Origin of the sequence: Cupriavidus sp. SW-Y-13 (assembly GCF_009793345.1) — a bacterium.
Taxonomy (GTDB): domain Bacteria; phylum Pseudomonadota; class Gammaproteobacteria; order Burkholderiales; family Burkholderiaceae; genus Cupriavidus.
On sequence record NZ_WHLX01000002.1, the window covers coordinates 1668551 to 1899236 of the forward strand.

195 protein-coding genes, 2 tRNA genes, 3 rRNA genes and 2 pseudogenes (2 of these 202 cut by a window edge) are annotated in these 230686 nt (G+C 63.7%); 102 read left to right on the forward strand and 100 right to left on the reverse strand.

Annotated elements, in window-relative coordinates; genetic code table 11:
• The 9 genes from GA566_RS23020 to GA566_RS23060 form a co-directional block, all read right to left on the reverse strand.
• Positions 1 to 520: the start of an MFS transporter gene (locus tag GA566_RS23020; RefSeq protein ID WP_370459341.1), read on the reverse strand. The gene continues 1094 nt to the left of window position 1, outside the view; only the first 520 of its 1614 coding nucleotides appear in the window; its start codon is at positions 518 to 520; its stop codon lies beyond the left edge, outside the window.
• A 128-nt stretch (positions 521 to 648) separates the two neighbouring features.
• The gene (locus GA566_RS23025) at positions 649 to 2133 is read right to left on the reverse strand and encodes an AdeC/AdeK/OprM family multidrug efflux complex outer membrane factor (RefSeq protein ID WP_137924563.1); all 1485 of its coding nucleotides are present in this window, start codon (positions 2131 to 2133) and stop codon (positions 649 to 651) included.
• Positions 2130 to 5276, reverse strand: a complete 3147-nt coding sequence (locus GA566_RS23030; protein WP_137924564.1) for an efflux RND transporter permease subunit — start codon at positions 5274 to 5276, stop codon at positions 2130 to 2132. The genes GA566_RS23025 and GA566_RS23030 overlap by 4 nt, the downstream gene beginning before the upstream one ends.
• A gap of 26 nt (positions 5277 to 5302) precedes the next feature.
• On the reverse strand, positions 5303 to 6487 hold the full coding sequence (locus GA566_RS23035) for an efflux RND transporter periplasmic adaptor subunit (protein ID WP_160474125.1): 1185 nt from the start codon (positions 6485 to 6487) through the stop codon (positions 5303 to 5305).
• 815 nt (positions 6488 to 7302) lie between these two features.
• Positions 7303 to 7415, reverse strand: a 5S ribosomal RNA gene (rrf, locus tag GA566_RS23040).
• A 126-nt stretch (positions 7416 to 7541) separates the two neighbouring features.
• Positions 7542 to 10419: ribosomal RNA gene (locus GA566_RS23045) — 23S ribosomal RNA — on the reverse strand.
• A 289-nt stretch (positions 10420 to 10708) separates the two neighbouring features.
• Positions 10709 to 10784: transfer RNA gene (locus tag GA566_RS23050), tRNA-Ala, on the reverse strand.
• Between the two features lie 8 nt (positions 10785 to 10792).
• Positions 10793 to 10869 (reverse strand) — tRNA-Ile (locus tag GA566_RS23055).
• A 64-nt stretch (positions 10870 to 10933) separates the two neighbouring features.
• A 16S ribosomal RNA gene (locus tag GA566_RS23060) occupies positions 10934 to 12465 on the reverse strand.
• Together the 16S, 23S and 5S rRNA genes with 2 tRNA genes alongside form the textbook arrangement of a ribosomal RNA operon.
• Before the next feature lie 521 nt (positions 12466 to 12986).
• Here GA566_RS23060 and GA566_RS23065 point away from each other — a divergent pair.
• Positions 12987 to 14570, forward strand: a complete 1584-nt coding sequence (locus GA566_RS23065) for a 3'-5' exonuclease family protein (RefSeq protein ID WP_160474126.1) — start codon at positions 12987 to 12989, stop codon at positions 14568 to 14570.
• 112 nt (positions 14571 to 14682) lie between these two features.
• Positions 14683 to 15102, forward strand: coding sequence for a hypothetical protein (locus GA566_RS23070; RefSeq protein WP_160474127.1), 420 nt, complete (start codon positions 14683 to 14685; stop codon positions 15100 to 15102).
• Positions 15103 to 15119: 17 nt separating this feature from the next.
• On the opposite strand, the gene GA566_RS23075 is transcribed toward GA566_RS23070, so the two are convergent.
• The 6 genes from GA566_RS23075 to GA566_RS23100 all read right to left on the reverse strand — a co-directional run bounded on the left by GA566_RS23075 (position 15120) and on the right by GA566_RS23100 (position 22870).
• Entirely contained in the window at positions 15120 to 16097 is a 978-nt protein-coding gene (locus tag GA566_RS23075; protein WP_137926346.1) for a tripartite tricarboxylate transporter substrate binding protein, read from the reverse strand.
• Positions 16094 to 17410, reverse strand: coding sequence for a DUF1254 domain-containing protein (locus GA566_RS23080; protein WP_160474128.1), 1317 nt, complete (start codon positions 17408 to 17410; stop codon positions 16094 to 16096). Before GA566_RS23080 ends, GA566_RS23075 begins: the two co-directional genes overlap by 4 nt.
• A 45-nt stretch (positions 17411 to 17455) precedes the next feature.
• Complete coding sequence (locus tag GA566_RS23085; protein WP_160474129.1) at positions 17456 to 18787, reverse strand: DUF1254 domain-containing protein; 1332 nt, start codon at positions 18785 to 18787, stop codon at positions 17456 to 17458.
• 30 nt (positions 18788 to 18817) lie between these two features.
• Complete coding sequence (locus GA566_RS23090) at positions 18818 to 19813, reverse strand: tripartite tricarboxylate transporter substrate binding protein (RefSeq protein WP_160474130.1); 996 nt, start codon at positions 19811 to 19813, stop codon at positions 18818 to 18820.
• Between the two features lie 27 nt (positions 19814 to 19840).
• Complete coding sequence (locus GA566_RS23095; protein WP_137926342.1) at positions 19841 to 21985, reverse strand: acetate--CoA ligase family protein; 2145 nt, start codon at positions 21983 to 21985, stop codon at positions 19841 to 19843.
• Positions 21986 to 22063: 78 nt separating this feature from the next.
• Positions 22064 to 22870, reverse strand: coding sequence for an IclR family transcriptional regulator (locus tag GA566_RS23100; protein ID WP_137926358.1), 807 nt, complete (start codon positions 22868 to 22870; stop codon positions 22064 to 22066).
• Positions 22871 to 23039: 169 nt separating this feature from the next.
• On the opposite strand from GA566_RS23100, the gene GA566_RS23105 reads away from it, so the two are divergent.
• The 3 genes from GA566_RS23105 to GA566_RS23115 all read left to right on the forward strand — a co-directional run bounded on the left by GA566_RS23105 (position 23040) and on the right by GA566_RS23115 (position 25625).
• On the forward strand, positions 23040 to 23720 hold the full coding sequence (locus GA566_RS23105) for a TetR/AcrR family transcriptional regulator (protein ID WP_137926341.1): 681 nt from the start codon (positions 23040 to 23042) through the stop codon (positions 23718 to 23720).
• Between the two features lie 110 nt (positions 23721 to 23830).
• Positions 23831 to 24805 (forward strand): tripartite tricarboxylate transporter substrate binding protein, encoded by a 975-nt coding sequence (locus GA566_RS23110; protein WP_137926340.1) that lies wholly within the window; start codon positions 23831 to 23833, stop codon positions 24803 to 24805.
• A gap of 145 nt (positions 24806 to 24950) precedes the next feature.
• Positions 24951 to 25625 carry a histidine phosphatase family protein gene (locus GA566_RS23115; protein WP_160474131.1) on the forward strand — a complete coding sequence of 225 codons (675 nt, stop codon included), beginning with the start codon at positions 24951 to 24953 and terminating at the stop codon, positions 25623 to 25625.
• Positions 25626 to 25649: 24 nt separating this feature from the next.
• Here the strand turns inward: GA566_RS23115 and GA566_RS23120 are convergent, their stop codons facing one another.
• Both GA566_RS23120 and GA566_RS23125 read right to left on the reverse strand, forming a co-directional pair.
• Positions 25650 to 25931, reverse strand: a complete 282-nt coding sequence (locus GA566_RS23120) for a hypothetical protein (RefSeq protein WP_137926338.1) — start codon at positions 25929 to 25931, stop codon at positions 25650 to 25652.
• 275 nt (positions 25932 to 26206) lie between these two features.
• Positions 26207 to 26617 (reverse strand): hypothetical protein, encoded by a 411-nt coding sequence (locus GA566_RS23125; RefSeq protein WP_137926337.1) that lies wholly within the window; start codon positions 26615 to 26617, stop codon positions 26207 to 26209.
• 304 nt (positions 26618 to 26921) lie between these two features.
• Here GA566_RS23125 and GA566_RS23130 point away from each other — a divergent pair, with 304 nt between their 5' ends.
• Positions 26922 to 29234, forward strand: a complete 2313-nt coding sequence (locus tag GA566_RS23130) for a mechanosensitive ion channel family protein (RefSeq protein ID WP_137926336.1) — start codon at positions 26922 to 26924, stop codon at positions 29232 to 29234.
• A gap of 385 nt (positions 29235 to 29619) precedes the next feature.
• Positions 29620 to 30768 carry a helix-turn-helix transcriptional regulator gene (locus GA566_RS23135; RefSeq protein WP_137926335.1) on the forward strand — a complete coding sequence of 383 codons (1149 nt, stop codon included), beginning with the start codon at positions 29620 to 29622 and terminating at the stop codon, positions 30766 to 30768.
• A 72-nt stretch (positions 30769 to 30840) separates the two neighbouring features.
• Here the strand turns inward: GA566_RS23135 and GA566_RS23140 are convergent, their stop codons facing one another.
• The 4 genes from GA566_RS23140 to GA566_RS23155 form a co-directional block, all read right to left on the reverse strand.
• Entirely contained in the window at positions 30841 to 32379 is a 1539-nt protein-coding gene (locus tag GA566_RS23140) for a SpoVR family protein (protein WP_137926334.1), read from the reverse strand.
• 60 nt (positions 32380 to 32439) lie between these two features.
• The gene (locus GA566_RS23145; protein ID WP_137926333.1) at positions 32440 to 33720 is read right to left on the reverse strand and encodes a YeaH/YhbH family protein; all 1281 of its coding nucleotides are present in this window, start codon (positions 33718 to 33720) and stop codon (positions 32440 to 32442) included.
• Positions 33721 to 33804: 84 nt separating this feature from the next.
• Positions 33805 to 35727: a PrkA family serine protein kinase gene (locus tag GA566_RS23150; protein ID WP_137926332.1), complete on the reverse strand. Its 1923-nt coding sequence runs from the start codon at positions 35725 to 35727 to the stop codon at positions 33805 to 33807.
• Positions 35728 to 36503: 776 nt separating this feature from the next.
• The gene (locus GA566_RS23155; RefSeq protein ID WP_137926331.1) at positions 36504 to 37418 is read right to left on the reverse strand and encodes an SDR family NAD(P)-dependent oxidoreductase; all 915 of its coding nucleotides are present in this window, start codon (positions 37416 to 37418) and stop codon (positions 36504 to 36506) included.
• Positions 37419 to 37553: 135 nt separating this feature from the next.
• Here GA566_RS23155 and GA566_RS23160 point away from each other — a divergent pair, with 135 nt between their 5' ends.
• Positions 37554 to 38456, forward strand: a complete 903-nt coding sequence (locus GA566_RS23160) for a LysR substrate-binding domain-containing protein (protein WP_137926357.1) — start codon at positions 37554 to 37556, stop codon at positions 38454 to 38456.
• 8 nt (positions 38457 to 38464) lie between these two features.
• On the opposite strand, the gene GA566_RS23165 is transcribed toward GA566_RS23160, so the two are convergent.
• Positions 38465 to 39454 (reverse strand): tripartite tricarboxylate transporter substrate-binding protein, encoded by a 990-nt coding sequence (locus tag GA566_RS23165; RefSeq protein ID WP_202126855.1) that lies wholly within the window; start codon positions 39452 to 39454, stop codon positions 38465 to 38467.
• A 276-nt stretch (positions 39455 to 39730) separates the two neighbouring features.
• Between GA566_RS23165 and GA566_RS23170 the strand changes: the two genes are divergently transcribed.
• The 3 genes from GA566_RS23170 to GA566_RS23180 are packed head-to-tail and all read left to right on the forward strand — an operon-like array spanning position 39731 to position 43174.
• Positions 39731 to 40900: an acyl-CoA dehydrogenase family protein gene (locus GA566_RS23170; protein ID WP_137926330.1), complete on the forward strand. Its 1170-nt coding sequence runs from the start codon at positions 39731 to 39733 to the stop codon at positions 40898 to 40900.
• Positions 40901 to 40932: 32 nt separating this feature from the next.
• A complete protein-coding gene (locus GA566_RS23175) occupies positions 40933 to 42309 on the forward strand; it encodes an MmgE/PrpD family protein (RefSeq protein WP_160474132.1) in 1377 nt (458 codons plus the stop codon).
• Positions 42310 to 42313: 4 nt separating this feature from the next.
• On the forward strand, positions 42314 to 43174 hold the full coding sequence (locus GA566_RS23180) for a MaoC family dehydratase N-terminal domain-containing protein (protein ID WP_160474133.1): 861 nt from the start codon (positions 42314 to 42316) through the stop codon (positions 43172 to 43174).
• Between the two features lie 15 nt (positions 43175 to 43189).
• Here the strand turns inward: GA566_RS23180 and GA566_RS23185 are convergent, their stop codons facing one another.
• From GA566_RS23185 to GA566_RS23210, 6 genes are all read right to left on the reverse strand, one after another.
• The gene (locus tag GA566_RS23185) at positions 43190 to 44605 is read right to left on the reverse strand and encodes a DUF1996 domain-containing protein (RefSeq protein ID WP_160474134.1); all 1416 of its coding nucleotides are present in this window, start codon (positions 44603 to 44605) and stop codon (positions 43190 to 43192) included.
• Between the two features lie 110 nt (positions 44606 to 44715).
• Positions 44716 to 46260, reverse strand: coding sequence for an acetolactate synthase large subunit (locus GA566_RS23190; RefSeq protein ID WP_160474718.1), 1545 nt, complete (start codon positions 46258 to 46260; stop codon positions 44716 to 44718).
• Positions 46261 to 46304: 44 nt separating this feature from the next.
• Positions 46305 to 47054 carry a GntR family transcriptional regulator gene (locus GA566_RS23195; RefSeq protein ID WP_137926354.1) on the reverse strand — a complete coding sequence of 250 codons (750 nt, stop codon included), beginning with the start codon at positions 47052 to 47054 and terminating at the stop codon, positions 46305 to 46307.
• 107 nt (positions 47055 to 47161) lie between these two features.
• Positions 47162 to 48199, reverse strand: coding sequence for a VirK/YbjX family protein (locus tag GA566_RS23200; protein ID WP_137926326.1), 1038 nt, complete (start codon positions 48197 to 48199; stop codon positions 47162 to 47164).
• 345 nt (positions 48200 to 48544) lie between these two features.
• On the reverse strand, positions 48545 to 48748 hold the full coding sequence (locus tag GA566_RS23205; RefSeq protein ID WP_137926325.1) for a CsbD family protein: 204 nt from the start codon (positions 48746 to 48748) through the stop codon (positions 48545 to 48547).
• A gap of 85 nt (positions 48749 to 48833) precedes the next feature.
• Positions 48834 to 49421: a hypothetical protein gene (locus tag GA566_RS23210; protein WP_137926324.1), complete on the reverse strand. Its 588-nt coding sequence runs from the start codon at positions 49419 to 49421 to the stop codon at positions 48834 to 48836.
• 312 nt (positions 49422 to 49733) lie between these two features.
• Between GA566_RS23210 and GA566_RS23215 the strand changes: the two genes are divergently transcribed.
• The 7 genes from GA566_RS23215 to GA566_RS23245 all read left to right on the forward strand — a co-directional run bounded on the left by GA566_RS23215 (position 49734) and on the right by GA566_RS23245 (position 58750).
• Positions 49734 to 50864, forward strand: a complete 1131-nt coding sequence (locus GA566_RS23215) for an FAD-dependent monooxygenase (protein WP_160474135.1) — start codon at positions 49734 to 49736, stop codon at positions 50862 to 50864.
• Positions 50865 to 50911: 47 nt separating this feature from the next.
• The gene (locus GA566_RS23220) at positions 50912 to 51730 is read left to right on the forward strand and encodes an IclR family transcriptional regulator (RefSeq protein WP_160474136.1); all 819 of its coding nucleotides are present in this window, start codon (positions 50912 to 50914) and stop codon (positions 51728 to 51730) included.
• A 112-nt stretch (positions 51731 to 51842) separates the two neighbouring features.
• Complete coding sequence (locus GA566_RS23225; RefSeq protein WP_160474137.1) at positions 51843 to 53915, forward strand: TonB-dependent siderophore receptor; 2073 nt, start codon at positions 51843 to 51845, stop codon at positions 53913 to 53915.
• A 2-nt stretch (positions 53916 to 53917) separates the two neighbouring features.
• The gene (locus tag GA566_RS23230; protein WP_249359492.1) at positions 53918 to 55510 is read left to right on the forward strand and encodes an ABC transporter substrate-binding protein; all 1593 of its coding nucleotides are present in this window, start codon (positions 53918 to 53920) and stop codon (positions 55508 to 55510) included.
• Positions 55511 to 55518: 8 nt separating this feature from the next.
• Positions 55519 to 56541 (forward strand): ABC transporter permease, encoded by a 1023-nt coding sequence (locus GA566_RS23235; RefSeq protein ID WP_237380594.1) that lies wholly within the window; start codon positions 55519 to 55521, stop codon positions 56539 to 56541.
• Positions 56538 to 57344, forward strand: a complete 807-nt coding sequence (locus GA566_RS23240; protein ID WP_160474138.1) for an ABC transporter permease — start codon at positions 56538 to 56540, stop codon at positions 57342 to 57344. The genes GA566_RS23235 and GA566_RS23240 overlap by 4 nt, the downstream gene beginning before the upstream one ends.
• Positions 57341 to 58750, forward strand: coding sequence for an ABC transporter ATP-binding protein (locus GA566_RS23245; protein WP_237380596.1), 1410 nt, complete (start codon positions 57341 to 57343; stop codon positions 58748 to 58750). Before GA566_RS23240 ends, GA566_RS23245 begins: the two co-directional genes overlap by 4 nt.
• A 36-nt stretch (positions 58751 to 58786) precedes the next feature.
• Here GA566_RS23245 and GA566_RS23250 read toward each other — a convergent pair whose 3' ends face one another.
• Positions 58787 to 59107, reverse strand: coding sequence for a PAAR domain-containing protein (locus GA566_RS23250; RefSeq protein ID WP_137926319.1), 321 nt, complete (start codon positions 59105 to 59107; stop codon positions 58787 to 58789).
• Positions 59108 to 59375: 268 nt separating this feature from the next.
• Between GA566_RS23250 and GA566_RS23255 the strand changes: the two genes are divergently transcribed.
• Together GA566_RS23255 and GA566_RS23260 are read left to right on the forward strand one after the other, a co-directional pair.
• Positions 59376 to 59984, forward strand: coding sequence for a TetR/AcrR family transcriptional regulator (locus tag GA566_RS23255; RefSeq protein ID WP_160474139.1), 609 nt, complete (start codon positions 59376 to 59378; stop codon positions 59982 to 59984).
• A gap of 121 nt (positions 59985 to 60105) precedes the next feature.
• The gene (locus tag GA566_RS23260; RefSeq protein WP_160474140.1) at positions 60106 to 61368 is read left to right on the forward strand and encodes a YbfB/YjiJ family MFS transporter; all 1263 of its coding nucleotides are present in this window, start codon (positions 60106 to 60108) and stop codon (positions 61366 to 61368) included.
• Here GA566_RS23260 and GA566_RS23265 read toward each other — a convergent pair.
• The 6 genes from GA566_RS23265 to GA566_RS23290 all read right to left on the reverse strand — a co-directional run bounded on the left by GA566_RS23265 (position 61346) and on the right by GA566_RS23290 (position 66126).
• Positions 61346 to 61792, reverse strand: coding sequence for a MarR family winged helix-turn-helix transcriptional regulator (locus GA566_RS23265; protein WP_137926316.1), 447 nt, complete (start codon positions 61790 to 61792; stop codon positions 61346 to 61348). The genes GA566_RS23260 and GA566_RS23265 overlap by 23 nt on opposite strands.
• Before the next feature lie 94 nt (positions 61793 to 61886).
• On the reverse strand, positions 61887 to 62651 hold the full coding sequence (locus GA566_RS23270) for a DUF4410 domain-containing protein (RefSeq protein ID WP_160474141.1): 765 nt from the start codon (positions 62649 to 62651) through the stop codon (positions 61887 to 61889).
• Positions 62652 to 62788: 137 nt separating this feature from the next.
• A complete protein-coding gene (locus GA566_RS23275; protein ID WP_160474142.1) occupies positions 62789 to 64099 on the reverse strand; it encodes an ATP-binding protein in 1311 nt (436 codons plus the stop codon).
• Positions 64096 to 64809: a response regulator gene (locus GA566_RS23280; RefSeq protein ID WP_160474143.1), complete on the reverse strand. Its 714-nt coding sequence runs from the start codon at positions 64807 to 64809 to the stop codon at positions 64096 to 64098. The genes GA566_RS23275 and GA566_RS23280 overlap by 4 nt, the downstream gene beginning before the upstream one ends.
• Before the next feature lie 30 nt (positions 64810 to 64839).
• A complete protein-coding gene (locus GA566_RS23285) occupies positions 64840 to 65139 on the reverse strand; it encodes an EF-hand domain-containing protein (RefSeq protein WP_160474144.1) in 300 nt (99 codons plus the stop codon).
• Positions 65140 to 65217: 78 nt separating this feature from the next.
• Positions 65218 to 66126 carry a hypothetical protein gene (locus GA566_RS23290; protein WP_160474145.1) on the reverse strand — a complete coding sequence of 303 codons (909 nt, stop codon included), beginning with the start codon at positions 66124 to 66126 and terminating at the stop codon, positions 65218 to 65220.
• 244 nt (positions 66127 to 66370) lie between these two features.
• Between GA566_RS23290 and GA566_RS23295 the strand changes: the two genes are divergently transcribed.
• Both GA566_RS23295 and GA566_RS23300 read left to right on the forward strand, forming a co-directional pair.
• Entirely contained in the window at positions 66371 to 67330 is a 960-nt protein-coding gene (locus tag GA566_RS23295) for a sterol desaturase family protein (RefSeq protein WP_160474146.1), read from the forward strand.
• A 96-nt stretch (positions 67331 to 67426) separates the two neighbouring features.
• Complete coding sequence (locus GA566_RS23300) at positions 67427 to 68341, forward strand: LysR family transcriptional regulator (protein WP_160474147.1); 915 nt, start codon at positions 67427 to 67429, stop codon at positions 68339 to 68341.
• Between the two features lie 10 nt (positions 68342 to 68351).
• Here GA566_RS23300 and GA566_RS23305 read toward each other — a convergent pair whose 3' ends face one another.
• The 11 genes from GA566_RS23305 to GA566_RS23350 form a co-directional block, all read right to left on the reverse strand.
• A complete protein-coding gene (locus tag GA566_RS23305) occupies positions 68352 to 69899 on the reverse strand; it encodes an MDR family MFS transporter (protein WP_237380598.1) in 1548 nt (515 codons plus the stop codon).
• 163 nt (positions 69900 to 70062) lie between these two features.
• Positions 70063 to 70329: a PAAR domain-containing protein gene (locus tag GA566_RS23310; protein WP_160474148.1), complete on the reverse strand. Its 267-nt coding sequence runs from the start codon at positions 70327 to 70329 to the stop codon at positions 70063 to 70065.
• Positions 70330 to 70744: 415 nt separating this feature from the next.
• A complete protein-coding gene (locus tag GA566_RS23315) occupies positions 70745 to 71221 on the reverse strand; it encodes a DUF4304 domain-containing protein (protein ID WP_160474149.1) in 477 nt (158 codons plus the stop codon).
• Positions 71218 to 71406, reverse strand: coding sequence for an RHS repeat-associated core domain-containing protein (locus tag GA566_RS33730; RefSeq protein ID WP_137926307.1), 189 nt, complete (start codon positions 71404 to 71406; stop codon positions 71218 to 71220). The genes GA566_RS23315 and GA566_RS33730 overlap by 4 nt, the downstream gene beginning before the upstream one ends.
• Positions 71385 to 71669, reverse strand: coding sequence for an immunity 53 family protein (locus GA566_RS23325; protein WP_160474151.1), 285 nt, complete (start codon positions 71667 to 71669; stop codon positions 71385 to 71387). Before GA566_RS23325 ends, GA566_RS33730 begins: the two co-directional genes overlap by 22 nt.
• Positions 71666 to 72187, reverse strand: a complete 522-nt coding sequence (locus GA566_RS33735) for an RHS repeat-associated core domain-containing protein (protein WP_370459342.1) — start codon at positions 72185 to 72187, stop codon at positions 71666 to 71668. The genes GA566_RS23325 and GA566_RS33735 overlap by 4 nt, the downstream gene beginning before the upstream one ends.
• 57 nt (positions 72188 to 72244) lie before the next feature.
• Positions 72245 to 72466, reverse strand: coding sequence for an RHS domain-containing protein (locus GA566_RS33740; protein ID WP_370459343.1), 222 nt, complete (start codon positions 72464 to 72466; stop codon positions 72245 to 72247).
• Positions 72467 to 72529: 63 nt separating this feature from the next.
• Complete coding sequence (locus GA566_RS23335) at positions 72530 to 72865, reverse strand: hypothetical protein (RefSeq protein ID WP_137926305.1); 336 nt, start codon at positions 72863 to 72865, stop codon at positions 72530 to 72532.
• Positions 72862 to 77040, reverse strand: coding sequence for an RHS repeat-associated core domain-containing protein (locus GA566_RS23340; protein ID WP_160474152.1), 4179 nt, complete (start codon positions 77038 to 77040; stop codon positions 72862 to 72864). The genes GA566_RS23335 and GA566_RS23340 overlap by 4 nt, the downstream gene beginning before the upstream one ends.
• A gap of 588 nt (positions 77041 to 77628) precedes the next feature.
• Positions 77629 to 80550 (reverse strand): type VI secretion system Vgr family protein, encoded by a 2922-nt coding sequence (locus GA566_RS23345; RefSeq protein ID WP_160474153.1) that lies wholly within the window; start codon positions 80548 to 80550, stop codon positions 77629 to 77631.
• 331 nt (positions 80551 to 80881) lie between these two features.
• Positions 80882 to 82846 carry a methyl-accepting chemotaxis protein gene (locus GA566_RS23350; protein WP_137927655.1) on the reverse strand — a complete coding sequence of 655 codons (1965 nt, stop codon included), beginning with the start codon at positions 82844 to 82846 and terminating at the stop codon, positions 80882 to 80884.
• A gap of 903 nt (positions 82847 to 83749) precedes the next feature.
• Here GA566_RS23350 and GA566_RS23355 point away from each other — a divergent pair.
• The 16 genes from GA566_RS23355 to GA566_RS23430 all read left to right on the forward strand — a co-directional run bounded on the left by GA566_RS23355 (position 83750) and on the right by GA566_RS23430 (position 98793).
• The gene (locus GA566_RS23355; RefSeq protein ID WP_137927654.1) at positions 83750 to 84070 is read left to right on the forward strand and encodes an RNA chaperone Hfq; all 321 of its coding nucleotides are present in this window, start codon (positions 83750 to 83752) and stop codon (positions 84068 to 84070) included.
• 273 nt (positions 84071 to 84343) lie between these two features.
• Positions 84344 to 85534, forward strand: coding sequence for a FliC/FljB family flagellin (locus GA566_RS23360; RefSeq protein WP_137927653.1), 1191 nt, complete (start codon positions 84344 to 84346; stop codon positions 85532 to 85534).
• Positions 85535 to 85661: 127 nt separating this feature from the next.
• On the forward strand, positions 85662 to 86048 hold the full coding sequence (locus GA566_RS23365) for a flagellar protein FlaG (protein WP_137927652.1): 387 nt from the start codon (positions 85662 to 85664) through the stop codon (positions 86046 to 86048).
• 62 nt (positions 86049 to 86110) lie between these two features.
• Entirely contained in the window at positions 86111 to 87526 is a 1416-nt protein-coding gene (gene fliD, locus GA566_RS23370; protein ID WP_137927651.1) for a flagellar filament capping protein FliD, read from the forward strand.
• Positions 87527 to 87553: 27 nt separating this feature from the next.
• Complete coding sequence (gene fliS, locus GA566_RS23375; RefSeq protein WP_137927650.1) at positions 87554 to 88003, forward strand: flagellar export chaperone FliS; 450 nt, start codon at positions 87554 to 87556, stop codon at positions 88001 to 88003.
• A gap of 2 nt (positions 88004 to 88005) precedes the next feature.
• A complete protein-coding gene (locus GA566_RS23380) occupies positions 88006 to 88332 on the forward strand; it encodes a flagellar protein FliT (RefSeq protein ID WP_160474723.1) in 327 nt (108 codons plus the stop codon).
• 131 nt (positions 88333 to 88463) lie between these two features.
• Positions 88464 to 89834, forward strand: coding sequence for a flagellar hook-length control protein FliK (locus tag GA566_RS23385; protein ID WP_160474154.1), 1371 nt, complete (start codon positions 88464 to 88466; stop codon positions 89832 to 89834).
• Positions 89831 to 90130, forward strand: coding sequence for an EscU/YscU/HrcU family type III secretion system export apparatus switch protein (locus tag GA566_RS23390; RefSeq protein ID WP_160474155.1), 300 nt, complete (start codon positions 89831 to 89833; stop codon positions 90128 to 90130). Before GA566_RS23385 ends, GA566_RS23390 begins: the two co-directional genes overlap by 4 nt.
• A 166-nt stretch (positions 90131 to 90296) precedes the next feature.
• On the forward strand, positions 90297 to 92555 hold the full coding sequence (locus GA566_RS23395; RefSeq protein WP_137927647.1) for a tetratricopeptide repeat protein: 2259 nt from the start codon (positions 90297 to 90299) through the stop codon (positions 92553 to 92555).
• Entirely contained in the window at positions 92552 to 93322 is a 771-nt protein-coding gene (rfbF, locus tag GA566_RS23400) for a glucose-1-phosphate cytidylyltransferase (RefSeq protein WP_137927646.1), read from the forward strand. Before GA566_RS23395 ends, rfbF begins: the two co-directional genes overlap by 4 nt.
• Positions 93307 to 94401 carry a CDP-glucose 4,6-dehydratase gene (gene rfbG / locus GA566_RS23405; RefSeq protein WP_370459344.1) on the forward strand — a complete coding sequence of 365 codons (1095 nt, stop codon included), beginning with the start codon at positions 93307 to 93309 and terminating at the stop codon, positions 94399 to 94401. The genes rfbF and rfbG overlap by 16 nt, the downstream gene beginning before the upstream one ends.
• Complete coding sequence (locus tag GA566_RS23410) at positions 94398 to 95672, forward strand: class I SAM-dependent methyltransferase (RefSeq protein WP_137927645.1); 1275 nt, start codon at positions 94398 to 94400, stop codon at positions 95670 to 95672. Before rfbG ends, GA566_RS23410 begins: the two co-directional genes overlap by 4 nt.
• Positions 95669 to 96214, forward strand: a complete 546-nt coding sequence (rfbC, locus tag GA566_RS23415) for a dTDP-4-dehydrorhamnose 3,5-epimerase (RefSeq protein ID WP_160474156.1) — start codon at positions 95669 to 95671, stop codon at positions 96212 to 96214. Before GA566_RS23410 ends, rfbC begins: the two co-directional genes overlap by 4 nt.
• A 46-nt stretch (positions 96215 to 96260) precedes the next feature.
• A complete protein-coding gene (locus GA566_RS23420; RefSeq protein WP_160474157.1) occupies positions 96261 to 97331 on the forward strand; it encodes an FkbM family methyltransferase in 1071 nt (356 codons plus the stop codon).
• 8 nt (positions 97332 to 97339) lie between these two features.
• Positions 97340 to 98149: an NAD(P)-dependent oxidoreductase gene (locus GA566_RS23425; RefSeq protein ID WP_160474158.1), complete on the forward strand. Its 810-nt coding sequence runs from the start codon at positions 97340 to 97342 to the stop codon at positions 98147 to 98149.
• Positions 98140 to 98793, forward strand: coding sequence for a hypothetical protein (locus tag GA566_RS23430; protein WP_171020497.1), 654 nt, complete (start codon positions 98140 to 98142; stop codon positions 98791 to 98793). Before GA566_RS23425 ends, GA566_RS23430 begins: the two co-directional genes overlap by 10 nt.
• A 97-nt stretch (positions 98794 to 98890) precedes the next feature.
• Here GA566_RS23430 and fliE read toward each other — a convergent pair whose 3' ends face one another.
• Positions 98891 to 99211 (reverse strand): flagellar hook-basal body complex protein FliE, encoded by a 321-nt coding sequence (gene fliE / locus GA566_RS23435; RefSeq protein ID WP_137927641.1) that lies wholly within the window; start codon positions 99209 to 99211, stop codon positions 98891 to 98893.
• A 360-nt stretch (positions 99212 to 99571) separates the two neighbouring features.
• On the opposite strand from fliE, the gene fliF reads away from it, so the two are divergent.
• The 9 genes from fliF (at position 99572) to GA566_RS23480 (ending at position 110172) form a co-directional block, all read left to right on the forward strand.
• Positions 99572 to 101263, forward strand: coding sequence for a flagellar basal-body MS-ring/collar protein FliF (gene fliF, locus GA566_RS23440; RefSeq protein ID WP_137927640.1), 1692 nt, complete (start codon positions 99572 to 99574; stop codon positions 101261 to 101263).
• Positions 101250 to 102263 carry a flagellar motor switch protein FliG gene (fliG, locus tag GA566_RS23445; RefSeq protein WP_137927639.1) on the forward strand — a complete coding sequence of 338 codons (1014 nt, stop codon included), beginning with the start codon at positions 101250 to 101252 and terminating at the stop codon, positions 102261 to 102263. The genes fliF and fliG overlap by 14 nt, the downstream gene beginning before the upstream one ends.
• Positions 102250 to 103089, forward strand: a complete 840-nt coding sequence (fliH, locus tag GA566_RS23450) for a flagellar assembly protein FliH (protein ID WP_137927638.1) — start codon at positions 102250 to 102252, stop codon at positions 103087 to 103089. Before fliG ends, fliH begins: the two co-directional genes overlap by 14 nt.
• Positions 103082 to 104572, forward strand: coding sequence for a flagellar protein export ATPase FliI (fliI, locus tag GA566_RS23455; protein ID WP_237380600.1), 1491 nt, complete (start codon positions 103082 to 103084; stop codon positions 104570 to 104572). Before fliH ends, fliI begins: the two co-directional genes overlap by 8 nt.
• Entirely contained in the window at positions 104565 to 105026 is a 462-nt protein-coding gene (gene fliJ, locus GA566_RS23460; RefSeq protein WP_137927636.1) for a flagellar export protein FliJ, read from the forward strand. Before fliI ends, fliJ begins: the two co-directional genes overlap by 8 nt.
• A gap of 16 nt (positions 105027 to 105042) precedes the next feature.
• Positions 105043 to 106536 carry a flagellar hook-length control protein FliK gene (locus GA566_RS23465; RefSeq protein ID WP_160474159.1) on the forward strand — a complete coding sequence of 498 codons (1494 nt, stop codon included), beginning with the start codon at positions 105043 to 105045 and terminating at the stop codon, positions 106534 to 106536.
• A 150-nt stretch (positions 106537 to 106686) separates the two neighbouring features.
• Positions 106687 to 107688, forward strand: coding sequence for an alpha/beta fold hydrolase (locus GA566_RS23470; RefSeq protein ID WP_160474160.1), 1002 nt, complete (start codon positions 106687 to 106689; stop codon positions 107686 to 107688).
• A gap of 205 nt (positions 107689 to 107893) precedes the next feature.
• On the forward strand, positions 107894 to 108553 hold the full coding sequence (alkB, locus tag GA566_RS23475) for a DNA oxidative demethylase AlkB (RefSeq protein WP_160474161.1): 660 nt from the start codon (positions 107894 to 107896) through the stop codon (positions 108551 to 108553).
• Positions 108554 to 108699: 146 nt separating this feature from the next.
• The gene (locus tag GA566_RS23480; protein WP_160474162.1) at positions 108700 to 110172 is read left to right on the forward strand and encodes an SLC13 family permease; all 1473 of its coding nucleotides are present in this window, start codon (positions 108700 to 108702) and stop codon (positions 110170 to 110172) included.
• Between the two features lie 10 nt (positions 110173 to 110182).
• On the opposite strand, the gene GA566_RS23485 is transcribed toward GA566_RS23480, so the two are convergent.
• Together GA566_RS23485 and GA566_RS23490 are read right to left on the reverse strand one after the other, a co-directional pair.
• The gene (locus GA566_RS23485) at positions 110183 to 110440 is read right to left on the reverse strand and encodes a helix-turn-helix domain-containing protein (RefSeq protein ID WP_137927388.1); all 258 of its coding nucleotides are present in this window, start codon (positions 110438 to 110440) and stop codon (positions 110183 to 110185) included.
• Positions 110441 to 110607: 167 nt separating this feature from the next.
• On the reverse strand, positions 110608 to 111306 hold the full coding sequence (locus tag GA566_RS23490) for a GntR family transcriptional regulator (protein WP_160474163.1): 699 nt from the start codon (positions 111304 to 111306) through the stop codon (positions 110608 to 110610).
• A 167-nt stretch (positions 111307 to 111473) separates the two neighbouring features.
• On the opposite strand from GA566_RS23490, the gene araD reads away from it, so the two are divergent.
• The 7 genes from araD (at position 111474) to GA566_RS23525 (ending at position 119734) form a co-directional block, all read left to right on the forward strand.
• On the forward strand, positions 111474 to 113213 hold the full coding sequence (gene araD, locus GA566_RS23495; protein WP_160474164.1) for an L-arabinonate dehydratase: 1740 nt from the start codon (positions 111474 to 111476) through the stop codon (positions 113211 to 113213).
• A gap of 15 nt (positions 113214 to 113228) precedes the next feature.
• Positions 113229 to 113948: a ribonuclease activity regulator RraA gene (locus GA566_RS23500; protein ID WP_160474165.1), complete on the forward strand. Its 720-nt coding sequence runs from the start codon at positions 113229 to 113231 to the stop codon at positions 113946 to 113948.
• Positions 113949 to 114136: 188 nt separating this feature from the next.
• Entirely contained in the window at positions 114137 to 115105 is a 969-nt protein-coding gene (locus GA566_RS23505) for a tripartite tricarboxylate transporter substrate binding protein (protein WP_160474166.1), read from the forward strand.
• Between the two features lie 41 nt (positions 115106 to 115146).
• Positions 115147 to 116085 carry a 2-hydroxyacid dehydrogenase gene (locus tag GA566_RS23510; RefSeq protein WP_160474167.1) on the forward strand — a complete coding sequence of 313 codons (939 nt, stop codon included), beginning with the start codon at positions 115147 to 115149 and terminating at the stop codon, positions 116083 to 116085.
• Positions 116086 to 116181: 96 nt separating this feature from the next.
• Positions 116182 to 117048 carry an intradiol ring-cleavage dioxygenase gene (locus GA566_RS23515; RefSeq protein WP_160474168.1) on the forward strand — a complete coding sequence of 289 codons (867 nt, stop codon included), beginning with the start codon at positions 116182 to 116184 and terminating at the stop codon, positions 117046 to 117048.
• 405 nt (positions 117049 to 117453) lie between these two features.
• Entirely contained in the window at positions 117454 to 119040 is a 1587-nt protein-coding gene (locus GA566_RS23520) for an EAL domain-containing protein (RefSeq protein WP_160474169.1), read from the forward strand.
• 76 nt (positions 119041 to 119116) lie between these two features.
• The gene (locus GA566_RS23525; protein ID WP_160474170.1) at positions 119117 to 119734 is read left to right on the forward strand and encodes a LysE family translocator; all 618 of its coding nucleotides are present in this window, start codon (positions 119117 to 119119) and stop codon (positions 119732 to 119734) included.
• A gap of 33 nt (positions 119735 to 119767) precedes the next feature.
• Here the strand turns inward: GA566_RS23525 and GA566_RS23530 are convergent, their stop codons facing one another.
• Both GA566_RS23530 and GA566_RS23535 read right to left on the reverse strand, forming a co-directional pair.
• Positions 119768 to 120760, reverse strand: coding sequence for a tripartite tricarboxylate transporter substrate binding protein (locus GA566_RS23530; protein ID WP_160474171.1), 993 nt, complete (start codon positions 120758 to 120760; stop codon positions 119768 to 119770).
• Positions 120761 to 120849: 89 nt separating this feature from the next.
• Positions 120850 to 121776, reverse strand: coding sequence for a LysR substrate-binding domain-containing protein (locus GA566_RS23535; RefSeq protein ID WP_160474172.1), 927 nt, complete (start codon positions 121774 to 121776; stop codon positions 120850 to 120852).
• Between the two features lie 276 nt (positions 121777 to 122052).
• Here GA566_RS23535 and GA566_RS23540 point away from each other — a divergent pair, with 276 nt between their 5' ends.
• Both GA566_RS23540 and GA566_RS23545 read left to right on the forward strand, forming a co-directional pair.
• Entirely contained in the window at positions 122053 to 122565 is a 513-nt protein-coding gene (locus tag GA566_RS23540; RefSeq protein ID WP_160474173.1) for a hypothetical protein, read from the forward strand.
• Between the two features lie 145 nt (positions 122566 to 122710).
• Positions 122711 to 123073: a hypothetical protein gene (locus tag GA566_RS23545; protein ID WP_160474174.1), complete on the forward strand. Its 363-nt coding sequence runs from the start codon at positions 122711 to 122713 to the stop codon at positions 123071 to 123073.
• Positions 123074 to 123157: 84 nt separating this feature from the next.
• Here the strand turns inward: GA566_RS23545 and GA566_RS23550 are convergent, their stop codons facing one another.
• Complete coding sequence (locus tag GA566_RS23550; protein WP_346813567.1) at positions 123158 to 123811, reverse strand: DsbA family protein; 654 nt, start codon at positions 123809 to 123811, stop codon at positions 123158 to 123160.
• 154 nt (positions 123812 to 123965) lie between these two features.
• Between GA566_RS23550 and GA566_RS23555 the strand changes: the two genes are divergently transcribed.
• A complete protein-coding gene (locus GA566_RS23555) occupies positions 123966 to 124877 on the forward strand; it encodes a LysR family transcriptional regulator (RefSeq protein WP_160474175.1) in 912 nt (303 codons plus the stop codon).
• Between the two features lie 17 nt (positions 124878 to 124894).
• Here GA566_RS23555 and GA566_RS23560 read toward each other — a convergent pair whose 3' ends face one another.
• On the reverse strand, positions 124895 to 125383 hold the full coding sequence (locus tag GA566_RS23560; RefSeq protein WP_202126857.1) for a cupin domain-containing protein: 489 nt from the start codon (positions 125381 to 125383) through the stop codon (positions 124895 to 124897).
• Between the two features lie 280 nt (positions 125384 to 125663).
• Between GA566_RS23560 and GA566_RS23565 the strand changes: the two genes are divergently transcribed.
• The gene (locus tag GA566_RS23565; protein WP_237380603.1) at positions 125664 to 127013 is read left to right on the forward strand and encodes an epoxide hydrolase family protein; all 1350 of its coding nucleotides are present in this window, start codon (positions 125664 to 125666) and stop codon (positions 127011 to 127013) included.
• Between the two features lie 22 nt (positions 127014 to 127035).
• Here GA566_RS23565 and GA566_RS23570 read toward each other — a convergent pair whose 3' ends face one another.
• From GA566_RS23570 to GA566_RS23595, 6 genes are read right to left on the reverse strand one after another with little or no spacing between them, the layout of a single operon-like run.
• Positions 127036 to 127650, reverse strand: coding sequence for a hypothetical protein (locus GA566_RS23570; RefSeq protein WP_160474176.1), 615 nt, complete (start codon positions 127648 to 127650; stop codon positions 127036 to 127038).
• Positions 127651 to 127653: 3 nt separating this feature from the next.
• Positions 127654 to 128283, reverse strand: a complete 630-nt coding sequence (locus tag GA566_RS23575) for a hypothetical protein (protein WP_160474177.1) — start codon at positions 128281 to 128283, stop codon at positions 127654 to 127656.
• Positions 128280 to 129056: an ABC transporter ATP-binding protein gene (locus tag GA566_RS23580; protein WP_137927373.1), complete on the reverse strand. Its 777-nt coding sequence runs from the start codon at positions 129054 to 129056 to the stop codon at positions 128280 to 128282. Before GA566_RS23580 ends, GA566_RS23575 begins: the two co-directional genes overlap by 4 nt.
• Positions 129049 to 130086, reverse strand: a complete 1038-nt coding sequence (locus GA566_RS23585; protein WP_160474178.1) for an iron ABC transporter permease — start codon at positions 130084 to 130086, stop codon at positions 129049 to 129051. Before GA566_RS23585 ends, GA566_RS23580 begins: the two co-directional genes overlap by 8 nt.
• A complete protein-coding gene (locus GA566_RS23590) occupies positions 130086 to 131168 on the reverse strand; it encodes an ABC transporter substrate-binding protein (RefSeq protein ID WP_160474179.1) in 1083 nt (360 codons plus the stop codon). Before GA566_RS23590 ends, GA566_RS23585 begins: the two co-directional genes overlap by 1 nt.
• A complete protein-coding gene (locus tag GA566_RS23595; RefSeq protein WP_160474180.1) occupies positions 131168 to 133285 on the reverse strand; it encodes a TonB-dependent receptor in 2118 nt (705 codons plus the stop codon). The genes GA566_RS23590 and GA566_RS23595 overlap by 1 nt, the downstream gene beginning before the upstream one ends.
• A 95-nt stretch (positions 133286 to 133380) precedes the next feature.
• On the opposite strand from GA566_RS23595, the gene GA566_RS23600 reads away from it, so the two are divergent.
• Positions 133381 to 134127, forward strand: a complete 747-nt coding sequence (locus GA566_RS23600; protein ID WP_160474181.1) for a Crp/Fnr family transcriptional regulator — start codon at positions 133381 to 133383, stop codon at positions 134125 to 134127.
• Here the strand turns inward: GA566_RS23600 and GA566_RS23605 are convergent.
• Positions 134100 to 134717, reverse strand: a complete 618-nt coding sequence (locus tag GA566_RS23605) for a TetR/AcrR family transcriptional regulator (protein WP_160474182.1) — start codon at positions 134715 to 134717, stop codon at positions 134100 to 134102. The genes GA566_RS23600 and GA566_RS23605 overlap by 28 nt on opposite strands.
• A gap of 112 nt (positions 134718 to 134829) precedes the next feature.
• Between GA566_RS23605 and GA566_RS23610 the strand changes: the two genes are divergently transcribed.
• The 9 genes from GA566_RS23610 to GA566_RS23650 are packed head-to-tail and all read left to right on the forward strand — an operon-like array spanning position 134830 to position 142653.
• A complete protein-coding gene (locus GA566_RS23610) occupies positions 134830 to 136122 on the forward strand; it encodes an FAD-dependent oxidoreductase (RefSeq protein WP_160474183.1) in 1293 nt (430 codons plus the stop codon).
• Entirely contained in the window at positions 136119 to 136913 is a 795-nt protein-coding gene (locus GA566_RS23615; RefSeq protein ID WP_137927367.1) for a DUF1365 domain-containing protein, read from the forward strand. Before GA566_RS23610 ends, GA566_RS23615 begins: the two co-directional genes overlap by 4 nt.
• Complete coding sequence (locus GA566_RS23620) at positions 136910 to 138148, forward strand: cyclopropane-fatty-acyl-phospholipid synthase family protein (RefSeq protein ID WP_160474184.1); 1239 nt, start codon at positions 136910 to 136912, stop codon at positions 138146 to 138148. Before GA566_RS23615 ends, GA566_RS23620 begins: the two co-directional genes overlap by 4 nt.
• Before the next feature lies 1 nt (position 138149).
• Positions 138150 to 138683 carry a chalcone isomerase family protein gene (locus GA566_RS23625; RefSeq protein WP_160474185.1) on the forward strand — a complete coding sequence of 178 codons (534 nt, stop codon included), beginning with the start codon at positions 138150 to 138152 and terminating at the stop codon, positions 138681 to 138683.
• A complete protein-coding gene (locus GA566_RS23630) occupies positions 138680 to 139945 on the forward strand; it encodes an MFS transporter (protein ID WP_160474186.1) in 1266 nt (421 codons plus the stop codon). The genes GA566_RS23625 and GA566_RS23630 overlap by 4 nt, the downstream gene beginning before the upstream one ends.
• Positions 139942 to 140478 carry a DUF3833 domain-containing protein gene (locus tag GA566_RS23635; RefSeq protein WP_137927363.1) on the forward strand — a complete coding sequence of 179 codons (537 nt, stop codon included), beginning with the start codon at positions 139942 to 139944 and terminating at the stop codon, positions 140476 to 140478. Before GA566_RS23630 ends, GA566_RS23635 begins: the two co-directional genes overlap by 4 nt.
• 15 nt (positions 140479 to 140493) lie before the next feature.
• The gene (locus GA566_RS23640) at positions 140494 to 141285 is read left to right on the forward strand and encodes an SDR family oxidoreductase (RefSeq protein ID WP_137927362.1); all 792 of its coding nucleotides are present in this window, start codon (positions 140494 to 140496) and stop codon (positions 141283 to 141285) included.
• Between the two features lie 19 nt (positions 141286 to 141304).
• Positions 141305 to 141748, forward strand: a complete 444-nt coding sequence (locus tag GA566_RS23645) for a nuclear transport factor 2 family protein (protein ID WP_160474187.1) — start codon at positions 141305 to 141307, stop codon at positions 141746 to 141748.
• Positions 141745 to 142653 carry an alpha/beta hydrolase gene (locus GA566_RS23650; RefSeq protein ID WP_370459345.1) on the forward strand — a complete coding sequence of 303 codons (909 nt, stop codon included), beginning with the start codon at positions 141745 to 141747 and terminating at the stop codon, positions 142651 to 142653. Before GA566_RS23645 ends, GA566_RS23650 begins: the two co-directional genes overlap by 4 nt.
• A gap of 21 nt (positions 142654 to 142674) precedes the next feature.
• Here GA566_RS23650 and GA566_RS23655 read toward each other — a convergent pair whose 3' ends face one another.
• Positions 142675 to 143517, reverse strand: a complete 843-nt coding sequence (locus GA566_RS23655) for a DMT family transporter (RefSeq protein ID WP_160474188.1) — start codon at positions 143515 to 143517, stop codon at positions 142675 to 142677.
• A gap of 107 nt (positions 143518 to 143624) precedes the next feature.
• Between GA566_RS23655 and gcvA the strand changes: the two genes are divergently transcribed.
• From gcvA to GA566_RS23685, 7 genes and pseudogenes are all read left to right on the forward strand, one after another.
• Positions 143625 to 144521, forward strand: coding sequence for a transcriptional regulator GcvA (gene gcvA, locus GA566_RS23660; RefSeq protein ID WP_160474189.1), 897 nt, complete (start codon positions 143625 to 143627; stop codon positions 144519 to 144521).
• Between the two features lie 97 nt (positions 144522 to 144618).
• On the forward strand, positions 144619 to 144954 hold the full coding sequence (locus GA566_RS23665) for a DUF2845 domain-containing protein (RefSeq protein WP_160474190.1): 336 nt from the start codon (positions 144619 to 144621) through the stop codon (positions 144952 to 144954).
• Positions 144955 to 145204: 250 nt separating this feature from the next.
• Complete coding sequence (locus GA566_RS23670) at positions 145205 to 149944, forward strand: RHS repeat-associated core domain-containing protein (RefSeq protein ID WP_160474191.1); 4740 nt, start codon at positions 145205 to 145207, stop codon at positions 149942 to 149944.
• 2 nt (positions 149945 to 149946) lie between these two features.
• Positions 149947 to 150300 carry a hypothetical protein gene (locus GA566_RS23675; RefSeq protein WP_160474192.1) on the forward strand — a complete coding sequence of 118 codons (354 nt, stop codon included), beginning with the start codon at positions 149947 to 149949 and terminating at the stop codon, positions 150298 to 150300.
• A 49-nt stretch (positions 150301 to 150349) separates the two neighbouring features.
• A pseudogene (locus GA566_RS33350) lies at positions 150350 to 150511 on the forward strand (RHS repeat-associated core domain-containing protein); the annotation flags it as partial.
• Positions 150512 to 150703: 192 nt separating this feature from the next.
• Positions 150704 to 150919: a hypothetical protein gene (locus tag GA566_RS32980; protein WP_202126968.1), complete on the forward strand. Its 216-nt coding sequence runs from the start codon at positions 150704 to 150706 to the stop codon at positions 150917 to 150919.
• Positions 150916 to 151299 (forward strand): hypothetical protein, encoded by a 384-nt coding sequence (locus GA566_RS23685; protein WP_160474193.1) that lies wholly within the window; start codon positions 150916 to 150918, stop codon positions 151297 to 151299. Before GA566_RS32980 ends, GA566_RS23685 begins: the two co-directional genes overlap by 4 nt.
• Positions 151300 to 151304: 5 nt before the next feature.
• Here GA566_RS23685 and GA566_RS33355 read toward each other — a convergent pair whose 3' ends face one another.
• Positions 151305 to 151514: a hypothetical protein gene (locus GA566_RS33355; protein WP_237380607.1), complete on the reverse strand. Its 210-nt coding sequence runs from the start codon at positions 151512 to 151514 to the stop codon at positions 151305 to 151307.
• Here GA566_RS33355 and GA566_RS23690 point away from each other — a divergent pair.
• Positions 151506 to 151889 (forward strand): RHS repeat domain-containing protein, encoded by a 384-nt coding sequence (locus GA566_RS23690; protein ID WP_370459346.1) that lies wholly within the window; start codon positions 151506 to 151508, stop codon positions 151887 to 151889. The two genes, GA566_RS33355 and GA566_RS23690, sit on opposite strands and share 9 nt — an antisense overlap.
• 122 nt (positions 151890 to 152011) lie before the next feature.
• Here the strand turns inward: GA566_RS23690 and acnB are convergent, their stop codons facing one another.
• The gene (gene acnB / locus GA566_RS23695; RefSeq protein ID WP_160474194.1) at positions 152012 to 154603 is read right to left on the reverse strand and encodes a bifunctional aconitate hydratase 2/2-methylisocitrate dehydratase; all 2592 of its coding nucleotides are present in this window, start codon (positions 154601 to 154603) and stop codon (positions 152012 to 152014) included.
• 482 nt (positions 154604 to 155085) lie between these two features.
• On the opposite strand from acnB, the gene fliL reads away from it, so the two are divergent.
• From fliL to fliR, 7 genes are all read left to right on the forward strand, one after another.
• A complete protein-coding gene (gene fliL, locus GA566_RS23700; RefSeq protein WP_160474195.1) occupies positions 155086 to 155574 on the forward strand; it encodes a flagellar basal body-associated protein FliL in 489 nt (162 codons plus the stop codon).
• A gap of 144 nt (positions 155575 to 155718) precedes the next feature.
• Positions 155719 to 156729 (forward strand): flagellar motor switch protein FliM, encoded by a 1011-nt coding sequence (gene fliM, locus GA566_RS23705; protein ID WP_137927902.1) that lies wholly within the window; start codon positions 155719 to 155721, stop codon positions 156727 to 156729.
• Complete coding sequence (gene fliN / locus GA566_RS23710) at positions 156722 to 157213, forward strand: flagellar motor switch protein FliN (protein ID WP_137927903.1); 492 nt, start codon at positions 156722 to 156724, stop codon at positions 157211 to 157213. The genes fliM and fliN overlap by 8 nt, the downstream gene beginning before the upstream one ends.
• Positions 157210 to 157764, forward strand: a complete 555-nt coding sequence (gene fliO / locus GA566_RS23715; RefSeq protein ID WP_346813534.1) for a flagellar biosynthetic protein FliO — start codon at positions 157210 to 157212, stop codon at positions 157762 to 157764. The genes fliN and fliO overlap by 4 nt, the downstream gene beginning before the upstream one ends.
• A gap of 77 nt (positions 157765 to 157841) precedes the next feature.
• Positions 157842 to 158588: a flagellar type III secretion system pore protein FliP gene (gene fliP / locus GA566_RS23720; protein WP_137927914.1), complete on the forward strand. Its 747-nt coding sequence runs from the start codon at positions 157842 to 157844 to the stop codon at positions 158586 to 158588.
• Between the two features lie 12 nt (positions 158589 to 158600).
• Positions 158601 to 158870: a flagellar biosynthesis protein FliQ gene (gene fliQ, locus GA566_RS23725; protein ID WP_061958832.1), complete on the forward strand. Its 270-nt coding sequence runs from the start codon at positions 158601 to 158603 to the stop codon at positions 158868 to 158870.
• Between the two features lie 25 nt (positions 158871 to 158895).
• Entirely contained in the window at positions 158896 to 159684 is a 789-nt protein-coding gene (gene fliR / locus GA566_RS23730; protein WP_160474197.1) for a flagellar biosynthetic protein FliR, read from the forward strand.
• Between the two features lie 30 nt (positions 159685 to 159714).
• On the opposite strand, the gene GA566_RS23735 is transcribed toward fliR, so the two are convergent.
• Positions 159715 to 160548, reverse strand: coding sequence for a class D beta-lactamase (locus tag GA566_RS23735; protein WP_160474730.1), 834 nt, complete (start codon positions 160546 to 160548; stop codon positions 159715 to 159717).
• A gap of 148 nt (positions 160549 to 160696) precedes the next feature.
• Between GA566_RS23735 and GA566_RS23740 the strand changes: the two genes are divergently transcribed.
• Entirely contained in the window at positions 160697 to 162286 is a 1590-nt protein-coding gene (locus GA566_RS23740) for a hypothetical protein (RefSeq protein WP_160474198.1), read from the forward strand.
• 90 nt (positions 162287 to 162376) lie between these two features.
• Here the strand turns inward: GA566_RS23740 and GA566_RS23745 are convergent, their stop codons facing one another.
• Positions 162377 to 163996 (reverse strand): methyl-accepting chemotaxis protein, encoded by a 1620-nt coding sequence (locus tag GA566_RS23745; RefSeq protein WP_249359708.1) that lies wholly within the window; start codon positions 163994 to 163996, stop codon positions 162377 to 162379.
• Positions 163997 to 164381: 385 nt separating this feature from the next.
• Between GA566_RS23745 and GA566_RS23750 the strand changes: the two genes are divergently transcribed.
• A complete protein-coding gene (locus tag GA566_RS23750; protein ID WP_160474200.1) occupies positions 164382 to 165584 on the forward strand; it encodes an NnrS family protein in 1203 nt (400 codons plus the stop codon).
• Between the two features lie 153 nt (positions 165585 to 165737).
• Positions 165738 to 166181, forward strand: a complete 444-nt coding sequence (locus GA566_RS23755) for a nuclear transport factor 2 family protein (RefSeq protein ID WP_160474201.1) — start codon at positions 165738 to 165740, stop codon at positions 166179 to 166181.
• A 129-nt stretch (positions 166182 to 166310) separates the two neighbouring features.
• Here GA566_RS23755 and GA566_RS23760 read toward each other — a convergent pair whose 3' ends face one another.
• The gene (locus tag GA566_RS23760) at positions 166311 to 166619 is read right to left on the reverse strand and encodes a zf-TFIIB domain-containing protein (RefSeq protein ID WP_160474202.1); all 309 of its coding nucleotides are present in this window, start codon (positions 166617 to 166619) and stop codon (positions 166311 to 166313) included.
• A 235-nt stretch (positions 166620 to 166854) separates the two neighbouring features.
• Here GA566_RS23760 and GA566_RS23765 point away from each other — a divergent pair, with 235 nt between their 5' ends.
• Positions 166855 to 167460 carry a biliverdin-producing heme oxygenase gene (locus GA566_RS23765; protein ID WP_249359709.1) on the forward strand — a complete coding sequence of 202 codons (606 nt, stop codon included), beginning with the start codon at positions 166855 to 166857 and terminating at the stop codon, positions 167458 to 167460.
• Between the two features lie 16 nt (positions 167461 to 167476).
• Entirely contained in the window at positions 167477 to 169132 is a 1656-nt protein-coding gene (locus GA566_RS23770; protein WP_160474203.1) for an ATP-binding protein, read from the forward strand.
• Positions 169133 to 169149: 17 nt separating this feature from the next.
• On the opposite strand, the gene GA566_RS23775 is transcribed toward GA566_RS23770, so the two are convergent.
• On the reverse strand, positions 169150 to 169605 hold the full coding sequence (locus GA566_RS23775) for a response regulator (RefSeq protein ID WP_137927911.1): 456 nt from the start codon (positions 169603 to 169605) through the stop codon (positions 169150 to 169152).
• The gene (locus GA566_RS23780; protein WP_160474204.1) at positions 169568 to 172024 is read right to left on the reverse strand and encodes an ATP-binding protein; all 2457 of its coding nucleotides are present in this window, start codon (positions 172022 to 172024) and stop codon (positions 169568 to 169570) included. Before GA566_RS23780 ends, GA566_RS23775 begins: the two co-directional genes overlap by 38 nt.
• Before the next feature lie 222 nt (positions 172025 to 172246).
• Between GA566_RS23780 and GA566_RS23785 the strand changes: the two genes are divergently transcribed.
• Both GA566_RS23785 and GA566_RS23790 read left to right on the forward strand, forming a co-directional pair.
• Positions 172247 to 172984, forward strand: coding sequence for an aspartate/glutamate racemase family protein (locus GA566_RS23785; RefSeq protein ID WP_160474731.1), 738 nt, complete (start codon positions 172247 to 172249; stop codon positions 172982 to 172984).
• A gap of 268 nt (positions 172985 to 173252) precedes the next feature.
• Entirely contained in the window at positions 173253 to 174416 is a 1164-nt protein-coding gene (locus tag GA566_RS23790) for a porin (protein ID WP_160474732.1), read from the forward strand.
• Positions 174417 to 174560: 144 nt separating this feature from the next.
• Here the strand turns inward: GA566_RS23790 and GA566_RS23795 are convergent, their stop codons facing one another.
• Complete coding sequence (locus GA566_RS23795; protein ID WP_137928595.1) at positions 174561 to 175562, reverse strand: AraC family transcriptional regulator; 1002 nt, start codon at positions 175560 to 175562, stop codon at positions 174561 to 174563.
• A 128-nt stretch (positions 175563 to 175690) separates the two neighbouring features.
• Between GA566_RS23795 and GA566_RS23800 the strand changes: the two genes are divergently transcribed.
• The 3 genes from GA566_RS23800 to GA566_RS23810 all read left to right on the forward strand — a co-directional run bounded on the left by GA566_RS23800 (position 175691) and on the right by GA566_RS23810 (position 178047).
• Complete coding sequence (locus GA566_RS23800; protein ID WP_137928594.1) at positions 175691 to 176749, forward strand: 3-keto-5-aminohexanoate cleavage protein; 1059 nt, start codon at positions 175691 to 175693, stop codon at positions 176747 to 176749.
• Between the two features lie 9 nt (positions 176750 to 176758).
• Positions 176759 to 176962 carry a DUF1289 domain-containing protein gene (locus GA566_RS23805; RefSeq protein WP_137928593.1) on the forward strand — a complete coding sequence of 68 codons (204 nt, stop codon included), beginning with the start codon at positions 176759 to 176761 and terminating at the stop codon, positions 176960 to 176962.
• A gap of 104 nt (positions 176963 to 177066) precedes the next feature.
• Positions 177067 to 178047, forward strand: coding sequence for a tripartite tricarboxylate transporter substrate binding protein (locus tag GA566_RS23810; protein WP_137928592.1), 981 nt, complete (start codon positions 177067 to 177069; stop codon positions 178045 to 178047).
• Between the two features lie 13 nt (positions 178048 to 178060).
• On the opposite strand, the gene GA566_RS23815 is transcribed toward GA566_RS23810, so the two are convergent.
• The 4 genes from GA566_RS23815 to GA566_RS23830 all read right to left on the reverse strand — a co-directional run bounded on the left by GA566_RS23815 (position 178061) and on the right by GA566_RS23830 (position 183497).
• Positions 178061 to 179674 (reverse strand): ABC-F family ATP-binding cassette domain-containing protein, encoded by a 1614-nt coding sequence (locus GA566_RS23815; protein WP_160474205.1) that lies wholly within the window; start codon positions 179672 to 179674, stop codon positions 178061 to 178063.
• Positions 179675 to 179973: 299 nt separating this feature from the next.
• A complete protein-coding gene (locus GA566_RS23820; protein ID WP_160474733.1) occupies positions 179974 to 181620 on the reverse strand; it encodes a fatty acid--CoA ligase in 1647 nt (548 codons plus the stop codon).
• Positions 181621 to 181658: 38 nt separating this feature from the next.
• Complete coding sequence (locus tag GA566_RS23825; protein ID WP_160474206.1) at positions 181659 to 182507, reverse strand: TauD/TfdA family dioxygenase; 849 nt, start codon at positions 182505 to 182507, stop codon at positions 181659 to 181661.
• Between the two features lie 9 nt (positions 182508 to 182516).
• Positions 182517 to 183497: a quinone oxidoreductase gene (locus GA566_RS23830; protein ID WP_160474207.1), complete on the reverse strand. Its 981-nt coding sequence runs from the start codon at positions 183495 to 183497 to the stop codon at positions 182517 to 182519.
• Between the two features lie 203 nt (positions 183498 to 183700).
• On the opposite strand from GA566_RS23830, the gene GA566_RS23835 reads away from it, so the two are divergent.
• Both GA566_RS23835 and GA566_RS23840 read left to right on the forward strand, forming a co-directional pair.
• A complete protein-coding gene (locus tag GA566_RS23835) occupies positions 183701 to 184702 on the forward strand; it encodes an AraC family transcriptional regulator (RefSeq protein WP_137928089.1) in 1002 nt (333 codons plus the stop codon).
• Between the two features lie 71 nt (positions 184703 to 184773).
• Positions 184774 to 185148: a hypothetical protein gene (locus GA566_RS23840; RefSeq protein ID WP_137928090.1), complete on the forward strand. Its 375-nt coding sequence runs from the start codon at positions 184774 to 184776 to the stop codon at positions 185146 to 185148.
• On the opposite strand, the gene GA566_RS23845 is transcribed toward GA566_RS23840, so the two are convergent.
• Genes GA566_RS23845 through GA566_RS23865 form a run of 5 tightly spaced genes read right to left on the reverse strand, consistent with a single transcriptional unit; the run spans position 185127 to position 190215 of the window.
• On the reverse strand, positions 185127 to 186173 hold the full coding sequence (locus GA566_RS23845; protein ID WP_160474208.1) for a DUF2955 domain-containing protein: 1047 nt from the start codon (positions 186171 to 186173) through the stop codon (positions 185127 to 185129). The two genes, GA566_RS23840 and GA566_RS23845, sit on opposite strands and share 22 nt — an antisense overlap.
• Entirely contained in the window at positions 186163 to 187260 is a 1098-nt protein-coding gene (locus GA566_RS23850; RefSeq protein ID WP_137928092.1) for an HlyD family secretion protein, read from the reverse strand. Before GA566_RS23850 ends, GA566_RS23845 begins: the two co-directional genes overlap by 11 nt.
• Positions 187257 to 188744: a TolC family protein gene (locus GA566_RS23855; protein ID WP_160474734.1), complete on the reverse strand. Its 1488-nt coding sequence runs from the start codon at positions 188742 to 188744 to the stop codon at positions 187257 to 187259. Before GA566_RS23855 ends, GA566_RS23850 begins: the two co-directional genes overlap by 4 nt.
• A 46-nt stretch (positions 188745 to 188790) precedes the next feature.
• Positions 188791 to 189939, reverse strand: a complete 1149-nt coding sequence (locus GA566_RS23860) for an AI-2E family transporter (RefSeq protein WP_160474209.1) — start codon at positions 189937 to 189939, stop codon at positions 188791 to 188793.
• Between the two features lie 3 nt (positions 189940 to 189942).
• The gene (locus GA566_RS23865) at positions 189943 to 190215 is read right to left on the reverse strand and encodes a hypothetical protein (protein ID WP_137928094.1); all 273 of its coding nucleotides are present in this window, start codon (positions 190213 to 190215) and stop codon (positions 189943 to 189945) included.
• Positions 190216 to 190374: 159 nt separating this feature from the next.
• Here GA566_RS23865 and ppk2 point away from each other — a divergent pair, with 159 nt between their 5' ends.
• The gene (gene ppk2, locus GA566_RS23870; protein ID WP_160474210.1) at positions 190375 to 191208 is read left to right on the forward strand and encodes a polyphosphate kinase 2; all 834 of its coding nucleotides are present in this window, start codon (positions 190375 to 190377) and stop codon (positions 191206 to 191208) included.
• A 2-nt stretch (positions 191209 to 191210) separates the two neighbouring features.
• Here ppk2 and GA566_RS23875 read toward each other — a convergent pair whose 3' ends face one another.
• From GA566_RS23875 to GA566_RS23940, 14 genes are all read right to left on the reverse strand, one after another.
• A complete protein-coding gene (locus tag GA566_RS23875) occupies positions 191211 to 191624 on the reverse strand; it encodes a hypothetical protein (RefSeq protein WP_137928096.1) in 414 nt (137 codons plus the stop codon).
• Positions 191625 to 191638: 14 nt separating this feature from the next.
• Positions 191639 to 192106, reverse strand: coding sequence for a glycine zipper domain-containing protein (locus tag GA566_RS23880; protein ID WP_160474211.1), 468 nt, complete (start codon positions 192104 to 192106; stop codon positions 191639 to 191641).
• 4 nt (positions 192107 to 192110) lie between these two features.
• A complete protein-coding gene (locus tag GA566_RS23885; protein WP_137928098.1) occupies positions 192111 to 195266 on the reverse strand; it encodes an efflux RND transporter permease subunit in 3156 nt (1051 codons plus the stop codon).
• Entirely contained in the window at positions 195263 to 196450 is a 1188-nt protein-coding gene (locus GA566_RS23890; RefSeq protein WP_160474212.1) for an efflux RND transporter periplasmic adaptor subunit, read from the reverse strand. The genes GA566_RS23885 and GA566_RS23890 overlap by 4 nt, the downstream gene beginning before the upstream one ends.
• 51 nt (positions 196451 to 196501) lie before the next feature.
• Positions 196502 to 196756 (reverse strand): RNA-binding protein, encoded by a 255-nt coding sequence (locus tag GA566_RS23895; RefSeq protein WP_137928100.1) that lies wholly within the window; start codon positions 196754 to 196756, stop codon positions 196502 to 196504.
• A 111-nt stretch (positions 196757 to 196867) separates the two neighbouring features.
• On the reverse strand, positions 196868 to 197263 hold the full coding sequence (locus tag GA566_RS23900) for a response regulator transcription factor (RefSeq protein ID WP_160474213.1): 396 nt from the start codon (positions 197261 to 197263) through the stop codon (positions 196868 to 196870).
• Positions 197264 to 197366: 103 nt separating this feature from the next.
• Entirely contained in the window at positions 197367 to 197990 is a 624-nt protein-coding gene (locus tag GA566_RS23905) for a response regulator transcription factor (RefSeq protein ID WP_137928102.1), read from the reverse strand.
• Positions 197978 to 198859, reverse strand: a complete 882-nt coding sequence (locus tag GA566_RS23910) for a sensor histidine kinase (RefSeq protein WP_160474214.1) — start codon at positions 198857 to 198859, stop codon at positions 197978 to 197980. Before GA566_RS23910 ends, GA566_RS23905 begins: the two co-directional genes overlap by 13 nt.
• Before the next feature lie 309 nt (positions 198860 to 199168).
• A complete protein-coding gene (locus tag GA566_RS23915) occupies positions 199169 to 200131 on the reverse strand; it encodes a DUF2950 domain-containing protein (RefSeq protein ID WP_237380612.1) in 963 nt (320 codons plus the stop codon).
• A 29-nt stretch (positions 200132 to 200160) separates the two neighbouring features.
• Positions 200161 to 201561: a DUF3300 domain-containing protein gene (locus GA566_RS23920; RefSeq protein WP_160474215.1), complete on the reverse strand. Its 1401-nt coding sequence runs from the start codon at positions 201559 to 201561 to the stop codon at positions 200161 to 200163.
• 129 nt (positions 201562 to 201690) lie between these two features.
• Positions 201691 to 202860, reverse strand: coding sequence for a diguanylate cyclase (locus GA566_RS23925; protein WP_160474216.1), 1170 nt, complete (start codon positions 202858 to 202860; stop codon positions 201691 to 201693).
• 195 nt (positions 202861 to 203055) lie between these two features.
• On the reverse strand, positions 203056 to 204792 hold the full coding sequence (locus GA566_RS23930; RefSeq protein WP_160474217.1) for a bifunctional protein-serine/threonine kinase/phosphatase: 1737 nt from the start codon (positions 204790 to 204792) through the stop codon (positions 203056 to 203058).
• Between the two features lie 33 nt (positions 204793 to 204825).
• Positions 204826 to 205638, reverse strand: a complete 813-nt coding sequence (locus tag GA566_RS23935) for a formate/nitrite transporter family protein (RefSeq protein WP_137926457.1) — start codon at positions 205636 to 205638, stop codon at positions 204826 to 204828.
• Positions 205639 to 205925: 287 nt separating this feature from the next.
• Positions 205926 to 207233: a nitrate- and nitrite sensing domain-containing protein gene (locus GA566_RS23940; protein WP_160474218.1), complete on the reverse strand. Its 1308-nt coding sequence runs from the start codon at positions 207231 to 207233 to the stop codon at positions 205926 to 205928.
• 141 nt (positions 207234 to 207374) lie between these two features.
• Here GA566_RS23940 and GA566_RS23945 point away from each other — a divergent pair, with 141 nt between their 5' ends.
• The 5 genes from GA566_RS23945 (at position 207375) to GA566_RS23965 (ending at position 215633) form a co-directional block, all read left to right on the forward strand.
• Complete coding sequence (locus tag GA566_RS23945) at positions 207375 to 207878, forward strand: sigma-70 family RNA polymerase sigma factor (RefSeq protein WP_137926459.1); 504 nt, start codon at positions 207375 to 207377, stop codon at positions 207876 to 207878.
• Between the two features lie 43 nt (positions 207879 to 207921).
• On the forward strand, positions 207922 to 208896 hold the full coding sequence (locus tag GA566_RS23950; RefSeq protein ID WP_160474219.1) for a FecR domain-containing protein: 975 nt from the start codon (positions 207922 to 207924) through the stop codon (positions 208894 to 208896).
• Positions 208897 to 209023: 127 nt separating this feature from the next.
• Positions 209024 to 211429 carry a TonB-dependent receptor gene (locus GA566_RS23955; protein ID WP_160474220.1) on the forward strand — a complete coding sequence of 802 codons (2406 nt, stop codon included), beginning with the start codon at positions 209024 to 209026 and terminating at the stop codon, positions 211427 to 211429.
• Positions 211429 to 213114 carry an enterochelin esterase gene (fes, locus tag GA566_RS23960; RefSeq protein ID WP_137926462.1) on the forward strand — a complete coding sequence of 562 codons (1686 nt, stop codon included), beginning with the start codon at positions 211429 to 211431 and terminating at the stop codon, positions 213112 to 213114. Before GA566_RS23955 ends, fes begins: the two co-directional genes overlap by 1 nt.
• Before the next feature lie 245 nt (positions 213115 to 213359).
• Entirely contained in the window at positions 213360 to 215633 is a 2274-nt protein-coding gene (locus GA566_RS23965) for a TonB-dependent receptor (RefSeq protein ID WP_370459347.1), read from the forward strand.
• Between the two features lie 45 nt (positions 215634 to 215678).
• On the opposite strand, the gene GA566_RS23970 is transcribed toward GA566_RS23965, so the two are convergent.
• The 6 genes and pseudogenes from GA566_RS23970 to GA566_RS23995 all read right to left on the reverse strand — a co-directional run bounded on the left by GA566_RS23970 (position 215679) and on the right by GA566_RS23995 (position 221377).
• A complete protein-coding gene (locus GA566_RS23970) occupies positions 215679 to 216551 on the reverse strand; it encodes a sensor histidine kinase (protein WP_160474221.1) in 873 nt (290 codons plus the stop codon).
• Positions 216552 to 216656: 105 nt separating this feature from the next.
• Positions 216657 to 217562, reverse strand: coding sequence for an AraC family transcriptional regulator (locus GA566_RS23975; protein ID WP_160474222.1), 906 nt, complete (start codon positions 217560 to 217562; stop codon positions 216657 to 216659).
• Between the two features lie 123 nt (positions 217563 to 217685).
• A complete protein-coding gene (locus tag GA566_RS23980; protein ID WP_160474223.1) occupies positions 217686 to 219170 on the reverse strand; it encodes a rhomboid family intramembrane serine protease in 1485 nt (494 codons plus the stop codon).
• A gap of 338 nt (positions 219171 to 219508) precedes the next feature.
• Positions 219509 to 219754 carry a DUF2789 domain-containing protein gene (locus GA566_RS23985; protein WP_137926465.1) on the reverse strand — a complete coding sequence of 82 codons (246 nt, stop codon included), beginning with the start codon at positions 219752 to 219754 and terminating at the stop codon, positions 219509 to 219511.
• 113 nt (positions 219755 to 219867) lie between these two features.
• Positions 219868 to 220002: pseudogene (locus GA566_RS23990) on the reverse strand (hydrolase); the annotation flags it as partial.
• Between the two features lie 130 nt (positions 220003 to 220132).
• Entirely contained in the window at positions 220133 to 221377 is a 1245-nt protein-coding gene (locus tag GA566_RS23995; protein WP_160474224.1) for a hypothetical protein, read from the reverse strand.
• 130 nt (positions 221378 to 221507) lie between these two features.
• Between GA566_RS23995 and GA566_RS24000 the strand changes: the two genes are divergently transcribed.
• Positions 221508 to 221666: a hypothetical protein gene (locus GA566_RS24000; protein ID WP_160474225.1), complete on the forward strand. Its 159-nt coding sequence runs from the start codon at positions 221508 to 221510 to the stop codon at positions 221664 to 221666.
• Between the two features lie 558 nt (positions 221667 to 222224).
• Here GA566_RS24000 and GA566_RS24005 read toward each other — a convergent pair.
• The gene (locus GA566_RS24005) at positions 222225 to 222407 is read right to left on the reverse strand and encodes a hypothetical protein (RefSeq protein WP_160474737.1); all 183 of its coding nucleotides are present in this window, start codon (positions 222405 to 222407) and stop codon (positions 222225 to 222227) included.
• Between the two features lie 104 nt (positions 222408 to 222511).
• On the reverse strand, positions 222512 to 230686 hold the 3' portion of the coding sequence (locus GA566_RS24010; protein WP_160474226.1) for a LysM peptidoglycan-binding domain-containing protein. 6624 nt of this gene lie beyond the right edge of the window; the window shows 8175 of its 14799 coding nt (coding positions 6625–14799); its start codon lies off the right edge, out of view; its stop codon occupies positions 222512 to 222514.

Sequence of the window (230686 nt, forward strand, 5' to 3'; positions counted from 1 at the left end):
CGCCCAGTGATGGACCCATTGCATTGGCCAACCCGAACGCCGTGCTCATCATGATCTGCCACCGCAGCCTGACATGCGGGTCAGGGAACAGATCCGGAATACAGGCGAACGCCGTGCCTACCAGCATCCCGCCGCCGATGCCCTGCAGGGCTCGCGCCGCGACCAGGAACGGCATGCTGGTTGCCATCCCGCACAACACGGAGGCCACGAGAAACACTACGATCGATGCGAGCACGAACGGCTTGCGGCCATGGAAATCACCCAGCCGCCCGAAGATCGGCACCGTGATGACGGATGTCAGGAAGTAGGCGGTGGCGACCCACGCGTAGTATTCGAATCCCTGCAGTTCGGCCACCACTGTGGGCAGCGCCGTACTGATGACGGTCTGGTCCAAAGCCACCAGCATCACCACGAACGCGATGCCCAGCATCGCCAACAGCGATTCCCGGAACGGCAACACTTGCCCCGTATCCTGCACCTTCGGCTCATCGCCCTGCGCCGGACGTGTATCCACAGCCATATCTATTGCCCGATCAATTATTGTGCGATCAATGATTACGGAATTATAGGGCGAGCGCCGTCCATCTGCCGGAGAAAAAAGAGGCAGCCTGAGCTGCCTCTTCGAGGTCTACTTTGTGCCGCGTGGCTCTACGACGCGGACTTGCCGGCCTGCGACGTGCTGCCCGTCGTCGTGCCAGCATCTGGTGCGGGAGCACCCGTAACTTCGTTCAGTCCGCCGCCCAGTGCCTTGTACAGGTTGACCTCGCTGGTCAACTGGTTCAGGCGGGCATCGATCAGCGCCTGCTGCGCGGTGAACAGTTGTCGCTGCGCATCAAGCAAGGTCAGGTAGCTGTCCACACCCGTGCGGTAGCGGCCTTCGGCCAGCTGGAAATAATCCCGGCTGGCTTCCACGAGCCGCAGTTGCGCATCGAGCTGATCGGTAAACGTGCCGCGCGCGGCCAGTCCATCGGACACTTCACGGAACGCCGACTGCACGGTCTTCTCGTACGTGGCAATGTTGATGTCCTTCTGGATCTTCGCGTAATCCAGGCTCGCACGCAGGCTGCCGGCCGTGAAAATCGGCACCGTAATCTGCGGCGAGAACAGCCACGTACCGGATCCGGCATCGAACAAGCCGGACAACTGGCGGCTACCCGTACCGCCCGAGGCAGTCAGCGCGATGCGCGGGAAGAACGCCGCACGTGCGGCGCCGATATCGGCGTTGGCCGACTTCAGGCGGTGCTCGGCCGACAAAATATCCGGACGATTCTGCAGCAAATCCGACGGCACACCAGCCGGTACATCGGCCACAAGCTTCTGATCCAGCCCCAGTCCTTCGGGCAGATCCATCGGCATGCTCGCACCGAGCAGCAGCGTCAGCGCATTCGCGTCCTGGGCCACCAGGCGCGTATAGCGTGCCAGCGAAGCACGCGCGTTCTCCACCTGCGTCTGCGACTGGCGCAGGTCCAGCCGCGATGCGATGCCTTCCTCGAAGCTGCGCTTCGTCAGGTTGTACGTGCGCTCATAGGTGCCCAATGTCTCGCGCGTTACCTTCAGGTTCGCCTCGTCGGCGCGCATCGTCAGGTAAGCGTTGGCCACGCTGGCCACCAGCGAAATCTGCGTGCTGCGGCGCGCTTCCTCGCTCGCAAAATACTGCTCCAGCGCCGCTTCGCTCAGACTGCGCAGACGGCCGAACAGATCGATCTCCCACGCGGTGGTGCCCAACGACACACCGTACTGGCTGCTGATGACACGCTGACCCGTCGATGACAGGTCAGCCGGCACGCGCTGCCGCGTGCCCTGTCCCGTGGCACCCACTTCCGGGAACAGGTCAGCACGCTGGATACGGTACTGCGCGCGATAGGCGTCGACATTCAACGCTGCCACGCGCAGGTCACGATTGTTCTCCAGCGCCACCTCGATCAGCCGCTTCAGACGCGGATCGGCAAAGTAGTCGCGCCAACCGAGTTCGACTGCGGGCGGCGTCTGCGCGCCAGCTGCGGCGGCGCCTTTGTACGCGTCGCCCTGCGGATAGGCAGCATCCACCGGTGCCGCCGGCTTCTCATAGGTCGGAATCAGGCTGCAGCCGGCCATCGCCGCTGCCGCGGCCAGATAAATTAGCGTTCTTTTCATGCCTTGGCTCCCGTTTCCAGGGAGGACGATCCGGATTTGCCGCGTCGTTCCTTGAGCGCATTGACGACGACGAAGAACAGCGGGACCCAGAAGATAGCCAGGACGGTGGCCGTGATCATGCCGCCGATCACGCCCGTGCCGATCGCGTGCTGGCTGCCCGAACCTGCACCTTGCGACACGGCCAGCGGGAACACACCCAGCACAAAGGCCAGTGACGTCATGATGATGGGCCGCAAGCGCATGCGGCACGCTTCCACGGCCGCTTCGACCAGGCCCTTCCCTTCGTCATGCAGATCCTTGGCGAACTCCACGATCAGAATCGCGTTCTTCGCCGATAGCCCGATAGTGGTCAGCAGACCCACCTGGAAGAACACGTCGTTCGACAGTCCGCGACCCAGCGTCGCCAGCAATGCGCCAATCACGCCCAGCGGCACCACCAGCATCACCGAGAACGGAATCGCCCAGCTTTCATACAGCGCGGCCAGACACAGGAACACCACGAGCAGCGACAGTGCGTAAAGCGCTGGCGCCTGCGAGCCCGACAACCGTTCTTCATACGACAGACCGGTCCACGAATACGAGATCCCTTGCGGCATCTGCTTCATGATGGCCTCGACCGCCGCCATGGCATCGCCCGAGCTCTTGCCCGCCGCCGGTTCGCCCAGAATTTCCACTGCGGGCACACCGTTGTAACGCTGCAGCTTGGGAGAACCATAGCCCCATTTGCCCGTGGCGAACGCCGAGAACGGCACCATCGCGCCATCCGCATTGCGCACGAACCACTTGTTCAAGTCGTCCGGATTCATCCGCGCATTGGGCTGGCCCTGCAGATACACGCGCTTCACCCGACCCCGGTCAATGAAGTCGTTCACGTAGCTGGAACCCCACGCAATCGACACCGTGCTGTTGATGTCTGACAGCGAGACCCCCTGCGCACGCGCACGTTCGTCGTCGATCTCGAGCAAATACTGTGGCTCGTCGTTCAGACCGTTCGGACGTACGCGTTGCAACGCCGGATCCTTGGCGGCGAGCGCCAGGAACTTGTTGCGCGCCTCCATCAGCGCCTCGTGGCCCAGACCCGCCTGATCCTGCATGTAGAAGTCAAAGCCCGTGGCGTTACCGAGTTCCTGCACCGCCGGCGGTGCAAACGCAAAGGCCAGTGCATCGCGGAACGTGCTGAACTTGGCCTGCGCACGCTTGGTCAGGTCGAATACGCTGGTGGCGTCACCCTCCCGCTCCTTGAACGGCTTCAGCAGGATGAACGCCAGACCCGAGCTCTGGCCCCGGCCGGCAAAGTTGAAGCCGTTGACCGTGAACAGTGATTCGACGATCTTGCCTTCGTCGTTCAGCAGGTAGTTACGCATCTGATCGAGCACCGCCTGCGTTCGTTCAGCCGACGAACCCGGCGGCGTCTGCACCTGGGCATAGAGCACGCCCTGGTCTTCTTCCGGCAGGAACGACGTCGGAATCTTCGTGAACAGGAAGCCCATGACCAGCACGATGCCCACGTAGATCAAGAGGAACGGCGCGCGGCGCTTGAGGATGCCCACAACGCTACGTTCGTACTTTTGCGTCGTACGAATAAAGCCGCGATTGAACCAGCCGAAGAATCCCTGCTTGTGCTCGCCGTGGTCGCCCTTCTCGATCGGCTTCAGCATTGTCGCGCACAGTGCCGGTGTCAGTACCAGCGCCACAAGCACGGACAGCGCCATGGCCGAGACGATCGTGATCGAGAACTGTCGATAGATCACGCCCGTGGATCCGCCGAAGAATGCCATCGGCAAGAACACTGCGGACAGCACCAGCGCAATACCCACCAGCGCACCCTGGATCTGGCCCATCGACTTGCGTGCCGCTTCCTTGGGCCCGAGCCCCTCCTCGGACATCACCCGCTCGACGTTCTCCACCACCACGATGGCATCGTCCACCAGCAGGCCAATCGCCAACACCATCCCGAACATCGTCAGGGTGTTAATCGAGTAGCCGAACGCAGCCAACACGCCAAACGTGCCCAGCAGCACCACCGGCACGGCGATCGTCGGGATCAGCGTGGCACGGAAGTTCTGCAGGAACAGATACATCACCAGGAACACCAGCACGATCGCTTCGAGCAGTGTCTTCACCACCTCGTGGATCGAATCCGCAATCACCGGCGTGGTGTCGTACGGGAACACCACCTTGATCCCCGGCGGGAACGACGGCTCCAGCTGGTTCAACGTGTTGCGGATGTTCTTGACGGTATCCAGTGCGTTGGCGCCAGCCGCCAGGCGGATGGCGATACCCGATGCCGGACGCCCGTTGTACTGGGCGTTGATCGAGTAGTCCTGCCCACCCAGGCCCACTTCGGCCACATCCTTCAGGCGAACCTGAGAGCCGTCGGCGTTAACCTTCAGCAAGATGTTGCCGAACTGCTCGGCAGTCTGCAGACGCGTCTTGCCGATCACCGAGGCATTGAGCTGCTGGCCGGACACGGCAGGCAGTCCACCCAGTTGGCCTGAGGCCACCTGTACGTTCTGCGCCTTGATGGCAGTGCTGACGTCGAGCGGGGCCAGCTGGAAGCTGTTCAGCTTGGCCGGATCGAGCCAGATCCGCATCGCGTACTGCGAACCGAAGACCTGGAAGTCACCCACACCCGCGGTACGCGAGATCGGGTCCTGCAGGTTCGAGACAATGTAGTTCGAGAGGTCTTCGCGCGAGGTCTTTGGATCAGTCGAGATCAACCCGACGATGATCAGGAAGTTTCGCACCGACTTCACCACGCGGATACCCTGCTGCTGTACTTCCTGCGGAAGCAGCGGCTGGGCCAGGGCCAGCTTGTTCTGGACTTGTACCTGCGCGATATCAGGGTTGGTGCCCTGCTCGAACGTGGCCGTGATCGTCATGCTGCCGTCGGAGTTGGACTCCGACGAGATGTAGCGCAGACGGTCCAGGCCGTTCAGTTGCTGCTCGATCACCTGCACCACGGTGTCCTGCACCGTCTGCGCGGAGGCACCCGGGTAGTTCACGGAGATGGCGATCGTGGGCGGCGCGATAGCGGGATATTGCGTGACCGGCAGCGAGCGTATCGACAACACGCCAGCCAGCATGATCACGAGCGCAATCACCCACGCAAAGATCGGCCGCTCGATAAAGAAATTGGACATGGAAAATCCTTATGCGACAGTCCGGATCAGGACTTGGCGGCGGGCGCGGATGCTGCGGGTGCAGATGCGGCGGCTGCAGGAGTCGAAGCGGCAGGCACCGCGCCGGCTTGTGCTGGCGTTGCCTCCGTGACGTTGACCTTCGCGCCCGGACGGACGAACTGCAGCCCTTCCACGATCACGCGATCCCCTGCCTTCAGCCCCTCGGTGATCAGCCAGCTCGTACCGATCGTACGGGTGGTCTTGAGCACGCGCAGTTCCACTTCATTGTTGCCATTCACCACCAGCGCGGTTGCTTGACCCTTCAGGTCACGCGTCACGCCACGTTGCGGCGCAAGAATCGCGGATTGCCGTACACCTTCGGCCAGACGGGCATGCACGAACATGCCAGGCAGCAGTTCGAAGCGCGGATTCGGGAATACGGCACGTACCGTTACCGAACCGGTGCCCTGATCAACTGCCACTTCCGTGAATTCCAGACGTCCTTGCTCCGGATAGGTGCTGCCGTCTTCCAACTGCAGCGATACCTTCGCGGCATTCGCGCCAGCGTTCTGCAACTGACCATTCGCCAGTTCCTTGCGCAGACGCAGGATGGATGCGGAAGGCTGCGTCACGTCCACATAGATTGGATCCAGCTGCTGAATGGTGGTGAGCGCGTTGGCCTGGCCATTGGTTACCAGCGCACCCTCCGTGACCAGCGAACGGCTGATACGGCCCGAGATTGGGGACAGCACCTTGGTATACCGCAGGTTGATGTGAGCCTGATCTACAGCAGCCTTGGCTTGCAGGAACGAGGCTTGCGCTTCCGCTGCCTGCTGCTTGCTGACGGCTTCATCGCCCACGAGCTTGCCATAGCGCTGCGCCAGCAGCCGCGAGGATTCCAATGTGGCCTCGGCGCTTTTCGCCGTAGCCTCGTATGTGGACGGGTCGATCTGATACAACTGCTGACCTTGCTTGACGTCGCTACCTTCGACGAAAAGCCGCTTCTGGATGATGCCGTTGACCTGCGGACGCACTTCGGCAATCCGATATGCCAGGGTCCGGCCAGGCAGCGATGTATCGAGCGTAACGGTCTCGTCCTTCAGCGTGACGACTTTCACTTCAGGCACCTGGGCCGCCGGGGCCTTGTTCTCTTTCCCGCACGCGACCAACATCGTGACGGCAAGAGCCAGCATGCCTGGAATCAAAGCACGCTTGGCGCGCATTGCTTGCATAGCGATTTCCTCGAGGATGAAACGGAAAGTTCTTCTTTGGACCTGGCCAAAGCCAGGAGGCGCCACGGCGCGCGTGGACGCAATTGGCGTGCCTGCACCAGGCACGAGTTCGGATTCGTGATCAGCGGATTGTCGCCATGAGCCCCTGCTTTCGCCAGCGTGCTGGCCTGGAGGAAAAACACACACCGGACACGCCGCGCGCGCGTCCGGCACAGGACTGCCGGCTTGGGCGGCCCTGCTCCCCGTATTCTCAAAAGATACTGCTCAATTCTCGACGGTTGTCATGACCGTTGTTCGCGGCCCGTGTCCCATCTGTCGGAGACATCGCATCGTCGGATGCTAACCATAGACTGTTTCGCAAAGTTCTGCTGACGGCGCGACGACAAAGACGTGCGATTCAGAAGATTCCCACGAATACCCGCAAGTCTGAACGCCAACCTCCTCCGGGTTCGGCCTTCTTCCCTGCGGCACTGCAGCATTTGAGTACCATGCCCTGGGTCAGTTCCATAAGCATGCTTCCAATAGGATGACATCCTACCAGTTCGTAGATGAATCAGGATGACAGAAAATAGGACGTAATGAAGTGAAATACTTCATTCGAGGCAGTTAAGGGGCCGTTGACAGAGGATGCCGCCAGTTGGCATTCCGCACTGCAGTGCGCGAAACAGAGTGTTGCGCGTGCAGGACAGTATCGAGGGATTTGAAGTCTACGGATTTGAAGCTGGTCTGGCTTTGCAGAACTGGATGTAGAACCTGGAGCCCAAAGGACAAAACCCCTCGCAGCGTTAGCTGTCGAGGGGTTTTGGGGCATAAGAGCCTGGCGATGACCTACTTTCACACGGGTATCCGCACTATCATCGGCGCAAAGTCGTTTCACGGTCCTGTTCGGGATGGGAAGGGGTGGTTCCGACTCGCTATGGTCACCAGGCATAAGGGGTTGCCTGCGCTGACATGGGTCAACGCGGGCGAATTGGGTGTAGTAAAGGTTGGGTTGTGTTGTGTCGACCTTGGGCACAAGGCGGATCACAGACACCAGGTAAAACACACTGGTTATAGGATCAAGCCTTACGGGCAATTAGTACTGGTTAGCTTAACGCATTACTGCGCTTCCACACCCAGCCTATCAACGTCCTGGTCTCGAACGACCCTTCAAGGAGGTCAAGCCTCCAGGGAATCCTCATCTTCAGGCGAGTTTCCCGCTTAGATGCTTTCAGCGGTTATCTCTTCCGTACATAGCTACCCTGCGATGCCTCTGGCGAGACAACAGGTACACCAGCGGTACGTCCACTCCGGTCCTCTCGTACTAGGAGCAGCCCCCGTCAAGATTCCAACGCCCACGGCAGATAGGGACCAAACTGTCTCACGACGTTTTAAACCCAGCTCACGTACCTCTTTAAATGGCGAACAGCCATACCCTTGGGACCGGCTACAGCCCCAGGATGAGATGAGCCGACATCGAGGTGCCAAACACCGCCGTCGATATGAACTCTTGGGCGGTATCAGCCTGTTATCCCCAGAGTACCTTTTATCCGTTGAGCGATGGCCCTTCCATTCAGAACCACCGGATCACTATGTCCTGCTTTCGCACCTGCTCGACTTGTCGGTCTCGCAGTTAAGCACGCTTTTGCCATTGCACTTTAGGTACGATGTCCGACCGTACCAAGCGTACCTTCGAACTCCTCCGTTACACTTTGGGAGGAGACCGCCCCAGTCAAACTGCCTACCATGCACTGTCCCCGACCCGGATTCACGGGTCAAGGTTAGAACCTCAAACAAACCAGGGTGGTATTTCAAGGACGGCTCCACGTGAACTAGCGTCCACGCTTCAAAGCCTCCCACCTATCCTACACAGATCGGTTCAAAGTCCAATGCAAAGCTACAGTAAAGGTTCATGGGGTCTTTCCGTCTAGCCGCGGGGAGATTGCATCATCACAAACACTTCAACTTCGCTGAGTCTCGGGAGGAGACAGTGTGGCCATCGTTACGCCATTCGTGCAGGTCGGAACTTACCCGACAAGGAATTTCGCTACCTTAGGACCGTTATAGTTACGGCCGCCGTTTACCGGGACTTCAATCAAGAGCTTGCACCCCATCATTTAATCTTCCGGCACCGGGCAGGCGTCACACCCTATACGTCCACTTTCGTGTTTGCAGAGTGCTGTGTTTTTATTAAACAGTCGCAGCCACCATTTTATTGCAACCCCTTCACCCTTCTGGCGCAGGCCAGTCAAGCTACCAGGGCGTACCTTATCCCGAAGTTACGGTACCAATTTGCCGAGTTCCTTCTCCCGAGTTCTCTCAAGCGCCTTAGAATACTCATCTCGCCCACCTGTGTCGGTTTGCGGTACGGTCTCGTATGACTGAAGCTTAGAGGCTTTTCTTGGAACCACTTCCGATTGCTTCGCAGCATAAAGCCGCTCGCCCCACATCCTTGAATCCCGCGCCCGGATTTGCCAAAGCGCCTTCTCCAATGCAGGGACCGGGACTTCCAACACCCGGACAACCTTCCGCGATCCGTCCCCCCATCGCATCATACGACGGTGCAGGAATATTAACCTGCTTCCCATCAGCTACGCATCTCTGCCTCGCCTTAGGGGCCGACTCACCCTACGCCGATGAACGTTGCGTAGGAAACCTTGGGCTTACGGCGAGGGGGCCTTTCACCCCCTTTATCGCTACTCATGTCAGCATTCGCACTTCTGATACCTCCAGCATCCTTTACAAGACACCTTCACAGGCTTACAGAACGCTCTCCTACCACGCACATAAATGTGCGTCCGCAGCTTCGGTGACTGGCTTAGCCCCGTTACATCTTCCGCGCAGGACGACTCGATCAGTGAGCTATTACGCTTTCTTTAAAGGGTGGCTGCTTCTAAGCCAACCTCCTGACTGTTTTAGCCTTCCCACTTCGTTTCCCACTTAGCCAATCTTGGGGACCTTAGCTGGCGGTCTGGGTTGTTTCCCTCTTGACACCGGACGTTAGCACCCGATGTCTGTCTCCCGTGATTGCACTCTTCGGTATTCGGAGTTTGCTATGGCGGGGTAATCAGCAATAGACCCCCAACCATGACAGTGCTCTACCCCGAAGGTGACACACGAGGCACTACCTAAATAGTTTTCGGAGAGAACCAGCTATTTCCAGATTTGTTTAGCCTTTCACCCCTATCCACAGCTCATCCCCTAACTTTTCAACGTTAGTGGGTTCGGTCCTCCAGTACGTGTTACCGCACCTTCAACCTGGCCATGGATAGATCATCTGGTTTCGGGTCTACACCCAGCGACTCAACGCCCTATTCGGACTCGCTTTCGCTACGCCTTCCCTAACCGGTTAAGCTTGCCACTGAATGTAAGTCGCTGACCCATTATACAAAAGGTACGCCGTCACCCGTTTCCAGGCTCCGACTGTTTGTATGCATGCGGTTTCAGGATCTATTTCACTCCCCTCCCGGGGTTCTTTTCGCCTTTCCCTCACGGTACTGGTTCACTATCGGTCGATTACGAGTATTTAGCCTTGGAGGATGGTCCCCCATCTTCAGACAGGATTTCACGTGTCCCGCCCTACTTGTCGTACACCTAGTTCCACAATGCTGTTTTCGCATACAGGGCTATCACCTGCTATGGCCGGGCTTTCCATCCCGTTCTGCTAACAACGCTGCTAAAGAGTACAAGGCTCTTCCCATTTCGTTCGCCACTACTCTGGGAATCTCGGTTGATTTCTGTTCCTGCAGCTACTTAGATGTTTCAGTTCGCCGCGTTCGCTTCCCTGACCTATGTATTCAGTCAGGGATGACCCATAAGGGCCGGGTTTCCCCATTCGGACATCTCCGGATCAAAGCTTGTTTGCCAGCTCCCCGAAGCTTTTCGCAGGCTACCGCGTCCTTCATCGCCTGTAATCGCCAAGGCATCCACCACATGCACTTGTTCGCTTGACCCTATAACGAGTGTGTCTCATTCAAGACACCGCTATAGGTCTGAGTTCTCGCGTTTGTGCCGTATTCCAAGTCATCTTTCGATCACTTAAATACATTTTGGTTGATACAATCACAACCCGGTATCGTGTTTTGTACTGCAGCGTCTCATCAACGCTTCACGACACCTTTACTACATCCCATATTGTTAAAGAACAGCCAGCTCGCACTTCGTGCGAAACTGATAGCAATAGCCAAAGACTAAAATTCAGAACCTCTGAATCCTGGTCTTTGACAACTACCCCAAGGTAAGTGGTGGAGGATGACGGGATCGAACCGACGACCCCCTGCTTGCAAAGCAGGTGCTCTCCCAGCTGAGCTAATCCCCCGGATAACTTGGTGGGTCTGGTAGGACTTGAACCTACGACCCCCGCCTTATCAAGACGGTGCTCTAACCACCTGAGCTACAGACCCTTGGCTGTAACACTCAAACAAACCGATAAGTGTGAACGCTTGACTTGTGAACACAAGCCTCTGGAAAGGAGGTGATCCAGCCGCACCTTCCGATACGGCTACCTTGTTACGACTTCACCCCAGTCATGAACCCTGCCGTGGTAATCGCCCTCCTTGCGGTTAGGCTAACTACTTCTGGCAAAACCCACTCCCATGGTGTGACGGGCGGTGTGTACAAGACCCGGGAACGTATTCACCGCGGCATGCTGATCCGCGATTACTAGCGATTCCAGCTTCACGTAGTCGAGTTGCAGACTACGATCCGGACTACGATGCGTTTTCTGGGATTAGCTCCCCCTCGCGGGTTGGCAACCCTCTGTACGCACCATTGTATGACGTGTGAAGCCCTACCCATAAGGGCCATGAGGACTTGACGTCATCCCCACCTTCCTCCGGTTTGTCACCGGCAGTCTCTCTAGAGTGCCCTTGCGTAGCAACTAAAGATAAGGGTTGCGCTCGTTGCGGGACTTAACCCAACATCTCACGACACGAGCTGACGACAGCCATGCAGCACCTGTGTCCACTTTCCCTTTCGGGCACCTGATGCATCTCTGCTTCGTTAGTGGCATGTCAAGGGTAGGTAAGGTTTTTCGCGTTGCATCGAATTAATCCACATCATCCACCGCTTGTGCGGGTCCCCGTCAATTCCTTTGAGTTTTAATCTTGCGACCGTACTCCCCAGGCGGTCAACTTCACGCGTTAGCTACGTTACTGAAGAAATGAATCCCCAACAACTAGTTGACATCGTTTAGGGCGTGGACTACCAGGGTATCTAATCCTGTTTGCTCCCCACGCTTTCGTGCATGAGCGTCAGTGACGTCCCAGGGGGCTGCCTTCGCCATCGGTATTCCTCCACATCTCTACGCATTTCACTGCTACACGTGGAATTCTACCCCCCTCTGACATACTCTAGCCTTGCAGTCACAAGCGCAATTCCCAAGTTGAGCTCGGGGATTTCACGCCTGTCTTACAAAACCGCCTGCGCACGCTTTACGCCCAGTAATTCCGATTAACGCTCGCACCCTACGTATTACCGCGGCTGCTGGCACGTAGTTAGCCGGTGCTTATTCTTCCGGTACCGTCATCCACCCCAGGTATTAACCGAAGCGATTTCTTTCCGGACAAAAGTGCTTTACAACCCGAAGGCCTTCTTCACACACGCGGCATTGCTGGATCAGGGTTGCCCCCATTGTCCAAAATTCCCCACTGCTGCCTCCCGTAGGAGTCTGGGCCGTGTCTCAGTCCCAGTGTGGCTGATCGTCCTCTCAGACCAGCTACTGATCGTCGCCTTGGTGGGCCTTTACCCCACCAACTAGCTAATCAGACATCGGCCGCTCCTGCTGCGTGAGGCCTTACGGTCCCCCACTTTCACCCTCAGGTCGTATGCGGTATTAGCTAATCTTTCGACTAGTTATCCCCCACAACAGGGTACGTTCCGATGTATTACTCACCCGTTCGCCACTCGCCACCAGACCGAAGTCCGTGCTGCCGTTCGACTTGCATGTGTAAGGCATGCCGCCAGCGTTCAATCTGAGCCAGGATCAAACTCTTCAGTTCAATCTCTGTGTGACCCTTCGGTTTCCCTACAGGTCTCGCTCTTTCGAGCGGTCGCTCACTCTCAGAAAACTGACTCGACTGCTCCGAAGAACAATCGAACATGTTTTACTGTGCGAGCACTTGATACTTTTGAAGCAACACTAAGAACCCGAAGTCCTCAGCGGCGTTCGCCATCAAGCGCCCACACTTATCGGTTGTTTGGTTGTTAAAGAACATTGACGAACAGCTTTGCTGTCGCCGGGTACTGCATTTCTTACTGCGTCTGCTGCGTCGCTTTCGCTGCAGCAGAGAAACGAGATTATGCAGAACATTCATCGTTTCGTCAACAGTTTGCAGAAGATTTTTTTCTCTGCCGGCCAGCGCTGTAAAACCCCGCAACCCCCGCCACTGCTGCCCCGCAACCCTTGCCTGCCCTGCGTTTGCAGCGCGGTTTGTGTTGCGAGGGGGCGAATATTAGGCCAGCCAGGAGGATTGCGCAAGGGGTTACGTAAAAGAATTTTCCGATCCGCTAGAATCGCCGGATGACGTCGGATCTTACCTGCCTGCCTGAACGCCTGGAAACTCGCCAGGCGGGGGCGCTCGATGCGCATGCACTGGCTGCCGCGCTGGCGCGTCCTATTGTATTTGTCGATCTGGAAACGACCGGTGCCGATGCCCAGCGTGACCGGATTACAGAAATCGGCGTGGTCGAAGTGGGGCCGGACGGTATTCAGGAATGGGACATCCTCCTGGACCCCGAAGCCAGCATCCCGCCATTCATCCAGGGGATGACTGGCATCACAGAAGAGATGGTGCGTGGCCAGCCGACCTTCGGCTCAATTGCAGAAGGACTGATCGAGCGCCTGCAGGGAAAGCTGTTCATTGCCCATAACGCGCGGTTCGACTACGGATTCCTGAAGACCGAGTTCCGGCGCGCCGGCCTGACGTTCCGGGCGGATGTGCTGTGCACCCTGCGCCTGTCCCGCTCCTTGTTCCCCTCGGTGGAGCGCCACGGGCTCGATGCGCTGATCGCCCGGTTTGACCTGGCACCGAAGGGGCGCCACCGTGCACTGGCCGATGCGGAACTGCTTTGGCAGTTCTGGCAAAAGATCCATGGTATTTATTCCGTGGATCTTGTCGAAGCGGCGGTCAAATCATTGGTAAAGCATGCGAGCCTGCCGTCTGGCCTGACCGAGACATCGCTGGATGATGTTCCCGACCGTCCCGGCGTATATATGTTTCATGGCGACGATGACGCGCCGCTCTACGTCGGCAAGAGCATTCATCTGCGCCAGCGCATTCGCGCGCACTTCTCTGGTGATCACACCAACGGCAAGGACATGCAGTTGTCTCGTCAGGTGCGCCGGGTGGATTGGCGCGAGACTGGGTGCGAGGCCGGTGCGCTGCTATTGGAGGCGCACCTCGTCAAGTCGCTTCGCCCTCTATATAACCAGCAACTCCGTCACTACGACGAGTTGTTCGCCTGGGAGATGATGGAGGGCATGCCTGCGCCGCGCCTGCGCTCCAATCGCCTGACCGATTTCAGCCGTCACGCGGCACTCCATGGCGCGTTCACCAGCCGCACTGCGGCGCGCGCCTGGCTGGGAGCCCTGGCAAACGAGCACCGCCTTTGTCAGGTGACGTTGCTGTTGGAGCCGGCTGCGCGGCGGGGCAATCCTTGCTTTGCGCGGCAACTGCACCGTTGCAACGGTGCCTGCACCGGCGAAGAGTCCGGGCCGGCGCATGGCAGGCGGACGCTCGCCGTCATCGAGTCGCAGGCGTTACGGCGATGGCCGTTTGACGGCCCGGTCGCCTGGCGCGAGGCGGATCACCAGCCTTGGCATGTCATCGAGGACTGGTGCTACCTCGGCATGGCCAACACGCTGGAGGAAGCGGCGCAATTGACCGAGCCGCCGGCCCGCTTCGATATCGATACCTACCAGATCCTCTTGCCCTATCTGTCGGATCTGTTGGCTCGGGCCGTCCCGCTTGTATCGGCGCGAGGCTTCATGCTGACCGCTCCCACGCCCCTGCCAACCAGACGGGATGCTGCGGGCCGGCCGCGCCTGACTGCCCGGAGCCAGCCGAGGGACCGAGCCGCGGATACCTTGTCCCTGTTTGAGTAAGGCCCACGAATTGGTGCGGTAGCGCGCATAATCATGCGACCTGCCGCTGTCAGCCCGGCAGGAAGTCGTCTAGTCTCCGACAAATGGGTCTGCCGCCCAAGATGGAGTCGCCATGCCTGCGTTGTCCCGCCATACAGCCTGTCGCCTCCTGCTCGCCCCGGCCGCGATCGCGCTGGCCGCCGCGTGCGCCAATATCGAAGGCGGCACCATGTCGCGCATCTTCGATTCCTGGAAAGGCGCGCCCATCGATCAGGCCAAGGCCCAATGGGGGCCGCCGAAGTCTGTACAGAACGTCTCCGGCGGTACCGCTTATATATGGAACGATGAAGTGCCCCTGGCACATGCCCCCGGATATGGCCCGCGCGATGCCGGATTGGAGCCGCCGCAGCGCTTCGGTCAGTGCCAGCGCAAGCTCATCGCCGGCCCCGACGGACACGTCAGCCGGGGCGAGTGGAGCGGCGATGCCTGCTGCACCCAGAGTCTGATTGGGCAATGCGCCAGGCTGGCGCGTAAGCCGGCCAGCACTGGCTGATCACCGATCGGACATCGCTACTCCAGCACGATGCCGCGCGCCCGCACCAGCGCGCCCCATTTCTTCACTTCGGCATCGATGAAACCAGACAACTCCGCGCTGCTGCCCGGCGCGGGCTGCAATCCCAGCGACAACAGTTTCTGACGGATCTGCGCATCTTCAAGCGCCTGACTCGCGTCGCGGTTGATCTGCTGGACGATGGCGGGCGGTGTCCCCGCCGGGGCCACGATGCCAAACCATCCATAGCCGATCACGCCAGGCACGCCCTGTTCTGCAAAAGTCGGCGCGTCCGGATAAACCGGTGTGCGCGCATCGGCTGCGACGGCGATCACGCGCAGCTTGCCGGCCTGGATGAATGGCAGCGCCGTGGTGATCGCGGTCAGCGTCGCGTCCACGCGCCCGGCCAGCAATTCCGTGTAGGCAGTGGCATCACCCCGGTAGTGGACATTGAGCGCCTTGAACTTCGATTGCGACGCGAACAACTCCGCCGTCAGGTGCGGCCCCGAGCCGATGCCCGGCGAGGCGAATGTCACGCCCTCGGGCTTCTGCTGCGCCATCTTCACGAAATCGCCAACGGTCTTGATGGGCGAGTTCGCGTTGACGATCAGGAAGACCGGGCCGAGCACACGCGGGCCCACAGCCACGAAATCCTTGTGGATGTCGAAGCGCTGCGACAGTCCGGCCCCGGTATTGATGGCGAACGGCGCGGCGGCCCAGAGCAGCGTGTAGCCGTCGGGCGCGGCGTGCGCCACGGATTCGCTCGCTACACGCGTGCCGGCGCCCGGCTTGTTCTCCACCACTACCTGCTGGCCGTACTTGCGGCTCAATGCCTCGGCCAGCACTCGTGCCGATGTATCGTTCGACCCGCCTGGGCCATAGGGCGAGACCAGTCGCACCGGCTTGGTGGGCCACGTATTGGCGAATGCGGAGGGAACGATGCCGGCCAGCATCATCGCGCCCACCAGTCGGCGGCGCACGAGGTTGGTCGGATTCATGATGCCTCCCTGACCCGCGCGATGGCCGGGTATCGATACGTCCTGTCGAGGTGCGAAGGCTGCGGAACGTAAAGGCGCAGTGCCACGTAGAACGGGCCAGCCGGCGCGGGAAGCCAGTTGCCTTGCTGTGCCGCATCGCTCGGCGGCTGCGCGGAAAGATGCAGGGTCAGGCTACCGTCCGGGCCACGTGCGAGCGAGGGCGAACGGTCGCCCAGCGAGTAGCGCGCGATCTCGTTCGGCACGAGCATGCAGTCACCTTTGTCGTACATGGTCAGCGACCAGAAGGCGCCGACCTCGGGCAGATTGTCGAGGGCGAAGTCGAGCCGGTAGGCATGGCGGCCATCGAGCGGGGCGTTATCGCCATCGCGGTCGGCGATGATGTACATCGCTTCCTGCACGCCCAGTGCGCCGATGTAGTTGCGTGCCACCAGCGCACGTTGCAGGTAGTTTGTGCCGTACGATTCGCGCACGTCCACCGACATCGCCCAGCCGCCGCCCATGTCCGATGCCTGCGGCTCGGCCAGATCCTTGAGCACATCCGTGAGCGCGCCAGCGAGTATGTCGAGCTGTGTTGCAGTAGCCGTCAAGCCTGCGCCGATGCCGACCTCGGCAAAGCGTCGCATCAGCCTGGCTTCGGCCACCGACGGCGCATTGTCGGCCAGCATCCAGTTGACGATCTCCGCGAACCGGCGCGCATCGCCAAGGTGCTCGCGCGGCTGCATAGAGACATCGAACGGGAACGCGGCAGGCGAACCGTCGATCCGGTTCAGCGCGATGGCGTCCTGCAAGGCGTGCACCGCCGGCAGGTCTGCCTCGCCATCGACGAGCAGCCGGCCGATCATCCACACGGCATTGGTCGCGCATGCCACGGCGTGCATGCCTTCCGGCACCGCGCCATGCCAGGCCGGTCCATGCAGCAGGAACTTGCCTGCTTGCGTGCCTGTGGTGCGGCTGCCGATATAGCCGAACGGATTGGTGTAGGCGTCGAGCAGGCCGAGCACGTAGTAGCGGCCATTGAAGTCGGGGACGTCGATCACCACCGGCTCGCGCGAGAGGTCGAGCCACGCGTTGGTGTATAGCGTGTCGTTGTTTGGTGTGACCACCTGGCGATGCTGCGGGCCGAGCAGTTCACGCGTATGGATCAGGTGGTTCACCCAGCGCAGCGTGGAATCCGGACCATCGCCGGCAAAGTGCCCGGCGCGGTCACGGCGCGGGCAGGTGGCCGCGCGCATGCGCGCCATTTCGTACAGGGGCAGCGTGTGGATCACGGCATCGCGCGCCAGTTGCTGCAATTCGGTGTAGCTCTGCGGCATGAAGGTTGTCTCCGATCTGTTCTTGTATGGATAGGATGCCGCCGCTCAGGCGACCCGCTGCACGGCGGGAATCGCGTACTGCCCCGTCATGAATCCCGTAGTCGGGTGATACAGGCGCAGGATCAGGTAGAAGCTGCCTGCCGGCGCCGGCAGCCAGTTCGCATCGTCAGCAGGACGCTTGTGCGAGATATCGATGACCAGCGCGCCATCGGCTTCCCAGCGCAGGCCCGGCGTGCGGTCGCCCACGGCATAGCGGCCGGCTTCATTGGCGGTGAAGTAGCGATCCTCGCCATAGAGCGAGACTGACCAGAACGCCTCGGCGGGCGGCAGCCGGCCGGCATCGAAGCGCAGCGCGTAGCTGTGCGATCCATGCAGGCGCTCGCCGTTGGCATCGAAATCCGACATCGCGTAGACGGCCTCGTCGGCGCGCAACGCTCCCAGTCCCTTCATCGCCGTGCAGGCGCGCAGCAGCCAATCATCGCCGTATATACCGAGCTTCAGGCTGTAGCCCCACGCCTTCTGGCCCTGGCTGCGCGTATGGGCCTCGATCAACGCCATACCCTGCGCGTAAGCACTGCGCAGGCCCGCGACAACCGATGCGCGCATCGACGCAATCTCTGGCTCGTCCTCGATCCGGATGCCTACCTTGCGCAGCAGCGTGAAGACGCCCTGCTCTTCGGCAGTGGGCGGAAAATCTCGCTGCGCGCGGAACAGGTTCTGGAAAAAGTCCATGGCGGCATCGCCGGTGTCCTGCCACTGCGTGACGCTGAGCGGACGCGCCGGGCCGGCGCTTTGCACAACCTGAAAGCCCTGTTCGAAGGCGTAGGCGCGCGGCAGATCCTCGGCGCCCGTGACCAGCACGCGCCCCAGCACCCAGACCAACGAAGTAGGCGAAGCCACGGCATTGGCCGAACTGGCCTGCCAACCGGGACCGACGATCTCCACATCTGCGCCTTCGGCGGGCACGTTGCGCGCGCCGAGATTGGCGAAGTTGTTGGTATGCGCGTCGAGCAGTTCCACCACGTAGAAGCGGTCGGCATCGGGCAGAGCGGGCACGCGCAGCGTCACCGGGCCATCGGCCAGGTTGAGCCAGCCGCAGAAGTACAGCAGGTCGTTGGCCGGCGTGACGATATCGCGGTCTTCGTGCGTCCACTGCCGCGTGCTGGCCGAGAGCATGTTCATCGGCGCGCGGCCATAACCCGTGGGAGCATCCACCGACGTCTGCAACTGGCAGGTACGCAGCGTCTCGATCAGCGGATAGCCGTAGATCACCAGCGGCAATGCGGCGGCGGCCACGAACGCCTCTTGCGGGCTGGCGTAGACCGGTGCGGAAATCGCGCGGGAGGCAAGCGCCTCGGGCGATGCGGGATGGTTCATGTCTGTGTCTCCTGTTTTCTGTTCGATGCGTTATTCGAGTGCGGCGCCGCTGGATTTCACGAGCGTGGCCCAGGTGCGGGTGTCCTCGCGGATCTGCGTCGTGAACTGCGTGCGGCTGATCGGCGCGTAGCGCATGCCGAAGCTGGCGATCTGCGCCTGCAGCGCGGGGTCCTGCATGGAGTGCTGCATCGCCTGATCCAGCTTGTCGACGATGGGTGTCGGCGTGCGCGCCGGGGCGAACAGCGCGAACCAGCTATCGAGCTTGAACGGAATGCCCGATTCGGCGAACGTGGGCACATCGGGCAGCGCCTCCGACCGCTCGGCGCCGGAGACGGCCAGCGCGCGGATCTTGCCGGCGCGAATCTGCGGCAGCGCGGCGGTCAGGTCTGCCATGGCGATCTGCAGCGTGCCGCCCATCAGGTCGTTCAACATCGGCGCCACACCCTTATACGGCACATGGCGAAGGTGGATGCCGGCCGCCACGTTCAGGCTCTCGCCAGCCAGATGGCCGCCCGAACCCGGTCCCCACGAGCCGTAGGTCACGTCAGCACCGGGCTGCTTCGCCAGCGCGACCAGCGCCTTGATATCGCGCGCCGGGTAGGCTGGATTCGCGACGAGCACGTTGCCGCCGTACGCGATGCGTCCAATCGCCACGAAGTCGCGCAGCGGTTCGTACGGCAGCTTTGGATAGATCGACGGGGCGATGGCGTGCGTGCCCGAGATGCCGAGCAGCAGCGTATAGCCGTCCGGCGCCGCGCGTGCCACCTGTGCGCTGCCGATGGTGCCCGTAGCGCCGGCCACGTTTTCGACGATAACCGTGGCCTTGAGGTACGTCGACAGTCGTGCGGCCAGCAGTCGCCCCACCACATCCGTACCCCCGCCTGCCGGGAATGGCACCACGAGCCGGATCGGTTTGTCCGGATAGTTGTCGGCCGCCGTGGCGGGTCCTGACATGAAGCCCGTCGCCAGTGCCGCAATCGTCATGAAGGCCAGCCCGCGCAGCGTCCTGCGAATGGTGTGTCGCATGGGTGATGTCTCCTCTTGTAATGACGCTCAGCGCAGCGTGATGACTGCATCGGCAGCGACAAGGCCGTCGCGGCTGACGATGAACGGATTGATTTCGAGTGTGTCGAGCCGCTCGCCAATCGCATCCGCCACGCGCGATACGTTGACGAGCACATCGGCCACCGCATCCAGATCGAGCGATGGATGACCGCGATGCCCGGTACACAACGCTGCCGCGCGGCTCTGTTCGAGCATGGCCCGTGCACGTTGCCGCGACAGCGGTGCGAGGCCGAACGCCATCTGCCGAAAAATCTCCACGGCCGTGCCGCCAATACCCGCGAGCGCCACGAGTCCGAAGACCGGATCGCGCCGCACGCCCACCATGATCTCGCCCCAGCCGCGCACCATGCGCGCCACGATGGCACCTTCGAACGGCACCGGCTTGCCATCGGCGCCCTGTACGGTCCCTGCCGCATCCCGCACGCGCGCAAACGCCGCGCGTACCGCATCGGCATCCTGCAAGCCCAGTACCACGCCGCCGATATCGCTCTTGTGCAGCACATGGCGCGAGCAGAGCTTGACCGCCACCGGGAAGCCGATCGATTGCGCGACGCGCACCGCTTCGTCGGGATCGTGTGCCAGACCGTGCGGCGCCACGGGCACGCCAGCCTCGGCCAGCCATGTCATGGCCTCGGCTTCGGAGAGTGCGGCCACGCCATCGGGAACCGGCATGGACAGCTTCGATGTGGTGGACTGCGCCGTCCTGCCAGCGTCCGATGCCGTCGCTTCCATGGCAGCCGCGCGGGCCAGCGCCGCCACGGCTTCCATCGTGTGTGCGGGTTCGCGGAAGACCAGGCAACCGCGTGCCTCCAGCCATTCGCGTTTCTCGTCGTCCATCACGCCAGAGATCAGCAGCGGCGCGGCGCTGGGGTCGGCGGCCAGTCCGGTGATGGTGTCCTGCAGCGCCGTCCACAGGCGCGGCGCGTTGGCACCGCCGGCCAGGAATGCGGCCACGCTACCGTATTCGCCGCAGCGCGCCACGTTGGCGAGCGCGTCGACGAACACTTGCGGCTGCGCCACCACCTGACCCGTGACGTCGATGGGGTTGGTGGTGCTTGCGAATGGAATTGCCTTGCGCAATGCCTGCGCAGCGGCGGCGGGCATGGCCGGGAGCGGCAGGCCCTGTGTTTCGGCGCTGTCGGCCATCATGATGCCCACGCCGCCCGACACCGTGACAATGGCGACCGGCGCCACGGCATCGGCGGGCAGGCCCGAGCGGGAGGCCCACTGGCGAGGCCGGCTGCCGCGCGCGAGCGTGTACCCGAGCCGGAAAAACGCTTCGAGCGTATGCGCCCGATGCACGCCGTACTCGTCGAACACCGCCTGGTAGACGGCATCCTCGCCGGCCAGGCTGGCGGTATGCGATTGCGCGGCGCTGGCACCGGCCGCCGTGGTGCCGACCTTGGCGATGACCACAGGCTTGCCCGCGTCGCGTGCGGCAGCCAGTGCGCGACGCAGCCGCACGCCATCGCGCGCCCCTTCCATATAGGCCAAAATCACGCGTGTCTGCGGATCGTGCGCGAGCCATTCGATGACATCGGCCACTTGCAGGCCGGCCTCGTTGCCCGTGGTCACCCAGTGGCTCAAGCCAAGCTTGGCCTCGCGCGCCAGCGCAAACGCATACGCACCGAAGGCGCCGCTCTGGCTGACCAGTCCCACCTCACCCACGGGCGGCACGCCAGTCAGCGGAATGGGCGAGAACGTGCCGAACATGCGCTCGCGCAGATTCATCGCGCCGAGGCAGTTGGGGCCGAGCAGTTGCACGCCGTGGGCCTGTGCCTGCGAGGCCAGCGCGTGCTGGAGCGCATCGCCGCCCTCCACTTCGGCAAACCCGGAAGTGAAGACGATGGCGGCACGCGTACCGGCGCCACCCAGTTGCGCCATCACCTCGGGCGCTCCGGAGGCCGGCACGGCGACGATGGCCAAGTCCACGGGCTCGCCGATGGAGGCAATATCCGGATAGGCCCGCAGGCCCTGCACGGAGTCGGCACCGGGATTCACGGGGAAGACACGGCCCGCGTAGCCGAGTTCGGCGAGCAGTCGCACGGGGACACCGCCAACTTTATCGGGAGAGGTCGAAGCACCGACGATCGCGATCGACCGTGGGCACAGCAACGGCTGCAAATCCTGCATGTTGTCTCCATCCTCGATGCCTGCGGTACATGCCGCCAGCATTCGTTCGTGCGGGAATTCCGGTCCCGCGCCCGGCGGCTAGCGTCCCACGCCAGCCATGATCTCGATCGACCGCACCATCTCGCGCAGCAGTGGCGCCACGCGCTTCTCCATCGAACCTCGACGGACGCGCAGCCCCGGCATGGCGCAGTTGAACAGCAGCGGCCGGTTCAGATAGACGATGCGCGAATACACGCCCACGCCGTGGATACCCTCGCCGGCATCGCCCTCGTTCAGCGCGAAGCCGCGTTTCGGGTAGTGCGCCACGTTGTGGCACACGGTGTCGTAGCAGGCCGCGTATTCATCCGGCCGCTCCACGCGGGCGGCTTCCATCAGCGTTTCGAATTCACGTTTCGATTGCGTGCAGAGGAACGCGCGCCCCATCGCCGTGGTCATCACGCTGCGCACCGCGCCCACGGCTGGCCGGGCCGAGGTGCCTTCGTGATGCGTGCAGGATTCCAGATACGTCACGTCGAGCCGGTGGGCCACGCCCATCGACACGGCGCCCTCCACCTCGTTGGCCAGCGCCTGCATCAGGGGCCGGGCCAGATGCCGTACCTGCAGCCCGGCCAGGTAGGGATAGCCCAGCGCCAGCACTTGCGCGCCGACAAAATACTTGTCGAGCTTGGGGTCCCAGTCGAGATAGCCCAACTCGAACAATGTGCGGCAGATACGCGATACCGTGGCGCGGGGCAGTTGCAGCCGCTGCGACAGTTCGCCGTTGCCGAGCGGTCGTGGGTCGTCGATAAAGCAGCGCAGCAGCGCGAAGCCCTTGGCCAGCAGTCCGCCAAACGAGGGGTCCTCGAGGCGGCGCTCGGCAATGAATTGTTCGACGGGCTTGTTCATCGGCATGTCGTCTCCTGTTTCCCAGTGTGGTCGGCCCGATCATTGTGTGTCAAAAAGCGGAACGAATTTCCATATATTGGAAATACAGATCGTAAACCCCGACTTGACGGCCCTTGCGGCCATCCGTAACGTTCAAAACCGAATCCGAATTCGAATACGGAAAATTCTTATGCCTGCCCTGTCACCCAACATGGAATCGAGCCACGCCGCCTTCCCGCGCGTCGATACCACCTCCGTCCTCCAGCCGCCGCGCCAACGCCGTGCGCGCGAGACCGAGCAGGCGCTGCTGGCCGCCGGCCGTGAGTTGCTGGCCGAGCGCGATTTCACTGCGGTCTCGGTGGCCCAGATCGCGTCGGCCTGCCAGGTGTCGGTGGGCGCCTTCTACGGCCGCTTCCGGGACAAGATGGCATTCTTCGAGGCGCTGCGTGCGTCGGTGATGGAGGAGTCGGACAGTTCGGTGGCCCGCTACATGGCCGAGCATCGCTGGCAGGACGTGCCGCCGCGCCAGGTCATCGAGAAGACGCTGCACTTCATGGTCAATGGCTGCCGCAACAATCGCGGCGTGATTCGTGCGTCCCTCAAACACGCCACGGCGCGTCCCGAGGAATGGCTGCCGCATCAGCGCAATGGCCAGGAAATCATCGAACGGCTGGTAACAGTCGTGGTGCCGCGCCTGCCCGGCCCCCCCGAGGAAGCGGAACTGCGGCTGCGCTTTGCCATGCAGATGGCATTCGGCACGCTGGTCAACGCCATCCTGAACAATCCCGGCCCGTTCCCGCTCGACGACGACCGGCTGCCGCAGGAAATGTCGCGGATGGTCGCCAGCTACCTGCAGCTCGACGACGCCTGAACGACCGAAGCCCCCTGTTTTCCCTCGCTTCACCCACCAACCGCCCGCATCAGCCGCAACCATAGCGGCACGTCCCCGCTCGGACCGGGCCTATAACGAGGAGACACACCATGAAGCTTTCGAGCCTGGCCTGCGCGGCGCTTGCCGCCTTGCTGCCCCTGGCGGCATCCGCACAGGGCGACTATCCCAACAAGCCGGTGCGCCTGGTAGTGCCCTACCCGGCCGGCGGCCTGACCGACTCGCTGGCCCGCCAGGTGGCGGACGGGTTGTCGAAGCGGCTGGGGCAGCCCGTGGTCGTCGAAAACAAGAGCGGTGCCGGCGGCATCATCGGCACCGATTTCGTCGCCAAGTCGGCGGCGGACGGCTACACGTTGCTGATGACCATCCCCGGCCCGCTGACGGCCAACATCGCGCTCTACAAGAAGCTGCCCTACGATCCGCGCACCGAACTACGGCCGATTTCCGACATCGCCAATGCGCGCACGGTGCTGACCGTCAACAGCACGGTGCCGGTGAAAACCGTCAACGAGCTGATTGCCTACGCCAAGAAGGAGCCGGGCAAGCTGCGCATGGGATCGTGGGGGCCGGGCACCCAGCCGCATACGTTCCAGGCGTACATGGACAAGACCTACAGCATCGACATCCTGCACGTACCGTATCGTGGCGAAGGCCCGATGGTGTCGGACCTGCTGGCCGGACAGGTGAACATGACGGTGGGTTCGGTGACCACGCTGCGCCAGCACATGGCCGCAGGCAAGTTGCGGCCGATTGCCGTGGCAGGCACCACGCGCGCCAAGGCGCTGCCCGACGTGCCGACCTTCACCGAGGCCGGTTACAGCGATGCCGCGTACAAGATCATCGGCCCCATCACGCTGGTGGCGCCGGCCAAGACGCCGGAAGCCATCATCGAACGGCTGGGGCGCGAAACCTCCGCGCTGGTGAAGACGCCGGAGATGCAGGCCAAGATCGACGAGATGGGCGCCGAGCCTATCGGCAACACGCCCGCCGAGGCCGAGCGCGCCTACAAGGCGTATCTGCCCGTGATCCTCAAGCTGACGGCCGATACCGGCGTCACGCTGGACTGAGGCTGGATGGATGTTGCTGCGGCCATGCGTTCATCCTCCGAATGCATGGCACCGATGGCCGGCATGAATTCCGGCGGGCCTCGCTAGGTCCGCCGGCGTCGCGCATCTAGAATCGCGACATCGCAATTTCCCGATTTCCCTCCCCATGGCCACGCTATTTCTGGTCCGTCACGGACAAGCCTCTTTCGGTGCCGCCAACTATGACTGCCTGTCCGACGTGGGACGGCAGCAGGCGCGATGGCTAGGCGAATACTTCAAGGATCGCGGGGTGCAGTTTCGGCGTGTGGTGGCCGGCACACTGGTGCGTCAGCAGGACACGGCATCCAATATCCTGAGCGGCATGGGCGTGGACGGGCTGGCCGTGGAGTCTCATGCGGGACTCAATGAATACGATGGGGAATCGCTCTATCGCAGCTTTACCGATGGTGCCGACCATCGGGCTCATCAGAATAGCGATTACCAGGACTACTGGCGCACGTTCCGGGCGGCCTTCGCAGCGTGGACGCAGGGCGAACTGAACGGCATGCCGGAAACCTGGATCGATTTTGGCGCGCGCATGCAGACTGCCCTGTCGAATGCCGTGGAAGGGGCCGCGCGCGAGGATTCACTACTCGTGGTCAGTTCGGGCGGTGCAATTGGCCGCGCCGTGGCCGACCTGCTCGGCGCACCTACGCAAACCGCCATCGAACTGAACCTGCAATTCCGCAATACCGGCTTCTGCGAACTGATCGTCGGCCGGGGCACGCAGCGTCTGCTGAGCTTCAACAACGTGCCGCACCTCGAACGCGCCGAACGGCGCAGCGCGATTACCTTCGCCTAGCGGGCATTTCCGGCATTCCCGGCCTTACATGAGGCGGGCGATGGCCTCGGCACGGATTGCCTCTGACTTGGCCTTCAGGCGCAGGGCGGCATCTGCGCCGCGCTCGTTGGCCACGCGTTCGATAAAGGCCGTGCGCGCCGGATCGGCCAGTGTCGCCACGTGCGAAGCCTCGCAGAAAATCTTCCAGGCCATGGGCTGGCCGTTGTACTCATCACGACGGCGCAGCATGGCAGTGTCGATGGCGCGGGCGATCACGGCGTCGTGTGCAAAGGTGGAATGGGTGCGGGTGGCGAAGGTCTGGAACATGGTGGTCTCCCGGTCGGCAAGTCTTATGGCTGGCGATCTTGTTCACCGGATACAGTCTGCAAGCGACATGCCAATATCGGCACCGATCAGGCCAACCCATACCGCTGTTTGAAGCGATGCGGCGCCAGGCCGCGCCAGGCGGTCGTTTCAGACTGTCCCACCCCACTTCAGTCGGGCGGAAGAATGCCGCTCCGGCACTCGCCAAACACGCTGCCGGAAACAAAAAAGGCGTTACGGGTTACGTAACGCCTTGCTTGTGCCGCGTGACATCGCTCTCATGCGCGGGCGCCATCCAGGTACGGGTCGAACGAGCGGCCCGGGGCAGCCGAGACGCCGATCCGGTCGAGGCCGGCGATGAAGCGGGCACCGTCGTTATAGGGGTCGGCGTTGCGGGCGCCGTCCAGATACGGATCAGCCGTACGGGCCGGGGCAGCCGAGACGCCCACCTTGTCGAGGCCGGCAACCGTGCGGGCGCCGTCCGTGAACGTATCCACCTTGCCGGCACGGGCGCCGTCGGTGAAGGCGTCGTGCGTGCGGAATTCATAACCATACTTGTCTGCGGAAACCGTCGTGCGGAACTGGTAACCATACTGGTCGGCCGGGACGGTGCCGGCTTGGGCGGTGCCCAGCGCAGCCAGCGACAGGACGAGGGCAGAAGCGATATTCAGGGCGTTGGTCTTGGTCATGATGCTCTCCGGTAAAAAAACGATCAAAAATTTATAGGTTGGTTTGTATGGTCCGGCGCGGTTCGGCCTGGCTACTTTCTTCGCTGCCCGCTTTGTTGCGCGCCGTCCATGAACAGAACTATAGGCTTCCGCCCTCATCGTAAAATCGCCATGTTAAGGACGAGTTATTCAATTTTTTTGAATCGAAGTTGGACGACGCATGCGCCCGCCAGGCGACTTGCCTGCGCGATGCCGCGCCGCAATGCGCTACAGTGACGCGCATGCTGGCTCACCGACGGTGATCGACCACCGCTTGCGCCCTTCCATGCATCGTTTGCGCCCCCGCTCCCTGTTCTGCCTGCTGTCTCTCTGGACGGCTGCCCTGCTGCTCGTGCTGGCGGGTGGCAATCCGGCTATGGCCGCCGGATCGCCCATCCTCGCCGCCGTTCAGAAGGCCGAAGCCCCGCCAGCCTCGGCGCCTGCCGCCAGTGCCCCGCTGGCCCAATCGCTCGACGAGGTCATCCACACGTTGCAGAACGACAAGGACCGCCAGGCACTTGTCACGCAACTACAGACGCTGCGACGCGGGTTGGATGCGTCAGCGGCCGGTGCCTCTTCGGCTGCCGCATCCGCCAGCGACGCATCACCGGGCCTGATTGGCGCGGTGGCCCAGGCGCTGCAGGACATCGACCGCGCGCCGCACAAGGACCGCGGTCCGTGGCAGTACTGGCGCTGGCGTATCGACTTCGCGGGCGAGGAGTGGCATGAGGCGCTGACCGTTGGACGCACACGCAGCAGCCTGGAATCGTGGCGCGAGTTCGGCGTCGTGCTGTTGGGCTGGGCGGCCACGGGCTGGGTCTTCTTCGAACTGTCGCGACGCCTGCACCGCAGCCGGGTGCGCGGCCCGCGTCCCACACCGCTGCCCACGGTGCCCTCGTGGATCGACGTGGGCATCTATTTCCTGCGGCGCATCGGACCATGGATCATCGCGTTCGGGCTGACGCTGCTGCTGGCCTACCAGGTCTTCGGACGCACGCCAGCCAGCATGGGCGCGGTGCTCGTGGCCTATGCCATCGTGGCGGGCGCCATCATGTCGGCGGTCTGCCAGGTCATCTTTGCGCTGTTCCAGTCGGGCCACCGGCGGGCCGCGGTGCGCGACCTGCTCGGGCATTCACCGCTGCTGTTGTTCGTGACCGGGGCACTGGCAGCGCTGGGCGAAGCCAACACCGACCCGCGTGTGATTGCTTCGTTGGGCGTCAATCTGTCGGCGCTGATCAGCACCCTGGCCAATATCCTGGCGGCCATCCTGATTGGCGTCTTCGCGGTACGTTTCCGCCGCGCCATTGGCCAGCTCATCGCCTGCCGCCCGTTTGCGTTCCGCCAGGAACATCCCGCGCTGATGGACTTGCTGCGCATGACGGGCGAGGCGTGGTACCTGCCGATGCTCGCCGTGGTGGTGGCGTCGGTCATCGGCACGATCATGGCCACGGGTCATGCCGATGAATTCCTGCGACGCGCGGTGTTGACCGTGGCGCTGTTCGTCAGCGCCACGTTGCTGACCCTGGTCGTCGGCCGCTCTCCCAAGGCCACCAAGCGCGCGCCCCGGCTACGCGACCGCCGGCGTTCGGCGTATATCCAGCGGTTCGGGCGTTTTGGCGTGGCCATCGTGCGCGTGGCCATCTGGGTGGCCTTCCTCGAACTCAATGCGCGCATCTGGAACACCTCGTTGATGCGACTGGCCGAGGCCACCGTCCTGGGCCGTCATATCACCCAATCGATCCTGAGCGTGATCGGCGTGGTGCTGCTGGCCTGGCTGGTCTGGCTACTGATCGACACTGCCATCACGCAGTCGCTCACCCCCGGTAACACCCGCGCGCCGCAGCCAAGCCTGCGCGCCCGGACGATCCTGCCGCTGGTGCGCAATGCCTCATTCGTGGCCCTGCTGGTGGTGGCGATGATTGCAGTGCTGGCCAACCTGGGCGTCAACGTCACGCCGCTGCTCGCGGGCGCGGGCGTGGTCGGGCTGGCCATCGGCTTCGGTGCGCAAAGCCTGGTGCAGGACCTGATCACCGGCCTGTTCATCGTGATCGAGGATTCCATTGCGATCGGAGATTCGATCGAACTGCCGGACCACTCGGGCGTGGTGGAGGGCATGACGATCCGCACGGTGCGGCTGCGCGACGGCAAGGGCGCGCTGCACACGCTGCCCTACAGCCAGATCAAGGCTGTCAAAAATCTGTCACGCGGCTACGCGTTCGCGGTCTTCAATATCTCGATTTCCTACCAGAGCGATTTCGACCGCGCGCTGGAAATCATTCGCGAGACCGGCGCCGAGGTGTCTTCGGACTATCGCTATAGCCGCAACCTGCTATCGGGACTCGACATCCTTGGCCTCGACCGGTTCGATCCGAACGGACAGGTGGTGCTGGCCCAGTTCAAGACCCGCCCCCTGATGCAGTCCGACATCTCGCGCGCCTTCAATATCCGGCTCAAACGCAACTTCGATGCGGAGGGCATCCGGATGGCAGCACCCTACGTGACCGTTCAGGTGGATGGCGGAAGTGCCGAAAATGCCATCGCTGCCGCGGCTGGCGCAGGCGCCGAAATCGTCACGTCCAAAGCGCCGTCTACGACATGATTTCGGCCGGGATGTGGAGGGCGGGTCTCGCCCGCTGCCGGCTGTCTCATTTACGCCAAGAAAAATCCGGACATTCTTGTCTATTAGTTTGAAATAGGTCCGTCGCCGCATTACTATCTCGCCAACTTCGACAGCGCCCGACGTAGACCGGTGCACTGTCCCCAATCAACCGGAAAGGCAGGCGCGGCGCAGGTTTTGAGCAAGCGCCCCCTCCCACGGCGGGATGTTCCCGCATCCGGTTTTTGCACGATGATCCGATACACGGCAAGACGCACCCATCGCTCGATGAGTGCCGGTTGCCCGCAGTGGAATCAACACAAAAGAAGGTCGCGCCAAGCTGCAGCGGCCTGAGGAAAGAAGGCGTTTGCCACCGGGGAAAAATGAAATGGGCGAACACTTGCCTGGCGACGACGTATTCCATCGCCTCGTCGACCGCATCTATGAATCGGCCATGGACGTGGCGGCCATGCCGGCCGCACTGGACCTGTTCTCCCGCTATACCTGCTCGGAAAGCCCGAGCTACCTGATATGGGACAAGCTCGCGGGACAGGCGCGCCTTGGGGTGACACCGCACGGTTGCTTCACCAATGCCAGCAGCATGCCCGAGAGCATGCGCGCCCTGCCCTCGCGCGCGAGCGTGGCACTGGCCACCGCCGGCGACATCGGCGATGTCGGACACGTTGACGCGCATATCGACTACAGCGGACTGTCTGGCGGCATCCGCCTGTTCGACACGCACGACGTGTGCGTCTGGATGAGCGCCACTCCGGGTTGCGATCGCTGCACCGAGCACGACTGCAATCGGCGTGTGGCCCATGTCATGCCTCACTGGGCACGCGCTGCGCGCATGCAGCACCGCAATTTCGAGTTGAGCGGCCTGGCCTCGCTGGGGCTGGCCAGCCTCGACACCCTCGACTTCGGCGTGATGATCCTGCAGGCCGACATGCGCGTGCGTTACGCCAACAGTTGGGCCGAAGCGCTTGTGCAGGCCGACACGCACCTGGCGCTGGATAACGGCGTGCTCTGCGCCCAGCCCGATTCGCTGCAATCGGTGCTGGCCAGGATGCTCGACAACGCCGCGCACGGTGGCCGCCATGGCGGCGCGGCGGCGGGCTCGTGGATGCACATCACCTCGGGCGGACAGCCCGTGCCGATCATCGTGATGCCGCTGGTCTCGCGCCAGCCGGTGGAAGGGCCCTGGCAACTGCCGATGGCCATGATGCTGCTCGGCAACTCGGAATCGCGTTCGGTGCTGGACGCCGCGGTGCTGACGTCGCTGTTCGGCCTGTCGAAGAAGGAAAGCATCATCGCGATCCGACTGGCCGCCGGCGAGACACTGAACGAGATCGCGGAGCGCGAATTCCTGTCGCCCCACACGGTGCGGGTCCATATCCGCGACACGCTGCGCAAGACCGGCACGCACCGCCAGTCGGAGCTGGTGCGCCTGCTGCATCTGCTGCCGGGCGTGGACCTGGAACGCGCCGGGGCGTGTTCGGCGGCCCGTCCGCGCACGGGGCACGCGCGCAAGGATTAACCCGGCATTGATCAAGAGGAAAGGCTCCCACAGCGGGAGCCTTTCTTTTTTGAAGCGGACCGGCGGGCTACGCTAGGCCGCCTTCCTCTGCTGCTGGTGCCTGCGCTCCGGCTTGCATTCGTATTTCATTTCACGGCGGCCGTCCTCGTAGGCCACTTCCAGTCGCACGGTGAATCCCCACAGCCGCGTCACGTGGCGGATCACTTCGTCGAAATTCGTCGCCAGCGGACGGCGCTCGTTCTGCAGGTGCCGCAGCGTCAGCGAGCGATCACCGCCCACATCCACGTTGGTCACCTGGATGTTGGGCTCCATGTTCGAGAGGTCGTACTGGTTGGCCAGCAACTGGCGGATCTGGCGATAGCCTTCATCGTCGTGGATCGCCGTCACACGCAGCTTGCCCTCGCGGTCATCGTCCAGCACCGAGAACAGTTTCAGTTCGCGGATCACGCGCGGTGACAGGAACTGCAGCAAGAAGCTTTCGTCCTTGAAGTTGCGCATGGCGAAGTCCAGCGTCTGGCGCCAGTCGCTGCCCGCGATCTCGGGCGCCCAGCGCCGATCCTCGTCGTCCGGGTTCTCGCACATGCGGCGCAAGTCCTGGAAGATCAGGAAGCCCAGCGTGTACGGATTCAGGCCGCTGTAATACGGGCTGTGGTACGGCGGCTGGTAGATCACGTTGGTATGTGCCTGCAGCAATTCAAGCATGAAGGCGTCGTTGACGAGCTTTTCCTCGTAGAGCTGGTGCAGGATCGTGTAGTGCCAGAACGTGGCCCAGCCTTCGTTCATGACCTTGGTCTGCCGCTGCGGATAGAAGTACTGCGCGATCTTGCGCACGATCCGCACGATCTCGCGTTGCCACGGCTGCAGCTTGGGCGCGTTCTTCTCGATGAAATAGAGCAGGTTCTCCTGCGGCTCGGGCGGGAACGTAGCTTCGTACTCTGCTGCTTCCTCTTCCTCGCGCAGTGCATGCGGACGATGGCGCGGCAAGGTGCGCCAGAGATCGTTGACCTGCATCTGCAGGTAGTTCTCGCGCTCCTGCTGACGCGCCTGTTCTTCGACGATGGACAGTTTCTTGGGCCGCTTGTAGCGGTCCACGCCGTAGTTCTGCAGCGCGTGGCAGGAGTCGAGCAGCAGCTCCACCTCCTGCTCGCCGTAGCGTTGCTCGCACTCGGCCACGTAGTTCTTGGCGAACAACAGGTAGTCGATGATGGCGTCCGCGTTGGTCCAGGTGCGGAACAGGTAGTTGCCCTTGAAGAACGAGTTATGGCCGTAGCAGGCATGCGCAATGGTCAGCGCCTGCATCGGCATCGTGTTCTCCTCCATCAGGTACGCGATGCAGGGATTCGAGTTGATCACGATCTCGTAGGCCAGCCCCATGTAGCCGCGCTGGTAGCTGCGCTCCGAGGACAGGAAGTGCTTGCCGTAGGACCAGTGGTTGTATCCCACCGGCAGGCCGGCCGACGCGTAGGCGTCGAGCATCTGCTCGGCGGTGATGATCTCGATCTGGTTGGAATAGGTGTCCAGACCAAAATCGCCGGCGATGCGGGCGATTTCGCGGTCATAGCGCTGGATCAGCTCGAAGGTCCACTCCGAGCCCGTCGATAGATAGGCCATAGACATCCCCAGTGACGTGCCGGTACACGCCGGGTGCAGCGTACCGGCCTGCTGCCCTTGCTACCTGCCGGGCCACGCGGCCCGCTTCTGGAAGAGATCGTGCAACACGGGGTAGATCTCGTCGGCACCGATGATGCGCTGCATCGCAAAGTGCTCGAACTGGCTCTTCACCGTGAGGTATTCCTCCCAGAGATTCTGCGGCTCTTCCGAAGCCACTTCCACATACGCGTAGTACTGCACCAGTGGCAGGATCGATTCACGCAGCAGCCTGCCGCACAACTCCGAATCCCCCGCCCAGTTGTCGCCGTCCGATGCCTGGGCGCAGTAGATATTCCACTGGCTCGGCGGATAGCGGTCGTGAATCACTTCCACCATCAGCTTGAGCGCGCTCGACACCACCGTACCACCGGACTCCCGCGAATGGAAGAAGTCTTCCTCCTCCACCTCTTTCGCCACCGTGTGATGGCGGATGAACACCACGTCGATGCGCTCGTAATTCCGCTTCAGGAACAGGTACAGCAGCATGAAGAACCGCTTGGCCAGGTCCTTCCGGCTTTCGTCCATCGAGCCGGAAACGTCCATCAGGCAGAACATCACCGCCTGCGCCTGGGGCCGCTTCTTCATGACGCGGTTGTTGTACCGCAGGTCGAGCTTCTCGATGAATGGAACACGGTCCACCTGCGCGCGCAGGTGGCGCATCTTCTCCATCAGCGCTTCTGCCTGCTCGGAATAGGGGCCTTCCCCTTCCTTCTCCAGCACCTCGTTGTACTCCGCCTCGAGGGCGTGCAGGCGTTTCAAATAGGGGCTCGACAACGCGATGCGTCGCCCAAGCGAGCTGCGCATGGTGCGCAGGATCGAGAGGTTCGATGGTGTGCCGTCGATGGAGAAGCCGGCGCGCACCTTGCGCACTTCGGCAATCTTGGCGAGGTGGCGCTTGGCAAGATCCGGCAGCGCCATGTCTTCGAAGAAGAAATTCAGGAAGTCTTCTCTCGATAGCGTGAAGACGAAATCATCCTCGCCCTCGCCGCTGTCACTGGCGCGCGACCCCGTGCCGCCGCTGCCCTGCTGCTGACGGTCAAAGCTGTCACCTCTGACAAACTTCTTGTTGCCGGGATGAATCCACTCCCGCTTGCCCCCCTGCCCGTGATGAAAAATCGGTTCCGAGATGTCCTTGACCGGAATGGACACCTGACCGCTTTGCTCGATGTCCATGATCTTCCGGCCGGACACCGCTTTCGCCACCGCCTGCCGGATCTGCTGCCGGTAGCGTTTGATGAAGCGCTGTTGATTGACGGCGCTCTTGTTGCCGCCGTTCTCGCGCCGATCGATGACCGTGCCCATAAGCCGTTCGCCCGCCTTGTTGGGGCGCTCCCATGAAAACAGCCATGAGAGCGCCGTGGATGAAGGACACCGCGTCCGGATGACTTACGACGACTTCCTGACGCGCAGATACCACTCCACCAAAAGCCGAACCTGCTTGGGCGTGTACCCCTTCTCGACCATGCGGTTGACAAAGTTTTCGTGCTTGTCCTGATCCTCGCGCGACGATTTGGCGTTGAACGAGATGACCGGGAGCAAGTCCTCCGTGGTGGAGAACATGCGCTTCTCGATCACCATCCGCAGCTTCTCGTAGCTGGTCCAGACCGGGTTCTTGCCACCATTGTTGGCCCGTGCCCGCAGCACGAAGTTGACGATCTCGTTGCGGAAGTCCTTCGGGTTCGAGATACCCGCCGGCTTCTCCACCTTCTCCAGTTCATCGTTCAGCGCGTTGCGGTCCAGGATTTCGCCAGTGTTCGGATCGCGATACTCCTGGTCCTGGATCCACAGGTCGGCAAACACCACGTAGCGGTCGAAGATGTTCTGCCCGTACTCGGAATACGACTCCAGGTAAGCCGTCTGGATTTCCTTGCCGATGAACTCCACATACGGCGTGGTCAGGTACTCCTTGATATACGACATCAGCTTGGCTTCCTGCTCCGGCGGGAACTGCTCGCGCTCGATCTGCTGTTCGAGCACATAGAGCAGGTGCACCGGATTGGCGGCCACCTCGGTATTGTCGAAGTTGAAGACCTTCGACAATACCTTGAACGCGAAGCGCGTGGACAAGCCATTCATGCCTTCGTCGATACCGGCGTAGTCGCGATACTCCTGATACGACTTCGCTTTCGGGTCCACGTCCTTGAGGCTTTCGCCGTCGTAGACGCGCATCTTCGAAAAGACATTCGAGTTCTCGGGTTCCTTGATCCGCGTGAGCACTGCGAACTGCGCCATCATCTTCAGCGTGTTCGGGGAGTTCGGCGCCGCCGACAGCGAACTGCTGCGTAGCAGCTTGTCGTAGATCTTGACCTCGTCAGATACGCGCAGGCAGTACGGCACCTTCACGATATAGATCCGGTCGAGGAATGCCTCGTTGTTCTTGTCGGACTTGAAGGTCTGCCATTCGGCCTCGTTCGAGTGCGCGAGGATCACGCCATCGAACGGAATTGCGCCGAAGCCTTCCGTGCCCTTGTAGTTGCCTTCCTGCGTGGCGGTCAGCAGCGGGTGCAGGACCTTGATCGGCGCCTTGAACATTTCCACGAACTCCAGCAGGCCGCGGTTGGCCAGGCAGAGTCCACCGGAGTACGAGTAGGCATCCGGATCGTCCTGCGGGAAATCTTCAAGCTTGCGGATATCCACCTTGCCTACCAGCGAGGAAATATCCTGGTTGTTCTCGTCGCCCGGCTCCGTCTTGGAGATGGCGATCTGCGCGAGCACCGAGGGGCGCAGCTTCACCACGCGGAACTTGGTGATGTCGCCGTTGAACTCGTGCAGCCGCTTGACGGCCCATGGTGAAGGAATGGTATTCAGGTAGCGCACCGGAATGCCGTAGTCCTCCTCCAGGATCTTGCCATCCTCCTCGGCGGAGAACAGGCCCAGCGGCGATTCGTGAATGGGCGATCCCTTCAGTGCGTAGATGGGAATCTCTTCCATCAGCACCTTGAGCTTCTCCGCCAGCGACGACTTGCCGCCGCCCGGAGGCCCGAGCAGATACAGGATCTGCTTGCGCTCTTCCAGGCCCTGCGCCGCGTGCTTGAAGAACGAGACGATCTGTTCGATCGTGTCCTCCATCCCGTAGAAGTCACGGAACGCGGGATAGACCCGGATGACCTTGTTGAAGAACAGTCGAGACAGGCGAGGATCGTGGTGGGTATCCACCAGTTCAGGCTGTCCGATTGCGGCGAGCATGCGTTCGGCGGCAGTCGCGTAGGCAGTAGGATCCTTCTTGCAGATCTCCAGATACTCCTGGATGCTGTATTCCTCTTCCTTGCGTGCTTCGAAGCGCGTGGCGTAGTGGCCAAAAATGTCCATACCTCACTCCCGTCAGAGTCCCACGTCCGAGGCGAAGGTAGTTCTACTCCCCTAAGACTTCGCGGCAATCTTGCGTTCCGCCACCCCGGCTTGGTGGAGTTGCCAAGTTGCGAAGTCTTTACTTCATCATAGTCAAATAACGGCGGATGTGAGTCTTGAGTTGACGCTTGTTGCGAGTGTTTCACTACGTTCGCAACGTCGTGACTGCGTACATCCCAATCGGGTTGCCTGCCATTTGCAACGCGCGCTTGTGACGTGCATCGCAGTGGAAAGAACACCCGCTATCTCGCACCCCCGTGACGGGCCATTGACCATGCCTTGTGACACACATTACACCTTTCACGCGCTTCATGCACAGCGTGTTGTGTAACGATCGGGCAATTCCCGATACATCTGACAACCCTTGTCCGGCACGGTCCTACAGGCATTCCGTCTGCCATTCATCGTGCGCGAAGGATGCTGCGGCCGGTATCGTGCAAACGCATGAGCCGCAGCGGCATTCTCATATCGAATGACTGATTCTGTAGGGACATTTCGATAAGGAATGGATCAGCGTGATTCCATCGCCAATGCCATCATCGATGCGCAGTAGAACGGCCGTCCGAAACGGCATGCACCGCTTTTGCGATTCCTTGCGTTTTTTCCGCTGCGACGGCGCACCCTCCCGGTGCGCCGCGTGCGTGCAGGTGCGATCTCTGCGCAATGAGCAGAATGCGTGCCACGCGAAGATTGCTGCAATGCAGCGCGCGGCGTCCCACGCGCTGCCAGTCACCCGTTCAGATCGGGTCCCAGTTGATGACGTCGGGCGAACGGTCCAGCGCAAAGAAGCTGCTGCGCATGGCCGGCATGGCGATCTCCGCCACGGTCTCCGGCGTCCAGCCTTCGCTTGTATGCACGGAGCGCACGGGGCGCGGCTGGCTCATCAGCATGATCTCGTTGGCACGCACGGCAAAGATCTGGCCGTTGACTTCGCTAGCCGCATCGCTGGCCAGGAACACGGCAACCGGGGCAATCTTGCCGGCTTCCATCTTCTGCAGACGCTGCACACGGGCTTTTTCCTCGGGCGTTTCGGCCGGGATCGAACTCGTCATGCGGCTCCATGCGAACGGGGCGATGCAGTTGGAGCGCACATTGAAGCGCGCCATGTCGAGTGCAATGGATTTGGACAACGCCGCGATGCCGAGCTTGGCCGCCGAGTAATTGGCCTGCCCCAGGTTGCCGATCAGCCCCGACGTGGACGTCATATGCACGTAAGCGCCGCTTTCCTGATCCTTGAAATAGTTCGCTGCCGCGCGGCTGACAAAGAACGTGCCGTGCAAGTGAACGTCGATCACCGAGCGCCATTCTTCCTCGTTCATCTTGAAGAACATGCGGTCGCGCAGGTTGCCGGCGTTGTTGACCACCGCATCGATGCGCCCGAAGCTGTCCAGCGCGCACTGCACGATGGCGTTGGCGCCTGCCCACGTGGACACGCTGTCCGTGCTGGCCACCGCCTCGCCACCCGCTGCGCGGATCTCGTCGACCACGCGCTGGGCCGGACCCGCATCGCCGCCCTCGCCGGTCATCGAGACACCCAAGTCATTGGCCACCACGCGCGCGCCGGCGGCTGCCATGCCCAGCGCAATGCCACGGCCGATGCCGCCGCCAGCGCCCGTCACGACCACTACCTTGCCTTCCATCATTCCACTCATCGCTGCCTCCTTGGCTGCCAGTTTTTCCGGGTGCGGGAGCGTACCCGTGTTATTGCCTAACGGGATACGATAAATTGGCGGCGACGTTTCCGGAATTCACAAATGACAAAAGCGGGCTTCGTGCCCGCTGAACCCATGCACTACGACCTGACCGATTTGCGCCTCTTCCTCAATGTGGGGGAGACCGAGAACCTGACCCGCGCTGCAGAACGCAGCTTCCTGTCGCTGCCCGCTGCCAGTTCGCGCATCAAGCAACTGGAAGAGGCGTTCCAGACCCAGCTGCTGATCCGCCAGGTCAAGGGTGTGCGGCTGACACCGGCTGGAGACGAACTGCTGCGCCACGCACGCGAGGTGTTCCGCCAGCTGGAATGCCTGCACTCCGACCTGCGCCCCTACGCCAAGGGTGTGAAGGGCCGCGTGCGGCTGCTAGCCAATACCACGGCAACGAACTCCTTCCTGGCCAACGCGCTGTCGCGTTTTCTCTCCGAGAACCCGGATGTCGATGTCGAACTGGAAGAGCACCTGTCCGCCGATATCGTCTCAGCCATCGGCGCCGGTGCGGCAGACCTGGGGATCGTGGCCGGAGAAGTGGCCACGGCAGACCTCGACACCATGCAGCTTTGCAGCGACGAGTTGATCGTCATCGCCCCGGTCAACCACCCGTTGCCCGCGTTCAAGGCGCTGCACTTTGCCGATCTGCTCGATACCTGCCGCTTTGTCGGGCTGAACCAGTCATCGGCGATCCAGTCGTTCCTGGACCGCATTGCCAGTGGCATGGGCAAGCGCATCAGCCTGCGCATCCAGGTAGGCAGCTTCGATGCGGTGTGCCGCATGGTGGAAGCTGGCGCAGGCATCGCCATCGTGCCGAATAGCTGCGCGCGCCGTTACGCAAGCCGCAAGGTGCTGCGCTTCATCAAGCTGGAAGACGACTGGGCGCGGCGCGAAATACGGCTTGTGCGCCGCCCCGGTCGAGAACTGCCACAATTTGCGGAGGCACTGATCAAGTACCTCGCCGCTGCTGCAACCGAACCTGTGTAACCTCGGACTTAGTCCGCCTTGACGCCGGCCTCCTTGATGATCGGCGACCACTTGTCGATCTCCGAAGCCAGCCACGTGCGCAACCCTTCCGGCGTCTGCTTGTCTTCCGGCACGATGACCGCACCGAGGTCCTTCATCCGCGCGGTCACGTTGGGGTCCTTCAGCGCGGCACGCAGTGCGCCGTTCAGCTTCTCGATCACGGCGGGCGGCGTGCCCTTGGGCGCGTAAATGCCGTGCCACACTTTCACCTCGAAGCCTTTCAAGCCGCCTTCGCGCAGCGTGGGCGTGTTGGGCAGCGCCGGAATCCGCTCGGCGGTGGTCACGCCATAGAGCTTCACTTTCTCGCTCTTGATATGCGGCAGCGTCTGCGTGGTCTGGTCGCACAGCACGTCCACCTGTCCGCCGAGCAGCGCGGTCATCGCAGGCGCGGTGCCTTGATACGGAATCGTCTGCAGTTCCACCCCGATGGCTTTCTGGAACAACATGCCGCACAGTTGCGACACTGCACCAAGGCCCGCATTCGCCAGGTTCACCTTGTTCTGGTTCTTCTGGATGTAGCTGACGAGCTCCGGCAGCGTGTTGGCTGGCAGATCGTGGCGACCCAGCAGGGTCATCGGTACATCGGCCACCTGCCCCACGAACGTGAAGTCGGTCAGCGGCTTGTAGGACAGCTTCGAGTACAGCGCCGGTGCCGTGGCCATGCCGTTGTGGTGAATCAGGATGGTGTACCCATCCGGTGCGGCCTTGGCGACGAACGCCGCCGAGATGGTGCCGCCCGCGCCCAGCCGGTTCTCCACCACCACGCTCTGCCCGAGCGATTTCGACATCGCCGCCGCCACCGAACGCGCGACGACATCGGTGGGACCGCCTGCGGCAAAGGGCACCACCATCGCGATCGGGCGCGACGGGTATGGGTCCGCAGCCAGCGCGTGGGCGGACGCGAATGCAGTCACGGCGAACAGGGCAAGCAAGCGCGCCTGCTGCGGCAATGGGTTCATCGGTAGTCTCCTGTCGAATCTGTTTATGTTGTGTGGTCTCGATGCGGGCATCGGTCGATGTGCAGCCTGCGGCCATTCGTCCCGCCCCACAATTCGGATTTGCAGAAGGCTGGACACGGCGGCAGAAAAGCCACGGGATAACCCTAGCCCGCAGAGGTGCCGCTACTCGCCAACCTAAGCCCCGACAAAAGCCGTGCTTCGGCAAATGCGAATGTTTCGGCGCGATGGCCTCGGGAATAATGGCCCTCATCGATCAGCCCCGACACGGACATTGCCATGCATGCTGCACAGGACCAAGACCAGATTTACCCGGAAATCCGCGAAGCCGTTCGCGATCTCTGCCAGGGATTCGACTCCGCCTACTGGCAGCGCATCGAGGAAAAGAGCGACTTCCCCGAAGAATTCGTGCAGGCGCTGACGCACGCCGGCTGGCTCTCCGCGCTGATTCCCGAGGAATTCGGAGGTTCCGGGCTGCCGCTGACCGCGGCCTCGGTGATCATGGAAGAGATCAACCGTAACGGCGGCAACTCCGGCGCCTGCCACGGCCAGATGTACGTCATGGGCTGCCTGCTGCGCCATGGCTCCGACGTGCAGAAACAACGCTGGCTGCCCGGCATCGCTTCCGGCGAACTGCGCATGCAGTCGATGGCCGTGACCGAGCCGACCACCGGCACCGACACCACCAAGCTCAAGACCACCGCCGTGCGCAAAGGCGACAAGTACGTGATCAACGGCCAGAAGGTGTGGATCTCGCGCGTGCAGCACTCGGACCTGATGTTGTTGCTGGCGCGCACCACGCCGCTTGACCAGGTGAAGAAGAAATCGGAAGGGCTATCGGTGTTCGTGGTGGATCTGCGCGAAGCCATCGGCAACGGCCTCACGGTCCAGCCGATCCGCAACATGGTCAATCACGAGACCAACGAACTGTTCTTCGACAACCTCGAAATTCCCGCCGCGAACTTGATCGGCGAGGAAGGCAAGGGGCTCAAGTACATCCTCGACGGCCTGAACGCCGAGCGCATCCTGATTGCCGCCGAATGCATTGGCGATGGCTACTGGTTCGTGGAACGTGCCAGCGGCTATGCACGCGAACGTATCGTGTTCGATCGTCCCATTGGCCAGAACCAGGGCGTGCAGTTCCCGATCGCACGTTCGTTCGTCAACGTGGAAGCCGCCAGCCTGATGCGCTACAAGGCTGCGCAACTGTTCGACGCCGGCAAAGCCTGCGGCAAGGAAGCCAATATGGCCAAGCTGCTGGCCGCCGATGCCTCGTGGGAAGCCGCGAACGTCTGCCTGCAGACGCATGGCGGCTTCGGCTTCGCCTCCGAATACGACATCGAGCGCAAGTTCCGGGAGACGCGCCTGTATCAAGTGGCACCGATCTCCACCAACCTGATCCTGTCTTATGTGGCCGAGCACGTGCTCGAACTGCCGCGTTCGTTCTGACCCGAGACATTCGCACCTACGCACACTCGCTCATGCCCAACGACAACACGTATCCCACCCGGCAACTCTGCGCGTTCCTGGCGGACCTGAAGCTCGCCGATGTGCCCGCGCCCGTGGTGGAGCGCACCAAGGACCTGTTCCTCGACTGGATGGCATCGGCCATCGCTGGCAAGGACGCACCCGCCGTGCGCCGCATTCAGGAGTTCGCCGCAGCCATGGGCCCCGGCACCGGTGACGCCGAAGTGCTGGTGGACCGCCGCCGCACCTCGCCCTACTTCGCCGCGTTGATCAACGGGGCATCGTCGCACGTGGTGGAACAGGACGACGTGCACAACGGCTCGGTGCTGCATCCCGCCGCCGTGGTATTCCCGGCGGTGATGGCCGCCGCGCAAGCCGAAGGCAAGACTGGTGCGGACGTTCTGCTCGCATCGATCGCTGGCTACGAGGCAGGCATCCGCATCGGCGAGTTCATGGGACGCTCGCACTATCGCATCTTCCACACCACCGGCACGGTCGGCACGCTGGCCGCCGCCGCCGCCGTGGCCAAGCTGTTCGGACTCGACGCCGAAGGCATCAACCAGGCGCTCGGCTCGGCCGGCACGCAGGCTTCCGGCCTGTGGGAATTCCTGCGCGATGCCGCCGACTCCAAGCAACTGCACACGGCCAAGGCCGCTGCCGATGGCCTGCAGTCGGCCTGGCTCGCACGTGCTGGTTTCACAGGTGCGAAGCAGATTCTCGAAGGTCCGCAGGGCATGGCCGCTGGCATGTCGAGCGATGCCAACCCTGCTGCACTGACCGATGGACTCGGTACGCGCTGGGCCACCGCAGAAACCTCGTTCAAGTTCTTCGCATCGTGCCGCCACACGCACCCCGCTGCCGATGCGCTCAAGGCACTGATGCTGCGCGAGAACCTGCGCGCCGAACAGATCGAAGCGGTGACCACGCACGTTCACCAGGGCGCCATCGACGTGCTGGGCCCCGTGGTCAACCCATCGACCATCCATCAGGCCAAGTTCTCGATGGGTACGGTGCTTGGCCTCGTGGCCGTTCACGCGCACGCAGGGCTCGGAGAATTCGAGGACCATGCGCTGCACGATGCACGCATCGCCGCCTTCCGCGAGAAAGTGACGATGGAACTCGACGACGAAATCAACGCTGCATATCCGCGCCAGTGGATTGGGCGCGTCACGGTGCGCACCACCGATGGCCGCACGCTGGGCGCACGCGTCGATGTGCCGAAGGGAGACCCCGACAACACGCTGTCGCGCCCGGAACTCGAAGCCAAGGCCATCCAGCTTGGCGCATTCCGCCACGGTGCCACCGAGGCCGAGATGCGCACGATCATCGCGCGCGTCTGGGATCTGGACCGCGCGCCGAACGTCAACAACTGGCTGCCTGCCGCACGCTGAGGACTTGCCCGTGACCACGCTCGAACACTTGCGCGAATGGATCGGCCGTTCGGAATCGCGCACCGAAACACTGGCGCTGGAGCCCGTGGTGGCGCTGGCCGCCACGTTCGATCTCGATGGCGATGCCATCGCCAGCCAGCCGCTGCCGCCGCTCTGGCACTGGCTCTATTTCCTGCCGCGCGCCCCGCAGCACACGCTGGGCAGCGACGGACATCCCACGCTGGGCGGTTTCATGCCGCCCGTGCCGCTGCCGCGCCGCATGTGGGCCGGTGGCGAACTGTCGTTCCATCGCGGCCTGCGCGTGGGCGACACGGTGACCAAGACCTCGACGATCACCGATGTCCAGCACAAGTCCGGGCGCACGGGCGAGTTGTGGTTCGTCACCGTGGATCATGTACTGAGCGTGGATGGCGACGTGGCATTGAAGGAGCGCCATGACATCGTCTATCGTGCGATGCCCGAGGTCGGCCAGCCGCAACCGCCGCGTCCGCGTCTGGCGCAGGATGCGCAATTTGGCCGCGCACTGCAGGCCGATCCGGTGATGCTGTTCCGCTTCTCGGCGCTGACATTCAACGCCCATCGCATCCACTATGACCTCGACTATGTGCGCGACGTGGAAGGCTATCCGGGCCTGATCGTGCATGGCCCGTTGCAGGCCATGCTGACGCTTGAACTGCTGCGTGCGGAGCGTCCCGAGGCACAGGTGAAGCGTTTCGGCTTCCGTGGCCTGGCGCCACTGTTCCATCAGGACACCGTGACAGTCGGCGGCCGGGATGATCCCGAAACCGCCGGTCGTGTGCAGCTATGGACTGGCGACGATGCCGGCGGGCAGGCCATGACCGCCTGGGCCGAAGTCGAACGCTAGGCGCGAACCATCTTTTCAGTAGGGCAGCTTGTTGACGGCATTGATGAACAACACGCCACCGTTGCCGCCCTCCTTGCTGCTGAACTTGATCTGCTGCTGGCCAGCGGGGCCGCGAATGCAGAACGCGATGTGTTCCGCGCCCTGCGAAAGCGCCTCGTTGACCAGCTTGCTCACGTCGAACGCACGGTATGCCTGTGTATTGTTCAGGTTGCTGGTGACACTGGTGCCGCTGCAGGTTGGCGCGTTGGCGCCATTGATCGTGGTCTCGCTCCAGTCCGTTGCCACGCGATAGACGGTGAACGTCTGCGTGGTGGTATCGGTCATGTTTCCTCCAAACATCATCAGCATGTAGGCCGGTTTGAAATCAGGCGGCAGCGTTTGCGCGCCTTTCGGAATACCGACCTTGAGATAGCTGCGCGATTCCGGCGTGCTTCCCGACGTCTGCTGCGCGTACAGGGCCGCATTGGTCCCATAGTTGGTCGTATCGGCGGCGCGCACGGTGGCATCCTCGGCAATCTTGAGATACGAGTACGCCATCAGATGGTTGCAACTGATGCCCTTGTTCAGGCAGAACTCCGCCATGAAACTCGCCGCATCCGGACGCCATCCCATGAAGAAATCTCCGTGCGCGGTGTAGAGCGATCCCCACAACTGCTTCACGACATTGCCCGCCGAATCGAGTTGAGGATCAAGCGACAACTGCACATTGGTCAGGTCCGTGATCTGCCCGAGGTTGTAGGCGATGTTCATGTTCGCATCGGGCAGACGCACTGGATATCCAGCCGGACAATTTCCCGCACTGTCGGGGGACACCGCATTGTCGTAGGTGCCCATCGTGGGTGACAGCGTCTTGCCATCCCAGCAAGTCGGGAAGTGCATGCCGATATTGAGTTGCGTACCGTTGGTGGGGTCGGGCTTGCAGTTGGTGGGAATCGAGTTCGTGTAGTTGCCCCCGGTGCAGAGGAACGAGATGCGCGAATTCGGCGTGGTGCCATGATGGTCGCCCACCATCAGCTTGATGCCTTGCGGATACGGTTGCACCGGGAAATGATTCGGCGATGGCACAGCCTGATTGGTGTAGTAGGTCTTCTGGTAGACCGGCGGAACCACCGTGCCATCGGGCAAGCGCAGCGAAGGCGCCCAGTAGGCCGTGCCATCGGCCGCGTTCTCGCACGTGGTGCCCGGCACTTTTTGCAGGACCTCCGCCGTGGTGTAGGCGTTCGTCGTCGTGTTGCCGAAGAAGTCATGCTGCATGGCGACGCCGGGACGGGCCGGCATGACGATAGGGTCGTCAGGCAGCCGGTGCGAGTACAGGCATACGATGGCGTAGCTGCCTGCGGCCTGGGTAACTCCTGGTGGCTTCGGCTTCGTCTGGGTACAACCCGGCAGGCTCAGCGAAGCGCCCAGAATACAGATCCACATCTTGATCATGATGGTCCCTCTCTTAGCGTGACTATCACGCGGGACCATGCTGTGGCGGGGCCGGGCGCGGCACAATGGAACATCGTGTTCCATCGCGCCGCCCGCCGTGGATCACGGCATCAGATCACCAGTTCGATCAGGAACGGACCCTTGCGCTGGTTGGCGGAAGCGAACAGGTCGTTGAATGCATCCATGGTATCGGCGCGCGCCGCTTCCACGCCCATGCCGTTGGCCATTTTCACCCAATCGAGATCCGGATTGCCGATGTCGAGCATATCGAGCGCGGTCTTGCCGGGATTGGCACCCACGCCAGCCAGTTCGCCCAAGAGGATCGCGTACTTGCGGTTAGCCAGCAACACGATGGTCACGTCGAGCTTCTCGCGCGCCATGGTCCACAGCGACTGCAGCGTGTACATGCCCGAACCATCGGCCTGCAACGCCACCACGCGCCGATCCGGTGCCGCGATGGCTGCGCCCGTCGCCAGCGGCAGGCCCGCGCCAATCGCACCGCCCGTCAGTTGCAGCCAGTCATGCGGCGCGGCGTGTACGGTGCCCGGATAGAACGCGCGGCCAAAGCTCACGCTCTCTTCCACGACTACGGCTTGTTCGGGCAACAGCGCGGTCAGCGATTGCGCCACGGCTTCCGAGGTGATGGCGCCACGTGCCGCTTCCACGCGAGCCGCAGGCGCGGCCGATGGCAGCGTTGCGCTGCGTGCGCCCAGTTCATCGGCCAGCCGCGCCACGGCCTCGCCGAGATCCTCCTCGGGACGCGCCAGCACATGGATGTTTGCATCTTCCGGGAACGGACGCGGCGACTTGCCCGGATAGGCGAAGAACGTCACCGGCGTGGTGGCGCCCACCAGGATCACGTTGCGGATACCGGCCAGCTTCTGGCGCGCCGCATCGCCCGAGTACGGAATGCGATCGATCGCCAGACGACCCTGCCCGCGCGTGACACGCGAGTTCGACATCGGCGTGATGAGACGTGCATCGGTGGCAGCGGCAATGCGATGCGCATCGGCCAGCACGCCTTCGCGCAATGCACTGCCAGCCAGCACGATCAGCGTGGGCTGACCGCTGCGCAAAATGCGCGCGGCGTTCTGCACGGCATCGGGCGATACCTTCGGCACCGGCAGCGCGGGCAGCGGCGCGGCCACCTTTCCACCTTCATCCCAGCACACGTCCGATGGCAGGATCAAACTGGCCACGCCACCCGGCGCGCCCATCGCGGCCTGCACGGCCACGGCGGCATCGGCGCCCACCGACGCGGCGTGCGTGGCGGTGCGCGTCCAGACCGAGACCGGACGGGCCCAGCCTTCGGTATCGGCAGTGAGCGGCGCATCGAACGGACGGTGATACGTAGCCTGATCGCCAATGATGTTGACGATGGGCGTCTGCGCACGGCGCGCGTTATGCAGGTTGGCCAGACCGTTGGCCAGGCCGGGTCCGCAGTGCAGCAGCGTGGCTGCGGGCTTCTCGGCCATGCGCGCATAACCATCGGCCGCACCGGTCACCACACCTTCGAACAGGCCGAGCACGCAGCGCATGCCGGGAATGCGGTCGAGTGCCGCCACGAAGTGCATTTCGCTGGTGCCGGGGTTGGCGAAGCAGGTATCCACGCCGCTGGCGAGCAGCGTCTTGACCAGGCTTTCCGCGCCATTCATCGATTCTTGTGTCTCCATCTCGGGTTCCGTTCAGGTTGCGGTTGTCAGGAATGGGGGGCGAGCAAGTCGAAATCCAGACAGACATACTCGGTAGGAAATTCGATGCGTGCGTAGTAGACGATCACATCGTCCACGCACGCAAAGCGGCGCAACTCGGCCACGGGCGCACCCACGGCCAGTTCCAGCGCGGCGGCCGACGCTGCACCGGCCGGCACGATCGACATGCGCTGCCGGGCCGCGTTGACCTGGAGTTCGGGAAAGCGATCGAGCACCGGCACCGAGGCACCCTGCCGGAACGCTTCCGGCTCGCGCGCAAAGACGTCAGCCGCGATGTAGACCTCGCCCACGGCAAACGGGCGGCCATCGAGCCGATGTGCGCGCTTCAGGAAGTGATAGGCATCGGCGCGCCGGCCATCGCAGGGCATGCCGAGATCGTCGGGCAGCGCCACATCGGCAGTGGATTCGACCATGGCCTCGGTAGATAGCTGGTCGCCCACGGCCACGGCCTGGTCCCAACTGACGGGCAGTGCCATCTGGCGGCGCGCGCGCCCGGCAGTCTTCACGAACGTGCCCCGGCCACGCGAGCGCGCCACGAGCCCTTCGGCATCGAGCTGCGAAATCGCGTGGTGCATGGTCATGCGCGCCACGCCGTACTGGCGGCACAGCGCTTCGAGCGACGGAATCTGCTCGCCGGGGCGCCAGGCCCCGCTTTCGATCTGGCGTCGGAAGATGGTCGCGAGCTGCAAGTAGACAGGCTCGCGGCTGCGTGAGAGAAGGTCGGCGGTGTCCGGCATCGGGAAAGGAAAAGCCCTGCGTGTGACATCACGCACGGCAGGTCGATACCGGACTGTATTAAAAGTCTAGGTGACTAGACTACTAGGGTTTACGCAATGTTCTGGCTTCAGGCCATGGCCAGTGCCGATGGGAAGGCGGGACTCTCCGACGCCGGCACTGCAGGCGCAGCCGTCGGCTCGCAACACAAACCCGCCGCCACGGCGCCGCGCACCGATTCCGCAACGGCCTGCTTGCGACGCCAGGCCGAGCGCTTCTTCGAGGCAATCTCCGCGATATCGCGCACGGGCTGGCTGACGGGCAGTTCAAGATTGCCGTCATGGGTCGGTACGCTGTGGTATTCGCTCCAGAATGCTTCATAGTCGCACTGGATCTCGCGTGGCGTGTTGCGCTGGCGGCCAACATGGTTGGCCCGCGAGACCGCCACGATGCGCCGCGCGCCGATATGGCCGGCCAGCGCCAGCAGGCCCTCCATCACCACATCCTTGGGACGCAAACCCTCGCAAGCCTTGGTGGAAGCACGAATCCACTCACGGCTGGCTTCGCTCTTCGGTCCCTGCAGTCCGCCGACGAAGACGTCGGGGCCCATCGCCCCGAAGCGCAGGAAGAAGCTCAGTTGCGTGAGGCTGGCGCCGGTCTCGTTGTCGATCCAGTAGAAGGCCAGCTCGCCTTCCTTCGGATTCGGGCCGGCATCGGCAAGCCGCAGCGTGTAGCGGCCATCCGCAAACGGCCACTCCACACCGCCCCGCAGACAAATGCGCTCGCAAGTCTCCACGGGCAATGCGGCATGCATGACAGCGTAGTGCTCCTGCACCAGCCGCGCGCGCTCCCCGAAACCCAACCCCAGCGCGCCCAGTGGACGGTAGGGTTTTTCGAGCAGCAACGGGCGAGCCGCCACCACACGCTGCAGCAGCGCGCACGAAGCCACGGCACGCAGCCACGGCTGCGCGGCACTCGAGCGCATGGCCGACATCGCCAGCCACTTCAGCCGGCGCGACATCCACTTCCGGCTGCCTGCCGGATAACACGCGGCCGATACGGCCAACATGGTGCCGAGATACCGCAAATACCGGCCCGGCGACGCAAACAGGTGATTCTCCGCCTGGGCCTTGAACAGCCCCTGCACACGCGAAACAGGTCCTTCCACGACAACGCTCCCCTTCTGGCGCGCCGGTCCGTACGTTGCGGTGCCGTGCGCGCAGCTTCAACCCTGATGTCCTTTGACGCCGCTGCGGGCATGCGCAGGGCGGGCGGCCAGCCTGTCGGTTTTTGAGTTCGTGGGGTGCAGGTCCGGCTCGTAATATTCCGTAACGTACTGAAATATTCCTGCGTTGACGTAGAAATCAGGTTTCCCCAAAAAGACTTGGGCAAGATGTCCGGCGTGAATGCGGGCAGACAAAAAAGCGGCAAAGCCGAAGCCTTGCCGCTTTTTTTTTGCGCGGGGTTCACACGCCAGTCACGCTGGCGTGATCGGGTTTACCACCGGTGCAGGTTACCAGCGCGTATCGCGCTCCCACGCCTTCATTTCATCCTCGACCTGCTCCTTGGTGTATCCGTAACGCTCCTGGATACGCCCAGCCAGTTGGTCACGCTTGCCGTTGATGACGGTGATGTCGTCGTCGGTCAGCTTGCCCCACTTTTCCTTGACCTTGCCCTTGGCCTGGTCCCACTTGCCCTCGATCTGATCCCAGTTCATATGCGGCTCCTTGTTTGAGTAGCGCGGCCGCTCCGGGCGGCCGCAGGTTGCTCGGGAGTCGACGTATGTCGACCGATGAAGCGGATTACTTGGCGTACTTGGCCTTCACGTTGGCCTGGCACTTGTCCTTGGCATCGCCGGACATGGCATCGCACTTTTCCTTGTCGGCCTTGTAGGCGGCGTCAACGGTGTCCTTGCGGGCATCGGCGCGCGTTTCCGCTACGTCAGTGCTCGTACCCGTCGCGGCGGCCTTCTCGACCTTGGCCGCGCCCAGGGCGCGTTCGTGCGAAGCCTTGGCTTCCTTCACGCAAACGTCCTTGTCGTTGCCCTTCTTGTCGTCGCACATTTCCTTGGACACGTCGTAGTCACGATCGGCCTTGGTCTTCATGGCCTTGGCGTGGGCCTTGTCCGTGCCGTCTCGCTTGGCCTCGGCATTGGCCTTGGCTACGTCGCGGTCGCGCTTGGCTTCGGCCTTGCAGATGTCCTTGGCATTGCCGGACTGGGCATCGCAGCGCGAACCCGCAGCCTTGTAGTCGGCGTCGGCCTGCTTGACCGCTGCGTCGTAATCAGCCTTCGACCCGGCCTGGGCGTAGGCAAAGCCGGCCGGTGCGGCCACCATCATCGAACACACCGCGGCGGTCAGCCACTTCTTGGCAAACGTCTTTGCAATCATGTCGTGCTCCTTTTTCAGAGTGGATGTTCTGGGCCACGCATCGCTTTCCTGGAGGGGTCATGCTGCGTGGCCGTGCTGTAACTGCAATGTATGTTTTGCCGCCCGCCCGAAGCAGAAGACCGCTGCTGAAACATCCGTAAGACAATTCCCACAACAGCATTTGGACGCACATGGCCTCTCGCAACCCTGCCCGGAAACGACGATGCGGCGCCCCCTCCGCTTGACGAAAGCCTCTCGCCATGGATATTCTTTTTATGAACTTATCGTTCATTTTTGAACATACATAAATCGAGTCGGAAAGAGGAGCGCCCCATGTTTTCAGGAAAGATTGGTATCAACGGTGCCGGCATCGGCGGGTTGGCTGCGGCCATCGCCATGCGCCGCCTCGGCATGGATGTAGTGGTGTTCGAGCAGGCGGCGCGCTTTGCGCGGGTTGGCGCCGACATCAACCTGACACCCAACGCCGTGCGCGCCCTCGATGGGCTTGGCATTGGCGAGGCGCTCCGCGACACCGCTGCAAGGCCCACGCATCGCATCAGCCGCACCTGGGATTCCGGCGAGGAAACCTCGCGCCTGCCGATGTCCGACGAGGCCGAGCGCCGCTACGGCGCACCGCAACTGACCATGCACCGGGGTGACCTGATGTCTGCGCTGGAAGCCGCCGTGCCAGCGGCCAACGTGAAGCTCGGCCACAAGGCCACAGCGATCACTGCACGAGATCAGGGGGCCACGCTCACGTTCGCCGATGGCAGCCAGCAGGACGTTGACGTGCTGATCGGGGCCGATGGCATCCACTCGGTGGTGCGCCGCGCGCTGCTCGGCGACGAGCATCCCATCTTCACTGGCGTAGTGGCCTACCGCGCCGTGGTGCCCGCCGAGAAGCTGGCCGGCGTGCCGAACATCGGCGCGTTCACGAAGTGGTGGGGGCCGGAATCCACCAGCCAGATCGTGACCTTTCCGCTGAACCGAGGCCGCGAGATCTTCGTCTTCGCCACCGTGGCACAAGATAGCTGGCGAAACGAGTCGTGGACCACGCCGGGCCGTGTCGAGGACCTGCGCGCCGCCTATGCCGGATTTCATCCCGATGCACGCGCCTTGCTCGATGCCTGCGACGACGTGCTGATCTCCGCGCTGTACGTGCGCGATCCGCTGCCGTCGTGGTCGTCCGGCCATATCGCGCTGATGGGCGACGCCTGCCACCCGATGATGCCGTTCATGGCACAGGGCGCGGGCATGGCCATCGAGGATGGCGTGGTGTTGGCGCGCTGCCTGGCCGAGGCCACCTCGGACGCCGTGCCCGCCGCACTGGCCCGCTATCAGGCCGCCCGCCACGAACGCACCAGCCGCATCCAGATCGGCTCGCGCGGCAACGAGTGGCTCAAGGCCGGCGGCAATGCCGACTGGGTGTACGATTACAACGCCTGGACCGCGCCGCTTCAGTAAGCGTCCAGGTCCCTCCTGAGTGAACTCCCCTGACTGCCCGTTTGCGAATGCCGAAGCCCAAGCCGCTGCCCGAACCTGACGTTGCCGATCCGGACGCCGACGATGGCGCAAACCCGCAGTTGGTATCCCCCGTCATCCGGGGCATGCGCCTGCTGCGCTTTATCGCCGAGGGCGGCTCCACGGCCAACCTCAGCGAAGTGGGCCGGCGCATCGACGTGAACCGCGTCACGGTGATGCGGCTGCTCGCCACGCTCGAACACGAGGGCATGGTCGAGCGGCTGCCGCAGGGCGGGCATACCGTGGGTTTTTCTTTCCTCAAGCTCGCGTCACGCGCGCTGGCGGCCAACGATCTCACATCGTTCGCACGACGCATCCTCGCGCGACTCAGCGAATCGCTGCAGCTATCGGCCTACCTCGCCGTACCCGATGGCGGCCACGTTCTTTATCTACTGCGCGAGATGCCCAACACCGGGCTCGTCAGCAATATCCAGGTAGGCAGCCGCGTGCCAGCCCATCTGACCACGCCGGGGCGCATGCTGATCGCCCATCTGTCGCCGGAAGAACTGCGCGAGCGCCTTGGTCCCGATCCCCTGCCCACCGTCACGGGGCAGAGCGCGGGCACCCATCGGCGCCTTGCCGAAATCCTGGCCGCCGACCACGAACGCGGCTGCGCGTGGAGTTTCTCGGCCTTCGAGCCGGGCATCGACTCCTGCGCGGCGCCAGTGCGTGACGCACAAGGCAACATCATCGCCGCGATCAGCGTGGCGGGGCCGCAGCAACGGTTCGAAGCCGATGGCGCGCTGCGCGAGCGGGCCGAGAAAGAGATAAAGGCTGCGGCGAAGGATTTGTCGGCGTTGATGGGGTAGTGCGGCAGGGCGCGGACAGCTTGTCGCAAAAATGTAATGGTGTGGCGCGGAAGGCTCGCTATAATGCAACCCTGTTGCAATAAGCCCGCCCTATTTCCGCTCGCCCCCATTCATGTCCGGACGCCGTTTCACGCCTGCTTTCCTGTTTGCCGCCACCGCTTTTGCCAACGCCGCCGACGACCAGACCCTCCCTGAAGTTTCCGTGCGCGGCCATGCGCCAGCCCCCTATGCCACGGGCGCCACGCGCACCGAGACGCCATTGCGCGAAGTGCCGCTCTCGGTACAGGTCGTACCGCGCGCACTGATCGAGGACATCGCGGCCACGCGACTCGATGACACCTTTGACTACGTGAGCGGCGTGGCGCGTCAGGGTAACTACGGCGGACTCTGGGACAACTTCTCGATCCGTGGTTTCACCGGCAACGAGAACACCGGCGCGGGATATCTGGTCAACGGCTTCGCCGCCAACCGCGGTTTTACCGCGCCGCGCGACACCGCCACCATCGAGCGCGTGGAAGTGCTCAAAGGGCCAGCCTCGTCGGTCTACGGCAGCGGCGACCCCGGTGGCGTGATCAATGTCGTCACCAAGCAACCGCAATTCAAGCCGTCACAAACGTATGGCTTCGAGGTTGGCACGCGCGACAAGTACCGGGTCTCGGCAGATGTCACGGGCGCCCTCTCCGACAACGTGGCGGGCCGCCTGGTTGCCGTGGCCGACCACGAAGGCAGCACGCGCGATTTCGTGAACAGTCGCCGCTTCCTGCTGGCGCCCTCGTTCACCTGGGCGCTCGGCGCCAATACGGTGATCCAGTATGCGGGCGAGATCCAGCGCTATACCGTGCCGCTGGACCGGGGCGTGGTGGCCGTGAACGGCCGGCTCGGCGCCGTGCCGCGCTCGCGCTTCCTGGGCGAGCCGAACGATGGCGACATCCGCCTCGACAGCCAGTCGCACCAACTCTCCGTCGAGCATGATTTCTCCGATACGTGGAAGGGCCGCGTCGCCGTGGCCTATCGCGGCGGTTCGCTCGAAGGCTACTCCACTGAAGCGACCGCGCTGCAGGCCGATGGCCGCACGCTGACCCGCCAGCGGCGCTATCGCGACTTCCAGTCCGACGATGTCTCCCTGCAGGCCGATATCGCGGGCAAGTTCAACACGGGCGCCATCGGCCACGAGGTGCTGCTGGGCGTGGATACCTACCGCTTCGGCGTGTCGCAAGTCATGCTGCGCCGCAACCCCACCGCCGCTGCGCCGTACGCCATCGACATCTACGATCCGGTCTACGGACAGACCCCGCCCACGCTGCTGCCCAACACCAATACCTACGAGCGCCAGACCAACGTCGGCCTCTATGCGCAAGACCAGTTGCGGCTGGGCGAGCGCTGGCGCGTGCTGGCCGGCGCGCGCTTCGACATCTACAACCAGTCGCTCGACAATCGACTCTCCGGCGCCAGCACCAGCCAGCACCAGACTGCCGTCTCGCCACGGCTGGGTGTGACCTACCTCGCCACGCCGACGGTTTCGTTGTTCGCCAACGCAGGCAAGTCGTTCCGTCCGAACCCGGGCAGCGATGCCAATGCCAATGCGTTCTCGCCCGAGCATGGCCGCGCCGTGGAAGCCGGTGCCAAGTACGAAAGCCCGGACCATCGCACCACTGCCACGCTGGCCGTGTTCGAGATCCGCAAGCGCAATGTGCTGACCACCGATCCGTCGAACCCCTCGTTCCTGCGCGCAGCCGGCGAAGCGCGCAGCCGGGGCGTGGAACTCGACGTGGCTGGCCGCATCGGCACCCACTGGCGCGTGACCGGCAACTTCGCTTACACCGATGCCGAAGTCACACAGGACACCCGGCTGGCCGCCGGCACGCCGCTGGCCAACGTACCGCGCACCAGCGGCAGCCTGATGGCGATCTTCGAGGACCAGGCGCCCATCGGCCAGCGCTATGGCCTGGGCGCCGGGGTGCGCTACGTGGGCACGCGCGGCGGCGACGCGCAGGACAGCTTCTCGCTGCCCGCCTACACGCTGGCGGACGCCTTTGCCTACTGGCAATACAGCAAGACCGTGCGCGTGGCGCTCAACGTCGACAACCTGTTCGACCGCACCTACTACGCCAGCGCCGCCAGCAATGTCTGGATCATGCCGGGCGCCGGACGCACGGTGCGGCTCGGCCTGCAACTGAGCTATTGACCGTGGCAAAGGTTCTCTCTTCACAACGGCGCCGGTTGCTGCTGGCTGCCGGGGCAGCCGCTGCAGCGCCTGCGCTGCCGCTGATGGCACACACTTCCGCACCCGCATCGACGGAAGCCGGCGAGCGCGCCGTGCGCGTGATCGGCCCATGGGAATTGTCCTCGCTCGATCCGTTGCGCAACGGTTACCTGTTCTCGCGCATGCAGGTTACGGAGACACTTGTCGATTTCGATGCGGATGGACTGCCAACGCCCGCCCTCGCCGCGCGATGGCAGCTATCGGCCGATCAACTGACATGGCGCTTCACGCTGCAGCCCGGCGCGCGCTTTCACGATGGCACACCGGTGCGTCCCGCGCATGTGGTGGCGGCACTCGAACGCGCTCGCCATGCGGCGGGGATGCTGCGCGTGGCGCCGATCGCGGACATCGGTGCGGAGCCCGACGGCATCCGCATCGTACTGACGCGCCCCTTCACACCGCTGCTCGCCCTGCTCTCGCACAGCAGCGCGCAGGTGCTGGCGCCCGCCTCGTTCGCTCCCGATGGCAATGTACGCGCGATCATCGGCTCCGGTCCCTATCGCATCGTCGATCTCGAGCCGCCGCAGCGTTTTTCGATTGCCGCGTTCGATGGCTGGCGCGGCATGGCCCCGGCAATACGGCGCGCCTCATACCTGTCCGTGGGCCGCGCCGAGATGCGCGCGCTGATGGCCGAGGGCGGACAGGCGGAACTTGCCTACGGGCTTGACCCCGGCAGCATCGCGCGGCTGGCGACGAGTCCCAACGTGCGCCTGCACGCCGTGACCATTCCGCGCACCACCGCGCTCAAGGTCAACGCCGGCCATCCGTTTCTTGCCGATGTCGCAGTGCGCCGCGCGTTGTCGCTCGCCATCGACCGGCGCGGCATCGCCACGGCCATCCTTCGTGATCCGGCGCTGGCGGCCACGCAACTGTTTCCGCCGTCGCTGACTGGCTGGCATGACGATGCACTGCCGCCGCTGCACTTCGACCGCGCCACCGCGCGCGCCCTGCTCGCCCAGTCGGGCTGGCAACCGGGCGCCGATGGCATCCTGCGTCGCGGCGATGCACGCTTCGCGATCACGCTGCGCACCTTCCCGGATCGACCCGAGTTGCCCGTCATCGCCACGGCACTTCAGGAGCAGTTCCGGCAGGTGGGTATCGCGATGCGCGTGGCCGTTGGCAACTCGGGCGATATCCCGTTCGCGCATCGCGACGGCTCGCTCGACATCGGCCTGATGTCGCGCAACTACGGCGTGGTGCCCGATGCATTCGGCACCGTCTCGCAGGACTTTCCGCCGAACGGGAACAAGGGAGGTGACTGGGGCGCGATGGGCTGGGCCGATCCGGCTGTGACCCGCGCGCTGGCCGCACTGCCATCCACTCCCGCTGACGCGGACGGTGGCCAACTGCGCGGCCGGCTGCGTCGCCAGATCGCCGCCACGCTGCAGCGCGACCTGCCGCTGATCCCCGTGGTCTGGTATCGCCAAACCCTGGCGGCCTCGCCCAGGCTCGGTGGCGTCTCGATCGATCCGTTCGAACGCAGCTACCGGCTGACACAAATGCACTGGCATTCATGAGCGAATCCATGAACGAACCATCCTTGCCGCTGGCGGCATCTCCCGTCCAGCACACGCCGCTGCGCTGGCGCACGACCAGCCTCGTGGGCCGCATCCTGCTGCAACGCGGCCTGCAGGCGCTGGTCGTGGCGGCGCTGGTTGGCACGCTGAGCTTCCTGATGATGCGGATGCTGCCCGGCGATACCGCGTTTCGCGTGGCCGCCGCGCGCTATGGCTTCGACATGGTCAGCGCCGCTGCCGCGGAAGCCGTTCGCGCCGAACTCGGCCTTGCCCTGCCGTGGACCGATGCATTGCTACGTTGGTGGCACCACCTGCTGCAGTTCGACCTCGGCCTGTCGTCCGTCACGGGTGCGCCCGTCATCGACGAGATCGTCCATCAACTCGGCCACACGCTGCGGCTCGCCGTGGCGGCGCTTGCCGTGTCATGCGCGATTGCCGTGCCGCTGGGTTTCGCCGCAGGGCTGCAGGCCGGCGGTGCACTCGATCGCGGCACGCTGGTGGCGTCGGTCCTGCTACGCGCCATGCCGCCGTTCGTGCTCGGCATCGTGCTGGTGACGGTGCTCGCCATCGAATGGAACCTGATGCCGGCCGGGGGGCACCATGTACACGGCGCGCTGCTGATGCCAGCGCTGACGCTGGGCCTTGGGTTGGCCGCCACGTCAATGCGCGTGGCACGCAACGCCATGGCGTCGGTGGCGGAAGCACCCTACTTCGCGTTTGCGCGGGTCAAGGGTCTGACAGATGGACAAGCGCTGCTGCGGCACGGCGTGCGCAACGCGGCCATTCCGCTGGTGGCGTATCTCGGCGTCCAGCTCGTCTATCTCGTCGAAGGTGTAGTCGTGATTGAAACGCTATTCGCGTGGCCCGGCATCGGCCACGCACTGGTACACGCGATCTTCGGACGCGACGTACCGATGATCCAGGGCACCGCACTGGTCATGGGATTGATGTTCGTGGCACTGAACACGCTGGTGGACCTCGCCTGCGCGTGGATCGATCCGCGCGTGCGGCTGGCAAGGGGACGTCGATGAATCGTCGATTTTTTCAGTTCGATCGCCAGGGTCTGGGACTCGCGCTGCTCCTGCTGATCGCGCTGTTTGCACTCGCGGGCCCGTGGCTGGCCGGGCGCGCCCCGTTCGAACAGGATCTGTACGGCGTGCTGCAGGCGCCGGGGCTGCACGAACCCCTCGGCACCGATCACCTGGGCCGCAGCATGCTGGCGCGGCTGGCCGATGCCACGCGGCTGTCGCTCGGCCTTGCCTTGATCAGCGTACTGACCGCCGCGATTCCGGGCACGCTGCTCGGCCTGCTCGCCGCATGGCGCGGCGGCTGGACCGCGCGGCTGATCGGCACGGTGGCCGACGCGGTGCTCGCGCTGCCCGGCCTGCTGCTGGTACTGCTGCTGAGCGCCTTTGCACCCGGCGCGTTCTGGCCACTCTACGTGGGGCTGTCGCTGGTGCTGTGGGTCGAATATTTCCGCGTCACGCAGGCCACGGCCAGCGTCGTGTTCGCAAGCGGTCATGTGGAGGCGGCCAGGCTGCTTGGCTTCGGCCCGGGCTACGTGCTGTGGCGCCATGTCCTGCCCGAACTGCTGCCGTTGCTGGCCACGCTGATGAGCTTCGGCGCCAGCGCGGCAGTGCTCGCCCTGGCGGCGATGGGTTTCGTCGGGCTCGGCGCACAGCCGCCCGCTGCCGAACTGGGATTGATGATGACCGAACTGCTGCCCTATGCCGCCGAGGCCCCGTGGATCATCGCCAGTCCGATCGTCGTCCTGACCCTCGCGACGCTGGCACTGGTGCTATTGAGCGATGCCATGCAAAGGCGCCACGCATGATGCCCGATACCCTGCCCCTCCTCCGAGTCGACCAGCTCGATATCTCCAGTGCGGACGGCCGTCTGGTCGGCCCCGTCTCGTTCTCGCTGCTACCCGGCCGCGCGCTGACCCTGCTCGGCGAAAGCGGCGCGGGAAAGAGCCTGCTTGCACAAGCCATCCTCGGCACGCTGCCACGCGGACTGCGTGCCGCCGGACGCATCGTGGTGGGACGCGAATCCTCCGATGCCGGCGATGTCCGCGCGCGCCGGCAACACTGGGGCCGCGCGCTGGCCCTGCTGCCGCAGGAGCCCTCGCTGGCACTCGACCCCACGATGCGTGTCGGCCATCAACTGGCCGAGACACATGCGCTCGTCGGCGGCAAGCCGCGCACCGAGGCTTGGCAGCACACCCTGAAGGATCTTGGCACGCTGGGCCTCTCCCACGCCGCCAACGCGTGGCCATCGACGCTCTCTGGCGGCATGGCGCAGCGCTTGGCACTGGCCATCACGCGCGCAGGCAGCGCGCCGGTGCTGATCGTGGATGAACCGACCAAGGGACTCGACCCGCACTGGCGCGACGCCATCGTCGCGCAGCTCCAGGACGCCATGCGCCAGGGCTGCGCCGTGCTCACCATCACGCACGATATCGCCGTGGCTCGCGCGCTGGGCGGCGAGGTGGCCGTCATGCGGGACGGCACCATCGTGGAGCAGGCCAGCGCCGATACATTGCTGGCGCAGCCCCAGCACCACTACACGCGCACGCTGATCGCCGCAGATCCCCTGAACTGGCCGCGCAAGCCTGCGGCAGCCACTGGCGACGAGGTGATTCGCGCCACGGGGCTGGCCAAGCGGTTCGGCGCGCAGAACCTGTTTCGCCAGTTGGATCTCTCGCTGCACGCTGGCGAGCGTGTGGCCGTGACCGGCCCAAGCGGCAGCGGCAAGTCCACGCTCGGGAACATCCTGCTGGGACTCATCCAGGCCGATGCGGGCCACGTGAACCAACCCGGGAATGTGGCGCGCGTGCGCTATCAGAAGCTGTACCAGGACCCCACCGCCGCCTTCGCCCCGCGCCGCACACTGGGACACGCGCTCGACGACCTGTGCCGGCGCCACCGCGTGGACCCGGCCCGCATCGCACCGCTGATGCAGCGCCTGCGGCTGCGGCCCGTCTTGCTGACGCGGCTGCCGGGCGCGGTGTCGGGTGGAGAGTTGCAGCGCTTCGCACTGCTACGCGCCCTGCTGCTCGACCCCGTCTTCCTGTTCGCGGACGAACCCACCTCGCGCCTCGATCCGGTCACGCAGAAAGAGGTCATCGACCTGATTGTGGATGTCACCACCGAGCGCGGCTGCGCGTTGATGCTGGTGACGCATGATCGGGCGCTGGGCGATGCCGTGGCAGCGCGCCAGTTCGTGTTTGGATTGGGGTAATCAAGGAACCGGTGGCCCGCCTAAGTGGCCACCGGCTCAGACTTCGACGTAAGCGTCGAACTGCGAGGCCACCAGAAGCGGGGTCCGTTCGCAGCCGCAAACGCACCAGTCCTCACTCAGCGCCGCTTCCCGGCCATCGGGTCCTTTCGCCGGAATGCGTGGTCCGGTGCAGACGATTCGTCCCATCGACTTGCAACGAGGACACCAGACCGGATCGTGCTCGAATGCCTGCAACCTGCCACCGAGCTCTGCGCCAGCGGTGCCCCCTTCGACCACGCCACCCGCAGTGGTACGGTCGCCTCTTCGAATTCCATAACGCCTGACAATCTGCTTCCCTCCGTTCTTGCTTGCAACCATCTCCGGCTCCCATGCATCACGTGGCTAACAGCGCGGCCACGCCCATTGCGTGGCGGCGAACTCTCATTGCGCGTGGCACGGTACTACCTTTGTCGCAGGTTTCAAATACGTCACGCCACATTTAAAAGAACGGCTATTTCCCCCCCCTGCGCGGCATGAAATTGCGCGCGCATGACCCCCTCTCCCAACAGGGACATTGCGTTTTGTAGCGATCGATCTATAATTCCGCCCATGGTTTCATACCGATCGATACAAAACGAGGATCGTCATGGCTCGCCCCCGGCAGTTTGATGCCCACACCGCTTTGGCCGCGGCCCAGGAGACGTTCTGGGCCAAGGGTTATCAGGCCACGTCCACGCGCGAGTTGACGCAGGCCATGGGCCTGACGCAGCCAAGCCTCTACAACGCGTTTGGCGACAAGCGCCAGTTGTTCATGCAGGCGCTGGACGATTACCTGAACCGTTCCCTGCGCGAGCGCATTGCGCGGATCGAATCCGGCTATGCCCCGGCGCAGGCGCTGGAGCAGTTCTTTGCGGAAAGCATCGAGCGTGGTGCGAACGAGTTGCCGCATCGGGGCTGCATGCTGATCAATACGGCGCTGGAAGCTTCGCCTGAAGACCCCGAGATGCAAGCCGCCGTGACGCTGGAGCTGACGTTGCTGCGTGACTTCTTCAGCCGGCTGGTGCGGGCGGCGCTAGCGGACGGCAGCATTGCTGCGCACCATGATGCGGATGACATCGCCGCGATGCTGTTATCGATTCAGGTGGGCATGCGCGTGCTGGCCCGTGTGATGCCCGAGCGCGCATTGTTCGAAGCCTCGGTGCGGCCCGCGCTCGGCCTGCTCGGTTTGCGCGCCACACTGCACGGGCCACACTGACCGATAGCGGCCACGCCGCCGTCGATACCCCCGAATTCCCGATATCCGACACGCGCCACTCGCAGCGCGGCGGTATCGCTCGTCCTGCCAAAGCAGGACATCGACAACAAGGAACGCCCCCATGTCACAAGATGCCGCTGCCGCGCCACCCAGCGTACGGAAGGTTGCCGCTGACGATGCCCTCGACCTCAGTGCGCTGCATGCCGCGCTGGCCGGTCTCTGCGCCAGTCTGGTTGCCATTGGCCTGGCCCGCTTTGCGTACACGCCGCTGATTCCGGCGCTGATCCAGGCGCATTGGTTCAGCGCCTCCGATGCAGTCACGCTCGGCGCGGCCAACTTTGCGGGATACCTGGCCGGCGCCCTGCTGGGTCGGCCGCTGGCTGCGCGGATGTCGAACCGACACGCGTTGCGCTGGCTCATGGTGGCTGCCACGGCTGCCTTCTTTGCCTGCGCCATGCCGCTCTCGGTAAGCTGGTTCTTCTTCTGGCGCTTCCTGTCCGGACTGGCGGGCGGCGCGATCATGGTGCTGGTAGCCACGGCGATCCTGCCGCATATCGCCCCGTCGCGCCGCGCGTTTGTCAGCGGCCTGATCTTCCTTGGTCTGGGACTCGGCATCGCCGCGTCGGGCACGCTGGTGCCGGAGTTGCTCAGGCTCGGACTGCGCGCGACGTGGATCGGCCTCGGTGCCGTGTCGCTGGTGCTGACCGCTATCAGCTGGCTCGGCTGGCCCGCCAGCGACACGCCTCCAGGCATGCCGGCGGCAACGGCCGCAGGGCATCACGCCGCCGATCAGGCGCTGGCGTCGCACAAGCAGGCGCTGCGTGTGATCTACGTCCAGTACGCCGCCAATGCGCTCGGACTGGTGCCCGCGATGGTGCTGCTGGTGGACTACGTGGCGCGTGGCCTCGGGCAAGGTGCTTCCGTGGGATCGGGCTATTGGGTGCTGTATGGCGTGGCCGCCATCGCCGGGCCGCTGGTCAGCAGTTGGCTGGGGGGCCGGGTGGGTTACCGCAATGGCTATCGCATCGCCATGGTGCTGCAGGGTTTTGCCGTGGGGCTGCTGGCGGTGTCACATCACACCGTAGCGCTGTGGATCGCAACGATCCTGCTCGGCGCGTTCACACCGGGCATCGTGCCGATGGTGTTGGGAAAGCTGCAGGACATGATGCCGCACGATCCCGTCGCGCAGCGTGCCGCATGGAGCCGGGCCACGGCATCGTTCGCGCTCTTTCAGGCCATCGGCGGTTACGGATATGCGTATCTGTTTTCGCATACCCACGAAAACTACGCGTTGATCTTTACCTGCGGGGCAGTGGCGATGGCGGTGGCGTTTGCGGCGGACTTCGTGGCGCGCAAACCAGTCAGCCAGCCGCGCCGTCCGTAAACTTCTGAAGCAGCCGCAGGAATTCGCGGAACTCCTCGGGCGAGAAATGCCGCAGGCGGTGATTCAGCACCTGCGGCGCGATCTCGGGAATGGTGCCCGCAACGGACCGGCCCTTGTCGGTCAGCAGCAGATGCACCACGCGCCGGTCTTCTTCGCTGCGCTGACGCTGGAGCAGGCCCTTGTTCTCCAGCTTGTCGAGCATCCGCGTCATCAGGCCGGTGTCGATGCCCAGTGCGCGGCTGATCTCCAGTGGCGTACTGGCGGCGCCACGCATCAGCGCCAGCAGGATGCCCATCTGTTGCCCGGTGATGTCCAGCGGACGCAGCGCCGCATCCATTTCCATCAACAGGGTGTTACGGGCCCGGTTCAGATGGAACCCCACACTGTGCGTCGGTTGGAAGTTTTCGCGTGTGTAGTGTTTCACGGCATTTCCAGCAGATCGGAAGATCGGATCGCGTCAATGTATCTGATCCATCCGAAACTGCATAGGCCATGGACCCCGCCACAGTGCGTCGCGCTTAGCTGCGGGCGCTGACGGCGCCCTGGCCGTCGATCACAGCCATGACCTGCCTGGCCACGGCGTCGCCGACACGGCGGGCTTCGCCGCCGACGCTGTCGCGGCTGCCGGTTGCGCCATGCACGCCGACATCCGCGCCTGCGGAGATAGCAGCGTGACCGGCCAGAGCGCCCACGCCAGCCGTTTCCGCCATGCCGGGCATATGGCCGCTATCGGCATGGGTTTCGAACAGGGCGAGCGGCATCGGTTGGCCGTGTGCGGGTTGATACGACACTTGCACCGATGCGGTCACGTCGCTCTTGCCGGCACCCAGGCCGATCAGCAGGCGGCGGCGCTGCGTGCCTTCGTCGATCTTCTCGAAGCGGCCTTCCACCACGAGCGCATTGGCGTCCGTCGGCACCGGGCCGTCGATGCGCAACGCGTGCAGGCCCTTGGCCTGCAACTGCTTCACGATTTCGTCAGCCGTGGCGTTGCGGGCTGCAGTGGTGTCCTTGTCTTCGCTATTGACCGCGCTGCTGCCTTCGGCCATGGCGGTGATGCGCTTGACCACACCGGTGGTGTCCGTCTTCACGTTGGCAGCGGTGGTGTCGAAGTTGCGCACATAGACGATGTCGGGGTGGATGGCGCTGGCCGAGACCGGTGCGAGCGGCTCGGAAATCATCGTCGTGGCAGAGGCGCAGCCGCTCATCATCATCGACGACGCAGCGAGTGCGGCGATGACGGTCAGCTTGGTTTGGCGGGCAATGGTCTTGAGGGTGGCTTGCATGATGGGTCCTTGGTGAGTTTCGTTGGCACCGGACATCGGTGCCGGGCAGGACCCAGTATTGGATACGGGCGTGCAACACGCCAGGCATCAACTATGTCGGGAAATGTCACGGCCCTTCACGTGCTTGTTTCACGCGCTCATGCAGGCAGCGAGACCACGACTTCGAGGCCACCGCCCTCCCTGGCGCGGAACGTGAGCTGCCCGCCGTGCAGCCTTGCAATGCGCTCGACGATGGCGAGACCCAACCCTGTGCCGCTCGATCCACGCGTGTTGCTGCCCCGGCTGAACGGCGCGCGCAGTTGCTCCAGTTCGGCCAGGCTGATGCCGCTGCCACGGTCGCAGATCGCCACGTGCGCGTTGGCCGCATCCTGCCACGTGCGCACCAGCAATCCCGTCTTGCCGTAGTGGATGGCGTTCTGCATCAGGTTCATCAACATGCGCAACATGCTGGTCGGGCGATACGGCACGGGCCGCAGCGGCTGCAGGTCAAGTTCGAAGCCATGGCCAAGCCCCGCGAAATCCGCCGCCAGTTGTTCGACCAACGCGTTGAGGTCTCCCGGCTCCGGCGTCTCCCGCTCGCCACTGCCCGCGTAGTCCATGAACTGCTGGAGGATGGTGTCGATGTGATCGAGATAGCCTTCGACGGACGCCACGAACGCGTCGTCCGCGCCACGCGGCAAGGCCATCGCCATCGCGAGCCGCAACTTGGTGAGCGGCGTGCGGATGTCGTGCGAGACGCCCGCGAGCATCAGCGCGCGTGTTTTCTCGGCCTGCTGGAGTGCTTCGGTCATCTCGTTGAACGCCACGCTGACCGCTGCGATTTCGGTGGGCCCATCCACGGGCAATGGCTCCGGGATATCGCCGGCGTGGATGTCACGCGTGGCGCGCTCCAGTTCGCGCAAGGGGCGATTGATGTGGCGCTGCAGCAGGTAACCCGCCAGCGCGGCAAGCAAACCCAGTCCCGCCGATAACGCGATGGCGGCTGTCACACCGCTGGCCTGCGAGTCCGCAGTCATCGGCAAGGCAATCCATGCCGGCGCACCGGCTACGTGTATGCCGATCCAGAGCTTTTCCTGATCGGCACTGCCCTGCCATCGCACATCGGTATCGCGCGAGAGGTCGCGCCGCAGCGCCTGCATGAAGGTATCGCGTTGCCAGGTGCGGAACGGATGCGCCACATCGGCACCTGTCGGTTCGTCAGGCGGTGGCGTGAATTGTCCGCCGATGCGGGCCAATGCAGCGCGCCCCTCTTCCGGTGGCAGCCCGGTCAATGCGCTATCCATCAACGTGACGTAATGCGAGAACACGCTCGCTGCCCGTTCCACGCGCGGACGCTGCACGAAATGCAGCAGCACGAACAGCGAGCACGCCTGCGTGACGAACACGAGGATCACGAGCAGCGCGATATTGCGCGCCAGCAGCGAGCGCGGCAGCAAGGTGCGACTCATCCCTCCACACCCGCCACGAGCATGTAGCCCACGCCCCACACGGTCTTGATGAAGCGTGGCTTCGACGGGTCTTCCTCGACGATCTGCCGCAAGCGCAGGATCTGCACGTCGATGCTGCGGTCCAGTGCGTCGTGATCGCGTCCCCTCGCACGGGCCAGCAGATTCTCGCGGCTCACCGCGCGGTTCGGTGACGAGCCCAACGCATGGAGCAGCATCATCTGGGCCGAATGCACCTCGATGGGTTCGCCATCTCGCGTCAGCGTCTGCTTGCCCACATCGAAGCGAAACGCGCCGAAGCTCAGGGTCTGCGAGGAAACGGTGGGATCGCCTGCGGCGATTTTCTGGCGCCGCAGCAAGGCGCGGATGCGTGCCACGAGTTCATCGGGCAGGAAGGGCTTGGCCAGGTAGTCATCGGCCCCGGTATCGAGGCCGACCACGCGATCGGCTGGATCGCCCTTGGCGGTCAGCATCAGGATGGGGATGGTCTGGCCTTCTGCGCGCAGCTTTCGGCAAATGGTCAGGCCATCCTCGGGTTCCATCATCAGATCCAGCACGAGCAGGTCATACGGCTCGCGCTGCATGTAGCGGGATAGCTGCTTGCCGTCGGCCACGGCGCGTACCTGGAAGCCATGGCCGGTCAGGAAGCGCTGCAGCATGTTGCGCAGTTCCGCTTCGTCGTCGAGCACGATAATCCGGTTCGCCTGCTCCATCCGTTCCTCCACGGTTGCGGGCTTGACGCATCAACGCTGCTTCATGTGCTGGGCCATGAAGACTTCGATCTGCGGCAGCGTGATGTAGCCAACGCGTTGTGCATCGATCTCGTCGAAATGACGCGCCACCATCGGCATGCCGGCCTGTGCCTGCGCCTGGGTCAGCTTGCCATCGCGCGTGGTGTTGGCGGCGGCAAAGCGTTCCTGCAATTGCGTCAGCACCTGCTCGGCGCGCACCGACTTGTCGCCCCCGCCTGCCATCGGCATCCCCTGGGCGCTGGCGCCTGCAGAAACAATACACAAGATAAGTACAGCCATCATCTTCTTCATGATGAAACTCCGTGGGTTGGCCGACGTTGGGCCGGCCGGTTGATAAAAAAGAAAAAAAGAAAACAGGAAAAGGATCGGTCAGGCGTAGTGCGTCGGCACCCAGACGCGGCCTACCCAGTGGCCGGGCACGACGTAGGCGGGACGCGGCGCGACATACACCGGGCGCGGTGCCGTGACCACCACCATCGGCAGCGGCGCCACGCGGACGGGCGGCGGCGGTGCGATCACCACGGGCGCCACCGGCACCGGCGCGGGCACAACCACAACCGGCGGCGGGGGCGGCGGCATGACGGCAGGCACCGGGGCTACCACGGCAATCGGTGCCGGAGGCGGTACGTAGACCGGCGGCACGCCCACCACGACCGTCGAGCCGGTGCTCACCGTCGCGCCATGCACGACCGTTGTACCGCCACCGGTGGTCACCACACCGCTCGACACACGGGTAGCACTGCCCGAATGCGTGACGGTGCCGCCATAGCTGCCGTTGACGGTGCCGGAGCGGTCACAAGTGCCCCAGGCACAGGACGTGGATGCCGAGTGGTTGTAGCTGTTGCCGTTGCCCGCCGTCACGGTGCCGGACGAGCTGTACTGCCCGGCGCCGTTACGGGTGACGCTGCCATCGGTCGTGGCCGAGTGGCCATTCGATCCGGTCATGTCGCCAGTGTGGTTGCAAGTGCCGCCTGCGCAGCTGGTGCTGCCATCGTGCTGCACCGAGCGGCCGTTCGGGCCCACGGCGGTGCCGCTATTCGAAAACTGTCCCGGTGCATTGCGGGTGACGGTGCCGGTGTTGGTCGCCAGTCCGCCGTAGGGGCCGACCACGCCGCCAGCATGGCCGCAGCTACCGCCGCCGCACGACATGGCGTGGCCGCCACTGTAGGTGCCTCGCGGGGTATAGGCATTGAAGTGGCCACCGCTCCAGGCAAACGCGGAAGCGTTGACCAGCAGGAGCAGGGAGCCGGCGGCGGCGATCAGGATTCGGTTTGCCATGATGATGTCCTTCGAGTTCGGTTTGCTTCGGGACGCTGCGTATCGCGTCGACGGGCTGAACTCTAGGACGTGGATCGGCGGCTGTCGCCCCGCAAATCATGTCGGGATATGTCACGAAAAATCGGTGACATGGAACGACATAATTGATGACTGGATGCCCGACGGTCGCCCCACTACATTTGCCTCACCGACGCAGCAACACCGCGTCACCCCAGACAGAAGCAGACACACCGTGAGGAAAATCATGTTGACTACCGGAACCATCGCCACCGCCGTGACAGCGTTCATCGTCACCGTATCGCTCGTCGAAGCCGCCATCCTCTGGCGCCGCCGCCAGGGCACCGACAACCCGTACTCGTGGAAGGAAGTCTGGCTGTCGCTGGCCGACCTCGCAGGCCGCAAGCTCTCCGTGCTGCTGCCGCTGTCGCTGGCCACGCCGGTCTTTCATCTGGCCTGGGAACACCGCCTGTTCACGGTGACGCTGAACAGCGCGCTGATGGTGTTCCTGCTCTTCATCGGACAAGAGTTCTGCTACTACTGGTATCACCGCGCCTCGCACCGCATCCGTTTCTTCTGGGCCACGCATGCCGTGCACCATTCGCCGAACCAGATGAGCCTGGCCTCTGCCTATCGTCTGGGCTGGACTGGCAAGATCACCGGCAGCGCCGTCTTCTTTGCACCGCTGGTACTGCTGGGTGTGCGTCCCGAAGTAGTGCTGGCCACGTTGTCCGCCAACCTGCTCTATCAGTTCTGGCTCCATAACGACTGGATTCCGAAACTTGGCTGGTTCGAATACGTGTTCAACACCCCGTCGGCCCACCGCGTGCACCATGCCTCGAACCTGGATTACCTCGACGCCAACTACGGCGGTGTGCTGATCATCTTCGACCGCCTGTTCGGCACCTATGTGGAAGAACGCGCTGAAGAGCCGGTGCGCTACGGCCTGGTTCACCCGACCACTACCGCCAACCCGATCGTCAACCAGTTCGAACATTGGGTCAGCCTGTTCCGCGACATGGCCAACTCCCGCAAGCCGTGGCACGCACTGGGCTACCTGACGATGCCTCCGGGCTGGGCACCGGACGGCCAGGGCACAACGACCGAGGCACTGCGCCTCGCCGCAAAGCAGCAACGCAGCACAGCTGTGGACGAGACGAAGGGAGCGACCGAAGACACGATGCAAGGAGACCTGCAGCAGGCATGAAGACGATGAGGCCAGCCCCCTCGCTATGACATGACAGGCCACGGTGTGCGATCATCGTGGCCTGTTCGCATTTCCGCCTTCCCCAAGGCGCCCCCCATGCCCGAACGCATCAGCGAAGACATCACCTTCCGCAAGCTGGAGGCACTGCTCGCCTTCATGGAAACCGGCAACCTGGCCAAGGCCGCCGAGGCGCTCGAGGTCAGCACGGTCAGCATCCACCGGGCCCTGCATTCGCTGGAGGAAGGATTGCGCTGCACGCTGTTCCGCCACGAGGGACGCAACCTGCTGCCCACCGAAGCGGCCCATGTGCTGGCCGATGTGGCGCGCGACGTGCTCAAGACCATGGCCGACGGCGTGCGCATCACGCGCGAGGCCGCCGGCTACTCGGCAGACCAGCTCAAGATCGGCTCGCTCTATTCGCTGACGGTGCGCACCGTGCCGCAGGTGGTGATCGGCATCAAGATGCGCCGGCCCGAACTGCAGACGGAACTGGTGCTCGGCTCCAACGCGGACCTGCTCGACAAGCTGCGTCAGGGCACCATCGACGCCACGCTGATGGGCATGCCCGATCCAAGCCCGGAGATCGAATCGATCCCGATGTTCGAGGACGACATCTTCTTTGCCGCCCCCGCCAATTCGGATTACGCGCGCATGGATGCCGTGGATCTGCGCCAGTGCCGTGACGAGCCGTTTGTGTCGCTGGGGGATGGATTCGTGACGTCGAGCGGATTTGCCGAGGCGTTCCGCATTGCCGACTTCACACCGAACGTGGTGATGAAGGTGGGCGACATCTTCTCGCTGATGAACCTCGTGGGCGGCGGCATCGGCTACACGCTGTTGCCGGGCCGCGTGCGTGACGTCGTGGCGCCCAACGTCACCTTTGTGCCGCTGACCACCGACTACGGCATGAAGCAGACCATCGGCCTGAGCTTTCTGCGCCGCCGCGAGCGCGACCCCAATCTGCTGGCCCTGGCGGCGGTCTGCCGTATGATGACGCGCGAGCCGCGCTAGACCCGCTGTTTTAATCCGCCGCTGCCGGCGCCGGCACGGCACTGCCCCGCAGCGTGGTTTCGCGCAGGCGTGCCACGAAGAACGGCGCGATCAGCGAGACCCCTGCACTCATCAGGAACAGCAGGCGGAATGCGCGTTCCGCCGCCACACGCACCGCTGCCGCATCGGCCTGGTCGCCTCCGCCCATCACGCGGCGGAACATGCTCATCAGTACATCCTCGCCGCCCTTCAGGTCGGACACCGCCACGCCGCTATGGCGCAGCAGCGCGATCAGCACCGTGGTCAGCACAGCCACGCCCACCGCGCCGCCCAGCAGACGGGCGAAGGCCGTGAGTGCCGTGGCGATCCCCATCTGGTGATGCGGAACCGAGTTCTGCGTGGCCACCAGGCCCGCAGGAAGTTGCAGCCCGATCGACAACCCAAGCACGATCATCACGACGGCGGCCAGCAGCACCGCATCGGGCGGCGTGAAGGCCAATGCCACGATGGCCACGGGCGCCACCAGCGAACCAGTCATCTGCATGGGCTTGTAGCGCCCGCTCCACGTCATGAGCCGGCCGGAGATATACGCGCCGAACGGAATGGCCAGCGTCAGCGGCACGAGTCGCAGCGCCGCAGTATCGGCATGGGCGCCGCCCACCACCTGAAAGCGCAGCGGCAGCAGCACCGACATCGCAATCAACTGGAAGAAACAGAGGAACAGCGTCAGGCAGCAGATGGCCACCGTGGGCACGGCCAGCAGGTTCAGCGGAATCACGGGGTCCACCGCGCGGCGCTCCTGCCAGACGAACAGCGCCATGCCGACGAGCCCCGCCGCCAGCAGGCCGATGGTCTGCGGCTCCAGCGGCGCATGGCCCTGCCCCAGCCGCGTCAGGAACACCAGCACGCCCGACAGCCCGCCGCCGAACAGCAACGCGCCGAGATAGTCGATCCGGTGCTTGCGCCCGCTCACCGGCAGATGGCGCAGTGCGCGGCGCACCACCACCAGCGCCAGCAGCGCCAACGGAATGTTGATCCAGAAGATCCAGCGCCACGACAGGAAGTGCGCCAGATAGCCACCCAGCACGGGGCCGGCCATGCTGGCCACGGCCCACACGCCACTGACGTAGCCTTGGTAGCGTCCGCGCTCGCGCAGCGGCACCACGTCGCCAATCGTCGCCTGCGAAACCGAAATCAGCCCGCCGCCGCCCAGCCCCTGCAGGATGCGCGCGGCAATCAGCATCGGCATGGTCGTGGCCATGGCACAGGCCACCGACGCCAGCAAAAACAACACGATGGCGAACGTCAGCACCGCGCGGCGGCCCAGCACGTCGGAAAGCTTGCCGTAGATCGGCGTCACCACGGTGGACGCCACCAGATAGGCGGAGATCACCCAGGCCATGTCCTCGAACCCGTTCAGTTGCAGCGCGATATCGGGCAGCACCACCGCCACGATCGACTGCTCCAGCGCGCCGAGAAGAATGGCGAGCATCAGGCCGAAGATGACCTGCATGACGGGGACGTTGGCCGGCGCATGGTTCGACGACGTGTCGGGGGCGAGCTTGGGTGCAGCGGACATTGGATTGGCCTGACAGGCAGATGACCCCACGGCGCGGGATCGCTGCTCTTGTGTCGGATGGAGAGAGCCGACATTTTATGCGACCGCTGAAAACCGCGCCTGACTGTTTGCTTTCAGTGGGCTTTCAGTGGCAGACCGTGCACTTCAAATGAAACATCGAGCGTCAACTGCCAACCTCAGCCGACATACGGCCGGCAATCAATATGGCGCCACACGCCGTCTTCATCCCATGCAGTGCCACAGGCGTTTCGTCGACGGTGTACTGCTGGTTCCCTTCGACAATCGGAAAAACACCCCTGCATTTCGGGCACGACACCATATGCCCTCGCCCGGCGATCTTGCGCCCATCCAGGTCGGTGTTGGAGAAGCCTTCGAGGACAACACCTCCGTGGTCGGTTGAGTCGCCCTGGCAGATGATATTTTCAGTCATTGTGATGGTAGTTGGATTGGAGGGTTGAATCGTTCATAGCTGACAAGCAGGAACTCTTCGACCAATTGAAGTGCGGCCCTGAAGAACCGCGGCAGATTCTGGATTCGGCCTTGCGTGCGGCGTCGGAGATCACCGCTTGCGCCACCCCCCACGCCTTGTATTGCACACTCCACCCGATCTCGCCGGTTGCGTCAGTTGATTACTTTCCCTCTCGAATCTTGGAAAGATCCTTCTCTAATATTTTCATATTTGGAGGATCTTTATCTGCTTTTTTATCCTAGCCATGCGCTTACTTTCCGTTTTAGTCGTTCAATTCATTCCTCTGTAAAATCATCAAAACTATTTCGGACTACGACAGGTCAGGCCCAAGAGCCCAACTTACTTGGACGCACCAGCAATGCAGACATCCTCTCCATCAAACTTCCTTCAGCAAAATCGCCGGAAGTTGCCCTTCACTGTGTAGCTTGCGAATGGTCGACCTATTGTGATTCTGGCTCAGGAACGCGAGCAGACTGCTGAATGTTTCAAAAAGAGCAAGTTCAAGTTCATTCATTTGTTCTCCCTCAATACTGCGATTTATGCGCTCGACAATATCCGATGGCATTCCGGGAGATCGCTCAATCCTCCATCTAGCATGAGGCTCAATACTGCTTTTCATTTTTAAAACCATTCCAATATTCCCCACGCCTAATGGATACTCTAGCAGCTCTTTGAATAAAATCCCAACATTTACATAAAATTGCTTTCCATAAGCTGATTTTTGACGGTTTATTATTACCCAGTAGCTTGAATATTCGATAAAGCGAGTATTTCCCGCGCCATTGAATCCCGCTTTTTTTGCGGCATTTCCAAATGCCCCACTCGTCGAAAATGGCTTTTTTGAATCCATCATTCCGCCCCTGGCTTGGGTATTACTACATTTCGAGAGATTTTCCCGGTGCTCGGATAGACATTCAATCCGCCAGCGAAGCCAATCGGCTCCTTGCTAATGAACCGCCCCGCCGTAGGATCGTAATACCGATCACCTCTTGCGCCGCTCCCCAATCCACAGAGTATTATTCTTTTTCCCCCAACCACTCAAAAGCTAATACCAACAATTCCCTCAGATTTTTAGGACCGCCATATCCTTCAAATTTAGATTTTGTTGCCATCACACGAATCCAATCACCTTCATCACGATCAATGTTTATTTGAAGCCCCCCTTTGGAAAGAGCTTTGTTTATGGTAACGGCCCAACCGGGGTTATCTAGGGTAGATATATTTATTCCATAAGAATGTTCCCAGCTCCCATTGCACTCCGAGCTATACCATTCTTGCAGCATCTCAATCAGATCTTTCATCTGCATAGTCCTTTTCGCTTTGCCAGCTCCCTCGCGATACGGATGTCACGCTTAGAAGCGTGTCTTGTTACTTCCGTTTTCTTTGATGTGGTTATTTGACCATTAGGCCCGACATTAGTGTCCCTGGTTTGAACATGCGGGGTCGGGATTACCGTATTTGTGGCTTTGTCGTAATGTGAACTTCCCTGTAAATCGATATGCCCCTGTGTTTTTGGCGTGGAAAATGAAACAGAGTTCTGATTTATCTGCTTGGAAAGTTCTTGAGCCATTTCTTCGGCAGTTTTTGGCACCTGCGAGGCAACATCATTGCAGCGTGGTACGCAGCCCTTACATTTCTTCGTCAACCCCAGCGGGTCCACCCACCCCACCGGATTCGGCCCATACAGGAAGACATTCAATCCGCCAGCGAAGCCGATAGGATCCTTCGAGATGAACCGCCCGCTCGCCGGATCGTAATACCGATACCGGTTGTAATGCAGCCCCGTCTCGTGGTCAAAGTACTGCCCCTGGAATCGCAACGGATTCTGGATCCCCGCCTTGCGGGCGGCGTCCGAGATTACCGCCTGCGCCGCGCCCTACGCCTTGTACTGCACGCTCCACGCGATTCCGCCTGTCTCGTCGGTCAGTTCCTGCGGCGTGCCCAGGTGGTCGCACTGGTACCACGCCATCGCGTCGAACGGTTGCGGCGGGAGCGTGTACGTCCACAGCGGGTCTTCGTCGATGTTGTAGCCGCCCTCGTAGACGGGTTGCCGGTGGAGCCGGATCGAGCCGTGGTGCACTGCCTGGGCCAGGGGCACGAAGCAGCCGGGTCCGTAGAGACCTCCAGAGTGCTACGCTCTTTTGCAATTGCGCTAGCTTGACTATTTTTTTTCCCGCATTTTGGCCAGCTCCTTTTTTAGAATTTTTAGATCCGGGGGGGACTTAGTTACTCCTTTGGAGCCAAGCCATCTATGCACAGCGTTTCTTGGGCCGTTGCTGAGCTGATCCCCCTCGTCTGTTAGTTCGCTTGCCATGATATGTCGCTTGACAATACGGCCACGGTCGTCGGTGACACGACAAAGAAGCAATCCTTCATTTTCCATGAACGTGAATAGTGCCTCCAGTGCCACTGTCAATGCACCAGCGAGATCAGGGGTGCCGGCATATGCATCCGATAATGAATCTATATTCCAAACAGTATAATCATTATCCGTCATTCAATTCTCTCCACTTTTGATAAACCAATGACCGGGATTAATTTTCTAGTTTTCCGATCAGAAATATATTTACCTCCACTTTCGATAATTCTATTCTCCTTCGCCAATTGATCAAATTTATTAGCCGTTGGACTTGTCACCTCAAATGTCAGTGCTTTTCCATTTTCAATAACTGCTGTGTCGATACGTCTGCGTTCTCCTGTGCGTGGGTCTTTCACTGATTTTCCTTGTGCGTCTCGCAAATAGCACTGACACTGGATGGTTGCGTTCGGATGCTTCATTCGCATCGACGCGTTAAAGACGTCTTCCCTTCGTGCTCCCTCGATTGCATTCTTGAGGCGCTCCAGCCCCAGCGGGTCAATCCAACCAGTCGGATTCGGCCCATACAGGAAGACATTCAATCCGCCAGCGAAGCCGATAGGATCCTTCGAGATGAACCGCCCGCTCGCCGGATCGTAATACCGATACCGGTTGTAATGCAGCCCGGTCTCATGATCGAAGTACTGCCCCTGGAATCGCAACGGATTCTGGATCCCCGCCTTGCGGGCGGCGTCCGAGATTACCGCCTGCGCCGCGCCCCACGCCTTGTACTGCACGCTCCATGCGATTCCGCCTGTCTCGTCGGTCAGTTCCTGCGGCGTGCCGAGGTGGTCGCACTGATACCAGGCCATCGCATCAAACGGCTGCGGCGGGATGGTGTACGTCCACAGCGGGTCTTCGTCGATGTCGTAGCCGCCCTCGTAGACCGGTTGCCGGTGCAGCCGGATCGAGCCTTGACGCACCGCCTGGGCCAGCGGCACGAAGCTGCCCGGTTCGTAGAGGTAGTGGGTGGTGCGGGCCGCGCCGGAGATGGGGCGGAAGTGCGTGTCGGCCCCCGATTCGGGTTCCTGGCGGCATTCCCAGGCCAGTTGGTCGCCGTCCCAGCCGTAGAGCGTGAAGGCGCAGCCGTGACGCTGGTTGTGTCGGGCCTGTTCGTTGCGCTGGTAGATCTCGCCGTCGAAGGGGTTGGGGATGTAGCGCGCGGTGGAGGATTTGAACAGCCGTCGGCCGAGCGCGTCGTAGCTGTATTGCACTTCCACGTCGGGGCTGCGCCAGCCGGTCAGACGATTGAAGGCGTCCCACGTGAAGTCCTCGCGCACGCCGTTGTGGGTGCGGGTGGCGAGGTTGCCGCGTGCGTCCCAGTCGTAGTGGGTACCGGCGTATTGCCGCAGCAGGTTGTCGACGAGTTTCGGTGGGCCTTGCAGGCGGGTGTGGAACTCCGGGCGTCCCGTGCTTGGGTCGGCCGCAAAGGTGCGGGTGTCCGGATCGTGCAGCAGGTTGCCCGCCGGGTCGAAGGCGAAGGTTTCCTGGCCGAGCGCGCTGGTGGCTTCGAGCAACCTTCCGATCGGGTCGTAGCGGTATTGCAGCGTGCCGCGGCGCATGTCGCGGATGTCGGACAGTTGGCCAGCGGCATCGTAGTGGTACTGGCGATGCAGCATGCGCTGGCCGGCGTGCGCGCCCGCCACGGGCGAGAGCGTCTGTTCCAGCAATCGTCCGACCGGGTCGTAGACCTGCGACTGGGTGAGCCGATTGCCTTGGGTGCGCAGCACCTCGCGGTGCAGGGCGTCGCGCTCGAACTGGACCAGCTCCCTGTCATCGAGCATCACGCCGTGGACGTGGCCCGAGCCGTAGGTGAGCACTTCGACACGATGGCCGTCTGGGCGGACCGTGGCGATGCGCTCGTTCAATGCGTCGTACTCGTGTCGCCAGACCGCGACCACGGGCTGGTTCAGCGATCGATAGTGCTGGTGCTCACGCACCACATTGCCGGCGTCGTCGTGGAACCATTGCAGGCGGCTGTCGGCGTTCTCGGCCAACAGCAGGCGGCCGTTGCCGTCGTAGGCGAAGGTTTCGGTTTGTTGCGGCTGCTCGGCATCGACTGAGCCCGCCTGCCGGCTGACGAGGCGGCCCATCGCATCGAAGCCGAAGGCCGTCTTGAACTGGCCGGCTTCGACCTGATAGTGCAGCGTGCCGGATTCCGACTGGTAGACATAGCGCGTGGTCTTGCCATCGAAGCCAGTTTCGTCGAGCAAGCGTCCGACGGGGTCGTAGTGGAAGTCGGTGCGCGCGCCGTTCTCGTTGACGAGGGTGGTCAACTGCCCGAGCCGGTCCCATTGATACGCAAGTGTCTGGCTCGCGGCGTCGGTGCGTTCGGCGATCTGGCCCGCTTCGTTGTAGCGCCACGTGGTGCGGCGGTGCAGGGCATCGATGTGGGCGAGCAGGCGTCCTTCGGCGTCGCGTTCGAAGCGTTCGATTCTTTCGTCGGGATGCACGATCCGGGTGAGTTGCCCGGCTTCGTAGTGGTACTGCGTCACCCCACCGGCGGCATCGGTGAACCTCAGTAACTCGCCGCGCGCGCCGTATTGCCACGCACTCGTCTTGCCCGAGCAATCGGTGTAACTGGCGAGTTGGCCCGTTACCGTGTAACTCAGTTGTTTCGTGCCGCCCTTGGCGTCGGTGATCTCCACCGGCAACCCCGCCTTGTTGTAGGCGTAGGTGGTCTTGTTGCCGAGCGGATCGATGGCCTCGGTGACGTTGCCCTTGAGGTCGTAGTCGCGCCGCCACAGGCCGCCTTCGGCGTCGCTCGCCTTGATGAGCTGGCGCTTGTCGTCCCACGCGTAATGCACGGCGCTGCTGTCCGGGCGGATGTGCTCGACCAGATTGCCGCTGGCGTCATAGGCAAACCGGTCGATCGCGCCATCCGTGTGGATGTGCTGGATGACGTTCTTCGCGTCGTCGCGGAAGAACCATTCGGAGAGGCCATCGGGGTGCCGGATGCGATACGTGTAGCCGAGGCGGTCGTAGTAGTGCTGCGTCTGATTGCCGTGGGCATCGGTGACATACGTCAGACGGATGTTCTCGTCCCACGCGAGGGTGGTGTCGAAGCTGCCGTCATCGGCCCATTCGCGCACGGCCTTCGCATCGGGACCGTCCCCCTGCCACTGCAGGTGCATGCCACGACCCGTGCGGTCGGTGTAGCGGGTGACGAGGTGGTGCTGATAGGTGTACTCCCAGTAGGCCGCGTTCTCGTCCTGCGCCATCACGAGGTCGCCCGCTGCGTCGTAGGTATAGCGCGTCAACTGGCGCACGGGCTGGCCGTCGGCGATCTGCCAGAGTTCGGCGATGCGGCCCTGATCATCGGGACGGATACCGAGGTGCGCCAGGATCGTTTCGCCCTGGAAGGCGATCACGTTCGACAGCATCGTGTCTTGATCGACGCGATGGTCGTAATGCAGGGAGATGCCGGCGCCGTTGCGCAGCATGATGCCAATGAGACGGAAGCGCTTGCCGTGGCGCTGATAGGTCTCCGTACTCTCGAAGCCGCGCGCGAGCGTGAGAATGCTGGCCGAGACGCGTACGAGCGTCACGTCTTCGATGGGATCGTGGTGATACTGGTCGATCCCGGGCAGCGGATAGGCATGGCTGCGGCCATCGGCGGCGTGGTAGAGCAGGCTCTCGTTCCCACCGTGTTGCACACCCTGCTTCACCACATCGAAGCGGATCGTGTAGGGCGTGATCCAGCGCGCGCCGGATTCGCTGCCATCGTAAGCGCCGAGGCTCGACCGATACGTCCGTGTCCATTCGATCGGCATCAGGCCCGGCAGGACAAAGTCGGTGTGCGAGATCGTCTCGTCGCCGGTGGCGAAGCTGATGCTGCGCAGGGTGTTGGCCGGAGCGGGACAGTTCTTGCAGCCCGGGCTGCCCTTGGCCGGCACCTGCCTGTTCGTGCTCTCCAGTTGTCCCTGGTGGCCTTGCCGCTTCGCCACGCTGACCTGACGCGCCTTGACGTTGATGCTTTGGCCCACACTGCGCTTCTTGCGCCAGCGCACCACCGCCTGAGCAAGCATCGACAGCAGCCAGCCGATGCTGTGCGCCGTCTGCGGATCGGCCAGCGTCATCATCTGCTGGCGCACCACGGGCGCGAGCGTGCGCAGTTGCGTGCTGCTCGCCACCACCTTCTGCTGGATCGCCGTCGGCATCGCGAGCTGGACCGCGGTGTTCGCCACCGCCTTGCCCGCTGCCTTGTAGACGCTCCACACCGCGCCAAAGATATTGGGGAAGGTAGACTTCGGATCATGCAGTTGCGTGACCGCCTGCTGCAGATGGGCGGTCGTCTTGAGCTTGCCGAGTGCCACCGCTTCGAGCCCATCGCGATCTCGATCAGCAGCTTCTCGCCCAGTTCGCCCGCGTCCTGCAGAATGCCCGGCAACTTGGCCTGCGCCTGCGTGACGAAGTCATCCAGCTCACCGACGATGGTCGCGTTCAGATGCCCCACCAGCACCTCGACCAGCGCATCGCCCAGCACGAACTTGGCCCCTTGCCGCAACTCCTGCCGCACCAGCGCCAACGTCGGACGCAGGCTCATGCGCGCCGCTGCCATCCCCGGCGGCACCGGCACGATGCCGATCAGGTTGATGCCCAGGCTCACCCAGTCCAGGAAGTCTGGAGACTTGCTACGCGTGAGGGTGACCACATCGCCCAGCGCATCGACCAGCGCCATGATGTTGCCCACCACCGGCACGCTGCCCGCGACCATGCGGATGCGATCGAGCGTGACCGCACCACCGCTCACCTCCTGCAGCCACGCATCGAACTCGGCTGCGCCCTTGCCGATGTCTTCTACGGCGATCGTGTTTAACGGGGCGACGGCGGTTTGCGGGCCGCGTGGATCGGCACCGTTGGGTGGATTCGTCATAGTGGATTATTCGTTGTCAGGAATAGGCTCAGACGAACCCGGGCGTGCGGAACGAAGGCATGACGGGACGCGGGATTGGCGCAGGTAGCGCAGGTAAGCTGACCGTCGCAACCTTGCTCAGGAACGATTGCGCAGTCGATTGCCCGTGGCTCGCGAGACCAGTCCCTCCAGCCTTTGCCGTATCAGTAAGCTGCTGTGTGATCTGCAGCATCTGATTTGCTTGAGCGACGCCATCGCCTACCTGGCTGGCTATCGCGCTCGCGCCGCCGATTGCTTTCATCGCCGGGGCCTTCGCTGACCAGGTGGGTGTGCCAACATGACTGCCCTGTGCCCACGTATCCGCAGGATCGATTCCAAACACCACCTTGCCTGGACCCGGCGCGATACCGCTGGCCGCAGCGAAGCCTTTCCCGTCCAACGCGCCGTTGCTGAACTGTCCGAGTGCGTCTTCCACACGGAAGCCACCACCGTCAAAGCCCCGGCGATTCGCGTACCGATTGAACAGTTCGAGATTTCCCTTGCCCGGCCTCGGCGGCTCGGGAAACTGCGCGGCGTGCGTTCTGGCAGTTGTGAGCTTGTAGCTCGCCGCGTGGATGGTGTAGGCGGCGCCAGTACGGTGCGTGATGCCCCCGGCGCTGTAGACCGTGGCGCTGCCGCCGCCGCTGACGACGAGTTCTTCCTTCGCGGACAGCGTGATGCGGTTGGCCGTTGCAGTGATGTTCAGCTTGGCCAGCAGATGGATGCTGTCCTGCAGGGCGCGAAGATCGATGTCTCCGCCGGCCGCAACCAGTCGCCATCCCATGCTCTGGATGAAGACGCGCACGCCACGGCTCACGCTCGCCAGCAGCCGCTGGCCGACGGCAAGACTCGTGTGACCGCCGCTGGTTAGCGCAAGGTGTTCGCCCGAGGCCAGGTGCGTAGAACGCGCTGTGCTGGTCTCGATGCCGGCGGGACTCGCCAACACCAAGTGCGGAGCGGACAGTTCGGGGAAACTTCCCGCCTCTGGGTTGGCACTGCCGCTACCGCGAATATCGTCGTTCTGCGCTTTGATGATCTTCGCCACCTCGGCCTGATCTCCCGGTTCCTGCACCTGAAACTCTTGTGCAAGCCGGGCCAGCGTCTCCTGCTGATCGCACGCCACGGTCAGGCGCCGGACCGTTTCGCCCATGTCCTTGTGATGCTCGCGGGCGTTGGCGCGCGCCTCGGTGGTCAGCAGCATGCCGTTGGCACGTACCACCCCTTGCGCATCGGTGCGCAACTCGAACCCCTCGCCGCGTTTGTCCTTGCGCCCGGCGCCGCGCAACACGCGCGTCAGAAAGCCCAGGCCTAGCCACGATGTCTGATGATCGCTCTGCAACTGGGTCTGGATCTGTCCTTCACTCGCATCCTGAACAAAACTGTTGCTGCGTTCGCCATGCAGTTCCTTGCTGACGAAACCCGACAGGGCATGATGCTCGGGGAGCGGCCATTGGGGCATGTTCAACTTGTTCGGCATGCCTGCCGACACGATCGGACAGTCAGGATCACCGTTCAGGTGCTCGACAACCACCTCCTGGCCGATACGGGGCACGTGTACCGCGCCAAAGCGTTCGCCCTGCCACGGTGTCGCGACGCGCACCCAGCACGAACTGTTGTCATCGCGCTGTCCGAGCCGATCCCAATGGAACTGAATACGGATGCGCCCATATTCGTCCGTCCAGGTCTCCTCGCCCTCCGGGCCGACCACTGTAGCGGTCTGCGGCCCTTGTGTACGCGGCTTGGATTGTGTGCGATCCGGACGATAGAGTTCATTGGAGGGCTGCGCGATGAAGGACACTTCGCAGCGCCAGGTTTGCGGGGCGTCCGTGGATTCGCCCACGTCCTCAATCAGCAATTGCGTACCCAGGATCAGGTACTCGCGATTGGCACGGTCCTGGATGAAATTCGTGAGGGAAAACGTGCAGCCTGGCACCATCGCGCGGACGTTGCCACGACCCTTGGCGCGGCTGCCGTGCTGGCGCAACGCCTCCATGCGGACGCGGGCGATCTGCTCGCCATCCTTCCATGGATCGTTGCCGCTAGTCGGTTGCGCGTGGTCGCCCGGGAACTCGTAGACCTCCTGACCCGCATGCCCGGTATCGAGCGGATCGGCCGACCGCACCACAAGATCCGCCCGCGGTCTGACGAAATCCGAGTCGGACGTGGTCCACTGGCCGGACACTAGCCGGTCGTGCAATTCGAATTCGTGCAGATGTTCCTCGTCGATGCGGTCCGACGAGCATTGCCAGCGCATCTCGTGATAGGCCGCGCTCACGAAGGGCTTGAATGCGCCGTTTCCGTCTGTCAGCACCAGTCGGTGTCTGCCATCGCCATGCTCGATATGCCAAGCAATGCCCCACTCTTGCGTGAGGCGCTGGAAGAAATCGAAATCACTCTCCCCGTACTGCACCTGGTAATCGCGCTTGGGATATCGCGTCACGTCGAGGCGACGCTCGACTGGAAAAGCATAGTCAGACAGCAGCGTATCGATGATCTCGACCACACTCTGCTGCTGGAAGATGCGAAAGTCTTTCGTCAGTGTCGCCAGCCAAAGCCATGGGCGCAGCGTCAACCGATAGACAATCTGGCGCCCCTCCGGCAACGGCCCTCGCACATCGGTCACGATGCCGGTAATCTCGCGCGTACCCGTGCCAGTGCCTGCCGCGAGTCCGGTGCCGCTGCCATCCAACTGGATGATGACGGTTAGCTCCCTTCCGCGGAGTGCGTGGGTGTCGAGATCTGCGGCGGGGCCGAACAGCGCATTGCGATCATCCGGCGTACGGAGCTCAAGTTCGTAGGCGAAGAGTTCGCAAAGGCTTTCGGTCCCGGTGAGCTTGGAGAAGACCAACGCAGGCTGGCCCATGACATTTGGCAGGCCATCGCCATTGACGGTGACCGTACGGGCGGAAGGTGGCGGCAAACGATTGCCCATGCGAATACGCTCCTTGAAGAGTTGACAGTCGTCAATTCAACAAGGAGTGCGGTCGCAGCCAGACACTCTGGAGCAGTGCGCGAAGCCTTTCAGAACACAAGAATTAACGCCGACGCGCTGAACTTATCAGCGCCGCACCATGCGTCGACATCGCGAAATTCCTAAATACTCTGAAATTCCTGCTTAGTTTCGAGTTACTGGATTTTGCGCAAATTGCAAGACGTAGGTACCGTTCCGCTACGCATTAGCTGCGCACAGAACACGGGAAGATCACGCAAACAAAACGGTGCAGTTCATAACCCTGCGCCGTTTTGCCTCAACCTGCCGCCGATCAGAACGTTTCCCAGTCACCCGCATCGGCCATGGCCGGCTTGGGCGCTGCGGCCGGACGGCGCGCGGTGGCCAGGATCGGTTCCTTGCGTTGATGCACGACCGGCGCGCGGGACGCAGCGGGCTTGGCGGGCTGGCGGGCCAGCACCGGCGCGGCGTCGGCCTTGCGCTGGACCGGCGGGCGGACCGCAGCCGGCACGGCCGCCGCGCGTTGAGGTGCGGCAGGCTTCTGGGCCGGACGCAGTTTCGTTGCCGCGGGCGCAGCCGGTGCGGTCCGTGCGACGGGGGCCGGTTTTGCTACCGTTTTGCGCGGGGCGGGCAGCGCCCGTGCGGTCTTGGCCGGCGGCAGCGATTTCACCGGTGCGACATATTGCTCTACGTGGTGTGCGGCATGACGCGCGCCCTGCCCCGGCTGGCCCAGTTCGAAGCGCGCGGCTTCGCTGACCAGACCACCGGCCTGCTGCAGCAGGCTTTCGGCGGCGGCGCTGGCTTCCTCCACCAGCGCGGCGTTCTGCTGCGTCACGCTTTCCATCTGCGTGATAGCCAAACTGACCTGTTCGATGCCGGCGGTCTGCTCTTCGCTGGCCGCCGAGATTTCGCCCATGATGTCCGTCACGCGACGCACCGCGCCCACGATGTCGTCCATCGTCTTGCCCGCCACTTCCACCTGCTTCGCGCCGTCCTGCACCTGACGCACGGAACCGTTGATCAGTTCGCCGATTTCCTTGGCTGCCGACGACGAGCGCTGCGCCAGGCTGCGCACTTCGGCTGCCACCACGCTGAACCCCCGGCCCTGCTCACCGGCGCGCGCAGCTTCCACCGCCGCGTTCAGCGCCAGGATGTTGGTCTGGAAGGCGATGCCTTCGATCACGCCGATGATTTCCGCCACGCGCGCTGACGACTTCGAAATGCCTTCCATCGTATCCACCACGCCGCGCACCACGCGGCCGCCTTCCGTGGCCACGTCCGACGCGTTGACCGCCAGCTGGTTGGCCTGCCGTGCGTTCTCGGCGTTCTGGCGCACCGTCGAGGTCAGTTGCTCCATCGAGGCGGCGGTCTGTTCGAGCGATGCGGCCTGCTCTTCCGTGCGTTGCGACAGATCGGTGTTGCCGGTGGCAATCTCGCGCGCCGCCGTGTCGATCGAGCCGGCGGCCTGCTGGATACCGCGCACGAGCGCGCCCAATTGTCCGAAGGCGCGTTCCAGGGCGCCCAGCATGCGGCCCATCTCGTCGTGAGTGCGGATTTCGATGATGTGGCCGAGCTGGCCTTGCTCCAGTGCTTCGGCAGCGTCCAGCGCCTGTGCGGCGGGGCGCGTTACCGAGCGTGCCAGCGCCACGCCGAGCAGCGTAGCGATGATGGCCGCAGCCACGGACAGGCCGACCAGCAGGTTGCGCGTGAATTCGTACTGGTTCGTGGCGTCCTCCACGGCGTCAGCCGCCAGCTTGCGGCCCAGGTCGGCGAAGGCGTCGAGTTTTTCGAAATAGGCGCCTTGGGCCAGGGGCAGCGTCAACACCAGCGCCGTACGCGCAGCCGGGAAATCCCCCGCGCGCAGTTGGGCCAGCAATTGGTCGAGCTGTTCGTTATAGGCGCCGCGTGCCTGCGTCAAGGCATCGAATGCAGCGGTCGATTGCGCGCTGCCGGAGGCGCGCATGGCTTTGCCCAGGCTATCGAGCGTGGCGCCGATCTGCTCGCGCAGCTTGACGATCTTCTCGGCATTCTGCGCAGCCATGGCGCTGTCTTCGGTCAGCGATGCGTCACGCAGCATCACGCCGATCATCAGCGCGCGCTCCTTGGCCAGCTTCAGATCCAGCACGCGCACCAGGCGCTGCTCCACAGCGGTGTGCAGCACGTCGTTCATGGCGCCGAGCGACCTGACACCTACCGCAGCCACGGCGGCCAGCAGCAGCACAACCACGCAGAACGCCAGCGACATCCGCGCGCCAATCCCCATTTTTCGCAAGCCCATCACTTCGTACCCTTTGTCCGGTTTTTTGTTCGGTCGAGCGGTATCCACCCGTGTCCGGGTGTCGCACAGCCGGGTATCGGCGGGCGTTTTGACGGTCTTGAGCGAAAAAACGAATTGAGGGGAAAAGTCGCTGCTCTTCCCCTGATTGGGGACGCAGCCGGTGGCGTCTAATCTGTCCCGTGCATCCCGATCCGCCGAAACCGGCGGGCGCCGGCAGGAATCGCGGCCAAGGACGCGGGCTCAAAAAAAAAAGAAGCCCACGCGCGGGGTGCTCGTAGGCTTTCAGGACTGCTTTGCAAAAAGGAGCCGGCTGTACCCGGCCCGAACCCGGAATATAAACCCGCTTACATGAGGTGTAAATCCTGTTTCTATCAGGGTTTACCCCTGTGGCGGGTGTAACGAGCGATGCAAATCTTTGCCAAAAGTGACGGCGAAGGTTACTTTTGGCCTTGTCGGCAGATAACGGACGATTGCCGGAAACCTTTAGCTGGCGCGGGTTTCACGGACTGCGCATGGTGTGCCTAGCCCATGACAAACAAAAGTGCTACATCAACCACAAATCGTTGGCAACGCTTAAAGTAGAACTATTCCTCTATGCGGGCTAGCATCATCGATTCGTCAATGGTTGTAAAACTTTGTTACTCTCCGGCCTGAAGTATTCCCCTTCTCTCCTGGCTGCGGCGGCATGGCACGCGGGCTGGGCAGCGTTCTCCACTATCCTGAAGAGACTGTCCTCCCCGCCGATGCGGATCCGCCTCCGCCCCGGTTCCGAGAGCGAATGTTTCAATTCTCGCCGCGATCGGGCTGTCATATCCGTCACTTTTAGTGCGACATCCACCAGAACAACCGATCACCGGACCGTTGTCAGCCGACAGATCCCTCGCGGGCTCTTCCGGAGAAGTTGTGAAGAAGGAAATCAAGGCTCCCCGTCCCAGCCGCAAGCTGCAGCAACTGCAGTTTGCCGCGCACAGTGCCAGCCGCCTCGCAGTCATCGTCCACCTGTCGAATGGCACGCGGCTGAATGGCGTCGTGCTGGCCTCGGACAACTACATGATCCTGCTGGGACGCGACGAGCGCGATGCCTCGCCCACGCTCATCTACAAGCGCGCCATCACGGTGGTCACGCCGTCGCACGCGCCCGAACTGGCCACGGACGTGCTGGATGCCGAAGCCTCGCCGGATTTCGTGCGCCTGTACATCCCACGCACCCGCAAGCGCCGCTGATCCGGCCAACCCTGCTGACGCAGCGGGGTGCGGGCCAGGCGCCCGCCGCTGCACCTATATATATAGGCACGCCGTCCGCACGGACGCGCCTCCACAAGACGCCAGCCATAGCACAACCGGCTGCGCCCGCAACTCCCTCACAAGTCACTCTAAAGTCTTCCCCCCCTCGGTCGATAACCTTTGCAACGGAGGCACTCTACGCCCTGCAACGCAGGCAGCCAACGTTACGGCAACTGCCGGAATGCCTACAACATTGCAAATAGGAGTCGTACCATGGCGCAAGTCATCAATACCAACATTCTGTCGCTGCAAACGCAGAGCAACCTGAACACGTCGCAATCGTCGCTGAACAGCGCGATTCAACGCCTGTCGTCGGGTCTGCGCATCAACAGCGCCAAGGACGATGCAGCTGGCCAAGCCATTGCCAACCGTTTCACGGCAAACATCAAGGGCCTGACGCAAGCATCGCGTAACGCCAACGACGGCATCTCGATCGCTCAAACGACCGAAGGCGCGCTGAGCGAAGTCAACAACAACCTGCAACGTATCCGTGAACTGGGCGTGCAAGCTGCCACGGGCACGAACTCGGGTTCGGACCTGAAGTCGATCCAGGACGAAATCAAGCAACGTCTGTCGGAAATCGACCGCGTGTCGGCACAAACCCAGTTCAACGGCGTGAAGGTCCTGGCCAAGGACCAAAACATGTCGATCCAGGTTGGCGCCAACGACAGCGAAACCATCAGCATCGCGCTGAAGGAAATCACCTCGAAGACCCTGGGCGTTGCTGGCTTCAGCGTTGCCGGCCCGCAAGGCGCAACGGCTTCGATCGGTTCGGCAGCTGCTCAAACGGCTCTGGGTTCCTCCACCCCGGTGACGGCTGCTTCGGCAACCGGCGTGGTCGCCGCTGACATCCAGCGCGCTCTGGGCCTGAACACTTCGGCAGCTATCAACTCGCAAAGCGTTGTTGCTGATTCGAAGGGCAACTGGTTCGTGCAAGTGTCGATGACCGGCCTGACCGCCGCCGACAACGACGCCCTGGCTTCGAAGGGTTTCGCCGGCAACGGTACCGCCACGTCCACGACGATGTTCATCGCCGTCAAGCCGACCGACGGTTCGGTGTCGGGTTCGACGGTTGGCTTCACGCTGAAGGGCTCGACGCTGCAAGCTTCGGACTTCCAGCAAGCTGCTACGACCGACCCGCTGAAGACGCTGGACACGGCCCTGGCATCGGTTGACAACCTGCGTTCGAGCCTCGGTGCTGTGCAAAACCGCTTCGAGTCGACGATCAACAACCTGAGCACGACGATCAACAACCTGTCGGCTTCGCGTTCGCGCATCGAAGACGCTGACTACGCAACGGAAGTGTCGAACATGACCCGCGCGCAGATCCTGCAACAAGCTGGTACCTCGGTGCTGGCCCAGGCAAACTCGACCACGCAAAACGTGATGTCGCTGCTGCGTTAATCGTAGCGCCGCAAGAAGGCCGGGCCGCAAGGCCCGGCTTTTTTGCTGGAGTGTTTCGCAGGCGGACCGCCGCCTGCAAAGCATTTCAACCGCATCACCGATCCTGCATCACCGCACGGAGCTGAACATGGCGTACTCCTCAACCGTTTCCCTGACGGCGGCACGCGTCACCGCCGACCTCGCGCTCCCCGGCGCCGCCCAGGCCATGCCTGCCGCGGCGTCTTCGGTCGTCCCCGCGCCCTATGCGGCTGCGGCCTCCGCGGACACGGGTGTGGAATTGCCCGCCGGCACGTCCCCTGACATGGCGGCGGCGGTAGGCGAGTTGATGGACGTGCTCAAGACCACGTCGATCGGCGTGCGGTTCGAGATCGACCAGGACACCAACCGCGTGATCACCAAGGTGGTGGACAAGGAAACCGGCGAGCTGATCCGCCAGTTGCCGAGCGAGGAGGTGCTGCGCTTCGCGCATGTCATCGACAAGCTCCAGGGGCTGTTCGTCAGCCAGAAAGCCTGACGAACCCCGCTTGCAAGTCTCAAGCCCAAATCAGTTGAAGTCATAACAACAGGTAAAAGAACATGGCAATCTCCTCCATCGGCGTCGGCTCCAACCTCGAACTTGGCGATCTGCTCGACAAGATCGAGGCCAACGAAAAAACCCAGCTCACCGCCATCGACAACCAGGCCAAGAGCTTCCAGGCCAAGCTGTCGGGTTACGGCACGATCAAGAGCGTGCTCGATGCGTACTCGGCCGCTGCCAAGACGCTGGCCACCGCTTCCACCTTTGCTGCGGTCAAGCCCTATGTGACCAGCGAAAGCGTGCTGACCGCCGCCGCCAACTCCACCGCCGTGGCCGGCACCTACACCGTCAACGTCACCTCGGTGGCTGCCTCGCAGAGCCTGGTGTCGAAGGGTGTTGCGGACCAGAAGGCCGCCATCGGCGGCGGCACCATCACGATCGATCTTGGTGCCGACATGGCCACGGGCGGCGCAGCGTCGTCCACCAAGACCGTGACGCTGGGTTCGGACACGTCGCTGGAAGGCATCCGCGACGCGATCAACAAGGCCGATGCGGGCGTCACCGCCAGCATCGTCAACGATGGCAGCGGCACGCCTTACCACATCGTGCTGACGTCCGAGAAGACCGGTACGAAGTCGCAGATGAAGATCACCGCGAGCGATGCCGCCGTGGGCGACATCGTCAACTTCGATCCGACGCAGGCCACGCAGCCCAACGGCGTGAAGGAAGCGGTCAAGGCCGCCGACGCCAAGCTGAACCTCAACGGCCTGGACATCGTCAGCCAGAGCAACACCGTGGAGGAAGCCGCACAGGGCCTGACGCTGACCATCAAGTCCACGGGCACCACGAACATGTCCGTGACCCGCGACGACACCGCGATCACCGCCGCCGTGAACGGCTTCGTCACCGCCTACAACAACGTGCTGTCGGCCGCCAAGACGCTGACCGCCTTCGACACCGAAGCGGGCACCAAGGCGGCGCTGAACGGCGACAACACGCTGCGCAACATCCTGGCCAGCATGCGTTCGATGCTGAACACGTCGGTCCCGAACGGCGCCGGCGGCTCCAACACGCTGTCGGACCTCGGCATCGAGTTCAATGTCGGCACCGACAACGCCGGCAAGCTGGAAGTCGACGATGACAAGCTGAAGAAGGTCCTGGCCAACAACTTCAAGGACCTGACCTCGTTCTTCACGGGCAGCGAAGGCGTCACCGGCATGGGCAAGACCATCACCAACTACGTGGACGGCCTGAACGCCACGGGCGGTGCGCTGGATGCAGTCACCACCGGTCTCACGGACACCCTGAAGGGCCTGGAAGACAAGTACACCGACACCTCGGACCGCATCGACGTGGTGATGGAGCGCTACCGCAAGCAGTTCACGGCGCTGGACGTGCTGGTGTCGCAGATGAACCAGACCAAGACGTACCTGACGCAGCAGTTCGCGGCAATGAACAACACCAGCAACAAGTAAAACGCAGTACGTCACGGAGAAGTTGCCATGTTCGCGCGCCAAGGAATCAACGCCTATGCCCAGGTCGGCGTACAGACCGGGGTCATGAGTGCCAGCCCGCACAAGTTGATCGTCATGCTGTACGACGGCGCGCGCTCGGCGATTGCCAAGGCCAAGTTCCATCTGGAGAACAACGAGCTGGAAGCGCGTGGCAACGCCATCTCGAAGGCCATCAACATCATCGACAACGGGCTGCGTGCGGTGCTGGACCACGAGGCGGGCGGAGAAATTTCCGCCAACCTCGACTCGCTTTATGACTACATGACGCGTCGCCTGATGCTGGCCAACCTGCACAGCGACGTGGAAAAGCTGAACGAAGTGGACACGCTGCTGGAGAACCTCTCCACGGCGTGGGCCGCGATCGATCCGGCAGCTCCCGCCGACGCAGAGCAGGCGTCGCCGGCGGGGGACGCACAACCCGCCCTGCAGGACTCATGATGATGTTTTCCATGTCCCCCATCGTCAGAAGCTACGAAGAGCTTCTGGTGCTGTCCGAGCAGATGTTCGAGGCAGCCCGCGCATCGAACTGGGATGCACTCACCGATCTGCAGACCGTCTATATGGCCGAGGTGGAACGCCTTCGCCAGCTGGACCACAATGCACCGTTCACGGACGCGGAGCGCCTGCGCCGCTTCCAGTTGCTGGAACGCATCCTGGCGTACGATGCCCGGATCCGCGACCTGACCCACCCGCGCCTGGCCGAACTGGGCGCGCTGATGAGCAACTCGCGCCGCAAGCTCGAACTGTCCGCAGCGTACGGCGCCTGAGCATCAAGCTGCCGCACCCCCTGCCCTCCTGCCTCGTGCGGGAGGGATCATCGGAACGGCTAGCCCCGCAGCGGATCGCCTCGTAACATCACGCGCCCGCCGACCATCGCCGCCCTCGCTACCCCGCGCCCATGACCGGCATCCAGATCCCAACCTCGCTGATCCCGCATTCGTCTCCGGACCCGCAACTGTCCAGGCCCGCACTCGCCGTGGACAAGCTCGCCGCGCTGATGCCGGTACAGGACGTGTCGCAGGGCGACGTGCAGTCGTCCACCGGCGAGACCGTCCAGGCTCGCCAGCCCGGCACGCTGCTGGCGGGCATGGTCGATCCGCGCCTGCAGGGACGCAACCTTTCCACGCGGGAGACGCTGAGCTTTGCCGCCCGTGCCATCTTGGAGCTGTTCGACGATGCCGAGCCGCAGCCGCTGCGCGCCGGTGCGCCGCTGATGGCCGGGCCGCCCGCGGACGCCGAAGGCACGGCCACGCTCTCGACCGCGCTCGCAAAGCTGGTGGACCAGAGCGGGATGTTCTACGAATCGCACCTCGCGCAGTGGGTGGGCGGCCAACGTCCGCTTTCCTCGCTGCTGCAGGAACCACAGGCCGCGCTGCGCAATCCGGCGCAGCCGTCCGCCCAGCCGCAGGGCCAACCAGTGCCGCAGCAAGGTTCGACGGCAGGTGCGCCGGCTGCGCTGCTGCCCTATGCCGGCCCGGCTGCACCGCCCACGACGGCCCCGCCCAGCGCCACGTTGCTGGCAGAACTGACGCGGCCGGCCATTTATCCGCTTTCCACGGGCGTTCCCGCTGACGTGGCCGCGAAGACGGCCGCCCAGCCGCAGCAACCGGGCAATGCCCAGCACCACGCCGCCAGCAATGCGGCAGCGCAACCGGGCGTGCCATTGACCCCGGCCGCCGAGCAGCGCCGTGCCCTGCACGCCAGCGCCGCCGCGCACGCCTACCAGGTCACGGCCGAGGTCTCGCACGAAGGCCACCACATGGCGCAGGCCCAGCGCGCGGCGATCATCGCCACCTGGAACGCGCCTGAAAACGTATTGCCCCAGCCGGCGCAGGACACCGGCCCGGCTATCCATCCGTCGAGCGAAACCGCCGTGCGCCAGCAGCTGGAACTGCTGGCCACGCAGCAGTTCCGTGCCACGGTCGATGCCTGGCCCGGCATGCCGATGGACTGGGAGATCACCCGCGAGCAGCCGCGCGAGCAAGCCGGTGGCGACGCCGAAGCGATGAGCTGGAGCACACGCCTGCGCCTGAACCTGCCGCAACTGGGCAGTGTCGATGCCGTGCTGACGCTCGGCGCGCACGGCATCGAAGCCCGCCTCGTGGCCGCCAGCAGCCACACCGCTGCAAAGCTGAACGCAGGTCGCGGCGATTTCCGCAGCCAGCTCGAAGCCCGTGGGATCGCGCTGCTGAACATGAACGTATCGATCGAGGATGCGCCGTCGCCTGACGCAATCCCCGCTATCCCTGCCAACCCCCTGCCAGCATGACTCCGAACCAGCCCGATCGCGGCGCGGCCGTCGCGCTCTCCTATCAGTCCGACGACAAGGCCCCCCGCGTGGTGGCCAAAGGCTACGGCATGTCTGCCGAGGCCATCATCGCGCGCGCCCGCGAAGCCGGGGTCTATGTTCACGGCTCGCCCGCGCTGGTGAACCTGCTGATGCAGGTGAACCTGGACAGCCAGATCCCGCCCCAGCTTTACGTGGCCGTGGCCGAACTGCTGGCCTGGCTCCACCAGATGGAAGCACCCGCTGACGCCACCCCCGGCGTCCCCGCACGGGTCTGATCCGGGCGCCGCAGGCATCACCTGCGGCCCGCCCCGCCTGAATTAGCGCCAATTTCGGCTTGTGTTCGGGCCGCTGGCCTGGAATGTCTCTTGTTACTGTGCAAGGCATCGATCCGCCCGTCCGCGCCGGGCGGACAGACATCGCGCCTTTGCAAAGCACACCGCCATGAACAAGAACGTTTCGATGGGTCCCGCACAGCGGATGATCCAACAGGCATGGAATGCCTACAACGCCAACAAGTATGCGGATTCCCTGAAGCAGTCCCGTGCGGTCAAGCGCATCGCGGGCTCGCTTCCGGACGCCTACTACCTGGAAGCGCTGTCGCTGTCCGGCATGAACCACCACGAGGAAGCCAAGCGGCTGGCCGAAGCCGGCATGAAGCGCTTCCCGAACCATGCGGGCTTTCTCGGGCTGATCGGCGCGCTGGAGATCGCCCTGGAGAACTACGCCGAGGGCATCCCGCTGCTGCAGCGCAGCCTGGCGCTGCAGCCCGGCTCCGCCCACCTCTGGGGCGTGCTCGGCACCGCCATGTTCTACACCGGCGACTACTTCGGCGCACAGCTGGCGGGCGAGAAAGCCGCCGCGCTGCTGCCGAACGACGCGATCGCCGTGGGCAACTACGCTTCGGCGCTGCGCGAATCGGGCAGCACGATCGAGGCCATTCCCATTTTCCGGCGCGCCTGCGCGCTGGACCCCACGCAGCGCGTGAACCGCTCCAACCTGCTGTTCTCGCTGCTGTATGACGAGAACATCGGCGCCGACGAGCTGCGCCGCGAGGCCATGGACTGGGCCTCGACGCTGGCACGCACCACCATCGACGCCCCCGCGCTGCAGCCCAGCGAAGGCGAGCGCATCCGCATCGGCATCCTCTCGAACGACTTGCGCCGCCATGCGTGCGCCTACTTCCTGATTCCGCTGATCGCGAACCTGGATCGCGCGCGATTCGAGGTGCACCTGTTCTCGCTGTCGAACGTCAACGACAACATCACCCGCAAGATCCGCGTCTACGCCGAAGGCTTCCACGATCTGTACAAGATGTCCGAGGCCGATGTCGTACGCGCCGTGCGTGCGCAGCGCTGCGACGTGATGATCGACCTCGGCGGCTACACCGGTGCCTCCCCGCTGACCTACATGGTGCAGCGCCTGGCCCCGAAGCAACTCACGTGGCTGGGCTACCCCGGCACCACCGGCATGCCGCAGATCGACTACCGCGTCACCGACTGGACGGCTGACCCCGAAGGCTTCGACCACAACTACACCGAAAAGCTGCTGCGCGCGCCCGTGTTCAGCGCGTTCCACCCGAGCGTGACCAACCCGCTGGCCATCTACGAGGAGCGCTACCGCGTGAAGCCCACGCCCGCGCTGACGAATGGCTACATCACGTTCGGATCGTGCAACACCATCGCCAAGCTCGGTCCCAAGACCATGCGGCTGTGGAGTGCCGTGCTGGCGCGATGCCCCAACTCCCGCATGCTGGTGGAAGCCGCCGGCTGCGACCAGGAGAAGGTGCGCGAGATGCTGTTCGAGCGCATGGCCGCGCACGGTATCGACACCAGCCGCGTGGAACTGATCAATCGTGACGGCGCCAATCAATACGTCACGTATCACCGCATCGACATCGCGCTGGACACCGCACCGGTCACGGGCGGCACCACCACCTGCGACGCCATCTGGATGGGTGTGCCCGTGGTGACATTCGCCGGCGATACGTTCCACCAGCGCGTCTCCGCACCGTTCCTGCATGCCGCCGGCCTGGACGATCTGATCTGCGACACCGAGGAGCGCTACGTCGATGTGGCCTGCGCGCTGGCCGCCGACGTGCAGCAGCTCGACAACATCCGCCAGTCGATCCGTCCGCGTGCCGAGCAGAGCGAGATGTTCGACGCGCCGCGCTTTGCCGGTTGGTTCGAAGACCAGCTCACGGAAATCTGCGCGGATACCAAGCCCATCGCGCCGCGCACCGCGCCGCGCCAGCAGGGCATCTACTTCGGCGGACAGTACTACGCTGCCGAGGACCTGCTGATGTCCGTGGCCGCGCACATGCATCTGGGCGAATGGCGCGCCGTGCATAACGTGCTGGAGAACCTGACTTCCACGTGGTATCGCCACTGGGCCGTGGCGTATGGCCTGGCCGAGTACCACTACCACAACGAAGCCCCCGACACCGCGATCGAACTGCTGGTGGAAGCCATCGGCATGCGTCCTTACGCGCTGGGTCTGTATCGCAAGCTCGCCGTGTGGCTGGCCGAGCAGAACCTGGACCGCTCCGCACTGGCATCGCTGCTGGAAGAACAGTTCGGCCTGACGCTCGACGCGCTGGAAGCCATGCCGCTGCCCAACGCCTTCGAGATGCTCGGCCTGGAAATGCCGGGCGCCGCCCGCAACCCTACCCAAGAACAGGTCACCGAAGAGGTCAACGCATGAAAGCCGTCATCCTGGCCGGTGGGCTGGGCACCCGTATCTCCGAGGAATCGCACCTGCGTCCCAAGCCGATGATCGAGATCGGCGGCAAGCCGATCCTGTGGCACATCATGAAGATGTACTCGGCGCATGGCGTGAACGAGTTCGTGATCTGCCTGGGCTACAAGGGCTACGTCATCAAGGAATACTTCGCCAACTACTTCCTGCACATGTCCGACGTGACGTTCGACATGCGCGAGAACCGCATGGCCGTGCATCAGCGCAAGGCCGAGCCGTGGAGCGTGACGCTGGTGGATACCGGCGAGGATTCGATGACCGGCGGCCGCCTGCGCCGCGTGCGCGAGTACCTGACGCCGGGCGAAGCGTTCTGCTTTACCTATGGCGACGGCGTCTCCGACATCGACATCACCCGCGAAATCGCCTTCCACCACTCGCATGGCCGCCGCGCCACGGTAGCTGCCGTGCAGCCGCCGGGACGCTACGGCGCGCTGGAACGCGATGACGACAAGGTCAGCGGCTTCACCGAGAAGCCGCGCGGCGATGGCGCGTGGATCAACGGCGGCTTCTTCGTGCTGCAACCCGAGGTTCTCGACCTGATCGAAGACGATGCCACGTCGTGGGAAGAAGCTCCAATGCGCGCGCTGGCAAAGAACGGCCAGATGGCGGCCTTCGAACACACGGGCTTCTGGCAGCCGATGGATACGCTGCGCGAAAAGAACATGCTGGAAGACCTCTGGCAATCAGGCAAGGCACCGTGGAAGATCTGGTAAGCAACGCCGCCGACGCGGCTCACGTTTTCGCGGCCTATCGCGGACGGCGCGTCTTCATCACCGGCCATACCGGCTTCAAGGGCGCGTGGCTGGCGCTGCTGCTTGCCCGCGCCGGTGCGCGCGTGAGCGGTTACGCGCTGACACCGAACACGACGCCGAGCCTGTTCGATGCGGCCTGCGTGGCGTCGTCGCTCGCTGCGCACACCATCGGCGATGTACGCGATGCCTCTACGCTGGCGCGCGCGATGGACATCGCGCAGCCCGAGATCGTGTTCCACTTGGCCGCCCAGCCGCTGGTGCGCGCGAGTTATCGCGATCCGGCGCAGACGTGGTCCACGAACGTGATGGGCACCGTCAACGTGCTCGATGCCGTGCGCGCCTGCCCGTCCGTGCGCGCCGTGATCGTGATCACCACGGACAAGTGCTACGACAACAAGGAATGGTTGTGGGGCTATCGCGAGACCGATCCGCTCGGTGGCCATGACCCCTACAGCGCCAGCAAGGCCGGCACCGAACTGGTGGCCGCCAGCTATCGCAAATCGTTCCTGGCCGAGCGCGGCGTACTGCTGGCTACCGCACGCGCCGGCAACGTGATTGGCGGCGGCGACTGGTCCGAAGACCGGCTGATTCCCGACGCCGCGCGCGCCGCTGCGGCCGGCCAGACGCTGGAAATCCGCAGCCCGCACGCCACGCGGCCGTGGCAACACGTACTGGAAGCGCTGCACGGTTATCTGCGACTGGGCAACCGTCTGCTCGATGGCGACGCTGCACTGGCCGATGCGTTCAACTTCGGGCCGGAGCCGCGCGACAACGTATCCGTGGGCAACGTGCTGCGCGGCCTGCGCGCGCACTGGCCGGAACTGGAATGGAAGCATTGCCCGCCGCCGGGTGCCGCACCGCACGAGGCGCGCAACCTGTATCTGGACGCCGCGCGTGCGCACATGCTGCTGGGCTGGGCCCCGCGCTGGACGCTTGACGAGGCGCTGGCCGCCACGGCGCAGTGGTATCGCACCGTGCAACTGTCGCCCACCCAGGCACGCGCCATCACCGAACAACAAATCGAGCAATTCTGCGCATGAACGCTCCTGTCAAACACGCAGCACCCATCGACTCTGCACCCCGCGCGAACTGCCGCGCCTGCGGCACGCCGATGCACCAGTCGATGGTCGATCTCGGCCTGTCGCCGGTGTCCAACGCCTTCATCCGGCCCGAGCACATCGCGCAAGGCGAGATGTTCTATCCGCTGCACGCGATGGTGTGCGATGCCTGCTGGCTCGTGCAACTGCGCGACGCCACGCCGGCCGAGACGCACTTCCACGACGACTACGTGTACTTCTCGTCGTTCTCCACCTCGTGGCTCGAACATGCGCGCCGCTACGTGGAGTCGATGACCGCGCGCTTCGGACTCGGCAAGCAGAGCCGCGTGATGGAAATCGCCAGCAATGACGGCTATCTGCTGCAGTACTTCCACCAGAACGGCGTGCCGTGCCTGGGCGTGGAACCTTCGTCGAACACGGGCGAGGCAGCACGCGCCAAGGGCATCGACAGCCGCGAGCTGTTCTTTGGTGAACGCACCGCCCGTGCGCTGTGCGTGGAAGGTTGGCAGGTGGACTTGCTGCTCGGCAATAACGTGCTGGCGCACGTGCCGGACATCAACGACTTCGTGGGCGGCATGCCCATCGTGCTGAAGCCCGAAGGCGTCATCACGCTGGAATTCCCGCACCTGCTGCGCCTGCTGGAGCAGAACCAGTTCGACACGCTGTATCACGAACATTACTCGTACCTGTCGCTGACCGCGCTGGTGCCGATCCTGGCGCGTGCAGGGCTGCGCGTGTTCGATATCGAACACCTGCCCACGCACGGCGGCAGCCTGCGCATGTATGCGTGCCACCAGAAAGCCAGCCACGTTGCCACCGCTGCCGTGCAGGCATGCCTGGACGAGGAAGCACGCGGCGGCCTGGCATCAACCGAACGCTACGCAGCATTTGCTGAAGGCGTGCGCCGCGCACGCGTGGATTTCCTCGCCTTCCTGATCGATGCGCGCCGCAAGGGCAAGCGCGTGGCCGCCTATGGCGCCGCCGCCAAGGGCAACACGCTGCTGAACTACTGCGGCATCGACAGTGACCTGATCGAATACGTGGTGGACCGCAACCCGGCCAAGCAGGACAAGCTGCTGCCCGGTTCGCGCATCCCCGTGCTGGCGCCCGAAGTCATCGACGAACGCAAGCCCGACTATCTCGTGATCCTGCCCTGGAACATCAAGGATGAGGTCATGACGCAGATGGCCGGCATCCGTGCCTGGGGCGGCCGCTTCGTGGTGGCGATTCCCGAAACCGTGGTGCTGCCGTGATCTTCACACCGGCCCGCATCGCCGGCGCCTGGCTCGTCGATCCGGAACCGCTGCAGGACGAGCGCGGCTTCTTTGCCCGCACCGTCTGCGTGGAAACGTTCGCCGCGCATGGCATCGACGCGCGTTTCGTGCAGCAGAGCGTCTCGCGCAACACGCGCGCAGGCATCCTGCGCGGCATGCATTTCCAGCATGGTGCCTACGCCGAAGACAAGCTCGTGCGCGTGACCACGGGCGCGGTGCATGACGTGATCCTGGATCTGCGTCCCGCATCGCCCACGTTCCTGCAATGGCAGGCAGTGGTACTCGATGCCGAGGACCAGCGGGCCATCTATATCCCGAAGGGCGTGGCACACGGCTTCCAGACGCTGACGCCGCGCTCCGAAGTGTTCTACCAGATGACGGTGCCGTTCGCGCCCGGCAGCAGTGCCGGCGTGCGCTGGGACGACCCCGACATCGGCATTGACTGGCCGGACTGCGCGGAACGCATGATCTCCGCAAAGGACCAGGCCCTCCCCTCGCTGGCCGCACTCGGCCTGCGATAACCGTTCATCCCAACCAAAAAACTGACTACCCGAAGCGGAGCCACCCATGACTACTGAAAACTTGCAGAAGCTTTCCGACGCATTGCGCACGGTGGGCGGCAGCACCGCCGCCCGCGACAAGGTCATCGCCCTGTGCAAGAACATCGAGCAGGACCTGTCCGGCTACGAAGGCAGCGTGCGCGATGACATCACGGGTCCGATCGTCGATGCCATGTACGACGAGCAGTCGCGCCTGCGCAAGACGCTGGCCGATGGCACCGTGTTCGAATTCCTGTATCGCACCAAGATCGCGCGCGACTTCCTGATGAGCACGCCGGCGCAGCCGGATCACGTCTGGGAACCGCAGACCACCAAGCTGCTGGTCAAGCTGTGCGAGCGCGGCGGCCATGCCGTCGTTGGCGGCGCGTACTTTGGCGACCAGGTCATCATGATGGCCCGCCAGCTGGCGCGCGCTGGCGGCACCTGCCACGCGTTCGAGCCGAACGCCGACCAGCTTGGCATGCTGCGCAACAACGCCGCGCTGAACCACGTCGAGAACATCCAGAGCTGGCGCCTGGGCCTGTGGTCCGACAGCACCACGCAACTGCGCCTGGAAGGTCATGACTCGTTCGCGCACGCCGTGCATACCTCGGGTCCGGCCGACGACGACAGCTTCAACACGGTGACGATCGACGACTACTGCGCACAGCAGAACGTCGACAAGCTGAGCCTGATCATGCTCGACATCGAAGGTGCCGAACTGAACGTGTTCAAGGGCGCCGCCAGGCAATTGGCCCGCCCCGCCGGCGAAGCCCCGAACCTCGTGTTCGAAGTGCATCGTCACTACGTGGACTGGAGCCGCGGCCTGGAGAACGCCGAGATCATCACGCTGCTCAAGGGCTACGGCTATCACGTCTACGCCGTGCGCGACTTCAACTCGAACGTCGACATGCAGGGCCGTCCGGTAGAACTGGTGCCGGTGGACAAGGTCTTCCTCGAAGGTCCGGCACATGGCTTCAACATGGTGGCCGTCAAGGACCCGGCGCTGCTGGCCGGCAAGGACTTCGCGGTCGTGCCGGGCGTGAGCCCCAAGCTGCTGTGGCACCGTGACCCGGCGCTGCATCACCCGGTGAACTGAGGAACGCCATGCGCTGTACGGTGATTGGTGGCGCCGGCTTTGTCGGCCGCCGCCTGGCTGACACGCTGCGGCGTGCCGGCCATGAAGTCTGGGTGCCAGCGCGCGGCGACCGCGCGCTTTTCAGCCGCGACCTGGGCCATGTGTTCTATTGCGCGGGGCTGACCGCCGACTACGCGGCACGTCCCTACGACACCGTGGCCGCGCACGTCACGCTGCTGGCCGATGTGCTGCGCGCCAATCGCTACGAGCATCTGGTCTATCTGTCGTCCACACGGCTCTATGACAGCTCGCAGTTGCCCGAAGGCGATGAAGCGGCTGCGCTGTCGCTGCAGCCGGCCAATCCGCGCGCGCTGTACGACTTCTCGAAAGGTCTTGGCGAGAACCTCTGCCTGACCGTCGCGGATGGACGCACCGCCGTGGCGCGATTGTCGTGCGTGTTCGACTGGGAAGCGGGTTCGCCCGGCTTCCTGTCCGAATGGCTGGTACGCGCCGCGTCCGAGCGCGCGTTCCGGCTCGACAGCGATGCGGGCTACGTGCGCGACTACATCCACCTCGACGACGTGGTGCTGGCGCTGGAAACCATCTCCACGCGCCGCGCCGGTGGCATCTTCAACGTCGCCAGCGGCGAGAACGTGTCCAACGGACAGCTTGCGGAAGTCTTCCGAAACGCCGGCTGGGACATCAACCTCTCGCGCTCGTCGCCCGTGCAGCGCGCGGCGGTATGCAGCACTTCGGCACTGCGCGCGCTGGGCGTGACGCCGCGCGACGTGCAGTCGATGGTGGCAACGTATCTGGAGACTATCCGCCCATGGAACTGATCGGCCAGACCCGCGCATCGCTCGCGGCCTACACGTGCGCACAGGTCGCCAACCTCGTACCGGACGGCCGTCACGATACGCTGCTGCCGGTGGTCACGCGCCATATCGACGAAGCACTGGCCCGCACGGGCCGCTGCATCGACGCCGTGCGCATGTGGCGGCCCGGCCAGTTCAACTACCTGCACTCGTCGCAGTACTGCCAGTACCTGTACTACCTGGCCAATACGATCTGGCGCAACGACCGCGATGCCGAGTCCTGCACGAAGCTCTTCCTGCTGAACAAGGCGCTCAACGCGATCGACATGTTCTACGAGGTGGAACTGCCCGAGGTCTTCCTCATTGGCCATTCGGTCGGCATCGTGCTGGCGAAGGCCACTTACGGCAACTACCTCGTGCTGTACCAGAATTCGACGGTCGGCAAGAACCACGGCGTGGCACCTGTCATCGGCGACGGTGTGGTGATGTACCCGAACACGGCCATCATCGGCCGCAGCCATGTACGAGATGGCTCGGTGGTGGCACAGGGCGTCAGCGTGCTGAACCGCGATACACCGGGCAACTGCCTGGTCTACAACGGGCAGGGCGGCGATCTGGTTTGCAAGCCGGCGAAGGAGCGGGCAGCGGAGGAGTATTTCCGGGTCTGAGTTTTGGCGGGAAGCAACAAAAAAGGCCATGCCGCTGTACAAGCCGCATGGCCTTCTTTCGTTCCGGGGCCGGTTGGCCCCAGACGCGATGACACGGTTACACCGGCATGTTCATCATTTCCTGATACGCGGCGGCCAGGCGGTTACGCACCTGCACGGCGGTCTGGAAGGAGATGTTGGCCTTCTGCATGTCGATCATGACGTCGTTGAGCGCCACGCCCGGCTTGCCCAGTTCGAATGCCTCGGCCTTGCCGTAGGCGGATTCCTGGGTGGCGTTGAGGCGTTGCAGCGATTTCTGCAGTTCGCCGGAAAAGCCCCCCGCCACGGCCGTGGAAGCCTGGCTGGGAGTGCCGCCGCCAGCCGCCTGCGCCAGTCCGCGCAGTTGCTGCAGCATGCCTTCGATCGAGGAAATGGACATGGCTATCAGTAATTGGATGAATCGGTTGACAGGGAACATGGCGAAAACATCACTCACCATCCTGTTTCAGCCCTCGCAATGTACTGGTGCCCCGCCTCCTACCAAAGGATGAATTCGGGGGGGAAACCTCCGCTATTCCGCCAATTGTCCTTCCGCCTTCTGACCGATGATCGCTACCGTGCCGGATCTGGCAGTTCGTGGCGTATTGCCCGACTGCCCACGGCACAAGGAACATCAACTATCGCGGGGAGTGCGCGTGTTTTGTCAGCAGCGTAATGTGAGCCGTGCCGGAATGAATAACGGCAGCAAAGGCCAGTATGGCAAGGGCAGGGTTTGCCCGGCCAAGCCGGAGATGCGCGCATGAACGCGGCAGCTACCCTGCCGGCCGGCGGCGCGGCCGTGCTCGAGAAGCTCAAGGCCAATCCGCGCCTGCCCCTGATGCTGGGCGGCGCCGCGCTGGTGGCCGCCATCGCCGTGGGCGTGATGTGGTCCCGCCAGCCCGACTACAAGGTGCTGTACACCAACCTGTCCGAACGTGACGGCGGCGCGGTGATCCAGGCGTTGCAACAGGCCAACGTGCCGTACAAGTTCGCCGAAGGCGGCGGTGCGGTCATGGTCCCGTCCGACAAGGTCCACGAGACCCGTCTGCGCCTGGCCAGCCAGGGCCTGCCCAAGAGCGGCACCACGGGCATGGAACTGATGGACAACCAGAAGTTCGGTATCAGCCAGTTTGCCGAGCAGGTCAACTACCAGCGCGGCCTGGAAGGCGAACTCGCCCGTTCGATCGAATCGATCGGCGCCGTGCAGTCCGCACGCGTGCACCTGGCCATCCCCAAGCCCACGCTGTTCGTGCGCGAGCGCCAGAAGCCCACCGCCTCCGTGGTGCTGCAGCTCTACCCGGGCCGTGCCATCGATGAGGGCCAGGTGGCCGCCATCACGCATCTGGTGTCGTCGAGCGTGCCGGAACTGACGCCGAAGTCGATCTCGATCGTCGACCAGCACGGCAACCTGCTCTCGGGCACCAGCGACCGCTCGATGGACGCCACGCAGCTCAAGTACGTGCAGCAGGTGGAACAGAGCTACGTCAAGCGCGTGGAATCGATCCTGGCCCCGATCCTCGGCAAGGACAACGTCCACGCCCAGGTCACCGCCGACGTCGATTTCTCGTCCGTCGAACACACCGACGAAAGCTTCAAGCCGAACCAGGACCCGACACGCGCCGCCATCCGCAGCCAGCAGACCAGCGAGTCCAACCAGCAGAACGGCACCCCCGTGGGTGGCGTGCCGGGTGCGCTGTCGAACCAGCCGCCTGCCGCCGCCGTGGCGCCGGTGACCACGCCGCAGCCGCCGCGCCAGCCGGGTCAGCCGAATCCGCCGGCCCAGGCCAACCAGCAAGGCCAGCAAACGCAGACCGCCGAGAAGACCGGCCCGAGCAGCAGCCGCCGCGATGCCACGACGAACTACGAACTGGATCGCTCGGTGCGCCACATCCAGCAGGCTCCGGGTGGCGTGAAGCGTCTGTCCGTGGCCGTGGTCGTGAACTACCGCTCGAAGGTGGACGCCAAGGGCAAGCCGATTACCGAGGCGCTGTCGGCCAAGGAAATCGCCCAGATCGAGAACCTGACCAAGGAAGCGATGGGCTTCTCGGCCGATCGCGGCGACTCCCTGAACGTGGTCAACAGCCCGTTCACCGCCGAGAACAACAAGGAACCGGAACTGCCGCTGTGGAAGCAGCCGCAGATGATCGACCTGGCCAAGACCGGCGTCGGCTACCTGCTCCTGGCCCTGCTGGCCGTGTTCCTGTGGTTCAAGGTGGCGCGTCCGGTGCTGCGCAAGTACACCGCACCGCCGGTGCCGGCCCTGACGGAATCCGCCGATGGCACCACTGCGGAAGCCGTTCTGCTGCCGCCGGAAGAGGAAACCAATCCGGAAGTGCTGCGCCTTGCCGCGAAATACGAAAGCGATCTCGCCCTGGTGCGCGACGCCGCGCAACGCGACCCGCGCCTGGTCGCCAGCGTAATCAAGACCTGGATGGCAAATGACGAAGGCTAACAAGGCAGCGCCCGAGAAGGGCGTACAGAAGAGCGCCATCCTGATGATGGCCGTGGGCGAAGATGCTGCGGCCGAGGTCTTCAAGCACCTGTCGCCGCGCGAAGTGCAGCAGCTTGGCTCCGCCATGGCCAGCCTGAACGCGGTGACGCGCGAGGAAATGGCCGAGGTGCTGGCCGAGTTCCGTGGCGAGACCGAGCAATACCTGGCGCTCAACGTCGACTCCAGCTCGTTCATCAAGAGCGTGCTGAACAAGGCGCTGGGCGAGGAACGTGCGCTGTCGGTGATCGAGGACATTCTCGAATCGCGCGATCCGGGCGGCGGCATCGATTCGCTCAACTGGATGGACGCCACGTCCGTGGCCGAGCTGATCAAGGACGAGCACCCGCAGATCATCGCCACGATCCTGATCCACCTGGACCGCCAGAAGTCTTCGGAAGTGCTGGGCTTCTTCACGGAACGCCTGCGCAACGACGTGATCCTGCGTATCGCCACGTTCGGCGGCGTACAGCCGGGCGCGCTGCAGGAGCTGACCGACGTGCTGACCAAGCTGCTGGCAGGCCAGAGCCTGAAGCGCAGCCGCATGGGCGGTGTCCGCACGGCGGCCGAGATCATCAACCTGATGAGCACGGCCCACGAGGAAGCGGTCATCGACGGCGTGCGCACGCACGACGCGGACCTGGCGCAGAAGATCATCGACGAGATGTTCCTGTTCGAGAACCTGCTGGAAATCGACGATCGCGGCATCCAGCGCGTGCTCAAGGAAATCGCCACCGAATCGCTCATCGTCGCGCTCAAGGGCGCACAGCAGGAGCTGCGCGACAAGTTCATCCGCAACATGTCGACGCGTGCCGGCGAGATGCTGCGCGAGGACCTCGAAGCGCTGGGTCCGGTGCGTGTGTCGCAGGTCGAGGCAGAGCAGAAGGCCATCCTGCAGGTGGTGAGACGCCTGGCGGAGTCCGGCGAAGTCCAGATTGGCGGAGGAGACGATGCCTACGTTTGAACGCGGTTTTGCCGCTGGCCGGGGCCCTGGCCGCGGCGACCCCGGCTTCTTCGGCGCGCCCGGCGCGCCGGAGGGCACCGGCCAACCCTCGAACCCGCTTGCCCGGGACGATGGCTTCAAGAGTTTCGAACGCCCTGCCCCCGGCCGCATGGATGGCGACGCGTGGAAGCGCTGGCAGATGGAATCGCTCGATCCGCGCGATCGTCTGCGCAAGGTGCTCGAAGCCCAGATTCCCGTGGAGCCCGCACCGCCGCCCTCCATCGACTTTGCCGCGCTCGACGCCATGCGCGAAGGCGCCCGCAAGGAAGGCTACGCGCAGGGCTACAGCCAGGGCCAGACGCAGGGCTATGGCGACGGCCACCGCGAAGGCTATGCCCGTGGCCTGGAAACCGCGCGCAACGAAGCCGCACGGCTGCAGGAACTGGCCGGCAACTTCCGCGATGCGCTGGGACGCGTGGATACCGAGATCGCCGATACGCTGATCTCGCTCGCCCTCGACGTCGCGCGCCAACTGGTGCGCAAGACGCTGGAAGTGGACCCCGCCGCGCTGGTGCCGGCTGCACGCGAACTGCTGAATGCCGAGCCGCCGCTCGCAGGCGCGCCCTGCCTGCTGCTGAATCCCGCTGATGTGGAACTCGTCGAGATGCATCTGAAGGGTGAACTCGAGGGCGCCGGCTGGACCGTGCGCGCCGATGAAACCGTGGCACGTGGCGGCTGCATCGCCAGCGCTGCCAGCGGCGAACTCGACGCCACGCTCGGTACGCGCTGGGCGCGCGTGATCAAGGCGCTGGGCCGCAACGATCCGTGGGAGCCGCCGCATGCATGACGCGCAAGGCGCTGCACAGGCAGCCGCTGAATCGGGAGCCGTGGCATCTGCCACTGCTGCAGCCACCACTGCCGCACTCCATTCCGGCCGTTGGCGCGAGGCGCTGGCTGGTGCTTCCACCGCCATCGAGGAACTCGACAGCAAGCGGACCTGTGGCCGCCTCACGCGCGCAGCGGGCCTGGTGCTCGAAGCCGTGGGGCTGCGCATGCCCGTGGGTAGCGACTGCCTGATCGAACTGCCCGCAGGTCAGCATTCGCATGGCGGCCCGCGCACGGCAGAAGCCGAAGTCGTGGGCTTTGGCGCCGACCGTCTCTACCTGATGCCGCAGTCCGACGTGGCTGGCCTGGTGCCAGGCGCGCGCGTCTATCCGCTCGAACCGTCGCCGCTGCCCAAGGGTGTGAGCGCACCGCGCGAGCCGGGCTCGAAACGCCTGCCCGTGGGCGATGGCCTGCTCGGGCGCGTGCTCGACGCCGCCGGCCGTCCGCTCGATGGACTTGGGCCCATCACTGCCGCCAGCGAAGTGCCGCTGTCTGGCGCACAGATCAATCCGCTAATGCGCGCGCCCATCGACACCGTGCTTGACACCGGCGTGCGCGCGATCAACGGCATGCTGACCGTGGGACGCGGCCAGCGTATGGGCCTGTTCGCAGGCTCGGGCGTGGGTAAGTCGGTGCTGCTGGGCATGATGGCCCGCTACACCAACGCCGATGTGATCGTCGTGGGACTGATCGGCGAGCGTGGCCGCGAAGTGAAGGAATTTATCGAGAACATCCTCGGTGAAGAAGGCCGCAAGCGCTCCGTCGTGGTAGCCGCACCGGCTGACTGCTCGCCGCTGCTGCGCATGCAGGGCGCCGCGTATGCCACGCGCCTGGCCGAGTATTTCCGCGACAAGGGTCAGCACGTCCTGCTGATCATGGATTCGCTAACCCGTTATGCGATGGCGCAGCGCGAAATCGCGCTGGCCATCGGCGAGCCGCCCGCGACCAAGGGCTATCCGCCATCGGTGTTTGCCAAGCTGCCGACGCTGGTGGAGCGCACCGGCAACGGCCCCGAGGGCGGCGGCTCCATCACCGCGTTCTACACGGTGCTGACCGAAGGGGACGACCAGCAGGACCCGATTGCGGACTCCGCGCGTGCCATTCTCGACGGCCACATCGTGCTGTCGCGAAGCCTGGCCGAAGCGGGCCACTACCCGGCCATCGACGTGGAAGCGTCGATCAGCCGAGCGATGACCGCATTGATCGAACCGCCGCAGTTCGCCTCCGTACGGCGGTTCAAGCAGTTGATGTCGCGCTACCAGCGTAACCGCGACCTGATCAGTGTCGGCGCGTATGTGCCCGGCAATGATCCGGAGCTTGACCTCGCGATTCGCCTGCATCCGCGCATGGAGGCATTCCTGCAGCAGGACATCCATGAGCGCGCCGGGTACGACGCCTCGATCGCCCAGCTGCATGCGACCCTTGGAGTGACGAACCATGGTTAAGAACTCGCCGCTGAACACGCTGGCCGATCTCGCACAGGACAGCACGGACAAGGCCGCCCGCGAACTGGGACGGTTGCAGGGTCTGCGCACGCAGGCCGAGCAACAGCTCAACGCGCTGACCGAGTACCGTCACGAATACCGCGCCCGCATGCAGGCGATTGCCGCCGAAGGCATGACGTCGAGCCGCTGGCACGATTTCTCGCGCTTCCTGGATTCGCTCGACCACGCCATTCGCCAGCAGACGTCAGCACTCGCCAAGGCCGAAGCCGACCTGCTGGCCGGCCGCGTGAACTGGCAGCAACAGAAGCTGCGCCAGAACTCGTTCGACACGCTGATCACGCGCGCCGAGACGCGCGAGCAGCAGGTAGCCACGCGCCGCGAACAGCTCGCCAACGACGAATACGCCGCCCGTATTGCCCGTACGGCCAGCCAGCCGCTGAGCGGCCATAACTGAACCTGCCCAAACCAAGATGATCGATATCAGCCAGCTTGTCGGCAATGCAGCCGCCTCCCTGAACAACACGAAGTCGTCGGATGCCACCAAGGGCAGCGACGCCAATCTGTTCCAGGACACCCTGACCCGCGCGCGCCAGGATAGCCAGCAGGCCGCCGCCAGCGCCACGCCGGTCAAGGTTCCTGCCAAGGACGGCAAGCAGACGAACACCGCAAAGAACGACACGGCGCAGAAGCCGCAGGCCGACAAGTCCGCACAAGCTGGCCAGAACAACGCCCTGCCGAAGCAGGATGACGGCAAGGTCGTGAAGTCCGACAGCACCGCCGATGCGACCGTTGCCAAGGACGCTACCAGCGCCGAGGATGACGCCAAGACTTCGGCGGACGCCGCCGCCGTTGCCGCCGCACTGGCCGCCGCCGCACTGCTGGCACCGCTGCCGACGCCGCAGCCCGCGCAAGCGAATGGCGCGCCTGTCGATGGCTCGGCCATCACCGGCCTGCCGACGCTGCCCGGCCAGGCGCCGGCTGCGGCTGCAGCGGCCCTCGCCACTGCCTCGCCGACCACCAACGCCGCCGCCGACGCTGCCGCCGATGCCGCAGCGCTGCAGGCACAGGTCGATGCGAACGTAGTCACCACCACCGTGACGGAAGCGCCCAAGGGCAGTGTCCCGAACGCCGGCGATACGCTGGCCCTGATCGCCCAGCAACGCGCGGCCCTGCAGAACACCACGCCGACCGCCGCCGACAAACTGGCCGCCGTCGCTACGGCACCGGCCCAGACCTCCGCACAGAACACCGGCGGACAAGGCGCCGGCCAGCAGCAAGCCAACCTGGGGCAATCGAACCAGCAGGCGCTGCCGCAGACCGATACGCAAGCCACGCAGTCCACGACGACGACCAACCCGTTCGCTGCTGCCCAGGCCAGCGCACGAACCGGTGAAGCTGCCGATACCGGCGCAACCAACGCCAGCAGCGCTGCCACGATGGCATCGGCACTGGCCGCCCAGACCGCCACCCAGCACACGCAGGCAGCTACCGCCGCCGCCACGCGCGCGGCCATCGCCCCGAACCTGAACGACAGCCAGTGGTCGCAAGCACTCGGCCAGCAGATGGTGCGCCTGTCCACGCAAGGCAACCAGACCGCCGAACTCGACCTCAACCCGCCCAACCTCGGCCCGCTCAAGGTGGTGCTGAACGTGGTCAACGATCAGGCGCAGGCCCAGTTCGTCTCGCCGCACCAGGCCGTGCGCGCCGCCGTGGAAGCCGCCCTGCCGCAACTGCGCACGTCGATGGCCGAAGCGGGTATCCAGCTCGGCCAGGCATCGGTTGGCGCCGACAGCTTTGCGCAAGCCGGCAACAGCGGCCAGCAACAACAGCAACCGCAACGCCAGTCCGGCAACGGCTTCAGCCAGGCGATGGGCTTTGGCAATGAGCCGGCAGCGCCTGCTGCTCCGTCCACGCCGCGCGCCCCGCGCGTGCTGGCTCGGGGGGAAGTGGATACGTTTGCTTGATGCACCGATTGCTTTAGCTTCGGTTTTCTCCCCTCTCCCGCACCGCGGGAGAGGGGAGAAAACCCGCAGGATTGCCATCGAATCCCCCGGAACTTCCCCACCCTCCCCATGGTCACTCGTGCGACACCCCCGTCCACGACTCCTCCGACCATGCGCTCCCTCCGCCCCCTGCTGTTCACCGCCTTCGCGCTGACCACCTCCTTCGCCAGCGCCCAGGACGCCCCCGCCTACGGCCCCGAACTCGAAGGCTTCGACTACCCGTATCCCGTCCAGCAGTACAAATTCAACTCGCAGGGCCAGCCGCTGCAGATGGCGTTCATGGACGTCAAGCCGCAGAAGCCCAACGGCCGCGCCGTGGTGTTGCTGCACGGCAAGAATTTCTGCGGGGCCACGTGGCAGGAAACCATCCGCCAGCTCAGCGGCGCCGGATATCGCGTGATCGCACCCGATCAGATCGGGTTCTGCAAATCGACCAAACCCGCGCACTATCAGTACACGTTCCAGCAACTCGCCCGCAACACGCACGACCTGCTGGCATCGATTGGCGTCAAGGACGTGACCGTGATGGGCCACTCCACGGGCGGCATGCTGGCGATGCGCTACGCGTTGATGTATCCCGCCGACACGAAGCAACTGGTGCTCGTGAACCCGATCGGGCTGGAAGACTGGAAGGCCAAAGGTGTGCCTTCACTCTCGGTGGACCAGTGGTACGCGCGTGAACTCGACACCACGGCTGACCGCGTGCGCAACTACGAGAAGAACACGTACTACGGTGGTCAGTGGAAGCCAGAGTACGAGATCTGGGTCAAGATGCTGGCCGGCATGTACCAAGGCCCTGGCAAGCAGATCGTCGCCTGGAACTCGGCCCTGCTCTACGACATGATCTACACGCAGCCCGTGGTCTACGAGATGGGCGCCATCCAGGCCCCCACGCTGCTGATGATCGGCCTGACCGACACCACCGCCATCGGCAAGGACCTCGCCCCGCCCGAAATCCGGCCGACGCTGGGCCGCTATACCGAACTCGGCAAGCTCACCGCCAAGGCGATCCCCCACGCGACACTGGTGGAGTTCCCCACACTCGGCCACGCCCCACAGATGCAAGACCCGCAGGGGTTCCACAAGGCGTTGCTGGAGGGGTTGGCAAAGTAAGTTCTGGTTTGCTCAACTCTCGGTTTTCTCCCCTCTCCCGCCTTGCGGGAGAGGGGCGGGGGAGAGGGCCCGGCGGTTCAAATTACCGCTGGTCTGTGATTGACAGGCTTGCCCTCTCCCCCAACCCCTCTCCCACTTCGCGGGAGAGGGGAGCAAACCCACCGTGGCGCCAGCCCCGGTATCATCAACGAGCCCCTGTGCCGCCATGACCTTCGACCTCTTCGACCCCCTCCCTGCCGATGCCGATGCACCTGCCGTGGACAATCTCGGCCCCGGCGCGATGGTGTTGCGCGGGTTCGCGCGTGAGGCGGCGCCTGCACTGCTGGCGGGTGTGGGCGAAGTCAGCGCAGGCTCACATTTTCGGCATCTGATCACACCGGGCGGGCTGCGGATGTCGGTGGCCATGACCAATTGCGGGCAGCGGGGCTGGGTGTCGGATCGGTCCGGTTACCGGTATGACGAGATCGATCCCGATTCGGGCCAGCCATGGCCGTCGATGCCGCGTCCGTTTCTCGATCTGGCCGTGCGTGCCGCCGATGCCGCCGGATACGCCGGCTTTGCGCCGGACGCATGCCTGATCAATCGCTATCTGCCCGGCACGCGGCTCTCCCTGCATCAGGACCGGGACGAACTGGACTTGCGAGCGCCCATTGTCTCGGTCTCGCTGGGCCTGCCGGCGATCTTTCTCTGGGGTGGCTTGCGTCGCGCGGACCGGCCTGCGCGGGTACGGCTGGCGCATGGCGATGTGGTGGTCTGGGGCGGTCCGTCGCGGCTCGTCTTCCATGGCATTGCGCCGCTGGCCGCAGGTGATCACCCACTCACTCATGGCGAACGCATCAACCTGACGTTCCGCAAGACGCGTTAAGACGCGCCAGGCACGGTAACGCCCGTCACCATCGCAGTTGCCTGCAACGTAATACAACCCTACGATAGCGGCCAGATCAGCGGCTCAGTCTTTCCGCTCATAAAAACACCGGTCCCATGCGGCCGGGACACCCGAGACAACACCCGATGTCAGCCACTCCAGGACGCGCCGACGCACGTCCCGACATGCCGCCTTCTCCGCCGCCCCCGAAGCCACCAAAGCCCGCGCCGCTCGCCGGCAATCCCCGCGATTCGATCCGCGCTGCCCTGCTCATTGGCGCCTGTATCGGTCTGGTCTGGCTGGCGGGCAGCGCCGTACATGCGCCGCCCCCGCTGATCTGGGCCGGCGCGCTGGTGCTCTCCACGGTCTGCTGCTGGGCGGTGGGCGTACTGCCCGAACCCACGGCGACGCTGCTGTTCTTTCTCAGCGCAGTGGTGTTCCACATCGCGCCGCCGACGGTGGTCTTTTCCGGATTCACCTCCACGGCATGGTGGCTGATGTTCGGCGGCGCCGTGACCGGGGTGGCGCTGCGCAATACGGGGCTGGCGCTGCGGCTGGCCGACATCATCTTCCACAAGCGCGTGGGCACTTATCCGCAGGTCATCACCACGGTGGCGATCAGCGCAGTGGGGCTGGCGTTCCTGATGCCGTCCACCACGGGACGCGTGCTGCTGCTGATGCCGATCGTGCTGGCGCTGTCAGACAGGCTTGGCTTCGCGCCGGGGTCGAACGGCCGCATCGGCATGGTCATGACCGTGGCGCTGGCCAGCTACATGCCGCCCACCGCGATCCTGCCTGCGAATATTCCGAATAGTGTGCTGCTGGGCGCCGCGAATTCGCTGTATCACATCAACCTCAGCTACGGCAGCTACCTGCTGCTGCATTTCCCGGTACTGGGCGTGCTGAAGACATTCGTGCTGATCTGGATGATCTGCAAGCTGTTCCCCGAGAACGGCCCCATGAAGCCGCAGCCCGCCACGGTGCGTACCGTGATGGGCCCGCAGGAGCGCGTGCTGGCCGTCATCCTGGCGCTGGCCGTGGCCGGGTTCGCCACCGATGCGTGGCACGGCATCTCGCCAGCATGGATCTCTCTGGCCGCGTGCATCATCTGCCTGCTGCCCGGTGTGGGACTGGTGCCGCCGAAGGCGTTGGCGGATGGCGTGCAACTGGTGCCGCTGATCTATGTGGCAGGTTTTCTGGGATTGGGCGCGGTGGTGGAATCGACTGGGCTGGGCAGCGCCATCAGTGCGGGCCTGCTGCATGTGCTCCCGCTGACGCCCGGCCAGACTGCGGCGAATGTCGGCACGATCAGTGCGATGGGTGCCTTGCTGGGAATGCTCTCCACGCTGCCCGCGCTACCTGCCGTGCTGACCCCGCTGGCACGCGATCTGGCATCGGCTACAGGGTTGTCGCTGGAATCGGTACTGATGCTGCAGGTGCCGGTGTTCTCCACCGTGTTCTTCCCGTACCAGTCGCCGCCGATCGTGATTGCGATGCAGTTGGGCGGCGTGGGATTGCGTCACGGCACGCGGCTGTGCCTGGCGATGGCGGGGGTCACGCTGGTGGTGCTGCTGCCGCTGGACTATCTGTGGTGGAAACTGCTGGGCTATCTGCCTTGAACAGGCTGGGCTACCAGTCGAGCTTCTCCAGCACGGCGTCGCGCACCTGGCGCGGCTCGATGACGAGATCGAGCTGGTAGGCCCCGAGCAGCGCCAGCAACTGGGCAACGCTGATGGTCTCGGGATTCAGTTCCATATGGGAAACGCGGCTCTGGCTGATGGCAAGCCGCGTGGCGGCTTCGGCCTGGGTCAGGCCCGCGACCTTGCGCGCGCCCTGGAGCACCAGCCCCAGCTGATCGCTGGTAGTAATCGTGACTCTCGCGGACATCGCAGGCTACCGGGAAGTAAACACCCTGCAATCTATCAATCCCAGTCGGTGATTGCCAAATTCTCCGCAATCGATTTGATCGACATCACCATCATTACCCATGCAATGGGTAGATGGGCGCCGAGTCGTTGCCAAAATCAAACGGTCTTACGAATTCGCGTCGCCGATCAACTCAAATAGTCGCGATAGCGCGCGCGGATTTCATCGACATTGGCCAGCGTACCGGAGAGATGCTTGCGCAGTGCTTCCTCGGCCCGCACCGGATCGCCAGCGGCAATCGCATCGACGATCGCCGTATGGTCGCGCAGCACCGCATGAGCCTTGCCCGGAATCGGCAGGTGCAGGCGGCGGAGTCGGTCCAGGTGGCCGCTCTGGCGGCGTACCAGCGCAAACAAATCGGGCACGGCCGCGGCCTCGTACATCTGGCGATGGAAGTATTGATCGTTGGCCGTGAATTCGGCCAGATCGTCCATCTCCAGCATGTGCTGCTGGCGTGTCACCGTGGCGCGCAGCCGTTCCACCAGCGCCGGGTCGGCGGTAGCGGCCAGCGTCCGGGTGATCTCCAGCTCGATAGAGCGGCGCAGGAAGTGCGCCTGCCGCGCCAGCGCCACGTCGATGCGGCTCACACGCGTGGCGTGCTGCGGAAAGACATCGACCAGCCCTTCTTCGGCCAGCCGCATCAGCGCATCGCGCACCGGTGTCTGGCTGATGCCGTATTGCAGCGCCAGTTCCGGGCGCGACAGCACCGTGCCGGGCGGCAGCACCAACGAAAGTATCTGCTCGCGCATATGTTCGAACACCTGCGGCGCGGCCTGGCGCGTGCGGTCGAACTGGAACTGGGACGGGTTGGGTAGCGTGGCAGCCATCGGATCTGAACTGGAATATTGGGCGCGATTCTAGCCGAAACGCTTCGGGCAATTGCTGCGTTGACGTACTAATACATTAGTGCTTTAATTCCCAAAAACAGTAGTCGTCGTACAACCTCGGGGTTGCGGACGACCGCGATGAAGATTTCACGGTGGAAGAGACAACCATGACGGCACAGAAGAAAACGCCGGATCAGTTGCGCAGCGCGCGCTGGTTCGCCCCGGACGACCTCCGTTCGTCCGGGCATCGCTCCCGGATCATGCAGATGGGCTACGCGCCCGATGAATGGATGGGCAAGCCGCTCATCGCCATCATCAACACGTGGTCCGACATCAACCCGTGCCATTCGCACTTCAGGCAGCGTGTTGAAGATGTGAAGCGCGGCATCCTGCAGGCCGGTGGGTTCCCCGTGGAGCTACCGGCCATTTCTTTGTCCGAAAGCTCGGTCAAGCCGACCACGATGCTCTATCGGAACCTGCTCGCCATCGAGACCGAGGAGCTGATCCGCTCGCACCCCATCGACGGCGCCGTGCTGATGGGGGGCTGCGACAAGACCACGCCGGGCCTGCTGATGGGCGCCACCAGTGCCGGCGTGCCAGCCATCTACGTGCCCGCCGGCCCGATGCTGCGTGGCAACTACAAGGGCCAGGTACTGGGCTCCGGCTCCGACGCGTGGAAGTTCTGGGACGAGCGCCGCGCCGGCAATATCAGCAAGACCGAGTGGATCGGCATCGAAGGTGGCATCGCCCGCAGCCACGGCACTTGCATGACGATGGGCACGGCCAGCACGATGACCGCGATTGCCGAAACCATCGGCATGACGCTGCCCGGCGCGTCGTCGATTCCCGCTGCCGATGCCAACCATATCCGCATGTGTTCCGAGGCTGGCCGCCGCGTCGTCGGCATGGTGTGGGAAGACCTCACGCCCGCGCGCATCCAGACCCGCGCATCGTTCCTGAACGCGATTGCCGTCGCCATGGCGATGGGCTGCTCCACCAACGCCATCATCCACGTCATTGCCATGGCGCGTCGTGCAGGCCACGACATCGGCCTGGACGACTTCGATCGTGCGAGCCGCCATGTGCCTGTGATCGCCAACATCCGGCCCAGCGGCGACAAGTACCTGATGGAAGATTTCTTCTACGCAGGCGGCCTGCCCGCGCTGATGACGCGCATCCGCGACAAGCTCGATCTCGATGCGCCCACGGTCACGGGCCGCACGCTGGGCGAAAACATCGCCGGGGCCGAGGTCCACAACGACGACGTGATCCGCACTTGCGAGAACGCGCTTTATCAGGAAGGCGCGCTGGCCGTCCTGCGCGGCAACATCGCGCCCGATGGCTGCGTGATCAAGCCCAGCGCCTGCGAGAAGCGCTTCTTCAAACATACGGGTCCGGCACTCGTCTTCGACGACTATCCGTCGATGAAGGCCGCCGTCGAAAACGAAGATCTCGACGTCACCGCCGACCACATCCTGATCCTGCGCAACGCCGGTCCGCAGGGCGGCCCCGGCATGCCGGAATGGGGCATGTTGCCGATCCCGAAGAAACTCGTGAAACAGGGCGTGCGCGACATGTTGCGCATGTCCGATGCGCGCATGAGCGGCACCAGCTATGGCGCCTGCATCCTGCACGTGGCACCCGAAGCGTACGTCGGCGGCCCGTTCGCGCTGGTGCGCACGGGTGACCTGATTTCAGTCGATATCGACCAGCGCTGCATCCATCTGGAAGTCTCCGACGAGGAACTGGCCGCGCGCCGCGCCGCATGGCTGCCGCTGCCTCCGCGCTATGCGCGCGGATACGGCTACATGTTCTCGAAACATGTGCGCCAGGCCAACGACGGCTGCGATTTCGATTTCCTGCAAACCGATTTTGGCGACGCCGTGGGCGAGCCGAGCATCTACTGAACCCGAGGCCCCACCATGACCGAACTCAGCACTGCCTTGCGCGATGCATTGAAGACCGTCAGCACCGCCACGCTCTGTACTGCACTGTTCAAGCGCGGCCTGCGCAACCAGTTCATCCAGGACGTGCGTCCGCTGCAATCGAACCCCGGCACGATGGTCGGCCCGGCTTTCACGCTGCGCTACATCCCCGCACGCGAGGACCTGAACCCGATCACGGTGTTCCAGGACCCGAACCATCCGCAACGGCAAGCCATCGAGCAATGTCCGAGCGGCGCGGTGCTGGTGATCGACAGCCGCAAGGATGCACGCGCAGCCTCCGCCGGATCGATCCTCGTCACGCGGCTCATGCAGCGCGGCGGCGCGGGCATCGTCACCGATGGCGGCTTCCGCGACTCTCCGGAAATCGCGCAGATGGCGATGCCCGCGTATCACCATCGGCCTTCGGCACCCACCAATCTCACGCTGCATCAGGCGCTGGAGTTCAACGTACCGATTGGCTGCGGTGATGTGGCCGTGTTCCCCGGCGATGTGGTCGTGGGCGACGCCGAAGGCATCGTCGTGATCCCGCGCCACATGGCCGAGGAAATCGCCGCCGAGGCCGTGGAGATGACGGCCTTCGAGGATTTCGTGACCGAGGAAGTCCAGAAGGGCCGCTCGATCATCGGGCTGTATCCGCCGACGACGGAGAAGGCGAGGGAGGATTTTGCAGGGTGGAGGAAGAGTAAGGGGCGGTGAGTTTTCAAACCCTCGTTGTTTTCTCCCCTCTCCCGCGCAGTGGGAGAGGGGCGGGGGAGAGGGCCGGCAGTGCAAATTGCGACGTTTCGGCAAGCAGAACCTCGATGCCCTCTCCCCCAACCCCTCTCCCGCAACGCGGGAGAGGGGAGCCACCCAAAAAAGCAGTGCACACATCAGCAGGAGACACCATGACCCATACCCCCCGCGCCCTCGCCGCCATTGCCGTCGCCGCCTTCACCCTGACCGCTCACGCCCAGGGCGAATGGCCGACCAAGCCCGTCACCATCATCGTTCCGTTCACGCCCGGTGGCGGCACCGATATCGGCACACGTCTCGTGGCGCAGCGGTTGTCGCAGTTGTGGGGCCAGCCGGTGGTCGTGGACAACCGTCCCGGTGCCGCCGGCAACGTGGGACTTGAGTTGACCGCACGCGCCAAGCCGGATGGCTACACGCTGGTGGCCGGCAACGTGGGAACGCAATCGATCAACCCGTTCCTCTACAAGAAGCTCAACTACAAGCCGGACAGCTTCGTGCCCGTCACGATGATGGCCGAGTTGCCGTTTGCGCTGGTAGTGACGCCGGGCCTGCCCGCCAAGACGCCGAAGGAACTCGTGGCGCTGGCCAAGGCCAAGCCGGGCAAGCTCACGTTCGCGAGTTCGGGCACGGGTGGATCGCCGCACCTCTCGGGCGAGATCTTCAAGGCCGCCACCGGCACCGACATGCTGCACGTCCCATACAAGGGCGGCGGCGCGGCGATGACGGACCTGATGGCCGGCAACGTCGACATGCTGTTCGCCTCGATCCTCGAAACCACGGGTCATGTGAAGTCCGGCAAGCTGCGCGCGCTGGCCGTGACGGGCACGGTGCGCTCGCCATCGATGCCTGACGTGCCCACGCTGGCCGAAGCCGGCATCCAGAACGCCGAGTCGGGATCGTGGGTCGGACTGCTCGCGCCGGCCGGCACCCCGAAGGACATCGTCGACAAGATCGCCACCGATGTGAAGAAAGTGGTGGCGATACCCGAAGTGAAAAAGCAACTGGTGGATCAGGGCGCCATTCCGGTGGGCAGCACGCCGCAGGAATTTGCGCAGACCATCGCCAACGACCGCAAGCGCTACGCAAGGATCATCGCGGATAATCACCTGAGCGCGGACTGACACGCGCCCGCCCTCCCGGAACAAGATAGGACTCTTCTCGCATGAAACCACGCCTCCTGCAGCACGGCCGGCTCCCCGAACAGACCGAAGCCCGCCTGGCCGAGCAATTCGATGTGCATCCGTTCTGGGCCGAAAGCGACCCAGCCGCCTACCTCGCACAACACGGCGGCGAGTTCGTGGCGATGACTACGCGCGCCGCTATCGGCGTGGACGCAAAGATGCTGGGCGCCCTGCCCAACCTGCGCGTGATCTCCAGCTTCGGCGTGGGCCTGGACAAGCTCGACCTCGACACTGCCCGCGCACGCGGCATCGCCGTGGGCTACACGCCCGACGTGCTCAACGACTGCGTGGCCGATACCGCCTTTGCGCTGCTGATGGACGCCGCGCGCCAGGTCAGCGCCGCGGATCGCTTCGTGCGTCGCGGCGACTGGCTCAAGGGTGCGTATCCGCTGACCACACGCGTCAGCGGCAAGCGGCTTGGCATCGTCGGCATGGGCCGTATCGGCCGGGTTATCGCCAAGCGGTCGCACGGCTTCGATATGGACGTGCGGTACTTCGGCCGCAAGGCGCAGGAAGGGGTGCCGTATGGTTTCGAACCCTCGCTGGAAGCGCTGGCGAAGTGGGCCGACTTCCTTGTCATCGCCGCATCGGGCGGGCCGGAAACGCGTCATATGGTGTCGGCCGGCGTGCTGGAGGCACTGGGTCCACAAGGCTACCTGATCAACATCGCGCGCGGCACGGTGGTGGATGAAGCGACGCTGATCGATGCCCTGACGAACAAGCGTATTGCAGGCGCCGGACTCGACGTGTTCGAGGACGAGCCGCGCGTGCCCGAAGCACTGTTCGGTCTCGACAACGTCGTGCTGCTGCCGCACGTTGCCAGCGGCACGCACGAAACGCGCGCTGCCATGGCAGGACTGGTCTTCGACAATCTGCAGAGCTTCTTCGCCACGGGTGCCGTGCTGAAATCCGCAGTCTGAGGCTGACAAAGCGTAGCCGGCCCGACACAGTGCCGAAACACTGCGTACGGCCACCAGCGCTACACTGGGCATCCCCTTTCCTCACCGGAACGCGCGATGCCCGCAAACCCTGCGCGGCCGCCCTCCGTGTCACGTCGCCGGCACCTGCTGGCCATGGGACTCGGGGGCGCCGCCCTCGCCACGCTGTCCCGCACGGCGCCGGCGCAAGCTCCCGCTGAACCCTCCCCTTCCGCTTCCGCTTTGCCGCTGCCGCTGACGGCCCAGACCACGGAAGGCCCGTACTACTTCGATGCCGGCAAGGTGCGACAGGACATCACCGAAGGCCAGCCCGGCGTACCGCTCGAGATCCGCTTTGCCGTGGTCGATGCAGCCGGCCGCCCGCTTGCCGGCAAGCGCGTGGACCTGTGGCATTGCAACGCGGCTGGCGTGTACTCGGGCTACGCCGGCCAGACCGACGATCACGACCAGCGGGTATCGACCAAAGGCCAGACCTTCCTGCGCGGCAGCCAACCCGTGGATGCAACCGGCACCGCCGTCTTCCACACGATCTATCCAGGCTGGTATGAAGGCCGGGCCACGCATCTCCACATGAAGGTGCTCGATGGCAGCCGGGCCATGCTGACCACGCAGTGCTTCCTGCCGGACGCACTCAGCGAGTACTTGTACACGCAGCTATCCGCCTATCGCCGCAAGCGCGTGCGGCAGACGCTGAACAGCAACGACGGCATCGCCCTGCAGGCGGGAGACACCACCCTGGGCGCGGTGCGCGAAGCCAACGGACGCTATATCGCCACGCTGACGCTGGTGGTGGACCCTTCGGCGACGTCGAAGGCGGAGCGGTTTCCGGGGCCGGGCGCGATGATGGGCGGCCCGCCTCCGGGGCCACCGCCCGATCATGGCAAGCTGGTTGCGCTGGAGGGTGAAGCGCGGGTGGCGGCGATTGTGCCGGGGGTGAAGCTGTAGATACGCTTCCTCTGGATTTCCCCCGATTCTTCTTCCATCTCCCGCCTGTGTTTGCTCCCCTCTCCCGCAAGGCGGGAGAGGGGAGCGCATATCGACCGGCGCGGGTTTTCCGATACGCTTCGTTCGATCCCCTCCGTTCGCCACCCCACCGAACTCTTCGCCGAGGCGATATCGGGCGTAAAACAATCGACTTACCCTGTGGGCGATGCTTGCGCGCATTGCTGGAGGCGTGTCGTCCGGAAATACCAGAAAATGCGACAAATCGCAGACATGATCAGCATTTGTTAGCTATGCTCCACGGAGCGTACAGGTAGAGCCAGCCTGACTGGCCTCAACACATCGGGTTAGGACGGCGCCATGATCGTCATGGGCGCCGCGTGCGGCGCAGTCTCCTGAGGGCTCCTGATGCAGCGCAGCTGGTTCCTGGTGGTGACGATCGTGCTTGCCATGCTCGCCACACTATTCCCGGTGGGGATCGGCGTATTCATGGCTCAACTGGAAGCCAATCGCCGCGAATCCGAGCAGTTAAGCGTCTTTGCCGACGCCGCGGTCGGCCGTGCCGAAGCGGTCATGACCCAGGCGCAGAATGCACTGCTCGATCTCGAATCCCTGCGGGACGAACCGTGCTCGCCGGCGCAGCTCGTCGAGATGCGGCGCATCACCTATACCTATCGCCATATTCAGGACGCCGGCATCTATCGCGGCGGCAAGCGCCTGTGTTCCGCACTGCTGGGGCCGATCCAGGCCGATCAGTTGTCCCTTCCCCCGCCCGACTGGCGCACGCGTGACAACCTCGATTTCTGGTTCGACCAGCCCAACCCGTTCGCCGCGCCCCGCCGCACGCTGCTGATCGGACGCAACGGCAACTACGTGGCCATCGATCCGCAGAATTTTGTCGATGTAGTGGATCGCGAGGCACGCATGCTGGCCGTGGTGAATACCGATGCCGGCCGCATCTTCGCCGTTTCCCAGGGCGCGAGCCTGGCCCGATTGCAGCGCGCCTATGCAGACCACGCCTATGGGTCGGGTGGCGAAACCCAGCGCGATGACGACGCCTCGCTGGTACTGCGCCGCTCGCGCACCATGCCGCTGGCCGTGGTGGTGCTGGTGCCGCGCGCCGCGCTGCTCGCCAACTGGAAGGCGCTGCTCGCCGGCGGACTGCTGGTGGGATTGGCTGCGGGCGTGCCGCTCGGCATCCTGGTATGGCGCCGTGCCACGCGCCGCTTCAGCCTGGAAGGCGAACTGCGCGGCGCCGTGCGGCGGCACGAAATGGCCGTCCACTATCAGCCCATCGTATCGCTGGCAACCAATCATTGCGTTGGCGTGGAGGCACTCGTGCGATGGCGCCGACAGGGCCGGCTCGTGCGTCCCAACCTGTTTATCCCGATGGCGGAGAACGCCGGCTTGATCCAGCAGATCACCGATCAGGTGCTCGATATCGTGCTGGCCGAACTCGGCACATTGCTGCGCCGACACCCGTCGTTCTATGTGTCGATCAATGTCGGCGTGGAAGACCTCAAGAGCCGCCGCTTCCTGGGCGTGCTCGCCAACCGCTTGCGTGGTACCGGCATCGCACCGGACCAGATCCGTATCGAAGCCACGGAACGCGGATTCCTCGAACCCGACGTGGCGCGCGACACCATCCAGGCATTCCGCGATGCCGGCCACCCGGTCTATATCGACGATTTCGGCACGGGCTACTCCAGCCTGTCCTACCTGCAGAGCTTCAAGGTCGATGCACTGAAGATCGACAAGTCGTTCGTCGACACCATCGGACAGGAAGCCGCTTCCAGCGCCGTGGCACCGCACATCATCGCCATGGCACAGTCACTGGGACTCCAGATCGTGGCCGAAGGCATCGAAGACAGCGCCCAGGCCGACTTCCTGCGCGAGCAAGGCGTGGACTACGGACAGGGCTGGCTGTTCGGACGGCCGGTGCCTGCTGTGGAACTGGCGCAACTGCTGGCTCGGACGGCGCCGTTGGCGGCTTGAGTACGACATGGCAATATCGAATCGTCCCGCAGCACTAGAATCTCCTGTCAAACAAAACAAATCCGGAGACCCCACCATGTCCCTGCCCGCCCTCTTCCTGACCGCTGCCGGCGTTGGCCTGGCCGTTGCCGCGCCCGTTGGTCCGATGGGCATGCTTTGCATCCGCCGCACACTGACTGACGGCCCACGCGCCGGGCTGTCGATTGGGCTGGGCATTGCCTGCGGGGATGCGGTGTACGGGTTGGTGGCGGCGCTGGGATTGGTGGGCGTGTCGCAGTTCATGCTGGCCTACGACAAGCCGCTGCATCTGGCGGCCGGGTTGTTCCTGCTCTACCTGGGCCTGCGCACGTTCTTCCAGACGCCGACCGATCAGGTGGCGTCGCTACGTGGCAATGGCACCGGCCTGCGCGCGTTTGCCAGCGCCTGCCTGCTGACGTTGACGAATCCCCAGACCATCATCATGTTCGCGGCGCTGTTCGCCACGCTGGCGCCGCGCGGGCCGTTCTCCACCTCGATTGCGATGACGACCGTGCTCGGCGTGTTCTGCGGATCGGTGGCGTGGTGGTGCGTGTTGGTGGCGATGGTTACCGGCGCGCGCCATGCGCTGGGCACGCGGCTGCGCCAGTGGATCGACCGCGTGGCCGGGCTGGCACTAGCCGCGTTCGGACTCGCGGAGATTCGCCGCGCCCTGTAGTTCGCGCGATCAGCCGCGCGGCGATAGGCGACGTTACTCGGCCTTGGCGCCCGAGTCCTTGGCCACCTTGGTCCACTTCGTCGTTTCGGTCTTGATAAAGCCGGCGAGCTGCGGCGGTGTCATGTCGCCAGCGGTCACACCCTGCTCGTCGAACCGTTTCTGCACATCGGCCTGCTTCAGCACCTTGCCCAGTTCCGCGCTCATGCGCTGGCGCACCGCCTCGGGCGTGTTACGCGGTGCCATCAGTGCGTACCACGTGGTGACCTCGTAGCCTGGCACACCGTTCTCGGCTACGGTCGGCACGCCCGGATAGGCCGCAGATCGTTTGGCCGTGGTCACGGCCAGTGCCTTGACCTTGCCGCTTTTCACGTGCGGATTGGCCGATGGGCTGGTCTCGATGGCCATCTGGATCTGGCCGGCGATCAGGTCGGTCATCATCGGCGCGCCGCCCTTGTACGGTACATGCGCGATATCGGTGCCGGTGGCCGCGCGGAACAGTTCACCCGACAAATGCTCGGTGCTGCCGATGCCGGCCGAACCATAGTTGACCTGACCGGGATGGGCCTTGATGTAGGCGATCAACTCAGGCACCGTCTTCGCAGGAATCGACGGATTCACGAGCAGCACGTTGGGCGTCAGCGCCACCATGCCGATAGGTTCGAGATCTTTCTGAAAATCGTACGGCAGCGTCTTGTAAATGCCCGGTGCCATGGTGTGCGCCACGGTGGCCAGCAGGAACGTATAGCCATCCGGCGCGGCCCGCGCGACAAGTGCACCGCCGATGGTGCCACCGGCGCCCGGACGGTTGTCCACCACTACGGGCTGGCCCAGCGCTTCACCCAGCCGCTGTCCTACCGCGCGGCCGATGATGTCCGTGGTGCCGCCCGAGGCGAACGGCACGACGAGCGTGATCGGCTTGGACGGCCAGGCATCGGCAGCCAGTGCCGGGACAGAAAAGGAAAAGGAAGCACCGGCCAGCGCCATGAGCGCTGTCAGCGCGCGGCGCCTCGATTGGCATGGGGTCATGCGAGTCTCCTGGGGATCATTGGAATAAGAATTCCCGGACTCTACGAAACCCGCGCCATGTGAACCAGTACCCTCCTGGCGGACGGTCTTCAGTTTTCGTGAAGACTAGCGCCCGGCCAGCGCCCTGCGGTCACCAGTTCGCGCGCCACCTGCCCCAGCACGCCGCGCGCCGCGAGGCCCGCTGGCGACAGCTCGTCGTCGGACGGACTCACCAGCAGGTTCGTGCGGCTCACGCCCACATCCTCGATTTCGATCATCGAAAGCGGATCGCCGATGTGGCGCGCCACAGCCGCACCCGGCTGTATCGTGGCGCCCAGTCCTGCGCGCACGGCATCCATCAGCACCGCCAGGCCATCGATCTCGGCAACCACATTGAGCGGCTCGGCGTTGCCTGCCGACGCGGCGTCGAGCACCGCGCGCAGGCCGTGTCCACGGCTGGGCAGAATCAGAGGGAGATTGCCGATGGCATCGAGCCGCATTGTCAGCGCCGCCGGCAACCCGGGCTGGTCCGGACGCGCGATGACAAACAGGCGTTCGTCGAGCAACGGCACCGCGCTCCAGCGCTGGCCGGGTTCGAGCCTGAACAACACCGCCAGGTCGAGCTGCCGCGCGCCGATCATCGATGCCAATCCGCCGGAGAGACTCTCGACGAGATGCAGCCGGATATCGGGATAGCGCTCGCGCATCGCCACCATGAACGAGGGCCCAAGCACTGCCAGCGTGGTGGGCGCCATGCCCACGCTGACATGACCCGACAACCGCGCGGTACGCGCTGCCTGCGCCGCATCGTCGGCATGGCGCAGCGCCAGTTGCGCCTGGCGCCAGAAGGCCAGGCCAGCATCGGTGGGCACTACGCCCGTGGAAGTCCGCTGCAGCAGCCGCGTGGACAACTCACTTTCCAGCCGGCTGATCTGCTGGCTCAGCGCGGATGTGACCACGCCCAGCCGCTGCGCCGCCTGCCCCATGCTGCCCAGTTCCACCACGTGCACGAAATAGCGCAGTTGCCGCAGTTCCATATGTCTTCCCCATCACCGATGGCCGATATTGTGCCTTCCGATGCTGCCACGCAGTGCGCATCGTGATTCGCGAAAAGCTGACCGGGTAATCTTCAGGTTGACCCGTGGTCCATCATGGATGACGATGTGGAGGTCGTTCTCCGCCTCCGGGCCAGCGTGCTTCCCACGCCGCCTGATGGAAGTTCTTCCATGCGCCCGGTGAAGCATTTTTCGACGCGCGTACGCCCCCAAGCTTGCAGCCTTTCACTCACTGGTAGGTTCACCGGAGCTTCTCGCATGCCAAGCAATTCCACGCAATCTTTCCCGGCCTTCCCTGGCTGGCCGATGGCCCCGTTCGCGTTCCCTCAGTTTGCGCAGTTTCCGCAAGTGCCTCAGTTCACGGCACCGTTGGCCGCATCCCTCACGCCGTTCAACCCCTTCGTGCCGTTCGACAACACGGTCATGAACAGCTGGTTCAAGTTCGTGGGGCTCAATACCGACTTTGCGAAGTCCATGACCGAGGAGGCACAGTTCGACTGGGCGTCGCTCTTTGTGCCGCAAGACCCCGAAGACCTTTATGCCCGGCAATTGACCAACCAGATTCCGTTCCTGTCGATTCCGCTGCACTACGCCACATCGATGATGGAACTTGGCGCGGCCACGCAACGGGCCTGGGTGGATGCCTGGGGTCACTTGCTCAACCTGCCGGCGCTGTCCGTGGGAACCGAGACGCCGGAAAACGGTGTCGAAGACGTGGCGGCTGCAAACGTTCGCGAGACGCCCAGGTCACGCAAAGAGCGGCCGCATTGAGCCAGCGGGCGGGCGCGACAGGGACTATCCTTAATGGATACTGCAAAGACAGCCGTCAAGGCTTGCCTCAAGCCGCTCGCCCGACAAAGCAATGTGGGCGCAGTCGGGCGGCTTCCTGAATCGCGCCCCATCTGGCGAGGCTTTCATGAGCAAGACCATCCTATCCAGCCTGATTGTTGCAGCGGCGGCCGTGGCACTGGCCCCCTTGGCCCAGGCGCAGACCAAGCAGTACGATCCTTACAGCCAGGGCGCCCGCTCCGGCAAGGCCGATCCCTATACCGACGGTGCCAAGGCAGGCAAGTTCGATCCGTACACCGACGGTGCCAAGTCCACCACGCGCACCGACCTTGCACCGACCGCAAAGGCTGACCCGTACACGGACGGTGCCAGGGGCAAGCCCGACCCGTACACCGACGGCGCGAAGATCGGCAAGCCCGATCCGTACACCGATGGCGCGAAGTCCGACAAGTACAACCCGTACACGGACGGTGCCAAGTCCAGCAAGTAACCTTCACGCAGATCACCGCAGTTGGCATTGCAATACCTGTGCGCTCAGGCGCGCGGGTATTGTGCTTTCTATCGGCGTCTCGCTTCAGGCGGCAGTGCGCACGAGCTTGAGCGCATTCTGCAGCGCCACGTCCACGGCATCCGCCGACGCATATCCAGTCACCACCTGGTAGAGCTTCTTGCCGTCCCGGAGCGCCAGCGTCGGGAAGCTGCCCACACCCCAGAGCCGTGCGGTGCGGAAATCGACGGCGGTTTCCTCGATGGCAGCCTGCGTCTTCCATTCGTCGAGAAATGCCACGGCATCGATCTTGTGCGACTGTTGCACCAGGGCTTTCGTCGCCACGTCAGCCAGGACGCGGCCATTCGTGGTATCCAGCCCATCCACATAGAACGCATGCTGGAGCGCGCGGAACACCGCGAGCAAGTCCGCATCGGGCGCGAGCCTGCGCGCCGTCACCACCGCCCGACAGATGGGCTCGGTGTCGTAGACAAAGCCTTCGCGCGCCATCAAGGCATCGCGATTGAACGGCAGGCCGCTGGCCTGTTCCACGCGCGTCCAGTGCTGCAGCCGGAAGCGCTTGCCCGCATCATCGAGAACATCAGTGGCGCCGGCACGGATGCCGCCCACGACGATGCGCATCGGGAGTTCGGGGTGCCGCTGCTGCAGCGTGGTCAGTTCCTTGCCAAATCCATAGCACCAGGAGCACATCGGATCGCCGATATAGATCAGTTCCATCATTCACCTCATGTGGGAGACGGTCATCGGCGCCATAGGCGTTCGGTGACGCGTTTAACTACAATGTCCGGAATTCGACCTCCGAATTCTGGCGACCTCGTGCCGGACATTGAAGGACGCACCGCCAACAACAGTCATTACACGGTGTCAATAAACCATGAAGCGCCAATTCGACGACCTGCAGCTTGGCAGCATCGAACTGTTCTGCCTGGCTGCAGAACTCAGCAGCTTTACCGCAGCAGCCGTGGCCGCCGGCGTGACGCCTGCCGCGGTGAGCCGCAGCGTGTCTCGCCTGGAGGAACGGCTCAACGTGCGCCTGTTCGTGCGTACCACGCGCCAGATCCGCCTGACCGAAGAAGGCCGCGCGTATTTCGAGCAAAGCCGGACAGCCCTTGCGCAACTGGTAGAGGCCGAGCGCCAGATCAGTGGCCAGCATGCAACCCCAGCCGGGCGCCTGCGGATCAGCTTGCCCACGCCTTATGCCCACTATCGCGTGCTGCCCGTTCTTCCCGCATTCCGCGAGCGCTATCCCGAAGTGGAAATCGACGTCCACATCAGCAACCGGAACGTGGACTTTGCCGATGACACCTATGACCTGGCCGTACGAGGCCGCGCGCCCGACGATTCCGCGCTGATCGCGCGCAAGCTGGAAGATGCGGAACTGGTTCTGGTGGCCACGCCAGGTTATCTGAAGCGCTACGGCACGCCGCAATCCCTGGATGATCTGCAGGCGCACGAATGCATCCAGTTCGAGCGGCCCAGCAGCGGCCGGCGCATTCCGTGGACGTTCCGGCAGGACGGCGAAGACGTGGACATCGTGACCACAGGCGCCTACGCCGCCTCCGAAGATGTACTGGGCGGCGCCACGCTCGCGCGGGCTGGTGCAGGGCTGTTCCAGACGTATCGCTTTGTCCTGGAGGAAGACCTGCGCAGCGGCGCGCTCGTGGAAATCCTGCAACAGCACGGCGGCACGTCACGGCCCTTCATGCTGCTGTATCCCCACGCGCGACACATGTCGAGCCGCGTGCGGGCACTGGTGGATTTCCTCGTCGAGAAGTTCGCCGACTGAAGCTCACTGGTCGACGTTCACTTGCTGCGCGGATCGTCGTCGGCATGCACGTATTCGATGCCGAGCGGTCCGTTACCGCTGACCTGCGTGACGTAAGCGCCCGACCGTGCCCAGTGAAAATGGGGGGTGCCGCCCGGCAATACGACCACGCTGCCCGGCGGATAGGCCACCAGCCGCTGCGGATCGAATTCATCGCCAATGCCGATGTAGAACACACCGGAGATCACGGTATAGATCCGATCCTCGGGGTGCACGTGCGGGAGCAGCTTCACGCCACCCGGCACACTCACACGCACCACGTATGGTCCCGAAACCGCCGGATCACCCACGAGCACCGCAAGCTGCGCGCGCTTGGGGAAAGCCGGGAAACTCGACCACTTGATGTCCTCCTGCAGGATCGATCCATTGGCCTTCGGAGAGAGTCCCGCAGCGCTCGCGGTGCCAGCACCGAGCATCGCTGCAATCAGGCCAATCGAAAGGCCAAGTCGTCTTGTCGTCGTGTTCATCGCTGCGTTCTCCATCGTTGTCGGCCAATCAGTCATCGACCAATCAGTACGCACGAAATATAGGAGCGGTCGGCACGGCGATAAACAGGTGTGCCGGAACTTCAATTGATACACGGCGGAACAAGCGGTTCTGCGGCGGCTTCTCGCGGTGTTCGGGCCCATCACTACAGAGCGATACAAACACCCCCTGCACGCGGAACATGTTGGACACATGCGCTCACTATCGTCCCGCTACCGAGTCGGCGCATCGCCAGGCTCCACGCAAAAAAGGACTCCGAACATGGCACATCCCATCTCCAGGCCCGGTCTTGATCGCTCCGCACAGCGCACCGCGTTCAGCGCGGCCGCGTGCGCACTGATGCTTTCCCTCGCGTCGCTGTCAGCGATGGCGCAAGCTACCCCGGCACCTGTCGACAAGACTGGCACCACGGCCACCGAGCGCCTGCGTGGCGAGGACACGTCGATTCGTCCTTTCGCCTATCACGCGTCGGACAAGGAACTGGCCGACCTCCGCCAGCGCATCGCCGCCACGAAGTGGCCCAGCCGCGAACTCGTGAAGGACGGCACGCAGGGCGTGCAATTGCAGACGATGCAGAAGCTCGCGCAGTACTGGTCCACGGACTATGACTGGCGCAAGTTCGAAGCACGCCTCAACCAGTATCCGCAGTTCGTGACGAAGATCGATGGCGTCGACATCCATTTCATCCACGTGCGTTCGCGCAACAAGAACGCGTTGCCGGTCGTCATCACACACGGCTGGCCTGGCTCGATCGTGGAGCAGTTGAAGCTGATCGATCCACTGACGAATCCCACGGCGCACGGTGGCAACGCGGCGGATTCCTTCGACGTCGTGATCCCGTCCTTGCCGGGCTACGGTTTCTCCGGCAAGCCGGAAGAACTGGGCTGGGATCCGGCCCGCATCGCGCGGACCTGGAACGTCCTGATGAAGCGCCTGGGTTATACCCGCTATGTGGCACAGGGCGGTGACTGGGGCGATGCCGTGACCGAGCAGATGGCGGTACAGGCGCCGCCGGAACTGATCGGCATCCATACGACGATGCCTGGTGCGGTGCCGCCGCAGATCGAGAAGTCGTTGCAGGCCGGTGCGCCCGCCCCTGCCGGCCTCACGGCCGACGAGAAGCGCGCGTATGGGCAACTCGATTTCTTCTACAAGCACGGGCTGGCCTATGCACAGGAGATGACGAACCGGCCGCAGACGCTGTATGCCATCGACGATTCGCCGGTCGGGCTGGCCGCGTGGATGCTCGATCACGATGCGCGCAGCTATGAACTGATCGCACGCGTGTTCGCCGGCCAGCGGGAAGGACTGACGCGCGACGATGTGCTGGACAACGTCACGCTGTACTGGCTGACCAACACCGGCGTGTCTTCGGCGCGACTCTACTGGGAGAACAAGTTCGCGTTCTTTGCGCCGAAGGGCATCAAGATCCCGGTGGCAGTGAGCGCCTTCCCCGACGAGCTGTACCAGGCACCGAAGAGCTGGGTGCAGCAGGCGTTTCCCAATCTGCTGCACTATGGCCGGCTGGAGAAAGGCGGTCACTTCGCAGCGTGGGAACAGCCCGAAGTGCTCAGCGACGAGTTGAGGAAATCGTTCCGCTCGTTGCGCTGATACGCCGAACGGGGGCCACCGGTCAGCGTCGGACCGGCGCCCCCGCCTTGAGCCACGGCAGAAAACCATGCAGGAAGCGCGTTGCGGCCGGCATGAAGTAGCTGCCGTGGTGGTAGCAGGGGTCGAGCGTCGAGACGATGCGGCGCCCCGGTCCACTCACAGCGTCGTCATAAAGGATCGAACGTCCATCCACGGTATTCACGACCGATATCGCACCCGATGGTGTGACAAGGTCGCCATGCCTGTGCCATGTGGCATCGGCCAGAACCAGCCGGGCATACAGGCCGTGGGTTTCATCGCCCACGCGCAGACCGGAGTCCGCATCGGGTTCTAGCCACCACCAGAAGTTCGTCTCGCCGGGACGCCACTCCACATTGTCCAGCCACAGTTCGGGTCGGGTTTCGCCAAGCGCCACCACCAGCTTTCCCGCTGCGAGAAAATCCGCGATCATCTGCCGCGCCGCGATCAGGTCCAAAGGGTTCTGCCGGCTGGCCACGTACAGGCAGTCCACCTCCGAGAGATCGGCACGCACCAGATCCGGCGCATGGATGTTGACATCGAAGATCCCGCTGAAGGCCGGATCATTGAACGTTGCATGGTGGTAATACGTGCCACCGTCCACGAATGCGATGCGCATGACCTACTCCTCTTCCTTGCCAAGCACTGCCGGTGCGCCGGCCTCGATCCAGTCAAGAAGCTGCGGTGCGATGCGCGCGGCGCTGGTCTGATCCGCCGCGTACATCCAGCAACTGTTGCCGCCGTGCATGAAGATTTGTCCACCGCGCGGGCGTTGCCACACCCAGTCCAGCGGCGACCCATCGCGCTGCAGGCGATGCAGCACCACGGCATCGCGCGGCGCAGGATTGGCGCCGCGCCCATAGAAGCCCGCCACGCCGCGCCGGAAGCTCAGGTCGTCGCGGGACACGCCGTCAAACACAGGATGCGGATGTACGCGCTCGACGATCAGGTCCTTGACGCCCCGGCCCGCCGCCACGCGGAATGGCTCCAGTTCGTCGAAGATCGGATAGACCAGATGGCCGTTGAACACCACGGTGCCCCCGGCATCGAGATGGGCGCGCAGCGCGGCGCGATGGTGCATCATGGCGCGCTGGTCGATGTGTGCCTCGATCAGGATGGCCGTGCGCTCGCGGAAATCCTCGGCGGATAGCTCGCGCAAAGAGCGCGACGCCATGGCGCGCGATTTCAACAGCCCAAGGAACGCAGGCATCTCGTGTGAGACGGCGCGGATATGCAGGACGTTATGCGTCACGATGACTCCAGTTTCTCCACTGTGGAATGCGAAAACACCGGCACTGCCGTGCCGGCGCGGGGAAGCGCGTCCAGTCTCACGCGGCGTACCGGCACGCGATACAAGCGCGACAACGCGGCTTCATCCATGATGCGGTCGGGTGCCCCCGAGGCATGCTGGCCATCGGCGAACAGCAGCACGGCATGGCTGGCGAATTCCAGTGCGTGCTGTGGCGCATGCGTACTGAACATGATGGTGATGCCGGTGGCAGCCAGTTCCGCCAGCAAACGCAATGTCAGTGACTGGTTGTGCCAGTCCATGGCAGCACAGGGTTCATCGAGCAGCAGCACATCGGCCTCCGCTGCCAACGCGCGTGCCAGCACGATCAACTGGCGTTCACCACCCGATAGCGAGAGAAAGGCGCGATCGGCCAGATGCCCGGCTTCGACACGTTCCAGCGCGGCACGGGCAGCGGCATAGTCTGCGCGCCCCGGTGCACGCAGCATCGAGATGCCCCCGGCGCGGCCCAGCAGCACCATTTCCAGCGCGCCGATGGGCAAGGCGGGATGCACTTCCTGCGGCACAAATCCCATGCGCCCCGTCGGGTGTACTTGTCCCGCAGCCGGTGCAAGATGTCCCGCAAGAATCTTGAGAAGCGTCGATTTACCCGCGCCATTCGCGCCCATCAGCGCACACAAGGCGCCACGCGGAAGCTGCAGCGAGAAATCACTGAGCACGGAGCGCGCGCCATAGCGATGACCAATGCCACTGCACTGCAAGGCGATCTCAGTCATGCGCACTCCTTCCCAGCCGACGAATCAGGAATGCGAACAATGGCGCACCGAACAGCGCAGTGAGCGCGCCCAGCGGAATCTCCATTTGCGTGAGCGTGCGCGCCAGCGTATCGACCAGTACGAGGTAGGCGGCGCCGGCCAGCACGGTATTGACCAGAAAGCGTCGATGATCACCACCGCAACTCATGCGCACCAGATGCGGCACCACCAGCCCCACCCAGCCCACCACGCCACACACGGCCACGCTCGACGCCGCAATGACGCCAACGGCCAGCAGCGCCAGCACGCGCACACGGCGGACCGGCACCCCGAGGCTGCGCGCATCGGCCTCGCCCACGGCCAGCGCCATCAGGTGGAAGCGCATGCCATACAACAGCAACAGGCTCAGGCCGATGCATGGCAATGTGAGCCAAAGCCGGGGATAGTCCGCGGCAGCCAGGCTGCCCATCAGCCAGAAGACGATGGCCGGTAGCTGGTTCTGCGGATCGGCCATCACCTTGATCAGCGAGACACCCGACGCAAACACCGCATTGACCACGATGCCGGCCAGTACCAGCAACACCGTGCCGCCGCCTTCGCCCTTGCGCGCACCGGCGAGCCAGTACACCGCGAGCAGCGACAGCAAACCCCAGAGCAGCGCACCGGTGACAACAGGCCAGCCATCGCCCAGCCACAGCAACGCGAGCACGCCACCAAACGCTGCGCCGGACGATACGCCCAGCAATTGCGGCTCGGCCAGCGGGTTGCGAAACAGCGCCTGTAGCGCCGCGCCCGCGCCCGCCAACCCCGCGCCGACCACGGCAGCCAGCAAGACGCGCGGCAGGCGCACGCCCTGCACCACGTTCTGCTGCAAGGGACTCCAGTCGCCTTCACCCAGCAGCGGCGCGGCAAGGATGCGCAGCACCGTACCCGGTGCAATGGCATAGCGGCCTGCAGCCATCGCCAGCACGACGATGACCGGAAGCGCGACGGCCAGAATCAGCGTGGAAGGTGTGAAGCGAAACAAACGATGAGATAACGACCGAACCATCACCGCTTCACCTCGTTGCCGAACAGCGCACGGTAATGCGCACTGTCGCCATTGATGCCGAGCTTGAGCAGTTCATCGGTATCACGCTCGCTCAACGTGTAGCCGTAAAGCATGCGATAGGCTTCGCTCACGCGCACCCTGAAACCCGGCACGGCGCGTTGCGGATGGAACACGCTGGACAACCAGTCCAGTGTCAGCGGCGTCTCCTGGCTGGGCGGGTCCCAGCGGAAACCGCCGTGCGGATAGCTGTAGATGCGCCTGTCACGCACTGCTGCCAAGCCTTGCAATCGCGGATCGCGATAGAGATCGGCGGGTGCGAGTCCCGGCTCGAAATTGTTCAGCAGCACGATCTGTGGATTCCAGGCCAGCAACTGCTCGGCATCGATCTGCGCGAAGCCGGGCACGCCGGCCGCGACATTGATGCCACCGGACAGGCGGATATCGCCATCCATGCTCGTGCCCTTGCCCGCCGCGCGCAAACCCGAACGCGCGCGCTGCAGGTAGACCACACGGGGCCGCTCCGCATCGGGGATGGAAGCCGCGCGCTTGCCAGTGGCCGCTCGGCTCGCCTCGAACCACTGTGCAAGGGTTTCGCCGCGCCCGGTCTTGCCCAGCGCTGCGCCTACCAATCGCAGCCAACCCGCGGCCAGACTGCTATCGCCATAACGCAACGTCACCACGGGCAGGCCGAGGCCGCGGATTGGACGCACGATATCGTCGCCACGATCCCCCCACTGGATCACCAAGTCTGCACGTGTGGCAGCGAGTGCCTCCACATTCGGCACGAAGCCTTCGCCCGACACCTGCGTGGGCAACCGCGCCGCCTCGGGGAACATGCGTCCCAGCATGCCGAGTTCGAAGTCCGCGCGGCTGGCACCGTGCATGCCTGCGAGACGCGCCGCGCTACCATCCACCGCCATGACCATCGAGGCAATCGGAATCGGAATGACGGCCACGCGCTCGACACGTTCCGGAATCGATACGGTGCGGCCCATCTGGTCCACGACGCTGCCCGCGTGGGTGTTCGACATCGCACCCAGCAGCAACGTCGGCGATACGAACAAGCATCCGAGCGAGCGCATCAATACGTCCCCACCAGCTTGAGCACCACGGACCGTCCCGGCTCCACCAGCGGATTGCCCACCAGCGTGTTCGGATACGACAGGTTCTCCGTCACCGTGGGATTGCGGCCCACCTTGTTGAACACGTTCTCCACACCAGCCAGCAGCTTCCAGTCGCGCCATTCGCTACCGAGCAGGCGATCCACATCCATGCCGAAGAACAGATCGACCATCGTGTAGCCAGCGGTACGTCGCTCTTGCGTCGGGTCGATGTTGCGCTTGGCCTGGAAGGCGCGGATCACGCCTTCACCATGCCAGCCCTTGCCGTCGTAGCGCAGCGAGGCATTGGCGGTCAGTGGCGCCACGTATGGCAGCGGCTCGCCATTGATATCGTTCCGCGCATGCGTATAGGTGGCAGAGAGCCCCGCACTCCACTGTTGCGTGATGCGCGCGCGCCCTTCCAGTTCGACACCGCGGATCGTGGCTTTGCCCAGGTTCTGCCGCTGGAACAAGTTGGGTCCCACGCGACGCGGTGTGATCAGGTCCGTGTACTTGCTCTGGTAAGCGGTCAACCGAGACCAGCTACGACGGCCATACCAGCGCAACCCCATCTCGGCGGTCAGGTTGGTCTCGGGCGAAAGATCGGGCGATGGCAGCATGGGCTGCGTGCCCGCGATGCTGGCAATCGTCAGGTTCATGCCCGATGGCGCGCGAAAGCCCCGGCTCAAATTGCCCACCACTTGCCATGCGGGCGCGAACTGGTAGATCGCACCAATGCCACCGGTTACCGCGTAGTGGCGCGGCGAAGTCTTGCCTTCGTATGCCCGTGTGAGCGCGGGAGCTTCGTTGGGAATCGCGTCGCCGATGCGCACATCCACGATGTCGCCGCGCAGCGATCCGGACAGCGTCCAGTTCTCGCCAACGTGCCAGTTGTCGTGGATGAACAGGCCCACATTGGTCTGGTCCGCGCCGCGCTCCATCTGCCGCCAGCCGGTGCTGCCGATCAATGCGCCCGTGCTGTTGCGGTAGCGCTGCACATTGTTGACGCGGCCATCGAAGCTCTCGTTGAAGAAGTCGCCGCCGAAACTCAACGAATGGCTGCCAAGCCGCTTCATTGCCGTGACGTGGCCGCCCCAGACCGTGGGCGTGTAGACCTTGATGTGGTTGTACACCGTCACCGCAGGCGACCTGCTGTTGCGTTGATAGATATCGGTATCGAAATCGCGCACGTAGACGCTGGCGTCGAGGCTGTCGATCCACGTGGCGACACGGCGTCCTTCATAGGCCAGCCGCACATAGCGTTCGATGATCGGGTCTTCGCGCACGCTCAGGTACGGTTCGCCCGGCGCCGCGCCCAGGCCGCCTGCCCGCTTGCTGACCACACGCTGGTAGCGCCCGGACAACTCCCAGCGCGAATCGGCGCTTGGTGAGAAGCCCACCGCCATATCCGCACCCGTCGCATTGAACCCGCTATTCAGCGCATCGCCGATGGGGGTGGAGTAATCGCCCGCGTCGCGATGATTGATGCCGAGCATGACGTCGAAGCCCTTGCCGCCGCCAAGCAGTTCGGCACGCCCGCCCACCATGTTGTTGACACTGTTCCACTCCACGGCGCGGATCTTCGGCTTCAGCGAAAACGGTTGATCCCGTTCGACCTTGGCACGGCGCGTCACGATGTTGACCACGCCTGCCATGGCATCGGAGCCATAGATCGACGACGCCGGTCCCCGGATGACCTCGATGCGCTCCACCGAGTTGGGATCGATCATGTTGTATTCGAGCGTGCTGCGGCCCCGGTAACGGTCGCCGTCGATGGCCATGATCGAGCGGCCGGAGTTGGTGTTGAAGCCGCGCATCACCAACTGCCCACCGAGTCCGCCCGTGCGCGCAAAGGCGAGGCCGGGCACATCGGCCAGCATTCCCTGGATGCCGCCGCTGCCTACGCGATCCTGGATCTCCTCGCCGGAGATGACCGTCACCGCGCGCGGCGTTTCCTCGATGGAATCGGCCGTGCGCGTCGCGCTCACGGTCACGCCCTGCAATTCATGAACATTGCCATCCTCCGCCGCCGCGCTCACGCACGGCCAGCCCAGCGCCAGGACACTGCCTGCACCGCAGGCTACAAAATGACGTAACACATTGACCTCCCCGAGGGTGGTCCTCTTGTCAGAGGCCCACGTTTTCGCGAATGATTATCATTTGCGAATTATTCGGATCTCGGGGTCAATCACCAATGAGAAATATCAAGACAGCGCGGATGAACGTGGAAGCGGTGCAGGTCATGCTCGCCAGCCATCCGTTATGGAGCCAGACGATACCGATCGAGCCACTGCTTGCGGACGCTTCGATCACGGCGCTGCAGAAAGGGGATTGCGTATTCCGGCAGGGCCAGCGCGCGGACTACTGGTATCTGGTCATGTGCGGCCGCATCGATACGCTGCGCATCGGGATCGATGGCGAGGACAGAATCCTCCACCACGCGTTGCCGGGCCAGTGGCTGGCGCCCATCGTCATGTTCATGCCGCATCGGACGTATCCCGTCGAGGCGCGTGCGGCAGAAGACAGCACGTTGTGCCGCTTCGGACGAGACAATCTCCACCAAACGTGTCTCGACCATCCCCAGCTTGCGCTATGCATGCTCGCGCTGGCGGCCGATGTCCTGCATCAACGCATCGACGATGTGGACACGCTGGCCAGCACCAGCGCCGCGCAGCGTCTGGCCGCCTACCTGCTGAAGCTGGCGAACAAGACCGGCATGCGCGTCGAATTTCCGCTGAGCCAGCGCCAGTTGGCTGCCAAGCTCGGGATACGCGCAGAAACGTTGAACCGGTTGCTTGCCGACTGGCAGAAGCTCGGCTATCTGGAAGGACGCGGCCGGGCCTGGCGTATCACGACGCCGCGCGCGTTGGAGACGTTGGCCGGCAATGTGGCCTGCCCGGCGGATGGAACGGCTCAGGCCCTCTCCGCCCCTATCCCCTGAAAACACACATCGAGCATGCGACTGACGATGGTGGCATCGTCGAGCTTGCCGTAGACGCGCAGAAACTCCACCGCCGGGTCGCAGGTGCGCGCGTAGTAGCTGAACAGGATCACGTCGTCCGGCAGGTCACTGTTCAGGTCGCCGGCTTTCTTGGCCTCGACAACCATCCCTTTTAATCGCCCGTTCAACTTGAGCACCCGCGCCACATAGGGCAGATTGCGCAGCAGCATGTCGCGCACGGCGGGGCTGGTCGATGGGAGAAAGGGCAACCCGCCCTGGAGCCGCACCGTCAGCGCCCACTCCAGCAGCGCGCGCAGGCGTCCCATCGCGGTGAGGTCATCGGGCAGCGCATCGAGGAATGCCAGCGCGCCGTCGATCAGGCGGATCATTGCCGCCCCCACCAGTTCGTCCTTCGATTTGAAATGCTTGTAGAGACTGGGCTTGGAAATACCGACCTCGCCGGCCACGTCGTCCATGGTCATCAGGTCGAACCCCTTTCCCGCGAGAATGCGCGTCGCCGCGTCGAGGATCGCGTCCTCACGCAACTGGAATGCCTGGTCCTTGAAACTGAGCCTGCCGAAAATACTCATTAGTAAATCTCGCTACTATGTAGTAGTCTTATTTCCGAAACGGTAGCGTCCATCTTAGCACCGGCTGCGAAAAACGCACTGCCAAAGCAAGAAATCACCGGGAGCACGGGTCGTGAATGCATCTTTCGGCACCTCAAGTGGACTTCGCATCGCCGTGATCGGCGCCGGCGTTTCGGGGCTGGCCAGTGCGTGGCTGCTTGCCCGTCGGCACCGCGTCACGTTGTTCGAGTCGGGCGATTATCTCGGCGGCCACACCAATACCGTCGACGTCACGCTGGATGGACAGACCAGTCCGGTCGATACCGGCTTTCTGGTGTTCAACGACCGCACCTACCCCAACCTGATTGCGATGTTCGACGAACTGGGCGTGGCGTCGCGTCCCAGCGATATGTCGTTCTCGGTGTCGATGGACCACGGGCGCGTGGAATGGGCCGGCACCAGTCTCAACACGGTGTTCGCGCAGCGTCGCAATGCGTTCTCGCCAACGTTCCTCGGCATGCTGCGCGATATCGTGCGCTTCAACGGCGCCGCGCCGCGCAACCTTGTGCATGCGGATCACAGTGGTTGCTCGCTGGGCGAACTGCTCACCATCGGCAACTATGGCCAGCCTTTCCGCCAGCACTACCTGCTGCCGATGGCCGCCGCGATCTGGTCGTGTGCCACCGCCGATGTGTTGCGCTTTCCCGCCGCCACCTTTTTGCGCTTCTGCATCAATCACGCGCTGCTGCAGATCACCAATCGTCCGCAGTGGCGCACGGTGTCCGGTGGCGGGCGCGAGTATGTCCGCCGCATTGCTGCACAACTCGACGATGTGCGCCTGCGCACTGCAGTGCGTGCCGTGCGGCGCGATGACACCGGCGTCGATGTCATGACCGATGCCGGCACGGAACGCTTCGATGCCATCGTGATGGCCACCCATGCGCCTGACACGCTGCACATGCTGGTGGATGCCAGCGATGCCGAACGGGACCTGCTGGGTGCGGTGCGCTATGGGCCGAATGTCGCCATCCTTCACACGGACCCCACGCTGTTGCCGCGCCGTCCACGCGTATGGTCGGCGTGGAACTATCTCGGTGGGCAGCGCGCCGATATGTCGCGTGCGGTATGTGTAAGCTATCTGGTCAATCAGCTTCAGCCGCTGCCATTCCGCACACCGGTCGTGGTCACGCTCAACGCGTTCCGCGAACCTGCGCCCGGCACCGAGCTGCGTCGCTTCACGTATCAGCATCCACTGTTCGACCTGCGCGCCATTGCTGCGCAGCAGGCACTGCCCGCGCTGCAGGGAAGCCGCCGCACGTGGTATGCCGGGGCATGGACGGGTTATGGCTTCCATGAAGATGGCCTGAAGTCCGCGCTGCGCGTGGTGCGCGATTTCGGTGCATTGCCAACCTGGGCCCGGCTATGAATCCCAACGCCTGGCTACTGCAGTGTCGCGTCATGCATGATCGCCTGCGGCCGGTGCGGCACCGCTTTGTGTATCCCGTGTTCTGCCTGCGGCTGAACGTCGATGCACTCGCTCAACTCAACCGCTGGTGGTTTGGCATCGACCGTGCAGGCATCGTCAGCCTGCGCACACAGGACTACGGCGCGCGCGACGGCAGCGACCTGTCCACGTGGATGCGTGCGCGACTGCGCGCGGCAGATCTTCCCGACGATGGCGAGATCTGGCTGCAAACGTTCCCACGCCTGTTCGGCTACGCCTTCAATCCAGTGAGCTTCTGGTTCTGCCATGACCGCGACGGCAACCTGCGCGCCCTGGTAGCGGAAGTCAACAACACGTTTGGCGGGCGCCACACCTATCTGGTGACCGCACCCGACCTCGGACCCATCCATGACCGCACGGTACTGGCCACGCGCAAGCTGCTGCATGTATCACCCTTCAACGATGTGCGCGGCCATTACGCAATGCACGTGCGGGAGTCGGGCACCACGTCTTTCGTCGGCATCGACTATCTCGACGATGCCGGCATGCTGCTTCGCACTGCAATCAGTGGACACAAGCAGCCCCTGACAGGCACAACGATGCTGCACGCCTTGCTGCGCCAGCCGTGGCTCACGCTGTCGGTGACGCTGCGCATCCACTGGCAGGCATTGCGACTCTGGATGCGTGGCGTGCCCTTCCACGGCAAGCGGCCGCCCGCCGATGTATCGCCTTCTCCCGCTACGGAATCGCCTCTCGACGATATTCGCCCATGATCCGCTCCGCGTTCAGCCTTCGTACCTTGTCCCCGTGGTCCCGTTCGGCATCGGCAGAGATTCCCGTGGCGGGCCGCGTGTTCCTGGCCACACTGGCGCGCGTGAAGGTGGGCCATATCGTGCTGACGCTGCCGGACGGCGCGGAAAGGATCTTCGGAGATCCCCACGCGTCGCCGGGCGCTCGGCTGACACTGCGCGACTGGCGCGCCTGCGAGCGGATACTGCGCGCAGGCGATATCGGCTTTGCCGAGGCGTGGCGCGATCAGTGGGTAGACAGCCCCGATGTCACCGCGCTATTGCGTCTCGCCCTTCGCAACGAGTCCGCGCTGCCGCGCACCATCGCCGGCACATGGCTGTCGCGCCGCTGGTATCAGTTGCGGCATCTGCTGCGCAAGAACACGCGCGATGGCAGCCGCCGGAACATCCACGCGCACTATGACCTCGGCAATGATTTCTATGCGCTGTGGCTCGACGACACCTGGTCGTACTCCGCCGCATGGTTCGCAGGCGATGTCGATCAACCCTTGCACGATGCGCAGGAAGCCAAGTACGCGCACATCTTCGACACATTGAAATTGCAGCCCGGCATGCGCGTACTGGAAGTTGGCTGCGGCTGGGGCGGATTCGCATTGCATGCGGCGCGACGCGGCGTGAACGTCCATGGCATCACGATATCGCCTGCGCAACTCGCACGGGCGCAGGAACGTGTCAGGCAAGCCGGCATGGAAGATCGTGTCTCGCTGGCACTGTGCGACTATCGCGATCTCGATGGCAGCTACGACGCCATCGTGTCCATCGAGATGTTCGAAGCGGTGGGCGAAGCCTACTGGCGCACCTATTTCGACACGCTGTACGCGCGCCTGCGTCCGGGCGGTCAGATACTGGTGCAGTCGATCACCATGGCCGAGCATCGTATCGACGCCTACCGCGCCAGCAGCGACTTCATCCGCGAATTCATCTTTCCCGGAGGCATGTTGCCCAGCCCCGGACATTTTTCGCGCGCGGCAGGCCGATCCGGGTTGCCGGTCAGCATTGTGCTCGCGTTCGGCCATGACTATGCCGAGACACTGCGACGCTGGCGCCAGCAGTTCATGTCACGTCGCGACGAGGTGATGGCGCAAGGCTTTGATGAAGCATTCGTGCGGCTGTGGCATCTGTACCTGTGCTACTGCGAGGCCAGCTTCGACGAAGACCGTACGGACGTGATGCAGTTCCTGCTCACGCGCGAGGTCTAGCATGCGACGCGCGCCGCTCGCTCCAGCCCTGGCGATGATCTTGATGATCGTCTCGCTTGGCTGCGCAGCAGCGGAAGGCTGGCGCACGGCCTTGCCGCAGGCACAGCTCAGCGGCGAGGGCGAGTATCGCTGGTTCGGCCTGCGTCTCTATACCGCGCAACTGTGGTCCCCGCATCTGCCGCCGAACATCGACGCACCGTTTGCGCTGCAGGTCACGTACGCACGCGCCTTCACTGCACAGCGGCTGGTGGATACCAGCATCGAGGAAATTCGACGCATCCATCGTCCGAATGTCACCGCCGCCACGCTCGAACGCTGGCGCGAGGCATTACAGAAAGTCTTCGTGGATGTCCGTGCCGGTGACAGCCTGACCGGCGTCTACCTGCCCGGCGAAGGTGTGCGCTTCTTCGCCAACGATCGCGCAACGGGGCAGATCGATGACGCGGCGCTCGCCCGCGCCTTCTTCGCCATCTGGCTCGATCCGGCTACCCGTGCGCCGGCCTTGCGATTGAAATTGCTGGGGCAAGCCGAATGAACGCGCCCGGTAACTTTCCATTGGCTGCCTACGGTGCGCTCGGCCTGCCGCTGGCGATGGCCGCATTGCCCATCTACGTGCAGGCTCCCGCGTACTACACCACGCGACTGGGCCTGTCGCTCTCGCTGGCGGGCGTGATCATGTTTGCCGCACGGCTGATCGATACCGCGCAGGACCCGTTGCTCGGCCGATGGATCGACAAACTCGTGCCGCGCGGACGTCTGCTGCCCGCCATGTGGCTGGGCGTCATACTGCTTGGCGTAGCGTTCGCGGCGTTGTGGTTGCCGCCGGTCTCCGGTGATATGTGGCTCGCTCTCTGGCTGGCAGGATCGCTCGTGATGGTCTACATCGGACACAGCCTGCTCAACGTCGCCTACCTGGCATGGGGTGCGCGACTCTCCGACAACAAGCCCACGCTCACGCGCGCGGCGGCTTGGCGCGAAGGTGCGGGGCTCGTCGGCGTGCTGCTTGCCAGTGCCCTGCCCGCGTGGCTGCTGTCTGCGCCAGACGCTGTACCCCGCACGGCCATGACGATGTTCTCGATTCTGTTTGCGGTGCTGCTGATATGCGCACTGTGGATGCTTATTCGGTTCGCTCCGGCATGGCGCGGCACGCCTTCCACCGCACCGTTGCCATGGCGCACCTTGCGTGCGAATCACGCATTCCGTGCCCTGTTGCTGCCTTACTTTCTGAACGGCTTGTCGATTGCCATCGCCGCCACGCTCGCCGTCTTCTTCATCGAGGATCGGCTGGGCGAGCCGCGCGCGGTGGCACCGAGCCTGACGCTCTATTTCCTCGCAGGCGCGGTTGGGCTACCGGGCTGGGTATGGATTGCCGGACGCCTCGGTGCCATCCAGACATGGCGCATCGCGATGCTGCCCGCCGTGCTGGCGTTCGTCTGGGCCGGACTGCTCGGTCCCGGTGACACGTTGCCATTCCTCATCATCTGCGCGGTGTCCGGACTCAGCCTCGGCGCCGACCTCGCATTGCCTCCCGTGCTGCTGGCCGAGCGGATTCCGGCCAGCGAAGGCCCTGCGGCCTACTACGGCGTGTGGACCTTGCTCGGCAAACTCTGCCTGGCGATTGCGGGCCTCACCCTGCCCATACTCGCCGCACTCGGCTATCAACCCGGCGCACTCGCCACCGGCTCAGGCGGACTCGCGCTGGCGTGGATGTATGCCGGCGTGCCTTGCCTCCTGAAGTTATGTGCGATGGCGAGCCTGACAGCCTGCCGCCGCGCCTCACCGGAGGTGTCGTCATGACATATCTTCGTCGCTGGATGGCAATCGGTATCGTGATGCTGTGCGCGGCCTGCTCTGCGCCGGACGTCTCGCACTACGCGGATCAACGCCCCCCGCTCGATGTGCCAACGTTCTTCCGTGGCAAGACCGAGGCATGGGGCATGTTCCAGAAACGCAGCGGCGAGATCGTCAAACGCTTCCACGTCGATCTGGAAGGCCGCGAACAGGATGGCCGCTTCGTGCTGGAAGAGGACTTCCGCTACAGCGACGGCACCACGCAGCATCGCACCTGGACGCTGACGCGTGCCGCCGATGGCAGTTGGCGAGGCACCGCGCCGGACGTCGTAGGCGAGGCCACGGGCCACGCGAGCGGCAACGTGCTGCAGTGGAAGTACACGCTGCAATTGCCCGTGGATGGCAAGACCTATGACGTGCAGTTCGACGACTGGATGGTGCTGGTGGACGAACGCACGATGATCAATCGTGCGCGTGTGAAGAAGTTCGGATTCGAAGTGGGCGAGGTGACGGTGTTCTTCCGCCGGCCCGCTCCCTGACGTTCGGAAACGATCATGCCCACCTTCGGCCTGAACCTGAACCCTCGCCTGACCGACTGGACCGGCCAGCGCGTCTGGCTGGTGGGCGCCTCCAGCGGCATCGGTGCGGCACTCGCACAGGCGCTGCTGGTGAAGGGTGCGAACGTCGCGGTTTCGGCACGGCGCGCGGAGACGTTGGCGACGGTGATCGACGGCTATCCCCGTGGCGTCGCCATGCCGATGGATGCGAGCCACCCGCAAGACTGGATCGCGACGCACACCACGTTGCGCGAGATGTGGCAGGACGTGGACGTGGTGATCTTCTGTGCGGCGGAATATCGCCCGCTACGGCCCTGGGATGTCACCGCCGACGAAGCGCGTCGCACCATCGAGACCAATCTCGGCAGCGTCTACTATGGAATGTCCGCTGTGCTGCCATCGATGCTGTCGCGCGGCACCGGCGGACTGGTGCTGCTTGCCAGTGTGGCCGGCTATATGGGGCTGCCCAACGCCACCGTCTACGGACCCACCAAAGCGGCGCTGATCAACCTCGCCGAGCTGCTTTATGCAGAACTGCATCCACGCGGGCTTGGCGTCTATCTGGTCAATCCGGGATTCGTCAAAACACGTCTCACGGCACGCAACGATTTCCCCATGCCGTCGCTGCAAAGCGCGGAAGAGGCGGCCAGCGCGATACTCTCCGGCCTGGCGCGCGGCCGCTTCGAAATTGCCTTTCCCACTATGTTCACGCGTGCGATGCGGCTGGCCAGCATGCTGCCCTACGGCCTGCGCCTCACATTGCTGAAACGCCTGATGAAAGCCACCTGATAAAACCAATGCGCCCACCATGACCACTGCCACCGTTCATCCCGGCACCTTGTCGGCCCTGCTGGACTGGTACGCCACGCTCACACCGGAATCGCTCGATGCGCTTGACCGCTTCTACGCACCGCAAGCGCACTTCCGCGATCCCTTCAACGAAGTACGCGGCCACGCCGCCATCCGCGCGGTGTTCGAGCATATGTTCGAAGCCATCGTCGATCCGCGCTTCCTCATCGACAGGAAGTTGATGGGAGACCGCGAAGGATTTGCCACATGGACCTTTACGGGTGCGATACAGGGCCGACGATTCTCGGTGCCCGGCAGCTCGCATCTCCGCTTCGGGGACGACGGCCGCGTCAGCGATCATCAGGACTACTGGGACGCCGCAGCATTGTGGCGCCATCTGTCGCTGATCGGCCCGCCCGTCGCATGGTTGCAGCGACGCTTTGCCACGCCACTCCCCCGATGAGCATGATGAATGCGATCCACGCGATGACATTGCTGCGAAGCGGATGGCGAGTCTTGCAACTCGTGCCCTTGCTGGCGCTCGGTGCATGCAGCACGATGGATGCGCTCAATGCGCTCACCTCCGACGCCGCCTACACGCGCCATGCCGATGTGCCATATGGCGATAGCCCGCGCGCACGTCTCGATGTGTACGTGCCGAAGCAACCCGCTTGCGGCACCACTGCGCCCGTGGTGGTGTTCTTCTACGGCGGCACCTGGAATAGCGGCGAGCGCGCCGACTATCGCTTTGTCGCGGCCAACCTCGCGCGACACGGCATCCTGACGATCATCCCGGACTATCGCCTCTACCCGGAAGTCACGTACCCCGACTTCCTGCGCGACAACGCTCGAGCCGTGGCATGGACACTTCAGCATGTGGCCCGCTATCAAGGCGACCCGCAACGCGTTTTCGTCATGGGCCACAGCGCAGGCGGCTACAACGCCGCGATGCTTGCACTCGATGCACGCTGGCTGCACGACGCTGGATCTGACCCATCGACATTGCGCGGCTGGATCGGATTGGCTGGTCCTTACGACTTCCTGCCGATCGTCAATCCCGAAGCGCGACCCGTGTTCCATCATCCGAACTACCCCGCCGGATCGCAACCGATTGACTATGCATCCAGCGCCTCGCCGCCCGCATTTCTCGGCGCCTATAGCGGCGACAAACTGGTGAACCCCCAGCGCAATTCCGCGCAGATGGCGGAGAAACTGCGTGCCGCAGGCGTCCCCGTGACGTATCGCGAATATGGACACCTTTCGCACACGCTGCTGATTGGTGTATTCGCCTCACCGTTGCGCTGGCTTTCGACGGTGAGCGACGATGTGGCCGCGTTCGTTATCGAGCAAGCGAAATGCAAGTCTTGAGCGTGATGTCCTGTTCGACGCTTACAGACCGAGACAGGCCGCACCCGCCGCAACGGCGATGCAGGCGAGCCAGCGCGTCTTGCTGACCGATTCCCGCAGGAACACGCGTCCGATCAGCACGGCGAAGACCACGCTGGTCTCCCGCAACGCAGACACCGCACCCATCGCGCCCGACTGCAGCGCCCAGATCACGATGCCATAGGCGGCCACCGACACCAGGCCACCCACGATGGAACTACCCACTGCAAGCGACTGCTGGAACATCGGCGTCCACAACGCAGCATTCCCGCGCCGTGCCACGAACAGCACCGGCATCAGCCAATAGAACATGAACATCCACGAGATATAGCTGAGCGGCTGACCTCCGGACAAGCGCACACCGATGCCATCGATCACGGTATAGAGCGCAATCGTTGCGCCAGTTGCCAGCGCGGTCAGCGCCCCGCTGCGCGACACCTCACGCCCTTGCACCGCAATCGCGATGATGCCGCCCGAGATCATCGCAATACCGAGCAAGCGCAACGGGCTGATCGCTTCCTGCGCGAAGAGTGCCGCGCCGAGCGTGACCAGCAGCGGCGATGACCCGCGTGCAATCGGATAGGCCAGCGCCAGATCATTGCGCCGATACGACAGCACAAGACTCACGTTGTAGAGGATGTGCACCAGCCCCGATGCGATGAGGTAAGGCCACGAGGCGCTGGCCGGCAGCGGATTGTTCGCGACGACGACTGTGGCGAACACCGCCATCGCCATGCTCATCCACGTCATCGACAGAAAGCGGTCGCGATTGCCGTGCAGCATCGCGTTCCAACTAGCGTGGAGCACGGCGGCAAGCAGCACGAATCCGGCGGTGTAGTTGAGCATGGGAAGAAACGGGTGGAGGCGAGGAAGACAGGATATCTATCTTGTTCAGGGCCTACAAACCAGATAAATTGCCGAATCGCGTTAGAAAATCTCTCGCACCTGTGCATATGAAACGGCAACTCCCCCCGCTCAATGCCCTGCGCGCCTTCGAGGCCGCTGGCCGGCTTGGCAGCTTCAAGGAAGCCGCCGCCGAACTGCATGTCACGCATGGTGCCATCAGCCAGCAGGTTCGACTGCTCGAAACATGGCTCGGTGAAGCCCTCTTTGAGCGACACAATCGTCGCGTGACACTGACTCCCGCCGCCAATGCATACCTCGCGACAATCGGGCCGTTGTTCGAGCAACTCGCACAAGCCACTGCAAGGTTCGGGATCATCGAAACCACCTCGCGAACACTACTGGTCAACGCGTCCGCAACATTCACCTTGCGCTGGCTCGTACCCCGACTCGCAAGGTTCCGCGCCGCGCATCCCGATGTCGAAGTCAAAGTGGAAACATCAAACGGCCCGTTGGAGAGCCTCGACGACACGCCCGACGTCATCATCCGCGGCGGCCCGGATACGTTCTACGGCTATTCCACCCACACCTTCCTGACCGAAGAGCGCGTGCCGGTCTGCAGCCCGTCCCTGCTGCAGCGCATACCGTTGCAGTCTCCCGACGACTTGCGCCAACACACGCTGCTGCACACATCGAGCCTTCCCCGACTCTGGCCCGACTGGCTGGCCCGCGCACGCATCCCCACCCTCCGCCCAGCCGCCGCACTGACCTTCGACCACTTCTACCTGACACTGCAGGCCGCCATCGACGGCATCGGCATCGCCATGGGCCCCACGGCACTCGTCTCTGATGATCTCGCCGCTGGCAGACTTGTCACTCCATTCGTCAGCCCGCGCCTGCCTTCGCGCAGCTATTGCGCGTATGTGCCGGACGAGAAGGAGGGGGATGAACTGGTGGGGGTGTTTTTGGGGTGGTTGGAGGGGGAGGCGGGGATGGTGTCGAGATAGAGCGCGATTTCGCTTTTCGGCGATATCTGATCGGCATGCGCTCGCCTATAAGTCAGCAGATGTTCCTCCCCTGTGCAACGCTCTGATATCGGACACGATGAAACTCGCGCTCAAGGTTGTTCTTCCACTTTCGCTGATCGCAGCCTCTGGTTCTGCATTCTCCGAATCGCTCAGATGCGGCGGAAACCTCGCGCAAATCGGCGATGGCAAAGCAGACATCCAGGTCAAATGCGGAGAGCCCATCGCCCGCTATTCGTCCTGCAAGCCACTGGTCGTTGTGCCAGAGACGAAGGGGCTTGTCGACAGTGCTTCGGCGGCTTGCATCACCGTGGATGAATGGACCTTCGCGCCGGGGCCCGGCCAATTTCTCACCACGCTCGTATTCCAGGACGGCAAGCTCAACGCGATTCGGTATGGGGATCGGATCCGCTGACTCTTGGGGCCATCGCGATTGAGGAATCAAGTGCCAGGTCTACGGCTATCGTGACAACGATCATTCTTTCCTGAAAATCGGGACCGCCTCTCTCCCAGATAGGCCACTCGCACCGCCCTTGATCCCCGACAACGCACCTCTCTAGATCCCCCGCCAAGATTTCTCGCGGCACGGTTCCCACCGTGCCCACCCTGCATACGCCAGCCACGCATGAGCGTATCGCCCGCCGAGCCACCCATCCTTACAACTCATGGCCGATCCAACTCGCGAGACCCCTTCACGCGGCCCGCAGACCGCCGTCGCTCCACTGAACACCATCGCCGTGGAAGACGTCGGCCAAGGCGCCGCCAGGTTCGATGCGTGGTTGCAGGAGATCAGCGGTGGCGCGGTAACGCTCGATCGCATCCGCATGGTCGCGGGCAGCGTGCCGGTGGTGGGCAACATCATGGCGCTGGTCGATGCGCTGGGCGATGTGGTCACCCTCACGCGTAGCCAGTCTCCAGACTTCCTGGACTGGGTGAGCCTGGGCATCAACCTGATCGGCATCGTGCCGGTGCCGCCGGGGATGGCGGCGGCGCGCATGAGCCTGCGCCCGACGTTGGCGCTGGTGCGCCAGGAGTTACGTCAGGGCGCCAAGTTCGTGCTGGGCGATGCGTTGGTCGAGGTGCTGGTGGGGCATCTGAACGCGACCATCGTCGGTGAACTGGATGACTTCGTCACGCAGGCGCAGGCCAAGTTGCCGGGCATTCTGCAGGACGCTGGCGAACTGGGCGAGAAGATGCTGCTCGAGATCGCCGATGGGCTCGAAGCGGTGGCACTCGGCAAGCTCAAGACGACCGCCCATCTGCAGCAGGCGGTCACGCAACTGCATGATCCGAAGTCTACCTTCCCCAATATCTTTGGCGCGGTGTGGAGCGTCTACAAGGCGGCGGGCAAGGCGGTGGCGAACACGGCGGTCCAGCTCGCGATGCCGACGGCGATCCAGCAGAAGGTGGTGGCGAGCAGCACGCAACTGCGCACGCTCGCGCCCGTGGTGCGCCAGCAGATGATGACGCTGGCCGATCCGCAGACGGCGCACAGCATCGGCTGGCTGCTGTCGATGCTTGCTCAGGCGGTGGTGCGCTGGCGCAAGAAGCGCAGTGTGGGCCAAAGCATCAACGTCAAGGCGCGTCAGGTCAGCGTGGCGAAGCGGCAAGGCCACCAGGGACAACTGGAGAGCACGAACAAACAGGTGCCTGCCAAGGGGAGTCCGGGCTGCAAGAACTGTCCCGCCCCGGCCAACACCCTGCGCAGCATCAGCTTCGCCACCGGCGACGAGACGATCTCGCACACCGACTTTGTCCTGCCGGGCCTGATGCCGATCGAATGGACACGGACGTATCGGTCGAGCCTCGGCGCTTACGATGGCAGCGAATCCGGCGCGCGCTGGATCACGCCCTACACGATCCGCTTCGATGTGGTGAAGCAGGGTGTGCAACACGGTGGGAACGAGAGCCTGCTCTACCACGCCGCCGATGGCCGCAGCCATGCCTATCCGCTGCCCGGGATCGACCAGTATCACCACGATCCCATCGAAGACGTGACGCTCGTACGCGTCTCGGCCAGCATTCTCACGCTCGCGCGCGGCTTCGAGAGTACGGAGACCTATCAGCGCCACGGCAAGCGCTTCCGTCTCATTGGCATCATGCTGCGCAACGGCGCCGGCATCTCCCTGCATTACGACCATCGCGTCGATCAAGACACGATGCTGTCGAACGTGATCGCCTTCCAGGGCGAAACGATCCTGGCGCACCTCGGTATCCGTCCCGATGATCAGGGCCGCATCGCCGAACTCTGGCAGATCGCCGACGGCCAGCCCGTGCGCCAGTTGACGCGCTATACCTACGACGCAGCGGGCGACCTCGTGATGGCGCAGGACGAGAACGCGGCCTACTGGGAGTACACCTATCAGCACCACCTCGTCACCCGCTACACCGACCGCACGGGTCGTGGCATGCACCTGCAGTGGCAGGGGGACGGTCCCGATGCGAAGGCCGTGCGCGAATGGGCCGATGACGGCAGCTTCGACACCACCCTCGCGTGGGACGAGAACATCCGTCTGACGTATGTCACCGATGCCCACGGCAATCAGACGCAGCACTACTACGACCGCCTCGGCTACACGTATCGCATCCGGCACCCCGATGGCCTCTCCGAATGGTTCTTCCGCGACGACGCGAAGAACGTCATCCAGCACATCCACACGGATGGCGCGATCGACCGGTTTGCCTATGACGCCAGCGGCAATCTGGTCGAGCACATCCGCCCGGACAGCAGCGCCGTGCATTACGCGTGGGACGACAAGCGCCAGCTCATCAAGGCGAGCGACGCCGAAGGCGGCCTGTGGCGGCGCGACTACGACCTCAAGGGCAACGTCACCGAGGCCATCGATCCGCTCGGCAACAAGACCACCTACGCCTACAACAAGGCGGGGTTGCCGGTGGAGATCACCGACGCCAAGGGCGGCACGAAACAACTGAGTTACACGGTAACGGGCCAACTCGCCAGTTACACCGATTGCTCGGGCAAGACGAGTGCGTGGCAATACGGCGCGCGCGGCGAGTTACTGAGGTTCACCGATGCCGCCGGTGGGGTGACGCAGTACCACTACGAAGCCGGGCAACTCACCCGGATCGTGCATCCCGACGAGCGGGCCGAACACTTTGAACGCGACGCCGAAGGACGCCTGCTCGCCCACATCGATGCCCTGCACCGCCGCACCACGTGGCGCTACAACGAAGCGGGCCAGATCGCCGAACGCACCGACGCCGCGAGCCAGACACTTGCGTATCAATGGGACCGGCTCGGGCAGTTGACCACCCTCGTCAACGAGAACGGCGCGCGCACCGACTTCCACTACGACCCCGTCGGACGCTTGCTCGACGAAACTGGCTTCGATGGCAAGACCACGCGCTATGTCTACCAGTCGGAATCCGGCACGCTGCACTATCAGGTCGAAGCCGGCCAGTTCAAGACGGCCTTCGGCTTCGATGCGATGGGCCGCCTCGTCAGCCGGCAGGCGGGCTCAGTCGATGCCGAGCAGCCGCAACAAACCGAAACCTTCGCCTACGACGGCAACGGCCGCCTGCTGTTGGCCGAGAACGCCGACAGCCGCCTGCAATGGTTCCACGACGACGCCGGCAATGTGGTGCGTGAGCACCAGCACTATCGATCGCTGAACCAGCCCGTGGTCGCGGTCTGGCGACACGAGTACGACGCATTGAACGAGCGCATCGCCACGGTCCGCCCAGACGGCCATCGTGTCGAAGTGCTCACCTACGGCTCGGGCCACGTCCACGGCGTGATGCTCGATGACAGGGAGCTGGTCCAGTTCGAGCGCGACGCCCTGCACCGCGAGGTGCTGCGCACCCAAGGCAATCGGCTCACCCAGTCGCAGGTCTACGACCCGGTCGGACGATTGCTGGAACAGACGCTCTCGCCCGTGGCGGGCGCGCACGCCGGCCAGCGCATGCTGCATCGCCAGTACCACTACGATGCCGCTGGCCAACTGTCCGACATCCGCGACATGCGCCGCGGCACGCTGCAATACCGCTACGACCCGATCGGAAGGTTGCTCGAAGCCACCAGCGCGCTCGGCCAGGAAACCTTCGCCTTCGACCCGGCGGGCAACCTGCTGCACGATCCGGACACCCGCACCTTTGCGGCCGACCCAAGCACGGGACGCCCGGAGTTCCACACCCGCCTGCAAGGCCCACCGAAACTCGTCGACAACCTGCTGCGGCAATACGCCGGTACCCACTACGACTGGGACGCACGCGGCAACCTCGCCACCCGCACCCACAACGGCGTGCGCGAGGACTTCACGTGGGACGCCTTCAATCGTCTGACCGGCTGGCGCAGCCCCGACGTGGAAGTGCAATACAGCTACGACGCGCTCGGCCGACGGCTGTTCAAATCCTCCACCGCGCGCTACATCCCCAACCCCTTCGACGGCGAGATCTACCAGCGCAACGAACAGGCCCGACACAACCAGCGCCACGGCTGCGCCTTCACGCTCTACGGCTGGGACGGCGACCAACTGGCCTGGGAATGCCGCCAGGAACCCGAAGCGGGGGCCGACACGCACTTCCGCCCCATCTCCGGCGCGGCCCGCACCACCCACTACCTCTACGAACCGGGCAGCTTCGTGCCGCTGGCCCAGGCGGTGCGTCAAGGCTCGATCCGGCTGCACCGGCAACCGGTCTACGAGGGCGGCTACGACATCGACGAAGACCCGCTGTGGACGTACACCATCCCGCCGCAACCGTTTGATGCGATGGCCTGGTATCAGTGCGACCACCTGGGCACCCCGCAGGAACTGACCGACGAGACAGGCGGAATCGCGTGGAGTGTGCAGTACAAGGCCTGGGGCGCGGCGCAGGGGGTGATATCGGACGCTGCACGCAAGGCGGGGATCCAAAATCCGTTGCGGTTCCAGGGGCAGTACCTCGATCACGAAACGGGGCTGCATTACAACCGGTATCGGTATTACGATCCGGTGAGTGGGCGGTTCATCTCGAAGGATCCGATTGGGTTGGCGGGTGGGGTGAATGTCTTCCTGTATGGGCCGAATCCCACGCTATGGATTGATCCGCTGGGGTTGGACATTCGCAAGAATGCGACCGATGGGGCACGACGGGAAGACGTGTTCAACGCGCATATGCGAATAGAGCATCCGAGCGCGACGATCCAGTGTCAGTGCTATTTGCGTGATGCGCAGGGCAGGTCGGTGAAAGACCCGGTGACGGGTGAACGTCGCCGGATAGATACGGCAGTGATTGAAAACGGCAGAGCGCAAACCTATGAAGTGACGAGCCCAACTGGGAGCAAAAAACGCCAGCAACAGAAAGAAGAAAATATTCTCAAAAATGGTGGAAATTGGATACGTGACAAAACCACAGGAGAGCTCGTTTCAGTTAATGGTCCATCTGAACTTATTCGCATACCATAATCATGAATGAAAATTATTTTGTTTGGGGTCGCATTGACAATTCCGTTAGTCGCTACATGATGATTGACGATAACGGAGATAAAGTACCAGATCTTGGGTATCGCATTATTGTTAGAAGATCTTTGATTGCATTGAGAAAATTTTTTGCTGATAATGGTTTATTAAAAATTAATATTTTTGATAAAGACGGAAATCTAATAGACATGGAGTATCGACGCGATGACTTTACTGATGAGGCGATAGAATTATTAAAACGGAAAGTTGGCGCATGGCTCGATTCCAAGGGATCGGAGAAGGATCCTCCCGATATGAGGATATTGGTGAAGGAGCTTGCCAAGATTCGAGAGGGAAAGTAGTCAGGTCACCGCGATTGCTAAGAATTGCGCTACTTCCGTAGGAGCACTACAGTACTTCGACCAGGAAACGGGACTGCATTACAACCGGTATCGGTATTACGATCCGGTGAGCGGGCGGTTCATCTCGAAGGATCCGATTGGGTTGGCGGGAGGGATAAACGTATATCAATACGCGCCGAATCCGACTGAATGGCTAGATCCGTTGGGTCTCGTCGGAAATCGAGCCAACCGCAGAGCAGGCCAAATTCTTCGAGACCAGGATGCAAGATCAGGTGGCCACGCCTATTCGCGTCACGGAGCGCACACGACTATGGCTGAGCAGGAGAAACGCGCAAGGACAGGCATTCCACCAGACGATCCGTGCAGGAAAGCGAGAAAACATGGTCCAGATTCGACACGATTCTTGAACAACATTGATCAGTTGGACTCCATCCAGCGCGCGAAAAGGAAGATGGATAAGACCGGGCAGAATGAGGCGACAGTAAATATGAAGCGTGTAATCGGTGAGGGATATCGCTCCGGTGGTGGCTGTCCTGAGGTGACTCAAGAGGTGACTGTCTATCGCGGCGCCAGAGGAATTATTACAGCTTTTCCGCAATTGCCAGATAACAATCCATGAAAATATTTCCTAGCTATATCTTGAAAATGTATTACTACCTACACGTCATGAGTGATGACGATCTCGATGATTTTCGTATAAACGAAGAAGTTTGTAGGGAAAGGTTATTTGATGCAATGAAAGCTGATTTCGACACCTATGGGCCGATAAGTAAGAAAAGAATTATGGAGGCTATCGAATATATTCTGATATCGAACAACGTTGAGAGGTATTGGCGTAGTGTCGTACCTCATGATGTACTCTTGGACGAAGTTGAGGATAAGGCAGAATATCTGCAAGCACTATACAAAAAGCTGACGGGAACCAGTCCCCAAAAAGTTGACTTCGGTGCTGATGTTGAGTTGGTTTTCGGTAGAGCTGATATTGATACTCGTCTTTGACATGATTACCGCACGCTCTCTGCAGAAGCAATCAGCGTCACGGCTGCGCCTTCACCTTCAATGGCTGGGACCGCGACCAACTGGCTTGGGAATGCCGCCAGGAACCTGAGGCAGGGGCCGATACCCACTTCCGCCCCATCCCCGGCGCGGCCAGCACCACCCACTACCTCTACGAACCGGGCAGCTTCGTGCCGCTCGCCCAGGCGGTGCGTCAAGGCTCGATCCGGCTGCACAGGCAACCCGTCTACGAGGGCGGCTACGACATCGACGAAGACCCGCTGTGGACGTACACCATCCCGCCGCAGCCGTTCGACGCGATGGCGTGGTACCAGTGCGACCACCTCGGCACCCCACAGGAACTGACGGACGAAACCGGCGCGATCGCGTGGAGTGCGCAGTACAAGGCGTGGGGCGCGGCGCAGGCGGTGATCTCGGACGCCGCCCGCAAGGCGGGGATACAGAACCCGCTGCGGTTCCAGGGCCAGTACTTCGATCACGAGACGGGGCTGCATTACAACCGGTATCGGTATTACGATCCGGTGAGCGGGCGGTTTCTCTCGAAAGATCCGATTGGGTTGGCGCGGGGATGAATGTTTCGCATATGCGTTGCACGAGCAAGAACCTCAACAAAAAACCCCGCAGACGCTCACACGTCTGCGGGGTTTTTCGTCTTTCAGATCAGGGCCGATACCTCAGCCCTCGATCCAATCGCTCAGAACGACACCGTATCTGCGACTTCCTTGAAGTCTTCGATCTGGTCGAAGTTCATGTACTTGTAGATCTTGTCGCCGTTGGCGGTCAGCACGCCCATGTCGGCCATGTACTCTTCCTTGGTCGGGATACGACCCAGGCGCGAGCAGATGGCGGCCAGTTCGGCGGAGCCGAGGTACACGTTCGTGTTCTTGCCCAGACGGTTCGGGAAGTTACGCGTGGACGTGGACATCACCGTGGCGCCTTCGCGCACTTGTGCCTGGTTGCCCATGCACAGCGAGCAGCCCGGCATTTCGGTACGTGCACCGGCGGTGCCGAACACGCCGTAGTGGCCTTCCTCGGTCAGTTGCTTCTGGTCCATCTTGGTCGGCGGGGCGACCCACAGCTTCACGGGGATGTCGCGCTTGCCTTCCAGCAGCTTCGATGCGGCGCGGAAGTGGCCGATGTTGGTCATGCACGAACCGATGAACACTTCGTCGATCACGGCGCCAGCCACGTCCGACAGCGTCTTCACGTCGTCCGGATCGTTCGGGCAGGCCACGATCGGCTCATGCACGTCGGCCAGATCGATTTCGATCACGGCAGCGTACTCGGCGTCGGCATCCGGTTGCAGCAGGTTCGGATCGGCCAGCCATGCTTCCATGGCCTGGATACGGCGCTGCAGGCTGCGCGGGTCCTGGTAGCCTTCGGCGATCATCCACTTCAGCAGCGTGATGTTGCTGTTGATGTATTCGATGATCGGTTCCTTGTTCAGGCGCACCGTGCAACCTGCGGCCGAACGTTCTGCCGAAGCGTCCGACAGTTCGAAAGCCTGTTCCACCTTCAGGTCAGGCAGACCCTCGATTTCGAGGATGCGGCCCGAGAAGATGTTCTTCTTGCCTTGCTTGGCCACGGTCAGCATGTCCTGCTTGATCGCGTACAGCGGAATGGCGTTGACCAGATCGCGCAGCGTCACGCCGGGCTGCATCTTGCCCTTGAAGCGGACCAGCACCGATTCCGGCATGTCCAGCGGCATCACGCCGGTAGCGGCAGCGAAAGCGACCAGACCCGAACCTGCGGGGAAGCTGATGCCGATCGGGAAACGCGTGTGCGAATCGCCGCCGGTGCCGACGGTGTCGGGCAGCAGCATGCGGTTCAGCCACGAGTGGATCACGCCATCGCCCGGGCGCAGCGAGATACCGCCACGGGTGCTGATGAATTGCGGCAGCGTGTGGTGCGTCTTCACGTCAACCGGCTTCGGATACGCGGCGGTGTGGCAGAACGACTGCATCACCAGATCGGCCGAGAAGCCCAGGCAGGCCAGGTCCTTCAGCTCGTCGCGCGTCATCGGGCCGGTGGTGTCCTGCGAGCCCACCGAAGTCATCTTCGGTTCGCAGTACGTACCCGGGCGGATGCCGGTGCCTTCCGGCAGACCGCAGGCGCGGCCAACCATCTTCTGGGCCAGCGTGAAGCCGCGGCCGGTATCGGCCGGGTTTTGCGGCAGGCGGAACAGCGACGACGGGGCCAGGCCCAGCGATTCGCGTGCCTTGGCGGTCAGGCCACGGCCTACGATCAGCGGAATACGGCCACCGGCGCGCACTTCGTCGAACAGCACGTCGGACTTGACCTTGAATTCGGCGATGACCTTGCCGTCCTTCAGTGCCTTGCCTTCGTAGGGGCGCAGTTCGACCACGTCACCCATTTCCATCTGCGACACGTCGAGTTCGATCGGCAGTGCGCCGGCGTCTTCCATCGTGTTGTAGAAGATCGGGGCAATCTTGCTGCCCAGGCACACACCACCGAAGCGCTTGTTCGGCACGAACGGAATGTCTTCGCCCGTGAACCACAGCACCGAGTTGGTGGCCGACTTGCGGCTGGAACCCGTACCGACCACGTCACCGACGTAGGCCACCAGGTTGCCCTTCTCGGCCAGCGATTCGATGAACTTGATCGGGCCGCGCTTGCCGTCTTCTTCCGGCTGGAAGGCGGCGCCTTCGCGCTTGTTCTTCAGCATGGCCAGCGCGTGCATCGGAATGTCCGGGCGCGTGGTGGCATCGGGAGCGGGCGACAGATCGTCGGTGTTGGTTTCGCCCGGCACCTTGAATACGGTGATCGTCAGCGATTCCGGCAGCGCCGGACGGCTCGTGAACCACTCGGCGTCGGCCCAGCTTTGCAGCACGGACTTGGCATTGGCGTTGCCCTTGTCCGCCTTTTCCTTCACGTCATGGAAGGCATCGAACATCAGCAGCGTCTTCTTGAGCGCTTCGCCGGCAACGGCGCCCACTTCGGCGTCGTCCAGCAGTTCGATCAGGGGGGAGATGTTGTAGCCGCCCAGCATCGTGCCGAGCAGCTCGGTGGCGCGGGCGCGCGAGATCAGGGGGGTCTTTTCCGAACCCAGGGCCACGGCGGCCAGGTACGAAGCCTTGACCTTGGCGGCGTCATCCACGCCAGCCGGCACACGGTACGTGATCAGGTCCACCAGGGCCTGCTCCTCGCCCGCCGGCGGGTTCTTGATCAGTTCGATCAGCTCGGCAGTCTGCTTGGCGGTCAGCGGCAGAGGAGGAATGCCGAGCGCGGCGCGTTCGGCGACATGGGCGCGATAGGTATCAAGCATGGGAACCTGCTGTTAATTGGGGTTGTAACAGTACTGCTATGTCTCTTGTGGACCAGCGGCGCGAGTCCGCCAGTTGCGCGTGATTGTACTTCCAAGTGGGCGCCGAATCAAACGTCTTATATCTTATATAAGAGTTAAAAGAGACGATGCACGGCGCGGCAAGGGCTGGCGGGATGCCCTCCGCGCAACGCCTGCACGCAGCACTCTCGTCACGACACCCCCGCGATGCCTCCCCGTGCCGATGAAAGTGCCCAGTGAATTACTTTTAAGTCGACTTCGCGGCAGCGGCTTCACGCACGTCTTAAGTTCCGCGCGCGGTAATCGTTAACCATCTTGCAGGCGCAAATGGCGCGCCGTCGCGCCTCTGCGTCCGATGCCCGTTCAGCTCAAACGGCCAAGCTGAATGGGTTTCCCCCTTTTTATCGGCCCTTTGCTTGTCTGCGATTCGGGAAGAATGGCAGGCATTCCGACACAGGCATCTCATGGCGAACACGCTTTCCCCCTCCCAGAACGGCGGCACTTCCAGCAAGCGCGGCCGGCTGATGCTGATCGGCGGCGGCGTGCTGGTAGTGGCGCTGGCCGCTGGCGGCTTTTTCCTGGGCAGTGTCCTCAGCGACAATCGTCCGGCTGCGGCCCCGGCTGCGCCGGTGCTTCCGCCGCCGATCTTCGTGCCGCTGGATGCGTTCACCGTCAACCTGAAGAGCGACGATGGCGACCGCTTCCTGCACACCGGGCTGTCGCTGAAAGTGGCGGACGCGGAAACGCAGGCTCGCCTGGCGCAGTACCAGCCCGAAGCACGCAGCCGCATCCTGCTGCTGCTGTCGGCACGCCAGCCGGCTGACCTCGCCACCGTGGAAGGCAAGCGCAAGCTCGCCCAGGACGTGCAGGCTGCCATCAGCCAGCCGTTCGCACCGAGCCTGCCGCCCCAGAAGATCCTGGACGTCTTGTTTACATCGTTCGTGGTGCAGTAAGCCGCATCCTGCACCGCGAACCCAGAGCCAAAACCTTATGAAATTGTCCGCCGTCCCTCTCTCCCGCCGTCGTGTCATGCACGACGCCTGAAGCCGGACATGGATCGTTTCATTCTCACAGCCGTTCACGGGGCAGGACACTAGATGGCCTACGACAAGTTCCTCTCGCAGGACGAGGTAGACGAACTACTGAAGGGCGTTTCGGGTGAAACCGATGCGCCCGCGGCGGCGGCGCCAGCCGTCGAAGAAGGCGGTGTACGGCCGTACAACCTGGCCAACCAGGAACGTATCGTCCGTGGCCGCCTGCATACGCTCGAAATCATCAACGAGCGTTTTGCCCGCGCGCTGCGCACCGCGCTGTTCAACTTCATCCGCCGTGGCGCCGACATCTCGGTGGGCACGGTAAGGATCGAGAAGTACGGCGATTTCGTGCGCAACCTGCCCGTGCCGACCAACCTGAACCTGGTCCACATGAAGCCGCTGCGGGGTACCGCGCTGTTCGTGTACGACCCGAACCTCGTGTTCCTGGTGGTCGACAACCTGTTCGGTGGCGATGGCCGCTTCCACACCCGTGTGGAAGGCCGCGACTTCACGCAGACCGAGCAACGCATCATCCGCCGCATGCTGGACCTGACGCTGAACAGCTACAGCCAGGCATGGGGCACCGTGCATCCCATCGAGTTCGACTATGTCCGCTCGGAGATGCACACCAAGTTCGCCAACGTGGCTGGTCCGAACGACGCCGTGGTCACCACTGCGTTCCATATCGAACTGGGCGCCGTGGGCGGACAACTGCATATCTGCATTCCCTTCTCGATGATCGAACCGCTGCGCGATCTGCTGATGAATCCGCTGCAGGACGAAGTCGAGGTGGACAAGCGCTGGCTCGGCCAGCTTTCCAACCAGTTGCGTGCTGCCGAAGTGGATCTGGTGGCCGAGTTCGCACACATCCGCAGCACCGTGGCCGAGGTGCTGGCCATGCGCGAAGGCGACGTGTTGCCGATCGAACTTCCCGACAAGATTTTCGGCAAGGTCGACGGCGTGCCCGTCATGCAATGCGGCTTCGGCACGATGAACGGCCAGTACGCACTGCGCGTGGAACGAATGATCAACTACCAAGACAGCGATTCCAACAAGGAAACCGATCATGACTGACGGCACTCAGGACAAGCCGGTCGATCCGATGGACGACTGGGCCAGCGCCCTCGCGGAGCAGACCAGCGCCGAGCAGGCTACGCCTGCTGCCGCCCCCGCCGCCGCGGTGGCTACCCCGGCAGCTCCGGCCATGGCGCCGGCTGCACAGCCGATGGCAGGCGCCACGCCGGCCGCCTCGACCGTCTTCCCGCCGCTGGCGCAGGAAGCCACGAGCGGCTTCCACAACGACATCGGGATGATCCTCGATATCCCGGTGCAGTTGACCGTGGAACTGGGACGCACCAAGGTGCCCATCAAGAACCTGCTGCAACTGGCACAGGGTTCGGTGGTGGAGCTCGACGGCCTAGCCGGCGAGCCGATGGACGTGCTCGTGAATGGCTACCTCATCGCCCAGGGCGAAGTGGTGGTGGTGAACGACAAGTTCGGCATCCGCCTGACGGACATCATCACGCCGTCCGAACGTATCCGGAAGCTCAACAAATGACAGCCGCCTCGCGCCGGTTAGCAGCCACCGCGCGCATTGCCTCTGGTATTGCCGCAGGCATCGTCCTCATGGGCGTTGCCGTGACCGGCGCGCAGGCCGCTGACACCGTGCTCAGTACCGCACAGGCGGCTCCCCCCGCCAGCGGTGCTGCAGCCAGCAGCTATCTCGCGGCAAGCAGTGCCCCGGCCATCAGCAGTGGCGGCAGTCTCGTCCAGGCCGGGCTTGGATTGTTTGCCGTCATTGCCCTGATCCTTGGCATGGCCTGGCTGGCGCGTCGCGTCGGCCTTGTCCGCCACGGCGGTGGCAATGCATCGATCAAGGTCGTGAACAGCCTGATGCTGGGCGCGCGCCAGAAGATCGTGACCGTGGAAGTGGGCGACACCTGGCTCGTGCTCGGTGTCTCGCCCAACGAGATCCGCCCGCTTCATACGTTGCCGGCCCAGCCCGATTCCGGCGCGCCATCTTCCTCCGTTCCCCATCCCGCACAGCCCATGCAAGGCGGCTTTGGTGAACGGCTGATGCGCGCCATGCAGGAAAACCTCAAGAAATGAACACGCTGCGTGGCGCCGCTATCGAGCGGCAACCGAAGCCCTTCGTGCGTCCGTCGCACCCGTCGCAGTCATGGCGTATGGCGGGAACCACCCTGCTGGCGCTGTTGCCGATGATGCTGTGGCTGGCGCCAGAGTCCGCGCTGGCCCAGTCGTTGCCCGGCATGACGAGCAAGCCGGCACCCGGTGGCGGCCAGACCTGGTCGCTCTCGATCCAGACGCTGGTCCTGCTGACCTCGCTGTCGTTCCTGCCGGCGGCCATGCTGATGATGACGGGGTTCACGCGCATCATCATCGTGCTTGGTTTGCTGCGCAATGCGATGGGCACGGCATCTTCTCCGCCTAATCAGGTTATCGTCGGCCTGTCGCTGTTCTTGACCTTTTTCGTGATGTCGCCGGTGTTCGACAAGGTCTACACCGACGCGTACAAGCCGCTCTCCGAAAACCGCATCAGCCTGGAAACCGCGGCCTCGCGCGCTGCCGTGCCGGTGCGTGCGTTCATGCTCAAGCAGACCCGCGAGAAGGATCTCGCACTGTTCGCGCAGATGGCGAAAATCCCGGAAATGCAGGGTCCGGACGACGTGCCGTTCTCGGTACTGGTGCCCGCCTTCGTCACCAGCGAACTGAAGACCGCGTTCCAGATCGGCTTCACGATCTTTATCCCGTTCCTCATCATCGACCTTGTCGTGGCCAGCGTGCTGATGGCGATGGGCATGATGATGGTGCCACCCGCCACCATTTCGCTGCCGTTCAAGCTGATGCTGTTCGTGCTGGTCGATGGGTGGCAACTGCTGCTGGGTTCCCTGGCGCAGAGCTTCATGAACTGAGCGGAGCCCGACATGACACCGGAAATGGTGATGACCATCGCCACGCAGGCGATGAAGATGACCCTGATGCTGTCGGCGCCGCTGCTGCTCGTGGCGCTGGCTGCCGGTCTCGTGGTGAGCCTGTTCCAGGCCGCCACGCAAATCAACGAAATGACGCTGACGTTCATCCCGAAGCTTGTCGCACTGTTCGTCACGATGGTGCTGGTGGGGCCGTGGATGATCAACACGTTCGTCGACTACATGCGCGAAGTGTTCCAGGGCATTCCTGCCCTCGCGCACTGATCGACGCTCTTACATTTTTCACGCCGTGCTGGATGTCTCCACCGATCAGCTCTACGGATGGATCGCCACATTCCTGTGGCCGATGTTCCGATTGCTCGCGCTGATCGCCACGGCGCCGATCTTCAGCGAATCCACCATTCCGCGCCGCGCCAAGATCCTGCTGGCTGCCGCGCTGTCTACCATCATCTCGCCGACCATCGGCGCCATTCCCACCGCACCGGTGTACTCGTACGAGGGCCTGCTCGTCATCCTCAACGAGGTGGCCATCGGCATCGCCATGGGCTTCTCGATGCGGCTGGTGTTTGCCGCCGTGCAAGTGGCCGGTGAAGTGATCGGCCTGCAGATGGGCCTGTCGTTCGCGGCGTTCTACGACCGCTCTGCGGGCGGACAGACGATGGTGCTGTCGCGCTTTCTCAACATCGTGGCCACGCTGATGTTCCTGGCACTCGACGGACACCTGATGATGCTGGCCGCACTCGTCGATAGCTTCCAGGGTGTGCCCATCGCCGGTGTGCCGCTCTCCGGCCACGGATGGGGTGTGCTGGCGCGCGCCGGTTCGATGGTGTTTGCCACCGGCACGCTGTTGTCGCTGCCGATGATTGCCGCGCTGCTGACACTGAACCTTGCGATGGGTATCCTGAACCGCGCATCGCCGCAGCTCTCGATCTTTGCGGTGGGCTTCCCGGTGACGCTGCTCGGCGGCATGCTGGTGCTGTTGCTGTGCATGCCGCAGATGGGCCTGTACATGCAGCACCTCGTCGATATCGGCCTGCGCACGGCAGGCTCCGTACTCGACCAGCTTGCGCCGAACTAGCGTCGATGTGGCGTTGCCCGGATCGAACGATCAGGGCAACGCACCCACCTGCCTGAGCATCGCGCGCGCGATCTCCTGCCTGCGCGCGCCGGCTTCAGGCTTCGACATGTCGAGGTTCAGCGCGAACACCCAGGTATTCTCGCCACGCGTGACCCAGCCCACCCACCAGCCCACGTCCGCCCCTGCCGTGCCGGAGGCATCCCAACCCGTCTTCGCACGCAGCGTGTAGTCGGCGGTCTTCTCGATAGTGAGGATGTCGTCGAGTGCATCGAAGCTGCGCTCGGAGATCAACGGCACCTTGTGCGCCGCCACGTTGCGCAGGAAATCGACCTGCTGGTTCGCGCTGATCTTCAGGTGCCCGTTGAGCCAGAAACGGTCCACGGGCCCTTCCACATCGGCATTGCCGAAGTGCGCGGCCGTCAGGTACTTGCGATACTGCACAGTGCCTACGCGCCGTGCCAGCGCCTGATATGCGGGCACGCATGAGTTGGGCAGCGCCACACGCAGCGCCACATCGCCATTGCAAACCGCCGGCAGGATGGGCTTGCCGTGGTGCATCCACACCTTGCCGTCCCATGGCAGCTTGTCGTGATCCACGTCCGCTACCGCGCCGGTCTCCAGGCCGATCAGCGAATTGAAGATCTTGAACGTCGATGCAGGCGAATACTGGGTGGCAGCGCGCTTCGGGTTGTAGGTCATGGTGCGCTGCTGGCGCACATCGTAGATCACCATCGTGCCATCGGCGCCAGCGGCATCGAACAACGGCTTGGCATCGAGCGTGCTTGCGGCTGGCGCTGCGGCGCGCGCGGCGCCGGCCAGCAGCAATGTCGTGGTGAGGAACAACCGGGCGATGCTGTGTCGCATAGGCATGTGCAGACCCCTTTCTGGTTTTTCATTGATGGGTTGGCGTCAGGCTGACGCATGGCAATCCAGGCCCGGATCGTGATGCGGAGCATAGGCAATGACCTCGTTCGCGCCAACCGCGCATGCTGTAACACGCGTAACATGCGGCATGCCCCCGACATCGATCTTCGTCGAACTCTCTGCGCCCTATCGTGTGGATGACCAGCCCGCGCGTTACCAGTCCGTCTGGATGCTCGCGCGCATCTGGCTCGCCGCATCGCGCGATCAGGAAGCGCTCAACGCCAATGTCGTCCGCACACGCTTTGCGGAAGCCGCCGACGTGCGCATGATCGTCTCGCGCGCCTTCGCCGATTTTTCGCGCTGGAGGATTCCAGTGGGATGGGGCAGCGATCGCACGCTCGGCATCTCCGCGTTGCCCACTTCGCATCGCAGTCGTGGACCGTTCTGGATGAGTGCTGCCACCGCGCGGCGCCTGCGTTTCACGGTCGAAGGCAAACCGTTGGGACCAGCGGGTGTGGCGCGTTGGCTGGGACAAACCCCGGAAGCCGGCAATGTCCCGTCGATCCCCGCCGAGGACGGCCTGCAGTATGCGATGCGCGACATGGCCTTCTGGCGCCATCTGACGCAGGCGATGCGCGGCGCGCAGGACGGCTTCGCCGGCACGCTCGATCACGGCGTGGCCGAATCGTTCCGCGCAGCGCAGCGCACCGCTGCCGATGATTTTCAGTTGGCGCTCTCCTTGCTCAAGGAAAGCCTGGCCTGGCGGCGCAGTGACCGACTGGATCGCAGCCGCGCAGCGTTGCGCCGCTTCCAGCGCATTGTGGTGGCAGGCGGCGTCAATGCCGCGCTGCCGACCTTCGCGGCCATGGCACACGTGGTGCGAGCGTGGGAGCACTATGCGCGCGCAGATCTCGACGCTGCACAACACGAACTCGCACGCCTGTCAGGCGACGCGGAACTGCGACCCGTGGTGCGCTACAACCCGCGCGTGCGATTCGAAACGCTCAACCTCGAAGCACTCGTGCAGAAGAGCCTGGCGCTGCGTCCGGATGGCGTGGGCACTCCGCAGCAGAAACAACAAGCGGCGCGCCTGGCGATGGAAGGCTTCTCCGGCGCACTGCAGGCGGCATACGAAGCGGATTCGGTAGACGCCGTGCAGCACGCCGCCGCGAACATCGGCTGGTCGCTATGGTTGTTCTGGCAGTTCCGTCTCGTGGATGCATCGCGCGCGATGGTCGCTGGCGACGTGCAGCGTCAGGCCATGCGCTGGCTTGGATTGTCGGAATGGATCTGCGATCGATTCGGCGTAGGCGGTGGATCGGCCTGGAACACCATCTTCCTGTTACGGGTGGCACGCGGCCATCTGGAAGCCGATGCCTCGACATCGCTTGCGGCATTCCGTGCGCAGCAACCGCTCACGGTGACTGCCGCCATCGATGCACTGCGTCCGTTCCATGCGCCGTTCGCACCAGCCAAGGGTTTCGTGCGCTGGTCATCAGTGGCCGCGTTCGCGCTGGAGGAGCACGATACGGGGCGCGTGCGTTACAACGCGCTGCAACTGTCGAACCTGTTGATGGAATCGGCGTGGTATCTCACGCACGAGCAGGGTGCGTCGGTGAATGCGTATGAAGCGGTGGAACGACTCAAGCAGCAGATCGGATCACTACGTGCAAGCGAGAAGGGGTTCTTTCACGCGGGGTTGAGGACGCTGCCACCGGAGTTGCGAGTGGGGATGTAGATCTCAACACGACCGCGAACCGTTGTTATGCGCTCCCCTCTCCCGCAAAGCGGGAGAGGGGAGCAAACGAAACGCGGGAGATAACGCGGCTTACGCGTACGCCACATTGCCCCTGACAACCAACTGCCCCGGCGCACTCCGCACCACGCCGCCCGAAGGCACCTTGAAGAACGCCACCGCCTCTGTCAGCAACCGCCCCTGTTCCTCCAGTGATTTCGATGCCGTCGCAGCCTCGTGCACCAGCGACGCATTCTGCTGCGTGACCTGATCGATCTGGACGATGGCCTGGTTCACCTGTTCGATGCCTCGGTTCTGTTCGGCGGATGCCGCAGCGATTTCGTTGACGATGTTCGTCACGCGGGCCACAGCGTCGGTCACTTCGGCCATGGTCTGACCCGCTTCGCCGGCCAGTGTGGAGCCGGCCTGCACCTGTGCCACCGATGCCTCGATCAGCTCCTTGATTTCCTTGGCTGCGTTCGATGACCGCTGCGCCAGGCTGCGCACCTCGCTGGCCACGACTGCAAAGCCACGTCCCTGCTCGCCTGCACGCGCCGCTTCCACTGCTGCGTTGAGCGCCAGGATATTGGTCTGGAACGCGATGCTCTCGATGATGCCGGTGATGTCCGCAATGCGGGCCGAACTGGCGCTGATGCCTTCCATCGTGTCCACCACGCGGCCCACGGTGCCACTGCCCTGCTGCGCCACTTCCGCAGCGTTGCGTGCCAGCTCGCTGGCCTGGCGTGCGTTCTCGGTGTTGTGGCGCACGGTGGCGGTCAACTGCTCCATGCTGGCGGCGGTTTCTTCCAGCGATGCCGCCTGTTGCTCCGTGCGGCTCGACAGATCCATGTTGCCGTTGGCAATTTCGCCCGTCGCCACCTCGATGTTCGAACTGCTCGCACGCACACGGCCCACCGTCTCCGTCAGCCGGTCGTTCATGTCGCGCAGCGCAGCGAGCAGGCGGCCGGTCTCATCTTTCGAATCGACGACAATCTGCGAGCCCAGTTCGCCACGTGCCACGGTGCGCGCCACTTCCACCGCACGCTGGATCGGCGCCGTGATCGCACGCGTCAGCAGCAAGCCGCCGATGATGGCGAACGCCACGGCAGCCACTGCCGCCAGGATCAGCATCAATCGCTGGCGGGTGTACTCATCGTTGATCTTCGCGACCATGTCCTTCTGACGATCGCGCGTAAATTCGGCGTAGTCCTGCGTCGCCTTGATCAGCGCGGCCAGCAGCGGGCGGCATTCTGCATTCATCTTGGCGATGGCCGCCTCGGTCTTCTTGTCGAGAGCCAGCCCCACGATATCCGTGGCCACCTTGCCATACTTGCCCTCGATGCGATCCATCTCGGCCACGAGATTGCGCGCGCCTTCGCTGACGCCACTGGCCTGGATCATCTGCTTGAGTTTGCCCAGGCGCTGCTGCACATCCTCATGCGCCTTGAGGACCTCGGTCTTTTCCAGATCGAGGTCGGCAGGCGTGGTCACCAATACAAGGTTGCGCGCGGCAATTGCGCGCTGGTCCACGGCGGCGCGCAGTTGAGACGCTACCTCGCCACGCGCGTTCAGGCCATGGATGTAGTTGTCGAAGCCGTCGATGGATTCGCCCAGCGCCTTCAGCGACAACCCAGACACTGCGAGTACTACGAGCGCAAGCGTGCCAAACCCCGCCAGCAGTCTGGTCTTGATAGACAGATCTCGGAATTTCACGGTTTTCCCCTCTGTTTCCCGATTGAATGGCCGACGGCAATGGCCAATGACGATCGCGCCACGATGTGTATCGCGGAGCAGGTATCGCTGGAGAGATCCCGTTCCTCTTTGATACTGGCGCGCCGTGCGCCGACAACATCTCAGACCGGCGCTGGCTGGCGTTCTTGACGCCATGCTCTAGATGTATGTCCGCAGGCTAACGGCATACCGCCTCTCCTTTAGTCCCCTCTCCCGAGGGGTCAGGGTGACAAAGTGTCATGAAATGTTCAGAAATGTATGGGCATGTTGCGCATGCCTCACGCCATGATCCTTTTTTAAATTGCATTTCATATGCATCTTTTCTAGAATCGAGTGCGTCCCACCCCTCCGACTTGCCCCGCCAATCATGTCCGTCCTGCTGCAGATCTCCCCGCCTACCCCCTCGAACAGCTATCGCGGCCTGCCCGTACTGGCCCTTGGCTTCCGACCGTTCTATCTGCTGGCCGCCGCGTTTGGCGCACTTTCCGTTTTGGCATGGGTGGCGATGTACCTGGGCTGGTGGCAACCCGCCACGCAACCGTGGCTCGGCGCGATGCTCTGGCACGCCCATGAGATGGTGTTCGGATTCGCCGCCGCCGTTGTGGTGGGATTCCTCTTCACGGCGGGCAAGAACTGGACGGGATTGCAGACGCCGCAGGGCACATGGCTCGGCATCCTCGCAACGGTATGGCTGGCCGCACGCGTGCTGATGTGGACAGGTCCGGCGTGGGCCGCGATTGCTGTGGACATCGCCTTCCTGCCACTGTGCAGCGCGAGCTTCTATCGCATCCTGCGGCGGGCGAAGAGCCAACGCAACTACGGGCTTGCCATTGCGCTCGGCATCATGGGCGCGCTCAACATCGGGTTCCATGTTGCAGCGCTGGCGGGTCGTCCCGATTGGGCGCTGCACGCCACCGAAGCGGCAACGGGGCTGGTGGTTATCTTCGTGACGGTGATCGGTGGCCGCATCATTCCGATGTTCACTGGCAATGCGATTCCCGGCGCACGCATCCGCCGCTGGACGATGGTTGAACGATCGGTAATCGGTCTCACGCTGCTTGCCACGATGTCGGCAGCGTTTCAGGCGCCGGGGCCGCTGACTGCGGTGCTCGCCGCAGGCGCAGCCATCGCGCATGGCATTCGACTGTACGGCTGGAATCCGCTGGGTACGGTCAGGAAGCCGATCCTCTTCATCCTGCATCTGGCCTATGCCTTTCTGCCCGTTGGCTTCCTGCTCATTGCGGCGGCTGCATTGGGCTGGCTCGACCGCTCCACGGCCCTGCACGCGCTGACTGTCGGCGTGATCGGCTGCGCGATCATTGCCATGGTCACGCGCACGGCGCTCGGCCATACGGGACGCCAGATGCAATCGGGCCATATGGAACACCTCGCCTACCTCTGCATGGTGCTGGCAGCCGTGGTCCGCGTTGCCGGCCCCATCGCCATGCCGGAAGCCAAGCCCGAGGTGATCGCCGTTGCCGGTGCGCTATGGGCGCTGTCGCTGGTGAGCTACCTCATCAAGTACACCCCGTTCCTGATGCGTCCACGCATCGATGGCAAGGAAGGCTGATCCGCGCGTTTTTCCCCCAATGTCACCCGGCGCTAACCCTACGTTGCGATTTTGCCTCGACGTGATACGATGACTTACAACTTGTCCGCAAGGACGAGTTGCCCTCTCAAAGCATCCGCATACCGAGCATCCAACAAGAATTCGGGAGACATCATGCGCAAGATCCGCGCGGCGCTGGGCGCCGCTGCCCTGCTGGCCGTCCTGGCCACCCCAGTCCTGGCCCAATCCAATGATTCGCAGTCCGTCACGACAGTTGCCGAAAAGCTGCGCGCTGCCATGGTCGATCCCGACCAGGCGGTGCTGTCCGGACTGGTCGGCGATTCGTTGAGCTACGGCCACTCCGGTGGTCGCATCGACACGCGTGCCAGCTTCATCGGCGATCTGCTCGACAAGAAATCCGATTTCGTCAGCATCAACATCACCGACCAGACCGTGAATGTCTCGGGCGACGTGGCGGTCATCCGCCACACGCTGGCCGGCGAAACGCTGGATAGCGGCAAACCGGGCACCGTGCTGCTCAAGGTGTTGCAGGTCTGGCAGAAGCAGGGCGGACAGTGGAAGCTGATCGCTCGCCAGGCCGTCAAGGCTGCCGCATAAAGACGGCAGGCGACGGAGGGGTTACCTGTTCCATCGAGCAGACATTTATAGGATGTCTGACCTCTATAGTCGATGAGAGCAAACAAAAGGGGCGCCAACCATCGGCGCCTCTATTTCATTGATCAACGATCAGTCGAAGATCTCGTACAGCCACGACTTCTTGCGTTTGTCGTATTTGTCATGCCGATCGTGCCGGTCATGGCGGTAATCCTTATCGTGACCGTAGCGGCCACGATCCCCCTCATACGACGGCTGCGGCGCTGACTGGCGTGACGCAGTGGGTTGCGGCGCTGGGGCCGCGCTGACCGACCGTTCGAGAATCTTGTCCAGTTCGCCACGGTCGAGCCACACGCCACGGCACTGCGGGCAGTAGTCGATTTCCACGCCTTGTCGGTCTGACATCACCAGCGTGGCATCGGAACAGGTCGGACACTTCATCAAGCACTCCTTCTACAGCTGCGCACCAGGCGCGACGGGCCCATTCTATGATTCAGATCAGATGGATTCCCGCAGATGGCAGCAATGTCATGTTTGAGTCATCGTCCCGGTATCGGCGGCTGGCGCACCTGACCGCAGCGGATGGCAGTTCCTGTACCATGTGGGCTTGATACGCCGCCTCGCCAGACCCTGATCGCCGAGCTGGCGCCATGTGGTTTGCGGGATCATCACCTACGTGACTGAACACTCGACACCCCCTTCCGATGTGCTCGCCTCGCTGCGAGCCGCCACCTCGGAAAAACACGCCGTCCTGGACCGTGCGATGCCGCTGGCGCACGCCGCGCCGACGCTCGTCGACTATCGCGACCACCTGCTGATCCTGCGCGCCTGGCTGGCGCCGCTGGAGACCTGGCTGGCGGGTTTTGACGACGGTCCGCAGGACCCTGCCCGCCTGCCGCAAGTCTCGCGTGCGGATGTGCTGGAGCAAGACCTGGCGGATACCGCGATCCCGCAGGGCGGCGCCACGGTGGACAACATCGACGTTGGCACGCTGCGCAGCGAACCGGCCTACCGCTGGGGACTCTGCTATGTCATCGAAGGCTCGCAGCTTGGCGGCGCCGTGATCTATCGGAATTTCGCCGAGCGCCTGGCACCCCATCCGCTGCGATATCTCGGTGGCGGCGCATCGCCCGGCCCGCGCTGGCAACAATTCCTGCACGCGCTGCGCACGCATGTCACCACCGACGATGACATTGCACTGGCCGGTCAGGGCGCACAACGCGCTTTCGATGACCTGCTCGCCCGCATCCCGTCGATGGCGTCCGGCCACGGCGTCAAATAGCGGACCGGGAGAGCGCATGTCAGACACCGCCGCCTCAGCAAGGTCAGCCGACCAGGTCTTCGACAGCGCTGCGCTGTTCGATGCCCTGCCCGACGCCTATCTCGTGCTCAACAGTCACGACGAGGTGATCCACGCCAATGCCGCCTACCTGACGATGTCCGGCCGCGCGGCCCACGAAGTCATGGGCAAGTCGATCTTCGTCATCAACCCGACGCTCTCGGCATCGCAGATGGCGGCGCGCCGCGACTGGCTGCTGGCCACGCTTGGCCAACTGGTTGTCGGCGAGTCTCGCATGTCGCCGCTGATCCGTTACGACGGCCACCCTGCCGGCAACGGCGACGGCGAACGCTACTGGCAGGCGCGTGCGACGCGGCTGGCCGGCGTGGGCACCGCCGCGCCCGTGGTCGTGCTCAAGATCAGCGATGTCACCGACCAGATCGTGCAGTCCGAGCAGAGCCGCCGCGAGCACGCCAAGCTGCGCTCGCAGGCCCGGTTGCGCAAGCTGCTCGTCGATGAAGCCAACGCCGCGCTGCAAACGCATCGCGAACGGCTCGAAGAGTTGCTCGCCTTTGCCAAGGTTGGCGCGTGGGAACTCGACATCGCCACCGGCTACATGGCCTGCACCGACCAGTGCAAGGCCAACATGGGCCTGTCGCCCGAGGAAACGATCAACGAGGCGCGTGTATTCGACGAATTGATGCATGAAGCGGATCGTCGCGACGTGCGCGCCGCCATGGACCGCGCCATCGCCGCACGCGCGCATTTCGAGGTGGAGTATCGCGTGGTCTGGCGCGACGGCACGATGCGCTGGCTGATGTCGCGCGGCGCGGCGCGCTATCTGGAAGACGGCTCGCCGCAATCGATGATCGGTTTCACGATCGACATCACCGCGCGCAAGGCATCCGAACTCCACTACCGCGCCATTGCCGAGGAAGAGCAGCGGGCGCGCGAAGTCAGCGAACGGGGCGCTCAGGCCATGGACCACTTTGTGGCGGCGGTCAGCCATGAGTTGCGCTCGCCGCTGCACGCCATTCTCTGGTGGACCACGCTACTCGAACGCGGCACCGATCCGTCTCACGTGAATCGCGCGGCGCAGGTCATCGAACGCAATACGCGCCAACTGGCGCGCATGGTGGACGATCTGCTCGATAGCGGTGCCATCGCCACGGGCAAGCTCTCCGTCGAACTCCGTCAACTGGACATGGCCGCGCTGGCGGCGACGGTTGCGGAAGACCTGCGGCTCGATGCGGAGTCGCGCAACGTCACGCTTGTCGTGTCGGCATCTACGCCCTGCATGGTCAGCGCCGACGAGAACCGCCTGAAGCAGGTGGTGCTCAACCTGTTGACCAATGCGCTGAAATTTGCCGAACGCGGCAGTGTGGAACTGAGTGTGACCACCAACGGCCAGTGCGCCGAACTGGTGGTGCGCGACAACGGACTGGGGATTTCGCCGGAGGCGCTCGAACGGATATTCGAGCGTTTCGAACAGGCGCATCAGGAGCGTTCGCAGCGCGCGCCCGGCCTTGGCCTGGGGCTATGGATGGTGAAGAATCTTGTGGTCCTGCACAATGGCACCGTCACCGCGCACAGCGACGGACTGGGCAAGGGGGCCACCTTCCGTGTCTGCCTGCCGGCCATTCAGGCAGGCCACCGCGCCGACGCAGCGCGATAGCCGGACCTGCACCTGCATCACTCCGCGCTGCCCGCCCCCGACCCATACGGTGGCGGTTCGTTCAGCACGGCCCAGAACACGCCCAGGTCATTGATGGCCGCCATGAAGTCGTCGAACTCCACTGGCTTCACGACATAGGCATTCACGCCGAGGTCGTAGCTCTTGAGCAGATCGCGTTCCTCGCGTGACGACGTCAGCATCACCACCGGGATGCGGCGCAGGCTCTCGTCGGCGCGTACCTCGCGCAAGACCTCGTGGCCATCCACCTTTGGCAGCTTCTTGTCGAGCAGGATCACGGCCGGGTTCTCTTCCGTGCGATTCGCGAAGGCCCCCTGGCGACGCAGGAAGTCGAGCGCCTCGGCGCCATCGCGTACCGATACCACCGGATTGGCCAGGCGGCTTCGCTCCAGCGCAATCAGCGTCAGCTCGATATCGTCAGGATTGTCCTCGACCAGCAGGATCGGTCTCAGCACACTCATTCTCCGTACCTTTCAAATCTTTCAGATCTTTCAACACTGGCTTGTAGGGTTGGCCCGACGACACCGCTGCCAGCCGCGATGCCGCCTCTGCGGCGGTCTCGTTCACGCCCGTCGTGCCCTCGGGCACGAAATCGCGCGGCAGCGAGAACCGGATCGTGGCGCCCTTGTCCACTTCGGCGTGCGCCCACGTGGTGCCGCCGTGACGTTCCACGATGCGGCGCACGCTGGCCAGGCCGATGCCCGTGCCCGGGAACTCCTCCACGCGGTGCAGGCGCTGGAACACACCAAACAGCTTGTCGGCGTATCGCATATCGAAACCCACGCCGTTGTCGCGCACGAAGAACACATCGTGCCCCGCATGCTCGCCTTCGCCCGGCTCCACGCCAATCTCGACCTGCGCCGGTGCACCGTCCGCATCCACGCCGCGCAGGCCCGTGAATTTTATCGCGTTCGCGATCAGGTTGCGCAACACCACGTCCATCAGCACGGGGTCCGCCATGACATGGCCGAGATCGCCGACGCGGCATTCCAGACGGCGCGTGCCGATATCCTTCGATTCCTCGCTTACCAGGCGCTCGACCAGCGCCTTCATATCCAGGCGTTGCGGACGCAGCGCCGCGCGGCCCATCTGCGAGAACGCGAGCAGGTCATCCACGAGCTTGCCGCCGAAACGCGCCTGCGCAATGATCCGCTCGATGAAATGCTTGCCGCGGTCGGACAGGCGGCTGTAGTCCATGTCGCGCAGCAGATCCGCAAAGCCGACGATATGGCGCAGCGGTGCGCGCAGATCGTGAGAGACCGTGTACGAGAACCCCTCCAGTTCGCGATTGACGCGGCCCAGTTCGAGCGCGAGTTGCGCGAGTTCTTCCGCGCGGCGCAGCACGATGCCGAGCAACGCGCCGCGGAATTCTCCCGCCACCTCGATTTCCGCCTGGCGCCACGGCTGCGAGCGGCCGCGCACGATCTGGGTCCAGACCTCGAAGCTCTCGCGCGGTGACAGCGTGGTGGACAGCGTGGAGAGCTTCGCGCGCGGATCGCCCGCCCAGCGGATCGTGCGCACCACCTCCGCACGGAACCAGATCACGTAGTTGCGGAACAGCCGCGAGAGGGACACCACCAGCACGCCGGCCGCCTCCGGCCCGAGCCCGTGATCCGCGGCTTCCGGCCACGCCTGGGCAAGATTGTCGGTGGCGAAGACCTCTTCGGATTGCGCGTCGAGCCACGTCACCATCGCCTCGATGGCGGCGTCGGGCGGCGCGTCACCCACGCGCACGATACGACCTTCAAACACGGCCACGGCACCGGTGGCGCCCACCAGCCCAAGCAGACTGCGGGCATCGCTGCCGATGGACTCGACAAAATCCTCGGTGTTGGCCATCGATGCCAGCAGGTTCGTCTGCGTGCGGCGCAGCGCCAGACGGTAGTCCGCCTCGGCGTGATCCTCCTTGGCCTCCACCTGCAGCGACAGCACCTGTGCAATGTGTTCGCACGCCGTGCGTACCTCGAACGACGGCAGCCGCGCCGTGTCGTGATGACAGGAGATCAAACCCCACAGCCGCCCGCGCACCACGATCGACATCGACATCGATGCCCACGTGCCCATGTTCTTCATGTACTGCACATGCACCGGCGAGATGCTGCGCAACGAGGCGTAGGTGAGATCGGTCGGCTTGCCCGTGGCGGGATGCAGCGCAGGCACCAGCGGTGCGGCCACGTAATCGGCATCGGCAATCAGGCGGATGCGGTTGCGCACGTATAGCGCGCGTGCCTGCACCGGAATGTCCGACGCAGGGAAGCGCTGGCTAAGATAGCTCGCGTACCCAGGTTCCATCGACTCGGCAATGACATGGCCATGGCCTTCGTCATCGAACGAATACACCATGGTGCGGCCAAAACCCGTGATGCGATGCACTTCGCGCGCGGCCAGCGCGGCCAGCCCTTCGATATCGCCCGCATGCTGCAGGCTATTGATGAAGGTGCGCACCAGCGGGTACATCGACGCAAACACTTCGGCCCGGCCGCGCGCCGGTTCGAATTCCACGATGCGCACGCCCAGGTGGCTATGCACCACGATGGCCAGCGGTGGATGTGACGATGCGTCGCCGCGTCCGGTGCGCGGATCGTCAATGGAACCTGCGTAGAGGGGAATGCCTTCGGCTTCGAGACTGTCGAGCGCACGCAGCGCGAGACCCGCGGCTTCTGCACCGACCACTTCGGCCAGCGCACGTCCCGCTACGGCCTCGATGTCGATACCAGCCAGCACCGCGACGTTGCGGCTCGCCTGTACGACCCTGCCCGCCTCGTCGACGCTCAGCAGGTATCCGTGTGGCTGGATACCACCGGGGATATGGATGGGTTCCCGGGCGCAATCGTCGGACGATGCGGTCACCAGGGACTGGGAGTCGTAAGGCATGCGGGCTCCGCCGGTAGGCATGCGGTGGATTTTCGCACAGGCATCGGGCGCGTGCTGGCGATGTGCCGAATTGACAGCACCCGCAAGCCATCCGGTAAAAATTACAAGGATTGGGCAAGGATCGGCATGGGCATTGCTTTGACCATGCGCCTGCCCTGCTCCGTGCACTGGCCTCGCGCATGATGCCGCCCGCGCGAGCCGATCCTGTCCATGACCCGCACCATGAAAATCAAGATCATCAATCCGAACACCACGCAGAGCATGACCGACAAAATAGGCCACTGCGCCCGCACGGTTTCGCAGGCCAATACGCGCATCATCGCGGTCAGCCCGCGCATGGGGCCGGCGTCGATCGAGAGCCACTATGACGAGGCACTCAGCGTGCCCGGCATCCTCGACGAAATCCTGAGTGGTGAGCGGGAAGACGTGGATGGCTACATCATCGCGTGCTTCGGCGATCCGGGACTGTACGCGGCGCGGGAACTGGCCCGCGGCCCCGTGATTGGGATAGCGGAAGCAGCCATGCACACGGCAAGCTTCATCGGCACCGGCTTCAGCGTGGTGACCACCCTCCCGCGCACCTGCAATATCGCGTGGCACCTGGCCGAGCGCTACGGCATGGAACGCTTCTGCCGCAACGTGCGTGCGAGCGACCTGCCCGTGCTCGATCTCGAAAAACCCGGTTCCGATGCACGCCGCATCATCACCGATGCCTGCCGACAGGCACTGGACGAGGACCGCAGCGACTGCATCGTGCTGGGCTGCGCCGGGATGGCCGACCTGTGCGAATCCATCTCTGACGCCATCGGCGCGCCCGTCATCGACGGCGTGGCCTGCGCCGTGAAGATGGCCGAGTCGCTCATATCGTTGCGACTCTCTACAAGCAAGCGCGGCGACTGGGCGCGACCGTTGCCGAAGCATTATGCCGGCATGTTGTCGACCTTTGCCCTCGACACCTGACTCCTGATTCACGCGCACCGGCCGGGTGCGGCGCAATGGAAGTAATCGACCGCGCAGCGGCAGAACTGGCTGCGGCGTCGCTATAGCTGGCGAGTGCGTCGCACGGGCACGGCGCGCCCCCTCACAAACCCCAAACGGGTTTTCCCGCACTGTCCCGTGAAGCAAAAACGCTGTCCCGGATAGTCAAACCGTCCACCGTCGTTCCTCGATACTTCGCTCGTTCCCATAACGAGAATCGAGGAGACATATGAGCACCAAGGTCAACGCCATGCGTCGTGCACGCATGGCACTTGCGATAGCGCTGGCATGTGTTGGCACCGCCTACGCGCAATCGAATGTCACGCTGTATGGCGTCATCGACATGAACGTGGAATACGCGAACCATGTGGGCGCCGTGCCCATCGCGGCTAACGGTTTCAATCCTGGTCCATCGAACAATGTCTACCGCATGAATTCCGGCGGGCTGGCCGGTTCACGCTGGGGCCTGCGCGGCACCGAGGATCTTGGCGGCGGAGTCAAGGGCGTATTCGTGCTGGAGAGCGGTATCAGCGCGGACAACGGCACGCTGCAGCAAAGCGGCAGGCCGTTCGGGCGCCAGGCATTCGTGGGCTTGTCCAAGGCTGGCATCGGCCAGATCAGCCTGGGGCGCCAGTACACGTCGATGTTCGAGGCATTGGCCAACTTCTCGCCCACTGCATACGCCACGCAGTACGAACCCGTCGTACTGCAATCGGGTGCCAACTTCCGCGAGGACAACACGATCAAATACACGGGACAGTTCGGGCCCCTTACCGCGCTGGCGCACTGGTCGTTCGGTACGGGGCTGGCCTTGCCCGCGTCCGTGGGCATCCCCACGCCGATCGGCGGCAACGGCGAAGTGCCGGGCGCCTTCCGCCGCGATACCGCATACGGTGCGGCAGTGGCCTACTCCATTGGCCCGGTCGGCGTGACCGCCGGCTACGACCAGTGGAATCCCACCATTGGCACCAGCAGCGGCACGATGCGAAAAGCCGCCATCGGCGCCAGCTATGCGTTCAGCAACGTCGCCAAGGTGATGGGTGGATATCGCTGGGGACAGAACAAGAACGCGGCAGGCGCGACCATCCAGCGCGATGACTTCTACTGGATCGGCGCCAACTACCAGGTCACGCCGGCCATTGGGCTCACACTGGAATACAACTACGACGATCTCAAGAACCTGTATGGCGCGAATGCAGCGAACCCGTGGCAGGTGGCGTTCGTGGCCAACTACACGCTGTCCAAGCGCACCGACCTGTACCTCTCCACGGCTTATGCGAAGAACGCAGGGCTGATGATGGAATCATTGGCCACGGTGTATGCCAACAGCCTGTCGCTCGGCAATAGCTATGCGCTCGCCAATGGGCAGAGCAACATGATCGGTGTGGCGTTGGGGGTTCGGCACAAGTTTTGATTTGCCCGTGTTTTGCTCCCCTCTCCCACAGGGAGAGGGGCTGGGGGAGAGGGTAGGAGGTTCTGCTTGCCGGCCTCGTCGCAACTTGCACTGCTGGCCCTCTCCCCCGCCCCTCTCCCGCATGCGGGAGAGGGGAGAAAACCACTACTCCCCCCTCCCCACTCTCCACTTCGAAACACTGCATCCAAACTGCGCCCCAAACCAGCGGGAAAAAGCGCTTAACGATGCAAAGCCCAGCAGCGTGGCCACTTCCGACAATGGCCGTGCGCGGTTCTCGATATAGCGCGTGGCCAGGCTCGCGCGGGCATCGTTGACGATCTCTGAATACGTGGTGCCATCCGCCGTCAGCCAGCGATGGATCGTACGGCGATCCACGCCGAGTTGCTGCGCCACGCGATCCACGGAACACATGCCGCTGGGTAGCAGCGCATGCACAAGCTTGCGCACCTTGTCGGCCATATTGGTGTTCGACTGCGCGAGCAGTGTGTCCAGATAGCGCGTCACCTGTTGCGCCATGCCGGGGTCATACGATGGCAGCGGCGCCTCCAGATCGCGTGCCGTGCAGACGATGCCATCGAAATCCTGGCCGTAGAGCGCCGGCATGCCAAACACACGCAGGCATGTTGCCTGGCTCGACGGCGCGGCATGCGCAAAGCAGATGCTGCGCGGGCGCCACGCCGCACCCAGAAACAGCGACAGGATGCGGAACATGACGCCGCCTGCCAATTCGGTGGCTTGCCGCAGCGAACCCGAACCATCACCCAGCAGTTGCAGCCGGATCAGCACCAGATCGTCGGCATCCTCCACACGCATCGCCAGCGCCTCGTTCTGCAGGCTCATGTATCGCACCATCGATTCCAGCGCTCGGCGCAACGTAGGTGCCTCACGCACCACGAATGCCAATGGTCCGAGATTGGAAAACTGCCGCAGTTCCGCCATCCGCAAGCCGAAATCTTCCACCTGCGCCGCCTTGGCCGATGCCTCCAGCAACCGGCCCACCGATGCCGCCGGGATGCGGATATCGGGGTCGAGCAGCGCGTTGCGGCTGATCCTTGCGGCACGCAGCATCTGGTGTGGATCGAGCCCGACGGCCCGCGCCACATCCACATAGTTCGTAAGGCTCGCACTGCGCAGAAAGTAGGACATCGTGTTTTCCCTGACTGTCCCGAAATGTAAATCGGGTGTCCCGCATCGTCAAATCGTGACAACCCCATGGCCGATACTTCGAACACTTGTCGAACCAGACCGAACCAGACTGAACGAAGGAGACACGCATGCAATTCCTCGACGATTCCCTACACCCCGAGAACATGGAAAAAGTGGTGATCACCGTGGCGCCGTACGGCCCCGAGTGGATGCCGGAAGACTTTCCGGAGGACATCCCCGTCACCATGGAGGAACAGGTACAGAAAGCGGTGGACTGCTACAACGCCGGCGCCACCGTGCTGCACCTGCACGTGCGCGAACTCGACGGCAAGGGTTCCAAGCGGCTCTCCAAGTTCAACGAACTGATCGCCGGCGTGCGCGCCGCCGTGCCCGACATGATCATCCAGGTGGGCGGGTCGATCTCGTTTGCTCCGGAAGACGAAGGCCAGGCCGCCGTGTGGCTGTCCGACGATACGCGGCACATGCTTGCCGACCTGACCCCCGCGCCGGATCAGGTCACCGTGGCCATCAACACCACGCAGATGAACATCATGGAGTTGCTGTATCCGGAGTACCGCGAAGGCACTTCGCTCGCCAACCCGGCCTACATCGAGGCGTATCGCGAGATGACCGTACCGGCGGGTCCGGGCTGGGTGGAGGAACACCTGCGCCGCCTGAGTGCCGCACGTATCCAGCCGCATTTCCAGCTCACCGGCATCCATGCACTGGAAACGCTGGAGCGCATGGTGCGCGCCGGCGCCTACAAGGGTCCGCTGAACCTGACGTGGATCGGTATCGGCGGTGGCTTCGATGGGCCTAACCCGTTCAACTTCTTCAACTTCATCCACCGCGCACCAGACGGCTGCACGCTGACGGCGGAGTCGCTGCTCAAGAACGTGCTGCCGTTCAACATGATGGCGATGGCCATGGGACTGCATCCACGTTGCGGCATCGAGGACACCATCATCGACCAGCACGGCAACCGGATGACTTCGGTCCAGCAGATCGAGCAATGCGTGCGCGTGGCGCATGAACTGGGACGCGAGATCGCCAGCGGCAAGGAAGCGCGCGCCATCTATCGCATCGGTACGTGGTACGACAGCGCGGACGAGACCCTCGCCGCACACGGCATGCTGCCGAATCGTCAGACCGGCCAGAAGCACCTGCCGCTGCGCCGCGCAGCCTGAGCACGGATCATGCTGACTCCGTTCGACACCCCACGCGCGGCGGCGCCCAACCCATGCATCAACATCTGCCGCATGGATCAGGCGCGCCGCTATTGCCAGGGCTGCCACCGCACGCCCGTCGAGATCGGATTGTGGGACGGCATGAGCGAGGCGCAGCGCGCATTCGTGCTGGCGGCGCTGCCCACACGCCGCCAGCGTCAACCGGCCGATTGATTTTCAGCCGGGCCGCCGCTCCCTCAACCGTGACTCTGCATGGCGGTCCGGCTCTTTCTTCCCACGCACCTTCCATCACTCCATAATCAGAGCAAGGAGACACCATGCCTGAAGCCACTTTCCGAACGCGACTGCGCCGTGCCGCACTGGTTGCCTTCGCTTGTCTCGCTGTTCCGGCGTCTGCCATGGCGTGGAACAACAAGCCCGTGCGCATGCTCGTACCCGCCCCTGCCGGCGGCACCATGGACGTCATGGCGCGCCTGATGGCCGAGCAACTGAGCACGGATCTGGGCCAGCCCGTCGTGGTGGACAACAAGCCCGGTGGCGGCGGTGCCATCGCCATGACCGCCCTGCTCTCCGCCCCGCCGGACGGGCAGACGCTCATGGTCACCGCGACCAATGTGCTGACCGAGATTCCGCACATTCAGAAGACGCCGTACGACACGATGAAGGACATCCAGCCGCTGGCTGCCGTGGGCCGCTCGCGGATGGTGCTGGTCGGTGCGCCCACGCTGCCCGCGAAGGACCTCAAGAGCCTCATCACCTATGCGAAGGCCCATCCCGGAAAACTGAGTTTCGCGTCGTATAGCGCAGGCACGGCCTCGCACTACGCCGGCGCCATCCTGAACCAGGAAGCCGGCATGGATCTGCAGCACATTCCGTTTCCCGGCTCCAGCCCGGCGCTCACGCAGGTCATGGGCGGACAGATTCCCGTGATGTACGACGGCATGGTCACATCGCTGCCGATGATCCGCGCGGGCAAGCTCCAGCCCTACGCGGTGGCGTCGAAGACACGTTCGCCGCTGCTGCCGCAGGTGCCCACCTTCGCCGAGCAGGGGTATCCGGATATCGACTTCAGCAACTGGGTTGGCGTCATCGCCTCGGCCAAGGTTCCGGCAGACATGGCGCAGAAGATTCATGACGCAGCCTACAAGGCAGCGGCCAATCCCAAGGTGCGCGAGCGCCTCGAAGCGCTCGGCTATGAAGCCATGCCGGTGCAATCGCTGCAGGACCTGAACCAGTCGCTGCATGCGGAGTACGAGCGCAACGCGGGCATCGTGAAGGCATTCCATATCCGGCCGTGAAGGTGGCGCCGCATCACCAGGACTCCAGGCGCCACCCCTGCTCCGTGGCGATCAGGCGATGGGTCAATCCGAGGTTGTTCAGGAACGCATCGTCGTGTGACACCACGACCAGTGCGCCTTGATAACTGCGCAACATGGTTTCCAGCGCCTGCGCCGAAGGCAGGTCCAGGTGGTTGCTCGGCTCATCGAGCAACAGCAACTGCGCGGGCGGGTCGGCGTAGAGCACGCACGCCAGTGCGGCCTTCAGGCGCTCTCCGCCGCTGAGTGTGCCACTGGGGGCCGTGATCTTCTGCGCGTCCAGGTCGAGTTGCGCCAGTCGCATGCGCAGGTCGCCTTCGGCTGCCGTGCGATTGGCCGCTTGCATCTGCTCAAGCACAGTCTTTTCGGGATGCAGGTTGGCCAGCCGCTGGTCCAGATAGACGGCGTCTGCTACCACCTTGCAAACTCCGGCCAACGGTTCGATCTGACCCGCCATCACCTTCAACAGCGTGGATTTGCCGCAGCCATTGGGCCCGACAACACCCACGCGCTGCTGCCCGCTCAGGCTGAGATCGATCAAACGCGTTCTTTCCTGCACGCATGGCAGTGCCAGTGCATCCAGTTCCACGACACGCCGTTGGGCCACCTGCGCAACCGGCAACGCATGCAGGTTGATCTCCGCATCGGCTTGCAACTGCTGCGCGGCCTCGCGGACCTGCTGGTCGAGCAACTGTCGCGCCGACGCCTGCTGCTGTCGCAGCTTGCCAGCCGATCCCTCGCTGCGCTCCTTCTGCCGGCCCAACAGGATCTTGGCCTGGTTGGCCTCCTTGCCCTGCCGATTGCCACGCGCCTCCCGGCGCACCATGCGCTCTCGTTGCTCACGCATGGCCTGGTCCTCACGCGTGCGTTCGAGCTTGCGTTGTTCGAGTTGGTGGAGCGCGTTCTGCCGCTCCAGCGCCTTGGCTGCGGCGTAGAACGTGTAGTTGCCGCCATAACTGCGCAGCCCAAGCGAGGACAACTCCACGATGCGCGACATCGTTTCCAGCAGTTGCCTGTCGTGGCTGACCACCAGCAGTCCGCGTGACCAGTGCTGCAGTTGGTCGATCAGCGCCTGCCGATTGGAACGGTCGAGATGATTGCTGGGCTCGTCGAGGATGAGGAAGTCGGTATCCGACAGCCATGCACCGATCAGCGCCACACGCATGGCTTCGCCGCCGCTGAGTTGGCTGGCGGGCGTATCCACGTCGAGATGGCCCAGGCCATGCTGCGCCAACGCTCCCTGCAATTGTTGCCGGATATCCCAGCGATCGCCCAGCGCGTCGAAATCCGCCGGGTCGCTGCTACCGGCTTCGATGCGAGCCAGTGCATCCAGTACGCGCTGCACGCCCGCCAGACCGGCGACGGTGGTATCCGGCGGATGATCGACCTGCTGCGCGAGGTAGTGCACGGTACCGGACCGCAGGCATCGGCCGCTGCTGGGTGGCAGCTGCCCCGCCAGAAGACGGGCCAGCAGCGATTTGCCCACGCCATTGCGTCCGACCAGCCCGGTGCGGCGCTGATCAAACGTCTCGTTCAGATCGGAAAAGAGTGTTCTGCCATCGGGCAAAACATAAGACACGCTTTCCAGCGTGAGACAGGGATTCGTCATGCGTGATTCCATGGATGCCAGGAACTCCCCCTGCGGATTCTGCAAGTGGGGGCGGGTGGAGACTGGCCGTCAGAGACGGCGGCATCAATGGCGCATGGGACGAATACCTCCTGGGTGATGGGGGGAAGTGGTGATTCTAGGGAGCGCGAAGGGGTGGTGTCAAATCGTCGTGGCGAGGTCGGGGGCAGCAGATGGCCGGTGCACGCGGAATCGGATTCGTTGAAATAACAACGAAAAACCCCCTCAAATCGTTGTTATCTCAACGATTGATGCCTGGCCCCCGACGCTCATGGTGCGGTCTACCCCACCCGCCCCCGCAGCACCTTCTTGTCGATCTTCCCTACGCTGGTTCTCGGGATGGCATCCACGAAGACAATTCGCTCCGTCTCGGGCACCGCGTACTTGCTCAGGCGCTGTGTATCGACGTGGCCGAGCAGCGCGTGCCGGATCTGGTCTGCTTCCACGGCCACGCCGTTCGCACGCACTACATAGGCCATCGGCCGCTCGCCCCAGCGCGCGTCGGGCACACCTACCACTGCGCACTCGCGTACGCCCGGCACCTGCGTGACGAGATTCTCGACCTCGATCGAAGACACCCACTCGCCGCCGGTCTTGATCACATCCTTGAGCCGGTCCACGATCCGCACGAAGCCGTCCGGTCCGCTGACGGCCACGTCCTGCGTGTGCAGGTAGCCATCGGCCCACAGCTCTTCCGACGCCGCCGGCTTGCCGTGATAAGCGCGCGTCAGGTACGGCGCGCGCAGTACGATCTCGCCCTGCGCCTGGCCATCGGACGGCACCTCGCGCATGTCGTTGCCGACGATCCGCAGATCGACCAGCGGCAGCGGACGCCCCGTGGCGCAGCGCAGGCGCACCTCCTCCTTGCGATCGCGGGGCACATGGCCCGGAGGAATCTGCGCCAACGCCACGATGGGGCCCGTCTCCGACATGCCGTAGCCCGCAAAGATGTCGATGCCTCGCGCCAGCGCCGCCTCGCATAGTGCCTCCGGCAAGGCCGAGCCGCCGATGATCACCTTCCAGTCGTCCAATGGCTGGCCCGTTTGCTGCGCTTCTTCCAGCAGCATCTGCAGAATGGTGGGCACGCAGTGCGAGAACGTGACGCGCTCTGACTCGCGCAGTTTCAGCAGCGCGGCCGGCACGTAGCGTCCCGGCAGCACGGTACGCAAGCCCAGCATGATCGCTACATACGGCATGCCCCATGCCATCACGTGAAACATCGGCGTGATCGGCATGTACACATCCTCGCGATGGATGCGTTGCCCCTCGCGCGGCGAGCACAGGCCCGTGGCCGCTGTCAGCGTGTGCAGCACGATATCGCGATGGCTGTAGCACACGCCTTTCGGATCGCCCGTGGTGCCCGTGGTGTAGAACATCGCCGCCCGCGTGCGCTCATCCAGCTCGGGGAAGTCGAAATCGGCGGGCGCGGCGGCGAGCAATGCTTCGTATTCACCGTCGAACACGACGCCGCTTTCCGTAACTTCCTGGCCGTCTGCCATCAGCACGATACGCGGCTGTCTTGCAAGCTGGCCGCGTATCTGCGCCAGCACCGGCAGGAAGTCGGGATGCACCAGCACCACATCGGCGCCGGCATCGTTGAGCGTGTAGAGGATCTGCTGCGGAGAGAGCCGCACGTTCACGGTAAACAGCGTGGCGCCCATCATCGGCACACCGAAATAGCATTCCAGGTAGCGATGGCTGTCCCAGTCCATGACGGCCACGGTGTCGCCCTGCCGCACGCCGAGTGACGCCAGCGCGCAGGCCAGCTTGTTCAGCCGCTGCCCGAATTCGCGGTACGTGTAGCGCATTTTGCCGCGATAGCTGATCTCCTGCTCGCCGTGAAGGCGCATGGCATTGGTCAGCAGTTGCTTGACCAGCAGCGGGTAGGCGTAGGCCGACGGCGTGGGAACGATAAGGTGGTTGTCGATCACTGCGGTATCTCTCGTTGTCTTGGGTGCTTCAGGTTTCAGAACGGCACGTTGCCGACAATCCCGGCGCGCTCCATCTTGCGATGGCAGGGCGGGTAGTCCATCACGGCATAGTGCTGGGTGGCGGTGTTATCCCAGATCGCCACACTGTCCGGCTCCCAGCGCCAGCGCACCTGGAACTCGGGGATATACGCCTGCGACACCAGATAGCGCAGCAGATCGGCCGCGCCGGGATTGGCGTCCTGGCCGAAGCGCACGCGGTCCGGTGTGTGGTAGTTCGTGAAATGCGTGGTGAATCCGTTCACGTAAAGGATCTTCTCGCCGGTATCGGGATGGGTGCGCACGACGGGGTGCTCGGCATCTGGAAACTGCGCTTTCAATGCGAGGCGCTTCTCCCGCGGCATGGCCGCGCCAAAGCTCGCCTCGATGCTGTGACGGGCGCGCAGATCGGCAATCTGCGTCTTGACGGTGTCCGGCAAGCGCTCGTAGGCCAGGGCCATGTTGGCCCACATCGTGTCGCCACCCACGGGTGGGCTCTGCACGCATCGCAACACCGCGCCGAACTGCGGCGCAGCGCGCCACGTGGCATCCGAGTGCCAGCAGTTCTCGTAACGGTCGTTCGGCTGGTCCGGTGACTTGTAGATGCGCACGAGGCCGGGGTGTTCGGGATCGCTGCCCGCTACCGGGTGATCCTCAAGCTCGCCGAAGCGGCGGGCGAATGCCACGTGCTCCGCACGGCTGAATCGCTGGTTGCGCAGGAACACTACGCGGTGCCGGAGCAGTGTTTCGCGGATCGCGCCGAACAGGTCGTCGTTGCGCACTGCTTCGGCCAGGTCCACGCCCACGATTTCGGCGCCGATGGCACAGGTCAGAGGTTTGATTTGCATGGCCGACTCTCAGATGACAAAGATCGAAGACCCCGTGGTCTTGCGCGATTCCAGGTCGCGGTGTGCCTGCACGGCATCCTCCAGCGCATAGCGCTGGTTGATTTCGATGCGGATGCGCCCGGCGCCGACGTGATCGAACAACTCACCCGCCAGTTCGGCTTTTTCCGCGGGGTCCGCAATGTAGTCCGCCAGCGCGGGACGCGTCACGTACACCGATCCCTTCATCGCCAGCAGCACAGGATCGAACGGTGGCACCGGACCCGATGCCGTGCCCACGCACACCAGCAGGCCACGACGCTTGAGCGAGTCAAGCGACGCCGTGAAGGTGCTCTTGCCCACGCTGTCGAACACCACCGACACACCTACGCCGTCCGTGATCTCGCGCACGCGGCTGGCCACGTCTTCGCGTGTGTAATCGATGATGTGCTGGCAGCCATGCGCGCGCGCCACGTCGGCCTTGGCCTCGGTAGACACCGTGCCGATCACGTTCAGTCCCAGCAGCCGTGCCCACTGCGCCACGATCAGTCCCACGCCACCGGCGGCGGCGTGCAGCAGGATCGTGTCGCCGCGACGGAACGCGTGGATGCGCCGCATCAGGTAGGCCGATGTGAGGCCGCGCATTGTCATCGCCGCAGCCGTTTCAAAAGCGATGGTCTCCGGTAGCCGGATCAGCGGCGCTGCCGCCACCACACGCTCGGTGCTGTAGGCGCCCAGCGTGTTCAGGAAACCGGTGTATGTCACACGGTCACCTGCGGCCACGTTGGTCACGCCCGCGCCTACGGCTTGCACCACGCCCGCCGCTTCCACGCCCATTCCCGCAGGCAGCGGCACCGGGTAGGTGCCATTGCGGAAGTAGGTGTCCGCATAGTTCAGCCCCACCGCCACGTGACGAATCCGGACTTGCCCCGGACCCGGGTCGCCCACCTCCACGTCTTCAAGTCGAAGAACTTCGGGTCCACCGGTTTGATGCATGCGCACGGCCTTGGCCATCTGCTGGTCTCCACATTCAGGGGGCCACGCGGCATGCGCAGCCATGCATGCAATGTAGAGAGCGCAGGGGTTGGCCGCTTTGCATCGCCCGCCGACAACTTTGCATTTCATGCCAGTCCGCCTATCATCGCCAACGATGACACGCCACGGGATGTGAAGCGTGCACGACAGAACGACAAGACGGGAGACAGGATGAGGACGCCATGAGGACGCTCGTACGCGCGGCGGCGCTGACCAACTTCTTCGAGGTAGCCCAGGACCTTGGCGTGAATGCGCAGCCTTTGCTACGCGCAGCGGGCCTGACCCGCGCGATGCTGGCCGACCCCGACCAGCGTATTCCAGCCGAACGCTGCGCGGCACTGCTCGAAGCCGCCGCACAAACCGCGGCGTGCCCCACGTTCGGCCTGCGCATGGCGGAGTCCCGGCAGCTTGCGGATTTCGGCGTGATGAGTCTGCTGATCAGCCAGCAACCCACCCTGCGCGATGCGCTGGAAACCATCATCCGCTATCGCCATCTGGTCAACGAATCGGTGGCGATCCTGCTGGAGCGTATGGAAAAGGTCGTGATCATCCGGCAGGAAGTGGTACTCGGCACGCCGTCCCGGCAGGCCGCGGAGCTGGCGGTGGGCGTGATCTTTCGCCTGTGCCGGGCGCTGCTGGGGTCCAACTGGCGTCCGCTCGGCGTGCACTTCGCGCATGCTGCGCCGCCTGACCTGCAGGTGCATCGTCGCCTCTTCGCCTGTCCAGTGGAATTCGGCAGCGAGTACCACGGCATCGTCTGCCTGGCCGCCGATCTCGATGCGCCGAATCCCTCAGGCAATGCGGCGATGGCGCTGCATGCACAACGCATGGTGGAAACGCTGCCGCGCGTCAATGATCGGTCCATCGCACGCGAGGTGCGCAACACCGTCTACCTGATGCTGCCGATGGGACGCGCCACGAGCGAGGCCGTGGCCCAGGGGCTGGGCATGAGCCTGCGTTCGATGCAGCGCCAGCTAGACGATGCCGGAGAGACCTTCACCGACATCCTCAACGAGGTGCGACGCGAGCTGGCGCAGCGCTACGTGGCCAATGCCGACTACTCTCTGCTGCGTGTCTCCGAGTTGCTGGGCTATGGCTCGGCGGCATCGTTCACACGCTGGTTCTCCGCGCAATTCGGCGAGGCACCCAACCTCTGGCGCCGCCGCCACACAACGTCACGGTGAATACCCGCGCGGCGTGCTACGCTTGGCGGCATTGCGCCCTTGGCTTTCGGACTTTCACCACTGGAGCTTTCATGGCATCCCCCCGACGTCTGCTGCCGCTCGCGGCACTGCTGGTCCTGATTCCCGGAAGCATGGCCTGGGCGCAACCCCAGAGCGGCGCGTCAAGCGCGGCGGCCGCCATCTCGGAGGCCGTGCAGGACGGCTCGAATCCGTATCGCCCGCCTTCGGCACCGAACCCCAACGACAAGTCCAACGCCAGCTACGAAGACCAGCGCCGCGCCCGGTGCGATCAACTGCTGCAGGACATCAACGACACGTCGCGCAAGCGCACCTACAAGTCGCCCGGCACCGCTACCACGAACGCACAAGGCGAGGCCGTACCGAAGCTCGAACGCGACAAGACCCTCAAACGCCTGCAGCAGAGCTATCGCGACAACTGCTCCTGATCGGGCACGGTCGTTCGTCGGATGTCGAGCACGGCCAGCATCAGGCAGGCGTAGAGCGACACACCGACGAACAACCCCATGCGCACCAGGAACGCCTGGTAGACATCCTTGCCGGTGGCGCTGTCCTCGACGGACTGCCCCAGCAGGATGATCATCGTCACCAGGCTGTTCAGCCAGAAGCCCGGCGACATCGACGTGGCATGCAGCCGGAACAACCGTCGCGCGACCCACAGCGAGAACAGTGCCATCCACAGGCCGTACATCCACAGATGCACGAACAGGCCGAGCGCCAGCCAGAACGCGATGGCCAGTAATCCGCCGAGCAGCGTCGAGCCAACCAGTTCGCGCGCCGCACCGCGAGCCGTTGTGCAGCTTTGCCGCCCAAGGCTCACCGCTTTCATGATGATCGGCAGGTAGGCGGCGGGGTCCGCCATGGCGAGCAGAAACGGCGGCATCACCACCAGCGTGGCGCGCAGGGCCATCCAGTCCGCTTGCTCATGAGGTTCGGCCTTCCTGTGCGAGGCCGGTGAAAGATGCGGCTCGCGCACCAACACGTGGCACGCTCCCAGCATCAGCACCGCCAGCAGCAGACTCCGCGTGAGCGTACCAATGACCGTCACGGCCAACGCGCCATCCGCCGAACCCGCCGCCGCGATCAGCGTCACGCCTGCGACGAGAAACGTCGACACCAGCATGTTGCCGCCGCGTAGCCCGTGACGAAACGCCAGGAACAGGCAGAGTCCGGTCATCAACACGCCACTGACAGGCGCCTCGCGCAGGAACGGCACCAGCAACAGGCCGCTGCCCGTGGCGAGCAGCATCACCAGCGCGAGGCCCACTCCCGCACGCACGGTCAGCGGCCGCTCCATCGATGCGAAGACGAAAACGGCCAGCACGGGCGCGACGAACGGGATGGGCCATTGCAGACCGTAGCTGACGACGAGGCACGCCGCCGCGCCGATAGCAAGCCGCAACGCGCGCCGTTGCAGCATAGGCATCACGTCGCGACTCTTTTCAGTAGACATACGAGAACCAGCTCATCACGCGCAGGAACGCGCGACCGGGCAGGTTGAGCGGATTGCCCTCCTTCGGGAACGCCATCACCTCCGCCTGCCCGCCCACCCGCACGCCACGCAGCGTATCGAGTTGTCCGGCATCGATATCGATCCGCACCGGAAAGCGCTGCGCGGGCCGCAGCCAGTCGCGGCTGTTCTGAATCGTCGGCAAACCACCTGGCGGAGGACTCTGCCCCGTGCTGACCCCGAAGCCGATGCTGTGCACGCGCCCGGTCAATACCCTGCCGGGCAGTGCATCGAGCACGATGCGCACGGGCGTGCCGGGTGCCATATGACCCAGATTGTTCTCCGTCATGTCCGCGCTGATCCACACGTCGTGGATGGCGATCAGCGTCATGACAGGATTGCCCGCCGCCGCATACAGCCCCGCCTCGGTGCGCAGGTCGGTAACCAGGCCCGCCGTGCGCGCACGCACCTGTGCATTGCTCAGATCCAGTTCGGCTTTCTCGAGCGCGGCTGCCGCACTGCGCAGCTTGGCGTTGTCTTCGTCACTGCCGCCCTGCTGCTCCCGTGCGCGCTCCACTTCCGCCCGTGCTGCCGCCACCTGACTCACCGCCTGCGTATGCGAGGCACGCGCGACTTCCAGGCGTCGCACGGAGACTGTGCCCGGATCTTCCCTGTATAGCCGCTCCAGCCGCTCGCTGTCCTGCCGTGCCTTCAACTCGTTGGCCTGCGCGGCACGCAACGAGGCTTGCGCTGACGCGATGCCGGCTGTGTTGGCACCAATCTGCCGGCGCGTGGATTCGAGTTCGGCGCGCGCGCGGTCTACCGCGATGCGGTAATGCTGCGGGTCCACATCGAACAACACGCTCCCGGCGGCCACGTTCTGGTTGTTGCGGACATAGACGCGGGTCACGCGCCCCGAGACTTCCGACGCCACAGGAATGACGAATGCCTGCACACGGGCCTGCTGTGTATAAGGCGTGAAGCGGTCAGCCAGCAAATACCAGAGCAAGCTCAAGGCAATCAGCAACAACACTGCCCATAGCGCCTTGCGGGACGGGTCGGAACCCGCCGATGCCGGTGGTCCGCTCATGGTTGCGCAGTCTCCTCGATCAGCTTTCCCCAGTCCGTGCGCTGTTCCATCTGCTGCCGCGTGGCAGCATCGATCAACGGTGCCGACGTCGCCCATCCACCACCCAGCGCCTTGTAGAGCGCGATCAGATAGTTCACCGCATTGCCACGATTGACGAGGTAGGCGTCCTGCTGCGCGAACAAAGCACGCTGGGCGTCCAGCACGCGCTGGAAATCGGAATAGCCCTCGCGAAACACGGTGGTCGCCAGCGCCAATGAACGCTCGGCGGCCTGCGACGCTTCGCGCAGGATGCGCTCGCGCTGCAGCGCCTTGGCCAGACCGCCCGCGGCATCGTCGGCCTCGCGCGCGCCCTGGCGCACGGTGTCCTGATACGCCACGATCAACTGCTGCAGCCGCGCGTCCTGCACGCGCACGTTATTGACGATGCGTCCGTAGTCGAAGATGTTCCACCGCACACTGGGTCCCCCCACCAGCAGCATGCCGTTCTGCGTGCCCGGCAACGATGTGGCCGACCAGCCAATGCTGCCCATCAGCGTGACTGCCGGATACAGGTCGGCGCGCGCCACGCCGATCAGTGCCGATTGCGCGGCCACCTTGTATTCCGCCGCCCGCACATCGGGACGACGCAGCAGCAGGTCAGCCGGCACGTCCTGCAGCACCGCACGATCGATCAGCGGCAACACGCCGGTGCGGTCGCCGGCATCGGCCAGTTCAGGCAGCGGCCCCGGTGGCCGTCCAAGCAGCACCAGCAACGCATTGCGCGCTTGCTGGATCTGGTTCTCGAGTTCGGGAATGCTGCTCAAGGTGCCCAGGTATTGCGTGCGCGCCTGCTGGAAGTCGAGTTCATCGCTCTCGCCGCCTTTGAACAGTCGCTCGGTGATTTCGAAGCTGCGCTTCTGCAAGCGCGCGTTATCGCGCGCAATGGCCAACCGCGCCTCGGCCGTGCGCAATGCGTAGTAGGTGGTGGCCACCTGCGCGTGCAGCAGGACCAGCATTGCCGCGTGATTGGCCTGTGCGCCCAGGAACGCCGCATCCGCCGATTCGATCGCGCGCGCGAAGCGTCCCCAGAAATCCAGCTCCCAGCCAACATCGAGACCCGCGCTGTATTCCCACATCCGCGCCGTCTGCGCCGAGGCCCCAGTCTGCCGGCTGTGCACGTACATGGCATCGGCCGTGGCCTGCTGCACCTGCGGATAGCGGCCCGCCTGCGCCATGCCCAGTTGCGCGCGCGCCTCCATCACACGCAGGCCCGCGATCCGCACACCGGCGTCCCCGGCATCCGCAGCAACCATCAACCGCTCCAGCGCAGGGTCTGCGAAGATCCGCCACCACTCGCGCGTCTCGGGCATGGCACCGGACGTGCTGACCTGTTCGATGGCTTCGCTCTGCCAGTGGGTTGTCCACGGTTCAGGCGCGGGGCTGAAATCCGGCCCCAGCTTCACGCATCCGCCCAGTACGGCAGCGATAGCGACACCAACGGCGATCCATCCTCCTCTCCAGAGACAGGGGCGACATGGGCGATATGGCACGTCATCCCTCGCCAACGCCAGGCCCGGTCGGCAGGCTACTGGGCTCCGTGCTGGCTTTCACGGTTGTCTCGACGCTTTGCAACGGCGGCTGGTCCACCCATTGCCAGAACAACTGGTAGGCCACCGCCAGCGCGATGGGACCGATAAAGAGTCCGAGGATGCCGCCCGTGACCATGCCCCCCAGCGCGCCAATCAGCACCACCGGCATCGGCACCTCCACGCCGCGCCCCAGCAACAGCGGCTTGAGCACGTTATCGGCCAGCCCGGCCACGAACACATACGCCGCAAAGACAACATTGCCGACGCTCATGCCATCCGTGGCAAAGACGAAGAGGATGACCGGAATCGTGATCAGCGTCGCAGGCAACTGCATGATGCCGAGCAGCAGTATGGCCAACGCCAGCAGGCCCGCGCCAGGCACACCCGCCACCACGAAGGCAATGCCGATCAGCAGCATCTGGATGAAGGCGATGCCCACCACGCCCTGCGCCACCGCACGCACGGTGGCCGTGCAGAGTGCCGTGAGGCGCGGCCCGCGATCTGGCCCCGTGATGCGCGACATGATCCGTATCGCGCTACGCTCGCCCAGCTCGCCATACGCCATGAAGATGCCCGCGATGATCAGCGCACCCACGAACATCAGCAAGCCCACGCCAACGCCGCCCACGGCGCTCAATGCCGTGATGCTCGCTACCTTGATCTGCGGTGCGAACTTCTGCGCCAGGGCCGTGGCGTCTGTGGCCGCCAGCAACCAGAAGTCGTAGAGCCGCTGCCCCACTACGGGCCAACCCGCCACGGATTCCGCAGGCGGCGGCACGTGAAACTCGCCGCGCCGCGCGATGTCCATCGCACGTTCCACGGATTCGATCACGGCCATTCCCAACAGGTAGGTGGGCACCAGCAGCACTGCAATCACCAGCGCGATGATCAGCGTGGCGGTGCGGCCGTCGCCGGCGAAAACCTTGCCGCGCAAGCGCGTCTGCAAGGGATAGAGCGTAATGGCGAGGATGATGGCCCAGACAATCAGGTTCAGGAACGGGCGGAAGATCTCGAAACAGAACATCGCCAGCAACGCGACGAGTCCGAAGCGGATCAGCGTGTCGATCAGCGTTCGCGAGTACAACGCAGTGGAGATCGGACCTTGCATCATGCGCTATGCCCCCTCGCGCGAACGGGCGACCTTGACCAGCGCCGCGCCCACCAGGAACAGGATCACGCAGCCCAGCAGCCAGTCGCGCGCAAGCACGTTGACCAGATAGCGCGGCGGATCGCCGCCGGTACGGAACATCTGCACTTCCAGCCCCTGCAGCGCCATCCGGAACAGGTTGAGCCGGTCAGGCATCTGCCCGCTGGGATCGCTGAAGAAGATGCCGATCACGGCCAGCCACAACGCTACCACCATGAACAGGAATCCGCATTTGCGCATGATTGCCGGCCCTCCCTGAGATCAGGGTCCGACAATCCATCGCGCATTGCAATTGGTCCTTGGGCCAAGCATTGGACCAAAGTCCATTGCCAAGGACATCGGCAGTGTCCAGATTTAGGAAGGTGACGACGCTACCAACATAAGTGCCGGGGGACGACGATGGGAAAGAAGGGAAAGAAGGAGAAGCGGGCCGCGCAACCTGCGACATCGGTCGAGCCCGAGCCGCTCGACCGAAAGACCTACGACCGCGCACTGGCCGACCTGCACGTGGAACTGGTTCACCTGCAGAACTGGGTGACGGCCACGGGCGCCAAGATCTGCATCGTCTTCGAAGGCCGCGACGGCGCGGGCAAGGGCGGCACCATCAAGGCCATCACCGAACGCGTCAGCCCGCGCATCTTCCGCGTGGTGGCACTCCCGGCGCCCACCGAGCGCGAGAAGAGCCAGATGTACATGCAGCGCTACATGCCCCATCTTCCTGCGGCCGGCGAAGTGGTGATCTTCGACCGCAGTTGGTACAACCGTGCGGGCGTGGAGCGCGTGATGGGCTTTGCCGACGAACGCCAGGTGGAGATCTTCCTGCGCGCCGTGCCGCTGATGGAGCGCGCCATCGTCGCCTCGAATATCCAGTTGATCAAATACTGGCTGGAGGTCAGCCCCGAGGAGCAGACACGCCGGCTGGCGTCGCGCATCGAGGACGGACGCAAGACCTGGAAGCTCACGGACATGGATCTGAAATCCTACAGCCGCTGGTACGACTATTCCCGCGCCCGCGACGCCATGTTCGACGCCTCGGACACCGACCTCGCCCCATGGCATGTAGTGCGCTCCGACAACAAGCGCCGCGCGCGCCTCAACATCATCCAGCACCTGCTGGACAGCGTGCCTTACGAACGCATTCCCGCGAAGAAGGTCACGCTTCCCGCCCGACAGAAGGCGGGCGGGTACAGGCAACCTGACTATCCGTACCGGTATGTTCCGGAGATTTACTGACGCTACCCCTTCAACATCGTCTTCTTCCATTCTCCACCGGGTTGCTGGCAGTACCACCCGACCCACTTCTCCGGTTGCCGTCCGCGCTGGCGCAGTTCGCTGCGGATCTTGCGGCAGCGCTGGCCGTTCTCGGTGCGCGTGACAAGTGGCGTGAAGCTGCCTTCGGTCGGGATGCCCTTGGCGTTCGGCGGCAACTGGAACGGCACGCTCTGTTTGTCATCGGTCTCGGAAAGCGTCTTGCCGAACGTGCTGACCAGTTGTGCGGTCTGGTCCTTGTCCAGGGTGCCGATGATGGTGCCGTTCATGAACGTATCGAAGTAAGCATGCGAGGGCACTGCCCACGACATTGCCAACGCTCCGAACGTTGCCGCGGCACACACGGCAGGTACTACGCGCCATCGCAGGAACTTTGTCATTGCCGTCTCCTCATCTACTGAATCGTGTAGCCGCGACCCTGCATGCACGCGCCATACGCGCGGTAGTAGGTGTTCATCGCGCCAGCCGATTGCGATTGCGCATTGGCCTGCTGGTTGCGCTGATTCTGCCGCGCGCGGTGGCCACCAGCCATCGTACCCACCGCCGCGCCCGCCGCCGCGCCTTTGCCTGCATCGCCGGCAATGCCGCCGATCACCGCGCCGCCTAGCGCTCCCCGTGCCGCACCGCCAACGCGTTCGCCACCGCCGACCGCCGGACCGGAGGGTGGCGGCGGTGCCGTGGCGACTGCCGCCGGGTCGATGCCGGTATTGGACTTGGCCCACGAATAGCAGTACCCGTCGTCCTGTTGCTGCTGTTGCTGACTCTGACCTTTTGCCGGATAGGCAATGGGCTTGGACTGTGCGATGGCAACGCCGCAGCAGGCGGCCGATACCAGCGCGGTCACGATCATCGACTTGCGCATGGCTTCACTCCTTGAGCGAGATGGGTCCGTGGGGTGCGTGTGCGGCGGACTCGGCGAGCTTGGCCTTGGTACGGCGCTCCAGTCCCCAGAAGAACATTGGAATAAAAAAGATGGCGATCACCGTGGCGCCCAGCATGCCACCGATCACACCGGTGCCCAGCGACTGCCGGCTGGCCGCCGACGCGCCGCTCGCAATGGCCAGCGGAATACAGCCCAGGATGAATGCCAGCGACGTCATGATGATGGGGCGCAGCCGCATCTTGGCCGCCTTGACGGCGGCGTCGTAGGCGCTCAATCCTTCCTTGACACGCATCTCCACCGCGAACTCGAAAATCAGGATGGCGTTCTTGGCCGCCAGTGCAATCAGCACCGTCAGCCCGATCTGGAAATAGACATCGTTCTCCATGCCGCGCAGTAGGATGCCGACCAGCGCACCGAACAGCGCAAACGGCACGGCAAGCAACACGCCAATCGGCAAGGACCATTTCTCGTACTGCGCGGCGAGGATCAGGAATACCATCAGCAGCGCAAACGCGAACACCATCGCCGCTGTGGACCCCGCCTTCTTTTCCTCGTACGCCTGTCCGCTCCACGCGTAGCTGTAGCCTTCGCCAAGCACTTCCGCCGCTACCTGCTCCATCGCCTGCAGCGCCTGCCCGGAGCTATAGCCCGGTGCGGCATCGCCGGTAATTTTTGCAGCAGGGAAATTGTTGAATCGCGTGACAAGGTCCGCGCCGGCCACGTAGCGCGCCGTGGTCACGGCCTTGACAGGCACCATTTCGTTGCGCGAGTTCCGCACGTACACACGATCGATATCTTCCGGACGTGAGCGGTACTCCGGCTCGGCCTGCAGGATCACCTGGAACAACCGGCTGTTCTTCGGAAACTGGCTGACGTATAGCGAGCCGAACATGGTCTGCAACGCGGAGTACACCTGCTCCACCGGTACGCCCTGCGTCTCCGCACGTTCGCGATCCAGGTCCACCAGCAACTGCCGCGAGCGGGTATTGATCGTGGTACTGACGCCACGCAGCTCTGGCCGCGCACGTGCCTTGGCGATGAAAGCGCGCGTGCGCTCTTCCAGTTGCTGATAGGTGCCGTCACCCGTGCTCTGCAACCAGAACTCGAAACCGCCCGTGGTGCCGAGTCCCGGAATCGATGGCGGGTTGACCGGAATGACGAGGCCCTCGCGATACGTGGAGAACTCCTGGTTGGCGCGTGCGATCAACGCCGCCGCACTCTCCTCCTTGTCGCGTTCGTGAAACCCCTTCAGCGTGACAAACAATGTGCCGGCATTCGACTTGTTCTGTCCGTCGATCAGGCTATAGCCGTCCGGCGTGGCCACGGATTTCACACCTGGCTGCTTGCGGAACCATTCTGCGGCCCGGTTCGACAACTCGCCGGTACGATCCAGGCTCGCCGCGTCTGGCAGGATCACCGCGCCCAGCAGGTAGCCCTGGTCCTCCACGGGCAGGAACGACGACGGGATGCGCACGAACATCAGCACGCTCACCGCAATCAGCACCCCCACGGTCACGACCGAGATCACGGCACGCCGGATCAGCGCCTGCACCGCGCTGCCATAGCCTTCCACCAGTTGGTCGAACTTGCGGTTGAACCAGCGGAAAAAGCGGTTCTTCTCGTGCGTACCGGGCTTCAGCAGGATAGCGGCCAGCGCGGGCGAGAGTGTCAGCGCAACGATGCCAGAGAGAAACACCGACACCGCCAGCGTGATCGCGAACTGTTTGTAGAGCTGTCCCGTGATGCCCGACAGGAAGGCCACGGGAATGAACACCGCCAGCAGCACCAGCACGATGGCAATGACCGGGCCGCCCACTTCGTCCATGGCAGCCTTGGCAGCCTCCCGTGGCGGCATATGGAACTCCATCATGTTGCGTTCCACGTTTTCGATCACCACGATGGCATCGTCCACCACGATGCCAATCGCCAGCACCATCCCGAACAGTGTGAGCATGTTGACCGAGAAGCCGAACGCCGCCATGGCCGTGAACGTGCCGATGATCGACACCGGCACGGCCAGGATCGGCACCAGCGTTGCCCGGAAGCTCTGCAGGAACAGATACACCACCAGGATCACAAGGATCACCGCATCGCGCAGCGTATGCACCACCTCGTTGATCGACTCATGCACGAACTCCGTGGTGTCGAGCGCGATCTCGTACTCCATGCCCGGCGGAAATGTCTTCTTCGCTTCCGCCAGTGCCTTGCGGACCTGCTCGGCCACGGCCAGCGCATTGGCGCCTGGCTGCTGATACACGGCGAGTAGCGTGGCTGTCTTGCCCTGATAGCGGCTACGCAGCGAATAGTCCTTCGATCCCAACTCCGCACGGCCGATATCCTTGAGCCGCACCAGCGCGGCGTCCCCAGAGGCCGCACGCAGGATGATGTTCTCGAACTCCTTCGGTTCGGTCATGCGCCCCTTTGTGGCCACCGGGAAGGTCTGCTTGACCGGCCCCGCCGTGGGCGACTGGCCAATGCGACCCGCCGAGAATTGCTCGTTCTGGTTCGATACCGCGTTCTTCACATCCTCTGCCGTGATACCCAGTTGCGCCATGCGGTCCGGACGCAGCCAGATGCGCATCGCGTAGTCGGGCGTGCCGAAGATCGCAGACTGGTTGGCACCGGGAATGCGCTTGAGCGCATCGAGGATGTAGATGCTTGTGTAGTTGTCGACGAAGGTCTGGGGATAGCTGTTGTCGGGCGAGTACACCGCGATCACCATCATGAACGCCTGGGATCGCTTCTCCACGGTCACGCCCTGCCGCGTCACCGCATCGGGCAGCGTCGGCAGTGCCAGGTTCACGCGGTTCTGCACGTCCACCTGTGCCAGTGACGGGTCAGTGCCGATCTCGAAGTACGCGGTCAATGTGAGATTACCGGTAGACGAGCTTGTGGACGACATGTAGAGCATGTTGTCCGCGCCGTTCACCTGCTGCTCGATAGGCGCGGCCACGTTCTGCGCCACCACTTCGGAACTTGCACCGGGATACGTGGTGGACACCGTGATGCTCGGCGGCGTGATGTCGGGAAACTGTGCAATGGGCAGGTTGAACATGGCCACCAGCCCGCCCACGACAATGATGATCGACAGCACCGATGCAAAGATCGGCCGGTCGATGAAGAAGTGCGACAGCTTCATGACGGCTGTCCCTTTGCGGCACTGGCGCCAGCGGTTGGCGCAGCGGTTGGCGCCGGCACGGGTCTCACCGGTGCCCCGGGCGCCAGCCGTACCGATCCATCCACGATGACCGTGTCGCCCTCGCGCAGTCCAGAACGAATGACCCAGCTACCCTGCGCCCACTCCCCCACCTCGACCACGCGCGACTCGGCCTTGTTGTCCTTGTTGACCGTCCAGACCGACTGTCCGCGCTGGCCCTGCACCACGGCTTCCTGCGGCACGGTGATGGCGCGCGTCCGCACGGCGCCCAGCACATGCACGCGCACGAACTGGCCCGGTCGCAGCCGCCCCTCCGCATTCGGCATCTCCGCGCGAACCAGATAGGTGCCCGTGTCCGAGCTATACGAGGCATCGGCAAACGCAATGTGGCCACGCTGCGGATAGACGCTGCCATCGGCCAGCACGATCTCCACTTCCATCGCGCCACGATCGGGCATCTTCAGCGCGCCCGACGCGGTCTGCGCCTGATTCTGCAGCACCTCGTTCTCCGACAGGCTGAAGTTGATCCAGATGGGATCGAGCTTGGCCACATAGGTCAGCAGGCTGTTGCTGGGATCGATATACGTGCCCACCTGTTTCTTGGCATAGCTGGACAGGCCCGCCACCGGCGAGGCGATGGTGGTGTAGCCGAGGTTCAGCTTTGCATTGGTCACGTTGGCCCTGGCCGCCTCCACGGCGGCCGCGGCAGCCTGCTCCTGGCCCGTGGCGTCGTCGAGGTCTTTCTGGCTCAGCGCATTCCTGGCCGCCAACGGTCGCACCCGTGCGAGGTTGGCGCGCGCCGTGGTCAGGCGCGCCTGCTGCTGGGCGAGTTCGGCCTGCGCGGCGTCCAGCGCGGCCTGGAACGGCTTTGCGTCCATCTTGAACATCACTTGCCCGGCCTTCACGAGCGCGCCTTCCGTGTAGAGCCGCTGTTCGAGAAAGCCGTTCACACGCGCACGGATCTCCACTTGCTGGGAGCTCTGCGTCTCGCCCACGAACTCGTAGGTCAGCGGCACGTCGCGCAGCGTCACCTTGACCACGCCAACCTCGCTCACGTGCGGCGCGGCGGGCGCCTTGGCCTCGTGCCGGTCGCACCCCGCCAACGCCAACGCCATCACGGTCAGCCATGCGCCGCGCCCACTCACGGACTTGAGACCGCTCGCCATATTTATCCTCCGTCCGCTCCGACGACTGCCGTGCACCGGAGCGATTCAGGTTTACTGGTATCGCTCCCGGAGGATCAGCGCGTTGATCTTGTGGCCGTTCCAGAACACGCCATGGATGCGCGGCTGCAGCTTGTACAGCTCCGGCAGGTCCAGCGCGTTGAAGGTCAGCGTCATGGACGGACGCGTCCCATCGCCTTCCTGCTGTTCGGCGTGATCGAACGCAGGAAAGCCGTAGCGGGTCAGGAACTCCCTGACCTCATCCTCGGTGGTATCGGGGTGGAGATTGGAAAGCATCAAGAGCGCCATGGCAGGTCTCCTTAGCCGCCGGCGATGCCAATCGCGCGGCATTGCAGACTAAGCATGTGCCGCAGCAGTCGTGCTTGGCAATTGGACCAAGGACCATGCTCGGGGACGGCATCACGGGCGCAGTCCGGTACGCAGGACGCCGCGTACGAGTTCGATCAGTTGCGCCGCATGAAACGGTTTGCGCAGATAGCCGATGGCGCCGGCGGCGAGCGCCGTGTCGCGTGCGGCGGGCACGTCATGCGCCGTGATGAAGATCAGCGACATCGGCAGGCCGATCAGTTGCTGCTGCACCTCCAGGCCGTTGAGGCCAGGCATGCAGACATCGAGGATGACGCAGTCGGGCCGATACCGGGGATCGTCTCGGATGCGGTGCAGGAAGTCGTCACCGCTGACGTAGACATCGGCACCAATACCCGCCGCGCGCAGCAGCCGGGCCGTGGAGCGTGCCACGGAGGCGTCATCGTCCACCACCGCCACGCAATGCGCAAATTGTCCCGAAGCATCCATCGCCACGCAGGCCCGGAGGTAAGCATGTACTCAGGCTACGAAAGACGAACGGCGGGCGATATTGGCCCATGGGGCCGATTGCGGGCCGATTGCGGGCCGGCGCTCAGGCCCGCTGGCCTGCAACCATCCCCATCCGGTCGGCAATCCGCACCAGCGCGGGCAGCGAATCCACCTCCAGCTTCTGCATGACGTGGGCCCGATGCACCTTGATGGTCTTCTCCACCGTGCCAAGCTGGCTGGCCACCTGCTTGTTGCGGATGCCTGTGACGATCCAGCCCAGCACTTCGCGCTCACGCGGCGTCAGGCGGCTGATCTTCTGCTGCAACTCGCGCAACTCACGCATCTGCGCATGCTGCCGTTGCGCACACGCACTCCCTTTTTCCACCGCCGCCAAAAGTTGCGTGTCGGATACCGGCTTCTGCAAAAATTCGATGGCGCCGGCCTGCATGGCAAGCACGGCACGTGGCACATCGGCATGCCCGGTGAGGATGATGACGGGAATCCTGCGATGCAGCGCCTCCTGCACGGCAATGCCGTCCATGTCCGGCATCTGCAGGTCCAGCACGGCGCACCCCGGCACGTTCTCCAGGTCAGCTTCCGCGATGAACTGCCGCGCCGACGCGAACGGGGAAGTAGGATAGCCATGCGCGCCCAGCACGCGGCACAGTGCCCGCCGCACGCTGTCGTCGTCATCCACGATGTACACCAGTGATTTCATGAGTGGCATAGCGCTGCCTCCCGGATGGAAGAAGTCGTTTCCCCAGACACCCTTGCCGATGGCTCGATGGGCAGCAGGCACTCGAAGGTCATGCCGCGGTCGCTGTTGCGGATGGCCACGACACGTCCGCCGTTGCGTGCCATGAGCGCACGGCTGAAAGACAGGCCCAGCCCCAGCCCCTTAGGCTTGGATGAGTAGAACGGCCGGAAGATGGCATCGAGATCGGCATCGGCCACACCGCAGCCGTTGTCGCGTACCGATACGCGGATCGTGTCATCCTGCCGCCTGGCGGTCACCGACACTTCGTGCGCGACACCCGGCGGTGCAACGCCAACCGCGTCCAGGGCATTGGTCAGCAGGTTGAACAGCACCAGCTCGATTTCCATCGGGTCGCCCACTACACGCGGCAGCCGTGAATCACAGATGCCCTGCACGATGGCAACGCCCGACGCCTTGTCCTTGCGCGCCAGCTCCACCGCACGCGCCATCACCGGAACGATCTCGAACGGCACGGCGCGTGGCGCCTCGCCGCGAATTAGCGCACGCACGCCGCGCACGATATCGCCCGCGCGGGAGGCGTCGCTGACGATATCGTCGAGAATTTCGCGGATTTCACCGTGATCGGCCAGGCCCGACGCGAGGTATTCCCGCGCGGCCTGCGCATTGCTGGTGATCGCGGTCAGCGGCTGGTTCAGTTCATGGGCAAGCGATCCGGCCAGTTCGGCCATGCCGGGCCGATGCGCGATGTGGGCAAACGGCCCCCCACCGGCCACATCCGACAGCCGACGAGAGTCGGCGCGCTGCCGGCGTTGGCCCTGCTGCGCCGCCACGGCAACGGCAGCCACAGCCCCCAGTATCAGTGCCGGTAACCACATCATGGCGCAAAGCCCATGCTCAAACCCCTGGCAAATAGGCACAGGAGCCCTCGGGACGACGGCATGCAGCACGACACCACGGCGCGGCCGGGCAAGCCGGCACGGCAGTGCGCATCGCGATAAGGCGTCCCTGAGCGCTTACCCCTATGCGGTGACAGTCAAGCTATCCAAGTCGATCAAGTCTGTTGCTTCTGCTTGTTTGAGTACTTGTGCCATAACACGTTAGGTCGGCGCTCTGCGTATTGCAATCTTTACTTCTCTGCCTCCTGCCATCCGGCTCCATACGGAAAGTTTTTTATCCGCTCACTTCATTCATGGCCCCGCCGCCGATGCCCGCATGCCTGGCTCTGGCTGCAACAGTTCAGGGGCGACCTTTGTCCAGCCTGCCACCGGATCGAACGATGACATTGCCGCTGCGCGTGCCGCGCTGTCGCGGCCGAGGTCGCGCTCGAAGACCTGGCCGTCGTGGCTGACCATGAAACTTTTGATGCCGGTTTCCCCATAACGGGCCGGCCACGCGATGACCGCGAAGCCGCCGAACAGCCTGCCGTTGACGAGATAGGGGTAGGCGCCCCCCGGTGCGGCGGCGCCCTGCGACGTCAGCAGTCGATAGCGGTAGCCGTGATAGCCATCCGTTGGTGACTGGTGCTTCACAGCATCGACGAAAGCCGACCCCAACGGACTCGGCGCTTCGCCCGGACGTGTCGGCCAGTAGAGGCCATCCTTCTTTCCCGGACTGCTGACGAGCTTGCGCGCGTACACCGTCATCGGACTGCCTTCCGGGTTGCTCGACGCATAGTCGCGTTGCGCGTCGCAAATTGCGAGCATGGTCTGGATGGTCGATAGCTCGTTGCGCCCGATGCGCCGCAGACGGATTTCGGTCATGCCAGCCTGTGCATCGAAATGCCAGCGGCTGTTGGCGCGTACCAGCGGAATCGGCAGCGTCCAGCCGTCACGTCCCACCGTGATGCGCGCACGGTTCTCGCCGTCGGGGGCAACGCCATGCGATTGGCTCCACGCGGCGAGAAAGCGATATCGCAGGTCCGCGCCCACGGGTGGGATCAACCGCCTTGCCGACTGGCCCAGCAGCGCCTGCATGGCCACATCGTCACTGGTGGCCACCGCATCGCCAAATGCCTGCATCGCGGCCTCGGGGGTATCGAACGCCTTCTGCGCGCGGGCATCGGCCACCCCGGCGCATGACGCGACGACGACGGCCACGCCCGCGAGATGGTGCCAGGTGGGAAGCGTGGTTCGCATCGTCAGAAAACGCATGGGATTCGCCTTCCGTTGGTCATCGTGACTCATCGCCGGCCCCCTCGGCCACCGCCGCCGCCGCGCCCGCCGCCGAAGCCGCCACCGCCGCGTCCACCACCACCACTGAAGCCACCACCGTGACCGCCGCCAAAGTTTGACGAACCGGCACTTGCGCGCCCTCGGTCAAAGTCCCGCTGTGCGGCACCCCCGCCGCCGCCAACACCCTGGAACGCGTTATCGCGTCCGCCGCCGGCACTGCGGTCTCCCGCGCTGGGACGATCCCCGGCGCGATTGCCTCCCCGGTCTCCTGTGCGATCCCCTGTGCGATCCCCGGACCGATCTCCCGAGCGATCCGCAACGCGGTCCCCTCCCCGATCCCCTGCCCGGTCGCCGGCCCGATCTCCGCCTCGGTCACCGCCTCGATCCCCAGCGCGGTCCCCACCCCGATCCCCCGCGCCGTCGCGCCCTCGGAAGTCATTGCGGCGATCCGCCCCTGCGGCGTTGTTGCCGAACTTCTCGCGTGTGGCGTTATCGCGGTATGCCACGCCCTTGCGATGCCCCGCGTCGTGCTTCCACTTGTTGCCGCCCTCCACCTTGGTCCGATCGAAATTGCGGTCGATATTGGTGGCACGGTTCACGTCGATGTTCACATCGCCGCCGCCCCAATTGCAGTTCCCGAAGATTGCGCCGGCAGCGGCCAGCCCCACGCCCCACGCAAAGCCCGTCATCAATGCAGCGCCCGGGTAGTACGCCGGATACGGTGGCCAGTAGTACGGCGGATACGACGGATAGCCCCAACTGCCGTACACCACCGTAGGGTTGTAGGCCGGCACGTAGATCACTTCCGGGTTCGAAGGCTGGATCACGATGGTCTGCGTCGTGGCGCCCTGCGCGGCGGGTTGCACCGTCACGTTCTGCTGCTCGTTCGATTTCAGGTTGCCCGATGCCTGGGCCTTCGCGCGCAGTCGCTGCACCGCTGCGAGCACATCCTTTTCCTGTGCCAGGAAGGCATCGCCCAGTTTCTGCGTCCAGTCGAGCTTGTCGTTCAGCGGCTCCAGCACCTGCGGAAACGCCACCAGCGATTTCACGCTGACATCCCACGGCTGGTCTTGCACAGCCTTGACGGCCGCATCGCCCTTCAGTTTCGCGTTGGCCTTCTGCCAGCGCGCGGCCTGCACGATTTCCAGCGGATAGGTCGAAGCCATCAGCACCTGCGACAGCACGGAATCGGGATACAGCGCGATGGGCGCCACAAGTGCTTCCAGCTCCTCGGGCTTGAAAGCCGGGGCGGATGGGGTCGTAGTGGAGGTCTGCGCAGACTGCGGCGGTGCCGTTTGCGCATGCGCATGGCCGACGCCGGCCAGCAGCCACGCCAGGCCGCACGCCAGCACTGCGGCAACAGCCGTAGGCCAGGCCTGCCGTGGATACCGCGCGCCGCCAGCCGTCATGGCGTTCCTCCCCAGGAATCGCGCACCGCCATGCAGATCCTGCAACCGGTGCCGTGCAGAACATATAGATGGCAGTGCCGAGAGCGGCAATGGACCCTTGGTCCAATAGGGCGTTTCGATACCCGGCGTTCAGCCGGTCAGGGAGGGGAGAGGGTCCGCGGCAGTTTCCAGCCGGTTGCCGCCCAGCGACTTCGCCCGATACAACGCGCGGTCAGCGGCGGCCAGGCCTTCGGAGAGGGTCGGCACGTCTTGGTCGTACTGGGCCAGTCCGATACTGACGGTGGCGAGAATCCCGGCGCTGTCGCTGCGATGGGAAGCCGTCGCAGCAAACCGTGCGGCCACGGCTTCGCCCAACGCCCGAGCACGGCGTGCGTTGCCGCCGCACAGCAGCGCGGCAAACTCCTCCCCACCGATGCGGGCCAGCAACGTATCCGACCCCAGCACATCGCGCGCGGTTTCCGCGAAAGACTTCAAGACCTCGTCCCCACGCTGGTGGCCGTGCCGGTCGTTGATCGACTTGAAATGGTCGAGGTCGAAGGCGAGCACCGCGACGGGTCCGCGTCCGCGCGCACCGTCGAGTTCGCGCGCGCCTTGCTCGAAGAACCAGCGGCGATTGCCGAGGCGCGTCAGGTAATCCGTCTGCGACTCGCGCAATAACTGCCCGTGCGTTTCATCGCGGATCAGCTTCAGCAGCGTCATCGGCAGGATGACCGAATACAGCACGCCTTCGTAGATGGTGATCTTGCTGGAGAGCGCGAGGATGCCGGGATAGTCGGCGACGAACCATGGCAGCACCAGCGCGCGGCCCGCGTACAGAACGGCGTGCAAGCTCGTCACCGCCACGACGATGTGCTGCGCGCGTGACTTCAGCGTGCGGCACCGATGCATTTCCCACGCCGTCATGGCGGCGATGGCGGCAATCGGCAAGGCGCTCACATGCGCCCAGATCACGTCGAGCCACTGTGATCCCCAGACCGCCCAGATACCGGCCATGCCGGCCAGCAAGGCAAGCGATCCCTTGCGATGCTGCCGCCCGCTCAGTGCGGCCACGCCGGCCAGCACCAGCAGGTAGCCGCTCAGAATGATCAGGTTGCTCAGGGCGGAGCCGAGCGCGCCGGGCAGTTCGCGGCGGAACAGGACTGCCGTGCAGCCCACGGCAAGCGTGGCAAAGCCGGACGCCAGGATGCGCAGTTCGCGGCTGCGCGTGGGGTGGGTCCGGAACTCCCAGAACATCATGCCGGCGCTGGCCAGCAGTGTGCCAATGGCTAGGAAATAAAGAGTGGCGAGATCGACAGGCATCCAGATGACAAAACAGTGCGCCGATACATCACGGCGGCCAGCCGCATTCTACGTGGGAAACCGGGTGGTTTTCGCGTATCTCGGGCGGTTGCTGCCTTGCCGGGCGCACTCCGCAGGAAGAGATAGCATGGCTAACGGCCGTTCTGCCCCACTCATGAGGGGCAACTTGCGAGGGGAGACGTATCAGGTGCCTGTCTAGACGCCTGCCGCGCGCAAACCGAGCAGCAGCACGACCATCACGGCCAAGCCGAGCGAGAGCGCCTGCCAGAACCGCAGCGGATGGCGTTCGATCAGTGGGGGCGTCAGGCGTTGCAGCGCATCGCGCCCCGGCGCACGCAGGGCCTCGACGAACTCGGACAGCGCCTCGTGCCGTTGCGCGGCATTGGGATGCAGCGCGCGGCGTAGTACGCCGTCCACCCACTGCGGCAGGTCGGCACGCCGCTCGCGCAGCGGCACGTAACGCAGCCGCCGCAGATCGGCCCGGCTGCGCACCTGCGTCACCTGCAATCCGTAAGGGAGTTGTCCGGTCAGCATCTGGTAGGCCAGCACGGCCAGCGAGTAGAGATCGGACGCCGGCGTGCCACCCTCGCCCAAAAAGTACTCGGGCGCCGCGTACTGCAGCGTGCCCACCGGCATGATGGCCAGCGGATGGCGCGTGCCCTCTGCCAGCCCCGCTACATGAACGGTGGCGAAATCCATGATCCTGGCCGTGCCGGCGCGATCAATGATGACGTTCTCCGAACGCAGGTCCTGATGCAGCATCTCGCGCCGATGAAACGCGCGCAGCCCTGCCGCGATCTGATTGACGATGGCACGCACCTCGTCCAGGGCGGGCGCGCGATGGTCGATCATCCACTGCGCCAGCGTCTGCCCCTCCACGTATTCCATCGCCACGTAGAGGTAGCGGCGCGGCCGTTCCACGGTATGGGGGCGCAGTACGTGCTGGCTGTCGATGCGTCGCGCCACCCATTCTTCAAGCAGGAATCCGTCGAGATGCGCGGCATCGTCATGGCGATCCACAGCAGGGGTCTTCAATGCCACGTAGCGGCCATTGTCATCATCCACCGCGAGATACACATGGCTGCGCGCGCTGGTGTGGATCTCCCTGACGATGGTGTAACCCTCGAACTGCATGCGCGGGGTCAGCGGCGGCGGCAACGCCAGCCGCTCGCCATGCGCAAGCACGCCGGGCGCGTCGAGGTCCGGCAGGTCATCGATGCGCGCGATCTGCAGTGTGACGTTGTCCTGGCTGCCGCGTTCGATGGCCGTATCCACCAGCATGCGCGCTGCCGCGTCCAGATCCTCGCCATGAGTGCCCAGCGCACGATGCACATCGGCGGCGTCGAGGTGTTCGTAGGCGCCATCGGTGGCCAGCAGGTAGATCTCGCCCGGCTCCACCTCCCAACTGCGGTAGTCGATTTCGATGGCAGGCCCGGCGCCCAGCGCGCGGCTCAGGTACGACTCGGCGGACGACACCCGCACGCGATGATCGTCCGTGAGTTGTTCGAGCCGCTGGGGGTGCAGGCGATAGATGCGCGCATCGCCCAAGTGCAGCACATGGGCCTCGCGCGCCTTGAAGATCAGCGCGCTGAACGTGCAGACGTAGCCACGATCCGCATCGAAGCGCGCGTCGCTGCGGATCGTCTGCGCGTAGAGCCATGCGTTGACCGCAGCCAGCACGCGTTGCGCCGCGCGCCGCACCGTCCACGCCTCGGACGTGCAGTAATAATCCTCGAGGAACGTCCGCACGGCCGCGGCGCTGGCCACCTGGCTCACCGCGCTGGAACTGATGCCATCGGCCAGCGCCAGCACGATGCCCTTGGTCATGCGCTGCTGCCCGGCCGGCTGCGTCACGCCATGGAAATCCTGGTTGACCGCTTTCCGACCTGCATCGGAATGCTGGCCGACGGTGATCGAAAGCGTGCCGCGCATGCGAGGACGATCAGCGGGAGTTCAGCCGGAATCTCAGCCGATCACGCGCTTGGGGGCCGTCTTGTAGTGCGTGCTGTACAGTGTGGCGCCCACGAAGGTCAGACCGCCCACAAGGTTGCCGAGCACGGTGGGGATCTCGTTCCAGATCATGTAGTCCATGATCGTGAAGTTGCCGCCCAGCATCAGGCCCGACGGGAACAGGAACATGTTCACGATGGAATGCTCGAAGCCCATGTAGAAGAACAGCGTGATCGGCATCCACATGCCAATGACCTTGCCCGACACCGACGTCGACATCATTGCAGCTACTACGCCCGTGGACACCATCCAGTTGCACATCACGGCGCGGATGAACAGCGTCAGCATGCCGGCGGCGCCGTGTGCGGCGTAGCCCAGCGTACGGCCCTCGCCGATATGGCCGATCTTCTGGCCCACCGCGTTAGGGGCTTCGGAGAAGCCGAAGGTGAAGATGATGGCCATGAACAGGGCCACGGTGATCGCGCCGCCAAGATTGCCGAGGAAGACGAGCGACCAGTTGCGCAGCACGCCGCCCCAAGTGGCGCCCGCACGACGATCGAGCACGGCCAGCGGCGCGAGCGTGAACACGCCCGTCAGCAGATCGAATCCCATCAGGTACAGCATGCAGAAGCCCACCGGAAACAGCAGCGCGCCGACCAGTGCATTGCCGGTATTGACGGTGATGGTCACCGCGAACGCGGCGGACAGGGCAAGAATGGCACCAGCCATGTACGCGCGGATCAGCGTATCGCGCGTGGACATCAGCAACTTCGACTCTCCGGCATCGACCATCTTGGTCACGAACTCGGCGGGGGCGAGATAGGCCATGGAATTTCCTCGTTTTCTCGTTGGCGGACAGGCATTCGGGCAAGGCAAAAAAAAAACGACGCCCCTCTCCCCACGGTGGCTCACCGCGCGGGACAGGACGTCGTCATCCTTGACCACTTGATTTTGTCTGTTGCGTCGCACGAACCGTGCCCATGGCAGAACCGGGCAATGCCTGCAGGGCGGCAAACCCTCGCCCCCGTTGCGGTGCACAATCGGCCCGATTTTGGTGCGCACGCGGGTCACGCCGCACGCGCAGCGTCAATCGTGGTGCGCTCAAGCCGCGAACTTCAGTCAGGCCCCCCGGGCAACGGTGGTAGCGCGATGTCCGGCAGTGCCAGTGTGGCTTCCGCCACATCGGCCAGGCGCCGGTTGTTATCCATCGCCGCCTTCTGCAGCGTGCGAAAGGCTTCGTCCTCGCTCATCCCGGTACGCGCCATCAGCGCTGTCTTGGCACGCTCGATCACCTTGCGCTCCTTGAGCGCGCGCCGCGCGGCATCGAGTTCCACTTCGGTACGTGTGAGGCGTGCGGCCTGCTTCTGCAGCAGTCCCTTGAGTGATGCCACCGTCGCGGAGTCCGCACTGCCCGATGCGTCGCTGGGCATGCCGGGCAACACGGGTGCGGCGTCGGGATGTCCGGCCGCGTCGAAGAACAACTCCACCGCATGCGTGTGCGGCGGCGGGTTGTCGAGCAAGCGCCGCAGCAAACCCGCCGAATCCTGCAGATCGGCCTGCGACGACTCGATCTCGGCCTCGCACGCGGCGCGCAGCTCCTGCACCAGTTGCATCTGCAGCCGCCACATGCCGGCAATCACCTGACTGCAGACCTCGAACCATCGCTCACTGCGCTCGGCGTCGAGCGCAGCACCCGATGTCGCCGTCAGCAGCACGTGCCGCAACTGTTCGAGGTCGGCCACGGCAGGGCCGCGCGACTGGCCCTGCCAGGCTGCCAGCAGCGGCGGATCGGCAAACTGCTCCATCACGCGGAAGCTGCGGCGCTGCGCCTCGAGCAGATGCAGCACGCGCTGTTGCTGAATCTCCGTGCAGGTGCCCGAGGCAAACATCTGCGCCCCCACGGCACGCTCCTGCCCGGCGGCTTCCTTGCCCTGTAGCAGATAGACAAATGCCACCAGCGGTCGAGAGATGCCGGGGTACATCGCCACATCGGCCAGATGAAAAATCAGTTCGAGCAATGCGGCGATCAGGCGGCTGAACACCGCCACGGCATCGAGCGCGCTGGCCTGGCACTGGCCGATGCTGGCGCGCAGGCCGGCAAGCGTAGCCAAATCCAGTTGCACCCAGGCCATCAACGTCACCATCGAGGCGCTGCCCTTGTGCGACGCATCGAGCTGACTGGCAAAGCGCTCGCCCAGCCGCTGTTCGATTCGGATCGACTCCGCCATGGCTGCCTCGCGTTCCATCGCCATCCGCTGTCCGCCCGACGCGAGGAACACACTGCTTGCCCCACGCTCGCGCTGCAGCGTGTGAATCAACTGGCCGATCAGGTCCGCCAGCTCCACCCGGCTCGCCATCAGGCGCACGGCCTCGATTTCAAGCTGCTTGGCGTGGAGAACGAGTTGAGACGCGGATAAGGCCATCGAAGCGGTGTGGCGAAGTTGCGGGGGTGATGTCTTTCTGCAAGCTCTGTGCCACGGCCACAACAGCATCAATCGATATTGCGACTCATTATCATTTAGAACTACAATGTCGCTCTTTCCGTTGCGCTGCCTGTCCGCTGCATGCCCACCGCCGAGCGCCCGCTCACCGACGAAATCCATACGCTATATGCCGACCATCATGGCTGGCTGAAGGGATGGTTGCGCCGGCGTGTCGGCAGTGCGGGTGACGCGGCGGACCTGGCACATGACACGTTCCTTCGGCTGCTTTCGCGCGAAACGCCAGTAGCGGCGCGCGAGCCGCGTGCCTTCCTCGCCACCGTGGCGCGCGGCATCGTCAGCAACTTCTATCGCCGCCAGCAACTGGAAGCCGCCTACCTCGAAGCCCTGGCTGCCCTGCCCGAAGCCGAAGCGCCCGATCCCGAGACGCGCGCACTGATTCTGGAAGCGCTGATCGAGATCGATCGCCGCCTATCCTCGCTGCCTGCTGCCGTGCGCCGCGCCTTCTTGCTGTTCCAGATCGATGGCATGCCGCAAGCCGAGATCGCCGCCGAGTTGTCGATATCGATTGCCACCGTGCAGCGCCATATCGTCAAGGCGCTGCACCTGTGCTGCTTCGCTGCCTGAAGCGTCCACCGCCTCCCATCGCCACACTCGCACTCGCCCCCGCATGATCCAGACCGCGCTCCCCGCTTCGCCGCATCCGCCCATTGCCACCGCCATCACGATGCGTGCAACGGCGTGGATGGTCGCGCTGATGGGACCCGAGGTGACCGCGCACACGCAAGCGGCCTGCGCGCGATGGCGCGCCGAACATCCCGATCATGAACGCGCATGGCAGCACCTGCATACGTTCTCCGCCGCGCTTGGCAATGTGCCGGCTTCCGTGGCGCATTCGACGCTGGGCCGTCCGCCGTCGAATCCTGGCCGTCGCCGCGCCATGACGCTGGCACTGGCCACGCTCGCCTGCACCGGCGCGTGGCAGCTTCAACGTGCGATGCCGATGGAAACCTGGGGCGCCGATCATGTGACCGGCATCGGCGAACGTCGCCAGGTTCGGCTGGACGATGGCACCGTCGTCGATCTCGACACCGGTACGGCCATCGCCATCGATTTCAGTGCCACGCAGCGTCTTGTCACGCTACGTGCCGGCGCGATTGCGATCGACACCGCTGCAGATCCGAGCCATCGACCGTTCCGCGTGGCCACTGCACAGGGCATGTTGCGCGCGCTCGGTACGCGCTTCACCGTGCGGCAGGAAGACCGCATGACCGCCGTGAGCGTGCAGCAAGGCGCGGTGGAAGTGCGGCCCGCCGATGCGCCCGATATCGTCACCGTGCTGCAGGCGGGGCAACGCACGCGCTTCACGCGCCTGCATATCGATGCGCTCGACGTGGCAGACACCACTGACATCTCCTGGACGCAGGGCATGCTGGCCGTCTACGACATGCGGCTCGACACCTTCCTGGCCGAGTTGTCGCGCTACCGGCGTGGCCGGCTCGCCTGCAACGAGGCGGCAGCGGGACTGCGCATCTCCGGCGTGTTCCCGCTCGACGACACCGACCGCGTTATCACCGCGCTGCCGCACCTGCTGCCTGTGGATATCCAGATGTGGACGCGCTACTGGGTGGTTGTGCGCGGCTGATCCAGCTATCGCCTTCTTTCCTCGATAGAGATTTTTGTGCCAGTACCGTGAGGGGTTTTCGCTTTTCGGGTGGCCTACGGGATGAACGACTCATTCCGAGCGATATACCTGAAAGGAACTGCTTCTCATGGGCACACGCTTCGCGCTCACCGCCATCGCCGCTTCCCTGCCACTGTGGTCGCACATCGCCATCGCTGCCGAGGTGGCACAGGTGGCACCGGCACCGTCCGCACAGACGGCCACCCGCAGCTACGCGATTCCCGCCGGGCCGCTGCAACCTGCGCTGACGCGTTTCGGCATGGAAGCCGGCGTCATGGTTTCGTACAACGCCAGCGATCTTGCCGGACGCCAGACAGATGGCCTGCAAGGTCGCCACGGCGCATCCGAAGGATTGGCCATGCTGCTGCGCGGCACGGGGCTCCAGGCGGTGTCCGTGCCGAATGGCTTTGCGGTGCGCGCGCGCTCCACCTCGGCAGGCGATGCAGCCATCATGCTGCCCGAGGTCACGGTAGCCGCGGGCCGACCGGATGCCGAGGCATTGCCTGCGCCGTATGCTGGCGGACAGGTCGCGCGCGGCGCACGCCTCGGCCTGCTCGGCAATACGGACATGATGGATTCGCCGTACAGCAGCGCGGCGTACACGTCCAAGACGATCGAGGACCAGCAGGCCAAGACCATCGGCGATGTGCTCGCCAATGATCCGACCGTGCGCTTCACCACCTCGTCGGGTCACCTGTACGAGAACTACACGGTGCGCGGCTTCGATATCTCGTCAAGCGACCTCGCATGGAATGGCATGTACGGTCTGGCGCCCTATGGTCACTCGCCCACCGAGTTCATCGAGCGCGTGGAACTGCTGCGCGGACCCACTGCCCTGCTGACCGGCATGTCGCCCAGCGGCGCAGTGGGCGGTGTGATCAACATCGTGCCGAAGCGCGCCACCGTCGACCCCATCAACCGCTTCACCGCGAACTACATCTCCGAAGGCAACGTGGGCGGTGCGGTGGACCTGGGTCGCCGCTTCGGCCCCGACAACGCATTCGGCGTGCGCTTCAATGGCGCTTATGACGATGGACGTACCGGCGTGGACGGACAATCGAAGCGGCGCGCGCTGGGCGCCATCGCACTCGACTATGCAGGAGAGCGCGTGCGCGCATCGCTCGACGCCTACGCGAACGAAGAAGAGGTGCGAAACGGCAGCGCGTGGATGGCATCGTTCACAGGAAAAATTCCTGACGCACCCAAGGCCGGCACCAACATCCTGCCGGGCGCATGGGGCAAGCTGCGCAACCGCGCGTTCGTGGCGCGCGGCGAAGTGGATATCACGCAGGACTGGACCGCCTATGCCGGTCTGGGTTCGCTGCACTACGAGTACAGCGGCTTCATCAACGGCACGCGCGCCAACAACGTGCAGCCCAATGGCAACTACACGGGCTACACGTATAACCAGAAGGGCTTCACCGATACGTTCTCGGCGGAGACCGGCGTGCGCGGCAATGTGCGCACCGGCCCGGTCACGCACAAGCTCGTGCTCGGCTATACCTATCTCGGGCTGCGTACCGGCACGATCAACGTGACGAGCCCCGCGTTCATCTCGAACATCTACAACCCGATCACGCCGCCCCTGGCCGCATCGCCCACCAATGCGCCGAAGACCAGCGACACCACGCTGACCAGCCTGGCCATTGCCGACACGCTCGGCTTTATCGACGATCGCGTACAACTGACGCTCGGCGTTCGGCATCAGCGCGTACAGGCCAAGACCTTCAGCACTGCCGGTGCGCAGACCGCCGACTACGATGAAAGCGCGCTGACGCCGAGCCTCGGCCTTGTGGTCAAGCCGTTCAGCCCGCAGTGGTCGCTCTATGGCAACTACGTGGAAGGGTTGAGCCAGGGCGATACCGTGACCGATGTCACCGCGGTCAACTATCGCCAGACCTTCGCGCCGTACAAGACCAAGCAGATGGAAGCCGGCGTGAAATGGGATAGCGGTCGTCTGACGCAGACGTTGAGCGTCTTTCAAATCAAGCGCCCGAGTCTCATCAAGGACACCGCCACCAACACCTACAATCCCGACGGCGAACGCCGCCATCGTGGCGTGGAGTGGAACGTCTTCGGCGAAGTCATGCGCGGCACGCGCGTGCTCGGCGGCGTGGCGTACACGCGTGCCGTGCTCACGCAGACGGCCGGCGGCACTTACGATGGCAACACCGCCTATGGCTCGCCTACGTGGTCGGGGAACCTCGGCCTCGAATGGGATTTGCCATGGCACCCCGCGCTGACCCTGACGGGTCGCGTCACCTATACCGGATCGCAATACGTGAACTCTGCCAACACACAGAAGATCGATAGCTGGACGCGCTATGACGTGGGCGCGCGTTATGTCACCAACATCCAGGGCAAGCGCGTGGGCTTCTACGCCAGCGTGGAGAACCTGCTGAACAAGAGCTATTGGGCCGGATCGTTCAACGACGGCTACGTCACGCAGAACGCACCGCGCACGTTCAAGCTCTCGACCACGGTGGACTTCTGATGCGACGCGTCTCACTGCTTCTCGCGGCAACGCTCTGCGTGGCGCCGGCCTTCGCTTCATCTGCGCCACTCTCAACCGCGCTGACCATTGGTGCACCCGCTACGGCAACGTGGACGCCCGGTTCGCCGATCACATTCACGATGACGCTGGCGCAAGGCGATGTCGTGCAAGGCGCGCTCGATGGCCCTGCTGCATCGCTGACACTGGCCGATGCGCAAGGTCGCGCAGTGCGCCAACTGCTCGGCGCAAACACGCTGTACCGCGAATTTTTGTTTGTCGCGCCGGCGAGTGGCCAGTATCGCTTCGTGGTCGATGCGGACCACGCCGATACGCTGGGCGCGGTCGGTGGCAGGCCGATGCCCGGTGCCATCTACACACTGCGCGTGAAAAGCGTGGTGCCGGTTGCAGCCCAGCTCGCGCCATCCGATGCGCCCGAGAGTCCGGCCATTCGTGCACTCGCGCAGACGTTGGCGGCGGGTGGCAACACGGCATCGTTCTGGCGCGATATCAGCGCGCGCGGCACGCCGCTCGTCGAGCCGCTTCCGAACAAGGACGAGGTGTTGCTGACGTTCCTGTGGCGCGGTGCGCAACGCAACGTGCGGCTGCTCGGCAGTCCGTCCGGCGATCACGATGCGCTCACACGGCTCGGCAACAGCGATGTCTGGTATCACACGTATCGCGTACCGGCCAGCACGCGCATGAGCTATCAGCTTGCGCCCGACGTGCCCGACGTCGGAGACACCCCGCAGCAGCGTCGACGCGCCATCGTGGCAACGATGCAGCGCGATCCGCTCAATCCGCGCGTGTTCCCCGAGTCAGCGCCCGACGCCTTCGCGCAGAAGTCCATCGTCGAACTGCCCGACGCGCCGCCGCAACCGTGGATCACCCCGCGCCCTGGCGTGGCAACGGGCACGCTCACGCCGTTCACGATCGAGAGCCGCATCCTCGATCAGTCGCGCGATGTGTATCTGTATCGTCCCGCCGGTGTAAAGCCTACGGCGTTGGTGGTGGTGTTCGATGCGCATGCGTACATGTCGCTCGTGCCGACCCAGACGATCCTCGACAACCTGATCGCCGAAGGCCGCATCCCGCCCGCTGCCGCGCTGATCGTTGCCAACCCCACCGCCAACGCGCGCGGCACGCAGTTGCCACCCAATCCGAAGTTCAGCGACTTCCTCGCCAACGAACTGATGCCCTGGGCCGAACGCCAGGGCCTGCCCGTGCGCGCGGACCGCACCGTCGTGGCCGGATCGAGCTACGGCGGCCTCGCCGCTGCGTATGCGGGCATGACGCACCCGGAACGCTTCGGCCTCGTACTGAGTCAGTCCGGCTCGTTCTGGTGGGGCCCCGGTGGCGCACCGGATCAACCGCCGATGGAGGGCGGCTGGATGATGCGCGAATTCGCCAAACGCCCCCGCCTGCCGCTGCGCTTCTACATGGAAGCCGGCCGCTTCGAAGAAGGCCGCGGCCTCGTCAACATCACCACGACCACCCGCAGCCTGCGCGACGTGCTGCGCGCAAAAGGCTACCCGGTCACGCACGCCGAATTCGCCAGCGGCCACGACTATCTGCAATGGCGCGGGACACTGGCGTGTGGATTGATGGCGTTGCTGGGCGACACGAATCGGATGGATAGCGTGCGACAGAAGGCTTGTCCGGTGCTGACGTCGGATGATACGAAGTAGGTTTATGGTTTGGGTTTGGGTTTAGGTTTTGCTCCCCTCTCCCGCGTGCGGGAGAGGGGAGCAAAACCAGCGTGGCGCAATGCCATCCCTAGTAATTCAACGAAATATCCTTCCCTGCCCCACATCCAATTGACCCGCAAATACGAATGATTTACGTTTGCGTTCGTCGATGATTCCAATGCTTGACTACTCCGCCCTCCTTCGACAGTCCACCCCTGTTCCGAAGTCCAGCTGGAGTATTTTCCGTGCAGCAAAACATCCTCGCGTCATCGATCCATGCCCTCGTGTCCGGTGCGGCACGAACGGGTACGGCCTTGACCATGTCCGCACTGCCCTTCGTGGCGCACGCGCAGGCCACACCACCGGGCAATGCCCGCCCCGCGCCTGCCATCGCCGATCTGCCGCGTGTCACAGTCGTCGGCACGCATCCCGCGAATACCAACGAAGCCACCACCGGCATCGCCCGTCTGCCTGAAACGGTCAAGGAAACGCCGAAGACGGTCTTGGTCATTCCGAAGGAAATCCTGGAGCAGCAGCAGATCACGACGCTGGAACAGGCGCTCAGGAATGTGCCCGGCATCACCATCTCTGCTGGCGAGGGCAATGGCGGGCAGAGCGGCGACCAGTTCCGCATCCGGGGACTGTCGGCAAAGGGCGATATCTACGTTGACGGCCTGCGCGACTTTGGCGCCTACAAGCGCGACAGCTTCAACACCGATAGCGTGGAAGTCATCAAGGGGCCGGCTGGCGAGAGCTTTGGCGTGGGCAGCGTCGGCGGCCTCATCAACCAGACCACGAAAAAAGCCAACAAATCCGCCAGCACCGCCATCGACCAGAGCGTGGGTTCGGGCCAGACCTATCGCACGACCGTGGACAGCAACATCCCACTGTCGGATACCTCGGCCGTGCGCATCAACGGTATGTTCCAGAACGGCAGCGTGCCGGACCGCGACCATGTGGATGACGATCGGCGCGGCTTTGCGATCGATTTCGGTACGGGACTCGGCACCGCTACCGTGTGGCATTTCAACTACTCATATCTGTACCGCGACGGCCAGCCCGATTTCGGCCAACCGCTGGCGCAAGGTGCCGATCGCATCTATCGTCCGCTCTCGGAATACGGCGTGCCCGGCATCACGCCCTCCACCTCGTACGTGCGCAACACCGACCGCGACAAGAGCGATGCGCACATCGTGACTTCCGGGTTCCAGACGGTGCTCGGTGGTGTCACGCTCAACAACGACACGCGCTACAGCTTCTACCAGCGCGATTTCTCTGGCACCAACCCGGCGGGCGTGCCGTATGCCACGCTGCAACGGCTGCTGGCCGGCAACAACGCGGCGCTGCGCTATGGCGCGCGCGGCGGCATGACGTATCTGCAGCGCGGATGGGGACTGCAGAACGTGACCACGGCGCGCGGCGAGTTCCACACCGGCAGCCTGCGCCATCGCGCGATGGGCGGACTCGACGTGAGCTACCAGCGCGATCGGCGCGACCGGGGCAATTGGACCGGTCGCCTCAACAACCAGACTATCGTCAATCCGGCCTTCGATGCCAGCGTCAATCCCTCTGTGAGCTACACCGGTGGCAGGCGCGATGCCAATGCCCTCGATGTCGGCGTGTTCGCCAGCGACCGCGTCTGGTTCAACGAACAGATCTCGCTGCTGGGCGCCCTGCGCTGGGATTACTTCCGCAGCGAATACGGCACGACCGAGGCATCGGGCATCGGCGGCGTGGCCGATTCGCGCAAGCTGAGTCCGGCGATCAGCGCGATCTGGGAGCCGACCCAGGACGCCATGTTCTACGCGTCGTTCTCACGCACCTATCGCCCGGTGGGCACCGACATCGCAACGGCCGTGGGCGGCGTGCAGACCGAGGTGCCCAAGGACGGAGTCTCCAACGAGCCGGAGCGTTCGGACACGGTCGAGGTAGGCGCCAAGCTCGACTTCCTCGACAAACGCCTCGGTGTCACCGGCGCGCTGTTCCAGATCCGCAAGGCCAATGCCTACACGACCGATCCGGTGACTGGCATGGTGATCAATGGCTTTGGCGAAAGCGGCGAGGGCCGCCGCATCCGGGGCGTGGAACTGGGTGCCAATGGATCGCTGACCCCCAACTGGACGGTCAGCCTGGCCTACGCGTACCTCGATGGCGAAGTGACCAGCGCGCCAAACGCGGCGTTCGTCGGCAAGGTTGCGCCGGGCGTGCCGCATCACAACGTCACGTTCTGGACGGCGTACACGATTCCGCAGACCATCGTGCCGCTACCGGGACAACTGTCGGTGGGTGGCGGCGTGCAGTACGCGTCCGGCTATTGGGCCAACCAGGCCAACACGGCACGCATGCCGGACAACCTCACGCTGGACGCGATGATCGCCTACCGGCAGGGCCGCTTCCGCGCCTCGTTCAACGTGTACAACCTCACGAACCGCCTGAACTATCAATCGTCGTTCAGCGCTTCGCGCGCGGTGCCTGCATCGGGCCGCACCTATCTGCTCAATGTAGGCATCACCTTCTGACGCACCTTGCAGCAAACTCGCGCCGCTTGAATTCGGGCGTTCCGGTTACGTTGCCTGCAGAGGCAACGTGAACGTGACCGTGGTACGCCCTTCGCTGGACGCGGCGCGAATCGATCCGCCATGCAGTTCGACGATCGACCTGCAGATGGCCAGCCCGATCCCCATGCCCTCGCCCTTGGTACTGACAAACGGCTGAAAGATTCGCGCCAGTTGATCGGGCGCGATACCGCCGCCGTTGTCGATGACCTCGACCCGCAGCATGGCCGGTTCCACCCGCCGCGCCCGGAGTTCTACCAGCGGCAGCTCGGCGCAGTCTTCCTTGCGAGCTTCGATGGCATTGAGCACCAGGTTCAGCAATACCTGCTGGATCTGCACGCTGTCGCCATGTAAGGGAGGCAATGTCTCATCGACATCGATGCGCAGCGCGATGCCACCATCTTTGAGGCGGCCTTCCAGCAGCGGCATGACATCGCGAACGGCCTGCGCCAGCGTGAACGCCTGCGGCTTGTTCGGTTCGCTGCGCATCATCGCGCGCAGGCTATGGATGACTTGTTCCGCACGCTCCGACTGCTCCTGGATGCGGCGCACGCCCTCCGCCACTTCCTGGACGACTTGTTGGGTCACGGGGTCTGCCACGCCGGGGCACCGCTTCATCCAGTGCTGGATGGCATAGGCCTCAAGCCGGATCGCGGTCAATGGCTGGCGAATTTCATGCGCAATTGACGCGGCCAATGTTCCCAGCGTGGCCACGCGCGCCAGATGCACCATCTGCTCCTGCATGCCCTGCACAACCGCGCTCGCCGTGCGCAGCGCATCGCTGTCCGCGCACCGGCAGTCGCCCGCCGCGCGCCGCAGCGTTGGCGCGACGGCCTCGTTGCAAGGGGGTTCGATCGGCGCAATGGCCTCGGGGTGATTCATCCACAGTCCAGTCGGTATTCCCGATGGAATCTACGCGACCATGGCACGCACGCCTTGTCGATTTGTGACGCGGATTGTCAATTCCTGCTGGATTCGAGGGGAAACTCAGGTCGTGCGGCGCCGCCACTGCCCCGGCGTCATACCCATCGCGCGAGAGAATGCACGCGTGAAATGGCTCTGGTCGGCAAAGCCGCAGCCGATGGCCACCTCGGCCAAGGACATCGCCGGGTCACACAACAACGCGCAGGCGCGTTCAATGCGCTGCGCCAACAGCCACTGGTAAGGCGTGTGTCCCGTGGTATCACGGAACGCCCTGGTGAAATGGCTGCGCGACATGTGGCACGCATCGGCCACCTCGGCAACGGACACATCGCCATCGAGCCGCGCCACGAGCATCTCTTTCGCACGCGATACGCTGCGTGGCGACAGCAACCGATTGGTCTTGGGCGATGCCACGGCATCACCGCCATACTGGCAGACGAGATGTGCACCAATCGCCATGGACAACTGATCCACGAACAGGCGGCAGGATTGTTGCGGATGCTGGAGCGCCGGGGCCATCGCGTGCGCCAGATGTCCCAGTACCGCGTCCTGTTGACCGGCGGTGGTGCGCAGGCTGCGCAACCGCGTACGCCCCATTTCGGTGCTGGTACGCTCGATCAGGCCACGCGGCAACTCCATCAGGATGAAATCGAAACTGGACTGGAAATCCGCCTTGTAGTCCTCGGCCAGATCGCGGATGTAGATGGCACCCGCATCGAAATCGTACGTACCAACCCGGTGACCCTGCATGATGCGGCGCCGATGGCCCGCATGCATCGACACGCCTACGACAAAGCCACGCTCGGCCGCCGGCATCGCGAACTGCCCCGATGACTGGGCAGAAGTCTTGCGAAAGAACTGGATGTCACTGCCCGACAGCGCGTGATCGGCCTGCAGCAATCCAGCGGCGCAACCGAATGCGTCGAACTGGGCAGGCTTCGAAATGGAGAGGCTGGGGGCGGCCGACATGGTTTCGTCCGTAAAACTTCACGAGCATGTCGCCTGCCAGGTGGAACGGGGGCGTGGCGGGGCGGCATGTCGGCGCAGGATAGCACGGTGTGGGCATTCCGACAGGCGGTTGTCGGGCTGCTTTTATCGTTGGCTCGTGAGTTGCTTCGTATTCCTTGTGAACCGTTCCAACAATACCTCCACCTCTTCCTGCAATCCCTGGAAGCGCTCGGGATTGCGTGGCACGTATCCGCCCGCTTCGATATCCCATCGGTACTCTTGCGCCATCATTCTGCTCATGACATCGGCGATCTGCATCATGTCCTTGACTGCCACCGCCCGCCTGTCGTCAGGCGGCAGCACCAGATTGCCAAGCACCCCGTACAGCTCTGTAAAGGCCAAGGCTCGCATCGTCTGGCTGCGCGTTTGCCACTCCTCCTCGGACAGCTTGCCCTCGGTCATCGCGGCTGCATCCGAGACCACGTCCTTGAGTGCCGCCTGAAACTGCGTGACCGCCTGCTCGAACTGTCGCGTCACGGCCAAGCTGTCGCGCTGCTCCTGCGTACCGGGCGGCGACAGCATGGCCACGGCTACCACCACGATGGCCGCACACACGGTCAGCGGGACAAAGCGCGACCAGACATCGGTGCGCGTTTTCGTTTGCGCTCTCGTCCACGCCGGCTGTGGTGCGATGCTGTCGGGCAGGCATGCCGCCAGCAACAGGCCGCCGATCAGGCCGCCCACGTGCGCGGCGTTGTCGATGTTTTCTGCGCCGAAGCCACGGATAAGCGAATAGCAAATCATGAAACCCGAATCGCCAATCAATGACTGACGGATCTCACGGGGCAGATGCGCATGGTTGCGCAAGGCAATGACAAGCAATGCCCCACCCACCCCGAATACCGCACCGGATGCGCCCACGGCCACGGCGGCCTGTGCGCTGAAATGCAGACTGGCGGCGCTGCCCAGCAGGCCCGCACCGAAATAAACCAGCAGGAAATTGCGCGGGCCGAGAAACCACTCGACCTTTCGGCCGAGCATGTAGAGCACCACCATGTTCATCGCAACGTGCACGATGCCGCCATGCAGGAACGTGGCCGTCAACATTCGCCACCATTGGCCATCGTGTGCGAGCACTGCAACGTTGCCGCCCCAATCGACCAGCATCGAGACAGGGGTACTGTCGAACAATGGGGCGCCGAACAAGACCATGAGCAGCCAGACGCCGATATTCGCCGCGATCAGCGAGTAGACCGCCCAGGGACGCGGCATCGTGTTCATACGGGCAAGGAATGCCTTTTCGGCTTGAACTTCCTTCGCGACCCCGCTATTTGCCAGGACGCGCAGATGGGTAACCAGCGTTTCGACCTGCTGCCTGTCTGCCTTGCTCAATCCGCCAAGAAGCACCCCGAGGCGGCGACGAAGCCAACTCGTCGGTTCGACCGGCTCGACCACCAGCATCGCTATACCGTACCGTTTGCGTATCGCAATGCTGCCAATCGATTGCCATGGAAGGTGACATTGCGAGCGCGGAAATGCCGTCGAACCGATGCCAGTGGCATCGATGGTCAACAGCGGCTTGCGCAATGGCCGATAGCGGCCCCAGGTCAGCTCAATCAGGACGATCACTCCGATCATCACCGACGCGACCCAGAGCAAAGAAGCGTCGGCGCCGCGCAGAACTCGCACCCATATCAGTGCTGCCAGCCCCCCGAAACCGAGCCACAACAGCAACCGCACAATCAGCGGCGACCCATACCATTTGACGTAGAAAGCGCCTCTACGGCGCGCAGGCGCCGGTCTCTTGCTCCCGACTTGCGATAGCGTCATCGTTCTTCCCGAAATCGTTAGATGTTCGCGTCATCTCTTCGACCTGCCAGCGATAGACAGGCCACGGCGCGCGTGGCGCAAACGATAGTGGGGGGAGAACGATCGATGCAAGCCGCCTCGTCAATGAGGCGGCAGGATCAGAGCCGTGCCGGCGCGCGTAGCGCCAGATTTAGTTGATCTACCATTTCGGCCCAGTCCGCATCCTCGACGAACTCGTCGCGCAGCAGCGATGCCTGGGCGGGGGTCCAGAACGGGGCTTCCCACAATTCCTTGTCTTGCGAGAGCGGCGAGTGCTGGGCAATAAAGGCGCGAATGTCGGCCTCCTCGGAAGGCAGGCCAAGCTGTGCGAACAGGTCGGAGAACTGGTGAAAGGGGGTGTCCATCGGCAACTCCGGTGAGAACGTTGATATCAGAGTAGTGCAAGGCCGCCCGGTCTGCCGGGCGCGCGTGCCTGATAAGGCGCCGGAAATTCGTTCTGGTTCCCGACGCATCTCTCTCAGCGTTCGATCACCGGCGCATGCACCGGAGCGATCGACTCATGCGGCGTCTGCGTACGTTGCGCGGCCTTGTGCACCATCGTGTAGGCGTAGTCGATGCCCATGCCGTAGGCGCCTGAGTGTTGTTCGCTCAGGAAGCGGGCGATCAGGTCTGCTGGAAGATCTGGATGGAGCGTTGTGGGGGAGGAGGGGTGTAGGTGTAGGAGGTGCGGCGTGGATTGGAAAAAGTGATCAAGTAACCATTCCATAGACCGCCAACTCACTTTAACGGTCGTAAAACTCATCGGCTTGGCGACATTCGACAGTCCCCGAGGTGCCGACAACCCGCCAGTCCAAAGCATCGTCACTATGAATGAAGACATGATCCGGCGCCTTCTCGCAAACGAGCACACCGAAGTAGCCCGCCTCACCAAAGAATGCCACTGTCAGGCTATAAAATGTAGTCCGGGGATCAATCCCATCGATGCGCATCTCTAGAAATTTCAAACCATGGGATTGTGGATCGATAATATGCAATCCACCAACTATTTGCCCATCATCCTCAATCCTGCGGCAGATAACAAAAAGAGTCCTCCCTTGCGTGAAGAGAATACTGACAAGTCTCCCGGACATCTCTGCAAGAACAACCTCGCTACGCTCACAAGAAACGAAAGCCAATGCATCATAATCCGATACTAGTGGCATAACGGAAATTGAAGCCAGATTATCCAAGAGTGTCGTGCTTTTTTTGGCGAGTGCCGCAATCAAAATTCGACCGTGCCCCGTCGCGTGCTCGTTACCTACCCAAGCTTCAAATTGAAGCTTGCCAGCCTGCCCAACTCCATCAAGATATCGATGAATAATTTCAGCATCGGCATGCGCAGACCCAGCTAGCGATATTTCCTCCCAACGGTCCCCATCGAGACTGCACCGTATCAATGCTGGCCGCCCGAGTGAGACTTCCTCGTCCGAATCATCCGCTTCAGCGTCACTGCTTCGATAAGTCATGCCAGCGAGAATGAGAGAAGTGCCTTCGCGCCAAACAGACCAAATGAGATACGGAATCGCGTCTTGATTTAGTAACTCGACACGTTGACCCCGGTGGTAGTAGAGGTGGAACCCTGATCTACTGGTGACACCAAGCTGCGGATGCTCGCCTCCCAAAGCATTGGCACCAATAACGATACCGTCATCACGCTCTTCGATGAGCCAAGTCCCTGGATAGAATAGCCCACCTTTCCTATAAACCGGCAAACTGGACTCGTCGACGACCGAGTATTCCTTCGACAATTTATCAAAATGATACCAAAGCCGATTTTGATTCACCCAGGTATGCCTCCAGGGCGTCGGCGATAAACTTAGCAGCGCGTTTGGAAAAGTTCCAAAATCGATAGCCTTGACTTGGAAGTCAGGCATCAGCACCGCAACCTTTCTTCCGAAGTGAACTAGGGGTCTTTCCAACACATCAAGAATTACCGCATTTATATCCACAATGATTACCTTTTTAACCAGTTTGTCACTGAATTTCATCCGGACTTCACCGACTTGTAGACCATTGTGGCACCCTTGCTGCCTCCGTAGTATCCCACCGCCCCACCAACCAATCCTCCCACTGCCCCGCCCACGGCGACGCCAATCGGACCACCAACAGTACCAATGTATGCACCACCAGCTGCAAATGGTGGTGCAGCCAGACCCGCCCATCCGCCGGCAACTCAAGGACAAGAACCTGGACGTGATCGGCGTGACCGAAGACCTGATCCGCATTTCCGTGGGCGCGGGCTTCAGGCTCCTCGAACGAGGTGGGTATGGTGTGTAGAGAGCTTAGGACCAGGATTTGCAGCAGAATCGGACCGGGCTGAGGGAGGGCCTTTTACACCCCGCCAACGCCGCTAAAGAGCGTATCCCATCCGGTTTGCAGGGCTGGCCATGTCCCATGACAGTCCCACAACTGTCCCATTACTGTTACCTTTAAATCCCCTTTCAGTGTCCCTCAGGCTTGGACTGTTCTGCTGATGTTTAGAACAAGTTCTGTTTCTGTTTAGTTTTTGTTTAGTTGCCCTCGTCATGCTGCCACCCAAACCGATTCACCTGCTGTCGGACGACGAACTGGAAGCCCTCTTCGCCGAGATGTTCAATGACGACGGCGCGGCCGCCCGCTAGCATCTCGCCCGGGGCAACCCGATCTATGTCTCGACGCCCGACACGCCCAAGGGCACCGTCGAGAAGCGCTTCCCGGACGGGCACCCGGCAGTTCGTGCGCTTCGACCTCGATGGCGAGCATGCCGTCAGCGACATTATGAAGCCCGACGCATAGCACCCCAGAAACGACAACGCCCGCACAAGGCGGGCGTTGTTCGTAGGGTAAACCCAACACCTATCGCAATTCTTTTACCTTTAGGTTGTACATCAACCAAGCTGCGTCGCGCCCTCGCTCCTTATCCCCTGCATCGAACGCTGCAAACATCTCACTCAGCTTCTCGTCAATCAACGCAGCGCGGTCAATATCACGTGTCAACTGTGGGCGAATCTCCCCCCACAGTGTCTTCAAATCGGCCATGTTGCTTTCATAGGTAACGTAACCCCATTTCGGATACCCATCTGGGGCTAACGTTGCTCCCGAGAGAGCAGCGGCAAAGTCCGCTAATTTCTCGCTCAATGACATCACATACCTCTGCCAGCAGGCTTCGTAAACGACGGAATCGCGTTGCGAAGGATTGAATATGACCCCCCCAGATCCGTCGGTCGAATAATCAGGACATTGCCGGGGCGTATTTCGTTCCACTTCATAATCTGGGGCGTATATGCGCCCTTCGCTGCCAGCGTTGTATCGGCATAAAGATTCGCTCCTAGCCTGCTGTCGGGCACTCCCCAGCCCGGCACTTGTTCACTCTTGATGCGGCGGTTGACAGCCCATACATTCGATGCCGCACTATCACTCAGCCCCTCCGCCGCCGCAAATCCACGTAACTGCAACCGTACTCGGTCATCAATAAAAACACCGAGATCCTTCGCAGACTTAGGCAAACGTCCTCGATCTATGGCGTCGATGCCATCTCTGTAAGCGTCATCCGTCGCAGCCTGATGGATATCAAGGACCTTCTTCTCAAACTCCATCGGAGTCATTTGAGTCTTGCCGATGCGCAGGTTTTGATAGTCGTCGCCCCATGTCTCGCGCATGCGTTGATCGCGCACGAATTCTTCGTAAACTCGCCCCAGATTATCTGTCGTGGCGGCGTAGTCCCGGACCACCTTTCCGCTAGCGTCCCATGCCAGGGAATACTCCGGTACGTTCTTAACACCCGCATCGATCATGCCCTGGCGCATCCTCTCAATCTGCCCTTCTGCTTGCGTACGACTCAACCTACCCAGATCTTCGCGCAATCCTGGCAGCTCACCAAGCAACCCAAACGGATCGGCCGCGAGATTCAAGGCGGCATCCCAGTTGCCATTCCGCACCATCTCGAAGTTGCCAACACCTCCACGTGGAATGCTACGCGCCACACCACCAGTAGGCAGTAGCTGCCCGCCCTCCAACGAAGCGTCACGAGCTTCCTGCCCCGCAATCTCCCAGCGAATCTGACTTTCGATAGCATCCCGACGCGCCTGCACATCTTCGGAGAAGATGTGCAGGCTGTCATCCACCAACCCGGCGCCACCGAACGTCCCCGTCAGCCCCGCAGTGGAATCCAACGGCGCATATGCGGAACCGGTGCCATAGATCGGATCCAGACGACTGCCATATGGCGTCACGGTAACGCCCTGCAATGTCCCCACAAACTTCGATCCGAGAGCTTCTTCGACTGGACTCTGGGCATCGCTCATGACGCTGTTGTTGCTGGCCAGCAGTACCGACGATCCGCCATCTGCGTACCCATTTCTCGGAGTCGAGAATGCCTCGACCATCTGGTTGTCCGCTGCATCGCTATCGAATCCGCCGCCGGTCTGCGCCTGCGCCGCCGTCAGAACCTCCTCGCCCGCACTGGACTGGCTGGAAGAGTTGCCATTGGCCAGGCTACTGCCCAGCGCACTGCCAAATGCATCCGTCGCGACTTGCAGCACGTCGACACGTCCGCCGGACATGGCACGCGTCGTCAGACCGGCGCCGAAGCTGCTCAGTACAGCTGCCGCATTGTTTGTAGAACCTCCAAAGGTGTCTGCGAAGCCCCGCGTCAGTGCGGTACTTTCTCGTCCGATCACCCGGCCGCCGTCGTCGAACTTAACCTCACCTAGCAGATTGTCAGTGATGCCTTGTCCGGCCGCCGCTCCGACGGCGGACGCCACTACTCCGATCCAGTTGAAGCTCTTCTGAAGTCCTGTTGCTACTGCAATTCCCTGTGTCGACGCGCTTACCAGTGCTGCGCGCATTGCAGCATTTGCAATTCCGTTCGCAGAGAGACTGACGGATGACAGACCGCCTGATATCGCACCTCCAATTGTTCCAAGCGCAACGCCCTTCCAGTCGAAGCCCTTCTGGACACCCAATGCCATGCCAACTAGTTGCCCGGCGACCGCACCCGCAGCACCGCCAATCGCCCCCGCAGCGACCAAACTGCCAGCCGTCCAGGTGGCCCCCCCTGCCCCTACAGCCGAGACAGCACTCGCACCCGTCACGGCGACCCCTTCGGCAACCGCACCTGCACCAGTGCCCACTGCGACACCTTCTGCCGCAAGATAATACTGCTGCGAAATTACTGCGACCACGATGATGACGACGGCCACAATGATAGCGCCGAGCATCCCGCAACCACCGCCACCCGCACTCGGCATCGGCAGGTTCGGCGTCGTATCCCCAACAACCTTGCTCGGGTCGTACGGCTTGAACACGCTACCGTCGTTGTGGATGCCCGTGGCCTGGTTCGGGATGTTCAGCGTCTGACCCACGCGCAGGTCGCGGTCCGAGCTCAGGCCGTTGGCCTCCGCAATGCGGAACCACAGCGCCGAATCACCGTAGGCGCTGCGGGCGATGCTTTGCAGCGAGTCGCCGTTCTGCACCGTGTAGCTGCCCGGCGACGCGTTCGGGTAGCTCGCCACGATCGACTGGTAGCCAAAATCGTAGTCCGCACTGTACGAGAAGTTCGGGTTGCCCTTGCCATCCTTCGGCGTCACAGGATTGATCCCCACGCCGTGCTGGCCGATGACTTCGCCGTTCACCACGAGCTGACGGTTGACGTTGCCGCCCTGGTTGACCTGCAGCACATGGCCAGCCGCGTCGTTCACGAACGTCCGGTTGTTAGCCGGCATCGTCGCATCGGTAATCGAGACCAGATTGCCGTTGACGTCGTAGCTGCTCGTGGTCGAGCCCCCATTCATCTTGTTGCTACTGCCCGTGAGCGTGCCCTGCTTGTAGCCCTCGAACCGCAGCATGCTGTAGTTGTAGACGTTCGTGTAACCGCCTGCGTAGTCAGATAGCGTGTACTGCAGCACGTTGCCCGCGGCATCGTAGCTGTCGTAGTTGACGTCCGCCTTCAGCACACCGTCGCTCTTGTACGTGCGCTGATGCAGCAAGCGGCCATTCGCGTCGTACTGGTTGACGCGCATTTCCAGGCCGTTGGTCTGATCCTGCGCCACACCCTCGTTGAGCTTGTTGACGTAGTCCTGCGGCAGGTTGCGCGAGCCACTCATGGTCACACGGCCGGCACCGTCATAGAAGCGGTGATCGATCTGCACGCCGTCGCGCACCACGCTGACCAGACGGTTCTGATAGTCGTAGCTGTAGTTCTCCGTGACCAGGCCCTCGGAACGAACGAAGTGCGTATCCGAGAAACCATAGATCGCCTCGCCGGATTCCTCGTAGCCGATGATGATGGACTCGCCACCAGCGGTGGTCACCTTGTTGCCGTAGTACAAGTCGGACAGACGATTGCCGTTCTTGTCGTACGTGATGTAGTGACCCTGCGCACCGAGGTTGCCGTACGGATCCACGCCGTCCACGATGGTCTGGCGGTTCATCGAGTCGTAGCGGAAATAGCGGCCCACATCCGATCGATTGTTGCCGTCCACCGAATGCTGCTCGATGTACGTACGGTTGCCCACCGCGTCGTACTGGAACGAGATGTGCACCTGGCCATCGGCCACGTCGCGCAGGCGATTCAGTGCGTCGTAGGCCAGGAAGTTGTCCTGGTACACCACGCCGCCCTGTTCGGTCTTCTCCCGTACCTTGTTGCCGGCCAGATCGTACGCGTAGGTCGTGGTCTGGCCCAGTGCGTAGTCGGAGATCCGGGTCACCTGGCCTGCCGCGTCGTAGCCCCAGCCCAGGGACTGTCCACGCGTATTGCTCTGAGCGATCAACTGCCGGGCGTTGTCATAGGCGTAGCTGTACACGGCGCCGCCAATGTCCGTATGTCGCGTGACTCGGCCAAAGTAGTCGTAGGTCCAGGTAGACGCCATGCTGGTGGGATCGACCTCGGCAATCTTGCGATTCAGCGCGTCATACGCGGAACGCGTGACCTGCCCCATTGGTTGCGTAGTCGACAGCAGGTTGCCGCGCATGTCGTACGCATAGCGCACGACGGCCCCGGCGCCATTGATCTGCATGCGCAGACGGCCGGCCTGGTCGTACACATACTGCTCCGTCACGTTCTGCCAGCCGCTGCTCTGGAGGTTGTAGCTGCCGTCGATATACGTGACTTCGGTCGCCGCATGAATCGTGCTCGTCAGGCGATTGGCCGCGTCATACGTGTAGCGTGTGAGCCAACCCATGGCGTCGACCATCGACGTCTTGTTGCCGAAGGCGTTGTAGCGGTAGTTCACTACGCCGCCGTCAGCATGCAGCTCGCTCGCGACATTGCCCGCTGCATCGTAGGTCTTGCCATTGACGTTGCCGTTGGCATCGACCACCGCCACTTCACGACCCATTGCGTCATAGGAATGGCGCGTGACAGGACTCAGGTAGGTCTGATTGCCCTCGGCATCGGGTCGGCGCTCTTCGATAACCTGGTTGTTGGCGTTGTAGCGGTACGTGGTCTTGAAGTACGGCGAGCGCGGATCGTTGATCTCGAGCACGTTGCCCCAACGATCCAGCTTCTGCTGCACGGTCGGACGCGCCCAGTAGGCGTCTCCGTTGACGCCACCCACCGACTGCCCGATGGACCCGCCAGCCTGGCTGGCGCTCAGGCTGATTGCAATGTTCGACGTGGTCGAGACGCTTGCGCTGTACTGCGCCGGAATCGGGTTGACATAGTAGGCCGGGGTATAGGGCGGCGTAGTCGACTGCGTGGTCGGCGGCGGCGTAGTGCCCTCCACCCATACCTGTTGCTGCTGCGTCTGCCACTGATAGACCGTGTACGGCACGCCTACCACCACATTGCCTTGCCAGGCGTAATGCGCGTTCAGGATCTGGTTGCCGGATTCGTCCGTGCCGATGACAACCGGATAACCGTAGAGCGGCCGCGGCGCCACGGTCATGTAGGCATTCGGGTTGGGCGGATAGATCGTGACCCAGCTGTAGACCGGCACGCTGCGCGAACGCCATTCCGTCACATACACCGTGGTGTAGATGATGTTGCCGGCCTCATCCCGCGCCGGCACAGCGTTGCCGGATTCATCGGTCGTCATGACCGGCGGGCCCTGCGTGGGGACCTGCACCGTATACCACTCGGTGGCCCAGCTTGTGAGCTGATACTCCGCGTACGGAACCGCCACCACGACACTACCCTGCCATGCGTAGTGCGCGTTGAGGATCTGGTTGCCCGATTCGTCCGTACCGAGGATCACCGGGTACGTGTACTGCGCCGGGGTGTAGCCGGTGATGTACTGGGCCGGATCGGCAGGGTACGCGGTGACTGGCACCTGCACCTGGACATTGCGGGTCTCGTAGTGACCCGGGCCCTGTGCATAGTAGGTCAGCGTGCCCAGGGCCTGGCCGACGCGATTGCCTGCCACGTCCGTGACAAAGAGCTGATATTCGTACTCGCCTGCGGGCAGGCCGGTCACATTCACATACTGGCTTGCCGGATTACCCGATTCGTCGGCCGCTTCGGAATATACCTGCAGGGAAACCCAGGTGCCGCTGCCCTTGGCGCGGTACATGAACTGCGCATTGGTGCCGTAGGTGGCCGGCCACCGCAGCAGCTTGGCGGGCGTCGCACCGATGATGTTGCCGGATTCGTCCTTGGTCCACGTGGTGTTGCCGGCCTCGTCCACGACGGGCTGCGTACCCACCACGCCGTCGGCCAGGCTCACACTCACCGGTGGGTAGTTGACCTGCGGTACCCAGTATCCCGGCACTTCGGCAACCTTGACGAAGGTGCCCGTCGCATGGGCGTAGGGGGCATTGGTGCCATCCTGCGTCCACAGCACTTCGAATTCGTACGTGCCGGCTCCAAGCTGGGCCGTGTCCACACCCATCTGGCCGCCGCCTCGGGGCGTTGCCGCCATCTGCTGCCAGACGATACCGCCCACGGGGCGATAACGCACCGTCTGAACGATGCCGTCACCGGGGCTTTGCCATGACAGCACGCCGGCAGCCGCCTGGCCATAGCCGATCGGCGTACCGATGGTCTGCAGTGCCGGGGCGGCCAGGCTGACATTGCCCGTGCCCGTGATGCGCGTGACGCCGTCGCGCCCCACGGTGATGACTTGATACTTGTAGTTGCCCGGCGGCATCCCGGCCGCGTCGTAGCGCAGCGTATCGCCGAAACGCGTGAGCGGCAGGGCATTGCCCCATCCGCCGCTGCCATCGGCCGGTGCCAGTTGCAGATAGACAACCTGCATCGGATCGGCAGGTGCCTGTACGTCGATGGAATTGCCACCCACGCCCGCGCCGTTCTGATCGAGAACCAGAACCCACTCGCCCTGTGCGTTCTGCTTGTAGACGCGCACATGATTGATCTTGCCCACACCGCCTGGCTGGTAGCTCGGCTCGTTCGACCACACCAGGGACGCACCGTAGGCACCCTGCTCCGCCGTCAGGATCTGCGAACGCGACCGCGGTACGCCCGGAACCGTCACGGTGTTCTGGGAACCGCTTTCGTCGCTGCTCTCTCCCGTGCCCTGCACGTTGTACGTGTAAGACGCGGTCGTGTAGTCCACGTCCACACGCACCTGACCCGCGCCCAGATTCTGCAGCCCTGACCATGAGAGATTGATCTGGCTGGTGCCGGACCACATCACGTTGCCCGACTCGTCGGCGGACGGCGTGGCCGACGAGAACGACGTCGACAGGACCGTGGACTGGGCGGTAACGCCGCCCTGCGACTGCAAGCGTTCCGGGCCGGACATCGATACCTGACGGCCCAGTGCATCGTACTGGGTATCCGTCCGCCGTACATCGCTCAGTGTGCGCGCGATGTCGGCACTGCCGATAGCGGCGATGTTGACATTGCCCCGTCCCACGCCAGCGCTACGGATATCGGCCGTGGCGTTGCCGTACAGGTCGAAGAGCGTAATGCGATCCGCGCCATCGGTATTGTTGGTCCGCCACAGGTGGCCCGCATTGTCGTAGTCGTAGTACTCCTGGCGGCCGCCATTCACGCCCTTGCGCACCACCTCGCCAAACGCGTTGTATTCCTGCGCGGTATCGGTCAGGCCAGCCTGCGCCTGGCTGATCTCGTTGATCCCGGAACCGTTCCCCTGTGCAGGGCTACCTTCCCACTTGCTGACCCACTGGCCACCCTCGAACTGCCATACGCGGATGTACGTCAGCGAAGAGAGTCCACCATCGCTGCCGCCGTTATCGGTCCACGCGATAGTGGCGCCGCTCGCAGCCGATCCGGCCGAGAAGTCCACCGTCCGGCTTGCCGCATGTGCGGCAACACCGCCCGTTCCCAGCGACTGGCCGTTCTCGTCCGTACCGAGCGAGTAGCGGGTGTCGAGGGTGATGTAGTCGATCTGGATGCGTACCAGGTCTCCCTGCGCATTGATCAGCGAAGACCACGCCAGATTGACCTGGTTGGTACCCACCACGCCGACACGGCCGCTTTCGTCCATCACTTGCGTGTGGGCGCCGCTGTACGAGACGTTCAGGCCGCCCTGTAGCACCGTGGTCGAGGCCGGGTCCACCGTATGCGTCAGCTGGCCGAGCTTGTCGTACTGGTAGACCTCGAACTGCGTATGCGTGACGTTGTCGTTACCGGTGACCGACTGCCAGGTCTTGGCCACCTGGCCGCGTTCATTGAACGAGGTGAAATGATTGACGCCCGTGGCGTCGGTGACTTGCGTGGCGTGACCATGCGAGTCGTATTGCGTGAAGGTGTAGCGATCGGTTCCCCGCTCCACCACCGCGTAAGTGTTGGCGTTGGCCACACTGGCGCCATCCGCACGCTGTGCCATCAGCACGACATTGCCATAGGCGTCGCGCCAGAATTCCGTGAGCGGTGTCAGCGTGCCGTCACCGGTCTCGCGGCTGGCAACCCAGGGCGATGCCACGGCCCGCACGCGGCCCAGTGCATCGTAGTAGGTGAAGGTCCTGCCGCCCGCCGCATCGGTCACGCTGGTCTGGTTGCCCACCGCGTCATAGGTATATGACGTGGTCAGGTTGCCGCGCGTGCTGCTGCCGTTGGAAGCGGTGCTGTATTCCACGTTGACGCGCGTCTCGCTGATCTTGCGGTTGGCGCGGTCAAAAGCAATCGTCGTGGTCCGGTCCTCGGCAGAACCCGTAACCGCGCCGTAGCCGGATACAGACCAGCTGCCAGCGCCCAGTGCCGAGGCGTACTCGGTCTGCGCCACGACGTTGCCGGCTGCATCGAAACTCTTCGTCGTCAGGTAACCCAGCGCATCGACCGAGGCCGTCTGATTGCCGCGCAGGTCGAAGTAGTTAGTCGTGGTTGCCCACGCATTGGTGACTGCATTACGCAGCAGGCTCACCTGCACGGTGTTGCCAAACGCATCGAACGTGGT

Bases quoted from the DNA above. Each gene is read 5' to 3' on its own strand.
- GA566_RS23135 (WP_137926335.1), top strand. From the start codon at position 29,620: ATGGGCGAACACTTGCCTGGCGACGACGTATTCCATCGCCTCGTCGAC.
- GA566_RS23975 (WP_160474222.1), bottom strand. From the start codon at position 217,562: ATGTCGGCCGCCCCCAGCCTCTCCATTTCGAAGCCTGCCCAGTTCGAC.
- GA566_RS24000 (WP_160474225.1), top strand. From the start codon at position 221,508: ATGCACCACCAGCTGCAAATGGTGGTGCAGCCAGACCCGCCCATCCGC.
- GA566_RS23905 (WP_137928102.1), bottom strand. From the start codon at position 197,990: ATGCCACTCATGAAATCACTGGTGTACATCGTGGATGACGACGACAGC.
- GA566_RS23790 (WP_160474732.1), top strand. From the start codon at position 173,253: ATGCGTCGTGCACGCATGGCACTTGCGATAGCGCTGGCATGTGTTGGC.
- GA566_RS23480 (WP_160474162.1), top strand. From the start codon at position 108,700: ATGTCAGCCACTCCAGGACGCGCCGACGCACGTCCCGACATGCCGCCT.
- GA566_RS23545 (WP_160474174.1), top strand. From the start codon at position 122,711: ATGAGCAAGACCATCCTATCCAGCCTGATTGTTGCAGCGGCGGCCGTG.
- GA566_RS23430 (WP_171020497.1), top strand. From the start codon at position 98,140: ATGGAACTGATCGGCCAGACCCGCGCATCGCTCGCGGCCTACACGTGC.
- GA566_RS23555 (WP_160474175.1), top strand. From the start codon at position 123,966: ATGAAGCGCCAATTCGACGACCTGCAGCTTGGCAGCATCGAACTGTTC.
- GA566_RS23955 (WP_160474220.1), top strand. From the start codon at position 209,024: ATGGGCACACGCTTCGCGCTCACCGCCATCGCCGCTTCCCTGCCACTG.
- GA566_RS23830 (WP_160474207.1), bottom strand. From the start codon at position 183,497: ATGGCCAAGGCCGTGCGCATGCATCAAACCGGTGGACCCGAAGTTCTT.
- fliM (WP_137927902.1), top strand. From the start codon at position 155,719: ATGGCCTACGACAAGTTCCTCTCGCAGGACGAGGTAGACGAACTACTG.
- GA566_RS23175 (WP_160474132.1), top strand. From the start codon at position 40,933: ATGCCCAACGACAACACGTATCCCACCCGGCAACTCTGCGCGTTCCTG.
- fliD (WP_137927651.1), top strand. From the start codon at position 86,111: ATGGCAATCTCCTCCATCGGCGTCGGCTCCAACCTCGAACTTGGCGAT.
- GA566_RS23825 (WP_160474206.1), bottom strand. From the start codon at position 182,507: ATGCAAATCAAACCTCTGACCTGTGCCATCGGCGCCGAAATCGTGGGC.
- GA566_RS23970 (WP_160474221.1), bottom strand. From the start codon at position 216,551: ATGAATCACCCCGAGGCCATTGCGCCGATCGAACCCCCTTGCAACGAG.
- GA566_RS23315 (WP_160474149.1), bottom strand. From the start codon at position 71,221: ATGATGGATTCAAAAAAGCCATTTTCGACGAGTGGGGCATTTGGAAAT.
- GA566_RS23505 (WP_160474166.1), top strand. From the start codon at position 114,137: ATGACCCATACCCCCCGCGCCCTCGCCGCCATTGCCGTCGCCGCCTTC.
- GA566_RS23190 (WP_160474718.1), bottom strand. From the start codon at position 46,260: ATGAATGGCGCGGAAAGCCTGGTCAAGACGCTGCTCGCCAGCGGCGTG.
- GA566_RS23350 (WP_137927655.1), bottom strand. From the start codon at position 82,846: ATGGGCTTGCGAAAAATGGGGATTGGCGCGCGGATGTCGCTGGCGTTC.
- fliJ (WP_137927636.1), top strand. From the start codon at position 104,565: ATGGTTAAGAACTCGCCGCTGAACACGCTGGCCGATCTCGCACAGGAC.
- acnB (WP_160474194.1), bottom strand. From the start codon at position 154,603: ATGCTTGATACCTATCGCGCCCATGTCGCCGAACGCGCCGCGCTCGGC.
- GA566_RS23515 (WP_160474168.1), top strand. From the start codon at position 116,182: ATGCCCGCAAACCCTGCGCGGCCGCCCTCCGTGTCACGTCGCCGGCAC.
- GA566_RS23250 (WP_137926319.1), bottom strand. From the start codon at position 59,107: ATGGTTGCAAGCAAGAACGGAGGGAAGCAGATTGTCAGGCGTTATGGA.
- GA566_RS23170 (WP_137926330.1), top strand. From the start codon at position 39,731: ATGCATGCTGCACAGGACCAAGACCAGATTTACCCGGAAATCCGCGAA.
- GA566_RS23585 (WP_160474178.1), bottom strand. From the start codon at position 130,086: ATGGTTCGGTCGTTATCTCATCGTTTGTTTCGCTTCACACCTTCCACG.
- GA566_RS23925 (WP_160474216.1), bottom strand. From the start codon at position 202,860: ATGCCTGTCGATCTCGCCACTCTTTATTTCCTAGCCATTGGCACACTG.
- fliP (WP_137927914.1), top strand. From the start codon at position 157,842: ATGGCGGGAACCACCCTGCTGGCGCTGTTGCCGATGATGCTGTGGCTG.
- fliO (WP_346813534.1), top strand. From the start codon at position 157,210: ATGACAGCCGCCTCGCGCCGGTTAGCAGCCACCGCGCGCATTGCCTCT.
- GA566_RS23620 (WP_160474184.1), top strand. From the start codon at position 136,910: ATGATCCGCTCCGCGTTCAGCCTTCGTACCTTGTCCCCGTGGTCCCGT.
- GA566_RS23245 (WP_237380596.1), top strand. From the start codon at position 57,341: ATGATGCCCGATACCCTGCCCCTCCTCCGAGTCGACCAGCTCGATATC.
- GA566_RS23670 (WP_160474191.1), top strand. From the start codon at position 145,205: ATGGCCGATCCAACTCGCGAGACCCCTTCACGCGGCCCGCAGACCGCC.
- GA566_RS23345 (WP_160474153.1), bottom strand. From the start codon at position 80,550: ATGGGCAATCGTTTGCCGCCACCTTCCGCCCGTACGGTCACCGTCAAT.
- GA566_RS23160 (WP_137926357.1), top strand. From the start codon at position 37,554: ATGCACTACGACCTGACCGATTTGCGCCTCTTCCTCAATGTGGGGGAG.
- GA566_RS23635 (WP_137927363.1), top strand. From the start codon at position 139,942: ATGACATATCTTCGTCGCTGGATGGCAATCGGTATCGTGATGCTGTGC.
- GA566_RS23420 (WP_160474157.1), top strand. From the start codon at position 96,261: ATGACTACTGAAAACTTGCAGAAGCTTTCCGACGCATTGCGCACGGTG.
- GA566_RS23835 (WP_137928089.1), top strand. From the start codon at position 183,701: ATGAGGACGCTCGTACGCGCGGCGGCGCTGACCAACTTCTTCGAGGTA.
- GA566_RS23295 (WP_160474146.1), top strand. From the start codon at position 66,371: ATGTTGACTACCGGAACCATCGCCACCGCCGTGACAGCGTTCATCGTC.
- GA566_RS23930 (WP_160474217.1), bottom strand. From the start codon at position 204,792: ATGCGCGGCACGCTTTCGATCACCGTCGGCCAGCATTCCGATGCAGGT.
- GA566_RS23785 (WP_160474731.1), top strand. From the start codon at position 172,247: ATGAAAATCAAGATCATCAATCCGAACACCACGCAGAGCATGACCGAC.
- GA566_RS23275 (WP_160474142.1), bottom strand. From the start codon at position 64,099: ATGAGTCGCACCTTGCTGCCGCGCTCGCTGCTGGCGCGCAATATCGCG.
- GA566_RS23205 (WP_137926325.1), bottom strand. From the start codon at position 48,748: ATGAACTGGGATCAGATCGAGGGCAAGTGGGACCAGGCCAAGGGCAAG.
- GA566_RS23770 (WP_160474203.1), top strand. From the start codon at position 167,477: ATGTCAGACACCGCCGCCTCAGCAAGGTCAGCCGACCAGGTCTTCGAC.
- GA566_RS23425 (WP_160474158.1), top strand. From the start codon at position 97,340: ATGCGCTGTACGGTGATTGGTGGCGCCGGCTTTGTCGGCCGCCGCCTG.
- GA566_RS23085 (WP_160474129.1), bottom strand. From the start codon at position 18,787: ATGAACCATCCCGCATCGCCCGAGGCGCTTGCCTCCCGCGCGATTTCC.
- GA566_RS23465 (WP_160474159.1), top strand. From the start codon at position 105,043: ATGATCGATATCAGCCAGCTTGTCGGCAATGCAGCCGCCTCCCTGAAC.
- fes (WP_137926462.1), top strand. From the start codon at position 211,429: ATGCGACGCGTCTCACTGCTTCTCGCGGCAACGCTCTGCGTGGCGCCG.
- GA566_RS23995 (WP_160474224.1), bottom strand. From the start codon at position 221,377: ATGAAATTCAGTGACAAACTGGTTAAAAAGGTAATCATTGTGGATATA.
- GA566_RS23165 (WP_202126855.1), bottom strand. From the start codon at position 39,454: ATGAACCCATTGCCGCAGCAGGCGCGCTTGCTTGCCCTGTTCGCCGTG.
- GA566_RS23100 (WP_137926358.1), bottom strand. From the start codon at position 22,870: ATGAACAAGCCCGTCGAACAATTCATTGCCGAGCGCCGCCTCGAGGAC.
- GA566_RS23090 (WP_160474130.1), bottom strand. From the start codon at position 19,813: ATGCGACACACCATTCGCAGGACGCTGCGCGGGCTGGCCTTCATGACG.
- ppk2 (WP_160474210.1), top strand. From the start codon at position 190,375: ATGGGAAAGAAGGGAAAGAAGGAGAAGCGGGCCGCGCAACCTGCGACA.
- GA566_RS23810 (WP_137928592.1), top strand. From the start codon at position 177,067: ATGCCTGAAGCCACTTTCCGAACGCGACTGCGCCGTGCCGCACTGGTT.
- GA566_RS23885 (WP_137928098.1), bottom strand. From the start codon at position 195,266: ATGAAGCTGTCGCACTTCTTCATCGACCGGCCGATCTTTGCATCGGTG.
- fliL (WP_160474195.1), top strand. From the start codon at position 155,086: ATGGCGAACACGCTTTCCCCCTCCCAGAACGGCGGCACTTCCAGCAAG.
- rfbF (WP_137927646.1), top strand. From the start codon at position 92,552: ATGAAAGCCGTCATCCTGGCCGGTGGGCTGGGCACCCGTATCTCCGAG.
- GA566_RS23235 (WP_237380594.1), top strand. From the start codon at position 55,519: ATGAACGAACCATCCTTGCCGCTGGCGGCATCTCCCGTCCAGCACACG.
- GA566_RS23270 (WP_160474141.1), bottom strand. From the start codon at position 62,651: ATGCAAGCCACCCTCAAGACCATTGCCCGCCAAACCAAGCTGACCGTC.
- GA566_RS23645 (WP_160474187.1), top strand. From the start codon at position 141,305: ATGACCACTGCCACCGTTCATCCCGGCACCTTGTCGGCCCTGCTGGAC.
- GA566_RS23305 (WP_237380598.1), bottom strand. From the start codon at position 69,899: ATGTCCGCTGCACCCAAGCTCGCCCCCGACACGTCGTCGAACCATGCG.
- GA566_RS23145 (WP_137926333.1), bottom strand. From the start codon at position 33,720: ATGGGCACGGTCATCGATCGGCGCGAGAACGGCGGCAACAAGAGCGCC.
- GA566_RS23780 (WP_160474204.1), bottom strand. From the start codon at position 172,024: ATGCCTTACGACTCCCAGTCCCTGGTGACCGCATCGTCCGACGATTGC.
- GA566_RS23540 (WP_160474173.1), top strand. From the start codon at position 122,053: ATGCCAAGCAATTCCACGCAATCTTTCCCGGCCTTCCCTGGCTGGCCG.
- GA566_RS23850 (WP_137928092.1), bottom strand. From the start codon at position 187,260: ATGAGCGGACCACCGGCATCGGCGGGTTCCGACCCGTCCCGCAAGGCG.
- GA566_RS23120 (WP_137926338.1), bottom strand. From the start codon at position 25,931: ATGTTCCAGACCTTCGCCACCCGCACCCATTCCACCTTTGCACACGAC.
- araD (WP_160474164.1), top strand. From the start codon at position 111,474: ATGACGGCACAGAAGAAAACGCCGGATCAGTTGCGCAGCGCGCGCTGG.
- GA566_RS23605 (WP_160474182.1), bottom strand. From the start codon at position 134,717: ATGAGTATTTTCGGCAGGCTCAGTTTCAAGGACCAGGCATTCCAGTTG.
- alkB (WP_160474161.1), top strand. From the start codon at position 107,894: ATGACCTTCGACCTCTTCGACCCCCTCCCTGCCGATGCCGATGCACCT.
- GA566_RS23880 (WP_160474211.1), bottom strand. From the start codon at position 192,106: ATGCGCAAGTCGATGATCGTGACCGCGCTGGTATCGGCCGCCTGCTGC.
- GA566_RS23080 (WP_160474128.1), bottom strand. From the start codon at position 17,410: ATGCCGCAGAGCTACACCGAATTGCAGCAACTGGCGCGCGATGCCGTG.
- GA566_RS23300 (WP_160474147.1), top strand. From the start codon at position 67,427: ATGCCCGAACGCATCAGCGAAGACATCACCTTCCGCAAGCTGGAGGCA.
- GA566_RS23935 (WP_137926457.1), bottom strand. From the start codon at position 205,638: ATGGCCTATCTCGCCCCCGCCGAGTTCGTGACCAAGATGGTCGATGCC.
- GA566_RS23185 (WP_160474134.1), bottom strand. From the start codon at position 44,605: ATGATCAAGATGTGGATCTGTATTCTGGGCGCTTCGCTGAGCCTGCCG.
- GA566_RS23940 (WP_160474218.1), bottom strand. From the start codon at position 207,233: ATGGCCTTATCCGCGTCTCAACTCGTTCTCCACGCCAAGCAGCTTGAA.
- GA566_RS23360 (WP_137927653.1), top strand. From the start codon at position 84,344: ATGGCGCAAGTCATCAATACCAACATTCTGTCGCTGCAAACGCAGAGC.
- fliG (WP_137927639.1), top strand. From the start codon at position 101,250: ATGACGAAGGCTAACAAGGCAGCGCCCGAGAAGGGCGTACAGAAGAGC.
- GA566_RS23110 (WP_137926340.1), top strand. From the start codon at position 23,831: ATGAAGCTTTCGAGCCTGGCCTGCGCGGCGCTTGCCGCCTTGCTGCCC.
- GA566_RS23395 (WP_137927647.1), top strand. From the start codon at position 90,297: ATGAACAAGAACGTTTCGATGGGTCCCGCACAGCGGATGATCCAACAG.
- GA566_RS23390 (WP_160474155.1), top strand. From the start codon at position 89,831: ATGACTCCGAACCAGCCCGATCGCGGCGCGGCCGTCGCGCTCTCCTAT.
- GA566_RS23795 (WP_137928595.1), bottom strand. From the start codon at position 175,562: ATGTCCTACTTTCTGCGCAGTGCGAGCCTTACGAACTATGTGGATGTG.
- GA566_RS23865 (WP_137928094.1), bottom strand. From the start codon at position 190,215: ATGCGCAAATGCGGATTCCTGTTCATGGTGGTAGCGTTGTGGCTGGCC.
- GA566_RS23115 (WP_160474131.1), top strand. From the start codon at position 24,951: ATGGCCACGCTATTTCTGGTCCGTCACGGACAAGCCTCTTTCGGTGCC.
- GA566_RS23095 (WP_137926342.1), bottom strand. From the start codon at position 21,985: ATGCAGGATTTGCAGCCGTTGCTGTGCCCACGGTCGATCGCGATCGTC.
- GA566_RS23025 (WP_137924563.1), bottom strand. From the start codon at position 2,133: ATGAAAAGAACGCTAATTTATCTGGCCGCGGCAGCGGCGATGGCCGGC.
- GA566_RS23150 (WP_137926332.1), bottom strand. From the start codon at position 35,727: ATGGACATTTTTGGCCACTACGCCACGCGCTTCGAAGCACGCAAGGAA.
- gcvA (WP_160474189.1), top strand. From the start codon at position 143,625: ATGAAACGGCAACTCCCCCCGCTCAATGCCCTGCGCGCCTTCGAGGCC.
- GA566_RS23510 (WP_160474167.1), top strand. From the start codon at position 115,147: ATGAAACCACGCCTCCTGCAGCACGGCCGGCTCCCCGAACAGACCGAA.
- GA566_RS23325 (WP_160474151.1), bottom strand. From the start codon at position 71,669: ATGAAAGATCTGATTGAGATGCTGCAAGAATGGTATAGCTCGGAGTGC.
- GA566_RS23910 (WP_160474214.1), bottom strand. From the start codon at position 198,859: ATGATGTGGTTACCGGCACTGATACTGGGGGCTGTGGCTGCCGTTGCC.
- GA566_RS23155 (WP_137926331.1), bottom strand. From the start codon at position 37,418: ATGAGTGGAATGATGGAAGGCAAGGTAGTGGTCGTGACGGGCGCTGGC.
- GA566_RS23365 (WP_137927652.1), top strand. From the start codon at position 85,662: ATGGCGTACTCCTCAACCGTTTCCCTGACGGCGGCACGCGTCACCGCC.
- GA566_RS23845 (WP_160474208.1), bottom strand. From the start codon at position 186,173: ATGTCTACTGAAAAGAGTCGCGACGTGATGCCTATGCTGCAACGGCGC.
- GA566_RS23285 (WP_160474144.1), bottom strand. From the start codon at position 65,139: ATGAAGAAGATGATGGCTGTACTTATCTTGTGTATTGTTTCTGCAGGC.
- GA566_RS23490 (WP_160474163.1), bottom strand. From the start codon at position 111,306: ATGGCTGCCACGCTACCCAACCCGTCCCAGTTCCAGTTCGACCGCACG.
- GA566_RS23920 (WP_160474215.1), bottom strand. From the start codon at position 201,561: ATGACGGCTGGCGGCGCGCGGTATCCACGGCAGGCCTGGCCTACGGCT.
- GA566_RS23915 (WP_237380612.1), bottom strand. From the start codon at position 200,131: ATGCGTTTTCTGACGATGCGAACCACGCTTCCCACCTGGCACCATCTC.
- GA566_RS23280 (WP_160474143.1), bottom strand. From the start codon at position 64,809: ATGGAGCAGGCGAACCGGATTATCGTGCTCGACGACGAAGCGGAACTG.
- GA566_RS23500 (WP_160474165.1), top strand. From the start codon at position 113,229: ATGACCGAACTCAGCACTGCCTTGCGCGATGCATTGAAGACCGTCAGC.
- GA566_RS23065 (WP_160474126.1), top strand. From the start codon at position 12,987: ATGACGTCGGATCTTACCTGCCTGCCTGAACGCCTGGAAACTCGCCAG.
- GA566_RS23240 (WP_160474138.1), top strand. From the start codon at position 56,538: ATGAATCGTCGATTTTTTCAGTTCGATCGCCAGGGTCTGGGACTCGCG.
- GA566_RS23140 (WP_137926334.1), bottom strand. From the start codon at position 32,379: ATGGCCTATCTATCGACGGGCTCGGAGTGGACCTTCGAGCTGATCCAG.
- GA566_RS23890 (WP_160474212.1), bottom strand. From the start codon at position 196,450: ATGGCGAGCGGTCTCAAGTCCGTGAGTGGGCGCGGCGCATGGCTGACC.
- GA566_RS23860 (WP_160474209.1), bottom strand. From the start codon at position 189,939: ATGATGCAAGGTCCGATCTCCACTGCGTTGTACTCGCGAACGCTGATC.
- GA566_RS23600 (WP_160474181.1), top strand. From the start codon at position 133,381: ATGAGAAATATCAAGACAGCGCGGATGAACGTGGAAGCGGTGCAGGTC.
- GA566_RS23590 (WP_160474179.1), bottom strand. From the start codon at position 131,168: ATGCGCTCGCTCGGATGCTTGTTCGTATCGCCGACGTTGCTGCTGGGT.
- GA566_RS23035 (WP_160474125.1), bottom strand. From the start codon at position 6,487: ATGCAAGCAATGCGCGCCAAGCGTGCTTTGATTCCAGGCATGCTGGCT.
- GA566_RS23410 (WP_137927645.1), top strand. From the start codon at position 94,398: ATGAACGCTCCTGTCAAACACGCAGCACCCATCGACTCTGCACCCCGC.
- GA566_RS23630 (WP_160474186.1), top strand. From the start codon at position 138,680: ATGAACGCGCCCGGTAACTTTCCATTGGCTGCCTACGGTGCGCTCGGC.
- GA566_RS23755 (WP_160474201.1), top strand. From the start codon at position 165,738: ATGCGCAAGATCCGCGCGGCGCTGGGCGCCGCTGCCCTGCTGGCCGTC.
- GA566_RS23615 (WP_137927367.1), top strand. From the start codon at position 136,119: ATGAATCCCAACGCCTGGCTACTGCAGTGTCGCGTCATGCATGATCGC.
- GA566_RS23580 (WP_137927373.1), bottom strand. From the start codon at position 129,056: ATGACTGAGATCGCCTTGCAGTGCAGTGGCATTGGTCATCGCTATGGC.
- GA566_RS23560 (WP_202126857.1), bottom strand. From the start codon at position 125,383: ATGAACACGACGACAAGACGACTTGGCCTTTCGATTGGCCTGATTGCA.
- GA566_RS23570 (WP_160474176.1), bottom strand. From the start codon at position 127,650: ATGCGCATCGCATTCGTGGACGGTGGCACGTATTACCACCATGCAACG.
- GA566_RS23335 (WP_137926305.1), bottom strand. From the start codon at position 72,865: ATGACGGATAATGATTATACTGTTTGGAATATAGATTCATTATCGGAT.
- GA566_RS23530 (WP_160474171.1), bottom strand. From the start codon at position 120,760: ATGACCCCATGCCAATCGAGGCGCCGCGCGCTGACAGCGCTCATGGCG.
- GA566_RS23380 (WP_160474723.1), top strand. From the start codon at position 88,006: ATGTTTTCCATGTCCCCCATCGTCAGAAGCTACGAAGAGCTTCTGGTG.
- GA566_RS23760 (WP_160474202.1), bottom strand. From the start codon at position 166,619: ATGAAGTGTCCGACCTGTTCCGATGCCACGCTGGTGATGTCAGACCGA.
- GA566_RS23385 (WP_160474154.1), top strand. From the start codon at position 88,464: ATGACCGGCATCCAGATCCCAACCTCGCTGATCCCGCATTCGTCTCCG.
- fliI (WP_237380600.1), top strand. From the start codon at position 103,082: ATGCATGACGCGCAAGGCGCTGCACAGGCAGCCGCTGAATCGGGAGCC.
- GA566_RS23105 (WP_137926341.1), top strand. From the start codon at position 23,040: ATGCCTGCCCTGTCACCCAACATGGAATCGAGCCACGCCGCCTTCCCG.
- GA566_RS23740 (WP_160474198.1), top strand. From the start codon at position 160,697: ATGCCCCCGACATCGATCTTCGTCGAACTCTCTGCGCCCTATCGTGTG.
- GA566_RS23985 (WP_137926465.1), bottom strand. From the start codon at position 219,754: ATGGACACCCCCTTTCACCAGTTCTCCGACCTGTTCGCACAGCTTGGC.
- GA566_RS23950 (WP_160474219.1), top strand. From the start codon at position 207,922: ATGATCCAGACCGCGCTCCCCGCTTCGCCGCATCCGCCCATTGCCACC.
- GA566_RS23290 (WP_160474145.1), bottom strand. From the start codon at position 66,126: ATGGCAAACCGAATCCTGATCGCCGCCGCCGGCTCCCTGCTCCTGCTG.
- GA566_RS23675 (WP_160474192.1), top strand. From the start codon at position 149,947: ATGAATGAAAATTATTTTGTTTGGGGTCGCATTGACAATTCCGTTAGT.
- fliS (WP_137927650.1), top strand. From the start codon at position 87,554: ATGTTCGCGCGCCAAGGAATCAACGCCTATGCCCAGGTCGGCGTACAG.
- fliH (WP_137927638.1), top strand. From the start codon at position 102,250: ATGCCTACGTTTGAACGCGGTTTTGCCGCTGGCCGGGGCCCTGGCCGC.
- fliQ (WP_061958832.1), top strand. From the start codon at position 158,601: ATGACACCGGAAATGGTGATGACCATCGCCACGCAGGCGATGAAGATG.
- GA566_RS23520 (WP_160474169.1), top strand. From the start codon at position 117,454: ATGCAGCGCAGCTGGTTCCTGGTGGTGACGATCGTGCTTGCCATGCTC.
- GA566_RS23070 (WP_160474127.1), top strand. From the start codon at position 14,683: ATGCCTGCGTTGTCCCGCCATACAGCCTGTCGCCTCCTGCTCGCCCCG.
- GA566_RS23485 (WP_137927388.1), bottom strand. From the start codon at position 110,440: ATGTCCGCGAGAGTCACGATTACTACCAGCGATCAGCTGGGGCTGGTG.
- GA566_RS23900 (WP_160474213.1), bottom strand. From the start codon at position 197,263: ATGGATGCTTCGGGACAATTTGCGCATTGCGTGGCGGTGGTGGACGAT.
- GA566_RS23735 (WP_160474730.1), bottom strand. From the start codon at position 160,548: ATGCGACACAGCATCGCCCGGTTGTTCCTCACCACGACATTGCTGCTG.
- GA566_RS23220 (WP_160474136.1), top strand. From the start codon at position 50,912: ATGCCGAAGCCCAAGCCGCTGCCCGAACCTGACGTTGCCGATCCGGAC.
- GA566_RS23470 (WP_160474160.1), top strand. From the start codon at position 106,687: ATGCGCTCCCTCCGCCCCCTGCTGTTCACCGCCTTCGCGCTGACCACC.
- GA566_RS23750 (WP_160474200.1), top strand. From the start codon at position 164,382: ATGTCCGTCCTGCTGCAGATCTCCCCGCCTACCCCCTCGAACAGCTAT.
- GA566_RS23535 (WP_160474172.1), bottom strand. From the start codon at position 121,776: ATGGAACTGCGGCAACTGCGCTATTTCGTGCACGTGGTGGAACTGGGC.
- GA566_RS23945 (WP_137926459.1), top strand. From the start codon at position 207,375: ATGCCCACCGCCGAGCGCCCGCTCACCGACGAAATCCATACGCTATAT.
- GA566_RS23130 (WP_137926336.1), top strand. From the start codon at position 26,922: ATGCATCGTTTGCGCCCCCGCTCCCTGTTCTGCCTGCTGTCTCTCTGG.
- GA566_RS23310 (WP_160474148.1), bottom strand. From the start codon at position 70,329: ATGACTGAAAATATCATCTGCCAGGGCGACTCAACCGACCACGGAGGT.
- GA566_RS23665 (WP_160474190.1), top strand. From the start codon at position 144,619: ATGAAACTCGCGCTCAAGGTTGTTCTTCCACTTTCGCTGATCGCAGCC.
- GA566_RS23840 (WP_137928090.1), top strand. From the start codon at position 184,774: ATGGCATCCCCCCGACGTCTGCTGCCGCTCGCGGCACTGCTGGTCCTG.
- GA566_RS23125 (WP_137926337.1), bottom strand. From the start codon at position 26,617: ATGACCAAGACCAACGCCCTGAATATCGCTTCTGCCCTCGTCCTGTCG.
- GA566_RS23875 (WP_137928096.1), bottom strand. From the start codon at position 191,624: ATGACAAAGTTCCTGCGATGGCGCGTAGTACCTGCCGTGTGTGCCGCG.
- GA566_RS23640 (WP_137927362.1), top strand. From the start codon at position 140,494: ATGCCCACCTTCGGCCTGAACCTGAACCCTCGCCTGACCGACTGGACC.
- GA566_RS23550 (WP_346813567.1), bottom strand. From the start codon at position 123,811: ATGATGGAACTGATCTATATCGGCGATCCGATGTGCTCCTGGTGCTAT.
- GA566_RS23225 (WP_160474137.1), top strand. From the start codon at position 51,843: ATGTCCGGACGCCGTTTCACGCCTGCTTTCCTGTTTGCCGCCACCGCT.
- GA566_RS23625 (WP_160474185.1), top strand. From the start codon at position 138,150: ATGCGACGCGCGCCGCTCGCTCCAGCCCTGGCGATGATCTTGATGATC.
- fliN (WP_137927903.1), top strand. From the start codon at position 156,722: ATGACTGACGGCACTCAGGACAAGCCGGTCGATCCGATGGACGACTGG.
- GA566_RS24005 (WP_160474737.1), bottom strand. From the start codon at position 222,407: ATGGCCGATTTGAAGACACTGTGGGGGGAGATTCGCCCACAGTTGACA.
- GA566_RS23895 (WP_137928100.1), bottom strand. From the start codon at position 196,756: ATGGCGCTCTTGATGCTTTCCAATCTCCACCCCGATACCACCGAGGAT.
- GA566_RS23255 (WP_160474139.1), top strand. From the start codon at position 59,376: ATGGCTCGCCCCCGGCAGTTTGATGCCCACACCGCTTTGGCCGCGGCC.
- GA566_RS23075 (WP_137926346.1), bottom strand. From the start codon at position 16,097: ATGAATCCGACCAACCTCGTGCGCCGCCGACTGGTGGGCGCGATGATG.
- GA566_RS23565 (WP_237380603.1), top strand. From the start codon at position 125,664: ATGGCACATCCCATCTCCAGGCCCGGTCTTGATCGCTCCGCACAGCGC.
- GA566_RS23195 (WP_137926354.1), bottom strand. From the start codon at position 47,054: ATGCCGGACACCGCCGACCTTCTCTCACGCAGCCGCGAGCCTGTCTAC.
- GA566_RS23030 (WP_137924564.1), bottom strand. From the start codon at position 5,276: ATGTCCAATTTCTTTATCGAGCGGCCGATCTTTGCGTGGGTGATTGCG.
- fliF (WP_137927640.1), top strand. From the start codon at position 99,572: ATGAACGCGGCAGCTACCCTGCCGGCCGGCGGCGCGGCCGTGCTCGAG.
- GA566_RS23800 (WP_137928594.1), top strand. From the start codon at position 175,691: ATGCAATTCCTCGACGATTCCCTACACCCCGAGAACATGGAAAAAGTG.
- GA566_RS23650 (WP_370459345.1), top strand. From the start codon at position 141,745: ATGAGCATGATGAATGCGATCCACGCGATGACATTGCTGCGAAGCGGA.
- GA566_RS23260 (WP_160474140.1), top strand. From the start codon at position 60,106: ATGTCACAAGATGCCGCTGCCGCGCCACCCAGCGTACGGAAGGTTGCC.
- GA566_RS23655 (WP_160474188.1), bottom strand. From the start codon at position 143,517: ATGCTCAACTACACCGCCGGATTCGTGCTGCTTGCCGCCGTGCTCCAC.
- GA566_RS23685 (WP_160474193.1), top strand. From the start codon at position 150,916: ATGAAAATATTTCCTAGCTATATCTTGAAAATGTATTACTACCTACAC.
- fliE (WP_137927641.1), bottom strand. From the start codon at position 99,211: ATGTCCATTTCCTCGATCGAAGGCATGCTGCAGCAACTGCGCGGACTG.
- GA566_RS23815 (WP_160474205.1), bottom strand. From the start codon at position 179,674: ATGACGAATCCCTGTCTCACGCTGGAAAGCGTGTCTTATGTTTTGCCC.
- GA566_RS23525 (WP_160474170.1), top strand. From the start codon at position 119,117: ATGTCCCTGCCCGCCCTCTTCCTGACCGCTGCCGGCGTTGGCCTGGCC.
- GA566_RS23805 (WP_137928593.1), top strand. From the start codon at position 176,759: ATGCTGACTCCGTTCGACACCCCACGCGCGGCGGCGCCCAACCCATGC.
- GA566_RS23215 (WP_160474135.1), top strand. From the start codon at position 49,734: ATGTTTTCAGGAAAGATTGGTATCAACGGTGCCGGCATCGGCGGGTTG.
- GA566_RS23210 (WP_137926324.1), bottom strand. From the start codon at position 49,421: ATGATTGCAAAGACGTTTGCCAAGAAGTGGCTGACCGCCGCGGTGTGT.